The organism is Plantibacter sp. Leaf1 (assembly GCF_001421315.1).
Classification (GTDB): Bacteria; Actinomycetota; Actinomycetes; order Actinomycetales; family Microbacteriaceae; genus Plantibacter.
In genome coordinates this window covers 440-224279 of sequence record NZ_LMJX01000004.1, presented here as the reverse complement: position 1 = coordinate 224279, position 223840 = coordinate 440, and the positions used below count along the sequence as shown (strand labels likewise).

Annotated in this window: 214 protein-coding genes and 3 tRNA genes (1 of these 217 only partly in view); 114 read left to right on the top strand and 103 right to left on the bottom strand. The window is 70.5% G+C overall.

What is annotated here, in order from left to right:
• The 9 genes from ASE44_RS17895 to ASE44_RS17855 all read right to left on the bottom strand — a co-directional run.
• Positions 1-618, bottom strand: partial view of a MurR/RpiR family transcriptional regulator gene (locus tag ASE44_RS17895; RefSeq protein ID WP_056782271.1) — the 5' portion only. Its footprint begins 252 nt before the window's first position; 618 of the gene's 870 nt are visible here — the first part of the coding sequence; the start codon lies at positions 616-618; the stop codon falls past the left edge of the window.
• Positions 608-1579, bottom strand: a complete 972-nt coding sequence (gene murQ, locus ASE44_RS17890) for an N-acetylmuramic acid 6-phosphate etherase (protein WP_056782269.1) — start codon at positions 1577-1579, stop codon at positions 608-610. The genes ASE44_RS17895 and murQ overlap by 11 nt, the downstream gene beginning before the upstream one ends.
• Positions 1563-2504: an N-acetylglucosamine kinase gene (locus ASE44_RS17885; protein WP_056782268.1), complete on the bottom strand. Its 942-nt coding sequence runs from the start codon at positions 2502-2504 to the stop codon at positions 1563-1565. Before ASE44_RS17885 ends, murQ begins: the two co-directional genes overlap by 17 nt.
• Positions 2501-4102 carry a glycoside hydrolase family 3 N-terminal domain-containing protein gene (locus tag ASE44_RS17880; RefSeq protein WP_056782266.1) on the bottom strand — a complete coding sequence of 534 codons (1602 nt, stop codon included), beginning with the start codon at positions 4100-4102 and terminating at the stop codon, positions 2501-2503. The genes ASE44_RS17885 and ASE44_RS17880 overlap by 4 nt, the downstream gene beginning before the upstream one ends.
• Positions 4099-4941 carry a carbohydrate ABC transporter permease gene (locus ASE44_RS17875; protein ID WP_056011910.1) on the bottom strand — a complete coding sequence of 281 codons (843 nt, stop codon included), beginning with the start codon at positions 4939-4941 and terminating at the stop codon, positions 4099-4101. Before ASE44_RS17875 ends, ASE44_RS17880 begins: the two co-directional genes overlap by 4 nt.
• An 83-nt stretch (positions 4942-5024) precedes the next feature.
• Complete coding sequence (locus tag ASE44_RS17870; RefSeq protein ID WP_369796463.1) at positions 5025-5996, bottom strand: carbohydrate ABC transporter permease; 972 nt, start codon at positions 5994-5996, stop codon at positions 5025-5027.
• Positions 5997-6002: 6 nt separating this feature from the next.
• Positions 6003-7289 carry a sugar ABC transporter substrate-binding protein gene (locus ASE44_RS17865; protein ID WP_056010615.1) on the bottom strand — a complete coding sequence of 429 codons (1287 nt, stop codon included), beginning with the start codon at positions 7287-7289 and terminating at the stop codon, positions 6003-6005.
• A 253-nt stretch (positions 7290-7542) separates the two neighbouring features.
• A complete protein-coding gene (locus ASE44_RS17860) occupies positions 7543-8226 on the bottom strand; it encodes a FadR/GntR family transcriptional regulator (protein WP_056782264.1) in 684 nt (227 codons plus the stop codon).
• Positions 8223-8951 (bottom strand): SDR family oxidoreductase, encoded by a 729-nt coding sequence (locus tag ASE44_RS17855; RefSeq protein ID WP_082456211.1) that lies wholly within the window; start codon positions 8949-8951, stop codon positions 8223-8225. The genes ASE44_RS17860 and ASE44_RS17855 overlap by 4 nt, the downstream gene beginning before the upstream one ends.
• Positions 8952-9047: 96 nt before the next feature.
• On the opposite strand from ASE44_RS17855, the gene ASE44_RS17850 reads away from it, so the two are divergent.
• Together ASE44_RS17850 and ASE44_RS17845 are read left to right on the top strand one after the other, a co-directional pair.
• The gene (locus ASE44_RS17850; RefSeq protein WP_056782261.1) at positions 9048-9818 is read left to right on the top strand and encodes an SDR family NAD(P)-dependent oxidoreductase; all 771 of its coding nucleotides are present in this window, start codon (positions 9048-9050) and stop codon (positions 9816-9818) included.
• A gap of 270 nt (positions 9819-10088) precedes the next feature.
• Positions 10089-10994, top strand: coding sequence for a serine hydrolase (locus tag ASE44_RS17845; RefSeq protein WP_056010625.1), 906 nt, complete (start codon positions 10089-10091; stop codon positions 10992-10994).
• A gap of 66 nt (positions 10995-11060) precedes the next feature.
• Here ASE44_RS17845 and ASE44_RS17840 read toward each other — a convergent pair whose 3' ends face one another.
• Positions 11061-11492 carry an NUDIX domain-containing protein gene (locus ASE44_RS17840; RefSeq protein ID WP_056782260.1) on the bottom strand — a complete coding sequence of 144 codons (432 nt, stop codon included), beginning with the start codon at positions 11490-11492 and terminating at the stop codon, positions 11061-11063.
• Complete coding sequence (locus ASE44_RS17835) at positions 11489-12289, bottom strand: alpha/beta hydrolase (protein ID WP_056782258.1); 801 nt, start codon at positions 12287-12289, stop codon at positions 11489-11491. Before ASE44_RS17835 ends, ASE44_RS17840 begins: the two co-directional genes overlap by 4 nt.
• Before the next feature lie 189 nt (positions 12290-12478).
• On the opposite strand from ASE44_RS17835, the gene ASE44_RS17830 reads away from it, so the two are divergent.
• The gene (locus ASE44_RS17830; RefSeq protein ID WP_056782256.1) at positions 12479-13069 is read left to right on the top strand and encodes a DUF4190 domain-containing protein; all 591 of its coding nucleotides are present in this window, start codon (positions 12479-12481) and stop codon (positions 13067-13069) included.
• Between the two features lie 112 nt (positions 13070-13181).
• Here the strand turns inward: ASE44_RS17830 and ASE44_RS17825 are convergent, their stop codons facing one another.
• Positions 13182-14645 (bottom strand): glutamyl-tRNA reductase, encoded by a 1464-nt coding sequence (locus ASE44_RS17825; RefSeq protein WP_056782254.1) that lies wholly within the window; start codon positions 14643-14645, stop codon positions 13182-13184.
• A gap of 114 nt (positions 14646-14759) precedes the next feature.
• Between ASE44_RS17825 and hemE the strand changes: the two genes are divergently transcribed.
• The 5 genes from hemE (at position 14760) to ASE44_RS17800 (ending at position 18622) form a co-directional block, all read left to right on the top strand.
• Entirely contained in the window at positions 14760-15851 is a 1092-nt protein-coding gene (gene hemE, locus ASE44_RS17820; protein ID WP_056010640.1) for a uroporphyrinogen decarboxylase, read from the top strand.
• Positions 15848-17392 carry an NAD(P)/FAD-dependent oxidoreductase gene (locus tag ASE44_RS17815; protein WP_056010643.1) on the top strand — a complete coding sequence of 515 codons (1545 nt, stop codon included), beginning with the start codon at positions 15848-15850 and terminating at the stop codon, positions 17390-17392. The genes hemE and ASE44_RS17815 overlap by 4 nt, the downstream gene beginning before the upstream one ends.
• Positions 17393-17533: 141 nt before the next feature.
• Positions 17534-17941 (top strand): hypothetical protein, encoded by a 408-nt coding sequence (locus tag ASE44_RS17810; RefSeq protein WP_056010646.1) that lies wholly within the window; start codon positions 17534-17536, stop codon positions 17939-17941.
• A 17-nt stretch (positions 17942-17958) separates the two neighbouring features.
• On the top strand, positions 17959-18381 hold the full coding sequence (locus tag ASE44_RS17805; protein ID WP_162235765.1) for a phage holin family protein: 423 nt from the start codon (positions 17959-17961) through the stop codon (positions 18379-18381).
• Complete coding sequence (locus tag ASE44_RS17800) at positions 18371-18622, top strand: DUF3618 domain-containing protein (RefSeq protein ID WP_056010652.1); 252 nt, start codon at positions 18371-18373, stop codon at positions 18620-18622. The genes ASE44_RS17805 and ASE44_RS17800 overlap by 11 nt, the downstream gene beginning before the upstream one ends.
• 26 nt (positions 18623-18648) lie before the next feature.
• Here ASE44_RS17800 and ASE44_RS17795 read toward each other — a convergent pair whose 3' ends face one another.
• Positions 18649-19113 carry a GNAT family N-acetyltransferase gene (locus ASE44_RS17795; RefSeq protein ID WP_056782250.1) on the bottom strand — a complete coding sequence of 155 codons (465 nt, stop codon included), beginning with the start codon at positions 19111-19113 and terminating at the stop codon, positions 18649-18651.
• Positions 19114-19204: 91 nt separating this feature from the next.
• Between ASE44_RS17795 and hemQ the strand changes: the two genes are divergently transcribed.
• The 9 genes from hemQ (at position 19205) to ASE44_RS17750 (ending at position 26954) form a co-directional block, all read left to right on the top strand.
• Positions 19205-19927 (top strand): hydrogen peroxide-dependent heme synthase, encoded by a 723-nt coding sequence (hemQ, locus tag ASE44_RS17790; RefSeq protein WP_056010659.1) that lies wholly within the window; start codon positions 19205-19207, stop codon positions 19925-19927.
• The gene (locus ASE44_RS17785) at positions 19927-21177 is read left to right on the top strand and encodes a ferrochelatase (protein ID WP_056782248.1); all 1251 of its coding nucleotides are present in this window, start codon (positions 19927-19929) and stop codon (positions 21175-21177) included. The genes hemQ and ASE44_RS17785 overlap by 1 nt, the downstream gene beginning before the upstream one ends.
• Positions 21174-22121, top strand: a complete 948-nt coding sequence (gene hemC / locus ASE44_RS17780) for a hydroxymethylbilane synthase (protein WP_056782247.1) — start codon at positions 21174-21176, stop codon at positions 22119-22121. Before ASE44_RS17785 ends, hemC begins: the two co-directional genes overlap by 4 nt.
• A gap of 23 nt (positions 22122-22144) precedes the next feature.
• Positions 22145-22942, top strand: coding sequence for a uroporphyrinogen-III synthase (locus ASE44_RS17775; protein WP_056011913.1), 798 nt, complete (start codon positions 22145-22147; stop codon positions 22940-22942).
• Between the two features lie 129 nt (positions 22943-23071).
• Entirely contained in the window at positions 23072-24079 is a 1008-nt protein-coding gene (gene hemB, locus ASE44_RS17770; RefSeq protein WP_082456209.1) for a porphobilinogen synthase, read from the top strand.
• Complete coding sequence (locus ASE44_RS17765; RefSeq protein ID WP_056782246.1) at positions 24076-25491, top strand: glutamate-1-semialdehyde 2,1-aminomutase; 1416 nt, start codon at positions 24076-24078, stop codon at positions 25489-25491. Before hemB ends, ASE44_RS17765 begins: the two co-directional genes overlap by 4 nt.
• A gap of 107 nt (positions 25492-25598) precedes the next feature.
• Positions 25599-25946 (top strand): hypothetical protein, encoded by a 348-nt coding sequence (locus ASE44_RS17760; protein ID WP_056010669.1) that lies wholly within the window; start codon positions 25599-25601, stop codon positions 25944-25946.
• Between the two features lie 190 nt (positions 25947-26136).
• Positions 26137-26550: a DUF4190 domain-containing protein gene (locus ASE44_RS17755; RefSeq protein WP_056010672.1), complete on the top strand. Its 414-nt coding sequence runs from the start codon at positions 26137-26139 to the stop codon at positions 26548-26550.
• A gap of 113 nt (positions 26551-26663) precedes the next feature.
• On the top strand, positions 26664-26954 hold the full coding sequence (locus tag ASE44_RS17750) for a hypothetical protein (RefSeq protein WP_056010675.1): 291 nt from the start codon (positions 26664-26666) through the stop codon (positions 26952-26954).
• Between the two features lie 265 nt (positions 26955-27219).
• Here ASE44_RS17750 and ASE44_RS17745 read toward each other — a convergent pair whose 3' ends face one another.
• The 6 genes from ASE44_RS17745 to ASE44_RS17720 all read right to left on the bottom strand — a co-directional run bounded on the left by ASE44_RS17745 (position 27220) and on the right by ASE44_RS17720 (position 32673).
• On the bottom strand, positions 27220-28236 hold the full coding sequence (locus ASE44_RS17745; RefSeq protein WP_056782244.1) for an MDR family oxidoreductase: 1017 nt from the start codon (positions 28234-28236) through the stop codon (positions 27220-27222).
• Positions 28237-28301: 65 nt separating this feature from the next.
• Positions 28302-29126, bottom strand: a complete 825-nt coding sequence (locus ASE44_RS17740; protein WP_056010681.1) for an ABC transporter permease subunit — start codon at positions 29124-29126, stop codon at positions 28302-28304.
• On the bottom strand, positions 29123-30028 hold the full coding sequence (locus tag ASE44_RS17735; protein WP_056010684.1) for an ABC transporter ATP-binding protein: 906 nt from the start codon (positions 30026-30028) through the stop codon (positions 29123-29125). The genes ASE44_RS17740 and ASE44_RS17735 overlap by 4 nt, the downstream gene beginning before the upstream one ends.
• Positions 30029-30134: 106 nt before the next feature.
• Positions 30135-31088 carry an L-lactate dehydrogenase gene (locus ASE44_RS17730; RefSeq protein WP_056782242.1) on the bottom strand — a complete coding sequence of 318 codons (954 nt, stop codon included), beginning with the start codon at positions 31086-31088 and terminating at the stop codon, positions 30135-30137.
• Between the two features lie 135 nt (positions 31089-31223).
• Complete coding sequence (locus ASE44_RS17725) at positions 31224-31697, bottom strand: SRPBCC family protein (protein WP_327078821.1); 474 nt, start codon at positions 31695-31697, stop codon at positions 31224-31226.
• A 10-nt stretch (positions 31698-31707) separates the two neighbouring features.
• Complete coding sequence (locus tag ASE44_RS17720) at positions 31708-32673, bottom strand: rhodanese-related sulfurtransferase (protein WP_082456208.1); 966 nt, start codon at positions 32671-32673, stop codon at positions 31708-31710.
• 223 nt (positions 32674-32896) lie between these two features.
• On the opposite strand from ASE44_RS17720, the gene ASE44_RS17715 reads away from it, so the two are divergent.
• The 5 genes from ASE44_RS17715 (at position 32897) to ASE44_RS18635 (ending at position 37075) form a co-directional block, all read left to right on the top strand.
• Positions 32897-34078 (top strand): thiolase family protein, encoded by a 1182-nt coding sequence (locus ASE44_RS17715; protein ID WP_056782241.1) that lies wholly within the window; start codon positions 32897-32899, stop codon positions 34076-34078.
• 70 nt (positions 34079-34148) lie between these two features.
• Positions 34149-34928, top strand: a complete 780-nt coding sequence (locus ASE44_RS17710) for an SDR family NAD(P)-dependent oxidoreductase (protein ID WP_056782239.1) — start codon at positions 34149-34151, stop codon at positions 34926-34928.
• 52 nt (positions 34929-34980) lie between these two features.
• Complete coding sequence (locus tag ASE44_RS17705) at positions 34981-35805, top strand: enoyl-CoA hydratase/isomerase family protein (RefSeq protein ID WP_056782237.1); 825 nt, start codon at positions 34981-34983, stop codon at positions 35803-35805.
• On the top strand, positions 35802-36626 hold the full coding sequence (locus ASE44_RS17700; RefSeq protein ID WP_056782236.1) for an NAD(P)-dependent oxidoreductase: 825 nt from the start codon (positions 35802-35804) through the stop codon (positions 36624-36626). The genes ASE44_RS17705 and ASE44_RS17700 overlap by 4 nt, the downstream gene beginning before the upstream one ends.
• A 116-nt stretch (positions 36627-36742) precedes the next feature.
• Positions 36743-37075: a helix-turn-helix domain-containing protein gene (locus ASE44_RS18635; RefSeq protein ID WP_056782234.1), complete on the top strand. Its 333-nt coding sequence runs from the start codon at positions 36743-36745 to the stop codon at positions 37073-37075.
• Positions 37076-37134: 59 nt separating this feature from the next.
• Here the strand turns inward: ASE44_RS18635 and ASE44_RS18630 are convergent, their stop codons facing one another.
• Entirely contained in the window at positions 37135-37596 is a 462-nt protein-coding gene (locus tag ASE44_RS18630; protein WP_157580049.1) for a hypothetical protein, read from the bottom strand.
• A 300-nt stretch (positions 37597-37896) separates the two neighbouring features.
• Here ASE44_RS18630 and ASE44_RS17685 point away from each other — a divergent pair, with 300 nt between their 5' ends.
• The 8 genes from ASE44_RS17685 to ASE44_RS17645 all read left to right on the top strand — a co-directional run bounded on the left by ASE44_RS17685 (position 37897) and on the right by ASE44_RS17645 (position 54148).
• Positions 37897-39420, top strand: a complete 1524-nt coding sequence (locus ASE44_RS17685) for an MmgE/PrpD family protein (RefSeq protein WP_235522689.1) — start codon at positions 37897-37899, stop codon at positions 39418-39420.
• Between the two features lie 31 nt (positions 39421-39451).
• Complete coding sequence (prpB, locus tag ASE44_RS17680) at positions 39452-40351, top strand: methylisocitrate lyase (RefSeq protein WP_056010708.1); 900 nt, start codon at positions 39452-39454, stop codon at positions 40349-40351.
• Positions 40352-40496: 145 nt separating this feature from the next.
• A complete protein-coding gene (locus ASE44_RS17675) occupies positions 40497-41621 on the top strand; it encodes a bifunctional 2-methylcitrate synthase/citrate synthase (RefSeq protein ID WP_056782230.1) in 1125 nt (374 codons plus the stop codon).
• A 323-nt stretch (positions 41622-41944) separates the two neighbouring features.
• Positions 41945-42376 (top strand): hypothetical protein, encoded by a 432-nt coding sequence (locus tag ASE44_RS17670; RefSeq protein WP_056782228.1) that lies wholly within the window; start codon positions 41945-41947, stop codon positions 42374-42376.
• A 4177-nt stretch (positions 42377-46553) separates the two neighbouring features.
• A complete protein-coding gene (locus ASE44_RS17660) occupies positions 46554-46979 on the top strand; it encodes a hypothetical protein (RefSeq protein ID WP_056782225.1) in 426 nt (141 codons plus the stop codon).
• A gap of 204 nt (positions 46980-47183) precedes the next feature.
• Entirely contained in the window at positions 47184-49148 is a 1965-nt protein-coding gene (locus tag ASE44_RS17655; RefSeq protein ID WP_056782223.1) for an Ig-like domain-containing protein, read from the top strand.
• A 121-nt stretch (positions 49149-49269) separates the two neighbouring features.
• Positions 49270-50268, top strand: a complete 999-nt coding sequence (locus ASE44_RS17650) for a DNA-3-methyladenine glycosylase (RefSeq protein WP_235522688.1) — start codon at positions 49270-49272, stop codon at positions 50266-50268.
• Positions 50269-50392: 124 nt separating this feature from the next.
• A complete protein-coding gene (locus tag ASE44_RS17645; RefSeq protein ID WP_056782221.1) occupies positions 50393-54148 on the top strand; it encodes a bifunctional proline dehydrogenase/L-glutamate gamma-semialdehyde dehydrogenase in 3756 nt (1251 codons plus the stop codon).
• A 20-nt stretch (positions 54149-54168) separates the two neighbouring features.
• Here the strand turns inward: ASE44_RS17645 and ASE44_RS17640 are convergent, their stop codons facing one another.
• Both ASE44_RS17640 and ASE44_RS17635 read right to left on the bottom strand, forming a co-directional pair.
• Positions 54169-54525 carry a GntR family transcriptional regulator gene (locus tag ASE44_RS17640; RefSeq protein ID WP_056782219.1) on the bottom strand — a complete coding sequence of 119 codons (357 nt, stop codon included), beginning with the start codon at positions 54523-54525 and terminating at the stop codon, positions 54169-54171.
• Positions 54525-54962: an Lrp/AsnC family transcriptional regulator gene (locus tag ASE44_RS17635; RefSeq protein ID WP_056010729.1), complete on the bottom strand. Its 438-nt coding sequence runs from the start codon at positions 54960-54962 to the stop codon at positions 54525-54527. Before ASE44_RS17635 ends, ASE44_RS17640 begins: the two co-directional genes overlap by 1 nt.
• Positions 54963-55125: 163 nt before the next feature.
• On the opposite strand from ASE44_RS17635, the gene ddaH reads away from it, so the two are divergent.
• From ddaH to ASE44_RS17620, 3 genes are all read left to right on the top strand, one after another.
• Complete coding sequence (gene ddaH / locus ASE44_RS17630; RefSeq protein ID WP_350223931.1) at positions 55126-56007, top strand: dimethylargininase; 882 nt, start codon at positions 55126-55128, stop codon at positions 56005-56007.
• 118 nt (positions 56008-56125) lie between these two features.
• Entirely contained in the window at positions 56126-56359 is a 234-nt protein-coding gene (locus ASE44_RS17625) for a hypothetical protein (protein WP_056782217.1), read from the top strand.
• A gap of 113 nt (positions 56360-56472) precedes the next feature.
• A complete protein-coding gene (locus ASE44_RS17620; RefSeq protein ID WP_157580048.1) occupies positions 56473-57231 on the top strand; it encodes a polyprenol monophosphomannose synthase in 759 nt (252 codons plus the stop codon).
• Between the two features lie 9 nt (positions 57232-57240).
• On the opposite strand, the gene ASE44_RS17615 is transcribed toward ASE44_RS17620, so the two are convergent.
• The 8 genes from ASE44_RS17615 to ASE44_RS17580 form a co-directional block, all read right to left on the bottom strand.
• The gene (locus ASE44_RS17615) at positions 57241-57909 is read right to left on the bottom strand and encodes an NAD(P)-dependent oxidoreductase (RefSeq protein WP_056782216.1); all 669 of its coding nucleotides are present in this window, start codon (positions 57907-57909) and stop codon (positions 57241-57243) included.
• 236 nt (positions 57910-58145) lie between these two features.
• Positions 58146-59486 (bottom strand): alpha-hydroxy acid oxidase, encoded by a 1341-nt coding sequence (locus ASE44_RS17610; RefSeq protein ID WP_082456206.1) that lies wholly within the window; start codon positions 59484-59486, stop codon positions 58146-58148.
• Positions 59479-60297: a FadR/GntR family transcriptional regulator gene (locus ASE44_RS17605; protein WP_082456205.1), complete on the bottom strand. Its 819-nt coding sequence runs from the start codon at positions 60295-60297 to the stop codon at positions 59479-59481. The genes ASE44_RS17610 and ASE44_RS17605 overlap by 8 nt, the downstream gene beginning before the upstream one ends.
• A 112-nt stretch (positions 60298-60409) precedes the next feature.
• Complete coding sequence (locus tag ASE44_RS17600; RefSeq protein ID WP_056782215.1) at positions 60410-61342, bottom strand: 2-hydroxyacid dehydrogenase; 933 nt, start codon at positions 61340-61342, stop codon at positions 60410-60412.
• 9 nt (positions 61343-61351) lie between these two features.
• Complete coding sequence (locus ASE44_RS17595; protein WP_056782213.1) at positions 61352-62839, bottom strand: rhamnulokinase family protein; 1488 nt, start codon at positions 62837-62839, stop codon at positions 61352-61354.
• Positions 62836-64875: a bifunctional rhamnulose-1-phosphate aldolase/short-chain dehydrogenase gene (locus ASE44_RS17590; RefSeq protein WP_056782212.1), complete on the bottom strand. Its 2040-nt coding sequence runs from the start codon at positions 64873-64875 to the stop codon at positions 62836-62838. The genes ASE44_RS17595 and ASE44_RS17590 overlap by 4 nt, the downstream gene beginning before the upstream one ends.
• Positions 64876-65059: 184 nt before the next feature.
• Positions 65060-65818: a DeoR/GlpR family DNA-binding transcription regulator gene (locus ASE44_RS17585; RefSeq protein ID WP_056782210.1), complete on the bottom strand. Its 759-nt coding sequence runs from the start codon at positions 65816-65818 to the stop codon at positions 65060-65062.
• Between the two features lie 68 nt (positions 65819-65886).
• Positions 65887-66486 (bottom strand): TetR/AcrR family transcriptional regulator, encoded by a 600-nt coding sequence (locus ASE44_RS17580; RefSeq protein WP_056782208.1) that lies wholly within the window; start codon positions 66484-66486, stop codon positions 65887-65889.
• Positions 66487-66614: 128 nt separating this feature from the next.
• Between ASE44_RS17580 and ASE44_RS17575 the strand changes: the two genes are divergently transcribed.
• Positions 66615-67448: an alpha/beta fold hydrolase gene (locus ASE44_RS17575; protein WP_056010749.1), complete on the top strand. Its 834-nt coding sequence runs from the start codon at positions 66615-66617 to the stop codon at positions 67446-67448.
• Positions 67449-67608: 160 nt separating this feature from the next.
• Here ASE44_RS17575 and rhaI read toward each other — a convergent pair whose 3' ends face one another.
• On the bottom strand, positions 67609-68775 hold the full coding sequence (gene rhaI, locus ASE44_RS17570) for an L-rhamnose isomerase (protein ID WP_056782334.1): 1167 nt from the start codon (positions 68773-68775) through the stop codon (positions 67609-67611).
• A gap of 169 nt (positions 68776-68944) precedes the next feature.
• A complete protein-coding gene (locus ASE44_RS17565) occupies positions 68945-69322 on the bottom strand; it encodes an L-rhamnose mutarotase (protein WP_200921163.1) in 378 nt (125 codons plus the stop codon).
• 174 nt (positions 69323-69496) lie between these two features.
• On the opposite strand from ASE44_RS17565, the gene ASE44_RS17560 reads away from it, so the two are divergent.
• Positions 69497-70819 (top strand): MFS transporter, encoded by a 1323-nt coding sequence (locus ASE44_RS17560; RefSeq protein WP_056782207.1) that lies wholly within the window; start codon positions 69497-69499, stop codon positions 70817-70819.
• Positions 70820-70847: 28 nt separating this feature from the next.
• Here the strand turns inward: ASE44_RS17560 and ASE44_RS17555 are convergent, their stop codons facing one another.
• A complete protein-coding gene (locus ASE44_RS17555) occupies positions 70848-71702 on the bottom strand; it encodes an NAD-dependent epimerase/dehydratase family protein (protein WP_056782205.1) in 855 nt (284 codons plus the stop codon).
• 39 nt (positions 71703-71741) lie between these two features.
• On the opposite strand from ASE44_RS17555, the gene ASE44_RS17550 reads away from it, so the two are divergent.
• A complete protein-coding gene (locus ASE44_RS17550) occupies positions 71742-72350 on the top strand; it encodes a DNA alkylation repair protein (RefSeq protein ID WP_056782204.1) in 609 nt (202 codons plus the stop codon).
• Positions 72351-72414: 64 nt separating this feature from the next.
• On the opposite strand, the gene ASE44_RS17545 is transcribed toward ASE44_RS17550, so the two are convergent.
• The 3 genes from ASE44_RS17545 to ASE44_RS17535 form a co-directional block, all read right to left on the bottom strand.
• On the bottom strand, positions 72415-73854 hold the full coding sequence (locus ASE44_RS17545) for an L-fucose/L-arabinose isomerase family protein (protein WP_056782202.1): 1440 nt from the start codon (positions 73852-73854) through the stop codon (positions 72415-72417).
• Between the two features lie 89 nt (positions 73855-73943).
• Complete coding sequence (locus tag ASE44_RS17540; protein WP_056782200.1) at positions 73944-75005, bottom strand: LacI family DNA-binding transcriptional regulator; 1062 nt, start codon at positions 75003-75005, stop codon at positions 73944-73946.
• Positions 75006-75164: 159 nt separating this feature from the next.
• Positions 75165-76094 carry an aldo/keto reductase family oxidoreductase gene (locus tag ASE44_RS17535; RefSeq protein WP_056782199.1) on the bottom strand — a complete coding sequence of 310 codons (930 nt, stop codon included), beginning with the start codon at positions 76092-76094 and terminating at the stop codon, positions 75165-75167.
• A 47-nt stretch (positions 76095-76141) separates the two neighbouring features.
• On the opposite strand from ASE44_RS17535, the gene ASE44_RS17530 reads away from it, so the two are divergent.
• The gene (locus ASE44_RS17530) at positions 76142-76588 is read left to right on the top strand and encodes a PLD nuclease N-terminal domain-containing protein (RefSeq protein ID WP_056782197.1); all 447 of its coding nucleotides are present in this window, start codon (positions 76142-76144) and stop codon (positions 76586-76588) included.
• Between the two features lie 105 nt (positions 76589-76693).
• Here the strand turns inward: ASE44_RS17530 and rhaS are convergent, their stop codons facing one another.
• The 4 genes from rhaS to ASE44_RS17510 all read right to left on the bottom strand — a co-directional run bounded on the left by rhaS (position 76694) and on the right by ASE44_RS17510 (position 81516).
• Positions 76694-77755: a rhamnose ABC transporter substrate-binding protein gene (gene rhaS / locus ASE44_RS17525; protein ID WP_056010768.1), complete on the bottom strand. Its 1062-nt coding sequence runs from the start codon at positions 77753-77755 to the stop codon at positions 76694-76696.
• Positions 77756-77823: 68 nt separating this feature from the next.
• Positions 77824-78924 (bottom strand): ABC transporter permease, encoded by a 1101-nt coding sequence (locus tag ASE44_RS17520; RefSeq protein ID WP_056782196.1) that lies wholly within the window; start codon positions 78922-78924, stop codon positions 77824-77826.
• Positions 78917-79984, bottom strand: a complete 1068-nt coding sequence (locus tag ASE44_RS17515; protein WP_157580047.1) for an ABC transporter permease — start codon at positions 79982-79984, stop codon at positions 78917-78919. Before ASE44_RS17515 ends, ASE44_RS17520 begins: the two co-directional genes overlap by 8 nt.
• On the bottom strand, positions 79981-81516 hold the full coding sequence (locus ASE44_RS17510; protein WP_056010773.1) for a sugar ABC transporter ATP-binding protein: 1536 nt from the start codon (positions 81514-81516) through the stop codon (positions 79981-79983). Before ASE44_RS17510 ends, ASE44_RS17515 begins: the two co-directional genes overlap by 4 nt.
• A 198-nt stretch (positions 81517-81714) precedes the next feature.
• Here ASE44_RS17510 and ASE44_RS17505 point away from each other — a divergent pair, with 198 nt between their 5' ends.
• From ASE44_RS17505 to ASE44_RS17485, 5 genes are all read left to right on the top strand, one after another.
• Positions 81715-82422: a response regulator transcription factor gene (locus ASE44_RS17505; RefSeq protein WP_082456204.1), complete on the top strand. Its 708-nt coding sequence runs from the start codon at positions 81715-81717 to the stop codon at positions 82420-82422.
• Positions 82423-82426: 4 nt separating this feature from the next.
• Positions 82427-83872, top strand: a complete 1446-nt coding sequence (locus ASE44_RS17500; RefSeq protein ID WP_056782194.1) for a HAMP domain-containing sensor histidine kinase — start codon at positions 82427-82429, stop codon at positions 83870-83872.
• 188 nt (positions 83873-84060) lie between these two features.
• Entirely contained in the window at positions 84061-85092 is a 1032-nt protein-coding gene (locus ASE44_RS17495) for a LacI family DNA-binding transcriptional regulator (RefSeq protein WP_200921161.1), read from the top strand.
• A gap of 244 nt (positions 85093-85336) precedes the next feature.
• Positions 85337-86320: a C40 family peptidase gene (locus ASE44_RS17490; protein WP_056782191.1), complete on the top strand. Its 984-nt coding sequence runs from the start codon at positions 85337-85339 to the stop codon at positions 86318-86320.
• Positions 86321-86454: 134 nt separating this feature from the next.
• The gene (locus ASE44_RS17485; RefSeq protein WP_235522687.1) at positions 86455-87870 is read left to right on the top strand and encodes a carboxylesterase family protein; all 1416 of its coding nucleotides are present in this window, start codon (positions 86455-86457) and stop codon (positions 87868-87870) included.
• 29 nt (positions 87871-87899) lie between these two features.
• Here the strand turns inward: ASE44_RS17485 and ASE44_RS17480 are convergent, their stop codons facing one another.
• A complete protein-coding gene (locus tag ASE44_RS17480; RefSeq protein WP_056782189.1) occupies positions 87900-88436 on the bottom strand; it encodes a hypothetical protein in 537 nt (178 codons plus the stop codon).
• A 22-nt stretch (positions 88437-88458) separates the two neighbouring features.
• Positions 88459-89076, bottom strand: a complete 618-nt coding sequence (locus ASE44_RS17475; RefSeq protein WP_056782187.1) for a TetR/AcrR family transcriptional regulator — start codon at positions 89074-89076, stop codon at positions 88459-88461.
• A gap of 44 nt (positions 89077-89120) precedes the next feature.
• On the opposite strand from ASE44_RS17475, the gene ASE44_RS17470 reads away from it, so the two are divergent.
• Positions 89121-89489 carry a DUF952 domain-containing protein gene (locus ASE44_RS17470; RefSeq protein ID WP_056782186.1) on the top strand — a complete coding sequence of 123 codons (369 nt, stop codon included), beginning with the start codon at positions 89121-89123 and terminating at the stop codon, positions 89487-89489.
• 31 nt (positions 89490-89520) lie between these two features.
• Here ASE44_RS17470 and ASE44_RS17465 read toward each other — a convergent pair whose 3' ends face one another.
• From ASE44_RS17465 to ASE44_RS17450, 4 genes are all read right to left on the bottom strand, one after another.
• Positions 89521-89781 (bottom strand): Txe/YoeB family addiction module toxin, encoded by a 261-nt coding sequence (locus ASE44_RS17465; RefSeq protein WP_056782184.1) that lies wholly within the window; start codon positions 89779-89781, stop codon positions 89521-89523.
• Positions 89778-90029: a type II toxin-antitoxin system Phd/YefM family antitoxin gene (locus ASE44_RS17460; RefSeq protein ID WP_056010789.1), complete on the bottom strand. Its 252-nt coding sequence runs from the start codon at positions 90027-90029 to the stop codon at positions 89778-89780. The genes ASE44_RS17465 and ASE44_RS17460 overlap by 4 nt, the downstream gene beginning before the upstream one ends.
• Before the next feature lie 63 nt (positions 90030-90092).
• Positions 90093-91106 (bottom strand): LLM class flavin-dependent oxidoreductase, encoded by a 1014-nt coding sequence (locus ASE44_RS17455; RefSeq protein WP_056782182.1) that lies wholly within the window; start codon positions 91104-91106, stop codon positions 90093-90095.
• A gap of 5 nt (positions 91107-91111) precedes the next feature.
• Complete coding sequence (locus tag ASE44_RS17450) at positions 91112-93805, bottom strand: glycoside hydrolase family 78 protein (RefSeq protein ID WP_056782181.1); 2694 nt, start codon at positions 93803-93805, stop codon at positions 91112-91114.
• 249 nt (positions 93806-94054) lie between these two features.
• Here ASE44_RS17450 and ASE44_RS17445 point away from each other — a divergent pair, with 249 nt between their 5' ends.
• The 6 genes from ASE44_RS17445 to ASE44_RS18735 all read left to right on the top strand — a co-directional run bounded on the left by ASE44_RS17445 (position 94055) and on the right by ASE44_RS18735 (position 98667).
• Positions 94055-95359 carry a Tm-1-like ATP-binding domain-containing protein gene (locus ASE44_RS17445; protein WP_056782179.1) on the top strand — a complete coding sequence of 435 codons (1305 nt, stop codon included), beginning with the start codon at positions 94055-94057 and terminating at the stop codon, positions 95357-95359.
• A gap of 2 nt (positions 95360-95361) precedes the next feature.
• Complete coding sequence (locus ASE44_RS17440) at positions 95362-96186, top strand: phosphoenolpyruvate hydrolase family protein (RefSeq protein WP_056782178.1); 825 nt, start codon at positions 95362-95364, stop codon at positions 96184-96186.
• A 47-nt stretch (positions 96187-96233) separates the two neighbouring features.
• Positions 96234-96692, top strand: coding sequence for a cupin domain-containing protein (locus ASE44_RS17435; RefSeq protein WP_056010801.1), 459 nt, complete (start codon positions 96234-96236; stop codon positions 96690-96692).
• The gene (locus ASE44_RS17430; protein WP_056782176.1) at positions 96692-97087 is read left to right on the top strand and encodes an AraC family ligand binding domain-containing protein; all 396 of its coding nucleotides are present in this window, start codon (positions 96692-96694) and stop codon (positions 97085-97087) included. The genes ASE44_RS17435 and ASE44_RS17430 overlap by 1 nt, the downstream gene beginning before the upstream one ends.
• Positions 97088-97097: 10 nt before the next feature.
• Positions 97098-97961 carry an NAD(P)-dependent oxidoreductase gene (locus tag ASE44_RS17425; RefSeq protein WP_056782175.1) on the top strand — a complete coding sequence of 288 codons (864 nt, stop codon included), beginning with the start codon at positions 97098-97100 and terminating at the stop codon, positions 97959-97961.
• Positions 97962-98316: 355 nt separating this feature from the next.
• Positions 98317-98667, top strand: coding sequence for a ribbon-helix-helix domain-containing protein (locus tag ASE44_RS18735; RefSeq protein WP_056782173.1), 351 nt, complete (start codon positions 98317-98319; stop codon positions 98665-98667).
• A gap of 9 nt (positions 98668-98676) precedes the next feature.
• Here ASE44_RS18735 and ASE44_RS17415 read toward each other — a convergent pair whose 3' ends face one another.
• On the bottom strand, positions 98677-99375 hold the full coding sequence (locus ASE44_RS17415; protein WP_056782172.1) for a YafY family protein: 699 nt from the start codon (positions 99373-99375) through the stop codon (positions 98677-98679).
• Between the two features lie 73 nt (positions 99376-99448).
• On the opposite strand from ASE44_RS17415, the gene ASE44_RS17410 reads away from it, so the two are divergent.
• Positions 99449-100234, top strand: a complete 786-nt coding sequence (locus tag ASE44_RS17410; RefSeq protein WP_056782170.1) for an alpha/beta fold hydrolase — start codon at positions 99449-99451, stop codon at positions 100232-100234.
• On the opposite strand, the gene ASE44_RS17405 is transcribed toward ASE44_RS17410, so the two are convergent.
• Positions 100231-100947 (bottom strand): NADPH-dependent F420 reductase, encoded by a 717-nt coding sequence (locus ASE44_RS17405; protein ID WP_082456202.1) that lies wholly within the window; start codon positions 100945-100947, stop codon positions 100231-100233. The genes ASE44_RS17410 and ASE44_RS17405 overlap by 4 nt on opposite strands.
• Positions 100948-101083: 136 nt before the next feature.
• Between ASE44_RS17405 and ASE44_RS17400 the strand changes: the two genes are divergently transcribed.
• Positions 101084-101389, top strand: coding sequence for a DUF3072 domain-containing protein (locus ASE44_RS17400; RefSeq protein ID WP_056010822.1), 306 nt, complete (start codon positions 101084-101086; stop codon positions 101387-101389).
• Between the two features lie 14 nt (positions 101390-101403).
• Positions 101404-102660 carry an NAD(P)/FAD-dependent oxidoreductase gene (locus ASE44_RS17395; RefSeq protein ID WP_056782169.1) on the top strand — a complete coding sequence of 419 codons (1257 nt, stop codon included), beginning with the start codon at positions 101404-101406 and terminating at the stop codon, positions 102658-102660.
• Here the strand turns inward: ASE44_RS17395 and ASE44_RS17390 are convergent.
• The 5 genes from ASE44_RS17390 to ASE44_RS17370 all read right to left on the bottom strand — a co-directional run bounded on the left by ASE44_RS17390 (position 102638) and on the right by ASE44_RS17370 (position 110165).
• Positions 102638-105706 (bottom strand): glycoside hydrolase family 2 TIM barrel-domain containing protein, encoded by a 3069-nt coding sequence (locus ASE44_RS17390; RefSeq protein WP_235522686.1) that lies wholly within the window; start codon positions 105704-105706, stop codon positions 102638-102640. The two genes, ASE44_RS17395 and ASE44_RS17390, sit on opposite strands and share 23 nt — an antisense overlap.
• A 145-nt stretch (positions 105707-105851) precedes the next feature.
• On the bottom strand, positions 105852-106856 hold the full coding sequence (locus tag ASE44_RS17385) for an aldo/keto reductase (protein WP_082456214.1): 1005 nt from the start codon (positions 106854-106856) through the stop codon (positions 105852-105854).
• Positions 106857-106890: 34 nt separating this feature from the next.
• Positions 106891-107835 (bottom strand): carbohydrate ABC transporter permease, encoded by a 945-nt coding sequence (locus ASE44_RS17380; RefSeq protein ID WP_235522685.1) that lies wholly within the window; start codon positions 107833-107835, stop codon positions 106891-106893.
• Between the two features lie 4 nt (positions 107836-107839).
• The gene (locus tag ASE44_RS17375) at positions 107840-108721 is read right to left on the bottom strand and encodes a carbohydrate ABC transporter permease (RefSeq protein WP_056010829.1); all 882 of its coding nucleotides are present in this window, start codon (positions 108719-108721) and stop codon (positions 107840-107842) included.
• A gap of 127 nt (positions 108722-108848) precedes the next feature.
• Positions 108849-110165: an ABC transporter substrate-binding protein gene (locus ASE44_RS17370; protein ID WP_056782166.1), complete on the bottom strand. Its 1317-nt coding sequence runs from the start codon at positions 110163-110165 to the stop codon at positions 108849-108851.
• 301 nt (positions 110166-110466) lie between these two features.
• Between ASE44_RS17370 and ASE44_RS17365 the strand changes: the two genes are divergently transcribed.
• From ASE44_RS17365 to ASE44_RS17355, 3 genes are all read left to right on the top strand, one after another.
• A complete protein-coding gene (locus tag ASE44_RS17365) occupies positions 110467-111216 on the top strand; it encodes an SDR family NAD(P)-dependent oxidoreductase (RefSeq protein WP_056782164.1) in 750 nt (249 codons plus the stop codon).
• A gap of 17 nt (positions 111217-111233) precedes the next feature.
• On the top strand, positions 111234-111671 hold the full coding sequence (locus ASE44_RS17360; RefSeq protein WP_200921159.1) for a carboxymuconolactone decarboxylase family protein: 438 nt from the start codon (positions 111234-111236) through the stop codon (positions 111669-111671).
• 77 nt (positions 111672-111748) lie between these two features.
• Positions 111749-112771 (top strand): LacI family DNA-binding transcriptional regulator, encoded by a 1023-nt coding sequence (locus tag ASE44_RS17355; protein WP_056010838.1) that lies wholly within the window; start codon positions 111749-111751, stop codon positions 112769-112771.
• Between the two features lie 10 nt (positions 112772-112781).
• Here ASE44_RS17355 and ASE44_RS17350 read toward each other — a convergent pair whose 3' ends face one another.
• Genes ASE44_RS17350 through ASE44_RS17340 form a run of 3 tightly spaced genes read right to left on the bottom strand, consistent with a single transcriptional unit; the run spans position 112782 to position 114647 of the window.
• Complete coding sequence (locus ASE44_RS17350) at positions 112782-113690, bottom strand: SMP-30/gluconolactonase/LRE family protein (protein WP_235522684.1); 909 nt, start codon at positions 113688-113690, stop codon at positions 112782-112784.
• A 29-nt stretch (positions 113691-113719) separates the two neighbouring features.
• Complete coding sequence (locus ASE44_RS17345) at positions 113720-114151, bottom strand: hypothetical protein (protein ID WP_056782163.1); 432 nt, start codon at positions 114149-114151, stop codon at positions 113720-113722.
• Between the two features lie 52 nt (positions 114152-114203).
• Entirely contained in the window at positions 114204-114647 is a 444-nt protein-coding gene (locus ASE44_RS17340; protein WP_056782161.1) for a GNAT family N-acetyltransferase, read from the bottom strand.
• Between the two features lie 155 nt (positions 114648-114802).
• Between ASE44_RS17340 and ASE44_RS17335 the strand changes: the two genes are divergently transcribed.
• The 5 genes from ASE44_RS17335 to ASE44_RS17315 all read left to right on the top strand — a co-directional run bounded on the left by ASE44_RS17335 (position 114803) and on the right by ASE44_RS17315 (position 120431).
• Entirely contained in the window at positions 114803-115744 is a 942-nt protein-coding gene (locus ASE44_RS17335) for an aldo/keto reductase (RefSeq protein WP_056010847.1), read from the top strand.
• Positions 115745-115924: 180 nt separating this feature from the next.
• Positions 115925-117637, top strand: coding sequence for a circularly permuted type 2 ATP-grasp protein (locus ASE44_RS17330; RefSeq protein ID WP_056010850.1), 1713 nt, complete (start codon positions 115925-115927; stop codon positions 117635-117637).
• Positions 117631-118560 (top strand): alpha-E domain-containing protein, encoded by a 930-nt coding sequence (locus ASE44_RS17325; RefSeq protein WP_056010853.1) that lies wholly within the window; start codon positions 117631-117633, stop codon positions 118558-118560. The genes ASE44_RS17330 and ASE44_RS17325 overlap by 7 nt, the downstream gene beginning before the upstream one ends.
• A complete protein-coding gene (locus tag ASE44_RS17320) occupies positions 118557-119402 on the top strand; it encodes a transglutaminase family protein (RefSeq protein WP_056010854.1) in 846 nt (281 codons plus the stop codon). The genes ASE44_RS17325 and ASE44_RS17320 overlap by 4 nt, the downstream gene beginning before the upstream one ends.
• 216 nt (positions 119403-119618) lie before the next feature.
• Positions 119619-120431: a CPBP family intramembrane glutamic endopeptidase gene (locus ASE44_RS17315; RefSeq protein WP_056782160.1), complete on the top strand. Its 813-nt coding sequence runs from the start codon at positions 119619-119621 to the stop codon at positions 120429-120431.
• A gap of 197 nt (positions 120432-120628) precedes the next feature.
• On the opposite strand, the gene ASE44_RS17310 is transcribed toward ASE44_RS17315, so the two are convergent.
• A complete protein-coding gene (locus tag ASE44_RS17310) occupies positions 120629-120922 on the bottom strand; it encodes a DUF4287 domain-containing protein (RefSeq protein WP_056782158.1) in 294 nt (97 codons plus the stop codon).
• Positions 120923-121050: 128 nt separating this feature from the next.
• Here ASE44_RS17310 and ASE44_RS17305 point away from each other — a divergent pair, with 128 nt between their 5' ends.
• Both ASE44_RS17305 and ASE44_RS17300 read left to right on the top strand, forming a co-directional pair.
• Positions 121051-121431, top strand: coding sequence for a DUF3054 domain-containing protein (locus ASE44_RS17305; protein ID WP_056010862.1), 381 nt, complete (start codon positions 121051-121053; stop codon positions 121429-121431).
• A 7-nt stretch (positions 121432-121438) separates the two neighbouring features.
• Complete coding sequence (locus ASE44_RS17300; protein WP_056782157.1) at positions 121439-122365, top strand: isoprenylcysteine carboxylmethyltransferase family protein; 927 nt, start codon at positions 121439-121441, stop codon at positions 122363-122365.
• Between the two features lie 34 nt (positions 122366-122399).
• Here the strand turns inward: ASE44_RS17300 and ASE44_RS17295 are convergent, their stop codons facing one another.
• From ASE44_RS17295 to ASE44_RS17285, 3 genes are all read right to left on the bottom strand, one after another.
• Positions 122400-123806 (bottom strand): MFS transporter, encoded by a 1407-nt coding sequence (locus ASE44_RS17295; RefSeq protein ID WP_056782153.1) that lies wholly within the window; start codon positions 123804-123806, stop codon positions 122400-122402.
• 5 nt (positions 123807-123811) lie between these two features.
• The gene (locus tag ASE44_RS17290; protein ID WP_327078820.1) at positions 123812-124264 is read right to left on the bottom strand and encodes a MarR family transcriptional regulator; all 453 of its coding nucleotides are present in this window, start codon (positions 124262-124264) and stop codon (positions 123812-123814) included.
• 65 nt (positions 124265-124329) lie between these two features.
• Positions 124330-125388 (bottom strand): magnesium and cobalt transport protein CorA, encoded by a 1059-nt coding sequence (locus ASE44_RS17285; RefSeq protein WP_056010871.1) that lies wholly within the window; start codon positions 125386-125388, stop codon positions 124330-124332.
• A 347-nt stretch (positions 125389-125735) separates the two neighbouring features.
• Here ASE44_RS17285 and ASE44_RS17280 point away from each other — a divergent pair, with 347 nt between their 5' ends.
• The 4 genes from ASE44_RS17280 (at position 125736) to ASE44_RS17265 (ending at position 129950) form a co-directional block, all read left to right on the top strand.
• Complete coding sequence (locus ASE44_RS17280) at positions 125736-126626, top strand: alpha/beta hydrolase (protein WP_056782151.1); 891 nt, start codon at positions 125736-125738, stop codon at positions 126624-126626.
• A 186-nt stretch (positions 126627-126812) separates the two neighbouring features.
• Entirely contained in the window at positions 126813-128231 is a 1419-nt protein-coding gene (locus ASE44_RS17275) for an FAD-binding oxidoreductase (RefSeq protein WP_235522683.1), read from the top strand.
• A 56-nt stretch (positions 128232-128287) separates the two neighbouring features.
• Entirely contained in the window at positions 128288-129337 is a 1050-nt protein-coding gene (locus ASE44_RS17270; RefSeq protein ID WP_056782147.1) for a biotin/lipoate A/B protein ligase family protein, read from the top strand.
• Positions 129338-129404: 67 nt separating this feature from the next.
• A complete protein-coding gene (locus ASE44_RS17265; protein WP_056010877.1) occupies positions 129405-129950 on the top strand; it encodes a HEAT repeat domain-containing protein in 546 nt (181 codons plus the stop codon).
• 28 nt (positions 129951-129978) lie between these two features.
• Here the strand turns inward: ASE44_RS17265 and ASE44_RS17260 are convergent, their stop codons facing one another.
• The 3 genes from ASE44_RS17260 to ASE44_RS17250 form a co-directional block, all read right to left on the bottom strand.
• Positions 129979-130479, bottom strand: a complete 501-nt coding sequence (locus ASE44_RS17260) for a hypothetical protein (protein ID WP_056010879.1) — start codon at positions 130477-130479, stop codon at positions 129979-129981.
• Positions 130480-130536: 57 nt separating this feature from the next.
• Entirely contained in the window at positions 130537-131457 is a 921-nt protein-coding gene (ppk2, locus tag ASE44_RS17255; RefSeq protein WP_056010882.1) for a polyphosphate kinase 2, read from the bottom strand.
• A 64-nt stretch (positions 131458-131521) separates the two neighbouring features.
• On the bottom strand, positions 131522-131815 hold the full coding sequence (locus ASE44_RS17250) for a GNAT family N-acetyltransferase (protein WP_056782145.1): 294 nt from the start codon (positions 131813-131815) through the stop codon (positions 131522-131524).
• A gap of 69 nt (positions 131816-131884) precedes the next feature.
• Between ASE44_RS17250 and ASE44_RS17245 the strand changes: the two genes are divergently transcribed.
• Positions 131885-132754, top strand: coding sequence for a site-specific DNA-methyltransferase (locus ASE44_RS17245; protein WP_056010888.1), 870 nt, complete (start codon positions 131885-131887; stop codon positions 132752-132754).
• 2 nt (positions 132755-132756) lie between these two features.
• Here ASE44_RS17245 and ASE44_RS17240 read toward each other — a convergent pair whose 3' ends face one another.
• The 4 genes from ASE44_RS17240 to ASE44_RS17225 form a co-directional block, all read right to left on the bottom strand.
• A complete protein-coding gene (locus ASE44_RS17240; RefSeq protein ID WP_235522682.1) occupies positions 132757-133767 on the bottom strand; it encodes a LacI family DNA-binding transcriptional regulator in 1011 nt (336 codons plus the stop codon).
• Positions 133768-133908: 141 nt separating this feature from the next.
• Positions 133909-135357 (bottom strand): GH1 family beta-glucosidase, encoded by a 1449-nt coding sequence (locus ASE44_RS17235; RefSeq protein WP_056782142.1) that lies wholly within the window; start codon positions 135355-135357, stop codon positions 133909-133911.
• Between the two features lie 258 nt (positions 135358-135615).
• A complete protein-coding gene (locus ASE44_RS17230; RefSeq protein WP_056010897.1) occupies positions 135616-137412 on the bottom strand; it encodes an MDR family MFS transporter in 1797 nt (598 codons plus the stop codon).
• Positions 137413-137521: 109 nt separating this feature from the next.
• Entirely contained in the window at positions 137522-138616 is a 1095-nt protein-coding gene (locus tag ASE44_RS17225; protein ID WP_056782140.1) for an alpha/beta hydrolase, read from the bottom strand.
• Between the two features lie 81 nt (positions 138617-138697).
• Between ASE44_RS17225 and ASE44_RS17220 the strand changes: the two genes are divergently transcribed.
• Positions 138698-139555 (top strand): D-alanyl-D-alanine carboxypeptidase family protein, encoded by an 858-nt coding sequence (locus ASE44_RS17220; protein WP_235522681.1) that lies wholly within the window; start codon positions 138698-138700, stop codon positions 139553-139555.
• 60 nt (positions 139556-139615) lie between these two features.
• On the opposite strand, the gene pgm is transcribed toward ASE44_RS17220, so the two are convergent.
• Both pgm and ASE44_RS17210 read right to left on the bottom strand, forming a co-directional pair.
• Positions 139616-141235, bottom strand: coding sequence for a phosphoglucomutase (alpha-D-glucose-1,6-bisphosphate-dependent) (gene pgm, locus ASE44_RS17215; protein WP_056010909.1), 1620 nt, complete (start codon positions 141233-141235; stop codon positions 139616-139618).
• A gap of 79 nt (positions 141236-141314) precedes the next feature.
• Positions 141315-142862 (bottom strand): alpha/beta hydrolase, encoded by a 1548-nt coding sequence (locus ASE44_RS17210; protein ID WP_056782138.1) that lies wholly within the window; start codon positions 142860-142862, stop codon positions 141315-141317.
• A gap of 291 nt (positions 142863-143153) precedes the next feature.
• Here ASE44_RS17210 and pheA point away from each other — a divergent pair, with 291 nt between their 5' ends.
• Positions 143154-144116 (top strand): prephenate dehydratase, encoded by a 963-nt coding sequence (gene pheA, locus ASE44_RS17205; protein ID WP_056782137.1) that lies wholly within the window; start codon positions 143154-143156, stop codon positions 144114-144116.
• Between the two features lie 14 nt (positions 144117-144130).
• Here pheA and ASE44_RS17200 read toward each other — a convergent pair whose 3' ends face one another.
• Positions 144131-144799: a GntR family transcriptional regulator gene (locus ASE44_RS17200; RefSeq protein ID WP_056010917.1), complete on the bottom strand. Its 669-nt coding sequence runs from the start codon at positions 144797-144799 to the stop codon at positions 144131-144133.
• A 151-nt stretch (positions 144800-144950) separates the two neighbouring features.
• On the opposite strand from ASE44_RS17200, the gene ASE44_RS17195 reads away from it, so the two are divergent.
• The 4 genes from ASE44_RS17195 to ASE44_RS17180 all read left to right on the top strand — a co-directional run bounded on the left by ASE44_RS17195 (position 144951) and on the right by ASE44_RS17180 (position 150346).
• Complete coding sequence (locus ASE44_RS17195) at positions 144951-146180, top strand: MFS transporter (protein ID WP_056782321.1); 1230 nt, start codon at positions 144951-144953, stop codon at positions 146178-146180.
• Between the two features lie 76 nt (positions 146181-146256).
• The gene (locus tag ASE44_RS17190; protein ID WP_162235764.1) at positions 146257-147513 is read left to right on the top strand and encodes an FAD-binding oxidoreductase; all 1257 of its coding nucleotides are present in this window, start codon (positions 146257-146259) and stop codon (positions 147511-147513) included.
• On the top strand, positions 147510-148676 hold the full coding sequence (locus ASE44_RS17185; RefSeq protein ID WP_056782134.1) for an FAD-dependent oxidoreductase: 1167 nt from the start codon (positions 147510-147512) through the stop codon (positions 148674-148676). The genes ASE44_RS17190 and ASE44_RS17185 overlap by 4 nt, the downstream gene beginning before the upstream one ends.
• A 95-nt stretch (positions 148677-148771) precedes the next feature.
• A complete protein-coding gene (locus ASE44_RS17180) occupies positions 148772-150346 on the top strand; it encodes an ABC transporter substrate-binding protein (RefSeq protein ID WP_056782132.1) in 1575 nt (524 codons plus the stop codon).
• Between the two features lie 300 nt (positions 150347-150646).
• Here ASE44_RS17180 and ASE44_RS17175 read toward each other — a convergent pair whose 3' ends face one another.
• From ASE44_RS17175 to ASE44_RS17150, 6 genes are all read right to left on the bottom strand, one after another.
• Complete coding sequence (locus ASE44_RS17175) at positions 150647-151264, bottom strand: HutD family protein (protein ID WP_162235763.1); 618 nt, start codon at positions 151262-151264, stop codon at positions 150647-150649.
• Positions 151261-152454, bottom strand: coding sequence for an imidazolonepropionase (gene hutI, locus ASE44_RS17170; RefSeq protein ID WP_056782128.1), 1194 nt, complete (start codon positions 152452-152454; stop codon positions 151261-151263). The genes ASE44_RS17175 and hutI overlap by 4 nt, the downstream gene beginning before the upstream one ends.
• Positions 152451-153920, bottom strand: a complete 1470-nt coding sequence (locus ASE44_RS17165) for a formimidoylglutamate deiminase (protein WP_235522680.1) — start codon at positions 153918-153920, stop codon at positions 152451-152453. Before ASE44_RS17165 ends, hutI begins: the two co-directional genes overlap by 4 nt.
• Positions 153917-155134 (bottom strand): allantoate amidohydrolase, encoded by a 1218-nt coding sequence (locus tag ASE44_RS17160; RefSeq protein ID WP_056782126.1) that lies wholly within the window; start codon positions 155132-155134, stop codon positions 153917-153919. Before ASE44_RS17160 ends, ASE44_RS17165 begins: the two co-directional genes overlap by 4 nt.
• Positions 155131-156801 carry a urocanate hydratase gene (gene hutU / locus ASE44_RS17155; RefSeq protein WP_056782124.1) on the bottom strand — a complete coding sequence of 557 codons (1671 nt, stop codon included), beginning with the start codon at positions 156799-156801 and terminating at the stop codon, positions 155131-155133. The genes ASE44_RS17160 and hutU overlap by 4 nt, the downstream gene beginning before the upstream one ends.
• Positions 156802-156904: 103 nt before the next feature.
• Positions 156905-157873, bottom strand: coding sequence for a diacylglycerol kinase family protein (locus tag ASE44_RS17150; protein ID WP_056782122.1), 969 nt, complete (start codon positions 157871-157873; stop codon positions 156905-156907).
• A gap of 57 nt (positions 157874-157930) precedes the next feature.
• Between ASE44_RS17150 and serS the strand changes: the two genes are divergently transcribed.
• The 6 genes from serS (at position 157931) to ASE44_RS17120 (ending at position 163275) form a co-directional block, all read left to right on the top strand.
• Positions 157931-159196, top strand: coding sequence for a serine--tRNA ligase (serS, locus tag ASE44_RS17145; protein ID WP_056010941.1), 1266 nt, complete (start codon positions 157931-157933; stop codon positions 159194-159196).
• Positions 159193-160032: an HAD family hydrolase gene (locus ASE44_RS17140; RefSeq protein WP_056782121.1), complete on the top strand. Its 840-nt coding sequence runs from the start codon at positions 159193-159195 to the stop codon at positions 160030-160032. Before serS ends, ASE44_RS17140 begins: the two co-directional genes overlap by 4 nt.
• Before the next feature lie 147 nt (positions 160033-160179).
• On the top strand, positions 160180-161409 hold the full coding sequence (locus tag ASE44_RS17135) for an LCP family protein (protein ID WP_200921157.1): 1230 nt from the start codon (positions 160180-160182) through the stop codon (positions 161407-161409).
• Positions 161410-161505: 96 nt separating this feature from the next.
• Positions 161506-161590: transfer RNA gene (locus tag ASE44_RS17130), tRNA-Ser, on the top strand.
• 115 nt (positions 161591-161705) lie between these two features.
• On the top strand, positions 161706-163046 hold the full coding sequence (locus ASE44_RS17125; RefSeq protein WP_082456201.1) for an LCP family protein: 1341 nt from the start codon (positions 161706-161708) through the stop codon (positions 163044-163046).
• Positions 163047-163186: 140 nt separating this feature from the next.
• Positions 163187-163275, top strand: a tRNA-Ser gene (locus tag ASE44_RS17120).
• 206 nt (positions 163276-163481) lie between these two features.
• On the opposite strand, the gene ASE44_RS17115 is transcribed toward ASE44_RS17120, so the two are convergent.
• Complete coding sequence (locus ASE44_RS17115) at positions 163482-163730, bottom strand: DUF2795 domain-containing protein (protein ID WP_056010950.1); 249 nt, start codon at positions 163728-163730, stop codon at positions 163482-163484.
• A gap of 102 nt (positions 163731-163832) precedes the next feature.
• On the opposite strand from ASE44_RS17115, the gene ASE44_RS17110 reads away from it, so the two are divergent.
• From ASE44_RS17110 to ASE44_RS17100, 3 genes are all read left to right on the top strand, one after another.
• Positions 163833-164726: a hypothetical protein gene (locus ASE44_RS17110; protein WP_056782120.1), complete on the top strand. Its 894-nt coding sequence runs from the start codon at positions 163833-163835 to the stop codon at positions 164724-164726.
• Positions 164727-164834: 108 nt separating this feature from the next.
• A complete protein-coding gene (locus ASE44_RS17105; protein WP_157580044.1) occupies positions 164835-165803 on the top strand; it encodes a putative RNA methyltransferase in 969 nt (322 codons plus the stop codon).
• A gap of 89 nt (positions 165804-165892) precedes the next feature.
• Positions 165893-166636 carry an RNase H family protein gene (locus ASE44_RS17100; RefSeq protein ID WP_056782116.1) on the top strand — a complete coding sequence of 248 codons (744 nt, stop codon included), beginning with the start codon at positions 165893-165895 and terminating at the stop codon, positions 166634-166636.
• Between the two features lie 78 nt (positions 166637-166714).
• On the opposite strand, the gene ASE44_RS17095 is transcribed toward ASE44_RS17100, so the two are convergent.
• Together ASE44_RS17095 and ASE44_RS17090 are read right to left on the bottom strand one after the other, a co-directional pair.
• The gene (locus ASE44_RS17095) at positions 166715-167425 is read right to left on the bottom strand and encodes an endonuclease/exonuclease/phosphatase family protein (RefSeq protein WP_056782115.1); all 711 of its coding nucleotides are present in this window, start codon (positions 167423-167425) and stop codon (positions 166715-166717) included.
• Positions 167426-167527: 102 nt separating this feature from the next.
• Positions 167528-169762 (bottom strand): UvrD-helicase domain-containing protein, encoded by a 2235-nt coding sequence (locus ASE44_RS17090; RefSeq protein ID WP_082456200.1) that lies wholly within the window; start codon positions 169760-169762, stop codon positions 167528-167530.
• Positions 169763-169941: 179 nt separating this feature from the next.
• Between ASE44_RS17090 and ASE44_RS17085 the strand changes: the two genes are divergently transcribed.
• Complete coding sequence (locus tag ASE44_RS17085) at positions 169942-170451, top strand: DUF4190 domain-containing protein (RefSeq protein WP_056782112.1); 510 nt, start codon at positions 169942-169944, stop codon at positions 170449-170451.
• A gap of 26 nt (positions 170452-170477) precedes the next feature.
• Here the strand turns inward: ASE44_RS17085 and ASE44_RS17080 are convergent, their stop codons facing one another.
• Positions 170478-171374, bottom strand: coding sequence for a hypothetical protein (locus tag ASE44_RS17080; protein ID WP_056782110.1), 897 nt, complete (start codon positions 171372-171374; stop codon positions 170478-170480).
• A gap of 126 nt (positions 171375-171500) precedes the next feature.
• Here ASE44_RS17080 and ASE44_RS17075 point away from each other — a divergent pair, with 126 nt between their 5' ends.
• Positions 171501-171866 carry a hypothetical protein gene (locus ASE44_RS17075; RefSeq protein ID WP_056782109.1) on the top strand — a complete coding sequence of 122 codons (366 nt, stop codon included), beginning with the start codon at positions 171501-171503 and terminating at the stop codon, positions 171864-171866.
• A gap of 132 nt (positions 171867-171998) precedes the next feature.
• Here the strand turns inward: ASE44_RS17075 and ASE44_RS17070 are convergent, their stop codons facing one another.
• The 3 genes from ASE44_RS17070 to ASE44_RS18625 all read right to left on the bottom strand — a co-directional run bounded on the left by ASE44_RS17070 (position 171999) and on the right by ASE44_RS18625 (position 174995).
• Positions 171999-173027: a YdcF family protein gene (locus ASE44_RS17070; RefSeq protein WP_056782107.1), complete on the bottom strand. Its 1029-nt coding sequence runs from the start codon at positions 173025-173027 to the stop codon at positions 171999-172001.
• 61 nt (positions 173028-173088) lie between these two features.
• A complete protein-coding gene (locus tag ASE44_RS17065) occupies positions 173089-174669 on the bottom strand; it encodes a sodium:proton antiporter (protein ID WP_056782105.1) in 1581 nt (526 codons plus the stop codon).
• 155 nt (positions 174670-174824) lie between these two features.
• Positions 174825-174995, bottom strand: coding sequence for a hypothetical protein (locus ASE44_RS18625; RefSeq protein ID WP_157580043.1), 171 nt, complete (start codon positions 174993-174995; stop codon positions 174825-174827).
• Between the two features lie 33 nt (positions 174996-175028).
• Here ASE44_RS18625 and ASE44_RS18620 point away from each other — a divergent pair, with 33 nt between their 5' ends.
• Complete coding sequence (locus ASE44_RS18620) at positions 175029-175307, top strand: hypothetical protein (RefSeq protein WP_157580042.1); 279 nt, start codon at positions 175029-175031, stop codon at positions 175305-175307.
• 269 nt (positions 175308-175576) lie between these two features.
• Here ASE44_RS18620 and ASE44_RS17060 read toward each other — a convergent pair whose 3' ends face one another.
• The 4 genes from ASE44_RS17060 to ASE44_RS17045 are packed head-to-tail and all read right to left on the bottom strand — an operon-like array spanning position 175577 to position 179182.
• On the bottom strand, positions 175577-176416 hold the full coding sequence (locus ASE44_RS17060) for a class II fructose-bisphosphate aldolase (protein WP_056782102.1): 840 nt from the start codon (positions 176414-176416) through the stop codon (positions 175577-175579).
• Complete coding sequence (locus tag ASE44_RS17055) at positions 176413-177426, bottom strand: 1-phosphofructokinase family hexose kinase (protein WP_082456199.1); 1014 nt, start codon at positions 177424-177426, stop codon at positions 176413-176415. Before ASE44_RS17055 ends, ASE44_RS17060 begins: the two co-directional genes overlap by 4 nt.
• The gene (locus tag ASE44_RS17050) at positions 177423-178301 is read right to left on the bottom strand and encodes an ROK family protein (protein WP_056782100.1); all 879 of its coding nucleotides are present in this window, start codon (positions 178299-178301) and stop codon (positions 177423-177425) included. Before ASE44_RS17050 ends, ASE44_RS17055 begins: the two co-directional genes overlap by 4 nt.
• Positions 178298-179182 (bottom strand): SIS domain-containing protein, encoded by an 885-nt coding sequence (locus ASE44_RS17045; protein ID WP_056782099.1) that lies wholly within the window; start codon positions 179180-179182, stop codon positions 178298-178300. Before ASE44_RS17045 ends, ASE44_RS17050 begins: the two co-directional genes overlap by 4 nt.
• Before the next feature lie 176 nt (positions 179183-179358).
• Here ASE44_RS17045 and ASE44_RS17040 point away from each other — a divergent pair, with 176 nt between their 5' ends.
• The 5 genes from ASE44_RS17040 to ASE44_RS17020 all read left to right on the top strand — a co-directional run bounded on the left by ASE44_RS17040 (position 179359) and on the right by ASE44_RS17020 (position 184884).
• On the top strand, positions 179359-180147 hold the full coding sequence (locus tag ASE44_RS17040) for a DeoR/GlpR family DNA-binding transcription regulator (RefSeq protein WP_056010991.1): 789 nt from the start codon (positions 179359-179361) through the stop codon (positions 180145-180147).
• 262 nt (positions 180148-180409) lie between these two features.
• A complete protein-coding gene (locus tag ASE44_RS17035) occupies positions 180410-181660 on the top strand; it encodes a Gfo/Idh/MocA family protein (RefSeq protein ID WP_056782098.1) in 1251 nt (416 codons plus the stop codon).
• Positions 181661-181683: 23 nt separating this feature from the next.
• A complete protein-coding gene (locus ASE44_RS17030) occupies positions 181684-183021 on the top strand; it encodes a sugar ABC transporter substrate-binding protein (RefSeq protein WP_056782096.1) in 1338 nt (445 codons plus the stop codon).
• An 11-nt stretch (positions 183022-183032) separates the two neighbouring features.
• Entirely contained in the window at positions 183033-183962 is a 930-nt protein-coding gene (locus ASE44_RS17025) for a carbohydrate ABC transporter permease (protein ID WP_056011982.1), read from the top strand.
• Complete coding sequence (locus ASE44_RS17020) at positions 183955-184884, top strand: carbohydrate ABC transporter permease (protein ID WP_082456197.1); 930 nt, start codon at positions 183955-183957, stop codon at positions 184882-184884. Before ASE44_RS17025 ends, ASE44_RS17020 begins: the two co-directional genes overlap by 8 nt.
• Positions 184885-184997: 113 nt before the next feature.
• Here the strand turns inward: ASE44_RS17020 and ASE44_RS17015 are convergent, their stop codons facing one another.
• From ASE44_RS17015 to ASE44_RS16990, 6 genes are all read right to left on the bottom strand, one after another.
• On the bottom strand, positions 184998-186194 hold the full coding sequence (locus ASE44_RS17015) for an acyl-CoA dehydrogenase family protein (RefSeq protein ID WP_056782318.1): 1197 nt from the start codon (positions 186192-186194) through the stop codon (positions 184998-185000).
• Complete coding sequence (locus ASE44_RS17010) at positions 186191-187417, bottom strand: hypothetical protein (protein ID WP_082456196.1); 1227 nt, start codon at positions 187415-187417, stop codon at positions 186191-186193. Before ASE44_RS17010 ends, ASE44_RS17015 begins: the two co-directional genes overlap by 4 nt.
• A complete protein-coding gene (locus ASE44_RS17005; protein ID WP_056011000.1) occupies positions 187414-188079 on the bottom strand; it encodes a methionine ABC transporter permease in 666 nt (221 codons plus the stop codon). Before ASE44_RS17005 ends, ASE44_RS17010 begins: the two co-directional genes overlap by 4 nt.
• Complete coding sequence (locus tag ASE44_RS17000; protein WP_082456195.1) at positions 188072-189274, bottom strand: methionine ABC transporter ATP-binding protein; 1203 nt, start codon at positions 189272-189274, stop codon at positions 188072-188074. Before ASE44_RS17000 ends, ASE44_RS17005 begins: the two co-directional genes overlap by 8 nt.
• Positions 189275-189334: 60 nt before the next feature.
• The gene (locus ASE44_RS16995; protein WP_056782094.1) at positions 189335-190315 is read right to left on the bottom strand and encodes a MetQ/NlpA family ABC transporter substrate-binding protein; all 981 of its coding nucleotides are present in this window, start codon (positions 190313-190315) and stop codon (positions 189335-189337) included.
• Positions 190316-190585: 270 nt separating this feature from the next.
• Complete coding sequence (locus tag ASE44_RS16990) at positions 190586-191857, bottom strand: hypothetical protein (protein WP_056782092.1); 1272 nt, start codon at positions 191855-191857, stop codon at positions 190586-190588.
• A gap of 142 nt (positions 191858-191999) precedes the next feature.
• On the opposite strand from ASE44_RS16990, the gene ASE44_RS16985 reads away from it, so the two are divergent.
• Positions 192000-193373 (top strand): MFS transporter, encoded by a 1374-nt coding sequence (locus ASE44_RS16985; protein ID WP_056782090.1) that lies wholly within the window; start codon positions 192000-192002, stop codon positions 193371-193373.
• A 26-nt stretch (positions 193374-193399) separates the two neighbouring features.
• On the opposite strand, the gene ASE44_RS16980 is transcribed toward ASE44_RS16985, so the two are convergent.
• Positions 193400-193894: a MarR family winged helix-turn-helix transcriptional regulator gene (locus ASE44_RS16980; RefSeq protein WP_056782088.1), complete on the bottom strand. Its 495-nt coding sequence runs from the start codon at positions 193892-193894 to the stop codon at positions 193400-193402.
• A gap of 38 nt (positions 193895-193932) precedes the next feature.
• Here ASE44_RS16980 and ASE44_RS16975 point away from each other — a divergent pair, with 38 nt between their 5' ends.
• On the top strand, positions 193933-194175 hold the full coding sequence (locus tag ASE44_RS16975) for a hypothetical protein (protein ID WP_056011014.1): 243 nt from the start codon (positions 193933-193935) through the stop codon (positions 194173-194175).
• Between the two features lie 107 nt (positions 194176-194282).
• Positions 194283-195293, top strand: a complete 1011-nt coding sequence (locus ASE44_RS16970; protein ID WP_056782085.1) for a DUF418 domain-containing protein — start codon at positions 194283-194285, stop codon at positions 195291-195293.
• A 36-nt stretch (positions 195294-195329) separates the two neighbouring features.
• Here ASE44_RS16970 and ASE44_RS16965 read toward each other — a convergent pair whose 3' ends face one another.
• Positions 195330-196133: an NAD(P)H-binding protein gene (locus ASE44_RS16965; protein ID WP_056782083.1), complete on the bottom strand. Its 804-nt coding sequence runs from the start codon at positions 196131-196133 to the stop codon at positions 195330-195332.
• 79 nt (positions 196134-196212) lie between these two features.
• On the opposite strand from ASE44_RS16965, the gene ASE44_RS16960 reads away from it, so the two are divergent.
• The 5 genes from ASE44_RS16960 to ASE44_RS16940 all read left to right on the top strand — a co-directional run bounded on the left by ASE44_RS16960 (position 196213) and on the right by ASE44_RS16940 (position 201639).
• Positions 196213-196626 (top strand): helix-turn-helix domain-containing protein, encoded by a 414-nt coding sequence (locus ASE44_RS16960; RefSeq protein ID WP_056011023.1) that lies wholly within the window; start codon positions 196213-196215, stop codon positions 196624-196626.
• Positions 196627-196665: 39 nt separating this feature from the next.
• Positions 196666-197067 carry an MmcQ/YjbR family DNA-binding protein gene (locus tag ASE44_RS16955; protein ID WP_056782082.1) on the top strand — a complete coding sequence of 134 codons (402 nt, stop codon included), beginning with the start codon at positions 196666-196668 and terminating at the stop codon, positions 197065-197067.
• 84 nt (positions 197068-197151) lie between these two features.
• On the top strand, positions 197152-198666 hold the full coding sequence (locus ASE44_RS16950) for a hypothetical protein (RefSeq protein WP_056782080.1): 1515 nt from the start codon (positions 197152-197154) through the stop codon (positions 198664-198666).
• A gap of 73 nt (positions 198667-198739) precedes the next feature.
• Positions 198740-200233: a hypothetical protein gene (locus tag ASE44_RS16945; protein WP_056782079.1), complete on the top strand. Its 1494-nt coding sequence runs from the start codon at positions 198740-198742 to the stop codon at positions 200231-200233.
• A 23-nt stretch (positions 200234-200256) separates the two neighbouring features.
• Complete coding sequence (locus tag ASE44_RS16940; RefSeq protein ID WP_056782077.1) at positions 200257-201639, top strand: LLM class flavin-dependent oxidoreductase; 1383 nt, start codon at positions 200257-200259, stop codon at positions 201637-201639.
• Between the two features lie 19 nt (positions 201640-201658).
• Here ASE44_RS16940 and ASE44_RS16935 read toward each other — a convergent pair whose 3' ends face one another.
• From ASE44_RS16935 to ASE44_RS16925, 3 genes are all read right to left on the bottom strand, one after another.
• Entirely contained in the window at positions 201659-202900 is a 1242-nt protein-coding gene (locus ASE44_RS16935) for an acyl-CoA dehydrogenase family protein (RefSeq protein WP_056782075.1), read from the bottom strand.
• Between the two features lie 123 nt (positions 202901-203023).
• Positions 203024-204286 carry an acyl-CoA dehydrogenase family protein gene (locus tag ASE44_RS16930; protein WP_082456193.1) on the bottom strand — a complete coding sequence of 421 codons (1263 nt, stop codon included), beginning with the start codon at positions 204284-204286 and terminating at the stop codon, positions 203024-203026.
• Entirely contained in the window at positions 204283-205758 is a 1476-nt protein-coding gene (locus tag ASE44_RS16925; protein WP_082456192.1) for an LLM class flavin-dependent oxidoreductase, read from the bottom strand. Before ASE44_RS16925 ends, ASE44_RS16930 begins: the two co-directional genes overlap by 4 nt.
• 193 nt (positions 205759-205951) lie before the next feature.
• Here ASE44_RS16925 and ASE44_RS16920 point away from each other — a divergent pair, with 193 nt between their 5' ends.
• From ASE44_RS16920 to ASE44_RS16900, 5 genes are all read left to right on the top strand, one after another.
• On the top strand, positions 205952-206488 hold the full coding sequence (locus ASE44_RS16920; protein ID WP_056782074.1) for a TetR/AcrR family transcriptional regulator: 537 nt from the start codon (positions 205952-205954) through the stop codon (positions 206486-206488).
• Positions 206485-206847, top strand: a complete 363-nt coding sequence (locus ASE44_RS16915) for a multidrug efflux SMR transporter (RefSeq protein WP_056782072.1) — start codon at positions 206485-206487, stop codon at positions 206845-206847. Before ASE44_RS16920 ends, ASE44_RS16915 begins: the two co-directional genes overlap by 4 nt.
• Positions 206844-207170, top strand: a complete 327-nt coding sequence (locus ASE44_RS16910) for a multidrug efflux SMR transporter (RefSeq protein ID WP_200921155.1) — start codon at positions 206844-206846, stop codon at positions 207168-207170. Before ASE44_RS16915 ends, ASE44_RS16910 begins: the two co-directional genes overlap by 4 nt.
• Before the next feature lie 46 nt (positions 207171-207216).
• Positions 207217-207828 carry a GNAT family N-acetyltransferase gene (locus ASE44_RS16905; protein WP_056782070.1) on the top strand — a complete coding sequence of 204 codons (612 nt, stop codon included), beginning with the start codon at positions 207217-207219 and terminating at the stop codon, positions 207826-207828.
• Between the two features lie 135 nt (positions 207829-207963).
• Positions 207964-208479, top strand: a complete 516-nt coding sequence (locus tag ASE44_RS16900; protein ID WP_056782068.1) for a hypothetical protein — start codon at positions 207964-207966, stop codon at positions 208477-208479.
• A gap of 94 nt (positions 208480-208573) precedes the next feature.
• Here the strand turns inward: ASE44_RS16900 and ASE44_RS16895 are convergent, their stop codons facing one another.
• Positions 208574-210259 carry a hypothetical protein gene (locus ASE44_RS16895; RefSeq protein ID WP_157580041.1) on the bottom strand — a complete coding sequence of 562 codons (1686 nt, stop codon included), beginning with the start codon at positions 210257-210259 and terminating at the stop codon, positions 208574-208576.
• Between the two features lie 290 nt (positions 210260-210549).
• Between ASE44_RS16895 and ASE44_RS16890 the strand changes: the two genes are divergently transcribed.
• A tRNA-Arg gene (locus ASE44_RS16890) sits at positions 210550-210622 on the top strand.
• A gap of 143 nt (positions 210623-210765) precedes the next feature.
• Here ASE44_RS16890 and ASE44_RS16885 read toward each other — a convergent pair.
• The gene (locus ASE44_RS16885; RefSeq protein WP_082456191.1) at positions 210766-211548 is read right to left on the bottom strand and encodes an HNH endonuclease family protein; all 783 of its coding nucleotides are present in this window, start codon (positions 211546-211548) and stop codon (positions 210766-210768) included.
• Between the two features lie 282 nt (positions 211549-211830).
• On the opposite strand from ASE44_RS16885, the gene fdhA reads away from it, so the two are divergent.
• The 9 genes from fdhA to ASE44_RS16840 all read left to right on the top strand — a co-directional run bounded on the left by fdhA (position 211831) and on the right by ASE44_RS16840 (position 218422).
• Entirely contained in the window at positions 211831-213051 is a 1221-nt protein-coding gene (gene fdhA / locus ASE44_RS16880; RefSeq protein WP_056782310.1) for a formaldehyde dehydrogenase, glutathione-independent, read from the top strand.
• Between the two features lie 293 nt (positions 213052-213344).
• Complete coding sequence (locus tag ASE44_RS16875; RefSeq protein WP_056782062.1) at positions 213345-214382, top strand: helix-turn-helix transcriptional regulator; 1038 nt, start codon at positions 213345-213347, stop codon at positions 214380-214382.
• Positions 214383-214554: 172 nt separating this feature from the next.
• Entirely contained in the window at positions 214555-214974 is a 420-nt protein-coding gene (locus ASE44_RS16870; RefSeq protein ID WP_056011060.1) for an Asp23/Gls24 family envelope stress response protein, read from the top strand.
• Positions 214971-215159, top strand: coding sequence for a DUF2273 domain-containing protein (locus tag ASE44_RS16865; RefSeq protein WP_056011063.1), 189 nt, complete (start codon positions 214971-214973; stop codon positions 215157-215159). Before ASE44_RS16870 ends, ASE44_RS16865 begins: the two co-directional genes overlap by 4 nt.
• Positions 215156-215509, top strand: coding sequence for a hypothetical protein (locus ASE44_RS16860; RefSeq protein WP_056011066.1), 354 nt, complete (start codon positions 215156-215158; stop codon positions 215507-215509). The genes ASE44_RS16865 and ASE44_RS16860 overlap by 4 nt, the downstream gene beginning before the upstream one ends.
• Positions 215506-216081 (top strand): hypothetical protein, encoded by a 576-nt coding sequence (locus tag ASE44_RS16855; RefSeq protein ID WP_056782060.1) that lies wholly within the window; start codon positions 215506-215508, stop codon positions 216079-216081. The genes ASE44_RS16860 and ASE44_RS16855 overlap by 4 nt, the downstream gene beginning before the upstream one ends.
• On the top strand, positions 216081-216683 hold the full coding sequence (locus ASE44_RS16850) for a hypothetical protein (protein ID WP_056782058.1): 603 nt from the start codon (positions 216081-216083) through the stop codon (positions 216681-216683). Before ASE44_RS16855 ends, ASE44_RS16850 begins: the two co-directional genes overlap by 1 nt.
• A gap of 93 nt (positions 216684-216776) precedes the next feature.
• Positions 216777-217979 (top strand): Asp23/Gls24 family envelope stress response protein, encoded by a 1203-nt coding sequence (locus ASE44_RS16845; protein WP_056782056.1) that lies wholly within the window; start codon positions 216777-216779, stop codon positions 217977-217979.
• A 26-nt stretch (positions 217980-218005) separates the two neighbouring features.
• The gene (locus ASE44_RS16840; protein ID WP_056782054.1) at positions 218006-218422 is read left to right on the top strand and encodes a hypothetical protein; all 417 of its coding nucleotides are present in this window, start codon (positions 218006-218008) and stop codon (positions 218420-218422) included.
• 71 nt (positions 218423-218493) lie between these two features.
• On the opposite strand, the gene ASE44_RS16835 is transcribed toward ASE44_RS16840, so the two are convergent.
• The 3 genes from ASE44_RS16835 to ASE44_RS16825 form a co-directional block, all read right to left on the bottom strand.
• Positions 218494-218784 (bottom strand): DUF1905 domain-containing protein, encoded by a 291-nt coding sequence (locus ASE44_RS16835; RefSeq protein ID WP_056782053.1) that lies wholly within the window; start codon positions 218782-218784, stop codon positions 218494-218496.
• Between the two features lie 277 nt (positions 218785-219061).
• The gene (locus tag ASE44_RS16830) at positions 219062-220597 is read right to left on the bottom strand and encodes a CoA-acylating methylmalonate-semialdehyde dehydrogenase (RefSeq protein ID WP_056782052.1); all 1536 of its coding nucleotides are present in this window, start codon (positions 220595-220597) and stop codon (positions 219062-219064) included.
• Positions 220598-220706: 109 nt separating this feature from the next.
• Entirely contained in the window at positions 220707-222065 is a 1359-nt protein-coding gene (locus ASE44_RS16825; protein WP_082456190.1) for an aspartate aminotransferase family protein, read from the bottom strand.
• Positions 222066-222091: 26 nt separating this feature from the next.
• On the opposite strand from ASE44_RS16825, the gene ASE44_RS16820 reads away from it, so the two are divergent.
• The gene (locus ASE44_RS16820) at positions 222092-223654 is read left to right on the top strand and encodes a PucR family transcriptional regulator (protein WP_056782050.1); all 1563 of its coding nucleotides are present in this window, start codon (positions 222092-222094) and stop codon (positions 223652-223654) included.
• The last annotated feature ends 186 nt before the right edge of the window (positions 223655-223840 follow it).

The window sequence follows — 223840 nt, the reverse complement described above, 5'->3', positions numbered from 1 at the left end:
GGCGAGCTGCATCGCCTGCTCGGTCTCGACCGTGAGACCCGAGTGCGAGATGCCGATGGCGACCCCGCCCGGCCCGAGGAGGGCGGCCGACGGCAACGCCAGGTGGGCGTCGACGAAGGTGTTGGCCGGCATGCCGATCCGGTAGAGCTTCTGGTGGAGGTCCTGCGCGGTGAGGTTCGAGGAGCCGAAGCCGATGATGTCGATGCGCGGCGCGATGAGCAGCGCGTCCACGACCGCGTCCAGGGCGTCCCGGTCGAGCGAACGGGCGGTCAACTCGATCGCCTGCACCTCCTGGTACGCGACCTTCGCGACGACCGTCTCCACCGAGTCGTCCGGGTCGATGTCGGCGTCGTCGACCTCGAACCGGTCCCGCTCCGCCTGCTCGCGGCTCGTCGACGTCGCGACGGCCACCCGGAACTCCCGGTACCCCGTGTACCCGATCGTCTGGCAGAACCGGGCCACGGTCGCCTGCGAGGTGCCGCACGCCTTCGCGAGCTCCGTGATGGTCAACTCGACGACGAGCGACGGGGTGCCGATGATCGTCTCGGCGACGCGCGTCTCGGCGGCGCTCAGGCGAGGGATCGCCTGGCGGAGCACGAGCAGCGCGTCAGTGGACATCCGGAGTTGCCCCCGTCGTGGCGTGGGCCGCGATGGCCGCGCTGAGGGACCCGTCGCCGCTGCGGAGGCGGGCGACTGCTTCATCTGCGGCGATGCCGGTCACGAGGACGAGGATAGCGGCCTTCACCCAGCCGTCGACGGATGCGAGTGTCGCAGCGGCCGTGGCGGCGTCGACGTCGGTGGCCAGCATGACCGTCCGTTCCGCGCGCGCCCGCAGCTTCTCGTTCGTCGCACGCAGGTCGACCATGAGGTTCCGGTACGTCTTCCCGAGTCGCACCATCGAGATCGTCGACAGCATGTTGAGCACGAGCTTCTGCGCCGTCCCGGCCTTCAGCCGCGTCGAACCGGTGAGGAGCTCCGGACCGACGACCGCCTCGATGCCGATGTCGGCGTCCCGTCCGAGTGGGGAGCCCGCGTTGCACGACAGGCCGATGGTGATCGCACCGATCGAGCGCGCGTACTCGAGGGCGCCGAGGACGTAGGGCGTGCGACCGGACGCGGAGACCCCCACGACGGCGTCGTCCGCGGTGATCGACAGCGACGCCAGATCCGCGCGCCCGAGGTCGTCACGGTCCTCCGCGTTCTCCACCGCCTGCTGGATGGCGCCGGGGCCACCCGCGATGAGCCCGACGATGAGCCCGGGATCGGTGCCGAAGGTGGGTGGGGCCTCGCTCGCATCGAGGATGCCCATGCGGCCCGCCGTGCCGGCTCCCAGGTAGATGAGCCGACCACCGCGCCGGAGTCGGTCGACGATCGCGTCGACGGCCGCCGCGATCTCGGGGGCCACCGCGGCGACGGCCTCCGGGACGGACCGGTCCTCCTCGTTCATTGCCTCCACGAGCTCACGCGTGGTGAGGGCGTCGAGGTCGGGGACGCGTTCGCCCACCTGCTCGGTCGACATCGTCGCGAGCTCGGCGCGGAGGGAGTCCCTGACGGAGGAACCCTCAGACAGCGTGGACATCGTCGCGCACGACCCTTCCGGCGTAGGAGATCGCCGTGTCGAGGGCCACGAGCCTGGCGCCGTCCAAGGCGTCGCCCCGAGGTCCGACGAGGTCGACGCCGACCTCGCGCATGGCCGTCGCGAGGTGGGCGGCGAAGTAGGGCTGGGAGGCGATGCCGCCGACGACGCACACGGCACCGCTACCGGCCGCGGCGGCGCTCGCCGCGAGGTGTGCACAGGCGCCGTCGACGATGCCCGCGGCGACCTGGTCGCCCTGCTCTGCCCGGGCGATGACCGTCGGGGCGAAGGTGCCGAGTTGGCGGGCCGGTGCTCCGGTGCTGGAGACCCAGAGCGGAAGCGCCGGGATCGTGCCGGCGAGTGCCTCGGCGTCCGCGAGGAGCGCGGTCGCCGGGCCGCGACCGTCGAACGCGCGCATGCACGCCTCGAGGCCCTCCTGCCCGATCCACCGACCGCTGCCCTCGTCGCCGAGCCAGGGCCCCCAGCCGTCGATCTGCCTGACGGCACCCGCAGCGTCGACGTCGAACACGACGGCACCGGTCCCGGCGATGAGCACGGTGCCCGGGCCACCCGCGAAGGCGCCGGCGTGGGCTGCGAGGGCGTCGTTGACGACGGCGATCGTGGCACCAAGCGCCAGGCGGAGCTCCGCGGTGAACGCGGCGACCTGGTGCGGGGCGGCTTCGACCCCTGCGGCGCCGATCCCGACGTGCCGGACTTCCGCCAACAGAGCCGCCGGGAGCTGCGAGACCGTGTCCATGACCGCCCGAGCCGAGAGCTCGGCACCCTCGTGGTCGGCGAGGCCGGGCGCGCCGTGGCCGTGGGCTTCGGCGAGGACGGTCGGCTCCTCGGCGGAACCGCCCGTGATGCGGGCGCGGCAGGACGTCTTCCCGAGATCGATGGCGAGGACGGGTGGTGCGAGGTGGGTCATGATCCGTTCCGGTGGTGCTGGTGGTGCGATGGTGCGGCGGTCGTCCCCGAGGCGAGCAGCTCCGTGACCCGGTCGGCCGAGGCGCGTGAGGCTGCAAGACAGTCGATGACGGGGAGTGGGAGCCGGAGGTCGTCGGCGAGCGGCAGACCGACGCTCACGACGACCGCGTCGGGCCGGATGGCCGCGATGCGCTCCACGGCGAGCCGCTGCGGGCTGCCGTCGTCGAGGCGGTCCGCCAGGAGGGCGACGCCGTGTTCGGCGGGGATCGTCTCGAGCAGGAGGGACAGCTCGTCCGAGGTGGACGCCTCCGCACGGGGATCCGGTGTGCGCAGACTCGGGCCGGCATCGAGCCGCGTCACCGCGAACCGTTCGGCGAGGGATTCGGCGAACGGGTCGTGCGCGGAGGCGACGGCGAAGGTCGGCCGGTCGCGGAGGTCGACGAGCGTGATCGCCGAGGCGTCGACGGCGACGTCACCGCGGACCCGGACGATGCGGCGGATGGCGTCGGCGAAGCGCCCTTCGACCAGCTCAGGGACCGGGGACGCCTCAGGGACCGGGTCGCCGGTCCCTGAGCCTGTCGAAGGGCCGATCGTCGCGGCGAGCCGCGCGACGCGGGCGGCCGCGCGCTCGACGATCGCCCGGTCGAGACCACCGTCGGTGATCGCGGCGCAGACCGCCTCGAACACCTCGAGGTAGTCGTCCTCGTCGGTGGTGGCGCCCTGCTTCGGTCCGAGGTTCGAGGGGTTGCCGATGCAGAGCAGGTCCACGCCGGCCTCGAGTGCGAGGACCGCCCCGCGTCCGGAACCGGAGGTGGAACGGATCGCGGCCATGTCGAGCGCGTCGGAGATGATCACGCCGTCGAAGCCACTCTCGCGAAGCCGTCGAAGCGGGATCGGGTTGAGGGTCGCCGGTGCGTCACCGAACGCGGGGACGACGATGTGGGCGGTCATGACGCTCGCGACCCCGGCCGCGACGGCAGCGTCGAACGGCGGCAGGTGCTCGGCCTCGAGCTCCTCCAGCTCCAGCTCGATGCGGGGGAGGTCGAGGTGGGAGTCGCTCGCGGTGTCGCCGTGGCCGGGATAGTGCTTCACGCACGCGGCGACCCCGCCCGACTGCAGCCCCTCGACCATGGCGGCGACGTGGCGAGAGACGAGCGCCGCGGTGGTGCCGAACGAGCGCACGCCGATGACGGGGTTCGCCGGGTTGGTGTTCACATCGGCGACGGGGCCGAGGTCGACGTTCGCCCCGGCCGAGCGGAGTCGGCGCGCGAGCTCGGAGCCGACGGCCCGGGTGGTCTCGACCTCGTCGAGCGCACCGAGCTGGGCGTGCCCCGGCAACGTCGATCCGGTGAGGGCCTCGAGCCGGGAGACGTTGCCGCCCTCCTCGTCGACGCCGATGAGGATCTCCGGCCGGTGCGCGCGGAGCGTCGCAGAGAGGGCCTCGACCTGCGCCGGATCGGCCGAGAGGTTCTGGCCGAAGTAGACGACACCGGCGAGGCCGCCGTCGAGTTCGCGCAGCAGCCAGTCCGGGGCGGTCCGGCCGAGGAACCCCGGCCAGAGGACGCCACGGACCAGCCGGGCGACGTCGGGGTCGGTCATCCCTTCACCGCTCCGGAGACGAGGCCGCCGGAGAGGCGTCGCTGCACGAGGATGAAGAAGATCATGACCGGGATCGTGATGATCGTCGACGCCGCCATGACCGAGCCCCAGTCGTTGGAGTTCAGCCCGAAGAACTGCTTGAGGCCGATGGCGACCGTGTAGTTCTCCGTCGAGCCGCCGAGCAGGGTCATCGCGAAGATGAACTCGTTCCACGCGGTGATGAAGCTGAACACGCTCGTCGCGACGAGGCCGGGGGCCACGAGCGGGAGCATGATCGAGCGGAACATGCGCCACCAGCTGGCGCCGTCGAGGAACGCCGCCTCTTCGAGTTCCACCGGGACCGCCGCGACGAAGCCGCGGAGCATCCAGATGCCGAACGGCAGGGCGAGGGCCACGTAGACGATGATGAGCCCGAGCAGCGTGTTGAGCAGCTGCAGGTCGCGGATCTGCACGAACAGCGGGATCACGAGCGCCTCGAGCGGCACCATCTGCACGACGAGGATCATGAGCAGGACCGCGGTGCGGAACTTGAACCGGAAGCGGGCGACCGCGACCGAGGCGAGGAGCGCGACGGCGGCGGATATGAGCACCGTCGCACCGGCGACGATCGCGGAGTTGCGCAGGAAGACGGCGAATCCGCCGTCGGTCAGGACCGACTCGAAGTTCGTCAGCGACAGCTCCTTCGGGAAGAAGGACTGGCCGCCGCTCGACGCCTGCGCGTCGAAGGCGCTCGACAGCATCCAGTACGCCGGGAACAGTGTGAACACGAGGAGCAGGGTGACGAGGACCGCCTTGACCGTGTTGGAGCGGATCTTCCGACCGCTCGCCTTCCGGTGCATGGGGACCTGCGGCTTGGCGGATCCGTCGGTTCCCGGTCCCTGAGCCTGTCGACGGGCGGTGGTCGGGGCGGGGGCGTGGGTTGTCACAGTTCGTCCTCCTTCATGAGGGCGCGGATGTAGACGATCGTGATGCCGAGCAGCACGAGGGTCAGCAGCACCGCGATGGCCGAGCCGAAGCCGTACCGGTTCTGCCCGAAGGACTCCACGTAGGACCACACGCCGAGGTTCAGCACCTCACGGTTCGAGCCGGAACCACCCGGCATGAGGTAGATCTGCGCGAACACCTTGAAGTCCCAGATCGTCGACAGGATGATGACGACCGAGAACACCTGGCGCAGCGACGGGAAGGTGATCTGGAAGAAGCGGCGGAACGCGCCGGCCCCGTCCATCTCAGCGGCTTCCAGCATCTCCTTGGAGACGCCGAGCAGGCCGGCCAGCACGGTGATGGCCACGAACGGGAACCCGTGGTGGATGACGTTCAGCAGCGCGATGCCGTAGAACGTGAACTGGTTGGTGAACCAGTTGAAGGGCTCGTCCATGAGCCCGGCGCCCATGAGCGTCTGGTTGACGATGCCGCGGTCGGCGTCGAAGATCCAGACCCACACGTAGGTGCCGGTGACGGCGGGCATCGCCCAGGCGACCATGATGGCGCTGCCGACGATGGTGCGCCAGAAGGAGCCGAGGTTCGCCATGAGGAGGGCGACGAGGGTGCCGAGGACGACCGTGCCGATGACGGCGGCCGCCGCGAAGAAGACCGTGTTCGGGAGGACGACGGTCCAGAGGGTCGGGTCTGCGAAGACCTCGGCGTAGTTCGCCCCGCCGTTGAAGTTGGTGTCGCCGGAGACGATCTCGCGGAGGCCGTAGTCCTGCAGGGAGAACAGCACGACCCGGATGAGCGGCCAGAGCAGGAGGACGGCGAGGATGAGGAGCGCCGGCGTGAGCAGCAGCCAGGGGCGGGTGCGCATGAGGAGCCGCAGCCGCTTGGGGGAGGGGCCCCCGGCCACCCGCGAAGCGGGGGCTTCGCGGGTGACCGTGGGCGGGGTGAGGGTCGACACGATCGGCTACTTGCCGTTCATGATGTCGTCCATCTCGGTGGCGGCGTCGGTCGTCGCCTGGTCGACCGACTTGCTCCCGGAGAGGATGGCCTGGATCATCGCGTTGGTGGTCTTCTTCGCCTGCACCGCACCGAACTTCGGGGTCACGGGGAGGGAAGCGCCGCCGTCGACGAACTGCTCGGCGAAGGGCTTCACCAGCGGGTCGTCGCTCTCGGTCGCGTCGCTGAGCAGCGAGGTCTGGCCGGGGAAGTACCCGGTCTGCTCGGCCCACTCGGAGGCGTACTTGCCGGTCGTCATCATCTCGATGAACTGGAACGCGAGGTCCTTGTTCTTCGAGGTGTTGAACATGCTGAGGTGCGAGCCGCCGAGCACCGAGGGCGACATGCCGCCGTCCTCACCCGGGATCGGGATGGCGGCGAACTTGCCCTCGAGCTCCGGGTTCTTCTGCACGATGGTGGCCGGGGTCCAGGAGCCCATGATCGCCATGGCGACCTTGTCCTGCACGAAGTTGTCGAGGACGTCGGTCTCCTTCCAGGTGGTCGCACCCGAGGAGGAGAGGTCGTACTTCGTGGCCAGGTCGGTCCAGAACTGGATGCCCTTGCGCGAGTCGTCGCTCGCGAGCTGGGACTTCCAGGTGTCGCCGTCGAGCTCGGAGACCTCGCCGCCGGCGCCCCAGACCCACGGGTAGGCCGTGAACTCGGCGTCACCGGGGACGGGGAACGGGATCATGTCGGGCTTCGCGGCCTTGATCGCGGTTCCGGCGTCGATGATCTCCTGCCAGGTGGTCGGCGCCTTGAGGCCGAGCTCCTCGAAGACGTCGGTGCGGTAGACGATCGAACGGACGCCGGCGTACCAGGGCATGCCGTAGAGCTCGCCGTCGTAGGTGCCGGAGTCGGCGAGACCCTTGACGAGGTCGTCCTTCAGGCCGGCCTTGTCGACGTAGTCGCCGATCGGGGCGAGCGCGCCGGCGTCGGCGAACTCGGCCGTCCAGGTGGTGCCGGTCTCGGCGACGTCCGGCGTGGTGTTGCCGGCGATGGAGGTGACGAAGCGGTCGTGGGCATCGGCCCACTGCACGTATTCGACCTTCAGGGTGGCGCCGGTCTCCTTCTTGAAGGCCGAGCCGACCTCTTTGAAGAAGGCCTCGGAGTCGGGGTTGGTGCCCTGCATGATCCAGACGGTGAGCGTCTGGCCGTCGGCCGAGACGTCGCCTGAGCCGGATCCGCCACCGGCACAGGCGGTGAGGCCGAGTGCCGCGGTGGCGAGGACGGCCAGCGGAAGGGTGCGCTTGCGCATGGTGCTGCTCCTCGATTCTGGGATCGGGAGTCCGAGCCGTCGTTGGCCCGGGATCCGTGATGACCGTGGGGTCGATCCCTGCTGTTTTCAGTGGGTGTGGAAACAGTATTCAATAAGTACAGGGAGCTTGCAAATATTTTCCAGCACTGCAACACGGTCGTTACCTGCGTGACGGACGTGTTTCACGAAGCTGCGAGAACCGTGAGCGGACAGGGGTCTGCGGGGCCGCGCGAGCGGCCTTCCCGCGAGGCGCTCAGGCGGTGCGGACGATGATCGCGCGCATCGCCGCCGCGGCCGCGTCGCCATCGCGTCGCTCGACGGCGCTCGCCAGGTCCCGGTGCAACGCCGCGTCGTCGAGATCGATCGCACCGGCCGGAAGGCGGTCGACCCGATCCCGGAGGGCTGCGTCGATGGCGTCTCCGACGCGGTCGAGGAGCGGGTTCGCTGCAGCCTGCCGCAGGAGTCGGTGCAACCGGAGGTCGGCGTCGAGGAAGGCTGCGACGTCCTGGGCTGCCGCGGCGTCGAGGAGTGCGTCGCCGATCGCCCGCAGCTCGAGCCCGGCCGCGCTACTGCGTCGCTCCGCCGCCAGCCGGGCGCACTCGGGTTCGGTGGCGGTCCGGAGCTCACGGATCGCCAGCAGCGTCGCGTCGCGTCGTCCGCTCGCGAGCGACCAGCCGAGCACGCGTGGCTGCAGCCAGTCCCACCGCTCCGACGGCAGGACCGTGTGTCCGACGTGGGCCTTCCCCTCGAGGAGGCCGAGCCCGCCGAGGACGCGGGTCGCCTCGCGGACGACGGACCGCGAGTGCCCGGTCAGAGCGGTCAGTCCTTCGACCGTGCACACGGCGCCGGACGCCAGTCGTCCCTCGACGATGTCGGAGCCGATGCGGTCGAGCGTGCGTTCGAACGCCGAGGTACCCGGTCGGTCGGTGGCGGTCACCGCGCGACGGCCGGGCGGGTGGGGGAGATGACCAACTCGTCGATCCGGACGTGGGCTGGGCCGTCGAGGACGAAGGTGACCGCGCGCGCGATGTCCTCCGGGGTCAACATCGTCTCCCGCGCCGCGGCGTCCGGCACCTGTGGTCGCATCGAGAGGAAGGGGGTGTCGACGTCGCCGGGGCAGAGGTGCGTCGCGCCGACACCGTTGATCCCCTCCTCCTCGTTCAGCGTGGCGCAGAGGGACGACAGTGCGGTCTTGCTCGCACTGTAGGCGACGCCGCCCTTGGTGGAGAAGCGCCAGCCGGCGAAGGAGGAGATGACGACGACGCGGCCCTGTGCCGCACGGATGCCGGGCAGTGCGAGGTCGATCGCGCGCGCCACGGCGGTGAGGTTCGTGTCGACGATCGTCGCGAACTCGGCCATCGACTGGTCGTCCCAACGCCGACGCGGTGCGTTCGATCCCGCGGCCGTGACGAGGTCGTCGACCGTTCCGAAGTCGGCGAGGATGCGCTCGTGGGCACGCGCGAGTGCCGCGGGGTCGGTCGCGTCGGCGGCTGCGGCGAGGGCTGTTCCGCCCGCTGCGGTGATCTCCGCCACCGTCTCGTCGAGCGCCTCCACCCGGCGGCCGGTCACCACCACCCGGCGCCCGGAGCGGGCCGCGGCCAGCGCGACGGCCCGTCCCATCCCGCTTCCGCCACCGGTCACCCACAGCACTCGATCCGTCATGGCTCCAGTGTAGGCACGGTCGACCATTCGTATGTTTTAATCGCCTGACGTGGGCGGTGCTGCCGTCGTCCATGCCGCAGAGGAACGGAGACGACGATGTTGCTGGATCTGACGGACCGCCGGGTCATCGTGACCGGGGGAGCACGCGGGATCGGTCGGGCGCTCTCGGAGACGTTCCTCGCCGAGGGTGCGCGTGTCGCGGTCCTCGACCTCGACGTCACCCCGCTCGACGATCTCATCTGCGCATGGGGCGACGCGCTCGCCGCCATCCCGTGCAACGTGCGGTCCGAGACCTCGGTGACGGAGGCGGTCACGGAGGCCGCCGCGCGCCTCGGTGGGATCGACGTCCTCGTCAACAACGCCGGCGTCAACGTCGAGGCGTTGCTCGAGGAGACGAGTGACGACGCCTGGACGGCGTGCTTCGACGTGAACGTCGGCGGGGTCTTCCGGATGTCGAAGGCCGTCATCCCCTATCTGAAGGAGCAGGGCTCGGGCCGGATCATCAACGCGGCGAGCTTCGCGGCGATCATCCCGAGTGTCGGCAGCGCGGCGTACGCGGCGTCGAAGTCGGCGGTGGTGCAGTTGACGAAGGTCCTCGCCAGCGAACTCGGCCCGTGGGGGATCACGGTGAACGCCTACGCGCCCGGCATGGTCCCGACCGCGATGAACGGCTTCGCCGAGCTGCCCGCCGATCGTCAGGACGCCTTGCTCGACACCCTGTCGCTGCGCCGGTGGGAGGAGCCGGAGGACGTGGCGAACGTCGTCCGCTTCCTCGCGAGCGACCAGGCCGGCTACGTCACCGGAGCGTTGATCGACGTCAGCGGCGGGAAGTTCGCGACCCAGTTCCCGGCTCGCGCCCGCGGCTGATCCACGCGGATCCGGTGGTCATCGCCGGTCGATCAGCACGGCCGATTCCGCCTCGCCGAAAGCGACAGTCGTCGGGCCGACGCGCCCGGGGAACGGTTCCTGCGCGAGGATTCGCAGCCAGCCCGAAGGACGCTTACGATACCGTGGACGGCACATCCGGAGGCCCGCTGAGCGGGTCATCGGACGGCAGTCGAGTGGGCTGACCGGGGCAGGTCCACACCCCGCATCATCGTCGGGATCACCATCTGGAGCAGAGGAGTTCGGTCAGCCGTGGCTTCACGAGTGCAAGTGTCCGAGCGTCGCCGATCGCGCGATGCGCGTCGAGGGCGCCACCGGGCCGCAGCACCGATCGAACCGTTCACCAGAGGGTTCAGCGCCCTCGGCGAGCTCGCCGCCTCGGGTGCGCAGGTCAGCCTCCGGATCAACGACATCACGACCGGCGAGATGCTCATGTCGGCCGACGACCACGTGGTCGTCCCCACCGCCTCGATCGGCAAGGTCCTGCTGCTCATCGAGGTCGCAGCACGACTCGGCGACACCGACTTCAGCGGTCTCACGATCCTCGACCGCGAGCCGCTCGACGCGGTCGCCGACTCCGGGATCTGGCAGCACCTGCAGGCGCCGTCCCTGCCCGTCGCAGACCTGGCGGCGCTCGTGGGTGCCACGAGCGACAACCTCGCCACGAACGTCCTCCTGCGTCACATCGGCCTCGAGGCCGTCCGGCACCGCGCCGAGGAGATCGGACTCAAGCGGACGGCGCTGCTCGACATCGTGCGCGACCACCGGGGTCCCGACCACGCACCCCAGCTCTCCGTCGGGTCCGCCCGCGAGCTCGCCTGGCTGTTCCAGGCCCTCGCGACGGGCGAGATCGTCGACGCGACCACGAGCCGGCGCGTGCTCGCGTGGTTGTCACTCAACACCGACCTCTCCCTCGTCGCCTCAGGGTTCGGCCTCGACCCGCTGGCCCACCGCGAACCCGACCACGGCATCCAGCTCTTCAACAAGACCGGTTCCGGCGTGGGAGTGCGCGCCGAGGCGGGCATCCTGCGCGGCCCGAACGGCGCCGTGAGCTACGCGGTGTGCACGAGCTACGACGACACCGAGCTCGGAACGCGACTCGGCGTCGTCGACGCCGTCCGCACCCTCGGCCAGGACCTCCTCGAATACGTGCACTGAGCCCGCCGGGTCCCTGAGCCCACCCGGTCCCTGAACCCACCCGGTCCCTGAGCCTGTCGAAGGGCCTCAGTCGATGCGCCCCAAGGTTGCCAGGCGCTCGAGCACCTCACGTCCGGCGGGCGGGCAGCGGTCGAGCGACTCCGTCCCCACCCAGTGCACCGCGCTCACCTCGGCCGAGGGCTGTGGGACCGCATCCGTCTCCGCCGCGAAGACGTGCATCCGGACGAGTCGGCCGTCCGGCTCACCGTGGGCTTGCGTGAGGACGGTGAACAGCGGCGTCACGCCTGCCGGGTCGAGGTCGACCGCGATCTCCTCGCGGGCTTCGCGCACGGCAGCCTCGGCCGGCGTCTCGCCCGCGTCGATCTTCCCGCCCGGCATGTAGAGGACGTCGCGCCCCCGGGCCGTGACCATGAGCACCCGTCGGTCCCGGACGATCGCGACAGCGGACACGAGGATGTCGGCGAGCGGTCCGCGCCCGCCGCCGGTCAGGTCGCTCATCGGGTCACCTCGCCGTCCGAGTCGGCGCGTGGGCGTCGCCGTTCGGCGAACCCGTCGACCGCCAGCTCCACCGCCTCCCGGAGCTCCTTCGTGCTGAGGATGACGAAGTGGCCGGGGACGGGCAGGAGCACGTTCGTCGCCCCGGGCAGCACGCTGCTCGACGGGACGTGCGGGTCGAAGGTGCTGTAGATCGAGACGATGTCGGCGTTCACGTCGTGGGGTGCACCGAGGGCCACGATGGTCTCGTCGGTCGGCAGGAACGCGCGGAGGCTCGGATCGACGACGTACTTGGCGAGCACCGATCCGGAGAAGGGCGAGCAGATCGCGACGACGCCGAGCAGCCCGAGGCGTTCGCGATCGGTGAGCAGGAGTTCCTTCCCGACGAGGCCCCCTTTGCTGTGCGCGACGATGACGCAGCCGGCGTTCGGCTTCGGCAGCCTGCCGAGCGCCCGGGCGAAGCGGGCCGCGGTGTCCCGGATGGGCTTGCGGTTGTAGCCGAGGCCGCGCGCGATGCGGATGCGGTACCCGGCGGCGTTGAGATGGTCGGCGACCGGCTTGAGGAACGCCCACGTCTCGTAGACGCCCGGGATCAGGACGACGACCGGGCGGCTGGTGTCGCCACGACCGTACTCCCTCGGGATCCGGCCGCTGAAGAAGGCCCTGGTGTGCCACACCACCGAGTGGATCCAGTCGACGGCGACGATCCCGGCGATGCTCAGTGCCCCTGGGCGTTCCGCGACGGGTGGGGCGTCTGCGAGCGCGACATCGTCGGCATCCGCCACCGATTCCTCGTCCATCCGCACCCCCTCGTCCATCTTGCCACCGGCCGGCGCTGCCGCCGTCGTGCGCCGTGGTCGCCGCGCTCGGCCGGGGCGGCGCGAGCCCAGTGATCCTGCGGGAACGCGGGGTACGCTGTGTTGACAAGGCGACGGCGCGCTGCAAGCATGAGTCCGTTCGTCGAACCCCTATGCGCGAGGTGCACCCACATGACTGATCCGAACTCCGGCCAGCCGAACGACCCGTACGGTCAGGGCCAGGCTCCCCAGCAGCCGCCCTACGGCGAGTCGCAGGTCCCGCCGGCTCCGCAGTACGGGGAGCAGGCGCCGCAGTACGGTCAGCCCTCGCCCTACGGCGAGCAGCAGACGCAGCAGTACGGCGAGCAGCCGAAGTACGGTCAGCAGCAGTCGCCCTACGGTGAGCAGCAGCAGAACCCCTACGGCCAGCCGCAGGCTCCGTACGGTCAGCAGCAGAACACCTATGGCCAGCCCGCAGCCCCGTATGGTCAGCCTCAGGCGCCGTACGGCTACGCGCAGCCGGCCGGCCAGAAGACGAACGTCATGGCGATCATCTCGCTCATCGCGCCGTTCGTCGGGTTCGGCGTCGTCGGCCTCGTCCTCGGCATCATCGCCCTGGGTCAGATCAAGCGCACCGGTGAGCAGGGCCGTGGCCTCGCGCTCGCCGGCACGATCGTGAGCGGTGTGTCGGTCCTCGCCGGCGTCATCGTCATCATCTTCTACATCCTCATCTTCGCCGGCATCATGGGCACGGCGGCCACCTACGACTACGACAGCTACTGATCCACGGCCTGCTCGGCAGGCGGATCATGACGGGCATCGGCATCGCGCCGGTGCCCGTTCGTCGTTGTCGCGGTCCGCGCCTCGGCGAGCCCAGGCGTCGTGCGTCGACGGGCTAGGAGGCTGAGGCGGCCGAGTCGGCGTCGGTGACCGGCGCGACGACCACAGGAGCCTGCGGGACCTCGATACCGAAGAGCGTCTGCAGTGCCGTGGTGTACGCGGCCTGATCGCCGTTGCGGGCGAGGTTGCGTGCTCGGACCGTCGGTTCGTGGAGGAGGACTCCGGCGAGGTGACGCAGGGCGCGAGCGGTCGATCCGTCGTCGTCGCCGCGGGCCGTCGCGCGGGCGACCTCGGCCTCGACGAGGGCGTGCACGTGGCTCCGCAGGGCGACGACCGCGGGTTCGAGGCTGCGTTCCTCGCCCACCGCGGCGAACTTCTGGGCCGCACGGCTGACGATGGAGCGGGCGACCTCGGTGGCCTGCAGCTCTTCCAGCGGCGCGTGGATCCGGATGGTCTCGAGGTCGAGGAGGACGACACCGGCGACCGTGGCGACGTCGGGGTCGACGTTGCGCGGCAGGCCGAGGTCGATGACGAGCTGGGCCGAGGCGTGCGGCACGGGGCACTCCGCTGCGGCTTCGGTGATGACGTCGTGGACGAGCTCCGAGACCCCGGTGGGCTCCACCTCGGCGGCCGGCGTGGCGGCACCCGACACCAGGGAGAGGACCGGTGCGTCCTGCGCGGCGCCGGCGCGGGCACGGTGGTCGGCTGCGACCGCTGCGCGACCGGCGCGGAGCAGCGCGGCGTCGACGACGTGGCCGTCGGCGGTGGTGCAGGTGACGATGATGTCGACCTCGCCGGTGGTGCGAGCGAGCTCGTCCTGGCCGATCCAACCGATCTCGTGGGACCGGGCGAACTTCTCGGCCCGGCCGGAGGGCGAGTGCACGAGCACGTCGGTGACGCCGCGGTCGCGGAGGGCCGCGAGGCTCGCTCCGGCGTAGGCTCCGGTGCCCACGAGCAGGACGCGCTGCGTGGCCCAGTCGTCGATCCGGCTCTCGGCGAGGTCGAGGGCGAGTCGCACGATGGAGCGGCCCGCGCGCCCGAGCGGCGTGCGGTTCTTGATGCCACGGGAGGTCTGCGAGGCGCGCTGGAACAGGCGCTCGAGTTCGGAGCTGGTGGTGCCGCCGGCCCGAGCGGACTCGAGCGAGCGCCTGACCTGCCCGGCGATCTCGCCCTCACCGACGACGACGGACTCGAGCCCGGCCGACACCGCGAAGAGGTGCTCGGCGGCCGCGGTGCCGACGCTGAGGTCGAACACCTCGCGCAGCTGCTCGGCGGGGATGCCGGTGGTCTCGCTGACGGCCTCTGCGGCGGCCTCGAAGGCGACGGAGGCGGCTGCGGTGACGGGCTCGTCGAGGTCGATGTACGCCTCGAAGCGGTTGCAGGTGGCCACGACGACGGCCCCGGAGACGCATTCGTGGTGGGCGACCAGGCGCGCGGCAACGCCCTCCGCGCCGACTGAGAGTCGTTCGAGGAGGTCGAAGGTGGCGTTCTTATGGCTCGCCGTCACACACATGAGCACCCGTCGAGTGTACCCGAGCGGGCACGTCGGTCTCTCCGGGAAGCCACCCAGGTGACCCTCACCGAGCGGCCGGCTCGCCGCACTCGTGCAGGAGGGAGATGGGAGGATGGAGGGGTGAGTCTTCCACCCGAACATCCCCTGGTCACCGGCACCACCGAGGCGTCGCCCCTCATCACCGCGTACCGCGGCACCCGTCCCGAGCGGACGCCCGTCTGGTTCATGCGGCAGGCCGGTCGGTCGTTGCCCGAGTACCGCGAGCTGCGGATCGGTACGGCCATGCTCGACGCGTGCCTCGACCCCGAGATGGCGAGTGAGATCACCCTGCAGCCGATCCGTCGCCACGGCACGGACGCGGCCATCTTCTTCAGCGACATCGTCGTGCCCCTGAAGCAGGCCGGGGTCGCCGTGGAGATCGTGCCGGGCCGCGGACCGGTCATGGGCTCGTCCGTGCGGACGGCCGCCGAGGTCGACGCGCTCGTCGCCCTCGACCCCGCGGTCCTCGACGACACCCTGGAACCCATCCGAGCCGGCGTCGCGCGCACGGTGGCGGGGCTCGCCGGCATCGCCGACGGCACCACGCCGCTCATCGGGTTCGCCGGCGCACCGTTCACCCTCGCCGCCTACCTCGTCGAGGGCGGCCCGTCGAAGGACCACCTCGCCGCCCGCACCCTCATGCACGCCGACCCCGAGTCCTGGGCTCGGCTCATGGCGTGGTGCGCCGACGTCACGGGCCGCTTCCTCCGGGCGCAGGTGCTCGCCGGTGCGTCAGCCGCGCAGCTGTTCGACTCCTGGGCCGGCGCCCTGTCGCTCGACGACTACGAGCGGCATGTCGCCCCGGCCTCGCGCGCGGCCCTCGCCCACGTCGCCGACCTGCCGGTGCCGAAGGTGCACTTCGGTGTCGGCACGGGTGAGCTGCTCGGGGCCATGCACCGGGTCGGCGCCGACGTCGTCGGGATCGACTACCGGCTCGCGCTCGACGAGGGCATCCGCCGCCTCGGCGGGACCGTGCCCGTGCAGGGCAACATCGACCCGGCGCTCCTCGCCGCACCCTGGCCGGTGCTCGAGGCCCATGTCCTCGAGATCCTGCAGCGCGGTACGGCGGCGCCGTCCCACGTCCTCAACCTCGGCCACGGTGTCCCACCCGAGACGGACCCGGACGTCCTGACCCGCATCGTCGCGCTCGCCCACGATTGGCAGCCGGCATGAGCCTCGAACCGAAGCGTCTCGTCGTCATCGGTGGTGGCGCGGCGGGCCTCGTCGGCGCGGTCGACTGCGCCAGGGTCGGGATCGCGGTGACGGTCGTCGAGGCGCAGGAGTCGTTCGGGGGAGCGCTCGCGGCCGCCGATGTCGCCGGTCTCCGGGTCGACGTCGGGGCGGAGAGCTTCGCCACCCGTGGCGGCTCGGTCGCCGAACTCATCGAGCAGCTCGGCCTGACCGACCGCGTCGTCCGACCCAACCGGGCCGGCGCATGGTTGCACGTCGCCAAGCCGGGTCAGGCCCAGCGGAGCGTGCCGCTCCCCAAGGCCGGTCTCCTCGGGATCCCGACGAACCCCCTGGCGGACGACGTCCGGCGGGTCATCGGCTGGAAGGGCGCGCTGCGCGCGTACCTCGACCGCATCCGTCCGCCGCTCACGATCGGAGCCGAGCACAACCTCGGCGCGCTGGTCCGGAAGCGGATGGGGACCGCCGTCCACGACCTCCTCGTCGCCCCCGTCACCTCGGGCGTCTACTCCGCGGCTCCCGACGACCTCGACGTCGACCGAGCGGCTCCTGGGCTGAACCAGGCCCTCACGCGCACGGGTGCGCTGTCCCTCGCGGTCGCTGCGCTCCGGGAGAACGCTCCTGCGGGTGCTGCGGTCGGCGGGCTCGACGGCGGCATGACGGTGCTCATCGACGGGCTCGTCGCCGAACTCGAACGGTGGGCGTCCACACTCATCACGGGCGTCGCCGTCACGGCGATCTCGCGGCACCCGTTCGACATCGACGTCGACGGTCCAGGCGTCGGGCTCGGCGACGCCGGACTCCCTCGCATGAGCGAGCGTGCGGCAGACCCCGGAGCCAGGCCCGCGCCCTGGTACGTCGCGTTGACGGACGGGCGGGTCCTCGAAGCCGACCTCATCCTCATCGCGGCACCTGAACCGTCCGCTCGTGCCCTGCTCGCAGACGTCGGTCCGTCCCTGCGCGAGCTGCCGGCGGCCGGCGACGACGCGGGCGACCCGCTGCTCCCCGCCCCGATCGAACTCGTGACGATCGTGCTCGACGAGCCGGCTCTGGACGCGGCGCCCCGTGGCTCCGGGCTGCTCGTCGCCCCCGGTTCGACCCTCCACGCGAAGGCGCTCACGCACTCGACCGCCAAGTGGGCCTGGCTCGCCGGACGCGCGAAGGAACAGGGGGAACACCGACACGTGATCCGCCTGTCGTTCGGTCGTCAGGGGGAGGCCGACGCGACCAGTGCGTTGTCCGACGACGAGTTGCGCTCGGTCGCGCTCGCCGACGCGTCGGCCATGCTCGGTGTCCCGCTCGCCCCGGAGACCGTCCGTGGCTTCCACCGCATCTCCTGGACGGGGACGCAGCCGACCGCAGCGCGTGGGCAGCGCGAGCGGTCGAACGCGATCCGCGAGGCGGTCGCGGAGGTCCCGGATCTCGCGGTCACCGGCGCCTGGTTGTCCGGTACCGGACTGGCGTCGGTCGTCCCGGACGCCCACGAGGCGGCAGCGCGGCTCCGTCACCAGGCACTGCAGCGGTAGACGGCCGGGCGTCGGCCATATGCCGGACCCGGCATCTTTTCCTGTCAACCCCCGACCCGATGGTGGCGCCGGACTGACACCCGACTACGCTGGTCCCGTTGGATGCAGCAACCCAGCACCACTCGAACAGACGGAGGCGCCATGAAGGGCAAGGTCATGTTCGTCGTCGGTGGGCTCACGGGCTACGTGCTCGGGACCCGCGCCGGACGCGAACGCTACGAGCAGATCAAGACCCAGTGGGTCAAGCTGTGGAACGCGAAGCCGGTGCGCGCACAGCGCGGCAAGGTCGAGGACTTCGCCAAGGCCCGCATCAGCGAGGTCCCCGCAGCCCTGTGGAGCGGCGTCAGCGCCGTCGCCAAGGTCGTCAGCCAGCAGGGCTCGACGCCCGGCCAGAAGCTCGACCGCGCGATCTCGAAGACCGAGGACACCGTTCAGGATGTCGCCGACACCGTCTCCGACGCCCGCACGGCCTCCGGTACCTCCACGTCGACGGCCTCGAAGCCCGCAGCACGGAAGCCCGCGGCTCCGAAGCCCAAGAGCGGCGAGTAGCGCCGACGATGGGCTTCATGAGTGACCGGAACCGGTCGGAACCCCGGTACGACAAACGCGACGAGTCCCTGCTGACCCTCGTCGGTCAGCTGCCTGGCGTCGTCTCGAACCTGGTCAAGGCCGAGATCGCGAACGTCAAGACGCAGCTCGCCCACAAGGGCAAGTACGCGGGCATCGGCGCGGCGTTCGTCGCCGGCGCGGCCGTGTTCCTCTTCTTCGCGATCGGGGTGCTCGTCGCGGTCCTGATCCTCGCGCTCGCGCTCGTCATGCCGTCGTGGCTCGCCGCGCTCTGCGTGTTCGTCCTGTTCGTCCTGGTCGCGGCCGTCCTCGTGCTCATCGCGTTGCGGTACTTCAAGAAGATCAACGAGGACCCGAGCCCGATGGACAACGTGAAGGAAGACATCAAGGCAGTGAAGGGACTCGGCGAGTATGACCGTTGACCAGTTCCCGGGGGCCACGCCCTCGCCCGAGCAGGCTCGCGCCGAGCTCGTCGCCACGCTGAACGCCATCGAGGACAAGCTCAACGTCCCGAAGCAGATGCACCGCGCCAAGCGTCGTGCCATCGTGCGGGTCGCGACCGTCAAGGTCGAACGCCCCGCGGTGTTCTACGCCGGTGTCGCCGGTCTCGCCGGCGCGGCCGGCCTGGCCGTGTGGGGCATCGTCCGCGCGATCGCCCGCTAGGGCGTTCTGTCGCGGGTCGCTGCGCCTCAGGACACGGGCGGGGTCACCGCCCGGGTCATCGGCACGTGCACGATGTCGTCCTCGACGTAGTCCGGGCCGCTGATCACGAACCCGAACCGTCCGTACCAGTCGGCGAGTCGCTTCTGCGCCCCCATGCGGAGCTCACGGTGTCCGTGTTCGGCGACCGCGCGGCGGATGAGTTCCGCGGCCAGTCCCCGACCGCGTGCGGTGAACGCGGTGGCGACGCGCCCGATCTCCGAGTGCTCCGCCTCCGTGAGGATGCGGATCGTGGCGAGCACCTCTGTGCCCTCCTGAGCCCACGCGATGAGGGTGCCGTCCTCGAGGTCCCGCCCGTCGAGGTCGGCGAAGAGGGCCGTCTGCTCCACGACGAACACGTCGACACGGATCTTCAGCACCTGGTAGAGCGTCACCGGATCCATCTCCGCCAGGTGGGCGACGTGGTACTCGACGGGGGCGTGCAAGCTGGTCATCAGCTGACTGTATCGACTGTGAGGGCAACCTCAGTGTCAATCGTGACCTGCCACTTTTGCCCATTCGACCGAACTGGGTGAGGATAGGACTATGACTCACCCGGCCTCTGCCGAGGCATCGCACCACCCGACCGACTCAGCCACCCCGACTGGCCCCTCAGGATTCACCCTTTGGGCTGTCCTGCGCCGCGAGCCGGCGAGTGCGCTGCCGCTCGGCGAAGAGCATGTCTCCGAACTCGAAGCATCCATCGCGCTCATCGAAGCCCAGGGGGTGACGCTGCGCGGCATCTACGACGTCTCCGGTCTCCGCGCCGACGCCGACCTCATGCTGTGGCTCCACGGCGACACCGCCGAAGGCCTGCAGGCGGGTCTCCGCGAGCTGCGCCGCACGGCCATCCTCGCCTCGCTCGCCCCGACGTGGAACGCCATGGGCGTCCACCGCGACGCGGAGTTCAACCGTCAGCACGTCCCCGGCTTCCTCCGTGGCATCGAGCCGAAGGGGTGGCTCTGCCTGTACCCCTTCGTCCGCAGCTACGAGTGGTACCTGCTGCCCGAGGAGGAGCGTCGCAAGATGCTCGCCGAGCACGGCCGCCAGGGCGCCGCCTTCACCGGCGTGCTCGCCAACACGGTGGCCTCCTTCGCCCTCGGCGACTACGAGTGGCTCCTGCCGCTCGAGGCCGACGACGTGGTCGAGCTCGTCGACCTCATGCGCGACCTCCGCAACACCGAGGCGCGTCGCCACGTGCGTGAAGAGGTGCCCTTCTTCACGGGACGCCGCATCACGCCCGCCGAGGCACTGGAGGTGGTTCGCTGATGGCCGCGATGAACCTGGGCAGCTCAGGAGCGGACGCTCCGGAGCGCATCGTCCGCGGAGCGACCGACGCCGCGGCAGCCGGTCCCGAGCACGTCTCCGAGCCGACGAAGTACGACGCCATCCTCCTCGCCGGATTCGGTGGGCCGGAAGGGCAGGACGACGTCATCCCGTTCCTGCGCAACGTCACGCGTGGTCGCGGCATCCCGGAGGAGCGCCTCGAAGAGGTCGCCCACCACTACCGCCACTTCGGCGGGGTGAGCCCGATCAACGATCAGAACCGTGCGCTGAAGGCCGCGATGGAGCTCGAACTCGCCTCGCGCGGGATCGACCTGCCCGTGCTCTGGGGCAACCGCAACTGGGACCCGTATCTGAGGGACGCGCTGACGGAGGCGCACGAGCGTGGCTTCACCAAGCTCATCGCCGTCGCCACGAGCGCCTACTCGTCCTACTCCAGCTGTCGTCAGTACCGCGAGGACTTCGCGATGGCGGTCGACGAGACGAACCTGCAGGGCGAGATCCAGATCGACAAGGTGCGTCAGTTCTTCGACCACCCGGGCTTCGTGACGCCGTTCATCGACGGTGTCCGCGACGCGATCGCCGACTACCTGCGGGAGCAGCCCGAGCTCGTCGCCGAGACCCAGATCGAGGTGCTCTTCGCGACCCACTCGATCCCGACCGGCGACGCGGCCCGCTCCGGCCCCGACTTCCGGAACTTCGGCGATCACGGTGCCTACGAGGCCCAGCACCTCGCGGTGGCCGAGGTCGTCATGGCCAATGCGATCGACCAGCTGCGTGAGAACGGTGTCCTCGGTGGCGCCGTCGGCAGCGGCATCTCCGTGCCGTGGCAGCTCGTCTACCAGTCCCGCTCCGGCCCGCCGAGCATGCCGTGGCTCGAGCCCGACATCAACGACGCCATCGCCGAGCTCCCCGCAGCAGGTCGCAAGGCCATCGTCATCGTGCCGCTCGGATTCGTGAGCGACCACATGGAGGTCATGTGGGACCTCGACAACGAGGCCATCGAGACCGCCGGTGAGCACGACCTCGCGGCCGTCCGCGTGCCGACTCCCGGCACGTCCGCCGCCTATGTGAAGGGGCTCATCGACCTCGTCCTGGAGCGTCGCGACGGGACCCCGGTCGAGGAGCGCCCGCACATGACCGACCTCGGTCCGTGGTACGACGTCTGCCGCCCCGGGTGCTGCGAGAACGCCCGCCTGGGCTTCAAGCCGGCGTTCTCCGGGATCGCCCCATGACCCTTCGCATCGGAACCCGCGGCAGTGCTCTCGCGCTGGCGCAGACCGGTCATGTGGCGGACGCCCTCACGGCGGCCACCGGCGAGGACGTGGAGATCGTCACCATCACCACGCAGGGCGACACCAGCCGTGAGTCGCTCGCGACCATCGGGGGCACCGGCGTGTTCGTCAACGCCCTCCGCGACGCCCTGCTCGACGGTGCCTGCGACCTCATCGTGCACTCGCTGAAGGACCTCCCGACGGCGCAGGCGGAGGAGTTCACGATCGCCGCGATGCCGATGCGTGAGGACCCGCGCGACGCCCTGTGCGCCTCCGGCGACCGCTCGCTCGACGATCTGCCGCAGGGCGCCCGCATCGGGACCGGCTCCCCACGCCGCATCGCCCAGCTGAAGCGCATCCGTCCCGATCTCGACGTCGTCGACATCCGCGGCAACATCGACACCCGTCTCCGACGCATCGACGACGACCTCGACGCGGTCGTCCTGGCCGCCGCCGGCCTCACCCGTCTGGGCCGACTCGACGCCGTCACCGGTCTCTTCGACCTCGACACCTGGCCGACGGCACCCGGGCAGGGTGCGCTCGCGGTCGAGTGCCTCGCCGACGAGGAGTCCTCCATCGCGGGATCGATCGCCCTGCTCGACCACGCCCCGAGCCGCTGGCAGGCCACCGCCGAGCGCGCCGTGCTGCGACGCCTCGAAGCGGGTTGCTCCGCTCCGGTCGGCGCTGCCGCCTGGCTCGACGACGAGGTCCTCGTGCTGCAGGCCGCCGTGTACTCGCTCGACGGCGCACGGATGATCCACCGGGAGAGCCGCTCCGAGGGGTTCTCGGGTGAGGGCCACGGGCGTGAGCTGCTGCAGGCGGCGGACGCGCTCGGCGTCTCGCTCGCCGACGAACTCATCGAGGCCGGCGCAGCCGACCTGGCTCCGCTGGGAGGCACCGCGTGAAGGACTGGACGAAACCGGACACCGTGCCCACCCCAACCAAACCCCTCGGCGGGTGGCGCGTGCTCGTGCCGCGCGGCGGGCCGTGGGGCGACTCTGTCGCCGGTACGGTCCGCGGCAAGGGTGGCACCCCGGTCGTCGCCCCAATGATCAACTTCGCCAGCACCGACGACCCCGAGACCCTCGCGACCGCGCTCGCCGCGCTCGAGGCCGGGGAGTTCGACTGGCTGACGGTGACGAGCGCGACCACGGTCGACGTCCTGTCCTCGCAGCGGATCCGCATCCCCGAGACGACCCGCGTCGCCGCGGTCGGCGAGACCACCGCTGCGGCGCTCACCGCGGTCGGCTACAGCGTCGACCTCGTCCCGGCGAAGGACAACTCGGCCAAGGGCATGGTGCAGGACCTCACCGTCCTCGAACCGCACCCGAAGCGCATCCTGACGCTGCGTTCGGCCATCGCGAAGCCACTGCTCACCGAGGGCCTCATCGCGGCCGGGCACGACGTGCAGTCGGTCGTCGCCTACCGCACGGTGGGCGTCCCGGTCGCGGAGAAGATCGTGGCCGACGTCGCGAGCGGGCGCGTGCGTGCCATCCTCGTGACCTCGGGCAGTGTCGCGGAGCAGGTCCGGTCGCAGTTCCCCGAGATCCCCGACAGCACCGTCATCGCCGCGATCGGGCCACGCACGGCCCGCGACGCCCGTGGCTACGGCCTCCGGGTCGACGTCGTCGCCGAGCAGCAGACGGTCGACTCGCTCATCGAGGCGATCGTGGCGGCCGCGCTCCGTCGGAACCGCGAGGACGGCGCCGACGGCGGCAGGGCCTGACCGACGTCACGCCCCGACCGACGTCACGCCCCGACCGACATCACGCCCCGACCGGCGTCATACCCCGACCGGCATCACGCCCTGCGCGAACCGGGAGGGTGCGTCGGTGGTGACGCGTAGGCTTGACGGGTGAGTATCCCCGAGACCCGTCCCCGTCGTCTCCGGCAACAGCCGGCCATCCGTCGCCTCGTGAGCGAGACCCGGCTGGATCCGGCGGAGCTCGTCCTGCCCATGTTCGTCCGTGAGGGCATCTCGGAGTCCGTCGAGATCACCTCGATGCCGGGCGTCAGGCAGCACACGATCGACAGCGCCAAGCGTGCGGCGGTCGAGGCGGCCGAGGCCGGCATCGGCGGGGTCATGCTCTTCGGTGTGCCGTCGGAGCGCGACGCGATCGGCTCCGGCGCGACCGACCCCGAGGGCATCCTCAACGTCGCGACGCGTGCGCTCGTCGCCGAGGTGGGCGACGCCCTCGTGGTCCAGACCGACCTCTGCCTCGACGAGTTCACCGACCACGGCCACTGCGGCGTCCTCGACGCCCGCGGACGCGTCGACAACGACCGGACGCTCGACCGCTACCGCGACATGGCGCTCGCGCAGGCCGAAGCCGGTTCCGCGCTGCTCGGCCTCTCCGGCATGATGGACGGCCAGGTCGCCGCGGTCCGAGAGACGCTGGACGCCGCCGGATTCGACGAGACGATCATCCTCGCGTACTCCGCCAAGTTCGCCTCGGCCCTCTACGGCCCCTTCCGCGAGGCCGTCGACTCGCAGCTCCAGGGCGACCGCCGCACGTACCAGCTCGACCCCGCCAACCGTCGTGAAGGACTCCGCGAGGCGCTCATCGACGAGGCCGAGGGTGCCGACATCGTCATGGTGAAGCCCGCGGGGAGCTTCCTCGACGTCCTGGCCGACGTCGCCGACACGGTGTCGATCCCGGTGTGGGCGTACCAGGTGTCCGGCGAGTACGCCATGATCGAGGCCGCCGCCCGCCAGGGCTGGATCGACCGCCGTCGGGCGATCGAGGAGTCGGTGTTGTCGATCAAGCGCGCCGGCGCCGAAGCCGTGCTGACGTACTGGGCCGTCGAGCTCGCCGCCTGGCTGGACGAGTCGCGCGGCCTGCGCGCGGGAGGAACCCGATGAACGACGCAGCATTCGCGCGAGCCCAGCGCTCCATCCCGGGCGGCGTGAACTCGCCCGTCCGCGCCTTCCGCTCGGTCGGTGGCACGCCGCGCTTCATGGTGTCCGCCACGGGGCCGTACATCACCGACTCCGAGGGCGTCGAGTACGTCGACCTCGTCAGCGCGTGGGGTCCGGCGCTGCTCGGTCACGCCCATCCGCAGGTCGTCGAGGCCGTCCAGGTGGCCGCCGCCCGTGGGCTGTCGTTCGGGGCGTCGACCCCGGCCGAGACGGAACTCGCGGAACTCGTCAAGGAGCGCGTCCAGGCCTCCGGTGTCGCGCCGATCGAGAAGCTGCGCATGGTCTCCACCGGAACCGAGGCGACCATGACGGCGATCCGTCTCGCGCGCGGTGCCACGGGCCGGAGCCTCATCGTGAAGTTCGCCGGGCACTACCACGGTCACTCCGACGGCCTGCTCGCCGAGGCCGGTTCGGGCGTCGCGACGCTCGCCCTGCCGGGGTCGGCGGGCGTCACCGCCGAGACCGCCGCGCAGACGATCGTCGTCCCGTACAACGACCGCGCGGCGCTCCAGACGGTCTTCGCGGAGCGTGGGGCCGACATCGCCGCGATCATCATGGAGGCGGCCTCCGCCAACATGGGTGTCGTCCCTCCCGCGCCGGGATTCAACGCCGCGGTCGTCAAGCTCGCCCACGAGCACGGAGCCCTCGTCATCATCGACGAGGTGCTCACCGGTTTCCGCGTCTCCTCCGCCGGTTGGTGGGGACTCGACAACCGTGGCCTCGCCGCGGTCGCGCCAGGCACGGTGCCGACGCCCGGTGCCGAGGACTGGGAGGCCGGCAACCACGCGGTCGCGAACCCCACCGGTGCGATCAGCATCCCGGTCGGGGTGTACCAGCCCGACCTCTTCACCTTCGGCAAGGTCATCGGCGGCGGCATGCCGCTCGCGGCGCTCGGCGGGCGGGCGGAGCTCATGGATCTGCTCGCACCACTCGGCCCGGTCTACCAGGCTGGCACCCTCTCGGGGAACCCGGTCGCCCTCGCCGCGGGCATCGAGACGCTGCGCCTGGCCGACCAGGAGGTCTACCGTCGGGTGGATACCGCGGCCGCGACCGTCTCGGAGGCCACGTCGAACGCCCTCACGGAGGCCGGCGTCGCCCACACCGTCCAGCATGCGGGGAACCTGTTCTCCTTCGCGTTCAGCGAGACGGCCCCGACCGACTACGCGGCCGTCCTCCGCCAGGACGCCTTCCGGTACCCGGCGTTCTTCCACCGCATGCTCGACGCCGGGGTGTCCCTGCCGCCGAGCGTCTACGAGGCCTGGTTCGTCTCCGCGGCGCACGACGACGAGGCGATCGGGCGCATCGTCGACGCGCTCCCCGCTGCCGCACGCGCGGCCGCGGCGGCCATCCGCTGAGGCGGGTGGCAGTGGCGGGGCGTCGTCGGTCCGGGGACAGGTCATGCGTTACCGCTTTGTGAACTTCCGGCAACGCGAACGTCGGTGGGGCTTGGCAGACTAGAGGCATGGCCTCCTTGCGTCTGCACCCCGACCGACTGGAGATCGAACTGTCCGCGTACGACAAGGCACTCTCCCTGCGTCGGAGCAACGTCGTCGTGCCACGGTCGAGCATCCGTTCCGCCACCATCACCGACGACCCGTGGATCTGGGTCCGCGGCATCCGCGCACCCGGCACGGCGATCCCGCTGACCCTCGCCATCGGGCAGTGGAAGTTCCACGGCGGTAAGGACTTCCTCGTCATCAAGGGCACGAAGCCGTCGGTCGTCATCGATCTGGAAGACACCGAGTACTCGCGGCTCATCATCACGACCCGGCGGAGCGCCGAACTCATCGCCGCGCTCGACCTGCACTAGGCGCTCCTCGGGAGGCCTTGTGGGCTTCCCGGTCCTGGCCGCACCCTCGGAGCCGACGCACCCGCGCCGTGACGCTGATCAGGGTCGTTCGCGACCAATTCCCTCGAACAGGGCACAAAACGGCATCTGACCGGTATCCTGGGGCCGCTCGAACCTCCGAAGACCCGCCTGTTCGAAAGGACCACAGCCCATGTCGACTCCTCCTCCCGGTGAATACCCCGGCCAGCCGCCGCAGGCCCCGCAGGCACCGCAGCCGCCGAAGGATCAGTACGGCTCCTCGGCTCCGGCCTACTCCGGCGGTTCGGCTCCGTCCGGCGACGCGACCGCGGGCAAGACCCTCGGCATCGTCGGCCTGATCCTCGCGTTCCTCGCGCCGCCGATCGGTCTCATCCTGAGCATCGTCGCTCTCGTGCAGTCCAAGAACGCCGGGGTCAAGAACACCCTCGCGAAGGTCGGCCTCATCCTCTCGATCGTCTTCATCGTCCTCGGCATCATCATCACGATCGCCGCAGTCGCGATCGGTGCGGCGGCGTTCAACGAGGCGTGCGAGTCGCTCGGCAGCGGCGTCCACACTGACGGCACCACCACCATCACCTGCCCGTAGTTCCGCGACGCCCGTCGGATATTGGGGAGTTGTCCCCATCCCCTGTCGGGTATCTCACCCACTACTGTTGGCTCGCGCCCCTGGCGCATCAACCATCCTCGAGAGGAACCATCATGACCAACGCACCTCAGTACAACCCCGGCCAGCAGCAGGGCGCGGCACTGCCCGCCGACTACCCGGGCAAGACCCTCGGCCTCGTCGGCCTCATCCTCGCGATCGTCGTGCCGCTCGTCGGCCTGATCATCAGCCTCGTCGCGAAGAACCAGTCCAAGGCAGCCGGTTACCCGAACCAGCTCGCGAAGATCGGTGTCATCATCGGCGCCATCCTCCTCGTGCTCGGCATCATCGGCTCGATCCTCTACTTCGTCGCCCTCGGTTCGGTCATGTCGACCGCCGGCTACTGAGTCTCAGCAGTTCCGTCGACAGCGGTCGGTGCCTTCGGGTACCGGCCGCTGTCGCGTTCCCGCGTTCGCAACTCAGGAGCACGCCGGCGTGTCGGCATCGCGCGGTGCGATCAGTGCGCGACTCGCCGGGCCCGTCCTGAGTTGCGAACGCCGAGGGGACTCAGCTCCGGTTGTTCGCAATTCAGGAGCGTGCCGGTGTGTCGGCCGTGGATCGCGTGAGCAGTGGGGCGGCTCGCCGGGTCCGTCCCGAATTGTGAACGCGGGGTCAGGCGCGGACGTCGACGACGATGCGGCCGTGGACCGAGCCGGAGAGGACCCGCTCGGCGGCGTCGACCGCGTCGGCGAGGGCGACCGTCTCGGTCAGGGTGTCGAGGACGTCGAGGTCGAGCGCGCTGGTGACCCGCTCCCACGCCGCCTGCCGCAGGGGGAGGGGTGCCTCGACGGAGTTGACGCCGGCGAGGGTGACCCCGCGCAGGATGAACGGCATGACCGACGTCGGGAGGTCGGACCCACCCGCGAGACCGCACGCGGCGACCGTCCCGCCGTACTCGACCTGCGACAGGACCGTCGCGAGCGTCTGCCCACCGACCGAGTCGACGGCTCCCGCCCAGCGTTGGCTGCCGAGCGGCCGGCCGGCTGCGGCGAACTCTGCCCGGTCGACGATCGAGGAGGCACCGAGCGTCCGAAGGGCGTCGCCCAGCTCGTCGACCCGACCGGTCGAGGCGGCGACCTCGAACCCGGCCGAGGCCAGCAGGGCGATCGCGATGCTCCCGACCCCACCGCCTGCTCCCGTGACGAGCACGGGGAGCCCGCCGACACGGACGGCGCCGGAGGTCGCGCTGCCGTGTTCCAGCGCGAGCACGGCGAGGGCAGCGGTGTACCCGGCGGTGCCGATCGCGGCGGCCTGTGCGCCCGTCACGTGATCGGGCACCCGGACGAGCGCGTCGGCGCGGACCCGGGCGCGCTCGGAGAGCCCGCCGTACCGGGTCTCGCTCAGGCCGTCGCCGAACAGGGCCACGCGGTCGCCGGCCGTCCAAGCGGGATCGCTCGATTCCGCGACGACACCGACGAGGTCGATGCCGGCGATCATCGGGAACTCGCGGACGACACCCGGCTTCCCGGTGAGGACGAGGGCGTCCTTGTAGTTGATGCTGGAGAACTCGACGTCGACGGTGACCGACTCGTCGGGGAGTTCGGCGTCGGCGAGATCGCGGAGCTCGACGGTCCGCGTGGGCTTCCCGCCCTCGTGCTCGACCTGCTCGATGACGTATGCGCGGCCCATGGTGCTCCCGTCTCCGGCGTTGGCGCCGGTGGTTGGCTTCGTCGAGCCTACGCTTCCGGCTCGGGCTAGGTCACGTCGCGTCGCCAGGTGGTGGCGTAGCCGACGAGGGCGACGACGACACCGATCCCGAGCAGCACGAGCCCGCCCTGCCACCAGGTCAGCGCGTCCTGCTGCGCGGACATCATCGAGTAGAAGCTCGGGCCGACCAGCGCGTCGGTCGCGGCTCCGGGGAGGAACCGGCCGATCGACGCGGTGACCTCGGAGAACGACGACGCCAGCCGCAGGAGCGGCTCCACGAACTGGGTGAACGCGAGCACCACGATGATCGCACCGACCTGGCTCGGGAGGACGGCACCGAGGCCGACGCCGATCGCACCCCACAGCGCCATGGCGAGGACCGCCCGGCCGATGAGCGCCCAGGTGTCGGGATCGGTCAACAGGGGATCGACTCCGCTGATCGCGAGAGCCCCGCCACCGAGACCGACCGACGCCACGAGGGCGATCACACCGTAGAGCGCGCCCACACCGGTGAGGGCGAGGACCTTGCCGACGAGCACATGGCCGCGGTTCGGGTTGGCGAGGAACGTCGGCGTGAGGCTCTGATGCCGGAACTCACCGGTCGTGGCGAGCGCTCCGAGCAGCACCGGGAACACGTATCCGATGCTCGTCGCGAAACCGTAGATGAGGCTCGGTTGGGTGAGCATCTCGCTGGTCGCCTGAGCGCCGCCGCCGCTGGACTCCGCGGCCCCCGGGATGTTGGCGAACAGGAGCGCGGCCCCGGCCGCGGCGAAACCGACGTACACGAACAGGATGAGCGCGAGCCCCCACCACACGCGGGTGGTGAAGACCTTGAGGAATTCGGAACGGACAGCTGCCAGGAGCGAGGTCATGCGTGGTCCTCCCCGCCGCTGACGAGGGCGAGGAACGAATCCTCGAGCCCCGATCGATGCCGCGACAGTGCACTGAGCGGGATGCCTGCGGCGAGCGCGACGCGGCCGATGTCGATGGATTCGACGTCGTGCACGACGAGCCCCGAGCGGGCCTGGTCGAAGGTGTAGCCGGCGGCGGTGAGTGCCTCGGCGAGGCGTTCGTGCTCGGGCGAGTTGACGACGACCCGGAGGGTGTCGGCGGCGTCGAGGCTCGCGAGGGTGCCGACGTGCGCGAGGCGTCCCTTCGCGATGATGACGACCTCGTCGACCGACTGCTGCACCTCGCTGAGCAGGTGGGAGCTGATGAGGACCGTCCGGCCCTCCGCCGCGAGCGCGGTCAGGAACCCGCGGATCCACTTGATGCCCTCGGGGTCGAGGCCGTTGATGGGCTCGTCGAGGACCAGCACACCGGGGTCGCCGAGCAGCGCGGTCGCGAGACCGAGGCGTTGCCGCATACCGAGGGAGTACCCGGCGACGCGGCGGTCCGCCACGTCGAGCAGTCCGACCTGCGCGAGCACCGCATCGACGCGGTCGGACGGCAGCCGTGCTGCCGAGGCGTGCACCCGCAGGTGGTTGCGGGCGGTGCGCCCGGGGACGAAGCTCGCCGCCTCGAGGGCCGCGCCGACGGTCGCGGCCGGCACCGGGAGCTTGGCGTACGGCACCCCACCGAAGGTCGCGCTTCCCGAGCTGGGTTGCACGAGTCCGAGCAGCATGCGCAGGGTGGTGGTCTTCCCGGCGCCGTTCGGCCCGAGGAAGCCGGTGACCTTCCCCGGTTCCACGTGGAACGTCAGATCATCGACCGCTTGCACCGCCCCGAAGGATTTCGAGAGTCCGTCGAACTCGATCGTCACGCCAGCGGTCATCCGGTGCCTCCCCACGGGCGCGGCCGGATCCGCACCTCGTCCGTCCACGCTACCGGGGGCGATACCGGTCGCGCATCGGCCGCTGGGGGGAGATCCGATCGGCCCGCTAGAGCCCGAGGGAGTCGAGCGATGCGCGGACGGCCGCGGCCGAGTCGGCGAACTGCTGCTCCTCACGCGGCGACATGGCGACGTCGACCACCGAGCGCACCCCGGAGCGGTCGACGATGCTCGGCACCGACAGTGCCACGCCACTCACGCCGTGGTATCCGTCGAGCACGGTGCTCACCGGGAGGATCGCGTGCTCGTCGCCGAGGATGGCTTCGACGATGCGCGCCCCCGACAGGCCGATCGCGTAGTTCGTCGCCCCCTTGCCCTCGATGACCCGGTAGGCGGCGGTTCGGACGTCGACGGCGATCTCGTCGAGCTGCTGCTCGGTGAAGCGTGAACCGTCGGGCAGCTCCCAGTCGAGGATCGGCACGGGGCCGATGGTCGCCTGTGACCACAGGGGGAGTTCGCTGTCGCCGTGCTCTCCGACGATGAGCGCGTGCACGGCGGAGGTCGCGACCCCGGCGCGCTCGGCCAGGAGCCAGCGCAGGCGGGAGGTGTCGAGGACGGTCCCGGAGGAGAAGACCCGCTCCCGGGGCAGGCCGGTGATCTGCTGGGCGGCGACGGTGAGGACGTCGCACGGGTTCGTGACGAGCATGTAGACGGCGTCGGGCGCGTGCTCGACGAGTTTCGGGAGCAGCTGTTCGAGGATGCGGATGTTCGTCCCCGCGAGGTCGAGGCGGGTCTGGCCGGGTTCCTGTTTGGCGCCGGCCGTGATGACGACCACGTCGGCGTCGGCGACGACGGAGATGTCGTCACCACCGGTGATGCTGCTCGACCCGGTGAACTGCGTCCCGTGCGCGAGGTCGAGGACTTCGGCGGAGGCGCGCTTGCCGTCGATGTCGTAGAGCGCCACCCGACGGGCGCTGCCGCGGATGAGCGAGGCGTAGGCGAGGGACGAACCGACGCTTCCCGCCCCGATGATGGCCAGTTTCGACTTCGTGCGAACACCCATGGCACCATCTTGGCAGGGGCGGATGTGCGTGGTCGGAGTCGAGCGCGTCAGCGCTCGGGTTGTCTCGATGTCGAGGTATCGCCCGCCCTTCGACAGGCTCAGGGACCGGATCGGTCACTGAGTCACCCCCTCCGGTCATCGAGCGTGTCGGAGGGCGTCCGCGAGCCACCGGTTCCGTGCGCGGATGAGCCGCTGCAGATGCCTCGTCAGGGCGAGGTGCTCGGCGACGACCCCCAGGGGGCCGAGCGGTGCCGAGAAGGTGATGTCGTCGAGCATGATGGTGCGCGCCGTGCCCATCGGGCGCTCGAGTGGTTCGAAGAGGTGGATGTGCCGGAAGCTGCGGAACGGGCCGCTCACCTGCTCGTCGGTGAAGCGGTCGTGTTCTTGGAACTCGGTGATCCGGCTCGTCATCGTCCACGGGATGCCGAAGTGCCGCGCGCGCCAGGTGACCGTCTCGCCCAGGCCGATGAGGCCGGAGGTCACTCCGCCGATCGCGCGCTCGCCGGTGTGCTGCATCGAGCCGAGGTGCGCGTCGATCGAACGCGAGAGCTCGAACGCCTGCTCCATCGTGCCGTCGAGCTCGGTGCGGAGGATGAAGTGGGAGGTCACGGGTGCTCGCTCAGGCGATCGCGGCCGGCGCTGCGTCGGCGTGGACGACGCACCGCGGGCCACCGGTCGGGCCGTCCGCGTGCGCCTCGCAGACCACGAGTTGCGTCTTGCACGACGGGTCGGCGCAGTTCTGCAGGTGCTTCGTCGCCGTGTCGCAGACGACGCAGTGCCCGATGACGGCGGCGTGGTCGCTGAAGTCCAGCGAACCGCGCTTGTCGAACACGTACAACGAACCCTCCCAGAGGCCGTCGTCGCCGAACTGCTCGCCGTACCGGACGATGCCGCCGTCGAGTTGGTAGACCTCGCCGAACCCGCGCGAGCGCATGAGCCCCGACAGCACCTCACAGCGGATGCCGCCGGTGCAATAGGTGACGACGGGCTTGTCCTTGAGATGGTCGTACTTGCCGCTGTCCAGCTCTGCGACGAAGTCCCGCGTGGTCGCGACGTCCGGCACGACCGCGCCCGCGAACCGGCCGATCTCCGCCTCGAACGCGTTGCGGCCGTCGAAGAAGACGACCTCGTCGCCGCGTTCGGCCACGAGCTCGTGCAGTTCGGTGGGCTGGAGGTGCACCCCTCCGCCGGTGACGCCGTGGTCGTCCACCTGGAGTTCGCCGGGGGCGCCGAAGGACACGATCTCCTCGCGCACCTTGACGCTGAGCTTCGGGAAGTCGCTGATCCGCCGCCACGGTGCGGGCCGGTGCTTTGCCGTGCGGACGGTGTCGTCCTCGACGAAGCCGGAACCGTCGCTCCACTTCACGTCCAGGCCGCGGAACGCGGGGTGCTCCGTCGTCTTCCGGACATAGAGCTTGCAGGCGTCGAGCTCGCCGCCGACGGTGCCGTTGATGCCGTCCTTCGAGATGAGGATGCGGCCGCGGAGACCGAGCGACTCGCAGAGGTCGCGCTGCCACAGGCGGATCGCCTCCGGGTCCGCGAGGGGCGCGAACGCGTAGTACAGGAGGATCTTCGGGTCGGCCACCGGTCAATCGTAATCGCCGGTGGGCGGCCCGCTCCCGTGTCCGGCCCCGGCTCCGGTCCCTGAGCTCCCGCCCCGTCCGATCCCGGAGCTCCCCCGTCCTGTCCCTGAGCTTGTCGAAGGGCACCCGCCCCGATCCGCCTCCCGCCTTGTGTGCGGCCGACAAGCCTCGTGACCCCCGCGCACCGCGCGCCTAGGGTGGACGCAGACCTCGAAGGAGATGGCTATGCGCACAGCAGTGATCGTCGACGCGATCCGGACCCCGTCCGGCCGTGGCAAACCGGGCGGAGCGCTGAATGCGGTGCACCCGACGGACCTCCTCGCCGGCACCATCCGCGCGCTCGTGGAGCGGACCGGCATCGACCCGGCCGTCGTCGAGGACGTCTACGCCGGCTGCGTCACCCAGTCCGGCGAGCAGGGGCAGAACATCGCGCGGAACGCGGCGCTCGCCGCAGGCCTCCCGCAGGAGACCCCCGGCACGACGATCGACCGCCAGTGCGGTTCCAGCCAGCAGGCGACGACCTTCGCCGCGCAGAGCGTCATGGCGGCCGGGAACGACGTCGTGATCGCCTGCGGCGTCGAGTCGATGAGTCGTGCCCCCATGGGGTCCAACGTGCAGGGGGCGGACCCGTTCGGTGCAGCGCTCCGCGCTCGGTTCCCCGACGGACTGGTGGGCCAGGGCATCTCGGCCGAGCTCATCGCCGCCCGGTGGAACCTGAGCCGGGACGAGCTCGACGCTTTCGCCGCGCGCTCCCACGAGCGGGCCGCGGCCACCTGGGCGTCCGGCGGCTTCGACCGCGAGGTCGTCGCGGTCACCCTCCCGGACGGCTCGGTCGTCACCACCGACGAGACGGTCCGTGCCGGGACGACGCCCGAGGGACTCGCGGGGCTCCCCGCCGTCTTCCACGACGACCGCCTGGCGGCCCGTTTCCCGGAGATCGCCTGGAGGATCACGCCGGGGAACGCCTCGCCGCTTACGGACGGCGCCTCGGCGGCGCTCATCATGAGCGAGGTGCGGGCAGCGGAGCTCGGGCTCACCCCGCGCGCCCGGTTCGTCTCCTTCGCCGCGGTCGGCAGCGATCCGATCGAGATGCTCACCGGCATCCTCCCCGCCACCCGTCGCATCCTCGAGCGCAGCGGACTCGACGTCGACGACATCGACGCGTTCGAGGTCAACGAGGCCTTCGCCTCCGTGCCGCTCGCGTGGCAGCGCGAGTTCGGCGTGGACGACGAGCGGCTCAACCCGCGTGGCGGGGCGATCGCCCTCGGACATCCGCTCGGCGCCTCCGGGACGAAGCTGCTCGCCACCCTGCTGGGGCAGCTGGAGGCGACCGGCGGGCGCTACGGCCTGCAGACGATGTGCGAGGGCGGCGGCATGGCCAACGCGACGATCATCGAGCGGCTGTGACCGCCGTGCGTTCCGTTCCCCGTCCCTCGCACGTGTCGAGGGGCCACCATTGCAGGAAGGGATCACCGACATGGATGTGACCGGAAGCTCGGCGATCGTCACCGGCGGCGCCTCAGGACTCGGCTTCGCGACCGCGACCCGCCTGGCCGGAGCGGGCGCGCGCGTCGTGCTCGTCGATCTGCCCGGTTCCGCGGGCGAGGAGCGGGCCGAGGAGTTGGGCGGCTTCGCCACCTTCGTCCCGGCGGACGTGACCGACGGCGAGCAGGTGCAGGCGGCCGTCGAGGCGGCGACGTCGCGCGGCCCGCTCCGGGTCGTCGTCAACTGCGCGGGGATCGCGCCAACGGCGAAGGTGCTGGGGCGCGACGGTCCCGCAGACCTCGGAGCGTTCGAACGGGTGCTGCGGGTCAACGTCCTCGGCACGTTCAACGTCATCCGACTCACGGCCGACGCCATGCAGCACAACGAACCGGACGGCGACGCCTCCGACGGTGGAGGGGATCGCGGCGTCATCGTCAACACGGCCTCGGTCGCCGCGTTCGACGGCCAGATCGGCCAGCCCGCCTACGCCGCGTCGAAGGGTGCGGTGCACTCGATGACCCTGCCGATCGCCCGCGAGCTGGCGCGCCACGCGATCCGGGTCGTGACGATCGCGCCGGGGATCATGGAGACGCCGATGCTCGCGGGGCTGCCGGAAGCGGCGCAGGCGTCGCTCGGGCAGCAGGTCCCGTATCCGGCCCGGCTCGGCCGGCCCGACGAGTACGCCGCCCTCGCGCTCCACATCATCGAGAACGGCTACCTCAACGGCGAGACGATCCGCCTCGACGGCGCGATCCGGATGGCGCCCAGGTGAGCGGCCGCCCACCGATCGACGCATCGACCCATCACCGACCAGGGAGCACCACGTGACCAGTGACGACACGATCCTCTTCGAGGTGAGCGACGGCCTCGCGCACCTCACGCTCAACCGTCCCAAGAGTCTCAACGCGATCGACGACCGCGCGGCCAGGCGGTGGCGCGACCTCGCGACCGAGATCGTCGAGCGGGACGACGTCGAGGCGGTCCTGTTCGACGCCAACGGTCCGGCGTTCTGCGCGGGCGGTGACGTCCTCGCGATGGCGGGCATGGGCGACGGCAGTCCGGGGTCGACCGGCGCCTTCGTCATGGAGCTCGCGGACCTCATCCACGAGGGGCACCGGACGCTGCAGCAGGCCGCGAAGCCGATCGTCGCCGCGGTGCAGGGGGCCGTCGCCGGAGGCGGGCTGGGCTTCATGCTCGTCGCGGACGTGATCATCGCCTCGGACCGCGCCAAGTTCGTCAGCAAGTACGCCGACATCGGCCTCACGCCCGACTGCGGGGTGAGCACCCTCCTGCCCGAGGCGGTCGGGATGCGCCGGGCCCTCGAACTCACGCTGAGCCCGCGCATGTTGAGTGCCGAGGAAGCGCTCGACTGGGGGCTCGTCACCGAGGTCGTTCCGGCCGAACAGCTCGACGCGCGGGCCCGCGAGGTGGCCGCGTTCTGGTTGGCGGGCGCGACGGCCGCGTTCGGACAGGCGAGACGTCTGCTCCGGGCAGGCGTCGGCAGGACGTACCAGGACGCACTCGACGACGAGGCCCGCACGATCGGCGCCGCCATCGAGACACCGGAGTCCGTCGCCCGCGTCTCGGCGTTCGCCGCCGCCTCAGCCAAACGCGCAACCGCCACCACCCCGAAGGAGCCCACCGCATGACCACCCTCGCCGGCAAGACCATCCTCATGTCGGGCGGCAGCCGTGGCATCGGCCTCGCGATCGCCCTCCGAGCCGCCCGCGACGGCGCGAACGTGGCGATCCTGGCGAAGACCGACACCCCGGACCCGCGGCTCGAGGGCACGATCCACACCGCGGCGGAGGCGATCCGTGAGGCGGGTGGGCGGGCGCTGCCCATCCTCGGCGACGTGCGGAACGACGACGACATCACGCGCGCCGTGTTCGAGACGGCGGGCGAGTTCGGCGGCATCGACATCGTCGTGAACAACGCCAGCGTCATCAGCCTGGCGCGCACGCTCGACCTCGACGCCAAGCGCTACGACCTCATGCAGGACGTCAACGTCCGCGGCACCTTCATGCTGTCGCGCGCGGCCATCCCGATGCTGCGCGACGCGGAGAACCCGCACATCCTCTCCCTCTCGCCGCCGCTCAACCTCGACGCGAAGTGGCTGGGCGCCCACACGGGCTACACCCTCGCGAAGTACGGCATGTCGATGGTGACCCTGGGCCTCGCGGCGGAGTTCGGTCGGGACGGCATCGCGGCCAACACGCTGTGGCCGAAGACGACGATCAAGACGGCGGCCGTCGGCAACATCCTCGGCGGCGAGGCGCTCTTGGCGAAGAGTCGGACCCCGGAGATCTACGCGGACGCGGCGTACGAGGTGCTCATCTCGCCGTCGCGGGAGCTCACGGGCCGGTCGCTCATCGTCGAGGACGTGCTCACCGAAGCCGGCGTCACCGACTTCGCGAAGTACTCTCCGGGCGTCGACGAGTCGGAGCTGTACCCGGACATCTTCCTGTAGCCCTCCGACAAGCTCAGGGACCGGGGACCGGGGTGTCCGCTGACGGCAGAACGTGGGCTCCCCGCCTCCGGTCGGCTCGCGCCTACAGTGAGACCAACGAGCCGGAAGGGGACGCCATGTTGTACCGCGAAGCCCTCGGCGCCGCCTTGCGCACGCGCCGTCTGGAACAGGGGCGGACCCTGCAGGACGTCGCCCTGGCCGCCGCCGTCTCGACGCCCTACCTGTCCGAGATCGAGCGCGGCCGGAAGGACGCCTCGTCCGAGGTCGTCGTGACCATCGCCGACGCCCTCCGCACCGGGCTCGACACGCTCATGTTCGACATCGCCGACCGCTTCGACGCCGCGACCGTGCCGGCGCACGTCGAGGCTCCGCTCACCGACGCCCCGCTCGCCGAAGCGACCGTCACCGTGCTCCGTCCCCCGGCGGACCCGCAGCTGCTCGCCGCCTGAGCCGCGTCCCGAGCGCCCGGCTCCGGCCTGGCCGATGCCGGCGTGCTCCGCCTCCGGGCTCAGCCGGCAGCGAGCGCCGCGAACACCGAGGCGAGCCGGGGAGCCGCGGACTCCCACGTCGTGTCCGCGTCCCAGTGCCCGAGCGCCGTCACCTCGGTGTGCCGTCCGGCCTGGTGCTTGGGCTCGGGGTCGCCGGGCAGCCGGAGCTGTTGGGTGAACCGCCCGGAGGTCCGGTCGAAGTCGAGGACGTGGAAGGCGACGTTCCGGTTCCAGTCCTCCGAGGGCCAGGAGATGAAGTCCACCCGAACCCGATCGGCGTCGAGAGGCCCTTCGGCGACGTAGCTTCCCGGGTGGTCCTCACCCGGCGACAGGATCCGGTAGGCGCCGTTCGCGTAGAACAGGAGCAATGCCGGTTCGAACGGCTTCTCCGCGAACATCGTCGTGTAGTGGAGGGCGTCGGCGCGCACCACCTCGGCCAACAGCTGCGGGGTGCGCGCTCCGTCGGCGGTCTGGTCGGTCACGGTCGTCTCCTCAGGGTGTGTCTCGTGCAGCATGGTCGACCTCGCAACGGTCTCGACGCGGGCCGGCTCGCGCAGGCCGGTGCCAGCCTGGCCGCCCCTGCCGGGTGCGCGGTGTGCGTCGGCTGAACGGACCTGGAGAACACGCCTGGTATGTCAGCGGGGAGGAGGTTCGCCTCGCGCCGGAGGCCGTCCTCGCGGAAATGTCCTGTTCCCGGCCGGTTCTCATGCCTCTGGAGGCGGGACCGGCGGGCGTAGGCTGGGATGAGGTGCCGGCGCCCGCAGCACCTGAGAGGAACACCCGTGATCCAGCACCACCTGCGTGTCCACCGCAGCGACGAGAACCTCGTCCGCGAGGGCCAGCTCGCCTGGCAGCTCGCCCGGGTCGCCACCGATCCCGTTGAGGTGACGCCAGAGGTCGTCGACATGATCATCAACCGGGTCATCGACAATGCGGCGGTCGCGGCGGCATCGCTCACGCGTCGCCCGGTCTCCTCGGCGCGAGCGCAGGCGCTCAGCCACCCCGTCAGCACCGGCGGCGACGGAGCCACCGTGTTCGGTCCCGACCTCGCCCGCCGCGTCTCGCCGGAGTGGGCGGCCTGGGCCAACGGCGTCGCGGTCCGCGAGCTCGACTTCCACGACACCTTCCTCGCTGCCGAGTACTCGCACCCGGGCGACAACATCCCGCCCATCGTCGCGGTCGCCCAGCACGTGGGGTGCACGGGAGCCGACCTCGTGCGTGGCATCGCGACCGGCTACGAGATCCAGATCGACCTCGCGAAGGCGATCAGCCTGCACCGCCACAAGATCGACCACGTCGCGCACCTCGGCCCGAGTGCCGCCGCGGGTATCGGCACCATGCTCGGGCTCGATCAGGCGACCATCTACCAGGCCATCGGTCAGGCCCTCCACACGACCACGGCGACTCGGCAGTCGCGCAAGGGCGAGATCTCCACGTGGAAGGCCCATGCCCCCGCGTTCGCCGGCAAGCTCGCGGTCGAAGCCGTCGACCGGGCGATGCGCGGCGAGACCAGCCCGTCCCCCATCTACGAGGGCGAGGACGGCGTCGTCGCCTGGCTGCTCGACGGCCCGGACGCCTCCTACGACATCCCGCTGCCCGGTGCAGGGGAGCCGAAGCTCGCGATCCTCGACTCCTTCACGAAGGAGCACTCGGCCGAGTACCAGGCGCAGGCCTGGATCGACCTCGCCCGCAAGCTGCACCACGAGCACCCGGAGCTCCTCGTCCCCGGCGCGGTCGACCGGATCGTCCTCCACACCTCTCACCACACGCACTACGTGATCGGCTCCGGATCGAACGACCCGCAGAAGTACGACCCGACGGCCTCGCGCGAGACGCTCGACCACTCCATCCCGTACATCGTCGCGGTCGCCTTGCAGGACGGCGCGTGGCACCACGTCGACTCCTACCGGCCGGAGCGCGCGCAGCGCGAGAACACGGTGGAGCTGTGGCACCGGATCACCACGGCCGAGGACCCGGAGTGGACGCGCCGCTACCACTCGCTGGACCCGTCAGAGCAGGCCTTCGGCGGCCGCATCGAGATCACGCTGACCGACGGCTCGACCATCGTCGACGAGATCGCCGTCGCCGACGCCCACCCGCTCGGTGCCCGACCGTTCGCGCGCGCCGACTACGTGCAGAAGTTCCGCACCCTCGCCGCCGGCGTCCTCGACCCGGAGGAGATCGACCGCTTCCTCGCGCTCGCCGAACGCCTGCCCGAGCTCGATGCGGACGAGGTCAAGCAGCTGAGCATCCAAGCGTCCTCCGGGGTCCTCGCCTCGGCGCCGCACCCGACCGGTCTCTTCTGATGCCGGCCGACGACCAGACGGGACACCGCTGATGTTGTACAGCCAGACCACGCCGGCCGAGAAGCGCCGGGCGTTCCGCGAACGGCTCGCCACCGGTGAGCTGCTCCGATTCCCCGGCGCGTTCAACCCGCTGTCGGCTCGCCTCATCGAGCAGAAGGGCTTCGACGGCGTCTACATCTCGGGAGCGGTCCTCTCGGCCGACCTCGGCCTGCCCGACATCGGCCTGACGACCCTCACCGAGGTCGCCGGTCGGGCGAAGCAGATCGCGCGCATGACCGAGCTGCCGGCCATCGTCGACGCCGACACCGGTTTCGGTGAGCCGATGAACGTCGCGCGCACCGTCCAGGAGATCGAGGACGCCGGGCTCGCCGGCCTCCACATCGAGGACCAGGTCAACCCGAAGCGCTGCGGGCACCTCGACGGCAAGCAGGTCGTCGACACCTCGACCGCGCTCGGTCGCATCCGCGCCGCCGTCGACGCGCGTCGCGACCCGAACCTCCTCATCATGGCGCGGACCGACATCGCGGCGGTCGACGGTCTCGACGCGGCGATCGACCGGGCCAAGCAACTCGTCGATGCGGGAGCCGACGCGATCTTCCCGGAGGCCATGCGGTCGCTCGAGGAGTTCGCCGCCGTCCGTGCGGCCGTCGACGTGCCGATCCTCGCCAACATGACCGAGTTCGGCAAGAGTGAGCTGTTCACCTCGCAACAGCTCGCCGACGTGGGCGTGAACCTGGTCATCTGGCCGGTCTCGCTCCTGCGCATCGCCATGGGCGCGGCGGGTCGCGCACTGGACACCCTGAACGAGGAGGGCTCGCTCACGGGCAAGTTGGGGGAGATGCAGCACCGAGCCGACCTCTACGAACTCATCGATTACGAGGGCTACAACCGGTTCGACACCTCGGTGTTCAACTTCACCGTCGACCGGTAGCCCGCAGGCACGCTCAGGGACCGAGTGCCTCGATCGGGCCCGATGAACACCACCTGGGTCTCCGTCGCCTGAGCTTGTCGAGGGGCGACCCGGGTGCCAAGCTCGACCCACGCATGACCACTGCACCACCGCAAAGGAGCACCGCATGACCGAAGCGACCAGCGACATCAAGAAGGGTCTCGCCGGCGTCGTCGTCGACGTGACGAGCGTCTCGAAGGTGAACCCGGAGACGAACTCCCTCCTCTATCGCGGGTATCCGGTGCAGGAGCTCGCTGAGCACTGCACCTTCGAGCAGGTGGCGTACCTCCTGTGGAACGGCGAGCTGCCGAGCCAGGCCGAACTCGCCGAGTTCACGTCGTCGGAGCGGTCGCAGCGCGCCCTCGACGACAACGTGAAGGCGGCGATCGACCTCCTCCCCACCACCTCGCACCCGATGGACGCGCTCCGCACCGCGGTGAGCGTCATCGGCGCGAACGACCCGACCGCCGAGACCAACACCGTGGAGGCGAACGCGGTGAAGGCGGCCAGCCTGTACGCGAAGCTGCCGGCGATCGTCGCCTACGACCAGCGGCGCCGACACGGCCTCGAGCTCGTCCCGCCGCGCGACGACCTCGGGTACAGCGAGAACTTCCTCTTCATGACCTTCGGTGAGGAAGCGGACCCGGTCGTCGTGGACGCGTTCGACGTGTCGATGATCCTGTACGCGGAGCACTCGTTCAACGCCTCGACGTTCACGGCCCGCGTCATCACCTCGACCCTCAGCGACCTCTACTCGGCGGTCGTCGGCGGGATCGGTGCCCTCAAGGGTGCGCTGCACGGCGGCGCGAACGAGGCCGTCATGCACGTGTTCGACGAGATCGGCACGGCCGACCGCGCCAGCGCCTGGCTCGATGCGGCGCTCGCCGAGAAGCGCAAGATCATGGGCTTCGGTCACCGCGTGTACAAGAACGGCGACTCGCGGGTGCCGACGATGCTGGCGTCGTTGGAGAAGCTCGCTGAGCACTACGGCAAGCCGGAGGTCCTCGAGCTGTACACGGCGCTGGAGTCCGACGTGGTCGAGCGGAAGAACATCAAGCCGAACCTCGACTACCCGTCCGGCCCGGCCTACAACCTGATCGGCTTCGACACGGAGACGTTCACGCCCCTCTTCGTCGCGGCCCGCGTGGTCGGTTGGACGGCGCACATCGCCGAGCAGCTGGCGTCGAACGCGCTCATCCGCCCGCTCTCCGAGTACGTCGGTCCTGACGAGCGGCACGTCCCCGTCAGCTGACACCCGCTGCACCCACACCCCGCCGAGCCCGTCTCGGCGGGGTGTTCCGCGTGCCCTTCGACAAGCTCTGGGACCGGATCCGACTCCCGGATCACCCCGAATACCACACTTATGTAATACATACTAAAATACCTGTTACGATCAGCGTGTCCGGTCTCCGGGCGCCTCTCCAGCTGCGCGGTCCTCCCCGAAGACCCGGAGGCCGAGTCACCCGGTGCCGCAGTGCCTGTCCATGAACGGAAGCCCCCACGAAACTCACCGAACACCCTGTCGGCCTCGGGGTGGGCAGGGTCCTCCAGCATCTCCCGAAAGGAACACCTCCCATGAAGAAACTCCCCATCGTCGCCGCTGTTACGTTCATCGCTCTCGGCCTCGCCGGCTGTACGGCCACCGGGTCCACCGGGCCGACGGAGAGCAGTGCCTCCGCCTCCGCCTCCGCCGAGGCCGGCTCCGACTACGTGGTGCCCGAGATCGACGGCTCCTGCGTCGACGGCACCGCCACCATCGCCGAAGACAGCTCGAACATCACCCTCGAGGGTGACTGCGAGAACGTCGTCGTCGAGCGCTCCAACAGCATGGTCACCATCACCGGGGTCGTCTCGAACCTCACCGTCAACAGCTCCATCTCGCTCGTCAAGGTGACCGAGGTGGCCACGGTCGCGTTCGGTGAGGGCGCCGACGGCAACAAGGTCGTCACCCCCTCCACCCCGGCCGTCACCGACGGCGGACAGGACAACCTCGTCGCCGCCGAGTGATCCGGCGAGAGCGCAGCCGCCGATCCCTCCCCGGGGGTCGGCGGTTTCGTCTGTCCAGAGCCATCGGAATCCGATCCGGAATATCGGACTCATGTTATACATACTAAAATATCTGTTACGATCAAAGGTGTTCGGCTCCCGAACACCTCCCCAGCTACGACGCCCGGCTCGACCCGAAGATCGAGTCGGTCTCCGCCGTAGCGCCTGCTCACGAAAGGAAGCTTCCTCCCTATGAAGCTCAAGAAAACGCTGTCGGCCTTCGGCCTGATAGCCATCACGGCGTCAGGGGTCCTCACCGGCCCGACCGCCGCAAGCGCGGTCTCGCCCGAGGTCACCGTCGCGGACACGACATCGGCCCAGCTCACGGGGCAGTTCGTTCTGAAGAACTCGGCATCGTCCAACTACTGGACGAGCTATCCCGCGTCGGTCGGCTTCATCTCCAGGGGCTTCAACACCCTTGAGGAGACGCTGGAGGTCGCTCCTCCGCTGACCGTCCCAGCAGTCGGCACCACCGGGAAGATCCAGTTCGACGGCTTGTGCGTGCCATCTGCAAACGAGTTTCGCCGAATCGTCCTGACCAGCTGCGACGCAGCGTTCACGGACGGGATGTACGTTGAGGCCGACGGCACGATCCGGAACCAGCTGGGCTGGCGGTTGGACATGGTCCAAAGCGGCTTCGAATGGAGGTCAGTCGCCGACGGCGGAGAGGCGTATGAGGACCGCCTGGTCATGAGTCAGATGGCTCCCGTGGAGGAGCCCGCAGCCTCCATCGGTTCGCCGACGCTGCAGCCTGGCAAGTCTGCTCAGGTCACGGCGACGTTCAACGCCGCCGCAGGCGGGCAGCGGATCGACATCGACCACCCCGCCGACACGAAGATCACCGCGGTCGACGATTCGGCCTTCACCCTGAACAGCCAGGGCATGACCGGCACGCTGCCGAGCGGCACGACCTCCGTCACCTTCACGCTCACGGCTGATCAGGACGCTCCGATCGGCACCGCCCGCGGTGGTCAGATCGCCTACGGCGCGAACCGCACGAAGCTCGCCGACTTCACGGCCAACATCGAAGCCCCTCCGGTCGCACCGGCGGTGGAGATCGACTCCGTCACCGTGCAGCAGGGCGATTCGGTCGATGTCGACGTCGAGTTCAACGAGTCGGTGTCCGGTCAGGTCGACATCATCCTGCCGCAGGGTCTCGCCCCGACAGGGGCGGCGCCGTCCGGCTTCACCTGGAACTCGAGCATCAAGGGCTTCCGGGGAACGGTCACGGACGCCAACCGCGTGTTCACGATGGACCTGACCGCGGCCGCCGATGCGGCGGTCGGGACCTTCAACGGTGCCGTGCGCGGTTCGGGTCTCGAGCAGGGATGGTCCGCGACCATCACGGCGGCCCCGATCGCTCCTGCGGTGACGATCGAGTCCGTTAACGTCCAGCAGGGCCAGTCGGTGGGTGTCGACGTCGAGTTCAACGCGTCGGTGTCCGGCCAGGTCGAGATCGTCGTACCGGCAGGCCTCGCCCCGACCGGCAACGCGCCCGCCGGGTTCACCTGGTTGCCGAGCATCAACGGATTCAGTGGCACCGTCACGANCAACCGGGCGTTCACGATGAACCTGACCGCCGCTGCCGATGCCGCGGTGGGCACCTTCGACGGAGTCGTGCGCGGCGCTGGGCTGAACCAGCCCTGGTCCGCGACGATCACGGCGGCCCCGGTCGCTCCTGCGGTGACGGTCGAGTCCGTCACTGTGCAGCAGGGCCAGTCGGTTGGTGTCGACGTCGAATTCAACGCGACGGCTTCAGGGCTGACCGACATCCTCCTGCCCCAGGGTCTCGCCCCGACCGGGGCGGCGCCGACCGGGTTCACGTGGATGCCGGGTATCGGCGGCTTCCGCGGAACGGTCTCGGNCAACCGGGCGTTCACGATGAACCTGACCGCCGCTGCCGATGCCGCGGTGGGCACCTTCGACGGGGTCGTGCGCGGTGCTGGGCTGAACCAGCCCTGGTCCGCGACCATCACGGCGGCCCCGATCCCGCCTGCGGTGACGATCCCGACGCCGACGTTGCGTCAGGGACAGTCGGTTCAGGTCGAGGCGACGTTCAACACTGCTGCCGGTGGAAAGCGGATCGATGTCTACCACCCCGCTGGCACGAAGATCACCGCTGTCCAGAACTCGGCGTTCAAGATCGACGCGCTGGGCATGGGCGGGACGTTGCCGGTCGGCACGACGTCGCTGAAGTTCACCCTGACGGCGAACACGGACGCACCGATCGGTGCGGCTACGGGCGGCAAGGTCACCTACGGTTCGGGCCACACGAAGATCGCGGACTTCACCGCGATGATCGAAGCGACGCCGATCGACCCTGCGGTGACGATCAAGTCCGTCACCGTGCAGCAGGGTGAATCGGTCGACGTGCCGGTCACCTTCAACGCCGGAGTGAACGGCCTGGTCGGGATCATCGTTCCGCAGGGACTCTCACCGGTCGGAAACGCTCCTGCCGGGTTCTTCTGGTCCGAGGGTGTGCACGGCTTCACCGGCACGGTCACCGATGCGAACCGGGCGATCACCTTGCACCTGGCGGCGGCGCCTGACGCCGCCGTGGGCACCTTCGACGGTGTCGTGACCGGTGGTGGCCTCGTCGACGTGCCGTGGTCTGCCACGATCACGGCGAGTACGCCCATCCCCGATGAGCCGATCGTGCTCGTGTCGCCGGAGATCGGTGCCGTGCTCGAGCCCGGTGCTCCGGTGTTCTCCGGAACCGGCCAGGCGGGTGCGAAGATCCAGGTCTACAGCGCTTCGCAGCAGCTGATGGGCGAGACCGAGGTCGAGTCGGATGGAACGTGGTCGCTCACGTGGAGCTCCTCGCTGACCCCGGGTCACTACTCGGGCGGCACCGTCCGGCAGTACGTCGGCGACAAGCCCTACACGAGCGTGCCCTACGACTTCACGGTCAAGGCCGCCGAGGTCGCACCACTCGTCGTGACCTCGCCGCAGATCGGTGAGACGATCGAGGAGACCACGCCGGTGTTCACCGGGACGGCGCAGCCTGGCGCACGGGTGGAGATCCGTGGCGGCTGGGGTGACCTGCTCGGCAGTGTCGACAGCGTCGCCTCCAACGGTCAGTGGAGCATCACGTGGAACAAGTCGGTGGTGCCTGGCCGCTACGCGGGTGGCACGGTGAAGCAGTTCGTCGACGGTGTGGAGCGTGGAAAGTTCGTCTACGACTTCACCGTCGAGTCCGCCGAGGTCGCGCCGCTGGTCGTGACGGCGCCGAAGGTCGGTGCGACGATCGAGGAGACGAAGCCGGTGTTCACCGGGACCGCGCAGCCTGGCGCGAAGGTCGAGATCCGTGGCGCGTCGGGGAGCCTCCTCGGCAGTGTCGACAGCGTCGCGAGCAACGGGCAGTGGAGCATCACCTGGAACAAGACGGTGGTGCCTGGCCACTACTCGGGCGGCACGGTGAAGCAGTTCGTCGGTGGTGTCGAGCGTGGCAAGTTCGTCTACGACTTCACGATCGGCAACACGACCGTCGCACCGCTCCTGGTGACCTCGCCGAAGGTCGGCGAGACGACCCACGAGACTACGCCGGTGTTCACCGGATCGGCACAGCCGGGGGCGAAGGTCGAGATCCGTGGCGCGTCCGGCGCGATCCTCGGCAGCGTCGAGAGCGTTGCGAGCAACGGGCAGTGGAGCATCACCTGGAACAAGCCCGTGTTGCCCGCCCGCTACTCGGGCGGCACGGTGAAGCAGTTCGTGAACGGTGAGGAGCGCGGGAAGTTCATCTACGACTTCACCATCGTCCCGTCCCAGCTCGTGGTGAGCTCGCCGAAGATCGGCGAGACGATCTCGGGCACCCGTCCGGTGTTCACCGGAACCGCAATCCCGAACGCGGAGATCCAGATCCGTGGGGCGTGGGGGACCGACCTCGGGCACACGGCTGCGAACGAGCACGGTGAGTGGACGATCACCTGGCCGAGCGACTACAAGCCTGCCCGCTACTCGGGTGGCACGGTGACGGAGTCCGTGAACGGCAAGGTCATCGGCTCGTTCACCTACGACTTCATCCTCACGAAGTAGTCCGTAGCACCACTCCAGCACCACCCCTGCAGCACCCCTGTCTGTCGGCCGGTACCCCCGGCCGGCAGACAGGGTCCCGAACCTCCCGAAAGGACAACAACCCATGAAGAAGCTCCCTATCTTCGCCGCTGCGGCGTTCATCGCCCTCGGCCTCGCCGGCTGTACGGCCACCGAGTCCACCGGGCCGACGGAGAGCAGCCCCTCCGCCTCCGCTGAAGCCGGTTCCGACTACGTGGTCCCCGAGATCGACGGCACCTGTGTCGACGGCACCGCCACCATCGCCGAAGACAGCTCGAACATCACGCTCGAGGGCGACTGCGAGAACGTCGTCGTCGAAGGCTCGAACAGCATGGTCACCGTCACCGGGACCGTCTCGAGCCTCACGTTCAACAGCTCCATCTCGCTCGTGACCGTGGCCGACGTGGCGAACGTCACGTTCAGCGAGGGCGCCAACGGCAACAAGGTCGTCACCCCGTCTGTCCCCGCCGTCACCGACGGCGGTCAGGACAACCTCGTCGCGGCCGAATAGCCCGACGCCACTGCAGCCGCCGATCCCAGACGCCGGGGATCGGCGGTTGTCGCGTACCTGGGGGGTGAGTTTTCCACAGATCGGAGATACCCCACACCTGACCAACTGGTATATCTGTAGGCTCACGGAGTTCAGCTGAACACTCTTGCGTGCATCGACGGCACCCCTGCCGATGCACAGATCCGTGAAAGGTCCACTCCGCCTATGAAACGCCTCGCCCCGTTATCCGCCATCGGGCTCGTCGGTGTCCTCGCCGCCGGCCTGGTGGGTGCCCCGGCCTCAGCGACCACGCCCGACGTCGCCACACCCGACAGCAGTGTCACCGCGTCGATCTCCGGCCGGTTCGTCGGACAGATGCGTGCCGGCGGTGTCGGCGCGTACTTCGCCGTGACTTCGTCCGGGAACACCTCGAACCCGACGCCGGCATCGGTCCACACCTCCGTCGGCGAAGCGCTCGCCGCTGCCACGGAATGGACCTTCCCCGAACTCGACGGCGTCGGCCCGATCCGGGGTGTCGTGAACGGGTGGGAGCGCTGCCTCGAGCCCAACCCCGAGCAGCGGTACAAGTACGTGTACCCGGCGACCTGCAACGGTTCGCTCGCCCAGGAGTGGGCATGGCAGGACATCGAAACCTCCGAGCTGTCCGGCTCCGGTCTGGTGTCCAGCGGCGGACAGGGCGGGTTCCTGCGACAGTTCGCCGGCATGCTGGCCGTCGGCGGCATCGGCATCCCCTCGGAGGGAGCGGTGATCCTTCCGGACGGACACGCCCCCCAGCCCGTCTTCGAACCGCTCGTCCTCACCGCACCGGCTGTCGGTTCCACCGTCCGCATCCCCCAGCCCACGTTCACCGGCACGGGCCACCCTGGTTCGGCGATCGAGGTCATCGAGGCTCGTGGCGGTGTCATCGCCTCCGGCGTCGTGAACCCGCAGGGGTCGTGGACCGCTCCGGTGTCGGCGGCACTGGCCGCCGGCGCGCACGCCGGCACTGTCCGGCAGGTGGCCGACGACACGACGGTGCCCTGGTCGCTCACCTACGCCGCGGTCCGCGCGATCACGGTGGAGTCACCGGCGCTGGACAGCACGGTCGAGGTCGATCGCCCGATCTTCTCCGGTCGCGGAGAGCCCGGCGCTGCCATCACGATCCTCGACGACCGTGACGGCGTCACCCTCGTCGACACGACGGTCACCAGCTCCGGCACGTGGGAGCAGCAGTCGCTCCGCGCCCTGGAGGAGCGCGACTACGTCGCGACCGCGACGCAGCTGTTCGAGCAGCAGCGCACCACGGCACCGGTGCGCTTCACCTACCGCGAACCCACGCCGGAACCGGGTCCGGTGGTCGACGTGACCCTCGAATCGCCCGCCATCGGTGCCGTCATCACCACGCCGGTCCCGGTCTTCACCGGGCGTGGCGAGCCCGGCGCCACGGTGCGGGTCATCGGCTCCTGGAACTCCGAGCTCGGCAACGGCCTCGTCACGAAGGAGGGCACCTGGCGCGTCGAGTGGAACAAGTCGATCACCCCGGGCACCTACCGTGGCGGTCGCGTCGTGCAGGAGATCTCGGGCGTCGAGCAGTCCCGAGTGCCCTACGACTTCGTCATGCGCCCCGGTGCAGGAGCCGCGCCGCTCGTCGTGACCTCGCCGAAGATCGGTGGCGCGCTGCTCGGTCCCGTCCCCGCGTTCACCGGTACCGCTCAGCCCGGTGCGCGAGTCGAGATCCGCACCCAGTGGGGACGCGTCGCCGGTTCGGTCGACCGGGTCGACAGCACCGGAACCTGGTCGATCACCTGGGACCAGTCGCTCCTCCCCGCCCGATACGTGGGTGGCACCGTCAAGCAGTACATCGAGGGTGTCCAGGCCGGAAGCGTCACGTACGACTTCACGATCGCCAAGCCGCTCGTGGTGACCTCCCCGACGGTCGGCGAGACGATCTCGGGCACCCGGCCGGAGTTCACCGGCACGGCGACGCCCGGCTCGACCATCTCGATCGTGGGCGCTTGGGGCACCGACCTCGGTTCCGACGTCGTCCGTCCCGACGGGACCTGGAGCATCCTGTGGCCGACCGACTACAAGCCCGGGCGGTACGCGGGCGGGCACGTCAAACAGGCGGTGAACGGGACGGTCGTCGATCAGTTCGCGTACGACTTCATCCTCCACGGCAGCAGCCACTAGCCGTCGACCACTCACGCCCGGGTGGCGACGCGGCACCGGTTCCCTTCGGTCCGCGTCCGCCACCCGGGCGTCGTCGTGCGGTGCGCTCGGATGTCGGTGGTCACCACGTAGGGTGAGCGGCATGTCAGCAGTCGCACCATCCATCCAGCAGGCCCCGCGACCCTCGGCGCCGCCGCTGGCCAGCGTGCCGAGCGAGGGGGCGACGACGTCGACGAGCGTGCGGACGGTGTACCGGCCGACCGGGCCACTGGATGTCCACGCGACGCTGCGCCTGATGTCCCGCGGTGGCGATGGCCCCTGCTACCGGAAGACCCCCGGCGGTGTCTGGTTGACGGCGCGCACACCCCAGGGTGGGGCGACCCTGTACGTGTCGGCCATGCGTGACGGCGAGGTCGAGGCGACGGCCTGGGGACCCGGCGCCGAGTGGATGATCGACGGCGTGCCCGAGCTCCTCGGTCGCGACGACGACTGGAGCGGGCTCGACGTCAGCCGAAGCCCACTGCTGACGGAGGTGCTCCGCCGGAACCCGGGCATGCGCCTCAGCCGGAACCGGCTCGTGTTCGAGATGCTCGTGCCGTCGATCATGGAGCAGAAGGTCACCGCGATGGAGGCCTGGCGGGCGTGGCGGCAGCTCGTGCGGCGGCACGGCGAACCCGCACCGGGCCCGGCGCCCGAGGGCATGATCGTCGCGCCGGCGGCCGACACCTGGCGCATGATCCCGAGCTGGGAGTGGCACGAGGCCGGGGTCGGGCCGCAGCGCTCCGAAACGGTGGTGCGGTCTTCCCGTCTCGCGAGCGCGATCGAGCGGACGGTCGACGAGCACCCGGACGACGCCTCCCGGCGGCTGCGCAGCCTCCCCGGCATCGGGGTGTGGACGGCCGCAGAGGTGACCCTCCGCGCGCACGGCGACCCGGACGCGGTGAGCGTCGGCGACTACCATCTGGCGGCGTCCGTCGGTCAGGCCCTCACCGGGGCGCCGGTCGACGACGACGGCATGCTCGAACTCCTCTCGCCGTGGAACGGGCAGCGGCAGCGAGTGCTCCGGCTCATCGGCCGGAGCGGGATCCACAAGCCGCGCCGAGGGCCGAAGATCACGATCCAGGACCACCGCCGACACTGAGCGATCGGGCGTCGCTCCGTCCGGCTCGGGGACCGGGATGGGAGCGGGACCGGGGCTGCCACACGCGCACGACCCCTCGCGAGCCTCGAGAGGGAACGCCGGATCCGCGAATAGGCTGAGCGGCATGGCGAACGAAGCGTACGAGGATCCCACCGAGACGGTCGGCCTCGCGGATCGTGCGGTCGCCCTCGCCGCGAAGTGGGTGGACGAGGGGGCGAAGGAGCCCGTGGACCCGGCGGCCGCTCGGCTCGCCGGCGTGCTGCGCGATCCCAATGGACTGGAGTTCACCGTCGGCTTCGTCGACGGGGTCATGCGACCGGAGGACGGCTTCGTGGCCGGTAACGCCCTCGCGGCCCTCGCCTCCCGGACGCCGAGCTTCCTCCCCTGGTACGAGCAGGCCGCCATCCGCACCGGCGGCCTCGTCGGGCCGGTCCTGCCGTGGGTCGTCGTCCCGGCTTCCCGTCGAGTGCTGCGCGGCATGGTCGGCCACCTGATCGTCGACAGCCGACCGCGTGAACTCGGTGCGGCCATCGCGAAGTTGCGGGCCGACGGCTCTCGACTCAACCTGAACCTCCTGGGTGAAGCCGTCCTCGGCGAGGGGGAGGCCGCCAGGCGACTGGCCGGGACCCGCGAACTCCTGCAGCGGCCCGACGTCGACTACGTGTCGATCAAGGTGTCGTCCATCGCCAGCCAACTCTCCATGTGGTCGTTCGAGCAGGTCGTCGACCGCATCGTCCGCCGCCTGGTCCCGCTGTACGAGGAGGGCCTCGCGACCGGCACCTTCATCAACCTCGACATGGAGGAGTACCGCGACCTCGACCTGACCATCGCGGTCTTCACCCGTCTCCTCGACCACCCGCAGCTGCTCCGGTTCGAGGCCGGCATCGTCATCCAGGCGTACCTCCCGGACGCCCTCGAGGCCATGATGCAGCTCACCGCCTGGTCCAAGCAGCGCGTGGCCGCCGGCGGAGCGCCCATCAAGGTCCGCCTGGTGAAGGGCGCGAACCTCGCGATGGAGCGCGTCGACGCGGCGATCCACGGGTGGCCGCTCGCGACGACCGCCTCCAAGCGGGAGACCGACACCAACTACAAGCGCGTCCTCGACTGGGCGCTCACCCCCGCGCGCACCGACGTCGTCCGGGTCGGCGTCGCCGGCCACAACCTCTTCGACATCGCCTACGCCTGGCTGCTGGCGGGCGACCGCGGCGTGCGCGACCGGGTCGACTTCGAGATGCTCCTCGGGATGGCCACCGGCCAGGTCGAGGCCATCAAGCGTGACGTCGGCGCAGTGCTCCTCTACACGCCGGTCGTCAACCCGAAGGAGTTCGACGTCGCGATCTCGTACCTCGTCCGGCGGCTGGAGGAGAACGCGAGCGAGGAGAACTTCATGTCGGCGGTGTTCGATCTCGCCGAGAAGCCGACCCTCTTCGCGCGGGAGCGGCGTCGCTTCCTGGCCTCGGTCGAAGCACTGCACGAGACCCCCGGACACGTGCCGACCCCCAACCGGACGCAGGATCGATCCCAGGAGGCCGTCGAGCCCGTCCGCGACGACACCGAGGCCGATGAACGGTTCCGCGACCCCGCCCAGGACTCGGACGCCGGCCTCACCCAGCAGGTGCTGGGCCTGGATCGCGGATCGGACCGCGAGGACCGGTTCCGTACCGAGTCGTCGAGCTACGTCGAGACCGCGGTCTTCTCCCGCTCGGAGCGCGGGGGCATCGTGGACGGCGCGCCCGGCTTCGAGAACACCGCCGACACCGACCCGTCCCTCGCGGCGAACCGCGCCTGGGGTGCGGCCATCCTCTCCCGGGTGCCGGCGTCGACCCTGGGGAACACCGCGGTCGCCGCCGCGGCCCTCACCGACGAACGCGTCCTCGAGCGCACGATCACGATGGTGCAGGCCGCCGGAACCCGCTGGGGTGCCCGTCCGGCCGCCGAGCGGGCGGCCGTGCTGCACGCTGCCGGCCGTGTGCTCGCCTCCCGCCGAGCCGAGCTCATCGAGGTCATGGCCAGCGAGACGGGCAAGACGATCGCCGAGGCAGACCCGGAGGTGAGCGAGGCGGTCGACTTCGCCCACTACTACGCCAGCACGGCGCCGGAACTCGAGCGGGTGCGCGGCGCACGCTTCGTCCCCTCCCGACTCACCGTCGTGACGCCGCCCTGGAACTTCCCCGTCGCCATCCCGGCGGGCGGTGTCCTCGCGGCACTGGCGTCCGGCAGTGGCGTCATCATCAAGCCCGCCCCACAGGCCAAGCGTTGTGCGGCGGTCGTCGTCGAGGCCCTCTGGGACGCCGGTGTCCCGCGGGACCTGCTCGTCCTCGCCGACGTCGAGGAAGGGGAGCTGGGTCGTCGACTCGTCTCGCACCCGGCCGTCGACCGCGTCATCCTCACCGGTGCGTACGAGACCGCCCGGTTGTTCCGCAGCTGGCGGGCCGACCTCCCGCTCCTGGCCGAGACGAGCGGCAAGAACGCCATCATCGTGACGCCCAGCGCCGACCTCGACCTCGCGGTCGCCGACATCGTGAAGAGCGCGTTCGGGCACGCCGGCCAGAAGTGCTCCGCCGCGTCCCTCGTGATCCTCGTCGGGTCCGTCGGCCGCTCCGACCGCTTCCTCCGGCAGCTGGAGGACGCCGTCCGTTCCCTCCGCGTCGGCTGGCCGTCCGACGCCCGCACGCAGATGGGTCCGATCATCGAGCCGGCGGGGGACAAGCTCCGCTCGGGACTCACGGAACTGCGCCTCGGCGAGAAGTGGCTCGTGGAGCCGAAGCTGCTGGACGACTCCTCGGTCAACTTCGGCGCACCGAGCGAGCGTCTGTGGTCGCCCGGGGTGCGCACGGGGGTCCAGCCCGGCTCGCCGTTCCACCTGACCGAGTACTTCGGCCCGGTGCTCGGTGTCATGCGCGCGGCGACCCTGAGCGAGGCGATCACCCTCCAGAACGCGACGCCGTACGGCTTGACCGCCGGGCTGCACACCTTCGATCCCGCGGACCTCGACGAGTGGCTCGACACGGTCGAGGCGGGCAACCTCTACGTCAACCGTGGGATCACGGGTGCGATCGTCCAGCGGCAACCGTTCGGCGGCTGGAAGCGTTCCTCCGTCGGCACCGGTGCGAAGCCTGGCGGGCCGAACGCCCTGTTCGGGCTCGGCGACTGGCAGCCCGATCCCGGTTCCGCGAGCCAGAGTCTGCATCTCCGCGGGCTCGACACCCGCATCGTCAAGCTCATCGAGGCGGCGCAGCCGTCCCTCACCTACGAGGCCTTCGACGTCCTGCGGCGCTCGGCGCTCAGCGACGCCGTGGCGTGGGGGAACGAGTTCGGCGAGGTCACCGACGTCTCGCAGCTCGGCGTGGAGCGGAACCTCCTCCGATACCGGCCGGTCGCCGTCTCCGTGCGCGTGGCGGCGGGTGCCGACCTGGGCGACGCGCTCCGGGTGCTCATCGCGGCGGTGCGGTCACGGTCGCGGTTCACCGTGAGCCTCGGCGGGCGGTTGCCCCGTGAGGTCCGTGACTGGTTGTCCGAGCTGAACATCCCGGTCTCGCTCGAGACGGATGCGCAGTGGCTCACCCGCATGGCTGCCCGCGGCTCCATCGACACCGGTGAATCCGGCCAGGAGGCCCCGTTCGCGACCCGGGTGCGGATCGTCGTGCCACGCCCGGAGACCGTCGCGGAAGCCGAGCCCGGCTCGGAGGCCTCGGACTCCGAACCGTTGGCGAAGCGACTCGCGGAGGCGCTCGGCGGCGACCCGGACATCGCGATCTGGGCGGGGCCGGTCACCCAGGCGGGGCGCGTGGAGCTGCTGCCGTTCCTGCACGAGCAGGCGATCTCGATCACCGCGCACCGGTTCGGCACGCCGGACCCGTGGTCCCACGGCGTCATCTGAGCGAGGAGCGACCGAACGCTTCAGGCCCGGAGGGCTGCGCCGACGAGCTCGAGCGCCTCGTCGGCAGGCACCCCGAGCTCGCGGATGCGGTCCGCGTACGCGGCCGCCGCACGCTGCGCCTGCTGCTCGATCGCGTCGCCGTGCGCCGACACGAACGTGCCCGCGCGGCCTCGGGTCTCGATGACCCCGTCGGCCTCCAGGAGTCGGTACGCCTTCGCGACCGTGTTGGGTGCGATGCCCAGCTCGTCGGCCAGCCCCCGTACCGTCGGGAGCTTCGACCCCGTCGGCATCGAGCCCTCGCGCACCCCGTCGATCACCTGCGTCCGCAGCTGCTCGAACACGGCGACACCGGAGGTCGGTTCGATCCGGAACGGCATCAGTCGACGTGCCGGTGGATGAGGCGGGTGAGGACGATCGCGCTGCGGGTGTGGTCGACGTTCGGGGCGATCCGGACCCGCTCCAGGGCGTCCTCGAGGGCGGGGATGTTGCGGGCGCGCATGTGGACGATCGCGTCGGCACTGCCGGTCACGGTGCCGGCGTCGACGACCTCGGGCACCCCGGACAGGATCCGCAGGAGTTCGTTGGGGGAGACCGTGCCGCGGCAGAAGAGTTCGACGTAGGCTTCCGTCTGCATGCCGTCCACCGTGGGGTCGACCTGGATCGTGAACGACTGGATCACGCCGTCGGCCACCAGCCGGTCGACGCGTCGCTTCACCGCGGAAGCCGACAGGCCGACGACCGCGCCGATGTCGCCGTATCCGGCGCGAGAGTTCTGCCGGAGCAGGTCGATGATGCCGCGGTCGAGGTTGTCCATAGGGTCAGTGTAAGCGCAATCATTGCGTGAGAATCTGCCATTTCGCAGCAATCCTGCGCCAAAGTCCGTGAAACCGCTGCGAACTGCGTGCGATGATGAACGTGGCGTGCCTTCGGGCCCCTGGACATCGTCCGCCGTTCCTCGCTCGTATCTGGAGGCCGACGTGTCGTCGACGCTCAACCACCCCACCCCCGCCCCGCAGGATTCCGCCGCTGCGGGTCGCATCGCGAATCGCCGCCGGTACCTCATGTGCCGCCCCGACCGCTTCACGGTCAGCTACCGGATCAACCCCTGGATGAACCCGGACGACCCCACCGACACCTCGCTCGCCGTGTCGCAGTGGGAGCGGCTGCACCAGGCGTACCTCGACCTCGGGCACACGATCGACCTCATCGACCCCATCGACGGCCTGCCCGACATGGTGTTCGCGGCGAACGGCGGGTTCACGCTCGACGGTGTCGCCTACGGTGCCAAGTTCACCTACGACGAGCGCATCCCCGAGGGCCCTGCCTACATGGACTGGTTCGAGGCCAACGGCTTCCGCGTCGAGCGCCCCGAGTTCGTGAACGAGGGCGAGGGCGACATCATGCTCGTCGGCGACACGATCCTCGCGGGGACCGGATTCCGCACCGACCCGCGCAGCCACGACGAGGTGCGACGCATCTTCGACCGAGAGGTCGTCACGCTGAACCTCGTGAACCCGAGTTTCTACCACCTCGACACCGCGATCGCCGTGCTCGACCCGGTGGCCCCCAGCGACGGTTCGCCGGCGAACATCGCCTACCTGCCGACCGCGTTCGACGAGGCGAGCAACCGCATCCTCGAGGAGCGGTACCCGGACGCGATCCACGTGAGCACGGAGGACGCGGCGGTGCTCGGCCTCAACTCCATCTCGAACGGTCGCGAGGTCGTCATCGCCGCTCGCGCCGTCGGGTTCGAGCGCCAGCTGCGGGAGCGCGGCTACCGCCCGATCGGCGTCGACCTGTCCGAGCTCCTGCTCGGTGGTGGCGGCGTGAAGTGCTGCACCCTCGAGCTCCGCGGCTAGCCCTTCGGCAAGCTCAGGGACCGGGGTCGGGCGCAGGCCCGGCTGTCGAGGGGTTGCGGGTCACGCGCGGCACCGCGTATACCTGCTGTGAACGATCGACCGCCGACGGAGGGCACCCATGGACGCCGCAGAACGACGTGACCACGAACGAGACAAGTCGGGACGGACGAGCACCCTGGGGGACGCGACCGGATTCTGGGTCGTCATCGCCCTCGCGCTCTTCGCGGGCGGCATGTGGTCGTTCGGTGAGGCGTTCCGCAACGAGGCCTTCCAGACGGTGTGGTTCCTCGGCGGCATCCTGATGATCGCGCTCGCACTCTTCGTGCCGGCGCACTTCGCCAGCCGGAACTGACGCTCCGCCGCACGTTCGCCGATGGTTGGCTGAGCGTTCGATCGACCGCCCCGTACCGCCGATACCGTCCTGTCCAGCGCGCTACGCTGACTGAGCAGACACGAGGACGGCACATGGATTCCACGGTGGTCATCATCCCCACCTACAACGAACGCGAGAACCTGGAACGGATCGTCGCGCGCGTCCGCGTCGCCACCCCCGACGTCCAGATCCTCGTGGTCGACGACAACTCACCCGACGGCACCGGCGACATCGCCGATCGACTCGCCGCAGCCGACACCGCGGTGCACGTGCTCCACCGGACGGGCAAAGAGGGCCTCGGCGCCGCCTACAAGGCCGGCTTCGCCTGGGCGCTCGGGCGCGGGTTCGGCAGCGTGGTCGAGATGGACGCCGACGGTTCGCACGCTCCGGAGCAGTTGCCGTCGCTCCTGGCCGCCGCCGCGACCGCCGATGTCGTCCTCGGGTCGCGCTGGGTGCCGGGCGGCTCGGTCGTGAACTGGCCCAAGCACCGCGAGGCCATCTCGCGGGTGGGCAGCGGCTACGCCCGGTTCGCGCTCCGGCTCCCCGCGCGCGACGTGACCGGCGGCTATCGTGTGTTCAGCGCGGATGCGCTGCGCAGGCTCCAACTGGACGAGGTCCACTCCCACGGCTACGGGTTCCAGGTCGACATGCTGTGGCACGCGAACCGGGCGGGACTCAGCATCGTCGAGGTGCCCATCACCTTCACGGAGCGTGCGCTCGGAGCCTCGAAGATGACGGGCGGCATCGTCGTCGAGGCCATGCTGCGCGTCACCTGGTGGGGGATCTGCGAGGCGACCGACCGGGTCATCGGGCGGCACCCCGAGGCGTCACGCGCCACCGCCGGTTCCTGAGCCGGAGCCTCAGACGCGGCTCGGGCCTGAGGAGATCACGGGAGCCGAGCGGATGAGCGTCTCGTCGTCGATCGCGTCGACGAGGTACCCCGCGACGTCGGAGCGGCTGATCCGCACGGAGCTCGGCCAACGACCGGCGGGCGAGGTCACGACCGGTCGGCGCCGCTCGCTCCCCGACAGCAGGGTCGGGCGCACGATGGTCCAGTCGAGGGCCGAGCTCCGCAGCGAGGCGTCGGCGCGTTCGTGATCGGCGTAGACGGTGCCGAGCCGCAGGAACCGGGTCGTCCATCGCAGCGGGGACGGCACGCTCCGCCGTGACTCCCCGGTGCCGAGTGCGGAGAGCAGCACGATGCGCCGGAGGCCGTGCGAGCGCATGGCGGCGGTGATGGTGTCGATGGCGCTCGTGATGAGGTCCGGCGGGCTCACCTGGCGCGCCCACGGCCAGTCGGAGGTGCCGAGGTTGGTGAGCGCGACCACGACCGCCTGGGTGCCGTGCATGGCCGCCTCGACGTCGTCGATCCGCAAGGGTGATCCCTGGGTGATCGTCAGTCGATCGCCCGGGACGACCCGTGTGGGGTCGCGGACGAGGGCGGTCACCGAGTGGCCGGTGCGCAGCGCCTCGGAGATCACGAGTCGACCGGTGCGTCCGCTGCCGCCGATGACGAGGAGGTGGGCCACAGCGCTCCTTCCGGGAGTCGGGCCCGGATGGACGCGGGCGGCTCGGACCGAGGGACGTTCCCATCGTGGACCAGAGCGCGCCGTGCGGCATCGGGGACAACCCGAGACGTGACGAGTGCCGCAGGAGCGCCTCACCACGATGATGCGCATGCCGCCGTGGCGGACGTTCGTCCTCTGCCGGAACGAGGAAGCCCCGGACCGTGGTGGTCCGGGGCTTGCTCGTGTCGCTCGGGTGGTCAGGCCTTCGCCGCGGACGCCGGCTTGCGGGCCGGGGCCTTGCGCGGGGCCGGAGCCGTCTTGGGCGCGGCCGGCCGTGACGCGCTCAGCGTCGACTGCTCCGGGAGCGGCTGCAGCGTCGTGAACCGCGAGAGCTGGGTCACGTGGTGCGGCTGCAGCTCCTCGAGCGACGCGACGCCCAGGAGCTTCATCGTGCGCACGATCTCGCCCGAGAGGATCTGGATCGCGCGGTCCACGCCCTCGCGCCCACCCGCCATGAGCCCGTAGAGGTACGCACGGCCGATGAAGGTGAAGCGGGCGCCGAGGGCGACGGACGCGACGATGTCGGCACCGTTCATGATGCCCGTGTCGAGGTGCACCTCGGCGTCCTTGCCGACCTCGCGGACGACGCTCGGCAGCAGGTGGAACGGGATCGGTGCGCGGTCGAGCTGACGACCGCCGTGGTTCGACAGCTGCACGGCGTCGGCGCCGAGGTCGACGGCGAGCTTCGCGTCGGCGACCGACTGGACGCCCTTGACGATCAGCTTGCCCTTCCACTGCTCGCGGATGTACTTGACCTCGTCGGGCCCGACGGTCGGGTCGAACATCGTGTCGATGAGGGCTGCCACCGTGCCGGACCAGCGGTCGAGGCTCGCGAACGCCAGCGGCTCCGTGGTGAGGAAGTTGATCCACCAGGCAGGCCGGGGCAGGGCGTCGACGATGGTCTTCGGGGTGAGCGACGGCGGGATCGTCATGCCGTTGCGGACGTCACGCAGGCGAGCGCCACCCACCGGGGTGTCGACCGTCACCACGAGGGTGTCGTACCCGGCCGCGGCTGCGCGGTCGACGAGGGCCATCGACCGCTCGCGCTCGCTCCACATGTAGAGCTGGAACCAGTTGCGGCCGCCGGGAGCCGCCGCCTGCACGTCCTCGATCGACGTCGTGCCCATGGTGGAGAGGGTGAACGGGATGCCGGCCGCCGCGGCCGCCGACGCACCGGCGCGCTCGCCCTCCGTCTGCATCATGCGGGTGAAGCCGGTCGGGGCGATGCCGAACGGGAACGCGACGCGCTCGCCGAGGACGTCCCAGCCGGTGTCGACGTTCGCCACGTTCTTGAGGACGGCCGGGTGGAACTCGATGTCCTGGAAGGCCTGACGGGCGCGGGCCAGCGAGATCTCGCCCTCGGCCGCGCCGTCGGTGTAGTCGAACGGGGCCGTCGGCGTGACCTTCTTCGCGATCGTGCGGAGGTCGCTGATGGTCGTCGCCGCGGCGAGACGGCGGCGGCGCGCGTTGAACTCGGGCTTCTTGAACTGCATGAGGGGCAGCAGGTCGTGGGGCTTGGGGATGCGGCGTTCAACCATGGGTCTGTTCTTCCTTCTCACGGGAGGGTGCGGGGTTCAGGGCGTCGTAGTAACCGGTGATGTGGGAGCGCACGGACTGACGGGCGAGGTCGGGGTCGGCCGAGCGGATCGCCTCGACGATGCCGCGGTGCTCGGCCCGGAGTCGGTCGGCGGTGGCGGACCAGGACGACAGCTGCGGCACACCGGCGAGGACGTAGCGTTCGATCGAGTCGCGGAGACCGGACATCGTGGCGACGAGGACCTGGTTGCCCTCCGCCTCGGCGAGCGACAGGTGGAACTGGGCGTCGAGCGCGAGGAACTCCGCCTCGGTGAGCGTCGGCTGGTCCATCGCGTCGAGGAGCGACTCGGGGTGCTTGAGGTCCGCGGCGCGTTCGCCGGCGCGCGTGGCGAGGCTGTGGACGACGGCGGTCTCGATGACGAGTCGGGTGTCCACGACGTCCTGCACGGCGAACCCCTGCGCGGCGACCTGCAAGCGCATGAGCGTCGCCATGCCGCCGGAGGGCGTGGCGACGATGATCGCGCCGGCGGTGGGGCCGGAACCGGTGTGCGTGCGGATGAGGCCGAGGACCTCGAGGACGCGGATCGCCTCACGGACGCTCGACCGGCCGACGCCGAGGTCGATCGCGAGCTGGCGCTCGCCGGGCAGTCGGTCGCCGGGCTTCAGGACGCCGCTGAGGAGGTCCGACTCGATGCGGGCGAGGACGACCTCCCAGGCACGGGGCTCGGGACGCGGGGGTGTGGGGGCCGGTGCTGCCGGTGCGGTCGATCCCGGTGCGGCCTCCGTCGTCGGTGCGGGTGCTGCTGCGCTCATCGGTCCTCCTTCGGCACCTCGATGTGGTCAGACCACAAACCATACCTCTTGAACCGATTCAAGGCGAGCCCTGGCGCGAACTTTTCCGCTCCGGACCCATCGGGCGGGCCGATCAGGTGCGGAGGACGATGTTCTCGGGTTCCTCGCCGGCCTGCAGGTGCTCGATCTGTCGACGCAACAGCCGCGCCATCCGGGGGAGCATCGCGCTCGTCGCACCGCCGATGTGCGGCGAGACGAGCACGTTCGGCAGCGACCACAGCGGGTGGTCCACCGGCAGTGGTTCGGGATCGGTGACGTCGAGGGCGAGGCGGATCCGGCCGCTGCTCGCGTGCCGGACCAGCGCCTCGGTGTCGGCCACCGGTCCTCGGGCGACGTTCACCACGAGGGCGTCGTCGGGAAGTGCCGAGAGGAACGCGTCGTCCACCAGACCGCGGGTGCCGTCGGTGAGCGGGACGACGACGATGACGATCTCCGCCTGGGGCAGGAGCTCCGGCAGCTCGTCGATGCCGTGGATGGTGCCGCGCTCGTCCTCACGAGCCGTGGAGGCGACGCGGGTCACCTCGACCTCGAACGGCAGGAGCCTCGCCTCGATGGCCGCGCCGACACCGCCGTAGCCGATGAGGAGGACCCGACGGTCCGCGAGGCTCGGGCGCTGGCTCTGCAACCACTCGCCCGTCCGCTCGGCGCGCACGAAGTCGGGGATACCCCGCTGTGAGGCGAGGATCAGGGCCACCGTGAGCTCCGCCGTCGACGCCTCATGCACGGTCGCCGCGTTCGCCAGCACGACGCCCTCGGGAAGGAGGTCCTCCAGGCCGTCGTAGCCGATCGACTGGACCTGCACGAGCTGCGGCGTCACGGCGGCCACGTTCGCGAGCGGCTTGTTCGAACCGAGGTACACGGGCACCACGAGGTCGATGTGTTCCACCGGCGGCTCGGTCCGGAGGTCCCACTCGACGAACTCGACCCCCTCAGGGGCAGGGCCCTGCGACAGCACCTCCTCGCGGAGCTCGGTGGGCAGGCTGACGATGAGCGGAGAAGCAGTCATGCTGCGACGCTACCGGGTGACCGCGCCGTGGCCCGAAGACTTGCGCGGCTCGTAGCGGGTCGGTTCGAAGCTCCGCGCGACGAGGGCGCGCAGGGTCTCGAGGTCGCCGTCGATGATCCCGACGGCACGCGCCTGCACGAGCACGTTCCCGAGCGCGGTGGCCTCGACGGGGCCCGCGACGACCGGGATGCCGGCGCGGTCGGCCGTCAGCTGGCAGAGGAGCGCGTTCTGGGAACCGCCGCCGACGACGTGGATCGTGCGGACTCGGACGCCAGACAGCTCGGAGGCCGTGTGGATCGCATCGGCGAACGCCTGCGCGAGGCTCTCGACGATGCATCGGACGAACTCGGCGCGCGACCGCGGCACCGGGGAGCCGTGCTCGACGAGGGCCTCCGCGATGCGGACCGGCATGTCGCCGGGCGCGAGGAAGCGCGGGTCGTTCGCATCGAACACGGAGACCGGGGTGTCGACGGCGGCCGCCTGGGCGATGAGCCCGGGGAGGTCGATGGTCTCGCCGCCCCGCTCCCAGGTGCGCACCGACTCGCTCAGGAGCCAGAGCCCCATCACGTTGTGGAGGAACCGGGTGCGACCGTCGACCCCGCCCTCGTTCGTGAAGTTCGCTGCCCGGCTCGCCTCGGTGAGCACGGGACGCTCGAGCTCGACGCCGACGAGGCCCCAGGTGCCACACGAGATGTACGCGGCGTCCTGGCTCGTCATCGGCACCGCCACGACCGCCGACGCCGTGTCGTGCGAGCCGATCGCCGTGACGGGCGTCGAGGACGACAGACCGACCTCGGCGGCGACGCCCGGGAGCAGCGTCCCGATGCGATCGCCGGGCTGGACGATGGGCGGCAGGATCGCGGCCGGGATGCCGAGTCGGGCGAGCAGCTCCGTGTCCCAGTCGGTCGATCCGCCGGCCCGCACGAGTCCCGTCGTCGACGCGTTGGTGGCCTCGGCGACGCGTGCACCGGTCAGCCAGTGCGCGATGAGGTCCGGGACGAGTAGAGCGGTGTCGGCGACGTCGAGCATGCCGGCGTCGCGCTCCGTCGCCAGCTGGTAGACGGTGTTGAACGGGAGGAACTGGAGCCCGTTGCCCCGGTAGAGCTCGGCGAACGGGACACGCGCGTGCACCGCCTCGACCCCGGCCGCCGTCCGCTCGTCGCGGTAGTGGAACGGAGCGCCGAGCAGTCGCCCCTGCCGCAGGAGGCCGTAGTCCACCGCCCACGAGTCGATGCCGATGCTCGACAGATGCGGTTCCTGCCTCGCCGCCCCCGACAACCCGGCCACGACCGAGCGGTACAGCTCGAGGATGTTCCAGTGGAGGCCGTCCGGCGTGCGGACCGGGGTGTTGGGGAACCGGGCGACGGGCACGAGGCGGAGCTCGCCCGGACCGACGTGTCCGAGCATGACCCGGCCACTCGTCGCCCCGAGGTCGACCGCCGCGACCGTGCCGCTGGAGCCGACGGCGCTCGCCGCACCCGTCGCCGTCGCGCTCATCGCAGGAAGGCCGCGGCGACGCCCGCGTCGACGGGGATGTGCAGGCCGGTCGTGTGGCTGAAGTCGCTCGTGCAGATCGCGAAGACCGCGTTGGCCACGTTCTCCGGGACGACCTCGCGCTTGAGGATGGTGCGCTGCGCGTAGAACTTGCCGAGGTCCTGCTCCTCGATGCCGTACGTCTTCGCCCGGTTCGCGCCCCAGCCGGAGGCGAAGATGCCCGAGCCGCGGACGACGCCGTCGGGGTTGATGCCGTTCACCTTCACGCCGAACTCACCGAGCTCGGCGGCGAGGAGACGGACCTGGTGGGCCTGGTCGGCCTTCGTCGCGGAGTAGGCGATGTTGTTCGGTCCGGCGAAGACGGAGTTCTTCGACGAGATGTAGACGATGTCGCCGCCGAGCTTCTGGTCGATGAGGACGCGCGCCGCCGCCTTCGAGACGAGGAACGAGCCCTTCGCCATGACGTTGTGCTGCAGGTCCCAATCGGCCTCGGTGGTCTCGAGCAGCGACTTCGAGAGCGAGAGGCCGGCGTTGTTGACGACGAGGTCGAGCCCACCGAAGGCGAGGACCGTCTCCTCGATCGCGGCCTGCACCGCGGCCTCGTTCGAGACGTCGGCGGCGATCCCGATCGCGACGTCGGTGGTGCCGAGTTCCGCCGCGGCCGCCTGGGCCTTCTCGAGGGAGAGGTCGGCGATGGCGACGACCGCGCCCTCGGCGACGAGGCGGGTCGCGATGGCCTTGCCGATGCCGGACGCGGCTCCGGTGACGAGCGCGATGCGGGTGGCGAGCGGCTTCGGCTTCGGCATCCGCTGCAGCTTCGCCTCCTCGAGCGCCCAGTACTCGATCGCGAACTTCTCGGCCTCGTCGATGGGTGCGTAGGTGGAGAGACCCTCCGCGCCGCGCATGACGTTGATGGCGTTGACGTAGAACTCCCCGGCGACGCGCGCGGTCTGCTTGTCCTTGCCGAAGCTGAACATGCCGACACCGGGGACGAGGACGATGAGCGGGTCGGCGCCGCGGATGGCCGGGCTGTCGGACGTGGCGTGACGGTCGTAGTACGCCTGGTAGTCCTCGCGGTACGCCGTGTGCAGCACGCCGAGTCGCTCGACGATCTCCTCGACGCTCGCCGTGGCCGGCAGGTCGACGGTGAGCGGCTTCACCTTGGTGCGGAGGAAGTGGTCGGGGCAGCTCGTGCCGAGCGCGGTGAGGCGGGGGTGCTCCGCCGCGGCGAGGAAGTCGAGGACCTCGGGGCTGTCGGTGAAGTGCCCGACGATGGGGCGGTCCGTGGAGGCCAGCCCGCGGATGGTGGGGGCGAGGGCCGCGGCCTTCGCGCGTCGCTCCGCCTCGGGGAGTGCCGCGTAGCCGTCGAGTGCCGGCCCGAACGGTTCGGGACGCGAGTTCGCCTCGATGTAGGCGGCCGCGGTGTCGATGATCCAGAGCGAGTTGGCCTCGGCCTCGTCGGAGGTGTCGCCCCACGCGGTGATGCCGTGGCCGCCGAGAATGGTGCCGATCGCCTCCGGGTTGTCGGCCTTGATGGCGGCGATGTCGAGACCGAGCTGGAAGCCGGGGCGACGCCACGGGACCCACACGACCTTGTCACCGAAGATCGTCGCGGTGAGCTCGGGGCCGTCGGCGGCGGTCGCGATGGCGATGCCGGAGTCGGGGTGGAGGTGGTCGACGTGGGCCGCATCGACGAGGCCGTGCATGGCGGTGTCGATGGAGGGGGCTGCTCCGCCCTTGCCGTGGAGCGTGTAGTCGAACGCTGCGACCATCTCGTCCTCGCGGTCGAGGCCGGGGTAGACGTCCTGGAGGGCGCGCATGCGGTCGAGGCGGAGGACGGCGAGCCCTTCTGGCTTGAGCGTGCCGAGGTCACCGCCGGAGCCCTTCACCCAGAGCAGTTCGACCGGCTCGCCCGTGACGGGGTCGGTCCCGGTGCCTTTGGCGGAGGTGTTGCCGCCCGCGTAGTTCGTGTTCTTCGGGTCGCTGCCGAGGCGGTTGCTGCGGGCGATGAGCTCGGCAGCTGTTGGGTTCACGGACATTCGCACTCCTTCGTCGGGGCACGTCCGTGCCCGATGTTCATTCGTGTTAAGTATGACAAGAAGTGACAGGCGACGCAATGGCGGAAGTCCGTTCGCAATTCAGGAACGCTCCGGCGTGTCGCCCCCGGTGTCCGTGGTGTCGCGTGCGGCGCGCCGCAGTCGTCCTGAATTGTGGACGGGGGAGTCAGAGGAGGTCGACGGCGTCGCGGTAGGCGTCGAGGCGAGGGTCGGCCGGGTCCAGCTCGGTGACGAGCAGGTCGACGTCGGCGAGCGCGAAGCCGGTCGCCATCGCCCGCTGGTCAAGCTTCGCGGAGGCGGCGACGAGGATCGTCTCGTCCGAGGCGCGTGCGAAGGCCTGCTTGACCTGCGCCTCCTCGAGGGTGACCTCGGAGCTGCCGATCACGGGATCGACCGCCGCGGCGGAGAGGAAGAACCGCCGGTACAGGAGGGATGACGCCGCCTGGCAGGCGATCGGACCGATGAAGCTGTCGGTTCGCGACTCGGCCTGGCCGCCGACGAGGATCGCCGAGATGTCGCGGTTCGCCGTGGCCAGCAGGAAGTTCGGGTAGGAGTTCGTCGCGACGGTGAGACGCGAATCGGCGAGCAGGCGACTGATGCCGCCGGCGGTGCTCGACGCGTCGATCGCGATCGCGCCGTCAGTCGGGAGGAGGGCGCGGAGCTTCTCGACGATGATGCCCTTCTCCCGGACGCCCGTCGCAGATCGTTCGGTGAAGGTGCGCGGTCGGAGGGTCGGGATGGCGCCACCTCGGACGCGGCGGACGATGCCGGCCTGTTCGAGGTCGGCGAGGTCCCGGCGGACCGTCATCGACGAGACGTCGAGCTCGGTGGCCGCGTCGTCGAGTCGGATGCTGCCGTCGCGCTCGAGGATCGCGGTCAGGCGGGCGCGTCGCTCCTCGGCGCCGAGCGTCCCCGTCGTTGCCATGTCGTCCCCTGTCCGCGGTGTCGGACGTGTCCGTTCCTGTCCGTCTCAACAGGATGTCACAGCGGGTGTCAGGTGGAGGCGTCGATCAGCGTCTCGGCCGCACGGCGGGCGTGCAGGGCCGCCTCGGGGGAGCCGGTGATCGCCGCGGTGGTCTGGGCGCCCTCGGCGAGGATCGCGAGTTGGGGTGCGAGCGAGGCCGGAGCGCCCGCGTCGGCGACGAGGTCGGCCACGTAGGCCTGGAAGGAGGCCTTGTGTTCCCGGGTGATCGTCGCGACGGCCGGCGAGACGCCGCCGAGTTCACCGAAGGTGTTGATGAAGCCGCAGCCACGGAACGAGTCCTCGCTGAACCAGCCGGCCAGGTAGTCGTACACGGCGAGGATGCGGTCGCGCGGGGTGTCTGCGTCGTCGACGAGGGCGCTCACGCCCGTGGTCCAGAGGTGGTGCCGGTGGTCCATCACTGCGAGGACGATGTCCTCCTTGCTCGGGAACTCGGCGTACAGGCGCTTGAGCGAGACGCCCGCTGCGGCGCGCAACTCGTCCATCCCCACGGCCTGGATGCCCTTGGCGTAGTAGAGGCGGTCGGCCGCGTCGACGATGGTGTCACGGACGAGCGCGGTCGCGGCCGGGGCGGGCAGGCGGGCCGCGGTCGTCGTCTGTTCGGTCGTCATCCCCTCAGTGTACTTGCATTGAGAACGATCGTTCCCTATGCTGGTGTCCATCGAGGAGAACGAACGTTCTCATTCGGGGCGCGGGACCGGGCGATCAGCTCGGGCGCCGAGACGAAAGGAATCGAACCATGTCGTTCATCACCGTCGGAACCGAGAACAGCACCTCCGTGGAGCTCTACGTCGAAGACCACGGCACCGGCCAGCCGGTCGTCCTCATCCATGGCTACCCGCTCGACGGCTCCTCGTGGGAGAAGCAGACCGCCGCGCTCCTCGACGCCGGCTACCGCGTCATCACCTACGACCGCCGCGGCTTCGGCAAGTCCTCGAAGCCCACCGTCGGCTACGACTACGACACCTTCGCGGCCGACCTCAAGGCCGTGGTCGACGGGCTCGATCTGCAGGACGCCGTCCTCGTCGGCTTCTCGATGGGCACCGGTGAGGTCGGCCGCTACCTCGGCACCTACGGCTCCGAGCGGATCGCGAAGGCCGTCTTCCTCGGCTCGCTCGAGCCCTACCTCCTGCAGACCGACGACAACCCGACCGGCGTGCCGCAGGACGTGTTCGACGGACTCCTCGCGGCGGCGACCGACGACCGATACGCGTTCTTCACGAGCTTCTTCGAGAACTTCTTCAACACCGACGAGAACCTCGGCTCCCGCCTGAGCGAGGAGGCGCTGCGGGCCAACACTCAGCTCGCGTACAACGCCTCGCCGTTCGCCTCGCTCGCCGCGCAGCCCACCTGGCTGACGGACTTCCGGGCCGACGTCGCGAAGATCGACGTGCCCTCGCTGATCGTGCACGGCACGGGCGACCGCGTCCTTCCGATCGACTCGACCGGCCGCGTGTTCGCGAAGGCGCTGCCGTCGGCCGAGTACGTCGAGATCGAAGGCGCGCCGCACGGCATGCTGTGGACGCACTACCGCGAGGTCAACGAGCAGCTGCTCGCCTTCCTCGCGAAGTAGCGGCACTGTCGGTTCGCAATTCAGGACCGCTCCGGCGCGTCGGCGACCTCGGCCGGCGCGCCGGGCGTGACACGCCGCGGGCGTCCTGAATTGTGAACGTCTGGATGTGGATGAAGCCCCGCGACCGGGATGGTCGCGGGGCTTCGTCGTCCTCGGGTGCCTACGCGCCCCAGCCGGCCTGCGTGCCGCCGACGCGCGCCTCGGCGATCTGCTGCTGGTAGCCCGAGGCGAGGTAGGCGGCGAACGGGTCCGCCGGCAGTCCGCGGCTCTCGCGCCACGCGGCGAGCGGGCCCCGGACGTCGGTGTAGAACGCGTCCATGAGGATCCCGTTCGCGCCCAGGACGTCGCCGGCCTCCTGTGCCGAGGTCAGGGCGTCGCGGTCGACGAGCAGCGCGCGGGCCGTCATCTCCTGCACGTTCAGCACCGAGCGGATCTGACCGGGGATCTTGTCCTCGACGTTGTGGCACTGGTCGAGCATGAACGCGACGGGGGAGTCGTCGTCCAGGCCGCCGCCGCGCACGACCTCGTAGAGGATGCGGAACAGCTGGAACGGGTCTGCCGCGCCGACGATGAGGTCGTCGTCGGCGTAGAACCGGGAATTGAAGTCGAAGGAGCCGAGCTTCCCGAGGCGGAGCAGCTGCGCGACGATGAACTCGATGTTCGTGCCGGGCGCGTGGTGTCCGGTGTCGAGGCAGACGAGCGCCTGGTCGCCGAGCTCGACCACCTGGGCGTAGGACGTTCCCCAGTCGGGGACGTCGGTGTGGTAGAACGCCGGCTCGAAGAACTTGTACTCGAGCACGAGGCGCTGCTCGTCACCGAGCCGGGCGTAGATCTGCTGCAGGGAGTCGGCGAGGCGGTCCTGGCGGCCCCGGATGTCCTGCTGGCCCGGGTAGTTGCTGCCGTCGGCGAGCCAGATCTTGAGGTCCTGCGACCCCGTCGCGTGCATGACGTCGATGCAGGCGAAGTGGTGGTCGATGGCCTTCTGGCGGATCTTCGGGTCGCTGTGCGTGAGGCTGCCGAACTTGTAGTCCTCGTCCTGGAACGTGTTCGAGTTGATCGTGCCGAGCGCGACGCCGTGATCCTCGGCGTACGTGCGCAGGGCGCCGAAGTCGTCGACGAGGTCCCACGGGATGTGCAGCGCGACCTTCGGTGCGAGGGCGGTGAACTCGTGCACCTTGGCGGCGTCGGCGATCTTCTCCTCGGGCGTGCGCGGGGTGCCGGGCGTCGTGAACACCTTGAAGCGCGTGCCGGAGTTGCCGAACGCCCAGGAGGGGAGCTCGATGGCCTGCTGCTCGAGCAGGGGGGTGATGGTGTCGAAACGGGTCATGATCACTTCTCTGTGGGTGTTCCGGTGGTCGGTGGCGCCGCGATGGCGTCGGTTGCAGCATACGTGAATCGTTTCAACGACGCTACCCTGCCGCGGTGTTCGACCCCTTCTCAGGATGCACGGGGCGTGTCGCGGCCGCCGTGGGGCGACACGCCGCCCGAGTCCTGAGTTAGGGAAGGGGGTCGGGTGCGGAGGGCAGGGCGGCGAGTTGGTCCTCGAGGTGGAAGACCTCGGTCAGCTGCAGGAAGCCGTGGTCGGGCGGGAGGTCGAGGTCGACGAAGAACTCGCCCATCTCGGCTTGCCAGCGGGCGTTCACCTCGGTGTCGGCCATGCCCGCCTGGGCTGCCTCGAGCGAGGGTGTCTCGAAGTACCCGATGAGCAGTCCATCGTCCCGGACGAACAGCGAGTAGTTCAGCCAGCCGGTGTCGGCCAGGGCTCGCAGCATCTCGGGCCAGACGGCCGCGTGGCGCTCGCGGTACTCGGCGAGCCGCTCCGGCTTGACCTGCAGTTGGAAGCACACGCGGTGCAGGGGCTCGGAGCTCGTCATCGAGGCTGGCCTTTCGGTTCACGCGGAATCGCCATGAATCGATTCAGAGGCGATTGCCCCAGGCTATCGGCGTCCCTGGAGGTGGTCAATCGGCGCGGAACTCGGCGCCTCGCCGTTGCGCGCCCGCGCCGACTGGGTCTGGACACGCGCCCCCTCGATGTATACGGTGTCCACATGACTCCCGACGATGGGCAGGCGGACCGGCCGCCGACCGCGGGTCCCGTGGCCTCGGATCCGCCCGCGTCGACCGATGAGGACGCGGTCGGCGCCTTCGACGCGGCCGACCACCCGCACTGGCGTCGTGACGTCGCCGTCTTCCTCTCCGGCCAGACGGTCTCGCTGTTCGGCTCGATGCTCGTGCAGTACGCGATCATGTGGCACCTCACCCTCGAGACGAAGTCCGGGGTGGTGCTGGCGTTCGCCGCGGTCGCCGGGTTCCTGCCGCAGGCCGTCGTGTCCATCTTCGGCGGCGTCTGGGCCGACCGGATGAACCGCAAACTCCTCATCATCGTCGCCGACGGCTCCATCGTCATCACGACGCTCGCGCTCGCGATCTTCCTCATCACCGGCGCCGCCGACCTCTGGCTCATCTTCCTCACGCTCGCGATCCGTTCGGTCGGCGCCGGTGTCCAGATGCCGGCCGTGTCCGCCCTCATCCCGCAGATCACACCGACCGACAAGCTCATGCGCGTGAACGGTCTCAACGGGTCCATCCAGTCGGCGATGATGCTCGTCGCCCCCGCGGCCGCCGGCGCCCTGTACGCGAGCGCGTCGCTCGTCGCGATCTTCTTCGTCGACGTGGTCACGGCGGCGATCGGGATCGGTCTCCTGCTCCTCGTCCCGGTGCGGACGCTCGTCCGGAGCGGCGAACGGCCCGGCTACTTCGCCGACCTCACCGAGGGCGTCCGCTACGTGTGGCGACACGGCTTCGTGCGGTGGTTGCTGATCCTCTTCGCGATCGTGTTCCTGCTGATCGTCGCGCCGTCGTATCTGACGCCGCTCATGATCGCGCGCTCGTTCGGCGACGAGGTGTGGATGCTCACCGTGAACGAACTCGCGTTCAGTGTCGGCATGGTCGCCGGCGGCGCGATCATCGCGATCTGGGGCGGCACGAAGAACCGGGTGCTGCTCCTCGTCGGCTCGTCGGTCGTGTTCGGGGTGCTCTCGATCGGGCTGGGACTCTCGACGAACCTCTGGGTGTTCTTCGGCTTCATGCTCCTGCTCGGCCTCGCGGTGCCGTTCTTCTCGACGACCTCCATGACGCTGCTGCAGGAACGCGTCGAGCCGGAGCGTCAGGGACGCGTGTTCGGCTTCGTGGGCATCGTCATGGCGGTGTCGATGCCGCTCGGGATGATCGTCTTCGGACCGCTCGCCGACGTGGTCTCGGTGGAGCTGCTCCTCGTGGTCGCGGGCGTGCTCACGTTCGTCGTCCTCGCGGTCGCCGTGCTCGTGCCGTCCGGTCGTCGCGCCATGGCGGAGGTGTCGAAGCCGGTGTGACCGGCGTGACCGGCGTGACCGGCGTCGATCAGGGCAGCTGCGCCGCGTAGCCCTCGCGGTACGTGGGGTAGCGGTAGGAGAACCCGGTGTCGCGGAGTGCGGTGGCGGCGATGCGCTTGCCACGATGCGCCTCCTCGGGCGTGCGACCGGCGTCGTCGAGGACCGGTGGGGCGACGCCGAGCCGCTCGGCGATGAAGTCGGCCGCCGTCGACAGGAGGACCGGCTCTTCGTCGATGCCCGCCACCACCGGAGGCAGGGCCGTCGCCGGCAGGTCGAGCAGGTGCACGATCACGGCTGCGGCGTCGTCGCGATGGATGCGGTTGGTCCATCCGGACGGCCTGGTCACGCGACCGTCGCGGACCTGGTCGACGAACATCGTCGACGTCGGCCCGTAGAGACCACCGAACCGGATCAGACTCGCCTCCGGCACGGCGGCACTGACGGCCTCCTCCGCGGCGACCAGTGCCCGTGCGGTCCCGGTCGTCGGGACGGCGAGTGTGGTGTCGTCGATGCGCTCGCCGCCGTCCTCGCCCCACACGGCGGTCGACGAGACGAAGAGGATCCGGGGTGGGGTGCCGGGGAGCGCCGCGACGGCGGCCAGCAGGTGCGCGATCCCGTCACGGTAGAGGGCGTCGTAGGCCCCGACGGATCGCTGGTGCGGAGCGAGGGCGACCACGATCGCGGCCGTGTCCGCCGGGAGCTCGGGGGCCGTGGTGGTGAGGTCGCAGAGCTGGAGGGTGAAGCGCCCCGGGGTGGTCTCGGTGGCCGGGGTCGCGGTCGTCGGCGCCGTGCGCTTCACGCCGACCACGTGCTCGCCGCGGGCCAGGAGCCTCGCGGCGACGTCCGAGCCGAGCTGTCCGAGTCCTACGATCGCGATGGTCATCGCCCAACCGTACCCGGCACCAGGAGGGAGAATGGTGGGATGGGTGCTGCCGGGGAGTTCATCGACGCCGCGCTCCAGTACGAGGGCGACGGGTACCGTGCCGCGGACGTCGTCGAGCGGCTCGGCGGCGGGCTCGAGTCCTACGGATCGTCCGTCGGAGCGGTCCGGGGTACCGTGCGGGACGCTCTCCGGAAGTTCCGCGGGATGGAGCACGACGAGCTGACGGCCCTCGCGACCGAGCTCTGGTCCGTGCCCGTCTTCGAGCGACGGCTCGCGGCGGTCGTCCTCCTGCAGGCGAGCGTCGCCATCCTCAGACACACGGATCTCACGCGCATCGAGGGCTTCGTGCGCAGCGGTCGTCACGCCGAGCTGGCCGATCCGCTCGCGACCGACGTCGTCGGCCCGCTGCTCGACCACCTCGACGGCACGGCGCGGGCGAAGGCCGAGACCGTGCTCGACCGGTGGATGCAGGACGAGCCGTGGTTGCGACGGGCTGCCCTGCTCGCGCCGATCCGTGAACTGGGTGCGGGCGGTGGCGACGTCGATCGCGCGGCCCGTCGCCTGTCGGTCGCGCTCGACGGGCTCCAGCGACCGGCGCCGATCGCGGTCGTGGAGCCCGCGGCGGAGCGGCTGCGCGCCGTGCTCTGAGGCCGTCGGTCCGTGCGCCCTTCGACAGGCTCAGGGACCGGGTGCGGCCCAAAGACCGGGTGCGTCACACCTGGCGGAAGTCGATCCCGAGGAGACTCGCCGCCGCCCGGTAGTCGGCCGCCCGATGCCCGACCGACAGCGACCAGTGGTGGCCGATGCCGGTCGCGCTCCACTCATCGACCCAGACGCCGGGGTCCCGACCGAAGTCCACGCGGCTCGTCGTGTTGCCGATCGCGAGCAGCGGGCCTGGCACGACCGTCCCCTCCGACGCGACGAACGACAGCGAACCGTCCCGGTCCTGGCCGAGTCCAAGGAGCGTCACCGGGCCGTGGCGCACGTCGAACTCGACGCTCACGCCCCAGCCGCGCTTGCCGTGGTACACCCCGAGGCCGCGCAGCAATGGGTCTCGCGAGCTGACGGCGAGGTGCGCCGGTCCGTCGTGGCCCATCTCGACGACTCCGTCCTCGAAGTCCAATGCCTGGATCTCGCAGAACGACCCGCCGGCGCCGACGACCTGGGTCGCGAGTTGCGCGACCGTCGTCCGCAGCTCGTACTCGCCGGTCGTCGGGACGCCGCGAGCGGTGAGCAGCGAGGCGCCGAGGATCATGCCGGCGCCGAGTCGTTCGTGCTGTTCGCCGTCGCGACCGCGGTGGTAGTAGGCGAGGCTGTCGAGCGCGAACTCCTCGACGAGGCGGTCGAGACCCACCGAGACCTTCGCCCCCCACGCGAAGTCGTCCTCCACGACGGTGTCGTCGAGCGTGAAGACCTCGCGGGCGAGCGCCATGCGGTCGGCCACCTGGGCGTCGGTGACCTCGTCGACGAGGACGCGGAGGTCGTCGAACTCGAGCACCTCCACGTGTGATCCGAAGGTGGTGGGGAGCAGGGTGAGGTCCGTCGAGACGTCGAGCATGCCCGGATAGACGTGACCCATGAGGCCGTGTCGCGCGTGCCGGAGAGCGGCGCGGACATGGGCCGCCTGGATCCACCGACTGATGCGCTCCCAGGCCGACTCCTGGTGCAACCACCCCGAGACCGAACGGAAGGGGATGCCGGCGCGGCGGAAGACGTTGCCGACCTCGGGTACCGGGCACTGCCCGCAGTAGGCGAGCCAGGCGCCGGTGTCGAAGCTCGCGTGGTCCATCCGCTCGGTCGGCTGCAGGTCGATGACGAGTACCGGGGTGCCGGTGCGCTGGGCGATGGGGAGGACCATCGACGAGGTCAGGTAGGTGGTAAGGAAGAGGACGATGAGGTCGCAGTCGCCCTGGCGGAGGCGCTCGGCGGCGACCTCGCCCTCCTGGGCGTCGGAGATGAATCCGACGTCGACCACGTCGGCGTCCATGCCTCGGAAGCGCTCGGAGACGACCCGGGCCGACGCCTGGAGCTGGGGGAGGAGGTCGGGGAACTGTGGCCAGTACGTTCCGAGTCCGCCGGCGACGAGGCCGACGCGGGGCTTGCGACGTGCCTTCGGGGCGAGGAGCGGGTGTGCGGCGGGGGTGTGGGTCATCGGTGATCCTGTTCGTCCGGCGGCGGTGCCGTTTAATCGATTAAATTCGTGATCCGACTGTAGCGTCATCCGTCTCGCCGCGTCGAGGATCAGGATGCGGGGATCGAGTCGCGCGAGGTCGCCGGCGCGGATTCGCGCAGGACGATGCGCGGTTCGAGGGTGCGCGCCACATGCGTGTGCGAGGAGCGATCGGTGCCGAGTTCGGCGAGCAGTTCGGCGAGCAGGATCTCCACGGCGACGCGTCCGAGCTCGTCCTTCGGCTGCTCGACCGTGGTGAGCGGCACCCTGCCGTCGGCCGCGAGCGGCAGGTCGCCGTAGCCGACCACCGACACGTCGCCCGGCACGTCGAGACCGCCGTCGTTCAGCCCGCGGATGACCCCGAGGGCGAGCTGGTCGTTCGTGCAGAAGACCCCGGCGGCGTCCGGTGTGCGGGTCGCGATGCCTCGGCCGGCCTCACGTCCGGCGTCGACGGTCATCTCCCGGGCGGTGACCTCCACCAGCTCGTCGGGATCGATCCCCGCCGCGACGAAGGCGTTCCGTGCGCCAGCGCGTCGGTCCTCGCACTGGGGGATCGCGCGGTCGCCGTTCACGAGCACGATCGGTCCTCGCCCACCGGTCGTCGCCAACAGGTGGGCCACCGCCAGCTCGCCGCCGCGGACGTCGTCGATCGCCACGGAGCACCCGGTGCCTTCGGGAGCGGTGCGGTCCATGAGCACGAGGCGGCTGCCGACCCGGCGGAGCTGGGCGAGGCGCGAGGCGTCGGCCGTCAACGGAGCGACCAGGGCGCCGGCGGCCCGGTGCTCGGCGAGCATCTCGAAGTGCTGTAGCTCGAGGTCCGGGTCGTCGTGGCTGACGCAGAGGGCGACCGTGTACCCGTGCTCGGCGGCCGCCTCGGTCACGCCGCGGGTGATCGCCGAGTAGAAGGGGTTCACGATGTCGGGGATCACAAGGCCGATGAGCCGGTTCGTGCCCTGCCGGAGCGTCGCCGCAGCGCGGTTGGGCACGAAGTCGAGTTCGGCGATCGCCGCGAGCACCCGTTCACGCGTGGCCGGGGCGACGATCTCGGGGCGGTTGAGCGTGTTCGAGACGGTCGCGTTCGACACCCCGGCGAGCCTGGCGACGGCGGCGAACCCGATGTCGTGCTTCGCCATGTCCGTCCTCCCGGTTCCCTCCACGAGCGTACCCGTCCACAACTCAGGACGGCCGCGGCGTGTCGACGCGACAGCCGGTCCGGCGGACGTGACACGCGGGGCCGGTCCTGAGTTGCGGACGGTGCAGCCCGCCGATGGCGACCCGCGAACCGCGAGGCCCTACGGCAGGGTGTGACCGGCCGCGGTGAACAGGCGGTACCACTCCTGGCGCGACAGCGTCACGTCGGAACCCGCAGCCGCCTCCTCCACGCGCGAGGGCTTCGTGGTGCCGAGTACCACCTGGATGTTCGCGGGGTGACGGGTGATCCACGCGGTGGCGATCCCCGTCGGCGTGACGCCGTGCGTCGCGGCCAGCTCGTCGAGCACGTCGTTGAGCTCCGCGTAGTGCTCGCGGTCGCCGAGGAAGACGCCCGTGAAGAAGCCCGCTTGGAACGGCGACCACGCCTGCAGGGTCATGCCGGTGAGGCGGCTGTAGTCGAGGATGCCGTTGTCGCGGTCGATCGACTGGTCGAGGCCGGCCATGTTCGTGGCGATGCCCGAGGCGATGATCGGTGCGTGCGTGATGCTCAGCTGCACCTGGTTCGCGATGAGCGGCTGCTCGACCGAGGCCTTGAGGAGCTCGACCTGCGCCGGCGTGTGGTCCGAGACGCCGAAGTTCCGGACCTTGCCCGACGCCTGCAGGGTGTCGAACGCGGACGCGACCTCCTCGGGCTCGACGAGGGTGTCGGGCCGGTGGAGGAGCAGGAGGTCGAGGTAGTCGGTCTTGAGCGCCGCCAGCGACTCGTCGACCGTGCGGAGGATGTGCTCCTCGGAGAAGTCGAAGTAGCCCGGGCGGATGCCGACCTTCGACTGGATGACCACCTGCTCGCGCTCGGCGGCGGTGAGGGTGACGGCGTCGCCGAACCGGCGCTCGCAGCCGTGACGCTCCGAGCCGTAGATGTCGGCGTGGTCGAAGACGGTCACGCCGGCGTCGCGTGCGGTGTGGAAGAGGGTGCGGATGGCCTCGTCGTCGAGGGGTTCGATGCGCATGAGGCCGAGGACGATGCTGGACGCGGTCAGGTCGGTCTGGAGCAGGGGGATGGTCTTCATCGTCCCATCCTGGCCGAACGCACCGACAGCCTGCCTAGGATTGACGCATGTTCGTGTTGTCGTTGTTGCTCATCGTCCTCACGATCGTCGCGCTCATCGACGTGGTCGGCCAGCCGGAACCCGTCGTCCGCAACCTGCCCAAGATCGTCTGGGTCCTGCTCATCGTCTTCATCCCCCTCATCGGCGTCGGCCTGTGGTTCCTCCTCGGCAAGGACTGGTCGAACAGTCGCATCAAGCTCCCCGAACGTCGGGGCCGGAAGCAGTCGCGGACGTCCGGCTCGTGGGGCCCGGCCCGTGGATCGTCGCCGGCCACGACGCCCTCGCCGTCGCAGCCCGACCGCGCCGTCAGCAGCACGGAGGAACAGCTCGCCGCCCTCGAACGCGAGATCCAGGCCGCCGAGGACGCGGAGCGCATCCGCAAGCTCGAACTCGAGATGCAGCGATCCGATCCCCCCGCCGACGATGGCCCGGCTTCGAGCGCCGACCGCTCCTGACCGGACTCCGCGCGTCGTCCACAACTCAGGACGCGAACGGCGCGCCGCCTCCGGAACCGGGGTTCCGAGAGCGACGCGCCGGGGCGGTCCTGAATTGCGAACGGCCTAGAAGTCGTAGTCGTCGATGTTGTCCGCGGTGAAGGTGGTCGGCGGGCCGACGATGACGGTGCCGTCGGCGCCGACCTCGCGCTCGCCCAGGTCGCCGGCCTCGAAGGTGTCGCCCTCCTTGCCCGTGATGGTGCCCTCAGCGAGTGCCTTGCCGGCGTACGCGGCGACGTAGCCGAGCTGAGCCGGGTCCCACAGCGCGAACGCGGTGACGGTGCCGTCCTTCACGAACGGCCGCATCTCGTTCGGGAGACCGAGGCCCGTCAGTGCGACCTTGCCCTTGTACTCCGAGGTGGAGAGGTAGCGGGCGGTCGCGGCGATGCCGACCGTCGTGGGCGAGATGATGCCCTTGAGGTTCGGGTGCGCCTGCAGCAGCCCCTGGGCCTCCTGGAAGGACTTCGTGTCGTCGTCGTCGCCGTAGACCTTGGCGACGAGCTTGATGTCCTTGTACTCGGGGTTCGACTTGAGCTCCTCCTCCATGAAGGCGATCCACTCGTTCTGGTTCGTCGCGTTGGCCGTGGCCGAGAGGATCGCGATCTCGCCGGAGCCGCCGATCTGTTCCGCGATGAGCTTCGTCTGGATCAGGGCGACGTCCTTGGCGACGACCTGCGAGATGAAGACGTCGCGGCAGTCCTTGCTGGTGTCGGAGTCGAACGCGACGATCTTCGCGCCGCCCTCGCGAGCCTCCTTGAGGGCGGGGCAGACGGCGTCGGGGTCGTTCGCCGCGATGACGATGACGTTCGTGCCGGCCTGGGTCTCCGCGTTGATGAAGGACACCTGGCTGGACGCGCTCGCCTCGAGCGGACCGACGACCTCGGTGGCCGAGAAGCCGGCCGCCTTCGCGCCGTCCTCACCGCCGCCGAGCACGACGTCCGTGTAGGGGTTGTTGAGCTGCTTCGGGATGAAGGTGATGCTCTCGGCACCGCCCGCGCCACCACCGGAGCCGGCGGAGTCGCCGGTGGCGCACCCCGTCGCGATGAGGGCGAGTGATGCCGCTGCGGCGATGAGGGCCGCTGCTCGACGGGCCGAACGGCCTGTCGCGTGGTTTCGAATCGACTGCATTGTCTGTTCCTTTCTGGATACGCCTGGTGCTGTGGCGTGGGATCGCCCGGGAGCGCGCTGATCGGGGATCAGTGCTGGGGCAGGCTGCGTCGGATTCGTCGGTGGTGGTTCCACTGCTTGACGGATTCGAAGATACTGGGGCCGACCACCGAGGCGATCAGCAGGGTGCCGGTGACGATGATGAGCACGACGTCCGAGACGCGACCGAGTCGGAGCGCGTAGTTGATCGTGCCGATGAGGAGCACGCCGGCGACGACGCCGGGGATCGAGCCCTTGCCGCCGAAGATGGAGACGCCGCCGAGGAGGACCGCCGCGATGACGGCGAGTTCGAGGCCGGAGGCGTTGTCGCTGCGGGCGCTGGAGTAGCGCAGCGTCCAGAAGATCCCGGCGAGCGCGGAGACGCCGCCGGTCGCGACGTACAGCCAGAACTTCGAGCGGGCCACCTTGATGCCGACGAAGCTCGCCGCCTCCGAGCTGAACCCGAGGGCGTAGAGGCCGCGGCCGAACGGGGTGAGGTGCAGGACCACGCCGAAGACGATCACGACGAGGAGCACGCCGACCATGACGACCGGGATACCGGTGGAGCCGATCTTCGAGGTGAAGAACGCGGTGAGCTCCGCCGGGAAGTTCGCGACCGCGTTGTCACCGATGACGACGAGAGCGAGCCCGCGGAACAGGGCGAGGGTACCGATGGTCACGGCCAGCGAGGGGAGCCCGACCACCGCGATGAGGAAGCCGTTGAACGCTCCCGCGACGACGCCGACGAGGAGGCCGATGAGGAGGACCACGCCGATGTCCATCCCGCCGCCGGCCCACAGCACACCGATGACGGCGCTTGTGAGGCCCGCGGTGCTCGCGACGGACAGGTCGATCTCGCCGGTGATGATCACGAGCGTCATCGGCATGGCGATGAGGAGGATCGGGATGACGTCGAGGAGCAGGAAGCCGACGGTGACGGGCGAGGCGAAGCGCGGGATGAGCAGGCACGCCCCGATCACGACGACGAGGAGGGCGTAGATCATGATCGCGTCGCGACCGAGCAGGATGCGGGAGAGTCCCGTGCGTCCCTTCGGCTCCGCGACGAGCACGCCGGTGGTGTCGGTGCCGAGCGGGCCGGAACCCTTCGTGAACGGCGCCTTGGCCGGTGCCGGGGTCTTCAGATCAGACATCGCGTGCCTCGCTCATTCGCAGTTTCTTGGCCGTACGGAGGCTGGCGACACGATCGATGATGATCGCGGCCAGGATGAGGACACCGACGATCGCCTGCTGCCAGAACTTGTCGACGCGCAGGGCGGTGAGGGCACTCGTGATCGTGGTGAGGAGGATCGCGCCGATCGCTGCTCCGGCGACAGAGCCGCTGCCGCCGAAGATGGCGACACCGCCGACCACCGCAGCGGCCACGACGTCGAGCTCCATGCCGGACCCCGTGGTCGCACCGACCGAGTTGAAGCGGGAGGCGTAGAGCACCCCGGCGAGCCCGGCGAGCACCCCGTTGGCGAGGAAGGCGAGGAACACCCGGCGTCCGACGGGGATGCCGAAGAGCTTCGCGGCGTCGGGGTCGGACCCGATCGCGTACAGGTCACGACCGGAGCGGGCACCGGCCATGAACACGGCGACGACCACGACGACGAGGATCGCGATGAGGGTGATGACCGGGAACCCGAGGACCGTGTCGACGGAGAGGTTGCCGAAGGCGTCGGGCCGGTCGTCGGCGAAGTACTGCGTGCCGCCGGCCCAGGCGTTGTTGAGGCCGCGGTAGATGTAGAGCGTGCCGAGCGTGATGACGAGCGCCGGCACCTTCGCGATCGTGACGAGTGCGCCGTTGATCGCGCCGAGGACCCCGCCGAGCAGCATCGCGATGAGGAACACGGCGACGATCGGCAGCTGCGGCATCGTCGCGAACATGGTGCCGGTCGCGAAGGCGACGAGGCCGAGGATCGATCCGACGGAGAGGTCGACGTTGCGGGTGATGATCACGAGCGCCTGGCCGACGGCGAGGATGATCATGATCGTCGCGTTGAGGAGGAGGTCCTTCACCCCCTGCGCCGACAGGAACAGCGGGTTCGCGAGGTACGTCACGAGCACGAGGACGACGAGGGCGACCGTCACCGGCAGCTCCCGGAGTCGCACGATCGACGCGATCGGGTTCGTCGTGCGCTCGGTCGCGACGGTGACGGGGGCGCCGCCGGGTCGTGTGCCGCCGCCCGGCTTGGTGGTGGTGTTCGTCATCGTGCGCCTTCCAGGGATCCGGTGGCCGCGTGCATCACGGTCTCCGGGGTCGCTTCTTCGCGGGTGAGCTCGGCGGTGATCCGGCCCTCGTGCATGACGAGCACGCGGTCGGCCATGCCGAGGACCTCGGGCAGTTCGGAGGAGATCATGAGGATCGCGATGCCGCGGCCCGCGAGTTCGGAGATGAGGCGGTGGACCTCGCTCTTCGTGCCGACGTCGATGCCGCGGGTGGGTTCGTCGACGATGAGGAAGCTCGGCTCGGTGGCGAGCCATTTCGCGAGCACGACCTTCTGCTGGTTGCCGCCGGAGAGCGTGGAGACCGCGTACTCCTGCGAGCCCGTCTTCACCTGGAGGCGGGTCGACCACTCCTCGGCGGCCTGGCGTTCCCGGCGGCCGGAGATGAGGCCGAACCGGGCCAGCCGGTGGCGGAGGGTGAGGGTCGCATTGCGGGCGACGGAGAGGTCCATGACGAGGCCCTGCTTGCGGCGGTCCTCCGGGACGAAGCCCATGCCCGCGGTGATCGCGGCCTGCGGGTCGCCGGCCTTGACCGGTGCCCCGCCGAGCGTGACGCGGCCGGAGTCGTAGGGGTCGATGCCGAACACTGCGCGGGCGACCTCGGTGCGTCCCGCGCCGACGAGCCCGGCCAGGGCGACGATCTCGCCCGACCGGACGGTGAAGGAGATGTCGGAGAAGACCCCGGCCCGCGACAGGTGCTCGACGGCGAGGACCGCGTCGCCGATCTCCGCGTCCTGCTTGGGGAAGAGGGTGGCGATGTCGCGTCCGACCATCTGGCGGACGATCGCGTCGACGGTCGTCTCGGCGGTGACGTGGGTGGCGATGTAGCGGCCGTCGCGCATGACCGTGATGCGGTCGCAGAGCGCGAAGACCTCCTCGAAGCGGTGGGAGATGAACAGGATCCCGGCACCCGCGTCGCGCAGGGAGCGGGCGACCTGGAAGAGGCGGTCGACCTCGACACCTGAGAGGGCCGCGGTGGGCTCGTCCATGATGAGGACCTTGGCGTCGAGGGAGATGGCCTTGGCGATCTCGATGATCTGCTGGTCGGCGATCGACAGGCCCTCGGCCACCCGGTCGGGGTCGATCTGGACGCCGAGGCGGTCGAAGAGGGCCTTGGCGGCCTTCCGCATGGCGCCGGTGCTGATGAGGCCGAGGCCGTTCTTCGGCTGGCGGCCGATGAAGATGTTCTCCGCGACGGTGAGGTCGGGGAAGAGGGTCGGCTCCTGGTAGATCACGGAGATCCCGGCGGCCTTGCTGTCGGCGACGCCGCGGAAGGCGACGGGCTTGCCGGCGAGGGTGAAGTCTCCGGCGTCCGGCGTGTAGAGGCCGGCGAGGATCTTCACGAGCGTGGACTTGCCTGCGCCGTTCTCGCCGACGAGGGCGTGGATCTCCCCGGCCTCGATCCGGATGGTGCCGTCGGCGAGTGCGACGACGGGGCCGAAGGTCTTCGCGGCTCCGATGAGGGAGAGTGCGGGCTGCGCTGAGCGCGCGGGCTGCGCTGGCGGGTCGATCGTCATTGAGGGTCCGTTCCTCCACGGTGAGGGGTTCGTTCCCGACCGGCTTCATGAATCGATTCATGGTCGGGAGCACTGCACTGTACGGCCGGGTTCTCGCGAGCGGCAAGACGCACGGGCCGTTCCTGACAGGACCTTCAGAAACACCGTCGGGGTCGGCTCGCCTAGGCTGTGGATGCTCGATGGCGAAGGAGGACGACCGTGCGGATCCTCGTGGTCGACGACGAACGCGAGATGGCGGCCCTCCTCTCCCGCGGCCTCGGTTCCGACGGGCACGAGGTGACGACCGCGTTCGACGGCCCGAGCGCCCTCGCCCTCGCCAAGCAGGCGGCCGCGAACCCGGCGGCGGGTGGGGAGACGGGGTACCAGGTCGCCGTCGTCGACGTCATGCTGCCCGGGCGCTCCGGCTTCACCGTCTGCCGCGAGCTCAAGGACCTCGACCCGACGCTCGCGGTCATCCTGCTCACGGCCCGCGACGCCGTCGACGACCGGGTCCGCGGCCTCGACGCGGGAGCCGACGACTACATGATCAAGCCGTTCGCCTTCGCCGAACTCGCCGCCCGCATCCGCGCCGTCCGGCGGCGCGACGCCCTCACCTCGCAGCCGCGCCTGGACGTCGGCGGGCTGACGCTCGACCTGCACCGCCACCGGGCGCGCGTCGGGGACCGCGACGTGCCGCTCAGTGGGACCGAGTTCGACGTCCTGCGCGTCCTGGCGAGCGAGCCGGGCGTCGTCGTGTCCCGGGCGGCCATGCTGCGCGAGGTCTGGGAGACCTTCGACAACATCGACCCGAACGTCGTCGACCAGTACATCAGCCGGCTCCGACGCAAGCTCGAGCTGGCTGAGGCGGGCGTCCGCATCGTGACGAGCCGGGGCGTGGGGTTCTCCGTCGTCGCCGCGGAACGGTGAGCCGATGACGGATGGGCCTGGCGGACGGGCGCGCGGCGGACGCGGACGGCACCACGGCATCCGCACCCGGATCGCCGGCGGCAGCCTCCTCATCGCGGTCGTCGTGTCGCTCTTCGCGGGCCTCGCGATCAACGCCCAGTTGGAACGCATCGTCCGCGACGGCACCGTCCAAGCACTCCGCAGCGACGGCGCGCAGTACGTGTTCGCCCTGCAGGCGAGGCCCGACGACCCCCTGCAGGGTCCCGGCCTCGGCACCCGGATCGCGGTGATCGCCCCCGACGGCTCGATCCCCGTCTTCAGCCTCCCGACGACCTTGGCGGGGCAGCTCTCCGCACTCGCGGCGACCCGCGAGGTCACCATCGTCGACGCCGGCCGGGCCACCTACGTCCTGCTGTCGCAGCCCGTGACCGTCGGCGGCGACACCTGGTACGTCATCGCCGGGCGGGACGAGGCCGAGGAGACCACCGTGCTGGTGCAGATGCGGCTCCTGCTCGTCGGCTCGTTCGCGCTGCTCGTCCTCGGCGTCGCGGCCGGGGGCTGGATCCTGACGACCGTGTCGCTCCGCCCCGTCACACGGCTGCGGGTGAGCGCGCAGAGCCTGAGCGGTCGGTCGACGGCCGAGTTGCTGCCGGTGGGGCGGGCGGACGACGAGATCGCGCAGCTCGCGATCACCCTCAACGACCTCATCGAACGGCTGCGGGCGTCCGCCGACCGCGAGCGACAACTCGTCTCCGACGCGAGCCACGAACTCCGGACGCCGCTCGCGATCCTGCGGACGCAGTTGGAACTCGCGAGGCTCGAGGACTCCTCGCGGGAGCAGCTGCTCGCCGACATCGAGGGCGCCGAGCGGAGTGCCACCAGGCTGTCGGCGCTCGTCACCTCCCTGCTCGAACTCTCGCGGATCGAGGCAGATGCGCCGGTCGGGCGGTCGACCGCGGACGCCCTCGACGCCGAGACGCTCGAAGCGGTCGAGCGGGCCAGGTTCCGGGTCGCCTCGGACGACACCCTGGCCGGGGTGGAGGTCGAGGTCGTGAGCGCGCTCGCCGACAGGGCACCGGACGCGGCGGCCACGTACGCCGTCCGCGCCGACGACTTCGGCCGGCTCGTCGACAACCTGCTGGGGAACGCCTTACAGGCGTTCGCCGATCGTGGCACGGCTCCACGTCGGCTGTCGGTCATGCTCGACGATGCCGCCGACCTGCTCACCCTGCGGGTGTCGGACACCGCGGGCGGGCTCGATCCGGCCTTCGAGCCACGGGCGCTCGAGCGGTTCAGTCGTTCGGACGCGACGCGGTCCTCCGGGCACGGATCGGGGCTTGGGCTGGCGATCGTCGCCGCCATCGCGCGCAACGCCGGGGGAGCGATCCGGCTCCTGAACCGTCCCGGTCACGGTCTGGAGGTCGTCGTCACCCTGCCCGTCGCCCCGGTCCTGCCGGTCGATCCGGTGTGAGCACTGCCCGTTCTCAGGAGTCGGTCGGTGTGTCGGGCTCAGGTGGGCGCGCCGCGCCGGAGAACTCCTGAGCAAGGGACAGGGGTGAACGTCGGCAGTGGGCCGGGCAGGCGTGCGCAGTCGCTGCGTGCAACAATGAGCCAGCCCGACCGGCGTCACCTGGCGGGACAGACCGGCGAAGGGGAACCGTGAGTGCGAGCGTGAAGGACGTCGCGGCGAGGGCCGGCGTCTCGGTCGGAACCGTCTCCAACGTCCTGAACCGTCCCGAGAAGGTGTCGCCCGTCACCGTCGAACGCGTGCACGCGGCCATCGACGAACTCGGCTTCGTGCGGAACGACGCCGCCAGACAGCTCCGCGCCGGCCGGAGCCGCAGCATCGGCCTCGTCGTGCTCGACGTCGGCAACCCGTTCTTCACCGACGTCGCCCGCGGTGCCGAGGACCGCGCCGACGCCGAAGGCCTGTCGGTCCTGCTCGGCAACAGCGACGAGAGCCTCGACCGTGAGCGCGCCTATCTCGACCTCTTCGAGGAGCAGCGGGTCGCCGGCGTCCTCATCACCCCGCTCGGCGACGACCTCGACCGCCTCGCGCGTCTCCGGGATCGCGGGACGCCCACGGTGCTCGTCGACCGGCAGACCGACGACGCGAGCTTCTCCTCGGTCGCCGTCGACGACGTGGCCGGCGGCCGGCTCGCGGTCGAGCACCTCGTCTCGCTCGGCCGTCGTCGCATCGCCGTCGTCGGTGGCCCCGCGTCGCTGCGGCAGGTCCGCGACCGACTCGCGGGGGCGACCCAGGCGGTCGAGGCAGCCGTGGCTGGAGGGGACGACGTCCGGCTCGAGACGCTGGAGACCACGTCGCTCACGGTGTTGCAGGGGCGGGCGGCCGGCGAGGTGATGACGGGACGTCCTCGTGACGAGTGGCCGGACGCGGTGTTCGCGGCGAACGACCTCCTCGCCATGGGCGTCCTGCAGGCGTTCAGCATGCTCGGCTCGGTGCGGGTGCCCGAGGACATCGCACTCATCGGATACGACGACATCGACTTCGCCTCGGCGGCCGTCGTGCCGCTCTCCTCGATCCGCCAGCCGAGCGCCCTCATGGGGCACACGGCCGTCGAACTCCTGCTCAGCGAGGCCGCCGCCGGAGTGAGAGGCGTGCCGGAGCAGATCGTGTTCCAGCCGGAACTCGTCGTCCGGCAGTCGACGGTCGGCGTCCGGTCCGACTGACGCGCGGGGTTCCGCGAGCGCGGTGACGCCTCACGTTCCGGCGCTCATCGTTCGTCCACAGGGCGTTCCAAGCGGAGGTTCTTCTCAGGGAAGCCCACGTAGGGTGGCCGTTTCGTCTCCCTCGGACCGGGCAACCGGTCGACCGCGGTCATCGAGGGAGGGGCTTCCCCGGCCCAGCGACACCCACCGAGCATGAACCGAGCGCGCCCCCGACGCGCACGAGACCCAGGACGGTACCCCACCCATGACCAGCACCACGCCCGCGCGCGCCGTCGAACGACTGCACGTGGACACCCCGGCCACCACCCTCGCGCAGACCTCCGGCGCCGCGCCGACCACTTCGGCGTCGACGACGCCCCGGCCGTCCCGCGGCGGTGGTGGCCGTCACGTCGCCCTGAGCCCTCGCGCCGCGCGTCGGGCCGCCCGGCTCGAGGACGACCGCTGGACGGCGTCCGCCGAGGACGAGCGACGCCACGTCGACCTCGTGCCCGTGAAGCGTCCGTCCGCGAAGCGCGGCAAGGGCTCGTTCGCGAGGCGCGCGAAGCCGTTCGCCACACTCGGCGTCATGACCCTCGCCACCGGCTTGTTCGTCTCGGTCTCGATGCCTGCCGCCGCGGCCGGAGTCGACGTCGACGCCGCGACCGGTGGCGCGATCCCGTCCGCCGCGACCATGCAGTCCGTGTCCTACTCGGTGCCCTCGACCGCCACGGCCGCACCGTTCACGCGCGACGGGTACGGCGCGACCAGCCAGGAGGAGCTCGACGCCTCCGCAGCGGCTGCCGCTGCCGCCGCCGCGCAGGCCGCCGCCGCCGAGAGCGCCTCGGCCTCCGCGTCCTCGTCCACCTCCGCGTCGTCCGGCCGTACTTTCCCGGCACCGAACGTCGCCCGCTCCGGCGAGGCGATCCTCAACTACGCGGCACAGTTCGTCGGTGTCGTGCCCTACGGCAACGGCAACGACCCGTCGGACAGCTTCGCCTGCGACGGCTACGTCCAGTACGTGTTCGCGGCCTTCGGTGTCTCCCTGCCGCGCGGGGCCGGTGCGCAGGCGGCGTCCGGCGTGCAGATCTCGGCGTCCGAGGCCGTGGCCGGCGACCTGCTCTACTGGCCCGAAGGGCACATCGCGATCTACGACGGCAACGGTGGTATGTACGACTCGCCCGACTGGGGTCGGTACGTCCAGCACCGCCTGACCATCTGGGGCGACCCGGTCTACATCCGCATCCCGTAGACAGGCCCGTCGTCCACAACTCCTGCTCGACCCGCGCTCGGCCGGCAGCTCGGCCCGGTTCGGGCTGCCGTGTCTTCGGTGTGAGCCCGTCGGGCAGGAGTTGTGCACAGGCCGCTCGGGGATAGCGTGGACAGATGACCGAGTTGCACGCGAGCCCGACCTCCGACGCACCAGGTGCGGAGGCGTCCGCGCCTCCGATGTCGCCGGCGGACGAACGTGGCTTCGAGACCTCCCTCGGCACGATCCTCGCGAAGGTCGACGGCCCGGTCGTGCGGGCGCTCGGCATCCCCTACGCCCGTGCGGGTCGCTTCGAGGTGCCGGTTCCGACGGGGCTGCCGACCGACGCCGACGGCACCGCGACCCCCTACCGCGCCCTCCGTCGTGCGCCCGCCTCGCCGCAGCGGCCGTCACGGGTGCTCGAGGCCGTCCTCGAGGGTGCAGGCGAAGGGATGGTCGACTCCGAGGACTGTCAGGCGCTCTCGATCACGATGCCCGCCGACGTGCAGCCCGGTGAGTCACTGCCGGTGATGGTCTGGATCCACGGCGGCGCCTACGTCACGGGCGCCGGTGACCTCGACGTCTACGATCCGATCAACCTGGTCGTCGAGCAGCGGGTCGTCGTCGTGTCGGTCACCTATCGGCTGGGCATCCTCGGGTTCCTCGGCGACGGCGAGGCGCTGCCGGCCAACCTCGGCCTGCTCGACCTCGTGCTCGCCCTCCGCTGGATCCACGAGCACATCGCGGCGTTCGGCGGCGACCCCGACCTGGTCACCCTGTTCGGGCAGTCCGCGGGTGCCGACGCCATCGCCCACCTGATGATCAGTGACGGCACCGCGGGGCTGTTCCGCCGGGTGATCCTGCAGAGTGCGCCGCTCGGCATCAGCAGCGGCCGGGCGAAGATGGCGAGCGCCATGATGCGGGCGGCCGGGGCGCCGGACCGCGACACCCCGGTCGGTGAACTGATGGCCCTGGAGGAGCGGGTGGAACGCGCCGCGCGGCGCTTCGGGCTGCGTGGTGGCATGGCGTTCGGCACCCAGTACGGACACGCGCCACTCCCGGCGGAGGCCGATCGCGACGCAGCGTGGCGGGAGGCCGCCTCGCACATCGACGTGCTCATCGGTTCGACGACCGAGGAGACCCGCCTCTACGTGCCACTCATCCCGGTGTTCGCGCGGCTCACCGCGATGCCGCTCGTCGGGGTCCCGATCCGACGGGCGCTCGTCGGCGCGACGACGCACCTGACCTACACCCGTGATGCGAAGGCGTTCCTCGAACGGCATCGGGCGTCCGGTGGTCGGGCGACCCGGTACGAGCTCAGCTGGGCACCGCCGGGCAGTCCCTACGGCGCTTCGCACGTCACGGATCTGCCGCTCCTGCTCGGCACCGAGCGGGCCTGGAGCCGCACGGCGCTCATCGGCACGTCGAGCTGGTCGGAGGTCGACCGTCGTGGTCGATACCTGCGTCAGATGTGGGCGGACTTCGCGCGTGACGGGGTCCTGGCCGCCGACGCGACCGCGGGCCTGAGCGACGTGGTCACGCTCGACCGCTGAGGCCGGACCACTGAGGCCCGGCCGGGTGACTACTCCTGGAGGGCCTTCACGGAGGGGAGCAGGTTCGCGACGCTGGCGTAGTAGACGACGCCATCCCGGTAGGTCACGACGGGCAGGTAGTCGGGGTCGTTCACGTCGGGGGCCTGGAGGGCACCTGCGACCGACGCGTCGGTCTCGGTCCATCCGGCGCCGATGAGCGACTGCTTCTGGGTGTCCCACTCGGCGCTGGTCTTGGCTCCCTGCGCGTACCAGACGCGGATGTCGCCGCCGGAGCGGGCCCAGTAGCAACCGAGGCCGCCGGCGTCGATGATCGACTGCATCGTGTCGTCGAGGACGAAGATGTCGGGGTCCAGGACCAGCCCGTCCTCCGCGAGGCTCGCGTACTCCTCGTCCGTCAGGACGGTTTCGCAGGTCGCGTCGCTCATGGGCTCGGAGGTCGCCGAGGGCGTGGCCGTCGGTGCCGCGGTGGTCGCGGAGGGGGCGGACGTCTGCGTCGGGGTTCCTGCCGAACAGCCCGCGAGGGCGAGGAGGACGACGGCGAGGGCGGGGAGAGTGGAACGCTTCATGATCGTAAGTGTGTCAGACGACTTATACGGTCGGAATCGGGGTCGTCCCGGGTTGCGTGGCCGATGGTTCGTGGACTAGCTCCTCGTCAACGACCAGTGCCAGGCACGCGCGGGCATGCGCCCGGGCTTCGGCCGGCGTAGGCGCAGCGGACAATCCGAGCAGCCTGCGTCGATGCGGTTCGCCGAGGAGCAGGGTGTAGAGCTGCTCCGCCTGCTCGCCGACGTGGCCGGACAGGAAGGCGATCGAGCGAGCCGGTCCCGCGGCGTAGAATTCGGCGGCGACCTCGGTGAAGCGCGGTGACTCCGCGATCACGAGCCGATGCAGGGCGACCGAGACGTCCGAGTGCAGCGCCAGGACGAGCCGGGTCGCCGCGTCTTCGAGGGACTCGGCGTCGGACCCTGGGGCGTCGACCGCGATGAGGTAGGCGTGCTGTCGCTCGACGGCCGCCGACAGCACGCCGGCGAGATCGCCGAACCAGTTGTAGATCGTCCGCTTCGTCACGCCGGCGTCGGCGGCGATCGCCTCGATCGTCGTCCCGCCGTACCCGTGCGCGGTGAATCGTCCGATGGCCGCGTCGAGGATCGCATCGCGGCGGCGGTCCCGTTCGGCAGCCGTCGGGCGACCTCGTCTCGTGTCCATGCTCTAATGATACGGTAGCGTCTCATTCAAGCGAAAGGGTGGAGATGACGAAGATCCTGCACGTGGCGATCGTCGACGACTGGGAGGCCAGCAGGCCGTTCGGCGAGTACGAGGTGTCGACGAGGGCGGTGCCCTTCGTGGACGCCGGGTTCGTCCATGCGACGACTGCCGACGGTCTGCCCGAGGTGCTCGACCGCGTCTACAGTTCGCTCCAGCTCCCGCTGCTGCTCATCGTCCTGGACGCCGAGGAACTGCAGGCATCAGGCGCCGAGGTCACCTGGGAGCCCGCGCCTCGCGTCCTCGCCCCACTGCCCACCGCGGGCCCGGCGGTGATCGCGGAACTTCCGCTCGAACGCGATGCGACCGGCGCCTGGCAGGTGCCCGCGGCGCTCGCCGGACTGACGATGGGCTAGGCGGTCATCACCTGGCTCGGTGCGTACCCGCTCAGTAGTGGTCGCGCGCCTGCAGGATGACGATGTGGGTGTCGGTCACCAGGTACACGAGTCGGTTCGCGTCGTCGATCCGTCGGGACCAGGCTCCAGAGAGGATGTGCTTCAACGGCTCGGGCTTCCCGATGCCCACGAACGGATCCCGGAGGACGTCCTGGATGAGCAGGTTGATCCGCTTGAGCGTCTTGCGGTCTTGGCTCTGCCCGGAGGTGTAGTCCTCCCAGCCGCTGCGGTCGAAGGCCAGCTGCCGGGTCACGCGTCGAGCAGCTTGTGGGTCTCGAACTCCCCGTTCCGAGCGCGTTCGAGCGAGGCGAGGAGGCGTTCGGCACCCTTGGCGTTGCGGAGCAGGTACGCGGTCTCGACCATGGCGTCGTAATCGTCCTTCGAGACGAGGACCGCGTTCCCTCGCTTCGAGACGACCTCGACCGGGACGTGGTCGTCGTTCACCTGTTGGATGAGACCGAACAAGTTCTTGCGTGCGTCGGTCGCGGTGATCGCTGACATGGGGAGCCTCCTGGAGTGGTACAGAAAAACGTACCACTTCACCTCGCTGCTGACCTCCTCGGTCTACCCGAGCGCCGGCTTGATGTCCTTCACGATCGACTCGAGGATGCGGGCGTTGAATTCGACGCCCAGCTGGTTCGGCACGGTGACGAGGACGGTGTCCGCCGCCTGGACGGCCGCATCGGCCGCGAGTTCGGCGGCGATGACGTCGGGTTCGCCGATGAAGCTGCGACCGAAGCGCGCGAGCCCGCCGTCGAGGTGACCGACCTGGTCCTTCGAGTCGGCCTGCGCCCGCAGGCCGAAGTAGCGTCGCGTCTCGTCGTCGATGAGCGGGAGGATGCTCCGACTCACCGAGACCCTCGGCTGCCACTCGTGACCGGCTTCGGCCCACGCCGCGCGGAACATCGCGATCTGCTCGGCCTGCAGCTCGTCGAACGGCACGCCCGTGTCCTCGGTGAGGAGCGTCGACGACATCAGGTTCATGCCCTGCTCCGCCGTCCAGACGGCCGTCGACCGCGAACCGGCACCCCACCAGATGCGCTCGCCGAGGCCCGGCGACTGCGGCTGGATCGCCAGCAGGCCGTTCGTCCCGGTCATCTGCGGGTTCGCCCGGGCGACCCCGGCTCCGGCGATCGCCGCACGGAACACCTCGGTGTGCGCGCGGGCGACGTCGGCGTCCGTCTCGTCCTCGCCGGGTGCGTACCCGAACGACTCCGAACCGCGGAGCGCCGTCTCGGGTGATCCCCGGCTCACACCGAGCTGCAGTCGCCCGTCACTGATGAGGTCGGTGGCCGCAGCCTCCTCCGCCATGTAGAGCGGGTTCTCGTAGCGCATGTCGATGACACCGGTGCCGAGCTCGATGCGCGAGGTCTTCGCCGCCATCGCCGCGAGCAGCGGGAACGGCGAGGCGAGCTGTCGGGTGAAGTGGTGCACGCGCACGTAGGCGCCGTCGACGCCGACCTCCTCCGCGGCGACCGCGAGGTCGATGCTCTGCAGGAGCGCGTCGCGCCCCGTGCGCACGCTGGAGCCCGGAACGTCTTGCCAGTGTCCGAAGGACAGGAACCCGATCTTCTTCACGCTGGCTACAGCGTCGCGTGCACCGGTTCTATTCCGGTGAATGGATCTGTCGTGCCGGTGGTGGACGGCTGCGCATCGACCCCGACCGCGAAGCGATGCGTCCCGCTCGTCACCGACACCGGCTCAGCACCCGGGAGGTCGACGACCGCCGAGGTCCCCGTCGGAACCTCGACCTCGACCTGCAACGCGCCGTCGGCGATGGTCCAGGCGATCGACGCGCGCCCGTACGGCGTCAGGTGCACCGCCGAGGCGTGGGTGAGCCCGCCGCCGGGCCGCGGCTTGAACAGGATCGACCGGTACCCGGGCGCGGCCGGCGCGATGCCGGCGACGACCCGGTGCAGCCAGTCGGCGACCGCGCCCAGCGCGTAGTGGTTGAACGAGGTCATCTGCCCGGGATTCACGGTGCCGTCCGGCAGCATGCTGTCCCAGCGTTCCCAGATCGTCGTCGCCCCCTGCGCGACCGCGTACAGCCACGACGGGCACCCGTCCTCCAGGAGCAGGTCGTACGCGCGATCGAGGTGGCCCGACGACGTCAGCGCGTCGCTCACGATCGGGGTGCCGACGAAGCCCGTCGCGATCCGGTTGCCCGCGCCGGCGACGAGGGCGCTCAGCCGGTCGCCGGCGCGGTCGACCGCCTCCGCATCCGGCAGGAGCTCGAAGGCGATCGCGAGCGAGTACGCGGTCTGGGCGTCACTCGTCATGACCCCGTCCTCGCCGACGTACTCCGCCAGGAACGCGCGGCGGGTCGCCTCGGCGAGGTCGGCGTAGTGCTCCGCGTCGGCGGAGCGTCCGAGCACGGCGGCGGTCTTCGCGAGGTGCGCCGTCGACCAGGCCGAGTAGGCGGTGGCGACGAGGTACCGGTCGGTGAGCGACTCGGCGGGCCGGTCCGGCGGGGCGGCCGGATCGAGCCAGTCGCCCAGCTGGAAGCCCTCGTTCCACAGGTGGCCAGGGCCCGAGAGGCGGTGCACGAGGTCGACCCACCGCTTCGCACTGTCGTACTGGGCAGCGAGGACGCCGAGGTCGCCGAAGCGTTCGTAGAGCACCCAGGGCGTGAGGACCGCGACGTCGCCCCACACCGCGCCGGGCCGGTTCGGTGTCCACTGCCCGTCGTCGGGGATGAACGGCACGTACCAGGGCACGGTGCCGTCCTCGTGCTGCTCGACCGCGACGTCGCGCAGCCAGGAGCCGAGCATGCCCGACACGTCGTAGAGGAAGGAGGCGGTGCGCGCGAACACCTGGAGGTCGCCCGTCCACCCGACGCGTTCGTCGCGCTGCGGGCAATCGGTGGGGAGGTCGACGAAGTTGCCGCGCATGCTCCAGAGCACGTTCTCGTGGAGCCGGTTCACGCGCTCGTCGGAGCTCTCGAACCAGCCCGTGCGTTCGAGGTCCGAATGGTAGACGCGTGCGACGACGTCGCCGTTCGCGACGGCTGCGTCGAAGTCGCCCGGCCATCCGCTGATCTCCGCGTACCGGAACCCGTGGATCGTGAACCGGGGTTCCCACGTTTCGGCAGCTCCACCGTCCGGCGGGGTCGGTCGGCCGGCGAGCGTGTAGCTGTCGGTCGCCTTCGCCTCCCGCAGCGGACGGGTGTAGATCTCGCCTGCCTGCATGACCTCGGCCGTGCGGATCACGACCGTCTCGCCGGCCGTTCCCGAGAGTCGGATCCTGAGTCGACCGACGAGGTTCTGTCCGAGGTCGAGGATGCGTCTCCCGCTCGGGCTCGTGAGGACCGCGATGGGTGCGACCTCCTCGACGGCGCGAACCGGCGGACCCTCGGGGGCGACGAAGGTGGACGGGTCGCGGGTGCCGATGCGGACGCCCGTCCACGCGCTCGCGTCGAAGCCCGGCGACGACCATCCCGGCCGTTCCTCGCGGGCGTCGTAGTGTTCGCCGTCGTAGTTGCCCGAGCTGATGATGGGTCCGAGGGACGCGCGCCACCGCTCGTCGGTCGCGACCGTCTCGACACGGCCGTCGTGGTACCGCAGCTCCAGTTGCGCGATGAGCGACAGGTCCGAGCCGAACAGGTTGCGGAAGCCGCCGCGCCAGCCGAGGCGCCCCCGGTACCAACCGTCGCCCATCCACGAGCCGATCGCGTTGTCGCCGGGGTGGAGGAGCGCGGTGACATCGTGCGTCGCGGTGCGCAGTCGGCTGGCGTAACTCGTCCAACCCGGGGCGAGCGCCTCGTCGCCGACCCGACGGCCGTTGATCTCCGCCTCGTAGACACCGTGCGCCGTGACGTACAGGCGGGCGGATTCGAGGCCCGCACCGACGGTGAAGTCGCGCCGCAGCAGGGGCGGCCGGCGGGTGTCGCTGTCGGGATCCTCGTCCCAGTCCGCGGCGATGGGCTTCGCGACCCAGTCGTTCGGCGAGAGGAGACCGGCCTCGACCGTCGCCGCCGGTCCCCAGTCCGCCACCTCGTCGGTCTGGGTCTCAGCGCTCCCACCGCCCCACACCCGGACACGCACCGAGGCGACCTCGCGTGAGCGGAGCGGTTCACCCGGCCAGGCGACGAGGACCGATTCGCCGGTGGCGATGCGTCCGGTGGTCGTCACCCGATCGCTTCGCGTGATCTCGATCTCGGCGGCGCGCTGCTCCCAGCCGGCAGGGCCCAGGTTGGTCCAGCTGAGCCTGGGCTTCGCCACACCGATACCGCGGGCCTCGCGGAGATGCTCGAATCGGGGAGCGCTCGTGGTCACCATCGTGGCTGCTGGTCCTTTCGTCAGGCAGGGCGCGTCGCAGCTCGCGAGGCGATCAACTCTGACACGTTTCAAAAACCGATCGTACAACGGAGGCAAGCGCAAAAGCGAGCGGGTCGCGGTACTTCTTGACACGTTTCAAAACCTGGAGCAGGATGGAGGCGCTGGCAGGGTCGGAGCGGACCCGCCAGGTGGGACTGGCCCCGGAACGAGGCCGTCCCGCGCTCACGACGACGACGATGGAGAGCGACGATGACCACACCCGAGGCAGCCAGCGGAACCGAGACGGGCGGAACGGGACGACCGGCCGTCGCGCTCGTCGGCACCCTCGACACCAAGGGGGTCGAGTACGCGTGGATCGCCGAGCGGCTCGGGGAACTCGGTGCCGACGTCGTGGTCGTCGACGCCGGGACGCGCGAGCCCCACGGCTACCCGGCAGCCGTCGACTACCCGAACCGCGAGGTGGCGGCTGCGGGCGGGACGGATCTCGAGACCTTGCTCGCAGCAGAGGATCGCGGCGCGGCCGTGAGCACGATGGGCGAGGGTGCCGCGGCCGTGGTCGGTCGACTGCACGCCTCGGGGCGCATCGACGCCGTCCTCGCGCTCGGCGGGAGCGGTGGATCGGCGATCGCCGCCCGCGTCTTCCGTGATCTGCCGATCGGGACGCCGAAGCTTCTCGTCTCGACGATGGCGTCCGGCGACGTCTCCCCATACGTCGGAGCGAACGACGTGACACTCATGTACAGCGTGGTCGACATCGCCGGGATCAACCAGATCTCCCGCGCAGTCCTGGGCAATGCGGCCGCCGCCGTCGCCGGCATGGCTGCGGCCGCGAAGACTCGCGGTCTGGCCTCCTCCGCCGAGCGCACGGACCGGCCGCTCATCGGGGCGTCGATGTTCGGGGTGACGACCCCGGCGGTCGACGCGGCCCGCGAGCGTCTCGACGAGCTCGGCTACGAGGTGCTCGTCTTCCACGCCACCGGGTCGGGCGGGCAGGCGCTCGAGTCGCTCGCCCGCAGCGGGATGCTCGCGGGGGTGCTCGACCTCACGACCACCGAGCTCGCCGACGATCTCGTCGGCGGCGTCCTGACCGCCGGTCCTGACCGCCTCACCGCGGCCGGCGCGGCGGGCGTGCCACAGCTCGTCAGTCTCGGTGCACTCGACATGGTCAACTTCGGGCCGCGCGCCACCGTCCCGGAACGCTTCGCCGATCGCGACTTCTTCGTCCACAACGCGACCGTCACCCTCATGCGCACCACGGTCGACGAGAACCGGGAGCTGGGTGCCCGCATCGGCCGGAAACTCGCCGCGGCGACGGCCCCGACGGTGCTGCTGATCCCGCGCGGTGGCGTCTCGGCCCTCGACGCCGACGGCCTGCCCTTCCACGACCCGGAGGCGGACGCCGCGCTCGTAGAAGCGGTGCTCACCGGCCTGGACGGCAGTGCGGTCACCGTCGTCGACCGCCCGGAGCACCTCAACGACCCGGCGTTCGCGAGACTCGCCGCCGACACCCTGCACGCGCTCATCGAGGACAGCAGCACCACGGAGGAGGACTGACCATGGACAGGACCATCGCACTCGAACGGCTCCGCGCCACCGTCGCGCGAGGGCAGGCCGTCATCGGTGCCGGAGCGGGCACCGGCATCTCGGCGAAGTCCGCGGAGGCCGGCGGCGTCGACCTCATCATCATCTACAACTCGGGACGGTACCGGATGGCCGGTCGAGGCTCGCTCTCGGGGCTGCTCGCCTACGGGGACGCCAACCAGGTCGTCGTCGAGATGAGTCGCGAGGTGCTGCCGATCGTGCGAGACACCCCCGTACTCGCGGGCGTGAACGGCACCGACCCGTTCCGCATCATGGAACGCTTCCTCGACGAGCTCAAGACCATGGGGTTCACGGGCGTCCAGAACTTCCCGACCGTCGGCCTGTTCGACGGCGTGTTCCGCCAGAACCTCGAGGAGACGGGCATGGGCTACGACCTCGAGGTCGACATGATCCGACTCGCGGCCGAACGCGACCTCCTCACCGCGCCCTACGTCTTCGACGTCGAGTCGACGGTCGCGATGACCGAGGCGGGTGCCGACGTCCTCGTCCCGCACATGGGCCTGACGACCGCCGGCACGATCGGTGCGACCACGGCGCTCTCCCTCGAGGAGTCCGCGCACCGGGTGCAGGAGATGCGGGATGCCGCCGTCGCGATCAACCCGGACGTCATCGTGCTCTGCCACGGCGGCCCGATCGCGGAACCCGAGGACGCGGCCTTCATCCTCGCCAACACGACGGGCGTCGCCGGCTTCTTCGGTGCGTCCTCGGCGGAGCGGCTGCCGACCGAGCGCGCGATCAAGCGCCAGATCGAGGACTTCAAAGCCATCCCGACCCGCTGACCGACCCGCGGCGCCAGCCGCACCACCCACTCGACGAGGAGCACGCCATGACCGACACCCCGAACACCGCTGCACGACCCATCACCCCGGCCACCGCCGGTCGCCGACCGGACGAGGTCCCCACGCGGGTCTTCGACTGGGGCACCATCAAGTGGCTCGTCACCCCGCACCTCGACGAGGGTGCCGGCCTCACGGTCGGCGAGGTCATCGTCTACCCCGGGCAGGGGCACGCACCGCACCAGCACCCGGGCGAGGAGGAGGTCATCACGGTCATCTCCGGCGAGGGGGTGCAGACGGTCGGAGACGGCCCGGCGTTCCCGATCCGCGAGGGCGACGCCGTCTACATCCCGAAGGACACGGTGCACTCCACCTACAACACGACCTGGCGTCCGCTGCGGCTGTCGGTCGTGTACACGCCTGGTGGCGCCGAGACGGGTCTCGACGGGCTGCCCGACGCGCGCATCCTCGACGCCGGCGAGGCTCCGAGCTGGAAGCAGGACCGCTGATGCCGGTGATCGAACCGGGTTCCTGGGTGCATCCCGGCTCGAAGCCGGACTGGAGCGAGATCGGCACGATCGGTCGCTTCGCGGTGTCGGTCGACGGCGGCCGGTTCGACCGGCACCACCACGACGACCACGAGATCTGGTTCATCGCCGAGGGCAAGGGCAAGGTGTTCGTCGACGGCGCGGAACGCTATGTGCAGTCGGGCGACATCGTGCTGACGCAGGCGGGCGACACCCATGACATCGTCGAGGTGTACGAGACGATCCGCGGGTTCTTCACCGAGACGGGACTGCCGACGGGTGGTCGTGTCGGTCATCTGCACGCGGACGAGTCGGACGCCGCCGGGCACGTGGTGACCGCGCTCCCGCTGCCGGCCGACTTCCCGGCCCGAGCCTAGGATCGTCGGTATGCGCATCGCCGTCACCGGGAGTTCGGGCAAGCTCGGGTCCGCCACCGTCGAACGCCTGCGCCGGGACGGCCACACGGTGCACGGGCTCGACCTCGCCGGTGCTGCCGGGCCCGGGTTCACCCGCGTGGACCTGACCGACTACGGGCAGACGATCGACAGCCTGCTCGGCGTGACGGCCCGGTTCTCCGGCCTCGACGCGGTGGTGCACCTGGCGGCCATCCCGGTGAACGGGCTCGTGCCGGACGCGGCGACGTTCCACAACAACCTGACGGTGTCGTTCAACGTGCTGCATGGGGCGTTGCGCGCGGGGATCCGGACGATCGTGACCGCGTCGAGCATCACGGCCATGGGCTTCCCGTTCGAGGAGGCGCCGGAGTTCCTGCCGATCGACGAGACCGTCAGTCGCGCCAACAACACCTATGCGCTGGGGAAGGTCGCCGAGGAGGCGATGGCGGCGCAGCTCGTGCGGTGGGCCGAGGGCACGTCGATCACGGCGCTGCGGTTCACGAACGTGGTCGCGCCGGGGGAGTACGGGACGTTCGCCCGCGCGTCGGAGCCCGGGTATCGGCGCGATCTCCTGTTCAGTTACGTCGACGCGCGTGACGGTGCGCAGGCGGTCGCGCTCGCGCTGGCCCGCGCGGAGCCCGGTTTCGAGGTGTACGACGTGTGCGCCTCCGACACCGGGACGACGGTTCCGTCGGCGGAGCTCGCGGCGACGCACTTCCCCGGCGTGCCGCTGCGCGAGGGGCTCGGCGAGTTCGAGACGCTCATGTCCATCGACAAGGCCCGCGCGCGCCTCGGCTACGAGCCCGAGCATCTCTGGCGGGACGAGTTCGAGCGCGAGGAGGCGGCGCGGGGCTGATCGGTCAGTGCGGTGTGAATGTCCACACGTGATGGATTACGTGTCCTACAATAGGGTCACACAATCATCTACGATAGTTCGGTGGCACCACGATGGGAACGATCAAGCGAGAAGCACGGTGTTCCTCGGGGAGACCAGATCCACGCCATCTTGCACGCGACCTTCACGCAAATCTTGGACGAACCCGCTGGTGGCCGAGCAGGGACCATTCGACTCTTCATCGGACCCGCGCACGCGCAGACGTCACGAGAGCTGGAGATCCTGGTGCGGGAGTACGAGGATGGCCGGGAGGCCGAGGTCTTCCATGCGATGGACCTCGGCCCGAAGTATCGCCGATACCGAGCGGAGCGAGAGCATGACTGAGACCGATGCGAACGAGGCGCTCGTCGAACGCCTGACGGATGAGCACACCCCGGTGCGGGCGACCGCGGCTCCCTTGACGGGCGCGGCCGCCGCCGAGGCGGGTCGAGCATTCCTCCTCAACCAGTACGGGAGCGATGACGCCATCGAGGAGGCGATCCGCGTCGGCAGGCCGAAAGTCGGCGCCGTTCCCGGAAGTGGTGAATCTCCGCTCGTGAAAGGTCGGATCCCGGAATCGGACTACCGAGCCCTCCAGGTGCTCAAGGAGCGCACCGGGAAGAACCAGAGTGCGCTGGTGCGTGAGGCTGTGCACCTCCTACTCGAACGTCATCAACTCGCAAGCTGACCGCGCGAGTCAGTTCCTCCGGTCGTGGACCGGGTTCGCGTGCGCCGGTGGTTCGCCGACCTCTGCGACGGTGTGGCCGCTGCAGCTCGCCGAGGTCGCGCTGGCCCGCTCGACCCGCGACACGGTGAACCATCGCATCGCGTCGCGCATCCGGCACCACCCCACGAGGTACCACTGCCCGTTCGTCGAGGCGAACAGCACGGGCTCGACGTCGCGGGTGGTCGTGATCCCCGTTCCCGAGGTGTACCGGATGCGCACGACCCGCTGGTCCGCCATCGCCTCCTCGAGAGCCGACCGGACGGCGCGCGAGGCGGTCGGCGGGGCGTCGACCCAGATGCGGTCGGCCAGGGCGTCGGCTCGGGCGCGGGTCCTGGGGTCGAGGACGTCGAGGATCTTCGCGACACCGGCTGACGCCAGATCGGCGTAGGGGGCGTCGGGTGCGGCCGCTGCGGCCGCCATGAGCGCCACCGCCTGCACCGGGGAGAGACTGACCGGCGGGAGCGTGGTGCCGACGGCCATCCCGTACCCGCCGCCGGGACCTGGGCGGGACCAGATGGGCGCGCCGCTCCGCTCGAGCGCCTGGAGGTCCCGCTTGACGGTGCGCACGGAGACCTCGAAGTCGCGTGCGAGCCGCTCGGCGGAACATCCGCGGGATCCACTCCGACGCAGGGCCTCCGTCAGCGCGTGCAATCGCTCCGCCCGTTTCATCGGTCGACGAGATTCGTATTCATGTCAGAAATCGTGACACACTGCTGCGCAGGTCGGGATCGAGAGTGGAGACATGACCACACCGAACACCACCCCCGCCATCATCCTCATCGCCGGCCACTGGCTGGGCGCCTGGGCCTGGGACGAGGTCGTCGAGCAGCTCGACCTCGACCACTCGCGGGTCTTCGCGATCACCCTGCCCGGCCTCGACGACGCCGATCCCGACCGCGCGACGAGGACCCTCGACGACCAGGCCACCGCCATCCTGGACGCCCTCGACCGGCCCGACGTGTCCGCGGACCGTCCGGCGGTCGTCGTCGCGCACAGTGGAGCGAACGGACCCGTCAGCCTCGTCCTCGACCGGCGCCCCGATCTCGTCGCGCGGGTGGTGTGGGTCGACTCCGGGCCGATGGCCTCCGGAACGGCCTTCGCCCCGGACCTTCCGCCGGAGGTGACGGAGCTCCCGCTGCCCGCCTTCGACGTCCTCTCGCAGCAGGCGAGCCTCGACGGCTTGAGCACCGAGGTCCTCGACCGGTTCCGGGCCAGGGCGGTCCCTGAGCCTGGGCCCGTCCTGCGTCAGCGCATCGAACTGACGAACCCAGCCCGGAACGCCGTACCGACCACCCTGGTGTGCTGTTCGATCTCCAGCGCTCAGGTGCTGGACATGGCCAGAGGCGGGCACCCGATGTTCGCAGCGGTGGCCGAGCTCGAGTCCGTGGACGTCGTCGACCTCCCCACGGGGCACTGGCCGATGTGGAGCCGTGCCGGCGAGCTCGCGGAGGTGATCCGGTCGGCAGTGCTCAGCCCGCGTCCGGCTCGTCCTGGGTCGTCGGCGACCGCGTCGGACGGGACCGCCTAGCCGACGCCCTGGCCGGCCGTCGCGAGCGCCCGCACCTCGGCGACCTCGCGGATCTCGTCGGCACCGATGTTCGCGCCGAAGAGTTCGTGTCCGGGCTCGAGGACGACGCCCGCGTGGAGCGGCCCGATCTCGACCGGGTCGAAGCCGAGTGCGTCCACGACCGCGGCGACGGCCACCCGGTCCTCCGGAGCGTCGCCGGCGATCGCGATGCCCTTGCGTCCCGGAATGCCGGCCGGACGCGGCTCGCCGTCGAGGTCGTGGTAGCCCATGTGGTTGAACGCCTTCACGACGCGCGACTCCGGCAGGAACTCGGCGATCAGTTCGCTCGTGGAGGTCGCCGGTGCACTCAGGTCGGTCCGGTGCCCGTCGACCTCCCACCAGTAGTTCATGGCGTCGAGCACGAGCTTGCCGCGCAGCTCCTCGACCGGCAGCGTCCGGTACTTGCCGAGTGGGAGGGCGAGGATCACGAGGTCGGCCTGTGCAGCGGCGTCCGCCGAGGTCGTGGCGACGGCACCGGGAGCGAGCACGTCGATCGTGAGGGCGATCCGGGCCGCCTCGCGCGATCCACTGATGAGCACGCGGTATCCGGCGGCGACCGCGAGGCGTGCCAGGACCGTGCCGACCTTGCCGGCGCCGAGGATGCCGATGGTCGGTGCCTCGGGCGAGGTCCGCTCGTCGGTGGTCCGGTCGGGCCCGGAAGTGGTGTCGGACATGAGGCTCCTTCATGAACGGTGCGACTGCACGCGGTCGCCTGGGTCAACCGGGGGTCGTCCGTCGCTATTCCGACACCGCTCGGGCGGGACGCGCAACCCCTCCTGCCTGAGCCGTCCGGCGACGTACCGTTGCCGCATGACTGACGCAGAATCCACCGACCAGGCGACCCCCGACACCACTGGCACCGGCGCCCCCGAGACGATCGGCGCGACCGAGGACACCCTCGGAGCCCGCGGCGACGACAGCTCCACCAGCGCGAGCAAGGACCCCGAGGACTGGGTCACCGGCGACGAGCCGATGACCGGACCGCAGCGCAGCTACCTCGACACGCTCGCCCGCGAGGCCGGCGAGGAGCTCCCCGCCGACCTCACGAAGGCGCAGGCCTCCGAGCACATCGACCGGCTCCAGAACGCGACCGGCCGCGGCCAGTCCGCATCCTGAGCGCCGCCGCCGCCATGACCGACCACAGCACGGCACCGCTCCATCATGAGGTGGTCGTCATCGGCGGCGGCAACGCCGGTCTCTCCGTCGCGGGCAGGCTCCGCCGCTACGGCGTGGACGACGTCGCGGTCATCGAACCGCGCGAGCACCACCTGTACCAGCCGATGTTCTCGCACGTCGCGGGCGGGACGGCGGCCGCATCGGTCGCCACGCGCCCGCAGGCGTCCGTCACGCCCAAGGGCGTGACCTGGATCCAGGACCGGGTGCAGACGATCGACCCCGTCGCGAAGACGGTCCTGCTCGAATCCGGCACCCGGGTCGAGTACGACCAGCTCGTCGTCGCCCCCGGCATCCAGAAGGACTGGGACGCCGTGCCCGGCCTCAGCGAGGCGATGGCATCGCCCGTGGGGATCTCCAACTACGAGTTCGAGTACGCGCAGAAGGCCTCGCGCGTGCTCCGCGAGGTCCGCTCCGGCACCGTCGTCTTCACGCAGCCGGCCGGCCCGGCGACGTGCTCCGGCGCTGCCCAGAAGCCGATGTACCTCGCGTGCGACTACTGGCGCCAGACGGGCGTCCTCGACGACATCCGGGTGATCCTCGTCGTCCCCACGCCCACCATGTTCGGGATGCCGATGATCGACGCCGAACTCGACCGCAAGGTCGCCGAGTACGGCATCGAGGTGCGGTTCTCGCGCGAGCTCGTCGCCGTGGACCCGGAGCGACGCGTCGTGACCATCGCGGAGACCGCCCCGCAGGACGGCCCCGACCGCGGTCAGGACGGTTCGACGGGTGGACGGCACGAGGAGATCGCCTACGACGTCCTCCACGCCGTGCCGCCGCAGTCCGCACCCGACTGGTTGGCCGACACGGCGCTCGCCGACCCCGGCAACCCGGGCGGGTTCGTCGAGGTCGACTCCCTCACCCTGCGGCACCCTCGGTTCCCCGAGGTGTGGACCCTCGGCGACGCCGCCGCGGTCATGAGCTCCAAGTCCGGCGGTGCGCTCCGTCAACAGGCGTTCACCCTGGTGAAGAACCTGACCGCCGTCCGTGCGGGGAAGTCGCCGAGCCACGTCTACAACGGGTACTCGGTGTGTCCGTTCACGGTGTCGCGCGGGACGGTCGTGTTCGCCGAGTTCGACGACCGCTACCGGCCGATGCCGACCATCCCGTTCTGGAAGGGGCTCGCGAAGGAACGACGCTTCACGTTCCTCGCCGACCGCTACCTGCTGCCGTGGGTGTACTGGAACCTCATCCTGCAGGGTCGGGCGTGACGGTCCGCAGGCGCACGCCGAACGTCGTCTCGGTGACCGGGACGCGATAGCGCTCGGGGAGGGCCGGACCGCAGGAGGAGCTGCCGAGCCCCTGCTGCGCGTGGTCGAGGTTGAGCCAGACGCGGCCGGAGTCGCGGAGGTCCTGCGGGTGGCGGGCCTCCTCGAGCGCTTCGCTCGTCCAGCGTCGCGCGGTGAAGTCGAAGCCGGCGTCCTGCAGGCGCTCGGCGCGCAGGGTCGGCAGCTCGTCGCCTGCCAGCTCCAGCCAGCTCGTGCCGACGTGGTTGCCGTTCTCCTCGGGCACCGGGTAGTCGGTCTGCAGCGCGTCGATCGTGCTGGAGAACCGTCCGATGCGCGCCGCGGCGAGGCTGTCGACGTACGACTCGCCCGGCCCACGGCCGAACCACGTCGCTCGGCGGTAGGCGGACGGGAGGCCAAGTCGGAGGCCCAGCCGCGGGAGGGTCAGCAGGTGGTCGCCGATCGGCGTGTGCTCCCAGACGCCCTCCGGCACGACGGTGACCGACAGCTCCAGGGCGTCGCCGAGCGTGGTCCAGTCGAAGATCCAGCGCAGGCCGAGGCCGTGCGCGGCGGGGGCGCTCCTGCCCCGCACGCGGAGTCCGATGCCGCCCAGCCCGTCCTCGACGCGTTCGACCGCGTCGGTCCGGTGCAGGAAGCGGTCGAGTCCCGTGAGCTTCCAGCTCGCCGCCGCCGTGTTCCGTGGTCCCTGCCCGCGGTCGTTCTCGGTGGGTGCCCGCATGATGTCGAGGACCGGCCCGTCGAGGTCGAGCGCGCCCAGGGAGCGCAGCCGACCCGTGCGCGCGTCGAAGGACGCCGGCCCGAGTGTGATGCGGGAGCCGGGGGTGCGTTCGACGGATGCGGTCACCCGGGCGGCCGGCGCCGAGCGGTCGGTGGGCGCTGTCCTGGCGGGCGTCACCGCGGCGTCGGCGGACGGGATCAGCACCTGCCCGAACGCGACCTCGTGCCCTGCGGCCGCCCACGGCTCGTCGGCGGTGAGGACCGCCCGCACGGTGAGCCAACGTTCGACCGGCGCACCGGAGACCGGATCGATGCCTGTGGTGGGCACGAGCGCGTCCGTCGGAAGTGCGACGGTCGCCTCGCTCCGGGCACCGACGGCCGGTGTCGGGAGTTCGCCTGACGCGACCGCGACACCGTCGTCCTCCACGAGCCAGCGCAGGGCCAGGTGGTCGAGCGAACGCATGTCGTGCTTGTTCCGTACCCGGACTGTCCCAGCGGCCGCGTCCGGGAGCAGCTCGACCGGGCTGATCGCGGCGTGGAGCTCGGCGAGTCCGGGCGACGGGGTGCGGTCGGCGAACACGAGCCCGTCGAGGCAGTAGCGCCCGCCGTTCGGACGGAACGCCACGTCGCCGCCGTGCATCACGAACTCGCGGCCGGCGGCGTCGGTGCTGCGGAAACCGTGGTCCATCCACTCCCACACGAAGCCGCCGCAGAACCGGTCGGACGACTCGAGGATGCGCTGGTAGTCGACGAGCGACCCGGGTCCGTTGCCCATCGCGTGGGCGTACTCGCAGAGGAGGAACGGGAGGCGGCGTCGGCGCACGTCGTCCGGTGACCCGGGGACGACGCCGGCGGGGGTCGGCTCCTCGCGCCGACCGATGGCCTCCAGCAGCTCCTGGTCCGGGTACATGAGGCTGGAGAAATCGGAGTTCCGGTACGACGGGTCGCGCTCGTACATGATGGGGCGGGACGGGTCGCGCTCGCGGATCCACTGCTCCAGGACGTCGAAGTTCTCGCCGACCCAGCTCTCGTTCGCCATCGACCACACGACGATCGACGGGTGGTTCTTGTCGCGCTCGACCATCCGCTGGACGCGGTCGAGCATCGCGTCGCGCCAGACCGGCTCGGTCGGCGGGTTGCCTGCCCAATCGGTGTAGATGAAGCCGTGGGTCTCGAGGTCGCACTCCTCGACCACCCACAGCCCCAACTCGTCGCAGAGACGCAGGAAGTCGGGGTGCGGCGGGTAGTGGCTGGTGCGCACGGCGTTGAGGTTGTGCTGCTTCATGAGGAGGATGTCCTGCCGCATCGTCTCCGTGTCGAGCGAGCGACCGCGGTCCTGGTCGTGCTCGTGGCGGTTCACCCCGCGGAACAGGATCGGCACGCCGTTCACGAGCAGCCGGCCGTCCTCGATGGCGACCGTACGGAAGCCGATCCGCAGCTCGATGGTCTCGGGGACCTCGGGCGCGGCGTCGGTCGGCCGCGGTCGGAGGAGGGCCGTGTAGAGGCGCGGTTCCTCGGCGCTCCACGGTTCGACAGGCAGGGCGGTCGCCGTGCCGGTCGGGAGGTCGCGGATGCCCAACTCGGGGACGTCGACGAGGCCGGGGACGTCGGTGTCGACGCGGAGCACGCCGACGCCGTCCCGGTGGTCGTATCGCGCTGTGACCTTGACGTCGTCGATCGACCCCGGCGGGCGTGCGAGGAGGTCGACGTCACGGAAGATCCCGGGCAGCCACCACATGTCCTGGTCTTCGAGGTAGGTGCCGCTCGACCACCGGTGCACCCGGACGGCGAGGACGTTGTCGCCGGCCACGAGGTGCTCGCCGACCTCGTACTCGACGGGGAGCCGACTGCCCTTGCTGTGCCCGAGGAGCACGCCGTTCAGCCAGACCGTGCCGCAGGAGTCGACGCCCTGGAAGCGGAGGACCGTGTCGGCGTGACGCCAACCCTCCGGCAGGGTGAAGTGGCGCCGGTAGTCGCCCGTCGGGTTCTCCTCCGGGACCCGGGGCGGATCGATCGGGATCGGGAACGCCGTGTTCGTGTACAGCGGCTGCCCGTGGCCCTCGAGGACCCAGTGGGCCGGGACGCGGATCCGGTCCCACCCGGAGTCGTCGAGGTGTGGATCGCCGAACGTGTCGCCCGTGCCGTCCGCCGTCGGTGCGAGCGTGAACGCCCACTCGCCGTTGAGCGACAGTCGGCGCGCGTCGCTCCGTTCGTCGGCTCTGGGGCGTCGCCGACCGGTGCCGGGCATCGGATCCTCGACCCACGACGCCGCGAGTCGTGCTGAGTCGTTCATCGTCATGCAACCTTCGAGATCGGGTGGTGGGTCGGTCATCCGGTTCGCAATTCAGGAGCCTCGGGGCGTGTCGCGTGCGACGAGCCGCGCGCGGAGGACGACTCACCGGGGTGCTCCTGAATTGCGAACGGGGTGGAGGGTGACCTCAGTCGGTGAGGGTGCTCGGCGGGGTGCCGAGGGCGTCGAGGTCCGACCAGAAGTCGTCGGGGATGGTCGTCGTCCTCAGGGCCTCGACCTGCTCGAGGCGCTCGAGCCGGTTCATCCCGACGACGGTCGAGTCGACGAGTTCCGAGCGCGTCGAGAACGCGAGCGCCGCCGCGGCGAGCGGGATCCCATGCCGTGCGGCCACCTCGTCCGCGCGCGCCACCCAGGCCAGCAGCTCCGGCGACCCCGCCTGGTACGCGTACGTCGACGGCTTGCCGTCCGTACCGCGGCGCCCGGCGAGTAGTCCGCCACCGAACGGAGCCGCGTTGAAGACGCCCATCCCGCGGGACCGCGCCTCTTCCAGCAACGCCGTCGCCGAACGATCGACGAGGGTGAAGCGGTTGTGCGTCAGCACCACGTCGAACGCCCCGCTCAGCACATACGGCAGCATGACGCTCAGCGGACCGGCCGCGATGCCGATCGCGTCGACCACACCCTGCTCCTTGAGCGCCAGCATGCCCTCGATCGCCCCGCCGGGTGCCGACGCCTCCGCGAACGACACCGAGTACGGGTCGTGCAGGTGGAGGATCGGGATGCGGTCCACCCCGAGACGCTCGAGGCTCTCCTCGAAGGAACGGAGCACCCGGTCGCGGTCGAACACCGCCGTCGACGGATCCTGATCCACCTTCGTCACGACGCCGCGCCCCGCAGGGAGGCCGCTTGCACGGATGGCGTCGCCCAGGGCGGTCTCGCTGCGTCCGTCCGAGTAGTTGTTCGAGGTGTCGACCAGCAGGTTCGGTCCGCGGAGCGCCGCGGTGGCGAACGCCGTCGACCCGGGCCCGGGCGATCCGTCGGCGCTCGCCGGGGTGCCGAGCCCCGAGGTGCCGACCGTGACCGGGCTCGCGAGCAGGCCGGTCGAGCCGAGGGGGCGGAGGTCGGCCGGTGCCGGAGCGCCGGAGGTCGTGGTGTCGGTGTGGTCCGAGTGGGTCGTGTCGTCGTTGATCATGTCGTCCATCCTGCGCCCGCCGTGTCGTCCGGCGTCACCCCTTGAGTGCACCGGACGCCAGCCCCTTCATGATCCGTTGGTTGAGGAAGACGAACACCACGAGCAGCGAGAACACGTTGATGCAGATTCCCGCGAAGAGCGGCCCGTAGTCCACCTGGCCGAACTCGCCACTGAAGTTCAACAGGCCCGCCTGGATGGTGCGGAGGTCCGCGTTCGTCGTGAAGGTCAGGGAGATGAGCAGGTCGTTCCAGATCGACAGGAACTGCACGAGGCCGATCGTGAAGAGCGCGTTCCGCACCATCGGCAGCCCGATCGACCAGAAGGACCGGATGATGCCGGCGCCGTCGATCGTCGACGCCTCGAACACCTCGCGCGGCACGGCACGGAAGTAGGCGGTCATCATGAACACCGTCAGCGGCATGCCGAGCGCCGTGTACGTGATGATCATCGGCCAGTAGGTGTTCGTCAGGCCGAGGTTGAAGTAGGCGACGAAGAGCGGCACGAGGATCATCTGGCCGGGGATCATGATGCCCGAGATGAACAGCAGCAGGGTCAGGTTCCGGCGCTTCCACACCATCACCTCGAGGGCGAACGCCGCGGCGACGCCGAAGATGAGGATGAAGACGAGCGACGGCAGGGTCACGATGACGCTGTTGAGCAGGTTCTGCGAGATGTTGCCGGTCGTCCAGGCGGTGACGTAGTTGTCGAAGCTCCACGACTCCGGGAGGGAGAAGGTGGACTCCTGCAGGAACTCGCGCTGGTTCTTGAACGAGGACAGGAACAGCCACACGATCGGGTAGATCTCGATGACGAGCAGGAGCCCGATGAGGATGACCGAGGGCAGCTTGCGCAGGTAGTAGGCGCGCGAGCGTGGAGCGCGACGCATCCTCGGCCGGCGGACGGCGGTGCCGGATCCGTCGCCGCTGCCGCTCGAGGCCGGGGTGGTGGCGCCGGGCGCCGGGGTGATGGCGGTCGTCATGGCGTCAGTCCTTCGTCAGGTCTCTGCGGGAGGTCTTGAAGATCAGGAGCGTCACGAGGAAGCACATGATCGTGAGCACGAACGCGAGTGTCGAGCCGTAGCCGTAGTTCTGGTACGTGAACGTCGTGTTGTACATGTACAGCGTCAGTGGGGTCGTGGCCGTCCCCGGCCCGCCGCCCGTCAGGGCGAGCACCGAGTCGAACACTTTGAGCGTCGCGTTGAAGCTGAAGATCACCGCCGACAGCAGGACGGGGAGCGACAGCGGCACGATGATGTAGCGGACGAGCTTCAGGCCGCGGGCGCCGTCGATGCGGGCCGACTCGATCACCTCCTCGGGGATGTCGAGGAGCCCGGCGTAGAGCAGGACGGCGTAGAAGCCCATGGACCGCCAGAGGTCCATGATGATGATCACGACGAAGGCGCTGTCCGGCGAGCTGAACCAGTCGACCGAGTCGATGCCGAAGCCGTTCAGGATCGCGTTCACGGGCCCGGTCTGCGGGGCCACCTCGAACAGCCGCTTGAACAGCAGCCCGACGGCGACGGTCGGCAGCACGACGGGGAAGAACACGAGCGTGCGGACGAGCGTCGACGCCTTCTTGAGGACGAAGACGTAGAAGAGGGAGAGCCCGTAGCCGAGGGCGATCTGCGCGACCGTCGCGATGAGCGAGTACTTGATGCTGAAGAAGATCGCCTCGGGGGCGGTCGGGTCGGCGAACAGCTGGGCGAAGTTGTCGAGGCCGACGAACTCGAAGCCGCGCAGGTCGCCCTGGAAGAAGGTGAGGCCGAACGACCACATCACCGGGACGAGCTTCACCAGGGTGAAGATGAGCAGGGCCGGGCCCAGCAGGATGGCGATGGCCTTCCTGTCGCCGAGGACGTCTTTCATGCTGTGCTCCTGAGTCGGTCGGGGGACCGTGAGGCTGGGCGGCGGGGCGCGTGACCCGCTGCAGGGTGGGTGTCCGCGGACGGACGGATCCGGTCGCCTGGCGGGTGCCGGGCGACCGGATCGCCGGTTACTTCTTGAGGCCCGCGTCCACGCCGGCCTGGACGAGCGCCGCGAAGTCCTCGGGGGAGATGCCGCCGGTGAGCAGCGGGGCGGCGTTCGTCTGCGCGTCGACGCCGGCCTTCTCGGGGAGGAAGGTCTCGAACCAGGTGACCGTCTCGTCGGTGTCGGCCATGATGCCCTGCACCTCGGCGGTGAGCGCCGGGACGTCCGTGACCTCTTCATTGAGCTTGAAGCCGGAGATGACGCCCTGGTTCTTCAGCACGCTGGAGCCGTAGTTCTCGGCGATGCAGCTGAGCCAGCCGCCGACCTTCTCCTCGTCGTACCCCTTGGTGGAGAACGAGGTCGCCGCACCGGTGTTGGCCGGATACTGGTCGATCGAGCCCTTGCCGCCCTCGACGGTCGGGAACGGCATGAAGCCGACGGCGTCCTCGCCGATCTGGTTGAGCTCGGTGTTGTAGACGTCGGCGAGCATCCAGGTGCCGTTGTACATCATGGCCGCGTTGCCGGTGAAGAACTCGCTCGTGGCGGTCTGCATGTCCATCGTCGTGATGCCTGCGCCGAAGTACTTGCCGAGGTTCGCGACGGCGGTGATCGCCTCGACGTACTCGGGGTCGGTGAGCTTGGCGTCTCCGGAGGCGATGTCGTTCATCGCCTCGGTGCCGAGCGACCGGAAGAGGTAGGTGCTGATGTAGCGCGTGATCGTCCAGCCCTGGGCGCCGGAGACGGTGAAGGCCGACTTGCCGGACGCCTGCACGGTGTCCGCCGCGTCGAGGAGCTCGTCCCAGGTCTGCGGGATCTCGATGCCGAGGTCGGTGAACATCGTCTTGTTGTAGAAGAAGCCCTCGACGTTGTACTGGTAGGGCATCGAGACGAAGCGGTCGCCGTAGATGTTCTTCACGGTGGCGACGGCCGAGGGGAGGATGTCGTCCATGACGCCCAGCTCGGTGAGGGTGTCCTCGAGGTCGAGCACGGTGTCGTCGTCGCCGAGGGTGCCGCCTGGCCGCAGCGGTGCGGTGGGGGCGGTGAAGGTGGTGGGCAGGGCGTTCTGGCTGGCCAGCAGGGTGACGCGCTGGAGCACGTCGGCCTGGGGCAGGGTCTCGACCTTGAGCGGGAGTGCTTTCTCGTTCGCGGAGCAGGCGCCCTCGCCGAGGGCGGTGAGTTCGTCGCGGACGATCGAGTTCTCGACGGCCGCGAGGTAGTCGAACGAGGTGGCGCTCGTCGCGCCTCCGTTCCCTGCGCAGGCGGTCAGGGCGAGAGCGGTGACGCCGAGAGCGCCGATGGCGGTGGCCGACCGACGTTTCGGGGCCCGGTGCGCTGTGGACACATTTCCTCCTTGAAGATGTGGCAGTGATGGTGAGACGCGAGCGGTGACCGTCGCGAGCAAAGTTGAAGCGTTTCAATGGCCGAGGCTAACCGCGCTCGGCTCGCATGTCAAGCATCGGATCGGTCCCAATCACGGCGGCGGTTCCGGGTCGGCGAGTCGGCGTGGGAATGCACATTGACACGTTTCAAGTCTGGGGCGACAATGGGGGCGGTCGCCTCGTGGTCTCGATGCCGCGCAGACGGTCCAGTCAACGACGATGCACGGCGTCTGAACGCGCCGGACGAACGGAACGGAACCGCACATGAGGTTGCAGGGCAAGCGAGCGATCATCACCGGAGCAGCAGGAGCGCTCGGCCGGGTGATCGCCCAGAAGCTCGCCGCCGAGGGCGCCGACGTCGCCGGCCTCGACCTCAACGCCGCCGGCCTCGAGGAGACCGCGGAACTCGTCCGGGCGCACGGGGTGCGCGCCGCCTCGGCCACCGCCGACCTGACCGACTTCGACGCCGTGCAAGCCGCCGTCGGGGGCATCGTCGCCGAGTGGGGTGGCGTCGACATCCTCCTGAACGGTGCCGGCGGCGGTGCCGTCAGCTTCTTCCACGAGATGACCTCCGAGACCTGGACGACGCAGATCGACCGCAACCTCAACTCGGTCTTCAACGTGACGCGTGCCGTCCTGCCCTCCATGCTCGAGCAGCGCTCCGGTCGCATCATCAGCATCGCGTCGATCGCCGCCGTCAGCGGTGGCCGCCTCGTGCGAGGAGCGACCGCCTACGCCGCGGCCAAGGCCGGTGTCGTCGGGCTCACGAAGGCCCTCGCGATCGAGGTCGCCGAGCAGGGCGTCACCGTGAACGCCCTCGCGCCCGGCGCGCAGGCCACGCCCGGCCGCTACAATGACACCCCGGAACGCCGCGAGGCCCTGCTCGCCCAGATCCCGACGCGGTTGCTCGGCGAGCCGGAGCACCTCGCGGAGACCGTCGTCTTCCTCGCCTCACCCGCCGCCGTGAACATCACCGGCCTCATCCTGCCGCTCGACGGCGGACACTCGATCTAGGCGACGGGGCGACGACGATGACGACGGGAGACGACATGACGCGGCTCGAGCGCGGCAAGGCCAAGTTCGACGAGGTGTACGGCGAGGGGAAGTCGGAGGGGCTCGTCGCGATGCAGACGGGTCTCGCGCAGGACCTCGCCCGCTTCGGGATCGAGTTCAACTTCGGGGACATCTACTCGCGCCCCGGCCTCACGCTGGCGCAGCGGGAGCTCATCACCCTGGCGGCGCTCGTCGCCCTCGGCGGCCTGGAACCGCAGCTCCGCGGGCACACGCGAGGTGCGATCAACGTGGGGTGCTCGGCCACGGAGATCCTCGAGACGGTCATCCACACCGTGCAGTACGCGGGGTTCCCGCGTGCGCTCAACGCCATCCGGGTCGTCACCGACGCCCTCATCGAGGTCGGCGTGGAGATCCCCGAACCCCTCGGGCCGGAGCCGCACCGCGATCAGGACTGACCGAGACGGGGCGATCTAGACTGAGCCGGGCCGCGGGAACGCTCCCGGGGCACGCAGCACGAGGGCAGGGGTGAAGCATGGGACGAGTCGGCATCCGCGAGGTCGCGACGCTCGCCGACGTCTCCATGGGCACGGTCTCCCACTACATCAACCACCCCGACCGCGTCTCGCCCGAGAAGCAGGAGCGCATCCAGCGTGCCATCGACCAGCTCGGGTTCGTCCGCAACAACGCCGCCTGGCAGCTGCGCCTCGGCCGCAGCGGCACCATCGCCTACATCGCGCCCGACGTCAGCAACCCGTTCTTCGCGACGATAGCCGAGGGCGTCGAACAGCGCGCCGCCGAGGACGGTCTCTCCGTCTTCATCGCCAACTCCAACCGCAGTCGTGAGCGCGAGGACGCCTACCTCGGCATGTTCGAGGCGCAGCGGGTCCAGGGCATGCTCGTCGCCTCGCACGAGTCGGTGGAGGAGCGGCTGACGAGCATCCGGCAGCGGGGGATCCCCTCGGTCCTCGTCGGGCAGTTGGCCTCCTCGCCCGATCAGCCCTCGGTGTCCGTCGACGACGTGCGCGGTGGGTTCCTCGCGGCCGAGCACCTGCTGGCGACCGGCCGTCGGCGACTCGCCTTCGTCGGTGGTCCACTCGGCATCCGTCAGGTCGCCGACCGGTTCGAGGGGGCGAGCGCCGCCGTGGCCGCCGTGCCCGGGGCGACCCTCGAGGTGATCGCGGGCACGGAGCGGACGATCGCCGAGGGCCGCGAGCTCGGCCGGGCCATCGCCGCCCGGCCGCCCGAAGCGCGACCCGACGCCGTGTTCGCGGTGAACGACCTGCTCGCCCTCGGCATCATGCAGACGCTCGTCGTCGAGCACGGGCTCCGCGTCCCGGACGACCTCGCGATCGTCGGCTACGACGACATCGAGTTCGCCGAGTCGTCGATCATCCCGCTCACCTCCGTGCGCGCACCGCACGAGGGGTTCGGTGTCGCCGCGGTGGAGCTGCTCCTCGGCGAGTTCGCCGTCGCGGAGGGTGCACCGACCCCACCGCCGTCCTCGCGCCACCTCGTCTTCCAGCCCGAGCTCGTCGTCCGGGCCTCCTCCGTCTGAGCGGCGCGCGTCAGGGCCGCGGCGCCTGCCGGGTGGCCGTGCGGATGCGGTAGAGAGAGCTCGACGCGGTGATGTAGAGCGTCGAGCCGTCCTCGCCGCCGAAACAGACGTTGGCCGTGCGCTCCGGGACCGCGATGCGCAGGATCGTCGCGCCGGTGGGGTCGAAGACCTCGACGCCGTCGCCGGCCGACGACCAGACGTTGCCGTCGACGTCGATGCGGAAGCCGTCGGAGGCCGGGACGGCGGTCGCGGCGAAGGTGCGGCCGGGGGTGTCTCCGTGCTCGACCGAGATCCCGTCGGCGGCGACGTCGTACGCGGCGATGCGCTGCGCCCCATTGCCGGTGTCGGAGACGTAGAGGACGGATTCGTCGGGGGAGAACGCGAGCCCGTTCGGGTGCACGAGCGCGGTGATCACGGGTTCGACCGCGCCGGTCGACGGGTCGAGGCGGAAGACGAAGCAGCCGTCGTACTCCTGCTCACCGGGGTGACCCTCCCGGCCGCTCGCGTCGATCCCGTAGGGCGGGTCGGTGAACCAGATCGACCCGTCGGAGTGCACCACGACGTCGTTGGGGGAGTTGAAGCGCACGCCCGCCCACCGGTTGACGAGCGTGACCGGGCCGTCGGGGCCCTCGATCTCGACCGCGCGCCGCCCGTGGCTGCACTGCACGACGCGACCCTCGCGGTCGATCGTGCGTCCGTTCGTGTACTCGGCGCCGTCCCGGAACACGGCCGTCTCGCCGCTCGCCGCGTCGAACTCGAGGATGCGGTCGTTCGGGATGTCGCTCCATCGGAGGCGTCCGGTTTCGGCGATCCACGCCGGTCCCTCGCTCCAGATCGCGCCCGTGTAGAGGTGTTCGAGCTCGGCGCCCTCCGCGAGCAGCGGCGAAGGATCGGTCATCGTGACATCGTCGTCGGTCATGACATCCAGCCTATTCGGCAGGTGCCGGTTTACGCCGGATCGATGGGGGAGGAGCCGAGGTTGCGGGCGGTCGGGCGCGTGACGGGCGGTTCGACGATCGACTCGAGGAACGCCCACGCGTCCATGCGCCAGCGGTCGCCGGCGACGTCGATCGCCTCGATCCGGAACGGCGGGGTGAGGATCGCGTCCCAGTCGATGGAGTCGAGCACACGCCGCGGGATCATCTCGTCCACGTAGGGGGCCTCGCGCTCCGGATCCGGAGCCACCTCGGGAGCGTCGCCGTCGACCAGGCCCTCGAGCCGGTCGATCATCGCGTCGTCGAACGCCTGCATGCGGGTGACGAGGGTGTGGAGCTCCTCGGCTTCGAGCCCGGCGACGAGTTCGAGGAGGTACGCGCGCCCCGGATAGGCGTCCGCCGGCACATCGACGATGTTGTACCGGCCGTCATCGGAGATCCACATGCGTCAACGGTAGCCCGTCATCGCTGGGGGCCGGGCGAGAGTGCGCCGTCGCTCAGGATTCCGGCGGCCGCTGCGTCGGGTGCACCGGGAGCTCGGCGGCCGGACGGACGAGTGCGGTCCGGCCGGGTTCCGCGAAGCCGAACTGCTCGTAGAGCCCGTGCGCGTCGCTCGTGAACAGCGTCCACCGGAAGTGCGCGCCGGGCCCGTCGTCGATCATCGCCTGCACGATGCGCTTGCCGAGACCGCGACCCCGGTGCGCCTCGAGCACGACGACGTCCGCGAGGTAGGCGAAGCCGAGCCCGTCGGAGACCGCACGGGCGAAGCCGACCTGCGCGCCGGTCTCCTCCTCGTACACGCCGATGACCCGCCAGGCGTCGTCGATCTGCGCCTCGACCTCGGTCCGGCTGCGCCACTTGGCCCAGTAGACCTCGCGGAGTGCGCCCCACACGGCGTCGCGGTCGATGCGGTCCTTCGAGTCGTCGACGAGGTAGCCCATCGCTCCACTGTATGGCGGCCGGAAGCGGGGTTCCGAGTGCCGATCCAGGGTCGGTGGACCGATCGTCATCCGGCGACACGTGGAATAGCCGCGCGGCCCTCCGCCTTACCGTGAGAGAGGCACACGCCTGAACCGAAGCTCTGGAGGATCATCAGATGACTCACGCCCGCACCACCCTCGGAACGTCCGACCTGTCCGTCTTCCCGCTGAACCTCGGCGGCAACGTGTTCGGCTGGACCGCCGACCGGCAGACCTCGTTCGACATCCTCGACGCCTTCGTCGCGGGCGGCGGCAACTTCATCGACACCGCCGACGGCTACTCCGCGTGGGTCCCGGGCAACACCGGCGGCGACTCCGAGCGCCTCATCGGTGAGTGGCAGGAGCTGCGCGGCAACCGCGACGAGCTCGTCATCGCGACGAAGGTCAGCCAGCACCCCGACTTCCAGGGACTCGCCGCCGACAACATCCTGAAGGCCGCCGACGCGTCGCTCGAGCGCCTCCGCACCGACCACATCGACCTCTACTACGCGCACTTCGACGACGAGTCCGTCCCGCTGGAGGAGACGGTGACCGCGCTGTCGTCGCTCGTCGACGCGGGCAAGGTCCGTTACCTCGGTATCTCCAACTACTCCGCCGCCCGCATCGCCGAGTGGTTCGAGATCGTCGAGGCCAAGGGGCTGCACCGCCCGATCGCCCTCCAGCCGCACTACAACCTCGTCGAGCGTGAGTTCGAGGGGGAGCTGCGCACCATCGCCGAGCGCGAGCAGCTCGCCGTGCTGCCCTACTTCTCGCTCGCGAAGGGCTTCCTCACCGGGAAGTACCGCGAGGGTGCGAGCGTCGACAGCGTCCGCGCGGAGGGTGCCCAGGCGTACCTCGCCGACCACGCCGCGCTCCTGCCCGTGCTCGACGAAGTGGCATCCGCCCACGGTGTCTCGGTCGCGACGGTCTCGCTCGCGTGGCTCCGTTCGCAGCCGACCGTCGCCGCGCCGATCGCGAGCGCCCGCACCGTCGAGCAGCTGCCCGACCTCCTCGCCTCCGCGACCCTCGAGCTCTCCGCCGACGAGCTCGCGGCGCTCACCGCCGCCTCGGTCGCCTAGCGCGCTCCGTCGGTCCCCGGTCCGTGTGTCTCCACCGGTCCCTGAGCCTGTCGAAGGGCGCACCTCGACAGGCTCGGTGACCGGTGGGTTCGGCGACCGGCGGCAGGTGACCGAACCCCGCCAGGCTCGTCGGAGCTGCCGGAAACACCCCGGCAACATGGGGCCGAGTAGAGTCGGGCCATGGGCGATCTGTTCAATGGCTACGGCGGCACACTGGCTCCGCGCAAGACGGTGAGCGGTGTCCCCGCCTTCGACGAGATGTTCGGCGAGGCGGCGGAACACGCCGGTGGCGCGACGGCCAGACGGGCGTATCAGGAGATCTACACCTCCCTCGCACGCATGACCCAGGAGGAGCTCCGCGGGCGCACCGACGCCCTCGCCAGCTCCTATCTCGCGCAGGGCGTCACCTTCGACTTCGCCGGTGAGGAGCGTCCGTTCCCGCTCGACGCGGTCCCGCGGGTGATCGAGCAGCAGGAGTGGACGCAGGTCGAGGCCGGCATCAAGCAGCGGGTCAAGGCGCTCGAGGCGTTCCTCGCTGACGTCTACGGCCCGCAGCTCGCGGTGCGCGACGGCGTCATCCCCGCCAAACTCATCTCCTCGTCCTCCCACTTCCACCGGCAGGCCTACGGGATCCAGGCGGCGAACGGCGTCCGCATCCAGGTCTCCGGCATCGACCTCATCCGCGACGAACACGGCCAGATGCGCGTCCTCGAGGACAACGTGCGCGTCCCGTCCGGCGTCAGCTACGTCATCTCCAACCGCCGGGTCATGGCGCAGACCCTCCCGGAGCTCTTCGTCTCGATGCGGGTGCGCCCCGTCGGCGACTACCCGAACAAGCTGCTGCAGGCGCTCCGTGCCTCGGCCCCGCCCGGTGTCGAGGACCCGAACGTCGTCGTGCTCACCCCCGGTGTGTACAACTCCGCCTACTTCGAGCACACCCTGCTCGCGCGCCTCATGGGTGTCGAGCTCGTCGAGGGCCGCGACCTCTTCTGCTCCGGCGGCAAGGTGTTCATGCGCACCACGGCCGGCCCCACCCGCGTCGACGTCATCTACCGTCGTGTCGACGACGAGTTCCTCGACCCGCTGTCGTTCCGCGCCGACTCGATGCTCGGCTCGCCCGGCCTGATGCTTGCGGCCCGCCTCGGCAACGTGACGATCGCGAACGCGGTCGGCAACGGGGTCGCCGACGACAAGCTCGTCTACACGTACCTGCCCGACCTCATCAAGTACTACCTCGCCGAGGACGCGATCCTCCCGAACGTCGACACCTGGCGTCTCGAGGACCCGCTCGCCCTGGAGGAGGTGCTCGACCGGCTCGACGAGCTCGTGATCAAGCCCGTCGACGGCTCGGGCGGCAAGGGGCTCGTCGTGGGGCCGGACGCCTCGAAGGAGGAGCTCGCGACCCTGAAGACGAAGCTGCAGGAGGACCCGCGCGGCTGGATCGCGCAGCCGGTCGTCATGCTGTCCACCATCCCGACCCTCGTCGAGGACGGCATGCGTCCACGCCACGCCGACCTGCGGCCCTTCGCGGTCAACGACGGGAACGACGTGTGGGTCCTGCCGGGCGGCCTGACCCGCGTCGCGCTGCCGGAGGGGCAGCTGGTCGTGAACTCCAGCCAGGGTGGTGGCTCGAAGGACACCTGGGTCGTCGGCCGTGCCTACGACCCGAACGCCGCTCCCGAGGCCTCGTCGCACGACATCCAGGGGCTCGTCGCCGAGCAGGCCACGACGGAGACGACGTCGATCCCGATCATCTACGACCACGGCACGACCCCGGAGCACTCGCCCCAGGACCGGCCGACGGGCAACCAGGACCAGCAGGAGCAGCAGCAGCAGGCGCGTGCGGACGCACCGTCTGAGCGTGTCGACGGGCAGGAGGACGCAGCATGCTGAGCCGGATCGCCGAGAGCCTGTTCTGGATCGGTCGCTACATCGAGCGGAGCGACGGCACCGCCCGCATCCTCGACGTCCACCTGCAGTTGCTGCTGGAGGACCCGTGGATCGACGAGGACACCGCCTGCCGTTCGCTGCTGTCCGTGATGGGGAGCGACGCACCGGCCGACCAGGAGCTCACGCGCCAGGACGTCCTCGCACAGCTCGCCGTCGACCGCACCCACCCGGCGTCGATCGCCTACTCCCTGGGTGCCGCTCGCGAGAACGCCCGTCGTGCCCGCGAGATCGTGTCGACCGAGCTGTGGGAGTGCCTCAACACCACCCGCGCGCGGATGCCCCGACGGGTCGCGAGCGACAAGGTCCACGAGTTCTTCGGCTGGGTCCGCGAACGCTCGGCGCTCGCCGTCGGCATCGTCGACTCCGCCACGAGCCGCGACGACGCCTGGCGGTTCTTCACGCTCGGCCGCAGTCTCGAACGCGCCGACATGACCGCCCGACTGCTGGCGACGCGGTCGCTCACCGAGGCCAGTGGTCCGTCGTGGACGACGATCCTCCGCTCCTGCGGCGCGTACGAGGCGTACCTGCGCACCTACCGCGGCATGCCGAGCGCGAAGAACGCCGCCGAGTTCCTGCTGCTCGACCAGCTGTTCCCGCGCTCCGTCATGTTCTCGATCAGCCGGGCCGAGGAGTGCATGCGCGACCTCGAACCCCGACGCGGTCGGGTCGGCACGGTCGACTCCGCCCAGCGGTTGCTCGGTCAGATCCGCAGCGACCTCGAGTACCGGCCCATCCAGGACACCCTCGGCGACCTCCCCGGCCGGATGGACGCCGTGCAGAACGTCACGAGCCAGGTGTCCGAGGCGATCCGCGAACGCTACTTCCCCACGCATGCGGTGCCCGCGTGGATCGGAGAGAACTCATGACCCGTCTGCACATCAAGCACAGCACCGGATTCTCGTACGCCGGCAAGGTGAACGCCTCCTACAACGAGGCGCGCATGCTCCCCGTCACCACGGAGGACCAGTATGTGCTGTACTCGCACATCGATATCCAGCCCGGTGCGTCGCAGTCGACGTACACGGACTACTGGGGCATGAAGGTGTCGGCCTTCGAGGTGCTCACTCCGCACGACGAGCTGTCGCTCACGGCCACGAGTCTCGTCGAGGTCCGCCCTCGGAAGCACGAACCGCACCCGACCGGCTGGGAGCAGCTCGACATCGCGACGCAGGCGGCCGTCACCCGGGTGGAGCACCTGGAGCAGACCCGTCGGACCACGCCGCCGGACGACCTCGTCGAGCTCGCCCGGACCATCGCCGACCGTCACGAGAGCCCGTGTGAAGCCGCGATGGCGATCAGCCGTGAGATCGGCGAGCAGATGGACTACGTGCAGGGCGTCACGAGTGTGTACTCGACGGCGGCCGAGGCGTGGGCCAACCGCAAGGGCGTCTGTCAGGACATCACGCACATCGTCCTCGGGGCACTGCGGTCCGTCGGGATCCCGGCGCGCTACGTGTCCGGATACCTGCACCCGAAGCCGCACGCGGCGATCGGTGAGACGGTGACCGGGGAGTCGCACGCCTGGGTGGAGTGGTTCTGTGGTGACTGGCGCGGCTTCGACCCGACCAACATGGTCGATGTCGGTGAGCGCCACGTGCTCATCGGGCGTGGTCGTGACTACGGCGACGTGTCGCCGCTCCGTGGCGTCTACGCGGGTCCGTACCGGTCGAAGCTCTTCGTGAAGGTCGAGATCACCCGCGAGGCCTGACCCGGGGTTGGTGCCAGCGCGGTGCGCTGACGTGAGCGCGGGTCATGCGCGTGAGCGCGGTGCTCCGGAGGGGCGCGCCCACGCGTGCGGCCCGCGGTCGTGCCCCGTCCAGCGCTCTCACGCCAGCGCACCGCGCTGACGCCCGGAGGCCGGCGCTCGCTTCAGCGCACCGCGCTGACATCTGTCCGCGTGGGCGACACCCGTAGGATCGACGGCATGCAGACCGAGATGATCGTCCCGGCCCGCCGCCCGATGAAGCTGATCCCCGCGGTGCTGCTGGCGGCGTCCGCGTTCTGCCTCTTCGGCCTCATGCAGCCCCTCGCCGGGTACCCGTTGCTCGTCGCCGCGCTGGTCACGGCGATCCTCATCGATCGCGCGCTCGCGCAGGATCTGTTCCTCATCGCGATCGGGATCGGCATCGTCTCGACCACCTCGGTGGAGGCTGACGTCTCCTGGCCGAGCTTCTTCCGCATCGGCACCGTCCTCCTGCTGGCGGTCGGCGTCCCGTTCCTCATCGACCGCTTCGTCTACCGGCGGAAGGCGATCATCTTCCCCTGGCGCAGCCGCGAGAAGAAGACGAAGGGGGAGATCGCGTACCTGTTCGCGGTCCCGCTCCTCGGGTGGGCGATCCTGCCGTTCTACTTCATCCGATCCGGTGCCTACGAGAACTGGCCGGTGATCAGCGACGCCGGTGAACTCGGGCGGTTCTTCGTCGGGGTGAACGCGGTCGGCACCTGGGACGAGCTCTTCTTCATCTGCACCTGCTTCGCGCTGCTGCGACGGCACTTCCCGGTCTGGCAGGCCAACCTGCTGCAGGCCGTCATCTTCGTCTCGTTCCTCTGGGAACTCGGCTACCGCTCGTGGGGTCCGCTCCTGACGTTCCCGTTCGCGCTCCTCCAGGGGTACCTGTTCTCGAAGACGCGCTCACTCGGCTACATCCTCGCCGTGCACCTGCTCTTCGACGCGATCGTGTTCCTCGCGATCGTGCACGCGCACCACCGCGACTGGATCCCGATCTTCTGGTACTGACCGGTGTATTCGTCCGCCAGCGCACCGCGCTGACGCGAATGTCAGCGGTCCGGGCCCAGCGCGGGGCGCTGACGCGAGCGGTGGTGTTCACGCTTCGGCGCGGGTCTGGCGGGTGACCGCGGGTCTCCAGAGGGGCGCGCTCACGCGGCAGACCCGCGCTCACGTCAGCGCACCGCGCTGGCGGCACCACGAGCGGGTCAGGGGGCGGCGGGCTTCGAGGCCTTGCCGTCGAGCCAGAGCTCCGTCGACTCGTCGCGGTGCACGCCGTCGGTGCCCACGTGCTTCTCGCTGATCGTGGGACCGTTCTTGATGACGTGCACGAGCGCCATGCCATGGCCGCGGCCGAGCTCGTAGTCGGTCTGCAACCACTCGAGGATCTCGCCGGCCTTCGTGGACCCGTCGAACCCACGGGTGTGCGCCTCGTCGACGAGCTCGCGGGGTGTCTTGCCGGTCTTGGCTTCCGCCGCGTCGAGGTAGGCCTGGAACGACATGACTGCTCCTTCGTCGGTGGGATGTCAGCGACATCGTACCCAGCACCGGTGGCGCCGCGACAGACCCGGTTCCGCGCCAGACGGCGACCCTCCAGGATGGGCGCCCGGCGCGCCAATAGGGTGAAGGGATGGAACGCCCCCGCAGGACCCCAGCAGGATTCGCCGCGACCGTCGGCATCGACCTCCTCGCCGTCATCGTGTTCGTCCTCATCGGCCGGGCCAGCCATGGCGAAGGGATCCTCGGCATCCTCGTGACCCTGTGGCCGTTCGCCGTCGGCCTGCTCGTCGGGCACGTGCTCGCCCTCGTCCTCGGCCAGCGCGAGACCCGCGCCGTGCGCTGGGCGGGCGTCATCGTCTGGGTGTCGACCGTCGTCGTCGGCATGGTGCTGCGAGCGGTGTCCGGCCAGGGCGTGCAGCTCAGCTTCGTCATCGTGACCGTCATCGTCCTCGCCGTCCTGCTCCTCGGCTGGCGCCTGGTCGCCTGGCTCATCGCTCGCCGGCGCCACTGATGCGCGCATGAGCGCCGTCGCCTGGGGGCGCTGGTACTTCGGCGTCCAGGCCGTCGCCGGCGCAGCCTGGTGGGTGTCGGTGTTCCTCGTCCCGTTCGTCCGCGACGCGACCCTCGGCTCCCTCGACCCGGTGATCATGGCGCTGCTCGACGTGCCGTTGTTCGTCGTCGCCTCGGCGCTCGCCGCGATCGGGATCCGCTGGGCGGCGATCCTGGCGACGGGATGGACGCTGCTCGTCACCGTCGCACTCGGCGTGTTCGCGGCGGTGACCGGCCAGGCGGGCATCGGAGCCCTGCTGATGGTCGGCGCCGCCGTCGGATCGGTCACGGCACTCGCGCTCGTCCTCACCGGTGGGATCCCGAGGGCGTGGATCGCGATCGGACCGTTCGCCTTCCGCCCGGCGGATCCGACGGCGTCGACCGGGGCGCAGCTCGGGCGGACGGCCATCGAGATCGTCGCGTTCTGGGGCGTCTTCCTCGCGGTCATCCCGGCGGTGCTGCGGTTCTTCGAGCTGCGGTGGCAGGTCGCGATCACGCTCCCCGGCGCCGAGCCGTTCGCCGTCGTCGCCGGGGTCGTCGTCCTCGTGCTCGGCAGCATCGTCGGCCTGTGGTCCGCGGCCGCGATGGCGACCACGGGAGGCGGGACGCCGCTGCCGGCGGCGATGCCGAACCGCCTGGTCGTCGCCGGCCCATACCGCTTCGTCCGCAACCCGATGGCAGTCGGCAGCATCGTGCAGGGGATCGGGGTCGGCCTGCTGCTGTCGTCCTGGATCGTGGTCGTCTACGCGGTCTTCGGCGCGGTCGTGTGGAACATGCTGGTCCGGCCGGTCGAGGAGGCCGACCTCGAGGCCCGCTTCGGCGAACCGTACCGTCGGTACCGGTCGGAACTCCGCTGCTGGGTGCCGAGCCTCCGCCCGGTGCCCGCCCGTCGGTGATCCATGACGGACGGGCCGCTGCTGGGCGGACCGGCTAGCGGCGGGAGCCGGTGAGTGAGCTGCGCTCCTCGACCGGCGACGGCTCCGGACGGGGTTCGGCCGCCGCCGTCGCGCGCGGCTTCGCTTTCGGCAACGGGATCGGCGAGGTGAGCGCGATCTGCTCCGAGAACTCCTCGGGGGTGACCGGTGCGACGACGCCGTCGTGGGTGAACTGCAGCCGCCAGCGGGAGTCCGGGGCGACGCGCAGGCGCAGGTGGTGCCGCACGACCCCGTAGAGGAGACCGGTGGCGCAGGCGATGAAGCCCGCCAAGGCCCCGAGCCCGAGTGCCCACCGCGGCCCGAGGGTGTTCGCGACCCACCCGACGATCGGCGCACCGATGGGCGTGCCACCCATGAGGATCGCCATGTACAGCGCCATCACCCGGCCGCGCACGGCTGCCTCGGTGGTGGTCTGGACGAGTCCGTTCGCGGTGGTGAGCAGGGTCACGGTCGAGAAGCCGACGAGGATGAGCACGGCGGCGAACGTCCAGTAGCTCGGCATGAACGCGGCCGTCAGGGCGGCGACGCCGAAGAGGCCGGCCGCACCGACGATCATGCGCATCTGCGCCTGGGCCCGCCGCGCGGCGAGCAGCGCTCCGGTCAGTGAACCGATCGCGAGGACGGAGGAGAGGATCCCGTACTCACCGGCACCCTTCCCGAACTCGACCGCCATCGTCGACGCGAAGATCGGGAAGTTCATGCCGAACGCGCCCATGATGAACACGATCACGAACACGACCAGGAGGTCGGGGCGTCCGCGGACGTAGCGGAAGCCCTCGACGAACTGCCCGCGGGCGCGTGGTGCCCGCGGTGGTCGGCGGAGCTTGCCGGTGCGGAGGGCGAGCAGCGCCCCGATGACGCCGAGGAAGGTGAAGCCGTTGACGACGAAGACCCACCCGGACCCGATCGCCACGATGAGGAGACCGGCGATCGCCGGGCCGACCATGCGGGCCGCGTTGAACGACGCCGAGTTGAGGGCGACCGCGTTCGACATGTTGTGCTCGTCGACGAGCTCCGAGACGAACGTCTGGCGGGCCGGGCCGTCGACCGCGTTGATGATGCCGAGCGCGAGCGCGAAGAGGTACATGTGCCACAGTTCGGCGTGCCCGAAGATGAGCAGCGCGCCGAGGGCGAACGCCAGGAGCATGAGGCTCGACTGGGTGAGGATGAGGATCTTGCGCTTGTCGAAGCGGTCCGCGATGAGGCCGGTGATCGGCACGAGCACCAGCTGGGGCCCGAACTGCAGGGCCATGGTGGCGCCGACGGCCACGGCGTCGTTGTCGGTCAGGTCGGTCAGGACGACCCAGTTCTGGGTGGTGGCCTGCATCCACGCGCCGACGTTCGACACGAGGGCGCCGATGAACCAGATGCGGTAGTTGACGCTGGACAGGGAACGGAACATTGCACTCACTGGGTGGCGAGTCTCCTCATGATCTCGGCTGCACGGGCGAGGGTGTCGCGTTCGTCCGGGGTGAGCGCGCGCAGCTGCTGGGTGATCCACGCGTCGCGTTTCCGGACGGTCTCGGTGACGGTGGTGTGGCCCGCTTCGGTGAGGGCGATGGTGACCTTGCGGCGGTCGGCCGTGTCGGTTTCGCGGGTGACGTACCCGGCCTCTTCGAGGCAGTTGACGGTGCGGTTCATCGATGGCGCGGACACGCGGTCGCGTTCGGCGAGCGCACTGAGTGTCGCGGAGCCCTCTTTGTAGAGCCCTCCGAGCACGGAGAACTGCGGATCGCTGAGGTCGTCGACGCTCTTCTCGCCGCGCAGGCGCCTCGCCAATCGGAAGGTGCCCATGCGGAGTTCGGAGGCCTGCTCCGCGATCGTCCGTGCTGTCGTCTTCGGTGCCGCTGTGCCTGCCACGAATGCTTAGCCTAGCTCATTAGTGAGGCTAAGTAAAGGCTCCGAGGCAGGTGCAGCGGTGCTGGTCACAACCAGCGACGGAACCGGAAGATCGCGTACAGCGTGCCGGAGAGGGCGAGCATCGCGCCGATCGCGGCGGGGTAGCCGAACTGCCAGTGCAGCTCGGGCATCGCGTCGAAGTTCATGCCGTAGACGGTGCCGATGAGCGTCGGTGCGAAGAGGATCGCCGCCCACGAGGAGATGCGCTTGATCTCCTCGTTCTGCGCCAACGCCGTCTCGCTCATGCGGCGCGACTCCTCGTTCTGCGCGAGGCTCGCCTCGGAGAGTCGGCGCATCTCCTCGTTCTGCTGCTGCGTCATGAGGGTCGCGTGCACGGTCAGCGCGTTGCGGAGCAGGTGACGGAAGGAGTCGACGCGCTCGGCGATCCGGAGGACGTGGTCGAGCACGTCCCGGAAGCCGTTGCGCAGTTCCTCGTCGAGCCCGTACTTGTCGGCCCCCTGCAGGAGTCCGTGGAGCACGGCGCGGAGCGGGGCGGTCGCGCGCTGGAACGCCATCACCTGTCGCAGCAGTTCGTAGATGCGACGCGAGACGTCCGCTGCGTCGCCGAAGAGCTCGTCCTCGATCTCGTCGATGTCGTTCTCCAGCCCGGCGACGACGGGTCCATAGCCGTCGACGACCTGGTCGACCACGGCGTGCAGGACGGCGTCGGGGCCGAGCGCGAGGATGTCGGGTCGCGCCTCGAGGCGCCGACGGACCTGACCGAGGTCGGGCTTCTCGGCATGCCGGACCGTCACCACGAAGCCGGGGCCGACGAACAGGTGCACTTCGCCGAACTCGACCCGCTCCTCGGCGTCCAGGTAGTGGGCGGGGCGCAGGACGACGAAGAGCGTGTCGCCGTAGCGTTCGAGCTTGGCCCGCTGATGGCCTTTCAGGGCGTCCTCGACGGCGAGCGGGTGCAGGTCGAACTCCTGCGCGACGGAACGGATCTCCGACGGTTGCGGGCGGTACAGCCCGATCCAGGCCATGCCGCGCTGCTCGTTCAGGAGTTCGTAGGTCGCGTCGAGGGAGCGCGGGCTCGCCGACCGTCGCCCGGTCACGTAGATGCCGTTGTCGATGAGTGCCATGAGGTCTCCGTCCGTCGATGGACGGGAGCGTGTGGCGGCCGCGCGGGTGCGGACGATCCTGAGGGATCGCACCCGGGGAGGTGTGAGTGGGCGCCTCGGCGCCGGCGGGGCAGCGCCTACCGGGTGGGGGAGGCGGAGCGGTTCGTCGACGCGATGGCGCGGGTACTGTCACCAGCCATGGCCGCTCACCTCGCTTCCGTCGATCCCTGCGGCCCGCCGTTCGGGCCTCGATCACCGTACGCCTGCCGCTGACGAACCGCAAACCCGCATCTGTGGGCTGATCGGGACCTGCCGCACGGTGTGGAGGAGACGAGGCGTCGAGCGTGCGGAAGGCCTACGCTGGCGGGATGAGCGAGCAGATCCCGCCACCTGTCGACGCCGACGACGCGAACCGGCCGTTCGAGCCGAGGCCGTACACGACCGAGACGATCGTGGACGACGACGGCGTGACGATCTACCTCTACGTGTGGGAGGTGGCGAACCCGAAGGCCGTCGTGCACATCGCGCACGGCGCCGGCGAGCACGCCCTCCGCTACGGCCGCCTCGCCGCGGCACTCAACGATGCGGGCTATACGGTCGTCGCCGACGACCACCGGGGCCACGGCCGGACCGGCCTCGAACACCTGGGCCTCGGCAAGCTCGGGCCCCGCACCACCTGGGGTGCGATCGCCTCGCTCGCGGCCGTCGGTTGCCACCTGCGCACCCGGTTCCCGGAGTCGGCGTTGGCGCTCCTCGGCCACAGCTGGGGCTCGCTCATGGCGCAGAAGGTCGCGGCGCACCACGATCTCTACGAGTACCTCATCCTCTCGGGGACCTCGCTGGCCATGCCGGGCGTCATCAACGCCGGCGACCTCAACAAGCGGTGGCGGAAGACCGGAACCACGGGCCTCGAGTGGCTGAACCGGGATCCGGCCGCCTGGGCCGCCTTCGCCGCCGACGAGCGCAACTTCGACATCGGCGTCACGCCCGTGTGGAACCCGATCCAGGCGTTCGCCTTCCTCGGCCGGCCGCCCCGCCACATGCCGCGCAAGCTGCCCGTGCTCATCATCGGCGGCTCCGACGACGCGCTCGGCGGCGTCCGCGGGCTCACCCTCCTGCGCGACGCCTACGTCAAGCGCTCGAAGCTCACGGACGTGACGCTCATCATCTACCCCGACGCCCGACACGAGATCTTCAACGAGCTGAACCGCGAAGACGTCGAGCGCGACGTCGTGCAGTGGCTCGACAAGCGCACCTGAGTCGGCGTCCCGGCGCCGCGCCCNNNNGTCCCTGAGCTCACCCCGTTTGGTCCCTGAGCTCACCCCGTTTGGTCCCTGAGCTCACCCCGTCTGGTCCCTGAGCTTGTCGAAGGGCGCGGGACCGGGACAAGTACGGCGACCACGGGGTACAGTCGCGGCATCCACTCTCGACGCGGAGGAGACCCGGTGACCTCGGACGGCCCCACCTACAGCCATCGTCGGCGCAACCCGGCCGAGCGCATCGCGCGGTCCCTCGCCGGGGCGAGCACCGTCCCGTACTGGCTCGACACCCCGGAACGCCCCACGCCGGAGCCCCGCCTCGTCGGCCACGTCGACACCGATCTGCTCGTCGTCGGTGGCGGCTACTCCGGGCTCTGGACGGCGCTCATCGCGAAGGAGGCCGACCCCTCGCGCGACGTGGTCCTCATCGAGGGCAAGGAGGTCGGCTGGGCGGCGAGCGGCCGCAACGGTGGCTTCTTCGAAGCGAGCCTCACCCATGGCGACGACAACGGGGAACGCCACTTCGCCGAGGAGCTGCCACAACTCGAACGGCTCGCGGACGAGAACTTCGACGAGTTCGTCGCCACGCTCGACCGCCTCGGGATCGACGCCGAGTTCGAGCACACGGGCGTGCTCACGGTCGCGACCGAGCCGCACCAGGTCGACGCACTCCGCGAGGTCTCGGGCGACGGCGTCTTCCTCGACCGCGAAGCGGTCCAGGAGCTCGTGCACTCCCCGGTGTACCTGGCGGGTCAGCGCGAGTGGAAGAGCACCGCGCTCGTCCACCCGGCGAAGCTCGCCTGGGGCTTGAAGCGCGCCTGCATCGAGCTCGGCGTCCGGGTGTTCGAGCACACGCCGGCGACCGGTCTGCGGCGCTCGGGCGAGGGCGTCGCGGTGACCACGCGGCAGGGGAGCGTGCAGGCCCGCCGGGTCGCGCTCGCCACCAACGGCTTCCCCTCGCTCCTCAAGCGCACCGAGCTGCTCACCATCCCCGTGTACGACTACGTGCTCATGACGGAACCGCTCACCGCCGAGCAGCTCGCGAGCATCGGCTGGACGGACCGGTTCGGCATCGCCGACTCGAGCCGCGAGTTCCACTACTCCCGCCGCTCGGCCGACGACCGCATCCTCTACGGCGGCTTCGACGCCGTCTACCACCGCGGCGGCAGGATCCGTCCCGAGCACGACCAGCGTCGCGAGACCTTCGAGACGCTCGCCGACCACTTCTTCACGACCTACCCGCAGCTCGACGTGCGGTTCACCCACGCCTGGGGCGGGATGATCGACATGTGTTCGCGGCTGTCGGCCTTCCAGGGCTCGGCGCTCGGCGGTCGTGTCGCCTACAGCGCGGGGTTCACCGGGCTCGGCGTCGGGGCGACGCGCTTCGGGGCGAAGGTCATGCTCGACCTGCTGAGTGGCGAGTCGACGGAGCTGACCCGGCTGCGGATGGTGCGGTCCAAGCCGATCCCCATCCCACCCGAGCCCATCGCGAACCCCGCCATCCAGACGGTCCGCCGCGCCGTCGCCCGTTCCGACGCGAACGAGGGCCGCGACGGCCTGCTCCTGAAGGTCATGGACCGCTTCGGCATCGGGTTCGACTCCTGAGCCGATCGGCACCGCTTCCGGGGAATCCGGACGCCGTCCAGGAATAGGCTGGGGGCATGCATGGTGAGTACAAGGTCCCGGGTGGCAAGCTCGTCGTCGTCGATCTCGACGTGGTCGACGGTCGGATCGCCGACTTCCGACTCGCGGGCGACTTCTTCCTCGAACCGGACGACGCGCTCGCGCTGATCGACCGCGCGGTCACCGGCCTGCCGGCCACCACCGACGCAGCCGGGCTCGCTGCCGCCATCCGCGGGGCGCTGCCGGAGAACGCCGTGCTGCTCGGCTTCACCCCCGAGGCCGTCGCGACCGCCATCCGCCGTTCGCTCGCGAAGGCCACCGGCTGGGGCGACTACGACTGGCAGCTCATCCACGACGGCTCGGTCTCCCCGCAGCTGCACCTGGCGCTCGACGAGGTGCTCACCAACGAGGTCGGCGAGGGCCGCCGCGGTCCGACGCTCCGCATCTGGGAGTGGGACCAGTCGGCGGTCGTCATCGGCAGCTTCCAGTCCCTCAAGAACGAGGTCGACCTCGACAACGCGAAGGCGAACGGCTTCGAGGTCGTCCGCCGGGTCTCCGGTGGCGGCGCCATGATGATGCAGCGCGGCGGGATCATCACCTACTCGCTCTACGTGCCGGCGGAACTCGTGAACGGCATGACCTTCGCCGACTCCTACGCCTACCTCGACGACTGGGTGCTCGTCGCCCTCCGCTCGCTCGGCATCGAGGCGACGTACCAGCCGCTCAACGACATCACGAGCCCATCCGGCAAGATCGGCGGGGCGGCGCAGAAGCGCCTGGGGAACGGCGCAGTGCTGCACCACGTCACGATGAGCTACGACATGGACGGCGAGCTCATGACGCAGGTGCTGCGCATCGGGCGCGAGAAGCTCAGCGACAAGGGGACGACCTCGGCGGCCAAGCGCGTCGACCCGCTCCGCAGCCAGACGGGCCTCTCGCGCGCCGAGATCATCGACCGTATGAAGGACACCTTCGTGGAGATCACCGGCGCGACCCCCGCCCATGTCACGGAGGCGGAGCTCAAGGCGGCCGAGTCGCTCGTCGAATCGAAGTTCGACACCGACGCCTGGCTCACCCGCGTCCCCTGATCCGGCCCTGCGTCGGTCGCCACGCGACCAGCGCATGCCGGAGCCCGCGGACTAGGGTGGGGGAACGATGACAGCGCAGAACGAGACACCCGACACCCCGGTCCCCGCCACGCAGGCCTCCCTCGAGCAACGACTCGCCGACGCGGTCGCCGCCGAGAGCGAGCCCCGCGTCGTCGAGCGCTGCGTCTCGCTCCTCGCCGGCCGGTACGAGGGCGAGGACTTCCTCCGCGTCGTCGGTGGCCACCACGCCGAGGGCATCCTCGGTGGCGCGCCCGCGTTGTACTGGCCGGAACTCTGGGGCACCCGCGCCCTGCTCCACGTCTGGGACGACTCCGCGACCTCGGCCGTCGTCGCCGCACTCGGCAACCAGGCCTGGCGCGTCCGCGAGATGGCCGCACGGGTGTGCGCCGAGCGTCGCGTCGGTGACGTCGCCACGATCGCCCCGCTGCTCAACGACGACCACGCCCGCGTCCGCGCGGGTGGCGCCAGGGCGCTCGCCGCCGTCGGGGGCGACGAGGCCAAGCCACTCCTCGAAGGTCTCCTCCGCGACCCCGACCGCGAGGTCCGTCGCGCCGCCCAGCAGTCGGCGAAGGCGCTCAGCGCGCGCAGCTGAGTCTTCGACGGCGCCGCGCCGACAGGCGCTAGTGGGTCGCCGCCTCCAGCACGATGATGACGACGCCGAACAGGGCGGTCGCCACACCGCCGAGGAGGCACCACCACCAGCGCGAGCCGCGCACCACGAAGGCCGCGCACCCGAGCACGAACAGCATCAGCGTCGACACCTGCAGCGCGAGGTTGACCGCCTGCTCATGGGCGAGGCCGCCCGCGACGCCCACGATGAGCGGGATGGTGGGCAGCACGGCGGAGAGCAGCATGCCGAACGACTCCTCGAAGCCGTGCCGGATCGACGCACCGAGGGTAACGGTGCCCTCGTGTCGGTCGTCGCCGTGGTGGGCGAGCGCCGCCGAGTAGACGTGCGCCAACCAGAACACGACGAGGGTGATCGCGCTCGTGAAGAGCACCTGCTCGACGTCGTCCTCCTCGTACACGCTCGACGCGCCGACGAGGCCGGCGTACACGATGGTGCCGTAGATCGCGCTCGACGACGTGAGGCGACGCAACGGTGACGAGTTCGGCTGCATGATCCAGAGGATAGCGGGCCGGGCGGCACCGCGTCCGGCTTCCGGCGACGGCCGGGATCAGACCGCGTCGCTCCGCTCGCCGCGCTCGTAGACCGAGGCCGCGGGTCCGACGATGTTCGTGTCCGGGGTCCCCACCACCTCGTGGTCCTTGTTCGCATAGTCGAAGCGGTGCAGCACGTGCCGCATCGCCTCCACGCGGGCGCGCTTCTTGTCGTTGCTCTTCACGATGGTCCACGGGGCGTCGGGGGTGTCGGTCGCTTCGAGCATCGCCTCCTTCGCCCGGGTGTAGTCACCCCACTTGTCGAGCGACGCGAGGTCCATCGGCGACAGCTTCCACTGCCGGACCGGGTCCACCTGGCGGATCGCGAAGCGGGTGCGCTGCTCGTCCGCGGAGACGGAGAACCAGAACTTCACGAGGTCGACGCCGTCGCCGACGAGCATCTGCTCGAACAGCGGGGCCTGGCGCATGAACTCGTCGTACTGCGCTGGCGTGCAGAACCCCATGACCCGTTCGACGCCGGCGCGGTTGTACCAGGAGCGGTCGAACAGCACGATCTCGCCGGCGGCCGGCAGGTGCTGCACGTAGCGCTGGAAGTACCACTGGGTGGACTCACGGGCCGTCGGCTTCTCGAGCGCCACGACGCGGGCACCGCGCGGGTTGAGGTGCTCGGTGAACCGCTTGATCGTCCCACCCTTGCCCGCGGCGTCGCGCCCCTCGAACACGACGACGAGGCGCCGGTCGTTCGCCTTGATCCAGTTCTGCAGCTTCAACAGCTCGATCTGGAGCAGCCGCTTGTCGCTCTCGTACTGCTCGCGCGACATGCGCTCCGCGTACGGGTAGCCCTCGCGCCACGTGTCGATGTGGGAGCCGGCGGCGTCGAGCAGGATCGGGTCGTCGTCGTCGACGTCGACCACCTGGTAGCCGTCCATCCGGTCGAGCGGGGGCGGCGGAGCGTAGTGCGAGACGAGTTGCTGCATGGTCGGGACGCTAGTCCCCGTGCGTAACCGCCAGGTGGACGGTGGATGACGCGTCGGGGTCCGGTCAGCTCGTGGAGCGGGTGAGGAGGTCCTGGCGCTCCGGGTGGGCGTCGAACCACTCGCCGACGTACCAGCACATGGGCACGATCCGCCGCTCGCTGTGCTGCTCGACGTCGTCGACCGCGTAGGCGACGAGCTCGCCCGCGTACCCCTTGCCGCGGAACGGCGGCGTCGTGAAGGTGCGGGGGAACGAGATCGAGTCGCCGGAGATCCGGTAGTCGACGACGCTCACCAGCTGGCCGTCGACGTGCATGGTGTATCGCTGGGCGTCGGTCTCGTTGGCGAACTCGGTGGTCATACGGGGTGCAACGCGCGGGCCGGGTCGTTCCTTCCCGCCGGGGCGGGGCCGGACTGCCAGAATGGGCACATGTCCCTCGCCGCAGCAGCTCCCGACGGGCCGCCGCTGTGGACGCACGACGGCCCGGACCTCGTGCTCGAAGGCGACAACCTCGACGTCGTGGCGCAGCTGCCCGACGAGGCGTTCACGCTCATCTACCTCGACCCGCCCTTCAACACGGGCCGGGTGCAGCGCCGCCACTCCTCGACCTCGGTCCGCACGGCCGAGACGGGCGTGAACCGGTTCGCGGGGTTCAAGGGGCAGGCCTACGAGCGCATCCGCGGCGACCTCCGACGGTTCGACGACGCCTTCGACGACTACTGGGGCTTCCTCGAACCACGGCTCGTCGAGGCCTGGCGGGTCCTCGCCGCCGACGGCACGCTCTACCTCCACCTCGACTACCGCGAGGCCCACTACGCCAAGGTGCTGCTCGACGCCCTCTTCGGCCGCGAATGCTTCCTCAACGAGATCATCTGGGCGTACGACTACGGCGCGAAGGCGCAGAGCCGCTGGCCGACGAAGCACGACACGATCCTCGTCTACGTGAAGGACCCGAAGGGGTACCACTTCGACAACGCGACCGTGGACCGCGAGCCCTACATGGCGCCCGGCCTGGTCACCGCGGAGAAGGCCGCACGCGGCAAGCTGCCGACGGACGTCTGGTGGCACACGATCGTGTCGCCGACCGGCCGCGAGAAGACCGGCTACCCGACGCAGAAGCCGGAGGGGATCCTCCGCCGGATCGTGCAGGCCTCCTCCCGCGAGGGCGACTGGGTGCTCGACTTCTTCGCCGGCAGCGGCACGACGGGCGCGGTGGCGAAGGCGCTCGGACGTCGGTACGTGCTCGTCGACGAGAACCCGCAGGCGCTCGAGATCATCCGGGCCCGGCTGGCCCGGTAGGGCTACACCGAGGCGCGCGACACGAGCCGGGTCGGCATGACGGTGACGCGCTCGACCGGCTCACCCGCGAGGCGTCGCACCAGTACCCGGGCCATCTCGGTGCCCAGATCGACGGGCGACTGCGCGATGGTCGTGAGCGGCGGCGCTGCCGTCTCGCCGTAGCGGTCGTCGTCGTAGCCGACCACGGCGATGTCACCGGGGATCGTCAGTCCGGCCTCGCGGATGACGGAGTAAGCGCCGGCGGCCATCTGGTCGTTCGCCGCGAAGAGCCCGTCGATCGGCACCCCGCGCGCGAGCAGTCGACGCATCGCGGCGGCGCCGTCGGCGGGGGAGAAGTCGCCCACCTCGATGAGGTCGGCGGACAGGCCGGCCTCGGTCAGTTCAGCGCGCCATCCGGCGAGGCGGTCCACCCCGCCCGGCATGTCCTGCCGACCGGCGATCGTCGCGATGTGTGTGCGGCCCGCGTCGATGAGGCAGCGCGCCGCACTCCGCGCACCCGCTACGTTGTCGACGTCGACGTAGGTGCTGTCGACGACGTCGGCGCCCATGGGGCGACCGCCGAACACGATCGGCAGCTCCCGGCCGAGTCGCGTGTACGAGTGGTCGCCGCTGTGATGGGAGACGACGAGCGCCCCGTCGACGTTGCCGCCGAGCAGGTAGCGACGGGTCTTCTCGGAGTTCGCCTCGGAGGCGATGAGGAGGTTCAGCGTGTAGTCGGTCTCGGCGAGCTCGAGGGCGACCCCCTGCACGACGGAGGCGAAGAACGGGTCCGAGAACACGCGGGCGGTCGACTCCGGGACGACGAGCGCGATGACCTGCGTCCGGCGCGAGGCCAGCGATCGGGCGGCGCGGTTCGGGACGTAGTCGAGCGCCGCGATGGCCTCGTTCACGACGGCGACGACCTCCGGCGTGACCTTCGGGGAACCGTTGACCACCCGGGAGACCGTGGCGCGCGAGACACCCGCGCGGGCGGCGACCATCTCGAGCGTGGGGGCTCCTTGACCGGACAGCATCATCGTCCCCTTCCGAGCGGGTGTGCGTGGCCGAGTGCAGTGTATCGCCGCCCGTCTGGACGGCAGCGGCCGGCGACCGTTCTCAGGAGGTGACCGGCGTGTCGCGGCCTCGCGGGCGCGACACCCCGCGTCGCTCCTGCGTCAGGACAGTTCGGCGACGGCGGGTGCCGTGCGTGAGGCGGCGATGCGACGCGCGTAGGCGAGTCCGCTGTCCTTGATCGTGCGCACCTGCGTGTCGTAGTCGACTCGCACGATCCCGAAGCGCTTGTCGTAGCCGTACGCCCACTCGAAGTTGTCGAGCAGCGACCAGACGAAGTACCCGCGCACGTCCGCGCCGTCGGCGATCGCCAGCTCCACCTGGTCGATGTGGTCCTGGATGAAGGCGTCGCGGTCGACGTCGTGGATGCGACCGTCCTCGGCGACGACGTCGTCGTACGCCGCACCGTTCTCGGTCACGTACAGCGGCGGCAGCGTCGGGTACTCCCGGCCGAGCCGGACGAGGAGGGTGCGGAGCCCGGCGGGGTGCACCTCCCAGTCCATCGCGGTGCGCGGCAGGCCGCGGCTCGGGAAGGAGATCCCGGTGGAGGCGAGCCAGGGGGAGCCGACCTCGCGTTCGGTCGCGCCCGAGTGGCCGCCGTCGGCACCGGAGTCGTCGGGGTGCCCCGAGACGAAGTCGTCGTGGTAATGGTTCACGCCGAGGAAGTCGATGGGCGCGGAGATGGCCTCGAGGTCGCCGTCGCGGACGAGTTCCTCGAGGCCGAGGCCGGCGAGGTCCTCAGTGACGTCGGCCGGGTAGGCGCCGAGGACGATGGGTTCGAGGAAGATGCGGTTCATGATGCCGTCGACGCGGCGCGCGGCGTCGACGTCGGCCGGGTCCGTCGGGTCGGCCGGGATCGCGTTCGTGAGGTTGAGGGTGATGCCGATCTGTTCGGCGCCCAGCTCGCGGAGGCGGGTGGTGGCCAGCCCATGGGCGAGGTGCTGGTGGTGGATGGCGGCGAGGGCGGCTGCCTCGTCGCGACGGCCGGGGGCGTGCACGCCGACCGCGTAGCCGAGGAGGGCCGAGCAGAACGGCTCGTTGAACGTCGTCCAGTGCTGGACCCGGTCGCCGAGGACGTCGTAGGTGGCTTCGGCGTAGTCGACGAAGCGGAGGGCCGTGTCCCGGTTGGTCCATCCGCCCTGCTCCTCGAGGGCCTGCGGGAGGTCCCAGTGGTAGAGCGTCAGCCAGGGGAGGATGCCCGCCTCGAGCAACTCGTCGACGAGACGGCTGTAGAAGTCGAGGCCGGCGGGGTTGACCTCGCGGTCGCCCGGCTTGATGCGCGCCCAGCTCGTCGAGAACCGGTAGGCGTCGAGGCCCAGCTCGCTCATGATCGCGACGTCGGCAGTGCTGCGGTGGTAGTGGTCGACGGCGACCTCGAGGTCGTCGCCGTTCGCGATCGCTCCCGGCACGCGCGCGAAGGCGTCCCAGATGGAGTCCTCCTTGCCGTCCTCGTGGGCGGCGCCCTCGACCTGGGCGGCGGCGGTGGCCGAACCCCAGAGGAACGGCGGCAGGATCAGGGCCGGGCGGCTGGTGGGCTGGGGGGCGTGCGTCATCGGAGCTCCTCGTGGCTGGGTGCTAGGCCATGCTATCGCCTGCTGAGAGCGCTCTCATGCATGGGTGGGTATGGGGCCGGCGCGGTGCGCTGACGTGAGCGCGGTGCACACACGTGAGCGCGCCCCTCCGGAGGGGCGCGCTCACGTGCTGGGGCCGCGGTCGGGCCGAATCGACGGCGCTCACGTCAGCGCGGTGCGCCGGCGGCGGTCACCCCGCGGTCACGTCAGCGCGGTGCGCTGGCGAACGAGGAACGACGGTCAGCGCCTGGTGCTCGGGTCGACGACGCGGTTGCTCGCGGTGTCGGGCGACAACTGCGACCCGGCCAGCTCGGCGGCTCGCTGCGCGGAGAGCGACAGCTCGTCCTCCGCGTCCACGGCGGCCTGCGCGTCGGTCCGCTCCTGCAGGGCCGACTTCGCCCGCAGCGGCGGCGCCTTCAGGAACCAGCTCAGGACGAACGCGACGGCGACCACCGCGAAGCTCACCCAGAAGACCGTGACGGTCGCATCGGCGAAGCCGGTGAGGAACGGCGCGGCCAGGTCGTGGTTCGCCCCGAGGAGGAACGAGGTGTCGCCGTCGAGCGCGGTACCCGCCGAGCCGCTGTTCTCCTGCGCCCGCTGCAGCACCTTCAGGATGCCCTCGTTCGCGGGATCGGACAGCACGGCCGGATCCTGCGCCGCTGCCCGGACGCGCTCGCTGAGCGTCGGGTCGGCGAAGGCCGCCGCGATCGTCGTCGGGATGCGCGTGTAGAGCACCGAGAAGATGACCGCCGTACCTAACGTTCCACCGATCTGACGGAAGAACGTCGACGAGCTCGTCGCCACACCGATGTCGCGCGCCTCGACGGCGTTCTGGCTCGCGATCGTCAGCGTCTGCATGAGCTGACCGAGGCCGAGGCCCACGAGCAGCATGCCGCCCATCATCCACCAGACCGGCTTGTCGGCCGTCGCGAAGCTGAAGTAGAAGAAGCCGCTCAGCAGCAGGAAGGTGCCGACGATCGGGAACGCCTTGTACTTGCCCGTCCGCGCGATGATCTGGCCGCTCGCGATGGAGGAGATCATGAGGCCGAGGATCATCGGCAGCATGAGCAGACCGGACTCGGTCGGCGTCGCGCCCTCCACCAGCTGGAGGAACAGCGGCACCGTCATCATCGCGCCGAACATGCCGAAGCCGACGAGGACGCCGAGGATCGTGGCGACCCGGAAGGTCGAGTTCTTGAAGAGCTTCAGCGGGATGAGCGCGTCGTCGCCCATCGCCCGCTCGACGAGGATGAACCCGACGATGCCGGCGACGCCGATCGCGTAGCAGGCGATGGAGCCGGCCGAAGCCCAGCCCCAGATGCGGCCCTGTTCGGCGACGAGGAGGAGCGGGACGACGGCCAGCACGACCGTGGCGGCACCCCACCAGTCGATGCGGACGCTGTGACGCGTGTGCGGGATGTGCAGGAAGCGCAGCACGATCGCGAGCGCGATGACGCCGATCGGCAGGTTGATGAGGAACACCCAGCGCCAACCGGTGATGAACAGCAACTCGGGTGCACCGGCGAACAGGCCGCCGATCAGCGGGCCGATGACGCTCGAGACGCCGAAGACGGCGAGGAAGTACCCCTGGTACTTCGCGCGCTCACGAGGAGCGAGCATGTCGCCCATGATCGTCAGCGGCAGGGCCATGAGCCCACCGGCACCGAGCCCCTGGATGGCGCGGAAGATCGCGAGCTCGTACATCGAGCCGGACATGCCGGCGAGCAGCGAGCCGATCAGGAAGATCGAGATCGCGATGATGAACAGCGGTCGACGACCGAAGATGTCGGACAGCTTGCCGTAGATCGGCGTGGAGACCGTCGACGTGATCAGGTAGGCCGTCGTGACCCAGGCCTGCAGGGCCATGCCGTCGAGGTCGTCCGCGATGGTGCGCATCGAGGTGCCGACGATGGTCTGGTCGAGGGCGGAGAGGAACATGCCGGCCATGAGGCCGAAGATGATGAAGAGGATCTGCCGGTGACTGAGGACGGGCGTGGATCCCGGTCGCTCGGTCGAGGCGGGGGAGCTGGATGACATGCGGTCTCGTTCGACTCTGGGCGCGCCGGTTCACAGGCGCACCGACGTTGGGGATTTTGCGTAGTGTGCAAACTTACACCCGGCGCAAGTTCCGCGGCAACCGACCCGGTCAGGGTGTCGTGGTCGCTGCGCCGTCGAGCTCCGCGTCGAGCGCCGAGAGGTAGTCGAGGGTGGCGGTGAGCGCGACGTGCGCGTCGTCCAGGTCCAGGTGGAACTGGTACTCGTGCGGCAGCGCCGGCTCGTGGTCCGCGGCCCAGAACAGCTTCGTGACGGGGACCTCGGCGGCTTCGAGGGCCTGACTCATCGGCACGGACTGCAACCAGGTGAGGGCGTCGCCGTTGCCGCCGGTGATGAAGGTGGGCGGGAAGTCCGCGGTGACGAAGTCGATGGTGGACATGAGCGCACCGGTCGACGTCTCCGACCAGTCCTTCGTGCCCGCATAGGCCCAGAGCGCGGTCTGCAGTCCCCAGGCGCCGATGCCGTCGAGCTCCGCCATCGCCGTCATGTCGTAGACGCCGCAGTTGAGGATCGCGCCGACGAGCTGATCCGCGCGGATACCGGGGGTCATGCCGCTGAGGGCGGCGTAGTCGGGGTTCGTCGTGAGCACGGCCAACTGGCTCGCGAGCTGTGATCCGGCCGAGTCGCCGGCCAGGACGATGCGGTCCGGGTTCCCGTTCCACTCCGACGCGTGCTCGGAGATGTACGCGAGCGCATCGTTCAACTGGTCGACGGCCGTCGGGTAGATCGCTTCCGGGGCGATCGTGTAGTTCACGGCGATCGTCGTGTAGCCCTCGGCGGCGAGGATCCGCAGGTACGGTTCGACGTTGCCCTTCTCGCCGGAGATCCAGGCCCCGCCGTGGATCCACACGATGGTGGTCAGCGGCTCCGTGCCGTCGGCGGGGGTGAAGACGTCGAGGGTCGTGTCGACCTGGGGGCGCCCGCCACTCGGCGCGGCATAGGCGACGTCGCGGTACTCGGTGAGCTTCGTGTCCGGGACGTACGGCTCCATCTCGGCGACCGTCGCGGCGCCACCACGCTCGAAGACCGAACGGATGAGCAGGGCGGACGGCCACGGGGTGATCGCCGCGACGACCGCCACCACGAGCCCGAGACCGATCACGACGGCGACCGCGGTCAGCAGCCGACGGAAGTGCGGACGCCTGCGGTGCGTGGGCGCGTGGTGTGCTGGCGTCGCTGCGGTCATCGTCGGGCCCCTCGTGCGGTGTGCGTGCCTGTCGCCAGTGTGGCAGAGGCGGACTCGGCGTGTCACGGTTAGGCTCGACGGGTGACCGCAGCCCACCAGCCCTCCCACCGACGCCCGGTCTCGCCGCGCGTGCGTCGCAACCGCGTGATCGCCTTCGGGGTGCTCGCGGCGGTGCTCGCGATCCTGCTGGTGGTGCTTGTCGTCAACATCGCCGGGGGAGCGACGCCCACCCCGGTCGCCGCAACGAAGACGCCGAGCGCCACGCCGACGGCCACACCGACCCCGACCCCCACCGCGACGCCCACCCCGACCGAGACCACCCCGGTCGCCCCACCGGCGCCGCCCGCGTTCGACAAGGCCGCGTTCTCGATCGACGACCCGCTGAGCCCCTGGGTGGTCGTCAACAAGACCCGGCCGCTCAACCCCGTCGACTACACCCCGCCGGACCTCGTCGCGGTACCCGTCGCCCACACCTGGGACCCGCTGCTGCGCGCCGAGGCCGCCGCGGCGATCGTCCAGATGTTCGACGCCGCCTCGGCCGAGGCCGGTCTGTCACTCGCGTCGAACAGCGCGTACCGCAGCTACTCGAGCCAGGTGTCCGTGTACGACAGCGAGCCGGACGACGCGACGACCGCGCGACCCGGCTACAGCGAACACCAGACCGGCTGGACGATGGACATCGGCGCTGCGAGCGGGAACTGCTCGCTCAACACCTGCTTCGGCGACACGACCGAAGGACAGTGGTTGGCGGCGAACGCCTACCGCTTCGGCTTCCTGCTGCGCTACCCGGCCGACAAGGTCGAGGTCACCGGCTTCTCCTTCGAGCCGTGGCACTACCGCTACATCGGGGTGTCGCTCGCGACCGAGATGCACAACACGGGTGTCACGACACTCGAGGAGTTCTTCGGACTCCCGGCCGCCCCCGGGTACCTGAACTAGCCCTTCGACACGCTCAGGGACCGGGGTGCGGCTCAGGTACCGGGGCGGACCGGCCAGCGCCTAGGCGCCGAGGGCGTCGTCGACGATCCGCTTCGCCTCGGCCTGCACGAGCTTGAGGTGCTCGGCACCCTTGAAGGACTCGGCGTAGATCTTGTAGACGTCCTCCGTGCCGGAGGGTCGGGCCGCGAACCACGCGTGCTCGGTCACGACCTTGACCCCGCCGATGGCGGCGTCGTTGCCCGGAGCGTGGCTGAGCTTCGCGACGATCGGGTCGCCGGCGAGTTCCGTCGCCGTGATCGCGTCACCGTCGAGCTTGCCGAGGCGCGCCTTCTGCTCCTTCGAGGCCGCGGCGTCCACGCGCTCGTACACCGGGTCGCCGAAGCGCTCCGTGAGTTCGCGGTACAGCACCGACGGGGTCTTGCCGGTCACCGCGAGGATCTCCGCGGCGAGCAGGCACAGGAGGATGCCGTCCTTGTCGGTCGTCCACACGGAGCCGTCGAAGCGCAGGAAGCTCGCGCCCGCACTCTCCTCGCCACCGAAGCCGACGGAGCCGTCGACGAGGCCGGGGACGAACCACTTGAACCCGACCGGGACCTCCCACAGGCGACGCCCGAGGGACTCGGCCACGCGGTCGACCACCGACGACGACACGAGGGTCTTGCCGACGGCGGCGTCCTCACGCCAACCGGGCCGGTTCGCGTACAGGTAGTCGATCGCGACGGCGAGGTAGTGGTTGGGGTTCATGAGCCCGGCGTCGGGGGTGACGATGCCGTGGCGGTCGGCGTCCGCGTCGTTGCCGGTGAGGAGGTCGAACTCGTCACGACGGGCGACGAGCGCCGCCATGGCCGACGGCGACGACGGGTCCATCCGGATCTTGCCGTCCCAGTCGAGCGTCATGAACGCCCACGCCGGGTCCACGTGCGGGTTCACGACCGTGAGGTCGATCTCGTACCGGTCGGCGATCGCCTGCCAGTAGTGCACGCTCGCGCCGCCCAGGGGGTCGGCACCGATGCGGATGCCGCTGCGCTTGATGGCGTCGAGGTTGATGATGTGCTTCAGGTCGTCGACGTAGTTGCCGCGGAAGTCGTACGTCTCGACGGCCGAGGGCTCGGCCATCTTCACGTCGTGCAGGCCGCCGGCGATGAGCTCGTTGGCGCGGTTCGCGATCCACGAGGTGGCGTCGGAGTCGGCCGGACCACCGTGCGGCGGGTTGTACTTGAACCCGCCGTCGGCCGGCGGGTTGTGGCTCGGCGTGACGACGATGCCGTCGGCCTGGTCGCCGTTGCCCTCCGCGTTGTACTTGAGGATGGCGTGGCTGAGCGCCGGCGTCGGGACGAAGTCGTCGAACTCGTCGACGAGCACCCGCACCCCGTTGGCGACGAGGACCTCGAGCGCCGTCGTCTGGGCCGGGCCGCTGAGCGCGTGCGTGTCGGAACCGATGAAGAGCGGACCGGTGATGCCCTGGCCGGCGCGGTACTCGACGATCGCCTGCGTGGTGGCGGCGATGTGGTCCTGGTTGAACGCCGTGTTCAGCGAGGAGCCGCGGTGTCCGGACGTGCCGAACACGACCCGCTGCTCCGGGATCGAGACGTCCGGCTTGAGCGTGTAGTACGCGTCGATGAGCGACGGCACGTCGATCAGGTCGGCTTCGGTGGCGGGGGTCCCAGCGCGATCGTTCATCGCCCCAGTCTGGCAGCAACCGATCGGGTCAGGAAGGCGCTTGACCTCCGGATGTCGGGCACCCGACGATCGGGGACGGTCAGCGGGTGGCGAGGACCGCGGCGGCGCTCGCCGAGGCGGATGCGGTGGTCGCCGGGTCGGTCGTTCCCGCGGCGGCGGTCGCACCGGTGTGCCGCGTGCCGCCGGGAGTCGTGAGGTCGGGCAGCGCGTACGCCTTCCCGGTCACGATGCGCTGGATCGCGTAGAGGCTCTCGGTGGCCGGCCCGAGGTACTTGCCCCGGTCGTCGGCGTTGCTCGAGCCGACCGCGTTGTGACCGTCGACGGCGCCGAGGTGGTCGCCGTCGCCGAGCGTCAGGCCGTCCGAGCCGAACACGGTGGCCCCCCAGGCACCGCCGGTCGGGTTCGCCCGCCCGGACAGGATCTGCCCGAGACCCGCGAGCGTGTCGGCACTCGCCTGCGAGGCGTACACGCGACTGGTGGGGACATGGAGGTCGGTGATCGCGATCTCGGACGGGATGCCCGCGGAGCCGAGCATGACGAAGTCGTCGACGTGGTAATCGCCGGAGGCCAGGGCGAGCGAGGCCGTCGCCGTGCCGTAGGAGTGCGCCACGACGCTCAGCTGCGAGGCGACACCGTGCGTCGTCCGGTAGGCGTCGTAGCCGGCCAGCACCCCGGCGAGCAGCGGCGCCCCCTCGATGGCGCGGTCGTTGGAGGGCACCTCGAGGGCGGTCGGGCTGTGGCCGCCGATCCAGAGGATCACGGCGCTGTCCGCCGCAGCCGCCTGGATGCGCTTGGCCCCGCGCAGGTAGTCGTCGAGCTCGAGCGCGCTGCTGTTCATCCCCGGGACGAACACGGTGACGTAGGTGGCGATGTCGACGTCGCCGACCGCGACCGCGACGCGAGGAGGGCCGGACCCGGCCGACTGCAACGTGATGAGGTACTCGGGCTGGAGTCTGGCGGCGACCGCCTCCGGGGCGTACCGGTCGACGAGCAGCTTGATCGCGTCGAGTCGCGACACGGTCGTCGCGAGGGCCGTCGAGGCCGCTTCGCCGTCGACCTGGTCGGAGCCCGCCATCATCGCGCGGTAGCTCGCCTCGGTGTCGGCGAGGAGTCCGGCGAGGCGGGACACGTTGGCCGTCGCGCGGTCCGTGTAGGTGACGCCCTCGAGGTTGCCGATGATCGCCGGGTAGCCGGTCATGAGCAGCGCGCGGTATCCGGGTGGGAAGGCGGTCCAGAGCTGGGCGACCTGGATCGACGACATCGTCGTGAGCGCGGATGCCGCAGCGGCGAGGTCGCCGACGTAGGTGGCGGTGAAGGCCGCGGCACTCATGGTGGGGACCGTCGACGCCGCCGGCGCGAAATCGGTGGCGGCGATCGCGCTCGCCCCGGCGGTCGAGGTCTGCGTCACGGTGACGACGCCGGCGAGGATCGCGGCGATGGCGACGGTCATGACGACCGACTTGACGAGCGTGGCGCGGGCGGCGGAGAGCGGTCGACCGACCCACGTCGGGAGCCGCCAGGCGGGCAGGGTCCAGGAGGGTGCGATGTCGAACGCGGCCTCGGCGCCCGCCGCGAGGTTCAGTCGAGGAGTGGTCCGCGAGGCGGCGTCGGTGAAGACACTCGTCACGTCACTCCTGTTCGTCGTCTCAGGCCATCGGATGGAGCCTCGCGCGACGTCGGATCACGCATCGAGATCGGGGAGACGAACGGCCGTGAACTCGCATCCCGAGACGAGCGGCAGCGCCCAATACACCCTTGTATCCATTGTGACGGGTATTGGCGTGTTTTGAATAGCTCAAAACGGGGGGTATCTGGGCCGAAACGGCCCGTTTTCCCTGAATATCAGCCGGATGTGACCTGGATGGGAGTCAACGGGGCGTCGGGGGCGTGTCGCGAGCCACGCGGTACGCTCGGAGGCATGTCTGCCGCACCCCCCGAAGACGCCCGTCGGAGCTACAGTTTTCTCGGTCCGAGCGGGACCTTCACCGAGGTCGCGCTCGGTCAGGTCGAGGAGGCGAGAGGCCAGATCTGGAAGCCGGTCAGCAATGTCGGCGAAGCCCTCGGCGACGTGCTCGACGGCCGCAGTACGGCCGCCGTCATCGCCATCGAGAACTCCGTCGACGGCGGGGTGTCCGTGGCGCAGGATGCACTGGCCACGATGCCCGGTCTGCGCATCGTCGGCGAGGTGCTCGTCCCCGTCAACTTCTTCCTCGTCGCCCGACCCGGAACCCGCCTCGAGGACGTCGCGATCGTGAACGCGCACCCCGTCGCCTACGGGCAGTGCCACCTGTGGCTCGATGCGAAGCTGCCCTCGCACGGGCACATCCCGGCGTCGAGCAACGTGGCTGCTGCCGCGTCCTTGCTCGACGGCACCTCCACCGCGGACGCCGCCGTCGCCCCGCCCGGCATCGTCGACCACTACGAGCTCGACGTCCTCGCGGAGAACATCGGCGACAACCCGAACGCCGTGACCCGCTTCGTCGTCGTCAGCCGCTCCCGCGAGATCCCGGCTCGTACCGGTGCCGACAAGACGAGCCTCATCGTGGAGCTCCCGAACGACCAGGCCGGCTCACTCCTCGACATGCTGGAGCAGTTCTCCACCCGCGGCGTGAACCTGAGCCTCATCGAGTCGCGACCCATCGGCGACGCCCTCGGGCGCTACCGCTTCGTGATCGACGCCCTCGGACACATCGAGGACGAACGGATGGCCGACGCGCTGCTCGGGCTCCGTCGGTTCAGCCCGAACGTGATCTTCCTGGGCTCCTACCCGAGCGCCGACCGCACCGCCGTCGACTACCACTCGCGGTACAACGACGAGGTGTTCATCGAGGCGCGCGACTGGCTGCGCGGGCTGCTCTCGGCGGAGCCGCTCGAGGACTGAACGGCGGCGGTCGCTCAGGCGACGATGTCGACGCCGTGACCGCGCAGGCGACGCTGCTCGGCGGTGAGCGAGGCGATGAGTCGTCCGTTGGTGCCGCGGATGTGGTCTGCGACGAGCTCGGCCGCCCGCGTCGCGTCGCCGACCACGACCGCGTCGAGGATGGCGTGGTGCTCCCGGGAGGCCTGGTCGCGGGCCTCCGGGGTGCGGACCTCGAGCCAGCGGGTGCGGGCGAGTCGGACCATCGCCCCGTGCACGCCCTCGGCGAGGAGTCGGTTCCCGGAGAGCGCCGCGAGCTCCTCGTGGAAGTCGCCGCCGACTCGCAGCACGGTGCGCTCGTCGTCGGGACGCGGTTCGTCGAGCAGCGCGCGGACGGCGGCGAGCTGTGCCTCGGTGGCGCGTTCGGTCGCGAGTCGTACCGTCGCGGTCTCGAGGGCCTCGCGGTACTCGGCGATGAGGCCGATCTCCTCGAGGTCGATCGGGGCGACGATCCAGCCGCGGCCGTCGCGCTTCGCGAGCCCCTCGGACTCGAGCCGGGTGAGTGCCGCCCGCACCGGCGTCCGTGAGGCGGCGAACCGCTGTTCCAGTCCTCGCTCGGTGAGGGACCGACCGGGCGCGAGGTCGAGGGTGAGGATGGCGGCTCGGAGGCGGTCGTAGAGCTGCGTCGTCTGCGTCGGGGTGCTCATCCGGGCTCGGTTCTCGTCGGTGGTCTTGGTATACCAAGATGGTGTACCGTCATGCTAGCAGTCGGATCGACCGGCAGCAGGAAGCGGTTCGATGACCGGGACGACCCCGCCCACGACGGCCCCCGCGGTCACCCGCGGAGGCCGCCCGCCGATGCCGAACGCCGGCCGCGCCTGGACGGTCCTCGGCCTCGGTGTTGCCGCCCAGACCGCCGGGACGCTCTTCGTCAGTACCCCGGCGTTCCTCATCCCGCTCCTGCACGCCGAACGCGGCATGTCGCTCGCCGAGGCCGGCGTCCTCGCCGCAGCGCCCACCCTCGGCATGGTGCTGACGCTCATCGCCTGGGGCTGGCTGGCCGACCGCATCGGCGAACGGATCGTCATCGCGGGCGGCCTCGCCCTCACCGCCCTGGCGGCCGCCGGAGCGATCGCGGCGGACGGACTCATCCCCTCGCTCGGCTACGGGCCGCTCGGGATCCTGCTGCTCCTCGGTGGCGCCGCATCCGCGAGCACGAACTCGGCGAGCGGTCGGATCGTCGTCGGCTGGTTCCCGAAGGACCGTCGCGGGCTCGCGATGGGGATCCGCCAGATGTCGCAGCCGCTCGGCGTCACGGCCGCCGCGGTGACGGTGCCCTCGGTCGCGGCGACGTCCGGCATCTCCGCGGCGCTCACGATCTCGCTCGTCGCGACCGGTGTCCTCGCGGTGGCCTGCGTCATCGGGCTCCGCAACCCGCCACGAACCGTCGTTCCGACGCCGGTGCCGACGGTGACGACGCCGAACCCGACCGCCGCCCGCCCACGCAACCCGTATCGCGGCGACGCCTTCCTCTGGCGCATCCACGCCGTGTCGATCCTGCTCGTCGTGCCGCAGTTCACCCTCACGACCTTCGCCCTCGTGTGGTTGGTGTCCGACCAGGGGTGGGACGCGCTCGCCGCGGGCGTCCTCGTCGGCGTCTCGCAGTTCGTCGGGGCCGTCGGACGGATCGGTGTCGGCGTGCTCAGCGACCGGGTCGGCAGCCGGGTGCGTCCGCTCCGCTGGGTCGCCGTGTCCGCGGTCGTCGTCATGCTGCTCCTCGCCGGGGCCGGGTTCCTGCAGTGGCCGGTCGTGGTCGCCGTGGCGCTCGTGGTGGCTAGCACGGTGACGGTCGCCGACAACGGGCTCGCCTTCACCTCCGTCGCGGAGATGGCCGGTCCCGCCTGGGCGGGCCGTGCGCTCGGGGCGCAGAACACCGGACAGTTCATCGCCGCGTCCGTCGTCGGTCCGGCGGTGGGCGCGCTCATCGGCCTCGTCGGGTATCCCGTCGCCTTCCTGGTCGTCGCGGTGCTGCCGGCGGTCGCGATCCCGATCATCCCGGGCGAGGCGGCCGAGCACGACCACCTGTAGCCCGGCGTCCGGTCCGCGGGTGTCGGAAAACGACGGCGTGGTCGGTCCGCGGGTGAGGAGTGAGTAGCCTCGAATGATGACCGACTCCCGTCCTGCGACCACCGTCATCGTCGGTGCCGGCCTGTTCGGCCTGTCGACCGCCGTCCACCTCGCCCGTGCCGGACGACGCGTGACGGTCCTCGAATCGGGCGCGGCTGCCGACGCCACCACCGCCGCGGGAGCCGGCTTCGTCGGACTCTGGGCGGCCGGGTACGCCTGGTACTGGAACGCGTCGGAACTGGCGCTCGAGCAGGCCGGCATCGACTTCTACCGCGGCCTCGACGCCGCCGGGTACGACATCGCCCTCCGCGACACCGGCAACGTCTGGCTCGCCCTCACCGAACAGGCCGTGCTCGACCACCTGCTGCCGTTCGCCGAGCACCCGCTCCGTCCGGAGGACGCCCGCCTCCTCACCGCCGTGGAGACCGCCGAACTCGTGCCGGGACTCGACCCGGAGGCGATCGTCGGCGCGTTCATCCACCCGGACGGCATCCAGATCAGCGCGCCGGACGCCGGGCTCGCGCTCGCGGACCTCGCCCGAGCGGAGGGCGTCGAGATCGTCGAGCACACGCCGATCGTCGAGCTCCTCACCGAGGACGGCCGGGCGGTCGGCGTGCTGACCGCAGCGGGCGATCGGGTGCTCGGCGACGAGGTCGTCCTGGCCGCAGGCTCCTGGACGAACGAGCTCCTCAGCACGACCGGGCGCGAGCTGCCGTTCGCCCGCGTGATCGCGAGCCGACTCACCACGGCACCCTTCGGGCTCGGCGAGCTGCCGACGCTGATGATCCCGGAACTCGGCGGCCTGTGGATCAGAGAGCACCTCGGTGGCCTCACCTACGGCAACGGCGTCGGCTACGAGGCGCTCGCGGTCCGCGACAGCCCGGCCGAGCGCCGCCCCGACCGCCCCGACCTCGTCGAGGCGATGCGCGACCACCTGACCCCGATCGTCACGGAACTCATCCCCGCCGCCGCCCCCGTCCTCGACGCCGCGGAGGCCGTCCAGGGCGTCGTGTCGTACACGGCCGACCGCCGGTTCATCGCCGGGCCGATCCCGGAACTCGCCGGGCTGTACGTCGTCGCCGGCGACAACGAGTCGGGCGTCACCCACGGTCCCGGCCTCGGCCGCATGCTCGCCGAACTCATCGTCACCGGCGAGAGCCCCTTCGTCGACCCGTCGCGATACGCGCCCGATCGCTTCCCGGCCCGACCGTTCGCCGACGAGGCTGCGGTCGCCGCCGCCATGCCCGCACGCCGGGAAGTCGACGCCCGAGCCCGAGTGGAGCAGGCCCGATGAGCGCCCCCTCGCCGACGGCTGGACCGGCACCCCTGCCCGAGCGGGTCGAGGTCGTCGTCATCGGAGCCGGCGTCGTCGGAGCCGCCGCCGCGCGGACGCTCGCCGAGCGCGGCCGGAGCGTGCTGCTCGTCGAACGCTTCGAGCGCGGCCACGAGCACGGCTCCTCCCACGGCGCGACCCGCATCTTCCGCCAGGGCTACGACGTCGACGACTACGTGGCCCTCACCTCGGAGGCGCTCGCCGGCTGGCGCGAGCTCGAGGAACGGAGCGGCCGGACCCTGCTCGAACTCACCGGCGCACTGGACCACGGCCGCCCGGAGATGCTCCGCGGGATCGAGGCCGCGATGACGCGAGGCGGGATCGCCTCGGAACGGCTCTCCCCGGAACAGGCCGCGGAGCGGTGGCCCGGTCTCCGATTCGAGCAGGAGGTCCTCCATCACGCGACCGGCGGGCGGCTGTCGTCCGCGGAGGCGATCGAGGCCTTCCTCGACCTCGCCGTGGTGGCCGGGGCGACGCTCCGGTTCGGCGTCCGGGTGACGGCAGTCGAACCGATCCCGGCGACCGGGACGACCGCTGCCGGTGCCGTGGTCCGCACCGAGCTGGGTGACGTCACAGCCGACCACGTCGTCGTCGCCACCGGATCGTGGACACCGGACCTCGTGGGCGAGCTCGCAGCGAGCGACGGCCGTCCGCTCCCCGAGATCGTCGTCACGCAGGTGCAGCCCGCCCACTTCCCGACCGCGGTGGCCGCGGACGCCTGGCCGAGCTTCGTCCACTACCCGGACGACGGCTCGAGCGTCTACGGTCTCCTCACCCCCGGCGAGGGCGTGAAGGTCGGCCTGCACGGTGGTGCGGTGCACGTGCACCCCGACGAGCGCGACGGCCTGGCCGAACCGGAGGAGCTCGCGCGCCTCACCGCGTACGTCGCCGAGTGGGTGCCCGGGGTCGACGCGTCGGCGCCGCATACCATCAGTTGCCTCTACGACCTGAGCCCGAGCGAGGATTTCGTGATCGACCGGATCGACAGGATCATCGTCACGACGGGATTCTCCGGTCACGGGTTCAAGTTCGGACCCGTGCTCGGTCGGCTCGTCACCGATCTCGTCGACGGCGACGCCCCGCACCCGCGGTTCGCCCTCGCAGCCCACACCCCACCCGCGTAACGCCGCCTCCCTCGGGCGGACCTCCCGCCCAGCGCCACAGCACCCGGCGCCACCCACCCGCACCCGCACCCGCAGTCACCCGAAGGACCCTCCCCATGAACCGATCCACCCGTTTCGCGGCCGTCGCCGTGAGCCTCGGCGTCGTCGCAGCCCTCGCCGGTTGTACGGCCCAGGGCGGCACGACGACTACGACCGCGCTCGTCATCGGGACGACCGACCAAATCGTCTCCCTCGACCCCGCCGGCGCCTGGGACCGCGGATCCTTCACCCCGCAGAACCAGATCTACCAGCACCTCCTGAGCTACGACGAGGGTGACGTGGTGCCCGCGCCCGACGCTGCGGAGTCCTGCGACTTCACCGACGCGACCACCTACGTCTGCACCGTCAAGGAAGGCTTGACCTTCTCCAACGGGCACGCGCTCACGGCCTCCGACGTCGTCTACTCCTTCACCCGCGTCCGGGAGATCGCCGCCGACAACGGCCCGTCGCCGCTGCTCGCGAACCTGGAGAGCGTCGAGGAGGGTGACGACGACCAGGTGGTCTTCACGCTCAAGGTCCCGAACGACCAGACCTGGCCGTACGTCCTCACGAGCATGGCCGGACCGATCGTCGACGAGGAGGTCTTCCCCGCGGACAAACTGTTGAGCGATGACGACGTGATCGGCTCCGGGCCCTACGAGGTCGACAGCTACCAGTCGGGCGGGCTGCTCTCCCTCGAAGCGAACTCGCGCTACTCCGGGACCCGGGCGAAGACGCAGCACGTGGTGCTCAAGCCGTACACGACGGCGTCGAACCTGCGGCTCGACCTGGAGAAGGGCGACATCGACATCGCCTACCGCTCGTTGACCGCGACGGACGTCGCCGACCTCCGCGGTGATTCCGAGCTGCAGGTCGTCGACGGTCCTGGCGGTTCGGTGCGCTTCCTCACCTTCAACCTGAACACCCAGCCGGGTGCGAACGACGCGCAGAAGCTCGCGATCCGGCAGGCGGTCGCCTCGCTCGTCGACCGGAAGGAGATCGCCGACCAGGTCTACAAGGGCACCTACGCGCCGGCCTACTCGGTGGTGCTCGATGGCCAGACGGGTGCGACGCCCGCGTTCCAGACCGCCTACGGCGACGCCCCGGACCGGTCGAAGGCCGCCGCCATCCTCGCCGCCGCGGGCGTCAGCACCCCGGTCGCCCTGCCGATCCAGTACACGAGCGACCACTACGGCCCCGACTCCGATCAGGAGTATGCGCTCATCAAGTCGCAGCTGGAGGAGTCGGGTCTGTTCTCTGTCGACCTGCAGTCGACCGAGTGGACGAGCTACGTGAAGGAGCTCAACCCGGAGTCCGGCTACCCCGCCTACCAGCTCGGGTTCTTCCCCGACTACCCGGACCCCGACAACTTCATCCGCTCGGCGTACTCGACGACCGGCGCGTCCGTCGCCAACGGGTACTCCGACCCGGCCGTCGACGCGCTCATCGACACCGAGGCGACGGCGACGGACCCGGCGGCGCGCATCGCCGCGATCGAGCAGATCCAGGCGCTCACCGCGGAGGCGGCACCGATCATCCCGCTGCTGCAGGGCACGGAGACGGTCATCGCGCAGAAGAACGTGACGGGGCTCGAGGAGACGCTCGACGCGACCTACGTCTTCCGCTTCGCCGTCCTCGACCGCACGAAGTAGTCCGCGAGCCGGGGTGTGCGTCAGCGCGGTGCGCTGACGCGAGCGCGGGTCTGTGAGGTGAGCGCGCCCCTCTGGAGACCCGCGCTCGCGCGCCCGGGTGGCGCTCACGCCGGGTGCGCGTCATTCACGTGGGAGCACCGCGCCGGCACCCCGTGGCGAGGTCTCATGCCAGCGCGGTGCGCTGACGCGAGACCCGTCGAATCGGCTTGAGCGCGGGTCTGTGAGGTGAGCGCGCCCCTCCGGAGACCCGCGCTCGCGGCTATGGGGCGCGCTCGCGTCAGCGCACCGCGCTGGCGCCCATCACCGACGGGCGTGGACCCTCGCGATCGCGATCGTGGCGGCGCCGGTCAGGGTCACGGAGCCCGTTTCGAGCCGCAGGGTGTCGTGCTGGGCGAGTGCAGAGCGGTCCAGGCCGGGGCCCTCCACCGAGACCGCGCCGTCGAGCAGCACGACGAACGTGGTGGCACCCGACGGGGTCGAGACCGTCGATGAGCCCGAGACGACGACCGCCTCGAGCGATCCACGAAACCGGTCCCGCGACACCATGAGGTTGAGATCGAGCGTCGGACCGACCACGCCCGTCGATGCCACCACCGCAGCACCGTCGAAGGCGGCGACCTGCCACCGGTCCAACTCGACCGGCTCGCCGTCGATCAGGAGCCCGAGGCCGCCGGTCGACAGCGCCATCAGCTGTCGGTCGACGCCCGGGAACACCGAGAAGGCGACGTCCGACTCGACCGTCGCGATGCTCAGCGTCCAGCCCGGGCCGTCAGGCACGTCGACGTCGCCCTCGGCCTCGCGCCGGACGGGCTCAGCGGCGATCTCCGTCGCGGCACCGAGCCCGTTCCGCCAGCGATAGCTCCGATGCCCCGCGGCCGGCAGCAGCACGACGCCCGGTGCCTCGGCGGCATCGCTCACGGTCGGGCGCCCGACGCGACGCGCTCGCCGCGCTGCCACACGCCGACCGTCAGTGGCACCCCGGGTCGGTAGGCGAGGTGCGAGACCGAGGGGGCGTCGAGCACCTGCAGATCGGCGAGACCGCCCGCCCGGAGCGATCCGACGGCGTCGACACCGTGCTCGCGACCGACCGCCACCGCGGCCCCGCGCGTCGCCGCCCAGACCGCCTCGGCGATCGTGAGCCGCATCTGCAGCACGGCGGTGGCGACGCAGTACGCCATCGACGTCGTGTACGAGGTACCGGGGTTGCAGTTGGTGGCGAGGGCGATCGCGGCGCCGGCGTCGATGAGCGCGCGTGCCGGGGGGAACGGTTCGCGGGTCGACAGGTCGCAGGCGGGCAGCAGGGTCGCCACCGTCGACGAGCCGGCCAGGAGGTCGACGTCGGCGTCGGACAGGTGGTTGCAGTGGTCGACGCTCGCCGCCCCCAACTCGACCGCGAGCCGCACCCCGCCGCTCTCGCCGAGCTGGTTGCCGTGCACGCGGACCCCGAGCCCCGCGGCGCGACCGGCGAGGAGCACCTCCCGCGACTCCTCGACGTCGAAGGCGCCGACCTCGCAGAACGCGTCGATGTACGACGCGAACGGCGCGACGGCGTCGAGCATCGGGCCCGTGACGAGGTCGAGGTACTCGCGACGGTCGACGCCGGCCGGCACGAGGTGGGCGCCGAGGAAGGTGACGACGTCGGCGACCTCGGCCGCCGCCCGAGCGGACCGCGCCTCGCCCTCGACGTCCAGCGCATACCCCGTCTTCGCCTCCAGGAAGGTCGTCCCCTGGGCGAGCGCCTCCGCCCGCAACCGCTTCGCGCCCGCGACGAGCTGCTCCTCCGAAGCGGCGCGGGTGGCGGCGACGGTCGTGGCGATCCCGCCCGCCGCGTACCGCCCGCCGGCCATCCGTGTCTCGAACTCCGCCGAGCGGTCGCCCGCGAACACGAGGTGCGTGTGGGTGTCGACCCACCCGGGCAGCACGGCGCGTCCGCCCACATCGGTCCGTGCGTCGGCGTCGGGGGCATCGGACGCCGCGCCCAGCCAAGCGATCCGACCGTCCTCGATGACGAGCGCCGCGTCGGTGACCCGGTTGCCGTCGGTGTCGCCGGGCCCGGAACCCGCGTTGGTCGTGAGTTCGGCGATGCCGGTGATGAGTTCGGTCGTCATGGCTGCATCTCCTGCGAGGGGTGATCAGGTGTCGGGGACGAGGTGGCGGCTCGGGGCGTCCCTGTCGATGCTGCCAGCTCGGCGAGCGCCGCCGCGAGGAGCTGTTCCGGCGTGGTCTCCTGCGGGGTCGCGAGCAACCGGCCGCGTTCGGCCACGAGTCGCCCGCCGACGATCACCCGCTCGACGTCGGACGCGGTCGCGACGAGGGCGAGCTGGGCCGGGTCGGCGCCGGTGGTCCGCAGACTCGACGTCGACACCTCGACGAGGTCGAGCGGGTCGCCGACGGCGAGTGTGTGGCGCCCGAGTCCGAGCGAGCGGTAGCCGCCGGCGGTCCCGGCCTCGAGGAGTTCCGCGGGCGAGAACCGACCGCGTCGGCCGGAGGCGAGCCGTTCACCGGCCTCGAGGCCGCGCAGTTCGAGCAGGGGGTCGACGACGGCGTTCTGATCGGATCCCACGGCGATCCGCGCGCCGGCGTCCGCGAGGCGGCGTGCCGGTCCGATGCCGTCGCCGAGGTCGGCCTCGGTCGTCGGACACATCACGACGGTCGCGCCCGACCGCCCGATCGCCGTGATGTCGGCGTCGGTCAGATGCGTCGCGTGGACGAGGCTGATGCGCGGGTCGAGCGCCCCGAGCGCCGCGAGCACACCCGTCGGTGTCCTACCCGTCTTCGCGAGGGTGTCGAGGTTCTCCTGCGGTTGCTCCGAGAGGTGCACGTGCAGGGGGACGTCCTCCGGCAGTCCGGCGAGGATGGTGCGCATCGCTTCGACGGGCACGGCCCGCACCGAGTGCAGGGCGGCACCGAGGGTGACCAGTCCGCTCGTGCCCAGGGACGTGGAGAGCGCCGTGCGGAGTCCGTGCCAGCGGTCGAGCCAGCCGGCCGCGCCGCCGTCGCCGAACGCGCGCTGCTCCGCGAGCAGCGGCGCTGCCGGACCACCGGCGGGTCCGAGACCGCTCGCGAGGTAGGCCGTGTCGAGGAGGGTGAGTCGGATGCCGATCTCGACGGCGGCCTCGGCGACCGCCAGTTCCATCGCGTGGGCGGTCGGGTACGGGGTGCCGTCGGCCTGGTGGTGCACGTAGTGGAACTCGCCGACCGCCGTCCAGCCGCAGACGAGCATCTCGCCGAACACGGCGCGAGCGACCCGGCCGTAGTGGTCCGGGTCGAGGCTGGCGGCCGCCGCGTACATCGCCTCGCGCCACTGCCAGAAGTCGCCGCCGTCGGCGTGGGTGCGTCCGCGGAGCAGACGGTGGAACGCGTGCGAGTGGGCGTTCCCCATGCCGGGGACCACGGTTCCGAGGCGTCGGTCGTCCGCCTGCGGGTCGACGTCCCGCTCGACGGTGGCGATGCGTCCTGCGTCGTCGGCGGTGAACCGGACGCGGTCGATCGGTCGGCCGTCGATGATCGCGGTCGCGGCCCAGACGGGAGCCCGCACGGCCGCTGCGCCGGGATCGACGCTCGCGCCCGTCACAGCACGCTCCGCAGCAGGGTCTCCAGCGCTTCGACCCCGGCGACGCAGTCGGCCGTCTCGGCGAACTCCTCCGGCGAGTGCGAGACACCCGTCGGGTTGCGGACGAAGACCATCGCCGTCGGCACCGCACCGTTCAGGACGCCCGCGTCGTGACCGGCTCCCGTCGGCAGCAGCGGGACCCCGCCGAGCGTGCCGGCGAGCCGCGCGGCGAGCTCCGGGTCGAACTCGACGACGCCCGACCACGATTCCTCGATCAGCTCCGCCGCACATCCGGAGTCGGCGACGGCCTCCTGCACGCGGGCGCCGATGTCCGCGACGAGGGCGCGTGTCTCGGCGTCGGTGGCCGCGCGGGCGTCCACCCAGGCGTCGACCTCCGAGGCGATGACGTTGGTGCCGCCCGGCACGATGCGCAGGCGACCCACGGTGGCGCGGGCGTCGTCCGTCGCGAGCGCGGCCTGCTCGACCGCGAGGATCGCGCGGGCTGCCGCGACCACCGGATCACGGCGCTCACGCATGCCCGTCGCGCCCGCGTGGTTGCCCTGGCCGCTCACGCGGAGCCGCCACCGGCCGTGGGCGAGGATCGACGAGGCGACGGCCGTGGGCGAGTCGAGGTCGATGAGGCCGCGCCCCTGTTCCACGTGCAACTCGATGAAGAGCCCGATGCGGGCGAGGGCCTCGTCGTCGCGACCGAGGTGCTCGGGAGCGAGCCCGGCGGCGGCTGCCGCTTCGGCCACGGTGATCCCGTCGGCGTCCGTCAGCGCCCGGGCGGCGTCCGCGGTGATCGCCCCGGACAGGAGCCGGGATCCGAGGCAGGCGACCCCGAACCGCGAGCCCTCCTCCTCGGCGAACACGACCACGGCGACGGGACGGGACGGCTGGAAGCCGGTGGCCTGCAGGCGTGCCACGGCGTCCAGGGCGGAGACGACGCCGAGCGGCCCGTCGAAGGCGCCGCCGCCCGGGACGGAGTCGAGGTGGCTGCCGGTGACGACCGCGTCAGGCCCCGGTGTGCCCCACCACGCCCAGAGGTTGCCGTTCCGGTCCGTCTCGACGTCCAGACCGAGCCGGGCGGCGCGGGCCGTGAACCACTCGCGCAGCTCGAACTCGGCCGGTGTCCAGACGTGCCGGGAGTACCCACCGCGTGCCGGGTCGACCCCGACACCGGCGATCTCGTCGAGTCCCGCGAGTCGGCCGTGGGCGAGGAGGCCGTCGGTCACTCGCCCTCCCACATCGGCACCCGCAGGCCGCGTTCGCGGGCGACCTCTGCCGCCCGCTCGTAGCCGGCGTCGACGTGCCGCATGACGCCGGTGCCCGGGTCGTTCACCAGCACGCGCGCGATCTTCTCGGCGGCGAGCGGCGTCCCGTCGGCGACGATCACCTGACCGGCGTGGATGGAGCGGCCGATGCCGACGCCGCCGCCGTGGTGGATCGACACCCAGGTCGCGCCGGACGCCGTGTTGAGCAGGGCGTTGAGCAGCGGCCAGTCGGCGATGGCGTCCGAACCGTCGGCCATCGCCTCCGTCTCCCGGTAGGGCGAGGCGACGGAACCGGAGTCGAGGTGGTCGCGGCCGATGACGACGGGCGCGCTCAGTTCACCCGAGGCGACCATCTCGTTGAACTTCAGGCCGGCGAGGTGGCGCTCCTGGTAGCCGAGCCAGCAGATGCGTGCCGGCAGACCCTCGAAGGCGATCTTCTCGCCGGCGGAGGTGATCCAGCGGCGGAGCTTCTCGTCCTCGGGGAACAGCTCGAGGATGGCGCGGTCGGTCGCGGCGATGTCGGCCGGGTCGCCGGAGAGCGCGGCCCAGCGGAAGGGCCCCTTGCCCTCGGCGAAGAGGGGCCGGATGTACGCCGGGACGAAGCCGGGGAAGTCGAAGGCGCGCTCGTAGCCGCCGAGCTTCGCCTCCGCACGGATCGAGTTGCCGTAGTCGAAGACCTCGGCGCCGGCGTCCTGGAAGCCGACCATCGCCTCGACCTGCTTCGCCATCGCGAGGCGGGAGCGGGTCGTGAAGTCCGCGGCGTCGGTGGTGGACTCGCTCTGCCAATCGGCGAGCGCCGTGTCCTCCGGGAGGTAGGCGAGCGGGTCGTGCGCGCTGGTCTGGTCGGTGACGATGTCGATCGCGACGCCGCGACGCAGGAGTTCGGGGAACACGGTCGCCGCGTTGCCGACGAGGCCGACGGACAGTGCACGGCGCTCGGCCTTGGCGGCGAGGACCCGGGCGACGGCGTCGTCGAGGTCGTCGGTCATCTCGTCGAGGTAGCGGTGTTCGACGCGACGCTGCAACCGGGACGGGTCGACGTCGACGATGAGGACGACGCCCTCGTTCAGGGTGACGGCGAGCGGCTGTGCGCCACCCATGCCGCCGGCGCCGCCCGTGAGGGTGAGGGTGCCGGCGAGGGTCCCGCCGAAGCGCTTGTCGGCGATCGCGGCGAAGGTCTCGTAGGTGCCCTGGAGGATGCCCTGCGTGCCGATGTAGATCCACGAGCCGGCGGTCATCTGTCCGTACATCGTGAGGCCCTCGGCCTCGAGCTTGCGGAACTCGGGCCACGTCGCCCAGTCGCCGACGAGGTTGGAGTTCGCGATGAGGACGCGCGGTGCCCACTCGTGCGTGCGGAAGACGCCGACGGGCTTGCCGGACTGCACGAGCAGGGTCTCGTCGGCCTCCAGGCCTTCGAGGGTGCGGACGATCGCGTCGTACGCCTCCCAGTTGCGGGCCGCCTTGCCGGTGCCGCCGTAGACGACGAGGTCCTCCGGGTGCTCGGCGACCTCGGGGTCGAGGTTGTTCATGAGCATCCGGAGCGGGCCCTCGGTCTGCCAGCTCTTGGCGGCGAGGGTGGTGCCGCGAGCGGCGCGGATGGTCCGGGGAGCGTGTGCCGAGTCGGTCATGCGCTCAGTCCACTCCGCTGCGGGTCGCCCGGCGAGTGCTGTCGATCACCTGGTGTCTGGTCCCCCAGACATCGAGCCGTCGAGGAGCAGCGAGCCCTGGCCGCTACGGGAGGGTGACGAGCAGCCCGCCGCGGTGCGCGTCGAACGCGACCATCGTCGCCACGCCGAACGCGTCGCCGTCGAGTTCGAGGTCCTGCGCCTCCTCCACCCGGACCGTCAGCGCCTCCGCCCGCAGGTTCGTCACCGTGTTCGCGCCGCGACCCTCGGTGAACCGGATCATCCGACGACCGACCGCCGTCCGTCGCAGCACCCGGTTCTCCCACGTCACCTTCCGCCACACGAGCAACCAGCCGAACGCGCCCTTCGGCTGCAGCACCGCCACGTCGAGGAAGCCGTCGTCGAGCTCGGCGTCCGGCATGAGCTGCACCCCGCCCTGCAGCGTGCCGCAGTTGCCGACGAGCACGGAGCTCACCGTCGCCGCATGCTGCCGGTGCCCACGCAGCTGGTAGTGGATGCGGAACGGTGCCGCCGTGATGATCGAGCGGAGGCCCGACTCGACATACGCGAGCCAGCCGAGCGACTTCTTCAGATCCGGGTTGGCGGTGGAGATCATCATCGCGTCGATCCCCATGCCGGCCATCACGACGAAGGCGTGCTCCTCCTCGGAGCCGTCGGGGCGTGTGATCATGGCCACACCGATGTCGATGGCCCGCGTCTCGCCCGTGAAGGCCGTCGCGATCGCGGCCGTCTGGTCACCGAGCGGCAGCTTCAGGTTCCGCGCCAACAGGTTGCCGGTGCCCGAGGGGATGAGGGTCAGTGGCACCCCGCTCCCGCGCAGTCCCTCCGCGACGGCGCGCACCGTCCCGTCGCCACCGGCCGCGAGCACGACCCGTGCGCCGTCGAGGACCGCGCGTCGCGCCTGCCCGATACCGGGATCCTCGACACTCGTCTCGTAGAGGTGCGGTGCCGCCCACCCCGCCTCCTGCGAGCGGGCCTCGAGGGCGCTCCGCAACCGGGTGGCGTCGACCTTCACCGGGTTGTACACGAGCGCTGCGTGCGGGGGAGTCGGCATGGCCCAACGGTACTGTCCCGGGGCTCTGGCGCCGACCTCGATCGCTAGACTTGCCGGGTGATCGATCCCGTACTCCTCCGCGAACAGCCAGAAGTCCTCCGAGCGTCGCAGCTGAAGCGAGGGTCATCCGTCGACCTCGTCGACCAGGCGATCGACGCCGACACCGCACGCCGGTCCGCGATCACCGGGTTCGAGGAGCTCCGCGCCGAGCAGAACGCCTTCGGCAAGCAGGTCGCCAAGGCCCCCAAGGAGGAGAAGGCGGCACTCGTCGCCCAGGCGCAGCAGCTCTCCGCCCGCGTGAAGGAGGCCCAGCAGGTCGCGACCGAGGCCGAGGCCTACTTCGCCGACATCGCCGGACAGATCCAGAACCCCGTCCTCGACGGCGTGCCCGCCGGTGGCGAGGCCGACTTCATCACACTCCGCGAGGTCGGCGAACGCCCCACCTTCGACTTCACCCCGCGCGACCACCTCGAGCTCGGCGAGCTCCTCGGCGCCATCGACATGCAGCGCGGCACCAAGGTCAGCGGCTCGCGCTTCTACTTCCTCCGCGGCATCGGCGCGCGTCTCGAGATCGCCCTCATGAACCTCGCGCTCGACCGCGCGCTCGAGGCCGGCTTCGTCCCCCTCATCACCCCGACGCTCGTGCGCCCCGAGATCATGAAGGGCACCGGATTCCTCGGCGAGCACGCCGACGAGGTGTACCAGATCGCCGGCGAAGACCTCTTCCTCACCGGCACGAGCGAGGTGGCGCTCGCCGGGTACCACTCCGACGAGATCCTCGACCTCGAGCAGGGTGCGCTCCGCTACGCCGGCTGGTCCACCTGCTACCGCAAGGAGGCCGGCTCGTACGGCCGCGACACCCGCGGCATCATCCGCGTGCACCAGTTCAACAAGCTGGAGATGTTCGTCTACACCAAGCCGGAGGACGCGGCGGCGGAGCACGAGCGTCTGCTGTCCTACCAGGAGGCCATGCTGCAGTCGCTCGGCCTCAGCTACCGGGTCATCGACACGGCGGCCGGCGACCTCGGTTCGAGCGCCGCCCGCAAGTTCGACGTCGAGGCCTGGGTGCCGACGCAGGATGCGTTCCGTGAGCTCACCAGCACCTCCAACTGCACCACGTACCAGGCCCGCCGCCTCGACACCCGGTACCGCACGGAGTCGGGCAAGACCACGCCGGTCGCGACGCTCAACGGCACGCTCGCGACGACCCGGTGGATCGTCGCGATCCTCGAGACGCACCAGCAGGAGGACGGCAGCGTCGTCATCCCGGAGGTGCTCCGGCCCTACCTGGGCGGGCTCGACGTGGCGCGGCCGATCCGATGACGTCCGAGACGACGCCGGAGCAGCCGGCCGCGACCTCGCCCCGGCTCCTCGTCGCGCTCGACATCGACGGCACCGTCCTGCACGAGGACGGCTCGCTCAGCCTGTCCGTCGCCGACGAGGTCCGCCGCGTGGTCGCCCTCGGCCACGTCGTCACCCTCGCCACCGGTCGGAGCTGGGAGAGCACCCGACCCGTCCTCGAAGACCTCGAGTTGACGCCGCAGTACGTCGTCTGCGCGAACGGCGCGCTCATCATGAAGCGCGACGAGTCGAAGCCCGACGCCTACGAGCGCTTCTTCATGGAGACCTTCGACCCGACGGAGGTGCTCGGCCTCATCCAGCCGCACCTGTCCGAGGGCAGCTACATGGTCGAGTACCCCGACGGCTTCCGCAAGTACACGGTCGGCATGGAGGACTGGAACCTCGAGAACGCCGTCGAGGTGCCGTTCGAGGAGCTCGTCACGAGCCCGGTCACCCGCGTCGTCGTGGTGTCGCCGAGTCATGACGAGGAGGAGTTCCTCCGCATCGTCGACCGCATCGGCCTCAGCCAGGTGAGCTATGCGATCGGGTGGACGGCCTGGCTCGACATCGCCCCCAAGGGCGTCAACAAGGCGACCGCGCTCGAGCGGGTCCGGCAGTGGCTGGGCCTCGAGCGTTCGCAGATGGTCGCGGTCGGCGACGGCCGCAACGACGTCGACATGCTCGGCTGGGCGGCCGACGGCGGCCGTGGTGTCGCCATGGGTCAGGCACCCGAGGAAGTGCTCGCCGTCGCATCCGAGGTCACCGGCACCGTGACCGACGACGGTCTCTCCCAGCTCCTGAGGAGCATTTCGGGTTAACATCGTCCAAAGCTCTGTGCCTGCACGTCGTTTCCGGTGCGCACGGGGCGTCGGGTCGTGCCGGTTCCACCGGTCTCCTCCCGCGTCGCTGCAGCCCGGTCCGCCCGGGTTGGAGCCAGCCCTGTTCCTGAGATGAGAGCGAGATCCATGACCCGCCACGCCGACGCGTCCAAAGCGCGCGCCGCCGTCCGTCACGGCAGGCTCCGCAAGTCGAACCCGTTCGCCACCGTCGCGAAGGTGATCGCCGCGACGGCCGCCGTCGTGGGTGTGAGTGGCATCGCGGTCGCCGGTGTGGCCGCGCTCGACCTCGCCAACAGCGTGAAGCCGGTCGCACACCTCGACAACGAGACGCCCGGCGCTCCGCCGCCCAACATCGGCGCGATCGAGGGTGGCGTCAACCTCCTCCTCGTCGGCAGCGACTCGGGTGACGGCAACGAGGCGTACGGCGAACGCGACGAGAACCTCAACGACGTCACGATCCTCATGCACATCTCTGCAGACCACTCGAGCGCGACGGTCGTCAGCTTCCCGCGCGACATGTACGTGCCGATCGGCGACTGCGCGAACGGCGGCAACGGCCGCGACAAGATGAACACGGCCCTCATGTACGGCGGTGCCGACGGCGGGCTGGCCTGCGCCGTGTCCACCGTCGAGGGCATCACCGGCCTCTCCATCCCCTTCGCCGCGCAGATCGGCTTCGACGGCGTCATCTCGATGTCGAACGCCGTCGGCGGTGTTCCGGTGTGCGTCACCGAGCCGCTGAACGACGCCTGGAGCGGCATCAACCTCGACGTCGGCACCCACGACCTCTCCGGCGCTTCCGCGCTCGCCTTCCTCCGCTCGCGCCACGGCGTCGGCGACGGCAGCGACCTGTCGCGCATCTCGAACCAGCAGGTCTTCCTGTCCTCGCTCGTCCGCACGCTGAAGAGCAGCGAGACGCTGTCCGACCCGATCAAGCTCTACTCGATCGCCCGGGCCGCGCTGAAGAACGTGACCCTGTCGAACAGCCTGAACAACATCGACACGATGGTGTCGATCGCAGCAGCGCTGAAGGACATCCCGCTCGACCGGGTGGCGTTCGTCCAGACGCCGACCGCCACGGTCGAGGGCGGTGTCGAGGCGACCTCCGATGCCGACGTGCTGTGGACGGCACTCCAGAGCGACCAGGCGGTCGCGCTGTCGGCGACCGGCAAGTACGTCGTCACCGACCCGAACGCCCCCGTCACGCCCGATCCTGCGGCGACCGATGCGGCTGCCGATCCCGCTGCGCCGGTCGACCCGGCGGCTGCCGGTCCGGTGGCGCTGCCCGACACGATCACGGGCCAGAACGCGGCACAGAACACCTGCACGGCCGGTCGTCCCGAGGAAGACCAGTAGTCACCGGGTGATCGGATGGGGCCGCTTCGCCGCTGGCCCCATCCGATACACTCGATCCTGGTCGGCCGCAGCGTCATGGCGGGCGATCGACCATCAGGAGGGCTGTCCGAGCGGCCGATGGAGCCAGTCTTGAAAACTGGTGGGCAGAAATGTCTCGTGGGTTCGAATCCCACGCCCTCCGCACTCCTTCGCCACACCGTTTCGCACTGTTCTCCACACCCGGATCGGGTGGCCTCGCCGTCGGCTCCGGGGTATCCGGCTGTGCGCTGCACATGCTCCCGTGGTTGAATCGTCGAATGCCCCCGCATTCGCCCGACATCGACGAGCCCGCCGGCGACCCCGCGGCTCGACGCACGGCAGACCGTGGGCCACGCCCGAAGAAGCTCGCGACCATCGCCAGACACGGCCGTCTGAAGCGTTCGAGCCCGGTGGCGACGGGCCTGAAGATCCTCGCCTCGACCCTCGCCGTCGCCCTCGTGAGCGGTGGCATCGTCGCCGGTATCGCGCTGTGGGACGTCGCCGCGACGGTGAAGCCCGGTGTCGCGCTCGTCGACGCGCAGGGTGAGACGGTCACCGACCTCCCCGCGATCGGCGCCTACCCGGGCGGCGTGAACCTCCTCATCGTCGGCAGCGACTCCCGCGAGGGCCAGGATGAACGGTTCATCGATCCTGAGGTCGAGGCGACGGGCAACCTCAACGACGTCACCATGCTCGTGCACATCTCCGAGGACCACAGCAACGCGACGGTCGTCAGCTTCCCTCGCGACATGTTCGTCTCCATCCCCTCCTGCCCCGACCCGGCCGGGGGCTCGTTCGACTCGATGAGTCGGCAGAAGATCAACACCTCGCTCAGCTACGGCGGCCTCGCCTGCACCGCGTTGACGGTGTCGCAGCTCACCGGCCTCGAGATCCCGTTCGCCGCCGAGGTGCAGTTCAGCGGGGTGATGGCGATGTCGACCGCGCTCGGCGGGGTGACGGTGTGCGTCGCCGACCCCATCGAGGACGAGTACACGAACACCTTCCTGTCGGCCGGCGAGCACACGCTCGAGGGGTATGAGGCGCTCCAGTTCCTCCGGACCCGTCACGGCGTCGGCGATGGCAGCGACCTCAGCCGGATCAGCAACCAGCAGGTGTTCCTGTCGGCGATGATGCAGCAGGTGAAGAGCGCCGAGACGCTGACGAACCCCGCCATCCTCTATTCGCTCGCGAAGGCGGCGGCGCAGAACATGCAGCTGTCCGACAGCCTGACGAGTCTCGACACGATGATCGCGATCGCCATGACGCTGCGCGAGGTCGACCTGTCGAACATCGCGTTCGTGCAGTACCCGAACGAGGCCGTCGAGGGTGGTGTCGAGCCGATCGACGACGCCGCGACCGCCCTGTTCGCTGCGCTCGCCAACGATCAGCCCATCCAGCTCACGGGTGCCACGGGTGCCGGTGCGGTCGCGAACCCGGCCGACCCTGCTCCCGCAGACCCGGCGGAGGGTGCCGATGCCGGCGCCGACCCGGCGGCGACGGCTCCGCCCGCCGATGCGACCGACACCTCGGCCGGTGCCGTCGTCCTGCCCTCGTCCGTGCAGGGCCAGACCGCTGACCAGCGGACCTGCTCCCGCGGCCGGACCCTCGAGGACCAGTAGTCCTCAGCGCCGGTCCCTGTCCTTCGACAGGCTCAGGAACCGGCGTGCGTGCCGTCGCGCAGCCGATCGGGCCGGGGGATTCGTCTCCACGCCCATCTCCGGTTATGCTGGTCGTCGTGCGTCCGTTCGCGAGCGCACATGGAGACGTCGCATAGTTCGGCCTAGTGCACCACCCTGCTAAGGTGGAGTCCCCGTAAGGGGACCGCGGGTTCAAATCCCGCCGTCTCCGCACTGGATCTTCAGCTCGAAACCCTCGCCTCGGCGGGGGTTTCTGCGTTGCACGACATCTGTCGGGGTTGCCAGCGCGGTGCGCCGGCGTCACCGCGCCCCTGGTGCGTGAGCGCACCCCTCCGGAGACCCGCGCTCGCGTGTGTGACCCGCGCTCACGTCAGCGCACCGCGCTGGGCCACCCACCAGGTGTCGGGTGGGGGTGGGTCAGGCGGTGTGGCGGAGCTCGCCGTGGTGGCGGAGTTCACGGAGGATCGCGAACGATCCGGCGTATCGCTCCTCGGTGAGCGTGCCGAGTGCGGCGATCGTCCCTCGGTCGAGGCCGGAGCGGACGGCGACGGCCTGCAGCTCACGACGGGAGAGGGGGAACTCCACGGTCCTGAGGAGGCTCTTGAGGTCGGTGCAGGCGGCGGTCGCCGGTGGTTCCGCCGCGGCTGGGTGAGGTCTGGCTTCCATCTCCACATTGTCGATACGGCCCCCCGAAAAGGCGACAGCACGGCTCGGTTCTGGCGCGAGAGGACGCTAGCCTGACGTGAAATGATGCGAGGGAGCCGCGCCATGCCTGAGGATCGCGACGACACGCCGCCGCCGACCGACCTCGCCGCCGCCGCGGTCGACCTCCTGCGCCGTCCGCTGCCGACCTTCGTCACCGAACGGAAGCGGCTTGCCACCACAGCGCGCGAGCACGGCGACACCGACCTCGCCACCGCGATCCTCGCGCTCCGGAAACCGTCGGTCGCCGCCTGGGCGCTCAACGTGCTGGCCGCCCACCAGCCGACAGCCCTGGACGAGCTCGAGCACCTCGGCGCGGCGCTCGCCACGGCCCAGGGCGCCGGCGACGCCGCAGCACTCCGTTCGCTCGGTGCCGACCGGCGCGCCCTCGTCGCCCGGCTCGTCGACACCACCGTCGCGGCGGCCGCCGAGGAGGGCGCGACGCTCTCGTCGACGGTCGTCGAGACGGTGCGCCAGAGCCTGCAGGCCGCGAGCGCCGATGCTGAGCTGGTCGCGCAGCTCTCGACCGGACGGCTGACCGACGCTCCGACCTCGAGCGGTTCGGGGTGGGGTGGCGTCGTCGGCGGGCCCGGCGCGCGACGTGACGACGACGCCGAGGTCTCGGAGGAGCGCGGTCGCCAGACGCAGGGTGACGCTCCGGACGCCGATGATCGCCGCCGACGGCTCCTCGAACGGCTCGACGCGGCCGAACACGAGGCGGAGCTCGCGGAGGGCGCGAGCGAGGAGGCGAACTCGCTCCTCGACGACGCCGCAGTTCGCCGCGCCGACCTGCTCCGCGATCGCGAAGACCTCGCCCGCCGGCTGGACGAGCTGGATGCCGAGCTCACCGACGCCGCTCGCGAGCTGGCTCGCCGACAGCGTGAGGCCGATCGCGCGCAGCGTTCCCTGGATGCGGCCCGCGAGGAGACGGGCCGCCTCCGCGCCGCACTCGACGAGTGACCCCGCCGGGCTCCGGTCGGCCGATGCCCAGTGGTCCGCCGGGAAGCGGCTCGCGCACCGCGACATCCCGGCGACCACGGACACCCGGCACGCGCCTAGACTCACCGTGTGGGTGAAGTGCGACAACCGGAAGTAGTCTGGCAGCAAGGGACACAGCAGTTGGAAGCGGAGCGTTCCGAGCGGATGCCGGTGCTCGGGGACGTGCAGCAGCACGATCGCCTGACCCTCGTCGCACCGGATCTCGCGTGCACGATCTGCTCCGCCGCGCTCGTGCTCGGCGACCGGGTGCTGCGGTGCCCGGCCGGGCACAGTTTCGACATCGCGCGCCAGGGGTATGCGTCGCTCGTCGTCGGTGGCCGGACACCCAAGACCGGCGACACGCAGGAGATGGTCGCCGCCCGCGCGGCCTTCCTGGAGGCGGAGCACTACGAGCCGATCGCCGATCACGTCGCCAGGACGCTGCCGCTCGCCCGCTTCCTCCCGGACGGCTCAGTCGACGACGACAGCGCCCCGCTCGTCGTGGACATCGCCGGAGGGACCGGCTACTACCTCGGCCGCATCCTCGATGCCCGGCCCGCCTGGCGCGGGTTCGGCTTCGACCTCTCGCCCCTCGCCGCTCGCCGGGCCGCGCGCGCTCACGGCCGGGCCGCCGCCGCGACGGCGGATGCGTGGGCTCCGTTCCCTCTGCAGACGGCGTCGGTCGACCACCTGCTCAGCATCTTCGGTCCGCGCAACGGCGCCGAGATGCGCCGCGTGCTGCGGCCCGACGGACTGCTCACCGTCGTGACCCCGCAGCCCGGTCACCTCGCCGAACTGCGCGACCGGCTCGGCATGATCGGGATCGCCGAGCGCAAGGACGCCCGTCTCGACGCCCAGCTGGAGGGCTTCGAGCTGCGCTCCCGCGAGACCCTGGACTACTCCGTCGAGCTCATGCCGGAAGAGGTGCGCGACGAGGTCCAGATGGGCCCGAGCGCCCACCACCTCGACGACGACGTCTTCGAGCAGGCCATCGCCGACCTGCCCGGATTCACCCGCGTCACCGTCGCTGTCACCGTGAGCGTCTTCGCTCCAGCCTGACCGCAGCCGCGGCGATGGATGGCAGAGGCCGTCGGCCGGGCCGTCGGTGGTGCGTCGATACGATGGAGGGCACTCATCGAAAGGCGCTCATGACGATCACCGCTGCCGCAGACGGCTCCGCCCTCGGCAACCCCGGACCCGCAGGCTGGGCCTGGTATGTCGACGACGACTGCTGGGCGGCCGGCGGATGGCCGCACGGCACGAACAACATGGGCGAGCTGCGCGCCGTCCTCGAACTGTTCCGCGCGACCGAGCACGTCGACGACGACCTCCACATCCTCTGCGACAGCAAATACGTCATCGACTCGATCACGAAGTGGATGCCGGGCTGGAAGAAGAAGGGCTGGAAGAAGGGCGACGGCAAGCCGGTCATGAACCTCGAGCTCATGCAGGAGATCGACGCCGCCATCGCCGGACGTCGATACAAGTTCGAGTGGGTCAAGGGACACGTGGGTCACCGGCTCAACGAGGCCGCCGACATCCGTGCCCGCACCGCCGCCGAGGCCTACCAGCGCAAGACGCCGGTGCCGGAGGGACCAGGCTGGACCGGTGCCGGAGCTGCGGAGGCCCCGTCGATCCCCGAGGCCGGCGCCGTCGCTGACGCCGCCTCCGAGACGACCGAGCCGGAGCTGTTCGCCGACCTCGAGGTGGAGGAGGAACGCACCGCTCCCGTGTTCGACGCAGAGGACGACGGCGCGCTGTTCTCACTCGACGTCGAACCGACGTGGCACCAGCTCACCCTCGACCTCACGTCCGACGAGCACGAGCGTCTCGTCCGCCGCGCCCGCGAGGCCGGCACGAGCGTCCAGGAGTTCCTCCGCGGCCTCATCTGATCACCCGGTGCGCCGTTCGTTCGCCCATTCTTGGGCGAGGGGACACCCGTTCGCCCAAGAATGGGCGAACGAATCAGGTCAGCGGGCGGCGGACTCCGGTGCGCTGTCGTCCTCGGGCACGGCGAAGCCGTAGCTCGCGTCGACCAGGATCGGCAGGTGGTCGGAGATCCCTCGACGCAGCGTCTGCACGCGGTCGATCTTCAGGCCGACGGACGTCGCGAAGTCGAAGTGCCCGCGGAACATCTTGTAGCGCGTGTAGGTGCTGCGGTCGCTCAGGCTGAGGTCGTAGCCGCTCTCCTGCATCTTCGTTCCGAGCCCCTTCTGGAAGAGGGGGTAGTTGTAGTCGCCGACCATGAGCGTCGGGACGTCACCCATGGCGTGCAGCTGCTCGTGCGCCGCCTTGATCTGGTGGCGACGCAGCGAGTTGAGTGCGGTGAGGGGCGCGGCGTGGAAGGAGGCGACGATGAGTTCGCGTCCGGCCTCGACGTCGGTGAGGCGCGTGCCGATGAGCCGCTCGTGCGCGGGTGCCAGCACCATGTCGTGGAGTGACTTCTTCAGTGCGAAGGTCTGCGTCGACTCGGCGGTGAACCGGTCGCGGCGGTAGTAGATCGCGAGACCCAGGCGGTTGCGGTGGGTGCTGTCCGCGAGGTGCAGGCTGCCGAGCTCGGCAGGGAGCTGCAGGGTGTCCGCCTCCTGCAACGCGAGGACGTCCGGCCCGAACTCTTCGGTGAGCGCGACGAGCTCGCCGCTGGCCTTGTTCTTGCGGAGGTTGTAGCTGATGACCTTCATCCCAGCCTCACATTCTGTTGGCAGAGCTCAAGACTACGGTCCTCACCGCCGTCGGATGCTCTGGACGGGCCCGGACGACGGTGCGTCGCCGGACGAGGGCGGTCAGGAAGGGGTGTCGACGACCGTGAGTCGCTGGGTGGCGCGGGTGAGCGCGACGTAGCGGAGAGACAACGCCGACCTGCCCGAGCCGCCCAGCTGCTCCGGCTGGACGAGGATGACGCTATCGAACTCGAGCCCCTTGCTCTCGCGCGCTGTCCCGCTCCACACCCGCGCGCGGTCGGCTCCCGCGTCGGCGAGCAGCGTGTCGATGTCCGCCAGGAGCGGGCGCGGGGCGATGACGCCGGCGATCCCGACGTGCGCGGTGATCGCATCGATCGCCGCCCGCACGGCCGTCGCTGCGAGCTCCTCGGGGCCGACGGAGAGCTGCACGGGCTCCTCCTCGCCGCGACGGATCGACACGGGCGCAGGGGACTCCGGGTCGAGTTCCAGGCGGACCGGGTCGGCGAGGTCCATGATCTGCTCGGGCGTCCGGTAGTTGACGGTGAGGAGCTCCTGCGTCCACCGGGGGAGCTGCGGGCCGAGCAGCTCCTGCCAGCTGGAACGCGTGGCCGAGGTGCTCTGCTGGTTGATGTCGCCGACGAGCGTCATGGACCGGTTCGGTCCGCGGCGCAGGATCGCGCGGAGGAGCATCGGGGTCAGTTCCTGCGCCTCGTCGATGATGACGTGGCCGTAGACCCAGGTGCGGTCGGAGGCCGCGCGCTCCGCCGGGCTCCGGTCGTCCGCGATGGTCTGCCGGTCGGCGAGGTCCTGCGCGGAACGCAGGTAGTCGTCGTCCTGGGCCTCGTCGTCGATGCTGATGTCGCCGATCATCTCGAGCACGCTGCGTGCGTACTCCACGTCGTGGCGGCGCTCGTACGCGGCTCGACGCTGGCGTTCCAGCTCGGGCCGCTGGTCTTCCCCGATGAGTTCGGCCGCTTCGTCGACGAGGGCGATGTCGCCGGGGGTGAGGCGGTCGGCCCAGGCGGTGTCGCCGGTGCTGTCCGGGTCGGCGGGCGCACGGAGCAGGAGTCGACGCTCCTCGTCCGTGTGGTCCGGCGTCACGCGCGCGAGCAGCTCGGCATCGGTGAAGAGGCGGTCGATGATCTCGGCCGGGTCCAGGATCGGCCACATCGTGTCGAGCAGCTCTTCGACCTCGGGCTCCTCGCTCAGCTCCTGTCGGCGTTCGTCGGCGTCCTCGCCCGTGCGGGGCTCGAAGCCGTCGCGCTTCGCCTCGAGGCCGATGAGGTGCGTCAGGACGGCCCGGTCGAATCGCAGCTTGGCTTCGTTGTGGGGCGTGCCGGAGCGTTCGATGCCGGCCTTGATCCGGCGCAGGACCCCCGGGGTCACCCGCAGCGGGCCGTCACCGGCGATGCGGATCGTCACCGCTTCGTCGAGCGGCACCTGTCGTTCGCGGACGGCGCGGGCGACCACGTCGGCCATGCGCAGCTGACCCTTGAGCTCCGCGACGTCGAGCGAGTCCTCGGCGTGCGCGTCGAGACCGGGGACGAGTGTCGCCGGCGTGACGAGCACGACGGCCGTCTCACCGAGCGAGGGCAGCACCCGGCTGATGTAGTCCAGGAAGGTCGAGTTCGGCCCGACGATGAGCACGACGCTCCGCATGAGGCGCTCGCGGTGCTCGTAGAGGAGATAGGCGGCGCGGTGGAGGGCGACCGCGGTCTTGCCCGTGCCCGGCCCGCCCTGCACGAGGAGGGTGCCGGGCAGCGGTGCGCGGATGATCGCGTCCTGCTCGGCCTGGATGGTGTCGACGATGTCGGCCATGTGCTTGGTCCGTGCACGACCGAGGGCGGCGAGCAATGCGCCGGACTCACCGATGCCGCTCGGCTCGTCCTCGCTGAGCAGCGTCGTGTCGAGGACCTCGTCGTGCACCTCGGTGACGCGGCGACCGGCCGTCCCGATGCGTCGGCGGAGGCGCAGCCCCTCGGGGCGCAGCGGCGTCGCGGTGTAGAACGGGCGCGAGGCCGGGGCGCGCCAGTCGAGCAGCAGCTGGTCACCGCTCTCCGGGTCGCGCAGGCCGATGCGTCCGATGTGGTGACGTTCCTCGGTCTCGCGCTCGAGCAGGCCGAACAGCAGACCGTAGCTGGACGACCGCAGCTCGACCATCCGCTGACGGTGATGGGCGACCAGGGCGTCACGTTCCGAGAAGCTGGAGTCGTCGTCGCCGTCGAAGGCCCGGAGGGCGAGCTCGGAGCGTCGTTCCTCGAGGTCCGACTGCGTCCTGATCACGTCGTGCAGCCGGTCGAGGTGGTCCTGTTCCTCGGCGATCGCGTCGTTCTGCACGGTGCTCCTTCTGGGTGTGGCGCGGTCCGTGTTCCGGGTTCCCTGCGAGGACCGCACGAATACGGTAGTCGCTTTCCAGCGCCTCACCGTCCCTGGAGGCGAAGCTCCCAGAGAGCTGGTGGGTGCGCGCGGCCCCCGGGATCGGCACCGAATCGCGGCTGATCGATAGGCTGGCGGGCATGAGCGCACCGGACGGATGGAAGCCGCAACCCCCTGCACCGCAGGAGGCGTACCCGCAGCAGCCCGCTCCGCCGCAATCCGGGGCCGTGCAGCCGTACGTCCAGCCGTATCCGGTGCAGCCGTACGCGCAGCAGTACCCGGTACAGCAGTACCCCGTGCAGCCCTACGCGCAGCAACCGTACGCACAGCCCTATCCCGCGCAGCCGATGTATCCGGCCCCCTACCCCTACCCGCAGTCACCGCCGCGTGGCCTGAGCATCTCCAGCATGGTGATCGGCCTGGTCTCCCTGTTCTTCGGGTTCACCTTCGTGCTCCCGATCGTCGGCTTCGTGCTCGGACTCATGGCGCTCAAGCGGGAGCCGACCGGTCGGGCCATGGCGATCACGGGCGTCGTCCTCAACGGACTGTTCCTCCTCGGGTGGGCGGCGCTCGTCGTGCTCTGGGTGTTCGTCATCGGCGGTCTGCTCGCCGGCGTCGGCGGCGCGGCCTCGACCGGTATCAGCGCCTAGCGGGACCGGTCCGGTCGGCGACCCGGTCAGCCGGCGGGGACGACCGTGCTGACCATCGAGAGCACCACGGCGCCGTCGACCTCTTCGCGTTCGAGCCAGACCGCGATGCTCGAGAACTCGGTGAGCGAGGCGGCGTGCGTCCCGCCGCACGCGAGGACCGCCGGCCCGCCCGGCAGCTCGCAGTGCCACCGGCGGCGATCCGTGAGCCCGTCGCCGTCACGGTCGATCCGGACCGTCGCACCGCTGTCCAGCCAGCCGTCGAGGGTCTCGCGGATGCGTGCGCCGAGCGCCTCGAGGTCGTCGAGGGCGGCCGGGTCGAAGCCCTTCCGCCGGAGTGACTTGCCGATGCGGTAGCGGTCGGTCGACGCGTGCGGCGCGATCCTGGAGGACTCGCAGGCGAGCGCGTCGAAGTCCGGTGCGCCCAGGGTGTCGAGGGCGACCTCTTTCCGCCAGGCGTCTGCGAGTGCGGCGTTCAGGGCGAGGGAGGCGAGGTGGCACCCGGTGTGTCCGGCCGACAACGCGTGACGGGTGGCGGCGTCGACCTCGATGCGCGCGGTCGCCCCCTCGATCGCTCCGGCTGCGGTCGTCGCGTCGCCCGCGATGAGGTGGACGACGAGGAAGGCCCAGCCCTCCGTACCCTTCTTCACCGGGACGGCGTCGCCGAGGTACAGCTCGGTGCCGTCCGTCGCGCCCACGACGCAGTCGAGCACCGCGACCTCTCGGCCGTCGTCACCGTCGCCGAACCGGACGGTGGCCTGGTCGGCGGGCTGGTCGGGCCACGCGGCGTCCACGGGGTGGCAGGCCGTCTCGTCGAGTACGACGGCGAGGCGGTCGCCCACGGGTTCGACGTGCAGCACCGTGCCCGTCGAGACGAGGGCTCCTGCGGGGTAGGTGACGCGGGTGTCCGAGGTGGGGAGGGTCATGTCTCCACGCTAGCGCGAGCGTCTCCGATGCCCGGAGCCCACTGTCAACCCCGGGAAACCGTGGACGGTCCCCACGTAGAGTCACGGGACACGGGGCGCGACGCGCTCCGCGGAGAGGAGTGCATCATGACGGATCAGCAGGACCAGCGTTCAGACGACGACCTCGCCACCGGAGAGGCCGGAGCCGACCAGGAGGCCTGGGAAGGCGCCGACATCGACACGGCCGAGCTCGTGAGCTCCGACCAGACGACCGCCGGCTCGGGCTCGGACGGCTCGAGCCAGACCGTCGACGGCACGGGCTCCGAGGACGCCGCTCCCGCCGAGGAGCAGGCGACCGAAGAGGCCGTCGAGACCCCGGCGCCGTCGACCGAGCTCGACGAGCCGCTGGGCGACGCCGACGCCGACGGTTCGACGGATCACCAGCCCGACTCGGGGCCCGCCTCCGAGGTCACCGATGACGCGCGTGAGGTCTACGACACCGCTCCCGACTGAGCGATCACCGGAACGACGCCCGACGGGCCGTCCTCGTGCACCTGCACGACGGCGGCCCGTCGTGTCGTGTCGGGAGTTCCTCGCGGGGGCGGCCGGTGCTGCGTGCGAGGACGATCCCCGAGGAGGCCCCGCTCAGATCGGGAGCAGCGACCAGACGACGGCGAGCGCGACGAGGGCGGCCGCCCCGGCGATCGCCAGGCCGTTGAGTGCGCGGTGCTCCACCATGATCGCGACGTACTCGCGGAGGAACGCGCTCGGGACGTAGTACGCGGCCGTCGGTGAACCGATCACCTGCGCGTCGCTGCCGATGGACCGCGCGAGGAGGGCGGCGCGGAGGACGTGGTAGTTGTTCGTGACGACGAGCGTGTCACCGTCCCGGCCGCTCGACTCCTGCAGCTCGCGCGAGCGGAGCAGGTTCTCGCGCGTGCTCGTCGATTCGGTCTCGGGGAGCACGTCCGCCGGTTCGGCGCCGTTCGCGATGAGGTACTCCGCCATGGCGACGCCCTCGGGTCTCGGCTCGTCCTCCCCCTGGCCACCGGAGGGGATCAGGAGCGGCCGGCGCGTGCCCGGACGTGCGGCGCGATGGATGCGGAGCGCGAGGTCCAGACGGCTGCGCAGCAGGGGAGGGACCTGTCCGTCGATCAGACCTGAGCCGAGGATGACGACCACGTCGGGCGTGACGGTGTGCCGGAAGCGGCTGTAGACCAGGGAGTAGACGCCGAACGCCGCGAAGGTCGCCGCCGCGTAGAAGCACGCGAACCCGAGGAGGACCCCCACGGCGACGAGGAGGATCGCGGCCCAGGACGGGAGCGAGCTCAGGTCGAGTCCGAGCACGAGGAGGACGGCGAGCACCGGGAGGACGAGGATCGCGACCCCCGCGAAGAGCGAGAGGAGGTTGCCCAGGCTCCGTCCCTCGAGCCGGATCATGGTGATGCCGTTCCCGATGAGGAGCACGGCGAGCACGCCGACGAGCAGGACCGCGCCGAACGCCGCCAGCAGCACCGTGAACGGCGTCGTGCGGGAGGCCTCCGTGAGGAGGGCGACAAGCCCGCAGGCGATGGCGGCGACGAGGAAGACACCGTTGCGCAGGCGGCGTGCGTCGCGGCGTCGACTCGCGAGGTACAGCACGGCGAAGACGACGGCCGGGAGCAACATGATCATGTCCTCATCCTGCCCGACGGTCCGTCCCGGCCCGATCCTCCGCGTCGGATCGCGTCGACCGCTACGATCGCGGTGGTTTCGGCGTCATCGCCTTGAGGGTCGCCTCCTCGGCGTCGATGGCGGCCAGGACCGCGGCGACGGCCGGCTCCTGGTAACGGCCCTCCGCGCGCGCGGCGAGGAGCGCCTCCCGTTCCGCGGCGATCATCTGTCGGCGCAGGCGGGCGAACGCGATGGTGCGGAGTTCCGAACCGTCCCCGGTGTACTGCTCGAGCGCATTGGCCACGAAGCTCGCGTTGGTCCGCAGGCGGGTGAGCACCTGTTCCTCGTCGGCGTCCGTCGTCAGCTCGTCGAGGCGGGACAGGCCGGCCGTCTGGACCTCCGCCATCAGCATCAGCTGCTCGACGCGCTCCTGGCTGTGGTTCGGCGGCGGGAGGTGGAGTGCCCGGATGATCGACGGCAGCGCGAGCCCCGAGAGGAGGGTGCCGACGACCACGACGAACGCCAGGAACTGCAGGAACTCGCGGGAGGGGGTGTCCTCCGGCAACAGGAACACGGCGGCGAGGGTGACCACACCGCGGACACCGGCTGCGGAGACGGCGATCCCGTTGCCCCACGACCAACTGCGTTCACGGAGTCGTCTGGGCCCGAGGCGGTAGATCGCCGTGACCGTCATCTCCCAGACGAAGCGCGAGACGATGAGCGCCGCGAGCACCCCGACACTGATGAACACGGTCGGCCAGAGCCCTGGTCCGGTCTGGATCGCTCCTTCGAGGATGCCCGCCAGGTTGAGGCCGATGAACAGGAAGACGGCGTTCTCGAGCAGGAACTGGATGGTGCGCCAGTTGAGCGACTCCGCGATGCGTGCCTCGGCCGATTGCACGATGGGTGCCCGGTAGCCGAGCAGCAGGCCGGCCGAGACGACGGCCAGCACGCCGGAACCGTGGATCGCCTGCGCCAGGAGGAACGCGAGGAACGGGGTGATCAGCGACAGGCAGGTGTCGAGCACTGGTGCGCGCAGGCGTCGGCGGACCTCCGAGAGGACCCAGCCGACCGCGAGACCGACGCCGACACCGGCGACGACCTCGATGACGAACTCACCGGCGATCATCACCGGGTTGACGACGCTCGTGATGGCGAGGATCGAGGCGTTGAGTGCGACGAGCGCGGTGGCGTCGTTCAACAGGCTCTCGCCCTCGAGGATGGTGAGCACCCGCCGGGGGAGTCCGAGACGGCCGGCGATGGCGCTCACGGCGACGGCGTCGGTCGGGGCGATGACCGCCGCGAAGGCGAAGGCGGCGGCCAGGGTGATCGAGGGGATGAGCAGCCAGCTCGCGAACCCCACCGAGACGACGGTGAACGCGACGGCTCCGACGGAGAGCAGGATGATGCCGTCGTTACGGGCGCGGATGTCGATGAGGGAGATGCGGATCGCGGAGGCGAACAGGAGCGGGGGCAGCAGGCCGTAGAGGATGAGGTCCGGTTCGATCTCGACGGTCGGGACGGCGGGGATGAACGACGCGACACCGCCGACGAGTACCAGGGCGACCGGGGCGGAGACGCCGGCTCGGCCGGACAGACCCGACACCGTGACGGTGACGACGACGAAGACGACGATCCATGAGATGAGGGCGACCGGATCCATGTGGGGATTGTCCCACCTGCCGGAGCGTCAGGACCCGTCCGATCGTCCGGACTCGCACCGGTGCCGGTGACGGTGCCGGTGATGCCGGTCGGCGCACGACGACGCCCCCGCACGGTCAAGCCGTGCGGGGGCGTCGGATGGAGCGGTGCGGCGACTCAGCCGCGGCGGTTCGAAGCGCTGTTCGAGGTGCGCGACGTGGCGCCGGTCTCGGGCGTGCGCAGGCCGAAGCGGAAGGTGAGCTTGTCGGTCGAGTGACCGCGGCCGTGGACGCCGGTGCCCGAGGAACGGTTGGAGGACGCTGGGGTCCGAGTCTGGGTGATGGACATGATGGATCTCGATTCTGATGTTGCGGATGATGGATGAGCCGGATCCAGAAGGGGAATGCGACGACGATCGCGGCTGGTCGCATGGATGAAGCGACGAGACCGTCCGGAGTGCAGCTGGGCCGTCATGCGGCCGTGCTGGTCGGCTGGGGCCGTCCGGTGGATCGTTGTTCGCCGTTCTGGGAAGCGGCAGGTGGTGTAAATGTCGGGAGCATCGGCGGATCCGTGGAGGTGTGGACTCTGCACACGGAAGCCGGTTGTGACATCGGCACTCAGGGACAAACAGTACGTTGCGAGGCTGAGAAGAACCTGTGAGTGACGATGGCCGGGAGGCTGCCGGTGTCGATGCCCGAGCCCGGACCCGGGCATCGACAGGCGACCGACGGTGTCGCGGAGCTTCGGGTCACCGAACCTAGGGGAAGGGGTGACCCTATCTCCCGCGCGCTCGAAGGGGTATCGAGCTCGGGAGGCCGGAGGGTGATCGCGGGGGGTCGATCGGTTACCGGTGGTCCTGTCGGAAAAACTCCGACAGCAGATATATTAACAGCTCAGCGAGCGAGGTTGCTGTGCGTCGGCTGTGAACCTCAGTCGGTCGCGAGGAGGCGCAGGATCCGAGCGGTCTCGTCCGCGACCGCCTGTCGACCGGCGCGGACGTAGGTGCGGGGATCGACCAGCTCGGGGCGTTCGTCGAGCACGCCCCGGACGGCCCGGGTGAACAGGCCGTTCAGGTGCGTGGACAGGTTGATCTTCGTCATCCCCGACCGGACGGCCGCACGGAGCTCGTCATCAGGGAGGCCGGAGGATCCGTGCAGGACGAGCGGTACGGCGACCGACTCACGGAGTCGTCGGATGAGGTCGTGGTCGACGGCCGCTTCTCGGCTCGTCATGGCGTGCGAGGTCCCGACGGCCACGGCGAGTGCGTCGACACCGGTCGCGGCCACGAACGCGGTCGCCTCGGCGGGCACGGTGCGGGCTCCTGGCGCGTGGACACCGTCCTTCCCGCCCACCTCACCGAGCTCGGCCTCGACGGCGACGCCACGCTCGTGGCAGAAGTCGACCATCTCCTTGGTGGCGCGCACGTTGTCCTCGTAGGGGAGGGTCGAGGCGTCGAACATGACGCTGTCGACCCCGAGCTCGACCCCTTCGCGGATGAGCTCCGCCGACTCGACGTGGTCGAGGTGCACGAGGACCGGCACGGTCGCCGCCCGGGCGATGGCCAGTGAGGCGAGCGTGATGGGGGCGAGCGAGCCGTGGTACCGCACGCAGTTCTCGCTGATCTGCAGGATGACCGGCAGTCCCGCTTCCTCGGCACCGGCGACGATGGCCTCGGCGTGCTCGAGCAGGACGACGTTGCACGCGGCGATCCCCGCGTTCGACGTCGATGCGTGGCCGAGGAGGGTGATGAAGTCGATGGCGGTGGTCATGGGGTCACTCCCGAGTGGTCTGCGGCGGATTCGGACGGTGTGGTGGACGACGGTGTCGGCACCGCGGATGGTCCGGTGGTGGAACGGGTGGGTGGGGCGAGGAAGCTGCGGAACGCGTCGAGGTCGATCGACCCGGCGACGGGTTCCAGCACGGCGGCCGCGCCCGCGGCGGCGGCGGTCCGCAGCGCCTCTGGGAGGGTGTCTCCGGCGAGGAGGGCTGCGACGAGTCCGGCGGTCGCGGCATCGCCGGCCCCGGTCGGGTTGCCGCGCACGCCGGGGACGGCCGGCACCTCGTACTCGCCCGCCGCGTCTCCGGCGGTGAGTCCGTCGGCGCCGCGCGAGATGACCACGGTGCCGGCGCCGAGCGCGAGGAGGGCCGCACGGGCGGCGGTGAGCGTGGAGGTACCGGTCGCCTCGAGGGCCTCTTCGAGGTTGGGTTTGAGGATCGTCGCCCCGGCTCTCGCGGCGGCGAGCAACGCCGGTCCGCTGACGTCGACGACGACGCGGACTCCCGCGTCGACGCCCACTCGCACGATGGAGGCGACGACGGTGTCGGGGGTGTTCGGCGGCAGGGAGCCGGAGAGGACGAGCATGCTCGCGCCCTGGACCGCGATCGCGAGTTCGGTCGTCACCGCGGTCCACTCCTCGGGCGTCACCGCCGGCCCGGCCTCCGCGAACAGGGTGGGGTGGTGGTGGCCGTCGACCACCGCGACCGTCGAACGCGTCTCGTCGGCGAGGGAGACCACGCGGGTGGCGAGTCCGTCCGACTCGAGGGCGGTCCGGAGCCACGAGCCGGAGGAGCCGCCGAGGGGGAGTACCTGCACGGTGGGGATGCCCAACATCGCGAGGACGCGGGTGACGTTGACGCCTTTCCCGCCGGCTCGTCGGACGACGGAACCGACGCGCTGCGTCACGCCGATCTGCTGCTCGGCGACCTCGTAGGTGATGTCCACGGCGGGGTTCGGCGTCACGATGACGACCTGGCCGCCGTCGAGGCTCGGCGTCGTCATCGTGCCGTGACCAGACGTCGGGCGAGGATGCCCGCGCCGACCGTTGCTGCCTCGTCGCCGTGACGGGCGGGCAGGATCGCCGGCACACGCACGATCGAGAGCCGTTCCCGCAGGGCGCGTTCGAGTGGTTCGAAGAGGGCTGGGCCGGCGAGGGCGAGTCCGCCGCCGACGACGATGGCGGCCGGCGCGGCGACGACGGTGATGCCCGCCAAGGCCTCCGCGAGCGCGCCGATCGCGTCGTTCCAGATCGCGACGGCCGGAGCCTCACCGCGAGCGGCCGCATCGGCGACGGTCTTGGCGTCACGGGTGCCCGCGCGCCTCGCGATACCGCCTGCCGACGCGAGCTCCTCGACGCGGAGTCCGCGGTGCGGTCCGTCCTGGATCACGCGCTGCCCGATCTCGCCCGCCCAGCCGCCGCCGGCGAAGGGGACGCCCCCGATGACGAGCGCCGAGGCCAGGCCGGTGCCGACGGGGACGAACGCGATGGTGCCGTGGATCCCCGCCGTGGCCAGGGACACCGCCTCGGCGAGGGCGCCGGCGCGGACGTCCTGACCGAATGCGAGCGGGACGTCGAGCGAGGGGCGGAGCAGCTCCGGGAAGGCGAGGTCGCGCCAGCCCAGGTTGACGGCGTGGATGCAGACGCCCTGTTCCTCGTCGACCACGCCGGGGACGACCACACCGACCGCGACCGGTGGCGAGACGGCGTGCGCGGTCCCGACGAGGCGCAGGACGACGTCCCTCGTCCGGCTGCCGGACGGGTCGTCGACCGGGGTCGCCTCGCGCCAGCGCCCGAGGACCGTGCCGTCGGCCGCCGTCAGTGCGGCTTTGACGCCCGTCCCGCCGACGTCGACGCCGAGGACCGCTCCGGCGGTCACGGCGTCAGGATGACGGAGCGCGTGAGCGACCGGGGGTGGTCGGCGTCGAGCCCGCGGGCCTCCGCCAGGGCGATCGCGAACCGCTGCGCGACGACGAGTCCCGCGATGGGGTCGAGGTCGTGCTGGACGAACGTCGCGCCGGTGGCCGCGACGTCGTCGGGCAGACCGGCAGGCGTGGGCCCGAGCGACCAGACGAGCCGGCCGGGCTGCGCGATGGCGATGGGGCCGTGGCGGTAGTCCATGGCCGGGTAGGACTCCGCCCAGAACTGGGCCGCCTCGCGCGTCTTGAGTGCGGCTTCGAAGGTGAGGCCGACCGCGTGCCCGAGCCCGATGAACGACACCTGGTCGGCCGAGAGGTGGTCGTCGATCGGGATGGTCAGGGCCTGTTCGGCCTCGACGGCGAGGGCCTCGACGTCGTGACCGAGCGAGCCGCGGAGGAGCGCGAGTGTCGTGGTGGCGAAGCGGGTCTGCACGACCGAGCGTTCGTCGGCGAAGGGGAGCGCGACCACGTGGGCCGCCGGGACCGTCGCCGGCGAGTCCTCGACGGCCGTGATGAGGACCGTGGTCACCGACTCGCCGACGGCCTCCAGCAGCTGCACAATCTCCGTCGTCGTGCCGGAGCGCGAGATCGCGACGATGCGGTCGTAGTCGCGCACCCCGGGGAACTCGGAACCGGCGAACGCGTCGGTGATGCCGAACCCGGCCTGTTCGCGGAGGACGGCGTAGCTCATCGCGATGAACCAGCTCGTGCCGCACCCGACGACCGCGACGCGCTCGCCCGGCTGCGGCAGCACGGCGGAGAACTCCGGGACCAGGGCGGCTGCGGTGCGCCAGGATGCGGGCTGCGACGCCAATTCGGCGGCGACGAAGGTGTCGGGCATGAAGTGCCTTTCGCGTGGAGGGACGCGATCGCGACGGGGCGATGCGTTGGGAACAACCATACCGGATCGAATCTGATCGATACCAGAGCAAATCATCAGAATCGATCATACTGACGCTCGCCGAGCGCCCATATGATGGTCACAGTACGCCCGACTCGATCCGGAATGCAGGACAGATGACGCAACAACAGCGACTCAACGCCCTGCTCGAGCTCGTGAGCGAACGCGGCAACGTGACGATCGCCGAGATCGGCGAAGCACTCGGCATCTCCGCCGCGACCGCGAGACGCGACCTCACGGCACTCGCCGAACAGCGTCTCGTCACCCGGACCCACGGCGGTGCCGCGGCGCTCGGCACCGGCTACGAACTGCCGCTGCAGTACAAGATCGCGCGCCAGGCCGACGCGAAGCGGGCCATCGCGAAGGCGGCGGCCACGCTCATCAACGTGGGCGACGCCGTGGGACTGAACGGTGGCACCACCACGAGCGAGGTCGCGCGGGTGATCGGTCGGAGCGAGCACCTCGTCCGCTCCGACGGGGACGCGTCCGTCACGATCGTCACGAACGCGCTGAACATCGCCTACGAGCTCTCGGTGCGGTCGCACGTGAAGATCGTCGTGACCGGCGGCGTCGCCCGCCGGCAGTCGTACGAACTCGTGGGCTCGCTCGTCGCCGGCGCGCTCGCTGAGATCGCGCTGGACGTGGCGATCCTCGGTGTCGACGGGCTGAGTGCGCAGTTCGGCGCCACCACCCTGCACGAGGGTGAGGCCGCTGTGAGCCAGGAGTTCGTCAAGGTGGCGAAGCGGGTCATCGTGGTCGCCGACAGCACGAAGATGACCAAGGCGACCTTCGCCCGCATCTGCCCGCTCGACCGCATCGACGTGCTCGTCACCGATGCAGCGGTGGATCCCGCCCTGGCCGAGGCCCTCGCCACGGCCGGCGTCGAACTCATCATCGCCGACTGACCGCGGCCGGTCCGCCCGTTCCGGGGCCCTGCGACGTCCCGGGTCCCTCCGGTCGCCGAGCCTCCTTCCGGCCACCGGGCCATCCCCCCCCGGTCACTGAGCCTGTCGAAGTGTGACCCCGCTCCACATGTTTCGGCGCGGTAAAACCTCTGCACCGCATCTGCCGAGCCCCTTGCGTGATCGCTGTGATCGCCTATTGTCATTTCATGATCGTTTTGGCATCATATGAATCAACTTCACGCAAGGAAGCGGATGTGATCGAGTGAGCAACGCACCAGCCACCACCCCCACCGGGCTCCGGGTCGCCGTCATCGGCACCGGTCAGCGCGCGTACATCGCGGAGCACGTGGCCGCGAGCCCGACGCCGGCAGCGATCGTCGCGGCGGTCGACACCACCGAGATCGGTCGCAGCCGCGCGCGGCAGATGTTCGGCGACGACCTCGACGTTTTCGACTCCCACCAGGCGCTCATCGCCCAGGGCGGTATCGAAGCCGCGATCGTCACGACGCCGGACTGGACCCACAAGGAGATCGCGGTCGACCTGCTGCGTGCCGGCATCGCCGTCTACCTCGAGAAGCCGCTCGCGATCACGCTGGACGACGCCGATGCCGTGCTCCAGGCCGCCTACGAGTCGCGGACGCCGCTCTACGTCGGACACAACTTCCGCCACGCCGCGGTCGTCCGGCTCATGCACGAGGTCATCGAGCGGGGCGAGATCGGCGCGGTCAAGTCCGTCTGGGTGCGTCACTTCGTCGGCAACGGCGGCGACTACTACTTCAAGGACTGGCACGCCGACCGTTCGCGCGTGAACACCCTCCTCCTGCAGAAGGCGAGCCACGACATCGACGTGGTCCACTTCCTCGCGGGTGCCTACACCCGGCGCGTCGTCGCGATGGGCGACCTCGCGGTGTACGGCGACGTCGAGGACCGCGAGGACCGCAGCGGTCAGACGATGGCCGACTGGTTCTCCTACGACAACTGGCCGCCCGAGGCGCAGCGCGGACTCAACCCGGTGGTCGACGTCGAGGACGTCTCGATGATGCTCATGACCCTCGACGGCGGGATCACCGCGAGTTACGAGCAGTGCCACTTCACGCCCGACTACTGGCGGAACTACACGGTCATCGGCACCCACGGCCGGCTCGAGAACATCGGCGACACCGCCGGCGGGACGGTCAAGGTCTGGAACCGCCGACGCACCTGGAGCACCGAGGGCGACGCCGAGTACCCGATCGCGGGCGTCGAGGAAGGGCACGCCGACGCCGACGTCGACACCATGAACGAGTTCCTCGCCTTCGTGGCCGACGGGACCCCGACCACGCTGTCCCCGGTCGCCGCACGGCAGGCGGTCGCCGCCGGTGCGCTCGCCGCGCACTCGCTCCGGAACGGCTCGATCCCGCTCGACGTGCCTCCCCTCGACCCGACGCTCGTCGAGTACTTCTCCTCCCTCACCACCAGTACCGCGACGCCTTCCAGCACTGCACCGCATTCCCTCGACGCCACCGCCCGGTAGCGCACCTCGAAAGGACTCCCGTCATGCCTTCGTTCTTCACGAACCACACCTCATCACCAGGTGGCCGCGCCCGTCGCCGTGCCGTCCTCAGCGGCATCGGCCTGCTGGCCGCCGCAGCCCTCACCGCCGGTTGCAGCACCGGTGGCGGCGGCGGCGCGACCGGCGGCGAGTACGCCGCAGCCCCGAAGGACCTCAAGGCCGAGATCACCTACGGCGTGTGGGACCAGGCCCAGGTCGCGGCGATCGACGCCAACATCGAGGCGTTCAACGAGGTCTACCCCGACATCACCGTCAACGTGAACGTCACGCCGTGGGCGTCCTACTGGTCGAAGCTGCAGACGCAGGCGTCGAGCGACACCCTCCCCGACCTCTTCTGGTTGAACGGCCCGAACTTCCAGGTCTACGCGGCCAACGGCAAGATCGAACCGATCACCGGCGCCGTGAAGGCGGGCGACATCGACCCGAAGAACTACCCCGAGGCCCTGAACGAGCTGTACTCGCTCGAGGACACGCAGTACGGCGTTCCGAAGGACTTCGACACCGTGGGTGTCTGGGTCAACACGGCCCTGTTCGAGCAGGCCGGTGTGGCCCTGCCCGCCGACGACTGGACCTGGGACGACTTCGACACCGCAGCGCAGACGATCTCGACGAATCTCAAGGACCAGGGCGTCTACGGGGCCGCCGGCGGTATGGACGGCCAGACCACGTACTACAACACGATCCTGCAGGCGGGCGGCGAGGTCATCAACGCCGACCAGACCGAGTCCGAGTACGACAGCCCCGAGGCACAGGAAGGGCTCCAGTTCTGGACGGACCTCATCGCGAACGGTTCCTCGCCCAACATGCAGCAGCTGACGGACACCCCGGCCGACCAGTGGTTCACCTCGGGCAAGGTCGCCATGTACTGGGGCGGCAGCTGGCTGCGACCCCTCGTCGGTGAGTCCGACGTCGCCGCCACCACGCAGGCCTTCCCGCTGCCGATCGGCAAGGAGCAGGCGACGGTCATCCACGGCGTCTCCAACGTCGTGGCGTCCGCGAGCAAGAACAAGCAGGCAGCCCAAGCGTTGCAGGTCTTCCTCGCGAGCGAGGAGGCGCAGCAGCAGCAGGGCGACCTCGGTGCCGTCATCCCCGCGTTCACCGGCACCCAGCAGTCCTTCGTCGACTCCTACCCGACGATGAACCTGCAGGTCTTCCTCGACGCCCTCGACTACGCCAAGCCGCTGCCGGTCTCGGAGAACACCGCGGCATGGAACGCGCTCGAGGTCGAACTCCTGCCCGACGCGTTCAGCGGCGACAAGCCCGTCTCCGACGTGGCGAAGGAGATCGCCGAGCAGATGAACGCCGCCCTGGCCAAGAAGTGACCGGTCAGACCGTGACGCGCACCCCGTCGGCGCCGCTCTCCTCATCGAGGGCGGCACGGCGGGGTGCCGCCCGCGGCGACGGTGCCTGGCCGTGGGCGTTCGTCCTCCCGCTCCTCACCGGCATCGGCGTCTTCTTCATCTGGCCGATGATCCAGACCGCCTACTACTCGTTCACCGAGTGGGGCGTCTTCGGCGGAACCACCTTCACGGGTGTCGAGAACTACGTGCGACTGTTCGCCGACCCGCGGCTCTACGCCTCGCTCGGCAACACCCTCATCTACACGGCCGTCGTCCTCCTCGGCATCCCGATCGCCGTGTACCTCGCCAGCCTGCTGAACCTCCCGGGCCTCCGCTTCGCGAGCTTCTACCGGGTGCTCTTCTTCCTGCCGTACGTGGCGATGCCGACCGCCGTCGCGATCGTGTGGCGCATCATCTTCAACGGCGACTTCGGCATCCTCAACTACACGCTGTCGCTCGTGGGCATCGACGGTCCGTACTGGATCAGCACGCCGGGGACCGCGATGTTCGCCGTGGCCATCGTCGGTCTGTGGTCCTCGCTCGGCTTCTCGATGATCATCCTGGCCTCCGGGCTCAAGAACATCGCGCCCGAGCTGTACGAGGCCGCCGAGCTCGACGGGGCGACCCGGTGGCGTCAGTTCCGCTCCATCACGGTGCCGCTGCTCACCCCGAGCATCTTCTTCGTCACGATCATCACGGTCATCTCGAGCTTCCAGCTCTTCGACCTGCTGTACGCGATCCTCGGCAGCACGAACCCCGTGCTCCCGAAGAGCATGTCGCTCGTCTACTTCTTCTACGACCAGGGCTTCGTCCAGAACGACAAGGGCTACGCGTCGGCCATCGCGATCGTGATCTTCCTGATCATCGGACTGGTCACGCTCCTGCAGTTCCGGCTCCAGAAACGATGGGTGAACCATGACTGAGCAACTCACCGCGACGGCGCCGCTCACCACCCGCGCCGTCACCGTCCCGGGATCCGGCCGCCCGACGGCCGCCTCCGCTCGCCGCCGCGACGCCGGTCGCCCCGGCCAACGGCGCGGGTCCCACGTCGTCGCCCACATCGTGCTCGGTGTCGGCGGCCTCATCATGGCGTTCCCGTTCATCTGGCAGATCATCATGTCGCTGTCGACGAACGCGGAGGTGCAGAGCGTGGTCCCCACGTTCTGGCCGGCGGAACTGCAGTGGCAGAACTACGCCGCCGTGTTCGAACGGCTCCCGTTCCTCGACCAGCTCCGCACCTCGATCCTCATCACGGTCATCCGGACCGTCGCGCAGATCGTCCTCTGCACCATGGCGGGGTACGCGTTCGCCCGCATGCGGTTCCGGGGACGCACGATCCTGCTCGCCGTGACGCTCTCGATCCTCATGGTGCCGTCACAGGCGTACCTCATCTCGCAGTACCAGATCGTCCAGGGCTTCGGCTGGTTGAACACCACGCTCGGCATCGTGGCACCGGGCCTGTTCAGCGCGTTCGGCACGTTCCTCATGCGGACGGCGTTCCTGAACCTCCCGACGGAACTCGAGGAGGCCGCCCGGATCGATGGGGCCGGACCGTTCCAGATCTTCTGGAAGATCATGCTCCCGCTCGCGAAGCCGAGCATCAGTGTGCTCGCCATCACGACGGTGCTGTGGTCGTGGAACGAACTCCTCTGGCCGCTCGTGGTCTCGACCTACGCGAACTCCATGCCGCTCGCCGCCGGGCTCGCGACGCTCTCGAGCGACAAGACCACGGACTATCCGGTGATGATGGCGGCGTCGATCCTCGCCATGGCGCCCGTGTTGATCCTGTTCATCGTGCTGCAACGCCGGGTGATCGACGGGCTCGCGTTCTCCGGGCTGAAGTAGGTCCTCGGTCCCTGAGCTTGTCGAAGGGCCACCCGGTCCCCGGCCACCACCCGGTCCCTGAGCTTGTCGAAGGGTAGGGACCGCCCTTCGACAGACTCAGGGACCAACTGGCGTCAGGCCTCGCCGGTGCTCCACCAGGAGACGATCGGCGTGCCGTTGACGAGGTGGTCGCCGATGGCCCTCGCCTTGAAGCGGGCCGGGTTGTGGGAGGCGATCGTGCGGGCGTTCCGCCAGTGCCGATCGAGCGCGAGATGCGTCTCGACGGCGCTGGCGCCGCCCACGTCGAACAGGGCGGTCGCCGCGTCCAGCACCGCGGGCAGGATCACGAGCTGTGCCCGGGCCGTGGCGAGCTCGACGGCGGCGAGCTGCGCCCGGATGCGTTCGGGATCGCCACCGAGGATCGCCCTGCTCGAACGCTCGAGCGCGGCCGACGCCGCGGCCAGCGCCGCGTCGGCCGCGAAGGACTTCGCCGACAGCTCGCCGACGACCTCCTGCACGATCGGGTCACCCTGAGCGGTGGCGGCCGCGCCATGGCTGTACGTCCTCGTCCGCGCGCGGACGAACCCGGCGGCGTCGTCGACGATCGCCCGCCCGATGCCGGTGACCGCGGCGAGCAGGACCAGCTGCACGAACGCGCCACCATGTGACGGCCGGTCAGGTTCGCGTCGCACCACCGTCGACGGGTCGACCGCGACATCGGTGAACACCGTCGTGCCGCTGCCGGTCAAGCGCTGCCCGAACCCGGTCCAGTCGTCGATCCGATCGACGCCGGGGGCGCCCGTGTCCACGAGCACCGAGACGAACTCGCCGTCCTGCTCGGCCGCGACCCCGACGAGGTCGGCGAACAGCGTGCCCGTGCTGTAGAACTTCGTCCCGTTCAACCGCAGCCCCTCGGGCGTCTCGGTGAGGCGGGTGGCGAGCGAGCCCACCTTGGCGGTCGAGCGTTCGTGGCTCGCGTTCCCGACGACGGCGCCGTCGGCGAGCCGGGCGAGGCGTGCCTCCCGGTCAGCGGACGCCGGCGCGTGCAGGGTGCGGTCGAGGTAGGAGAAGTGGGAGCGGAACAGCTGCGCGAGGTTGGGGTCGCGTCTGGCGAGTTCCGCGAGCAACTCGAAGAACTCGCCGTGCGTGGCCGCATCGCCGCCGTGTTCGCGAGGCAGGGTCACCCGGGTGAAGCCGGCCTCGCGAAGCGCTTCGACCTCGGCATACGGCAGGCGGCGCTCGCGCTCCCGCTCGACGGCGCCCCGCCCGAGTTCGTCGAAGAGCGGAGCGAAGCGCGCGACCAGATCCCTGTCGACGGTCGTCGCGCTCATGACGCCTCGCCATCCACCGTGACCGCCGCCGAAGCGGTCGCCGAAGCCGGCACCGGGGCCGTCGTCGCCGGTTCCGCGTCCGGCCGCGCGCCAGGCGCCTCCCACTCGGGCAGGGTGCCGAGCAGTTCGAACTGCCCGAGGGCCGCCGCACGTTGGACGGCCGGGTTGTGCGAGGCGATCGTGCGGACGTTCCGCCAGTGCCGGTCGAGCGCCGACGCCCGACCGACGGCGGAGGCCCCACCGACTTCGAAGAGCCGGCTGAGCGCGTCGAGGACGAGCGGGAGGACGACCTGCTGGACGCGGAAGACCTCCAACAGCGTCTCGCGGGCGGTGTCGGGACCGTTGCCCGACTCGCCCAGGGTCCGGGCGGCGGCGAGGACGAGCGCGCGGGCGGTGTGGACGACGCTGCTCAGCTGTCCGACGATCGCCTGCACGAGCGGATCCTGGCTGGGCAGATGCTCGCCCGCGTGGCCGACCGTGCGACGTCGCGCCCGCACGTAGTCGACGGTGTCCTCGAGCGCGCGCTGCGCGATCCCGGCGACCACGCCGAGCAGGATGAGCTGCTGCAGGGCGCCGGTGCGGTGCCATGCCGCCGCGTCGCCGCGGTGGACGACGAGGTCGCGAGGGTCCACCGGCACCCGGTCGAACGTCGTCGTGCCGCTCCCGGTCAGCGGTTGGCCGAAGCCGTCCCAGTCGTCCACCGAGCGGGTTCCTGGGTCATGCGCCGAGACCGTCGCGGCGACCCGATCCGTGCCGTCGAGGGCCGACAGGTGGATCCAGTCGGCGTAGATGCTGCCGGTCGTGTAGTACTTGGTGCCCGTGATCGTCAGCGTCTCGCCTTCGCGATCGAGGACGGTCTCGAGGTGGGCCGTCGCGTGGCGTTCGGACTGCGCGTTCCCGACGAGGTCGCCGTCGCGCAGCCGGGCGAACCAGAGCTCGCGGTAGGCGGCGTCGGGCGAGGCGAGCAAAGACTCGACGAACAGGATGTGCCCGCGCCAAACGTGCCCGAGGCTCGAATCCGCGGCGGACAGCGCGATGAGCCGGGTGAAGAGCTGCTCCAGGGTGAGCCCCGCGCCACCGGACTCCCGTGGGACCCGGGCGGCGGCGAAGCCGAGCCGCCGGAGCTCGGCGACCTCGTCGAACAGGAGGCGTCGGTCGGTCTCTCGCGCCACGGCGCCGCCGCGGAGTCGGGCGAGGAACGCGTCGAAGTCGGTGTCGTTCATCGGTGCAGCACCCGCTTCGCGAGGACGTTGCCCAGTAGTTGCGCGAGCTGCACGAGGACGACGAGGGTGATGACGACGAGGCCGACGACGATCCAATCGAACCGCTGGTAGCCGTAGGTCATGGCGAGGTCGCCGAGCCCACCGCCACCGAGTACGCCGGCCACGGCGGTGGCGTCGACGAGGGCGACGAGGATGTACGTCAGCCCGAGGATGAGCGGCCCGAGCGCCTCAGGGACGACGATCGTGAAGAGCACCCGCGCGGGGCTCGCCCCCATGGCGGCGCCGGCCTCGATCGCGCCCGGCGAGACGGCGACGAGGTTCGACTCGGAGACGCGCCCGATCGCGACGCTCGCGACGAGGATGAGCGGGATCGTCGCGGGCAGCGGTCCGAGCCCGGTACCGAACACGAGCCGCGTGAGCGGGATGAGCGCGATCGCGACGATGAGGAACGGCACCGGCCGGATCACGTTGATGATGAAGTTGAGGACACCGAACACGAGGCGGTTCTGCAGGAGGTTGCCGGGACGGCTCGCGTAGAGGAGCAGGCCCAGCAGGATCCCGATGACGGTCGCGACGGCGAAGGCGACGGAGACCATCAACCCCGTCTCGCCGATGGCCTTGAGGAGACGGGGGAAGAACGCCTCCGGGTCGAAGTCACGCATGGGTGTGCTCCTTCAGGATGGTGGGGTCCTCGGCGCGTGGTCGCCCTTCGACAGGCTCAGGGACCGAGGCGTGGGCGTCAGGGACAGAGGTGTGGGCGTCTGGGGCCGAGGGGTCTTGGGCGCTCGGTGCATGCCCTTCGACAGGCGCAGAGACCGACGAGGGCGCCGGCCCCGGGTCGATGGCGGTGACGGTCGCCGTGGCACGGAGCCCGTCGATGGCGGCGTCGACGCGGTCGTCCGGGCCGAGGAGTTCGACCGTGAGACTGCCGAACAGGCGGCCCTGGAGCTCGTCGACCCCACCGAACACGACGTTGAAGTCGATGTCGTTGTCCCGGGCGACCCGCGAGAGGAACGGGTGGTTGGTGTCGCGATCCTCGACGTGCAGCTGCACGAGCCGCCCGTGGTGCACGGCCCGGATCTTCGTGAGCACCTCGTCGGAGGGGATGTGGTGCAGGACGGAGGAGACGAAGCGGCGCGCGGTCGCCGTGCGAGGCGCGGAGAACACCTCGTAGACGCTGCCCTGTTCCACCACCTCGCCGTCCTCCATCACGGCGACCCGGTCGGCGAGCTCGCGGATGACGTCGATCTCGTGCGTCACCAGCAGGATCGTCACCCCGTACTCGGCGTTCACCCGACGGAGGAGTTCGAGGACCTCGCCGGTCGTCTGCGGGTCGAGGGCGCTGGTCGCCTCGTCGGAGATGAGGATCTCCGGGCGCGTGGCGAGGGCTCGTGCGATGCCGACGCGCTGCTTCTGTCCACCCGAGAGCTGCGAGGGGTAGGCGAGCGCTTTGTCGCTCAATCCGACGAACGCGAGGAGTTCCTCCACGCGGTCGAGGATCTCGGCGTCCGGCACCTTCGCGAGCTTCAGCGGGTAGGCGATGTTCTTGTAGACGGTGCGTGACTCCAGGAGGTTGAACTGCTGGAAGATCATGCCGATCCGTTGGCGTGCCGTGTACAGCGCTGATCCCGAGAGCGCCGAGATCTCGAGTCCTTCGACGATCACCCGTCCGGTCGTCGGGCGCTCGAGCGCGTTGACGGTGCGCAGGAGCGTCGACTTGCCGGCGCCGGAGTAGCCGACGATGCCGAAGATCTCACCTCGCTCAACCGTCAGGTCGACGTTCCGAAGCGCCTCGAAGGCGCGGCCCTGCACCTCGAACGTCTTGCTGACGTCCTCGAAGGTGATCGCGGTACTCATAGCTGCTCCTCTCGCGGGACGGCCGCCCGGGAGATCCCGGGCGGCCACTGCGTGGTCGTCCTATCCGGCTTCGGTCTGGAGCTCGGCGAGCTTGTCGCGGAGCTCCTTCACCGGCACCTGGACGAGGATCGAGTTCCCGGCGAACTCGTCGTCGAGGGCCTCGGCGACGCGCGGGTCGGCGTAGGTCTCCTCGAGGATCTTCCAGGCCGGGTTGTCCTTGTCGTCCTCGCGGGTGGCGATCACGTTGACGTAGGGCAGGTTCTTCTCGGAGAGCGAGTCGTCGAGGAAGAGCGCGTCGTCCTTGGTGATGTTCTGGCTCGGGTCGAAGTACGAGGTGCCGACGACGACGGCGGCGAGCGACGGGTCGTCGAACTGCTGCGGGATGCTCGTCGCCGGCAGCGGCACGAACTGGAGGTTCCGCTCGTTCGCGGTGACGTCCTCGACGGTCGGGAAGTTGCCGGCGTCCGCGGCGATCTCGATGAGGCCGGCCGCGGCGAGGATGTTCAGCGCGCGACCGCCGTTCGACGGGTCGTCGGGGATCGCGACACGGGCGCCGTCGGCGAGGTCCTGCACGTCACCGAGCGTCTTCGAGAAGATGCCCCACTGTGTGATCACGGTCGAGAACACCGGCGTGAGGTCGGCGTCGTTCTCCGCGTTGAAGGCGGAGAGGTAGAGGATGTGCTGGAACGCGTTCGCGTCGACGGTGCCGGCGACGAGCTCGGTGTTCGGGAGCACCCAGTCCTTCACGTTGACCCACTCGACGTCGAGGCCCTTCTCGGCGGCGACCTCCTTCACGGCGTCCTGGAACTGCGTGTCCTCGGACACGGCGATCTTGACGCTGAGCCGTTCGGCGGGTGCGCCGGATCCGGTCGCGGCGTCGGCGGCGCCGTTCTGGCCGCCGACGACGACCGACACGGCGATCGCGATGGCGGCGACGGCGACGGCCGCGATCCCGCCGATCAGGATGGTTCGACGCTTCCGTTTGCCGGCGGCGATCGACTCGCGCAACTCGCTCGGTCCTGGTCCGGTCTGCTCGGTCATGAGTGGTCCTCGAATCTGTCTGTGGGTGCACTGGTGCGTGCACGGGGACAGTCTCCACAGGAGTTCGAGACGACGCTCGTCACGTTACCGAGGGCGGGTCACAGTTCGAGATGAAACGTAAACGCCGGGCGCTCGGCGGCGGAACGACCTACACTGCGGCACGACGACGAGCCCGACGCCCGCGGCCTTCCGCGACCCGGACCCGTCGGCGGAGGCCGCACGCAGCGGAGGCCGCACGCAGCCGAGGCCGCACGCAGCTGAGGCCGCCTTTCAGCCGAGGTCGTACCGTGCGAGGGCGTCCGCGTCCTGGGCGATCCGCGACGCCCGGCGAGCGGCGTCGAGCGCCTCGACCGGATCGGCCGTCGCAGCCGCCTCGGCCAGCGCGAGTTGGCGCTTCGCCTCGGCCAGCCGGGTCCTGGCGTCGGCACCCACTCGGTCTCGGTGCGCGGAGATGACGTCGGCCGCGATGCGCAGGTTGCTGTCGGCCGTGAACATCGCCCCTCGCATCGCCTCACGGGCGTTGTCGAGGCGCCGCCGTTCACTCCGAGCCGTCGCGAGGGCGGCGTCCAGCTCGATGTCGGCGGCGCGCACCGACTCGAGGCGTCGAGCGGGATCCGGCAGGATGCGCTCGCCGTCCGGCGAAGTCACGGACTCGGCCAGCAGGAGGGCACGGTTCGCGCGGTCGATCGCTCCGGCGATCACCTCGGCCGTCTCCGGTCGCTCCGCCGACTCGCGGAGCTCAGCCGCTTCGACGACGACCGTCCGGAGTTCCCGAGCCGCCGCAGCGAGCTCGGCCTCCGCGGCACCGATGCCCGCAAGCGACCGTTCGACGGCGTCGAGCCGGTCCTCCGCCTGCTGCAGCTCCCGACCGAGGCCGTGGAGTGCCGCAGCGGTCGGGCGTCCGTCGGCGATCCGCTCGGCCGCGTGCCGCGCGTCCTCCACCGCCTGGTCGACCGTCGTCTGCGCGGTGCGACGGAGCACTCGGGCGTCCTCGACGGCGCTTGCCGCGTACCGTTCGGCGGCCGACGCGATCGCGAGCCCGGTCGTGGTCAGTCGGTCGCGCGCCCGGTCGATGCGTCGCTCGAGGTCTCCGAGGAGGTCGGGGGCGGAGCGCTCGGCACCACGCCGTTCGGCGAAGCCGCGCAACCGGGCGGTGAGGGTGCGCTCGACGTCCTCGCAGAGGTGGACGATGCGTTCGTTCCACTCGCGTCGCTGCCGCTCGGTGTCGGCGACCTCGTCCTCGAGGGCCTGGCGCAGTCGGAAGGCCTCGCCGAGTGCGGCTCGTGCCGCGGCGACGTCGGCGGCGTATCCGCGCGCGGCCTCGCGTCCGAACTCGGCTTCGGCGAACCCGACCTCGTCCTCGGCCTCACGGACCGCGTCGTCGGTGCGGACGAGCGCGATGCCGGCGCGTCGGTGGAGGTCGTCGATCGACGCGATCGGGGTCTTCGGGGTGCGTCGGCGCAGGAACGCGAGGAGGAGCCAGACGATGATGCCGACGCCGCCGAAGACGATCAGCGAAGGGAGCCACCACAGGTCGACCATGGTCTCCAGTGTACGAACGCGGGGCGGAGGATGGGCTGGGAGGGGGTGCGGCGGACGGCGGGCCGAGCGGGTCGTTCCGACGCCTGTCGAGCTTCCTCGCGCTGGCGCCTGGAGCGTCGGAACCCGGGTCTACGCTGAGGCCATGACCCGCCAGCAGCGCCTCGTGCTCACGATCGCGATCCTCTCGTCGTTCGTCGCGTTCCTCGACGGCTCGGTCGTGAACGTCGCGCTGCCGGCGATGACGAAGGAGCTCGGCGGTGGCCTCATCGTGCAGCAGTGGGTCGTCGACGCCTACCTCATCACCCTCGGTTCGCTGATCCTGCTCGCGGGGTCCTTGTCCGATGCATTCGGGCGCATCCGCATCCTCCGCATTGGGCTCATCGGCTTCGGCGTGACGTCGATCCTCTGCGCGGTGGCACCGTCCGCCGAGGTGCTCATCATCGCCCGCCTCCTCCAGGGCGGTGCGGCGGCCCTGCTCGTGCCGAGCTCGCTCGCCATCATCATCTCCACCTTCAGCGGCGTCGCACAGGGCAAGGCGATCGGCACCTGGACGGCGTGGACCGGGGCCGCCGGGATCACCGGCCCGCTGCTCGGCGGGGTGCTCGTCGACACCCTGTCGTGGCGGCTCATCTTCGCGATCAACATCATCCCGATCCTCGTCACGCTGTTCCTCATGATGCGTGCCGACCGGGTGCCGGAGCCCGAGCACCGTCCGCGCATCGACGTCGTCGGCGCCGTGCTCGGGGCGGTCGGGCTCGGAGGTCCGGTGTTCGCCCTCATCGAGCAGGAGCGCTACAGCTGGGACAGCCCCATGCTCCTCGTGCCACTCATCGTCGGTGTCCTCTCCTTCATCGCCTTCCTGTGGTGGGAACGCCGGCACCCCGATCCGATGCTGCCGCTGTCGTTGTTCCGCGTGCGCAACTTCGGGTTCGGCAACATCGCGACGGTCTTCATCTACGGTGCGTTGTCGCTCGGGTTCTTCGCGATCGCCGTGTTCATCCAGCAGACGGCCGGCTTCAGCGCGACCCTCGCGGGGATCGCGACGCTCCCGCCGACGCTCGTCATGCTCGCGTTGTCGTCTTGGTTCGGGAAGCTCGCCGGCACGCACGGGCCGCGGTTGTTCATGACCCTCGGACCCATCGTCGCGGGTGTCGGCTTCCTCCTGATGATGGGTGCCCAGCAGGATCTCGACTACTGGCTCCAGTTGTTCCCGGGCATCCTCCTCGTCGGTCTGGGGCTCGCGATCACGGTCGCGCCGCTCACCGCCGGCATCCTCGGGTCGATCGACCCGGCCCATGCGGGCATCGGCTCGGCCGTGAACAACGCGGTGTCGCGGGTGGCCGGACTCGTGACGATCGCGCTCGTCGGCATCATCGCCGGTGGCTCGCTCGGCGTGGGCGGATTCGCGCGGGTGGTGCTGGCCACGGCGGTGTTCATGTTCGTGGGCGGCCTGGTCTCGTTCGTCGGGATCCGGAACCCCAAGGCCGCGGAACCGGCGCCGACGCCCTCGGCCTGACCCGCTCCGAACGCTCGTCGCGTCGGTCAGCTCGGTTCGACGGTGGTCCCCGTGACGGCCGGCGCCGTGGTCGCCGCACCGATGACCGCGTGGAGCATCTCGCGGAGCTGTGTCAGATGGTCGGCGTCCATGCGCAGTTCCTGCATGACCCGGTGCGGGATGGCCTCCGCCTGTGTGCGGAGCTCGCGGCCGGCGGTCGTGAGGGAGACGTCCAGGACGCGCTCGTCCAACCGGCTGCGGTCGCGCCGGACGAGCCCGGCCGCCTCGAGCCGCTTGAGGAGCGGCGACAGCGTGGCCGGCTCGAGCTGCAGCGCACCACCGAGGTCTTTGACCGAGCGCGGGCTGTGCTGCCACAGCGCGAGCATCACGAGGTACTGCGGATGGGTGAGCCCGAGGGGTTCGAGGATCGGGCGGTAGAGCGAGATGACGCTTCGTGACGCGACGGCGAGGGCGAAGCAGACCTGGTTCTCCAGCTGGAGGAGGTCGTCGGTCGTCGTGGCGGTGGATTCGTTGGCGGTCACGGTCCCATCGTACCCAAATGATTAGTACACTTATCAATATGAGTGAGAAGCGATCGTTCCGGGAGTCCGTCCGAGAGGCGGGTGGCCTGTACGGCTGGGTGAACGGGCGGATGTGGAAGGTGCTCGGGCCACCGCCGCTCGGTCCGTACAACGAGGAACCCCTGCCGCCGTCGGCCCAGTCGGGGTGCCCGATCTGCGGGCACGCCATGTCGGAACACATCGTCGACCGCACGACCGGCCCGCGCACGCAACTGCACTGCCCGAAGGCGCCGGCCGCCTGACGCCCGGCGCCCGCAGGTGGATCGAGATCATCCTCTGGGTGCATGCGCCTCCCGCGGTGAGCTGCTGTACTACTGATATGTCTCATGCTTCGACCAGTAGCCCCGCCATGCCCAGTCCATCCGCCACCCCGACGGTCTCGCCTGCTCGTCGGTGGCAGCTCATCGACGCCCTCCGCGGCTTCGCGCTCGCCGGCATCCTCTTCGTCAACGTCCCCGACATCACCCGACTCGGCCAGGACATCCCCTTCGACGAGCGGCACGCGACCACGATGGACCTCGTCCTCGAGTTCGCCGTGCAGACCCGGTTCGTCCCGATCTTCGCCTTCCTCTTCGGCATGAGCGCCATGTTCGTCATCGAGGGTGCGCGCCGACGCGGTGTGCACCCGCTCCTCCCGATGCTGCTGCGCTACCTCGCGCTGTTCGTGATCGGTTTCGCCCACGCCTTCCTCTACCCGGGCGAGATCCTCCGCGAGTATGCGATCTGCGGCCTCCTCATGCTCCCGATCGTGCTGTGGGCGCCGCGCTGGGTGACGCTCGGCCTCGGCGTCACCCTCACGGTCGCCGCCTACGCCCTCACCGGGGGTGGGCTCGCCACGCTCCCCGGTCTCCTCCTCGCCGGAGCCGGAGCGGCCGCCTACGGGCTGCCCAAGGTGCTCGACGCCGGCGGACGCCCGGTGTGGATCGCCTTCGCCGGCGCGGTGGTGCTCGCCGTCCCCGCGCTCTGGTGGCAGACGACGGAGCCCGGAGACCCCCGCTTCACGACCGCCGGTGGCATCGCGGGCGGCGTCCTCGCCATCGTGTACGTCACGGGCTTCGCCCTGCTCTGGCAGACGCCGGTCCGTCGGGCACTCGCCCTCGTCTTCGAACCGCTCGGGCGGATGGCACTCAGCAACTACCTCGGTGCCTCCGTGGTCCTCGCCCTCGTCGCACTGGTCGTGCCCTTCCGCGAGTTCGACGACCTCGCGCTCGTCAGCCTCGGCGCGCTCGTCCTCATCGCGATCCAGTCGGTGCTCAGCCGCCTCTGGCTGCGCCGATTCCAGTACGGTCCGATCGAGTGGCTCTGGCGGATGGCGACCTGGCGTCGTGTGGTCCCGTTCCGGAAGCCCGCGCTCGGCTGAGGCCCAGCCCGGCTCGGGCGCGCAGGGGACCGACGATCACGGTGAGGGCACCGCGACGGCAGACGCCGCCACGGCCACGGCGTCGGCGGGTTCGCGACCGAGGAGGTCACGGAGATCGTCGCCCGTGCCGGCAAGGAATCCGTGGCGGACCGCACTGAAGATCGACAGCAGCATCGGTGGCTGGAACGGTTTGAGCTGAGCGTGCATGAGCGCCTCCCGGCGTTCGGCGAGTGACGTCGAGTGGAGCCCGACGCCCAGGCGATCGGCCACCTGCCTCGCCGTGATCGGTTTGCCGACGAGGTCGTACCGGCGTCCGACGTGGGTGCCCGGCGTCATCGCGACGACGGCGGCGGCCTCGGCGAGGTCGGCTCGGGTGACGGCGGCGAGCGCCCCGTCGCCGAAGGCCGAGTGGAGTGATCCACCGGACCACTCCAGCAACGAACCGAGGAGCTCCGCGTACAGGCCGTTCCGGAGGATGGTCCAGGAGAGCGGGCTGCGCTCCAGCCGCCGCTCCGTCCACCGGTGTGCGAGCGCGAACGCGAGGTGGTCGCCGGCCGTCGCGAGGCTCGTGGAGACGACGTGCCGGACCCCGTCGCGTTCGGCCGCGGCGATCGCCGTCTCATGGCGGGCGATCACGACGTCGTCCTCGGCTTCGCCGGCCGAGACGAGGACCAGCGTGTCGACGCCGACGAAGGAGACGCTGTCCGCGTCGTCGAAGTCGATCCGTCGGGCGCCATCCCGCCCGCTGCGGTTGCTCGCCAGGGGCGCGGCGCCCCGAGCGGTGAGCGCGTCGAGGATGGCGCTGCCGAGTTGGCCGGTGGTTCCGGTGACGAGGATCATTTCAGGGCCTTTCGGTGTTCAGGATGATGACTCGGACGAGTCTGCGACCCCCGCCGAACACCCACAAGAAGGCACTTGCATGTCACTCACGCACACCGCGGTAACCGCCGACCTCGAACCCTGCGGCAAGGAGGGGCACCCGGATTGCGGCATCCGCGACGTCCTCGACCGCATCGGCGACACGTGGTCGGTGCTCGTCGTCGTGGAACTCGCGTCGGGTGAGCGGCGGTTCCGTGAGCTGCAGCGCGCGATCGACGGGATCTCCCAGCGCATGCTGACGCTGACGCTCCGGCGCCTGGAACGCGACGGCCTCGTCGAGCGGACCGTGTTCCCGACCGTGCCGGCGCAGGTGTCCTACGCGCTCACCTCCTCCGGCGCAGCCCTTTCCCACCTCGTCAAGACGCTCGCCGACTGGTCGCTCGAGCAGCGGCCGGCGATCACGGCGTCCCGCGCGGCTTACGACGCGGCGCACCCCGGCCACGGCATCCGATGACCGCTGTCGCTTGATGTCCGTGAGGAGTAGCGTCGGCGCATGGAGCATCCGATCGTGCACGACGCCGACGATCCCTTCGTCGAACGGGTCCGGCAGGTGTGCCTCGCCTACCCGGAGGCCGTCGAGACGTTCGGCCATGGCCGCCCGAGCTTCAAGGCGGGGAAGCGGGTCTTCGTGACCGTCGGGTCGGAGATGCGCGTCCCGCACAGCATCACGTTCACCCCGGCCGAGGAGGAGCTCGGCGCCTGGCTCGAGGACGAGCGGTTCTGGTCGCCGAAGTACGACGGGCCATCGGGGAAGCTCGCGTTCGACGCCGGACTCGACGGTGACGACGGGCGCACGCTCGACGACGTCGACTGGGAGCTCATTGCCGAACTCATCGACACCTCCTACCGGCAGGTCGCCCTCAAGCGGCAGCTGCGCGCGCTCGACGCCCGCTGACGGCGGAGACCTCGCCCCACGGACGGCACCATGCCAGACTGACGACCGGGGGAGCCGTGCGCTGCGGTTCGAGGACGGGGAGCTGTGAGCGACGACGGATCCGGGACGCGGATCGCCGATCCCGAGCCCGACGCGGTGCCGTCCGGGAGTCCGACGCCGGCCGGTCGAGCCGGAGCCGGAAGCCTCGCCGTGTGGCTCTCGCGCATGAGCGCCTACCTGCGACGCAGCGCCGTGCTCGCCGCAGCGACGATCGTCGTGGTCTCCGGAGTCGTCGGTGTCATCGTCGCGTTGGGGATCCTCGACCGGCAGATGGAGTACCGCGACGGCGACGGGCACCGGATCACCGGAGGTGGCAACCCGGCGACCTGGTCCGACGCCGTCTCCTTCTCACCCGCGGGCGAGTGGTACAGCGTCCTCGGCACCATCGGCACCTACCTGTGGTTCGCCCTCGCGGTCGTGCTCCTCCTCGTGCAACCGGCGGCCGAGCTCGGCGGACGATGGGCCAGGTCCCGCGGATTCGGTGCGTTCTTCGGACTCGTCCCGGTGGCCGTCGTCGGCCTCGCGATCTGCGTCATCGCAGCGGTCAGGATCGACGGGAGCAATTCGCCCGGTTGGCTCGTGGGTTGGACCTCCTTCGGGACCGTCGTGTGGTTGGCGGTGGTCTACGGGCTGCCGATCCTGCTCGTCGTCGCGGCGATCGTCGGCCTCGCGAGGCTCGCCGACCGCGGGAGACGGCGCCGCTTCCTGCTCGTCCTCGGTGCCGTCCTCGCGGTCGCGGTCGTCGCCGGATCGCTCGGACTGTTCCGTCCGCCACCGCTCGAGCCGGTGGCCGGTCCGCCCCTCGGTGGGGAGGCCGCGGCGTTCACGCAGGCCCTGGAGCCGCTCGACGGCGTGGCGTCCGTCGACGTCCTCGGTGCGGGGGCCACGGTCCTCATGGCCGCCGACGCCGGCGCCGACGAGGTGCTCGCCGCCGCCCAGGCCGCGCGTCAGGTCTCAGAGGAGCAGGCCGCCGCAGCACAGGACGCCAGGGTCCAACCCGCCATCGTCATGGTCGTCCTGGCCCGCGAGTCGAGCGGCACCGATCAGGCCGCCGACGACCCGCAATCGGCGCCTTGGCGGCTGCAGCTCGTCCCCTCCGAGTACCCGGCGGACACCCTGCCCACCCAGGTGGATCGGTTGCTGCGGGCGGAGGCGCTCGGCATCCAGATGGTCATCACGGGCGATCGGCCGGCGATCACCGTCCCCTCGATCGCCGCGTTGCCGGGCGTCGTCGCGGCCTTGGCCGAGATCGCCCCCGACGGAGCCTACGTCTCGGTCCCCGAACGGTTCTCGATGGTCTTCGACCCGCTCGACCTGAGCCCGGCGATGGTTGACGCGATCGTCGGTGTCGTCGTCGCGAACCCGAACGCGGAGTTCGAGCTCACCGCCCAGCCGAAGCTCTACGTGAACCACGTGACCCCTGAGGCCGCCGCCGCGATCGACGCGATCCTCCGGGACCCGGCGCTCGCCGGGACGAGCCCCTCCGGGTATCCCGCCGAGTACCAGATCCACACGATCGGCCCCGACGGCGACGTGTACCTCGAGGGCACCTTCGGCTGACGCCCTGCCGGTAGCGGCGTGCCAGACTGACCGCCAGGGGAGCGCCACTGCGGCGTGTTGAAAGCGGGGAAGCATGGACGACGGGGGAGCGACGGGCGACGAACCGAGCATCGCCGGAGCCGGCGTTGCGACGTCGAGCACGACCACGTCGACGGAGCCTGGCCGTCCGCAGGAGTCCGCCCGTCGATCGTCCCGCCGCTCGCTCCTGTCCAGCTCCCTCGTCCGCTCGCTCGACCTCGCAGTGTCGGGTGTCCTGATCGTCGCCGTCGCTGGCGTCGTCACCACGCTGCTCTCGATCATCGGAACGGCGATCCCAGCCGATCAGGCCACTGGTTCCTACGGGCTGGAAGCGCCGATCGTGGCGAACGGGCCGTCGGTGGCGGAGCTCTGGTACCAGATGCTCGGCTCGCTCGGCGGTTGGATCCTCGTCACCGTCGGCGTCATGCTACTGATCGTCCAACCGGTGATGGAGGCGGTCCGTCGGGCGACGCCGTCGCGCGGACTCGCCGTGCTTGCTGCGGTGGCTGCGGTCGCTGTCGCGGGGGTCGGGTTCGGCGTGCTGGCGATGCTCGGGAACCTGCCCTGGATGGTGGTGACGGGAAGTGTGCCGAACACCTCCGGGTCCGCGTTCGTGTTCCTCGTGTTCGGCCTCGTTGTCTACGGCATCCCCGTCCTGATCGTCGCCGCCGTCATCGTGCTTCTGACGTTCGTGATCGGTCGCCGAAGGGTGCGGATCGTGACCACGGTGCTTGCCGGTCTGGTCGTCGTCGCCGTCATCGTGGCGTCGACCGGAGCGTTCCGCCCACCGCCCGCCCAGGCCGTTGCCGCGGCACAACGTACGGAGGCCATCGACGGCTTCACCGATGCCCTCGCCGACGTCGACGGAGTCGCCGACATTGACGTCGACGGTCACGGCGCGACCGTCACGATGTCGCTCGACGCCGGAGTCGGCCAGGTGCTGGCTGCCGCCAGCGCGGCGAAGCGGGTCGGCGACGACCTCCAGGGCATCGCCATCGTCGTCATCCAGCGCGAGCCCGACCCGACCTCGCCGGCCCAACAACAGGACCCGCCGCGCGGTCCTTGGCGCGTGCAGCTCGTACCGAGCGACCGCAGCATCGATGAGATCGCCGACCAGCTGCAACGGTTGATGCTGACGGAACGGTTGCAGGTCGACATCGACGTCGACGCTGCCGATGGGACGCCGCGCGTCACCGTCTTCTCCATGCAGGCCTTGCCGGCCGCAGTGCGCGAACTCCGGGAGCTGTATCCGGACGGCGCGTCCTACAGCGTGCCGGACCGCTTCTCGATGGTGGACGATCCGAGCGAGCTGAGCCCGGCGATGGTCGACGCCATCCTCGCCGTCGTCGAGGCCTACCCGGGCGTCGAGATCGAGGTGACGACGCAACCGAAGCTGTGGATCACCGACGTCACACCCGAGCAGGGCGCGGCGATCGTCACCATCCTGCAGAACCCGGCGCTCGCCGGAACGAGTCCGTCCGGGTACCCGCTCGACTACTCGATCAGCACCTCCGGTCCCGACCAGGACCTCGAGGGCACCTTCGGCTGACGCCCTGCCGGTAGCGTGAGGGGATGACCTCCGAGCAGCCCACCCGTCTCCAGTTCGGCGCCTTCGTGATGGACACGGGGTCGCACATGCAGCACGGACTCTGGCGGCACCCGGACGCCCGACAGCACACCTTCGACGACGTGCAGCTCTGGGTCGACCTCGCGAAGACGCTCGAGCGCGGACGCTTCGACACGATCTTCTTCGCCGACGTCGTCGGGGTCTACGGCGGCGCTGGTGCGTCGTTCGACGTGAACGCCCGCGAGGGCATGCAGCTGCCGAGCAACGACCCCTCGATGCTGCTGTCGGCGCTCGCCATCAGCACCGAGCACCTCGGACTCGCCTTCACCTCGTCGATCCTGCAGGAGCACCCGTTCACCTTCGCGCGCAAGATCTCGACGATCGACCACGCCTCGGGTGGCCGGGTCGGCTGGAACATCGTCACGAGCTTCCTCGAGAACGCGGCACGCAACTACGGCCTCGACCGCCTCGTCGAGCACGACGAGCGGTACGCGTGGGCGGAGGAGTACGTCGAGGTCGTCGGCAAACTGTGGGAGGGCTCCTGGGACGACGGCGCACTCCTCGCCGACAAGGCCAGCGGCGTCTTCGCCGACCCGTCGAAGGTGCACCGCATCGACCACGTCGGCGAGCGGTACCGCGTCGAGGGTCCGCACCTGTCGTCGCCGTCGCCGCAGCGCTCGCCGTTGCTGTTCCAGGCGGGTTCATCGGGTGCCGGCAAGGCGTTCGCAGCGAAGGTGGCCGAGGTGCAGTTCATGATGGCGCCGAGCGTCGAGGCAGCCCGGGCGTCGGCGGAGTCCACGCGCGCCCTCGTCGCATCGACCGGTCGCGACCCACGCGACGTGAAGTTCTGGCAGGCGATGTCGTTCATCGTCGGCAGCACCGAGGAGGAGGCGAAGCGCATCGAGGCCGAGTACGACGAGTATCTCTCCGCCGACGCGTTCCTCGCGCACTCCAACCTCGGGACGGACCAGGCGACGGGGAAGCCGATCGACCCCGAGACGCCGCTGAAGGACGTCGAGACGCAGGGCGGCCACAGCATGCTCGAAGCGCTGAAAGCCCTGTCACCGGATCGGGAACCGACGGTGCGCGACCTCGCGAAGCTCACGGCGAAGCTCCGCGGCCGCGTCGTGGGGACGCCCGAGCAGATCGCCGATCACCTCGCCGAATGGCGGGCCGCGGGGATCGACGGCATCAACGTGGCCAACTGGATGATCCCGTCGAGCTACGAGGTCTTCGTCGACGAGGTCATGCCGGTGCTGCAGGAGCGTGGGCTCGCGCAGCGCGAGTACGCCCCGGGGACGCTCCGGGAGAAGCTGTTCGGCGCCGAGCCGACGCTGCCCGAGACGCACCCGCTGCGCGCGTACCGCGGGGCGTTCGCCGGTCGCTGAGGTCGGCGGCCGCGGTGGGCTACTCCGGCTTCGCCGTACCGACGGCCCACACGAAGGGCGGCGGGGTGCCGTTGATCGACCAGTCGCCGACGATCCGCGTCTTGTAGATCACCGGGTTGTGGGAGGCGACGGTGCGCGCGTTCCGCCAGTGCCGGTCGAGCGCGTTCGTCCGACTGACCGCTGAGGCCCCCAGCGTGTTGAAGAGCAGCGTCGCCGAGCGCGGAACGAGCTCCGACAGCACCACCTGCGCCTGAGCCGAACGGATCTCGGCCTCGATGTTCGCGTGCAGGTCGTCCGCGGAGTCACGGTCGGCGGCCGTGATCGATGCCCGCTCGATGGCCGCGGCGACCCCGAGGACCGTCTGCTTCGCGACGAACGCGATCGAGGAGATCTCGCCGACGACCGCCTGGATCTGCCCGTCGTCCTTCACGAGCGGCGCGAGCCCGTGGCTGTAGACGCGGGTGCGGGCGCGGATCTGCTCGCCGGCCTCGCGCTCCACCGCGGCAGCGATGCCCGCGTGCACCGCGATGAGCACGTGCTGGTAGAGCGCCGTCTGGTACCGGAAGCGGTCGCTGAACGCGTGCACCTGATCGGCGTCGACGACGGCGTCCTCGAACACGATCGTGCCGGTGCCGGTGAGCTGCTGGCCGAAGCCGTCCCAGTCGTCGGCGATCGAGACGCCCGGCTGGTCGGTGCGCACCAGGACGGTGACCTCGGTGTCGGGCTGCCCCTCGACGACGAGGCGCGCGGTCGCATCGGTCCAGTCGGCGTAGATGCTGCCCGTCGTGTAGAACTTGCGGCCGTTCACGACGTAGCCGCCGTCGCGCTCGGTGACGACCGTGCCGGACACGCCCAGCGCGCCGGAACCGACCTCGCTCCAGGCGTTCCCGACGATCTCACCGGCGACGAAGCGTTCGAGCCACGCCGTGCGGCGGTCGCTCGGCGCCGCGACGAGCTGGTCCTCGACGAGGGCGATGTGGCCGCGGAAGATCTGCGGCAGGTTCGAGTCCGCGGCGGCGAGTTCGATGAGCAGCTCGGTGAACTCGGGGAAGGTGAGGCCCCAGCCGCCGAACTCGGTGGGGACGCGGAGGGCGCCGAAGCCGGCGGCGGCGAGCTGCCGCACCTCCTCGCGCGGGAGCCGGTGCTCGAGTTCGCGCTCCACGGCGCCGGCCTGGATCTCTGCGAACAGCGGGAGGAGGCGCTCGCGGGCGGCCGCGAAGCCGACCGGACGGGCGGTGGAGGTGGTGGGTGCGGAGGACATCTGGTTCCGTTCCGTTGGCGGCTGGGGCCCTTCGACAAGCTCAGGGACCGGTGATGGGGTACTCAGGGACGGGCGGGCACTCGGTCCCTGAGCCTGTCGAGGGGCGGGGCAGGGGCGGGTGGCCTAGGTGTACAGCGAGATGGGCTGCAGCTCGCCGTTCAGGTGGTTGGCCCCGACCTCGAGCTTCTTGTAGTCGACCGGGTCGTGGAGGGAGTGCGTGCGCACGTTGCGCCAGAACAGGTCGAGGCCCACGGACGCCTTCGCCGAGCTGGAACCGGTGACCTCGAAGATGCGGTTCGAGACCTCGATGCCGAGCTCGGTCGACACGACCTTGAGCTTCGCGATCTCGATGGCGATCGCACCGCGGTCGGCTGCCGTCACCTCGGCACCGCGGGCGATGATGCGGTCGAACCGGGCGTTGGTGCGGTCCGCGAGGGCTTCGACGGCGGCGATCGAGGAGACGAACTCGCCGACGACGCGCTGCACGAACGGGTCGTCGCGGTAGGTCTCGGCGTGGCTGAGGAACCAGGCGTTCTTGCGGGCGCGGACGAGCTCGGTGCCCTGCGCCAGCGCCCCCTCCGCGATGCCGAGGTAGAGGTTGCCGAAGGCGAGCTGGATGCCGGGCGTCACGAGCGAGGAGAACGGTTCGTCGCCGACGGTGCCGAGGATGTCGGCCTGCTCGACGAGGACGTCCTCGAAGCGCACCGAGCCGGAAGCCGACAGTCGCTGCCCGAGTGCGTCCCAGTCGCCGAGGTAGGCGATGCCGTCGCGGTCGTGGTCGAGGACGAACTGGTAGATCGTGCCGTCGTGGTCGCCACCGCGGACCACGGCGTTGACGAGGATGACGTCGCCCGCCGAGGCACCCGTGGAGAAGCGCTTCAGGCCGTTGAGGCGGAAGGCGTCGCCGTCCTGCGTGAGCGAGAGGTCGGGGTCGGTCGGGTTGACGGAGTCGCCCCAGATCCACCGGCCGGCGACCGTCTTCCGGTGCCACTCGGCCTGGGTGGCCGGTTCCGCGGTGAAGCCGATGTTGCCCGCGTTGATGTAGTGGTACGCGAGCAGCTGGCCGATGGAGGCGTCGACGCGCGACAGGATGCGGATGACCCGGAAGGCGCTCTCCCAGTGCCCGCCTCCGCCGCCGAACTCGGCCGGGTCGAGGAGGTTGACGAGCCCGGCGTCGCGGAGGAGGTCGAGTTCGTTCGTGGGGTCGAGGTTGGCGCGGTCGCGCTCGAGGACGTCGACGGCGAGCCGGGTGGCGACCTCGGTGGCGACGGCGTCCCAGTGCGCGAGTTCGGCCTCGTCGGCGTTGCCCGACCAGTACGTGCGCCCTTCGGGGACCTGCCGCCCGGTCACTGAGCCTGTCGAAGTGCTGATCGTGTCGATGCTCATGCTGAAGCTCCTTCAGTGGCGTAGGCGTTGTCGTCTGCCGCGTCGGCGGTGTCGGTGTCAAACAGGGACGGCGCGGTGTCGTCGGCGGCACTCGGCCGCCCTGCGTAAGCGCCGCGGTACCGGTGGGCGGGGTGCCACTCGGGGATCACTGGCGAACCGGTGCCGTTGAGGCGCCCACGGAGGGTGCCCTCCGGGTACTCGTCCCACACCCGGCCGCGGCGGCGGAGTTCCGGCACGAGGAGATCGACGACGGCCTCGAACGTGCCCGGCGTGATGACGTAGGCGAGGTTGAACCCGTCGGTGCCGGCCACGTCGATCCAGCGTTCGATCTCGTCGGCGACCGTCGCCGCGCTGCCGACGAACACCGGCCCGATCCCGCCGATGCCGATGTAGTGGGCGATGTCGCGCGGCGTCCACTCGCGGTCCGGGTCGGCGAGCGTGAAGATCGCAAGCGCAGACCGGGCGGCGTCGGTGTCGACGTACTTGAGTGGCTTGTCCGGGTCGAAGGAGGAGAGGTCGAGGCCCGACCAGCCGCCGTAGAGGGTGAGGGCGCCGTCGAGTGAGACGTACTGCTGGTACTCCTCGTACTTCGCCTGCGCCTCCTCGTCGGTCTCGGCGACGATCGCGGTGGCGAGCGTGAGGATCTTGACGCTGTCACGAGGGCGCCCGAGGGCTTCGGCGCGGTCGCGGATGTCGTCGGTGGTCTTGCGGGTCAGCTCGGGGACGAGCCCGTTGATGAAGACGGCCTCGCCGTGGGTCGCGGCGAACTGGCGGCCGCGGGCGGAGGCGCCGGCCTGGAAGATGACGGGCGTGCGCTGCGGCGACGGCTCCGAGAGGTGGATGCCGGGCACGTGGAAGTGCTCGCCGTGGTGGTCGATGGGGTGGACCTTCGTCGGGTCGGTGTAGACGCCGTTCTCGCGGTCGATGACGACGGCGCCGTCCTCCCACGACCCCTCCCACAGCTTGTAGGTGACGTCGAGGAACTCCTCGCCGATGCCATAGCGGTCGTCGTGCCCGATCTGCTGGGTCAGTCCGAGGTTGCGGGCCGCCGAGTCGAGGTAGGAGGTGACGACGTTCCAGCCGATGCGCCCCTTCGTGAAGTGGTCGAGCGTCGAGAACCGGCGGGCGAGCGCGTAGGGCAGTTCGTAGGTGGACGCGACGGTGACGCCGAAGCCGAGGTGCTCGGTCGCCTTCGCCATGGCGGACACCTGGATGATCGGGTCGCCGACGGGGAGCTGCGCGGAGTCGATGAGCGCGGGCGCCGAGGAGTGCCGGTAGACGTCGTAGATGCCGACGACGTCGGCGATGAACAGGGCGTCGAAGGTGCCGCGCTCGAGGAGCTTGGCGAGGTCGATCCAGTAGTCGATGTCGTTGTACCGGTGGGCTTCGTTGGCCGGGTGCTTCCACAGGCCGGGAGCCTGATGGGTGACGCAGCTCATGTCGAACGCGTTGAGGATGATGCGCTTGCTCACAGGGATACCACCGGGTCGTCTCGTCGAGGCTGGGTCCGGCGGCCGGTCACGGCGCCGTCCAGCACGACGGTACTCGCGGGCTCCGAAGCTCGCGAGGGCCCCGAAACAGAGCGTCACATGGTGCGACGGAGCCGCCTCGGCGCTCGGTTGCTTCCCAGCATTACTTTACCTTACGTAAGCTAAAGTAACTCGCATGAGACCCAGTGCACGGAACGAGATCCTCGACGCGGCCGTCCGCGTCGTCGACGCCTCAGGCGAGGCGAACATCACCTACGAGGCGGTCGCGCAGGAGGTCGGCCTGACGAAGGCCGGGCTGCGGTATCACTTCCCCTCGCGCGACGCGATGATGATCGCGGTCATCGAGCACGTCGTCGGCCGCTGGCAGCGTGAGCTCGTCGAGGAACTGGGTGGGCCGCTCGAGGAGTCCACCCTCGAGGAGCGGGTGCGGGCCTTCGTCACCTTCGCCGGTGACGGTGGCGCGAGCCAGGGCGAGTTCGTCGTGTTCGCGGAGGCGGTCCGCCGCCCCGAGCTCGCGGCTCCCTGGCTCGAATACCTGCGCACCTGGTTCGGCTTCGGCGAGGACGCCGACGCCACCACCCTGCTCCTCGTCTGGCTGGCCGCGAACGGCCTCTGGATCGCCGAGGCGACCGGCATCATCGACGTCGGCCGCGAGCAGCGCGCCGAGCTCGTCTCCCGGCTGCTCGCGCTCGCCGGAGGTGGTTCCCGATGAGGAAGTGGCTCATCCTCTCCGCAGCCATCCTGCTGGAGGTCACGGCGACGCTCTCGCTCCGTGGCGCGATCGAGGATCCACGGTGGGTGATCCTCGCGGTGGTCGGCTACTCGGGTTCCTTCGTCGCGCTCTCCCTGCTGCTCCGGATGGGCGTGCCGATCGGTGTCGTGTACGGCATCTGGGCCGCCGCCGGGGTCGCGCTCACCGCGGTGCTCGCCTCCGTCGTGTTCGGTGAGCAGTTCACCCTCCCGATCGGGATCGGCATCGCGATCGTGATCGCCGGGGTCGTGCTCGTCGAGACCGGCCACGGGCCCGACGGGGCGAAACCCGCCGCATCGAACAAGGAGGTCGGCGCATGATCTGGTTGCTCCTGGCCGGTGCCATCGTCACCGAGGTCACCGCGACGCTCTCCCTCCGCGCCTCCGAGGGCTTGCGGAAGAAGCGCTGGATCGCGCCCGTCGTCGTCTCCTACCTCACGGCCTTCGGGCTCCTCACGATCGCCCTCGCGAACGGGATGCCCGTCGGCATCGCGTACGGCATCTGGGCCGCCTGCGGTGTCGCGCTCACGGCGATCGGTGCGCGCGTGCTGTTCAAGGAAAAACTCACCCCGCGCATGATCGTCGGCATCGGCTTGATCGCCGTCGGCGTGCTCGTGATCGAACTCGGCTCGCAGGCGCACTGACCCGCACTGCTCGTCGCCCCACGCCCTCCCACCCGAACGGAGTCCCATGTTCACCATCGCCCCCGCCTCGCCCGCCGACCTGGAGGACGCCGCGGCCGTGCTCGCGACCGCCTTCCGAGAGGACACGGTCACCTCGACGCTCGTCTCCGGTGCCGACCGCGGCCGCCGGCTCGCCCTCCTGTTCGAAGCGATGCTGCGTTCGAGTGCGGCGTCGAGCAGTCGCGTCGACCTGGCCCGACGTGACACGGACGGCGTCGTCCTCGGTGTCGCCGTCTGGGAGACGCCGGACGCACGTCACTCCCTGCTCGACCAGGCGCGGCAGTTGCCGATGTTCGTCCGTGCACTCGGCCTGCGCGGACTTCCCCGAGCCATGCGCCTGCAGCGGACGCTCGCACAGCACCGCCCGGCCGAACCGCACTGGTACCTCGCACAGATCGGTGTGGGCGACGGCGCTCGCGGAGCCGGTGTCGGGGGTGCGCTGCTCGAATCGCGGCTGCGTGCCATCGACGCCGATGCGCTCCCCGCGTACCTGGAGTCGTCGAACGAGCGCAACCGCGCCCTGTATCGGCGGAGCGGGTTCCGGAGTATCGCGTCGATCGCGGGCATCCCGGGCGTGGTGCCGGCCGCGATGTGGCGGGACGTCGTGCGGCCTGCCTGAGCGGGGCCGGCCTGAGCGGCTTGCCTGAGCTCGGTCGGGCGGGGTGGGGACCGCTCCCCATTGAGTCGGTGGCCGGTCTGCGCCATCCTCGTCGTGGGTGGAACAGCCCGCAACCGACAGCCTTGGGGGGCTCCTGTGGACAGCAACACGCTCGCGATCATCGCCATGCTCGTCCTGCTCGCCATCGTCGGGTTGGGGGTGTTGAAGGGGCTCGGGCGTCGGAAGATCCGCGAGGCCGGCGAGAGCAAGCAGGCCAGAATCCCCGCGACCCTGCAGGAGTTCGGCCGCTCCGTCATCCTCGGCACCGACGCTGCGAGGGCCGTCGCACTCGTCGAGGGCCTGCCGAAGAGCCGGTTGAAGTCGCTGCGTCCGGGGGTGTGGGGACTGAACCAGATCTCGAAGGAGGACGCCGTCATCGAGGTGTGGCCGGCGGGCTCCGGATCCGAGGTGCTCGTCACCTCGCTCGAGGAGAACTTCGGGTTCCCGCAGGGCCTCGACGGGTGGCAGAAGTTCGCCGCCCAGCTGGAGGCCACCGCGACCGCGCAGGGCGTCTCCGTCCAGCGTGGTGCCCGTGCCTTCCGCTACCAGCCGGCGCCAGCGAACAGCCTCGACCGCGCGCACTGGGTGCTCGAGAAGGTCGTCGCGCGGTAGCCTCCGGTCGCTGAGCCTGACCCCGGTCCCCGAGCCTGTCGAAGGGTCAGCCACCTCCGGTCCCTGAGCCTGTCGAAGGGCTCGTCCCGGCTCGCTACAGGTTCCCGAGGTACGCCAGGCGCTCGCCGCCGAGCTCGATCGCGAGCGCCCGCTGCCGCTTCACGCGCCGCCATCGCACGATGAACAGGACCGTGCCGACGGCCGCGAGCACGACGCTGACGCCGAGCATGATCGGTCCGGTGGCTCCGAGCTCCTCCGGGTCGACGGACAGCAGCGCGCCCGCGAGGATCCCGACCCCGCCGAGGCAGGTGCCGGCGTACGCTCCGGCCGCGAACAGGCGTGACGCGGGGATCGGTCCGAGGAAGTGCTGCAGGAGGACGGGTGGGAGGCCTCTGCGGCGTTGTTCCGGTCCGCGGCTGTCGAGCCAGTCGAGGGAGAAACGCTGGGCGATGCTGATCTCGCGGGCGCGAGCGATACCGCCGACCATCCACGCGACGAACGCGAGCAGCGCCGAGCCGACCACCGCGACCGCGACGAAGGCGTTGGCGTCGCTCGGCAGACGGTCGAGGAAGCCCTCGGCGATGGCCGCCCCGAAGATCGCGAGCAGGGCGACACCGGCGAGGCCGAAGAGGATCCGGTCGCAGATCTTTCGAAGGGTGCGCGCGCCGATCGTCGCTGGGATGGGCTGGAGGTGGACGACGTCGTCATCGTCGGCGAGCCACGACCGCATCCGGCCCCGGTCCTGCGGTGGGACCCAGGACGGGAGCTCGCGCTCGTCGTCCGGATCGAAGCGCTCCGCGTCGCGGTTGCCGAGCGCTCCGTTCCGGTCGCCGAGCTTGTCGAGGTGCACCCGGTCGACGACTTGTTCCGCGGCCAGTCGGGCGGGGTCGTCCGGTCGTCGGAACCGGTCGTCGTCGCTGGTGTCGTCCTCGGCGTCCAGTGGGTCGGACTCGTCTTCGACGACCGACCCGTATTGCGGTGCGGGTGGGACGAACGGGGTCGGGTCCGAGTCCGGGGCGTCGGGCGTCGCCGGCGGTGCATCCGCGGCACGGTGCGTGGGGTCGGGCGCCGTGCCCTGCGCGATCCGCGTCGCTTCCTCCCGGACACTCCGGCCGAGCGGCCCGGCGGCCTGCACCACGGCGTCCAGCAGCTTCACGTCGCCCGAAGCCTCCGCTGCCGTGATGCAGTCGGCGATGAACCCGCGTCGACCGATCGTGACGTTCGAGCCCTTCCCGGCGAGTGAGCGGGAGATGCGTTCTCGGCCGACGTCGAGCGGATCCTGGCCGGTGTCGTCGGGGATGCCGCTGCCGGCGATGAGTGCGACGAGTGGCACGAGGTCGGAGGTGGGGAGGCTGCGGAGCCAACCGCCGTTCATGATGATGCGTGCCCGCGCGCCGGTGTCGGTCGTGATGCGGAGACTGAGGACCGGGGTGGTCGCGGCGGGACTGCGGGTGAGGAGTTCGCCGCTTACGATCGACCGGAGCGGGACCGCCTGGCCGCCGAGGAGCGCGGTGCCGCGGACGGCGTCGACGCCGACAGGGCGGAAGGCGCTCGCGAGGTGGAGCAGGCAGATGCCGGCGGTGATGAGGAAGAAGACCGGAATGGTGACGAGTGCCGTGGGTGCGATGTCGAAGATGCTGTCGACGACGCTCCCGGTGATCCAGCCGAGGACGGCGGCGAGGATGCCGGACAGGACCAGGATGAGGACGAGGTTCGACCGGACCGGAGGACGGCCGATCATCGTGTAGCCGGCAACGGTCGGTCCTGATGCTGCGTGCACGTGTCTCCTCCAGCGGGTGGTCGCATCGACTGTTCCATGCCGGTGTCGTTCCTGTCGAGCGCGACGCCCTGGCCCCGCGCTTGTCCCCGGTCCCTGAGCCTGTCGAAGGGCCACGCCGCTCTGGTCCGCAACCCGTTCCGCGGACCCGGCCACTCCGGTCCCTGAGCCTGTCGAAGGGCCACCCACCCAGATCCCTGCCCCCGTCCAGGCTCGATTGGCGTCTGAGGCCTCCGTGTTGTAGGCTCTACTTCGGCCTGCCGAGCCGAAGTTCTCTTCTCTCAGCAAGCAATGCGCCCGTAGCTCAACGGATAGAGCATCTGACTACGGATCAGAAGGTTGGGGGTTCGAATCCCTTCGGGCGCACAGTACGGAAAGCGGTCCACTTCGGTGGGCCGCTTTTTTCGTGCCGCGGGACAGCAGGACATCTGCGCGAGAACCGGATGGAATCGCGCGAAGCGTCCTGCTCTCGTGCATTCGTCCTGTTCTCGTGGCGCGGGCGGGCGCGGCTACGCGCCGCAGGTGCCCAGGGTGCTGGTCAGCTCCTGGCGATCGGCGTCGTCGAGCGTGAGGTCGTAGGCCATCAGCACGAGCACGAACCTGGCCGCATACTCGCAGTGCGAGGCGGCGGCCGGCGGCATCCAGTCGCCGGGACCGGAGTCCGACTTCGACGAGTTCGTGGCACCGTCCACGGCCTGCAGGTTGATCGGATCGTTCGCGAACTGCTCCCGCTGCTCCGGCGTCCACGCGTTCCCGCCATGCCGCCAGCCCCACGCCAACGGCACGACGTGATCGATCTGCACCAGCTGGCTCGACCGCTCACCACGCTGGAAATCGATCGTCGTCCCCGTATACAGGTCGTGCAGGACACCGGTGAGGACGACGCAGTCGCGGGTGCCCGGCTTGAACGTGACCCCGACGAGGTCGCGCGCGAGCACGTCGTTGCGGGTGTCGCAGCCGTTGCGGTCGACGTCGGCCCACCGCTGACCGAACAGCTCCCGGTCGTAACCGGTCGCCACCCGGGAGGCGGTGTCGACGTCGGCGAGCGCGTCCTCGACCGCCGACCCCGAGACGACCAGCTGCCCGGACGCGTCGACGACCGCGAACCCGGCCGCCTCGAGGGAGGCACGGGCGCTCGGGCTGACCGGCGCGGGGGTGGGCGCCGCGGACGACAGCGACGGCGATGGCGACGCGACACCGCCGAACACCGTCCCGCCGCCGAGCTGCGTGGCGACGAGGACCACGACTGCCGCCAGCAGGGCGACGAGCAACGCCACAGGAGTCTTCTTCATGCTGGGTGTTCTCCTCGGGGTTGCGCCTTCTCAGCGTAGAGGTGGGTGCTGACACGGAGATGGTGGGCGCCCTTCGACAAGCTCAGGGACCGGGGGGTCGGGATTCGGGACCAGGCCCTTCGACAAGGCTCAGGGACCGGGGTCGCGCCCTTCGACAAGCTCAGGGACAAGGGCCCCGACAAGCTCAGGGACCACGGGGCCTGCCGCTGCGGACGAGAGCGGGATAGGGTCATGCAGACACAGGGTGCCCCACACCGGGCGCCCGCGATCAAGGAGGATCACGTGTCAGGTAACAGAGCCGTCGCCTACAAAGCAGCCGGAGTCGTCGAGGTCATCGACATCGACTATCCCACCTTCGAATTGAAGGACGGACCGGGGGTGAACCCGGCCAACGTCGGTCGGAAGGTCCCGCACGGTGCGATCCTGCGAACGGTCGCGACGAACATCTGCGGCTCCGACCAACACATGGTCCGCGGTCGCACCACCGCACCGCCGAACCTCGTCCTCGGACACGAGATCACCGGTGAAGTGGTCGAGGTCGGACCCGACGTCGAGTTCATCAAGGTCGGCGACATCGTCTCCGTCCCGTTCAACATCGCCTGCGGCCGCTGTCGCAACTGCAAGGAACGCAAGACCGGCATCTGCCTGAACGTGAACCCCGACCGCCCCGGCAGTGCCTACGGTTACGTCGACATGGGTGGTTGGGTCGGCGGCCAGGCCGAGTTCGTGCTCGTGCCCTACGCCGACTGGAACCTCCTGAAGTTCCCCGATCGCGACCAGGCGCTCGAGAAGATCATGGACCTCACCATGCTGTCCGACATCTTCCCGACCGGCTTCCACGGTGCCGTCACGGCAGGCGTCGGCGTCGGATCGACCGTCTACGTCGCGGGTGCCGGCCCCGTCGGCCTCGCAGCGGCGACCGGGGCCATGCTGCTCGGTGCCGCAGCCGTCATCGTCGGCGACATGAACGCCGACCGGCTGGCCCAGGCCCGGAGCTTCGGCTGCGAGACCGTCGACCTCACCAAGGGCGAACCGGGGGAGCAGATCGAACAGATCCTCGGCGTCCCCGAGGTCGACTGCGCGGTCGACGCCGTCGGCTTCGAGGCCCGCGGCCACGGCGGTGACGCCGGCCATGAAGCCCCGGCGACCGTACTGAACTCGCTCATGGACATCACGGCGGCCGGTGGAGCCCTCGGCATCCCCGGGCTCTACGTGACGGGCGACCCGGGCGGCATCGACGAGGCCGCGAAGAAGGGCGCACTCTCCCTGAGCCTCGGCACGGGTTGGGCGAAGTCGCTGTCGTTCACCACCGGTCAGTGCCCGGTCATGAAGTACAACCACGGCCTCATGATGGCGATCCTCCACGACAAGGTCCATATCGCGAAGAACGTGAACGCCACCGCGATCACCCTCGAGGACGCCCCGCGCGGGTACGCGGAGTTCGACGCGGGGGCCGCGCAGAAGTACGTGCTCAACCCGAACGGCTACCTCGACGCCGCGTAGGCGGCACGGCCGCGACCGCTCCTGAGCGAGAGCGGTCCGCCGCCCGTACACCCGATCCGCCCTCCGGCCACCGTGCCGGAGGGCGGATTCGCGTTGTCACCGGGAGATCTCGACTACTGGTTTTTCGCCGGCACACGTCCTGCAGGGCATCCGCAACAGCGTTGTCTGACGAACAGCTGTGTGAACCGTGAGATTCCCTCCTCACGGTCCGTCTCTCCAATGACGCGGAACACCGGCGGGGCCTTGGGGCCCGTCCCGCGGCGAAGAGATCCCCATCACGCACAAGGACGACCATGCACCACTCCTTCCTCGCACCAGAAGCAGACCCGGAGCGCGAATCCGACATCACCGGCACCATGCTCGGCAGCACGAGCAGCTCGGTGTCGACGGTGCCGATCCGCAAGGTCACCGTCAGCGGCGACGACCCCGCGACCGCGCGCCAGAACTACGAGCGCGCCTACGACGGCAGCCGCTTCACCGTCACCCGCGGTACCGAGCCGTTCTCGTTCCAGTGGGTGTCGATCGGCGACGACCGTGTCTCGCTCCGCACGGCGACGATGAATGGTCACGTCACCGGGGAGACCCCTGGGTTGACGGACTACGTGGTCTCCTGGGTGCAGACCGGCGGCGGATGGATCGTGCGACGTGACGGACAGCGGATGGAGATCCCGCGATCCCCGTTCGTCCTGCCGTTCCACCGGCCGTACACGGTGCACCTCACCCCGCACCGGCAGAACTCCGTGGTCTTCGCACCCGCGTATCTCGAGGACCTCGCGACGGAGATCCACGCCGGCCCGAGTCAGCAGCTGTCCTTCGACCTCGAGGCGACGCCGACCACTGCGGCGATCGAACGCTGGCGGACGGCGCTGAACGCCTCCACCCCGGTGCTCACCGACGAGGCCGCCCCACCGTTGCTGCGGATGAACGCCCAGCGACCCCTCGCGCTCGCCCTCCTGCAGCTCGCCCCGTGGGCGGTGTTCGACCTGCCTGAGACGCTCCGCGAACCCTCCATGGCCCGCACCCGCCTCGCGGTCGAATACCTGCACCACCACGCGGCGGAGCCGATCACGCCCGCCGACGCCGCGAGGGCCGCGGGCCTCCACACCCGCACCCTGCAACTGCACTGCCGCCGCGAACTCGGCATGTCGCCGACCGCCTACCTGCGCGACATCCGACTCGGCCGGACGAGGAGCGACCTGGCCGCGAGCGCCCCGCAGGACACCACCGTCGGTGAGGTGGCCCGGAAGTGGGGCTTCTCCCACCTCGGACGCTTCTCCTCGGCGTACCGCACGCGGTTCGGCGAGAGCCCGAGCCAGACGCTTCGCGGCTGAGCCAGGGCCTCGCCGCCCGAATATCCAGAAAATGAGTGCTTCGCTCGGAAATCGCCCGCGACCGTGAGCTTCGGCCGTGACGAGCAGTCTCATAGATGTCGCCCGGTACACGGGCACCGCAGCCGGACCCCCGACTGTGCAACCGCACCACCAGCCACGAAGGAGCAACACCATGTCGAACACCACCGACACCGCCACCCACGCCGCCACCACCTCCACCGGCAAGAACGTCATCGCCGACGGCGTCGTCCAGAAGGTCGCCGGCATCGCCGCCCGTGAGGTCCCCGGCGTGCACGACCTCGGTGGCGGAGCGGCCCGTGCCATCGGTGCGATCCGCAACGCGATCAACGCGCAGGACCGCGGCCAGGGCGTCAACGTCGAGGTCGGCGAGAAGCAGGTCGCCGCCGACATCGTGATCGTCGCCGAGTACCCCGTCGACCTCCAGCGCGTCGCCGACGACGTCCGTCGCAGCGTCACCGACGCCATCGCCAACGTCGTGGGCATGGACGTCACCGAGGTCAACGTGACCGTCTCCGACGTCCACATCCCGTCCGACGACGACAACGACGCTGACGAGAGCCGCGTCCAGTGAGCACGACCGACCGTGGCATCCTCGTCGGTGCCGTCCTCGCGCTCGCAGCCGTGGCCTTCGGCTTCTGGGCGATGATCCTCGTCGCCCTGTTCATGCTGATCGGGTTCGGCATCGGACGCGTGCTCGAGGGCAAGCTGGACCTGCGCGGCGTCGCCGACGCGCTCCGCGGGCGGCGGTCGTCGTGACCGCGGCGGTGGCGGCCGAACAGGCCGTGCATGGTCGCAACACGATCAGCTCCCGCGCCGTGCGTCGCGTCGTGTCTGCCGTCACCGCGGAGGAACTCGGTGTGCGGGCGTCGGAGGTCTCGGTCGAGCTCTCCGACGCCCACGGGGCCCTCACGGTCACCGCGAGCACGCCCATCCACGTGTCGCCGCTCGGCACCGACGCCCGCACGTCGGGAACAGTGCTCGAACGCCTGGCACGAGCACAGACCAGCATCCGTGAGCGGTGCCTGAGCCTGACCGGATCGACCATCGGACGCGTCGATCTCCACATCACGGGCGCGAAGCTCGAAGAACGAAGGAGGGTGTTGTGAGCACCCAAGCCCTGTACCGCCGTGCGGTGCGTCGCGAGACGCACTCGCCGCGGTCCGCCCTCGCGATCACGATCGCCATCGTGCTCGCGCTCGTCCTCGCCTGGCTCGGCACGGAGTCGGTGCTGGCCGCGATCGGGCAGCAGCCGCTCCTCGTCGCACCGAAGGACATCGTCACCGCGGTGTTGACGGCGGCGACGGCTCCGGCCCCGCTGCTCGTCGCCATCGGTGTCGTCGCGGCGATCGTCGGGTTCATCCTGATCGTCCTGTCGCTGGCACCCGCCCGCCAGGGTCGCCGTGGATCGATCGCCGACCGCACCGCGACCGTCGTGGACGACCGGGTGATCGCCCAGTCGCTCGCCCGCGTCGCCTCCTACGCCGGCGACATCGACCCCTCGCAGGTCAACGTCAGCGTCGGTGCCCGCAGCGCCCGCGTCGACGTGACGCCGACGAGCGGTCGCCGTGTCGACCAGCGCGAGATCCAGCAGGCGGTGGACGCGGAGGTCGCATCCTACGACTTCCGGCCCGCCCTCCGGGTGAAGGTCAAGCTCAACGAACAGGGAACGGTGGCCTGATGAACTCGACGAACCGATTCCTCAACCGCTTCTTCATCCTCGTCGTCGGACTCGTCGTCCTGGCGGCCGGTGCAGCGCTCTCCGTGGGCGCGCTCCTGCCGGACGTGCAGCGCACGATCAGCGAGAACGCCGAGCGCGCCGTCGGCCCGACCACCGACACGATGGACGCCCAGCCGTGGATCCTCTGGGTCGCTGCTGCAGCCGCCGTGCTCCTCATCGTCATCCTGCTGTGGTTCGTGCTCCGTCAGGGTCGCGGCCACACCGGGACGCTGCTGCAGGTCGACGAGCAGCCCGCCAAGGGCACCCCGACGGGCGGTCGCGTCATCCTCGACGTGAAGCTCGCCGAGCAGGTCCTCGAGGAGGCCATCGGGCGCAACCCCGACGTCGTCGCGGTGGACGTGACCGGCTTCCGGATCCGCAAGCAGACGGCCCTGCGGCTCACCGCCCACGCCCGCCGTGGTGCCTCGCCGATGGAGCTGCGCCGCGACATCGAGGCCGCCATCCACGAGTGGGACGGTGCCCTCGGGACGTCCACCCCGGTGGTCGTCCAGATCGTCAGCGGACTCCGCACCCGCCTCGCGAGCACCAACCGGGTCGTCTGACCCACCGCTCCGCGGCACCGCCGTGGCAGCCCGAACCGACAGCAGCATGACCGCAGGACCGATGCGCCGCCGACGCGGCGCGAGGAGGATCGCATGAGCGACGACACGAAGCACCCGGATCAGCAGCACATCCCCACGCCGGCCGAGGTCCGCGCCGAGCACCCGACGGTGCTCGTGCCCGCCCACGGTGACGACGAGGTGCGCCGCATCGAGTCGCACGACGGTGAGCCTCCGGCGGCGGCGGCGAAGCCCGCGTCGAGCTCGGTGTCGGTCCCCGCGGTGGAGCCCATGGCCGAGCCGGCCGAGCCGAGCGCACCGGTCGTGGAGATTGACTCCGGTCGCCGACGTGAGCAGGAGCAGGACGAGCTCGCGCAGGTCATCGCCGCCACCGCTGAGACGGTCCCCGGTGTTCACGCGCTCGGCTCCCCGACGGCGCGTGCCGTCGACAGCGCCAGGACCCGGCTGCTCGGACGCACCTCCGTCCCGGGGGTCAACGTGCTCGCCGACGACGACGTGCTGAACGTCGAGGTCTCGTTGGTCGCCGAGTACCCGGCGAGCGTCGAGGAGGTCGCGGACACCGTTCGCGCCGACATCGCCTCGGTGCTGGAAGCGCGTCACTCGGGGCCGGTCGACATCGACATCACCGTCACCGACGTGCACGGCCCGTTCGATCCGGCCGACCCGGACCCGGGCGAGCTGATCGACGGCGCGACCGCCGCCATCGACGACGCGAAGGCGAAGACGGGCGAGGCGATCGGTGCCGCTGGCGACGCCGCCGGGAAGGCGCTCGACTCGGCGAAGGCCACAGCCTCCGATGCTGCCGACGCCGCCCGCGCCGGTGCCGCGAACGTGGCCGATGCCGCTGGCGACGCGCTCGAAGGGCTGTCGAAGCAGCCGCCGAAGTCCGCTGACGATGCCGCGGTAACCGTGTCGGACGGCGAGGTTCCGGTCGCCGATGCACCGACCGACACCACCGTGGTCGCCGTTCCGGTCGCGGACGCACCCGCAGCGGACGACGACGCGATCATCGCGGACGCGCCGGCTGCCACCGGCCAGGTGGAACCGGCGACCGACGGCGATCTGCCGGAGGACCTCTCCGAGGCAGCCCAGAAGCTCGCGGAAGCCGCCGACGCGCTCGCGGAGGTCGCCGAGGAGGTGACGCGCGGCGTCGACCCGAGCCCCGCCGACGCGGACGCCGACTCAGGAACCGACGCGGGCGCGACGGCTCCCGCCGCCGCCCCTGAATCCGCGTCGACGACGGATCCGGAGCAGCCCTCCCGTTCCCCCAAGCACTGACCGGTACCAGCGAACGGAGAACCGTCATGCCCCTCTTCAGCCGAACCCGGTCCTACGGGGCCAGCCGTCCGCGACCGCGTGCCGTCTGGGCTGCCGCGATCACCGGCGTCGTCCTCGTGGTGCTCGTGGTCGTCGGAGTGCTCATCCCGATCCTCGGTCTCATCGGCGCTGCCGACGGTGCGACGGTCGGGGCGCTCAACGTGCCTGTCGGGAGCATCATCGCCGCGCTCCTCGTCGGCTACATCCTCGCACTGCTGCTGCTCCTCGGCTGTGTCCGCAGTCGCAACGGTGCGCTGTCGTGGGTGCTGGCGGTCGCCGCGGTCATCTCGGCGCTGCTCGTGTCGCTGTGGCCGCTGCTCGCGGTCGCGATCGCCGGCGTCGATCAGGCGTCCGACATCGTCCCCTTCATCCAGGACCTCATCGGGCGGGTCACCGGCAACTGATCACCGGAGATCCGCGCGGCAGCAGGATGTCCTCCCTCAGGATCTCCTGCTGTCACGCGGATCTCCTGGTGTCAGCTCAGCCGGCGGCTGAGGTGCACCTCGACCGCGTCGCCGATCTCCTTGCCGAGCCGCTTGCGGAGTTTGGCGCTGATGGAGAGCATGTGCCCGCCGGTGCCGGTGGGCATGAGGCCGACGTTCGGGACCTCGACGCCGTCGACGGTCGCGTCGACCCGCACGGTCTTGCCGCTGCCGAAGAACTCGGCGGAGCCCGGCATCTCGACGCAGGACCAGACGTCACCCTTCACGTCGACGCCGATCGGCGCGGTGAAGGTGTGGTCGAGCTCGATCGGTTCGATGGCCATCGGTGGTGCTCCCTGCTCCTGGGGACCCGGCCATTGTCGCGGCTCCCGCGCCACCCGGCAACCATGGTCACCGGCCGTGACCCGACCACCGGTCCCTGAGCTTGTCGAAGGGCGCCCCGCCTACCAGTCCCGCCCTTCGACAAGCTCAGGGACCGCCCGTCTACAGGCTCAGGAACCGCCCTTCGCCAAGCTCAGAAACCGCGTATCGACGGGCCTCCGGAAACCGCTCGACCCCTCGGCAGGCTCGTGGCGAGCGCTGCCGAGGGGCCGGGGGACCTCAGTTCTGGGGGAAGCCGAGGTTGATGCCGCCGTGGGAGGGGTCGAGCCAGCGGGCGGTGATGGCCTTCTGCTGGGTGAAGAACCGCACACCCTCGGCGCCGTGAGCCTTGGTGTCGCCGAACAGGGAGTCCTTCCAGCCGCCGAAGGAGAACGTGGCGACCGGGACGGGGATGGGCACGTTGATGCCGATCATGCCGACCTGGATCTCGTTCTGGAACCGCCTGGCTGCGCCGCCGTCGTTGGTGAAGATCGCGGTCCCGTTGCCGAACGCGCCACCGTTGATGAGGGCGACGCCTTCCTCGTAGGACTGCACGCGCACGACGGCAAGGACGGGTCCGAAGATCTCCTCCGTGTAGACCTTGGACGTCGTGGGGACGTGGTCGATGAGGGTGGGGCCGAGCCAGAACCCGTTCGGGTCGCCGTCGATGGGCGTGTTGCGGCCGTCCACGACGATCGTCGCACCGTCGGCCTCGGCGATGTCGAGGTAGGAAGCGACCTTGTCGCGGTGCACCTTCGTCACCAGCGGTCCCATGTCGCAGTTCCGACGCCCGTCACCGATCCGCAGCGTCGCCGCACGCTCGGCGATCTTCGCGATGAGTTCGTCCGCGACCGGTTCGACGGCCACGACCACCGAGATGGCCATGCACCGTTCCCCGGCGGAGCCGAAGCCTGCGTTGATGGCGGAGTCGGCGACGAGGTCGAGGTCGGCGTCCGGCAGGACGAGCATGTGGTTCTTCGCCCCGCCGAGGGCCTGGACCCGCTTGCCGTGAGCGGTGCCGGTCTCGTACACGTACTTCGCGATCGGCGTGGAGCCGACGAAGGAGATCGCGCGGACCTCCGGGTGGGTGAGGAGCCCGTCGACGGCCTCCTTGTCACCGTTCAGCACCGTGAACACGCCGTCGGGGAGCCCGGCCTCTTTCCAGAGCTTCGCGAGCCAGATCGCCGCGGACGGGTCCTTCTCGCTCGGCTTCAGCACGACCGTGTTCCCCGCCGCGATGGCGATGGGGAAGAACCACATCGGCACCATCGCTGGAAAGTTGAACGGCGAGATGATCCCGACGACCCCGAGCGGCTGCTTCGTGGAGTACACGTCGACCCCGGTCGAGACCTGCTCCGAGAACTCGCCCTTCAGGTGGTGCGCGAGGCCGGTCGCGAACTCGACGACCTCCTGCCCGCGGGTGATCTCACCCAGCGCGTCGGAGACGACCTTGCCGTGCTCGGCCGTGATGATCTCCGCCAGCTCACCCTTCTTCGCCTCCAGCAGCTCACGGAATCTGAAGACGATCTGCTGACGCTTCGCGAGCGGCAGGTCACGCCAGGCAGGGAAGGCGGCGGCGGCGGACGCGACCGCGCGGTCGATCTCCGCCTGGTTCGCGAGCGCGACGTGCTTGGTGGCGACACCGAGCGCCGGGTCGTAGACGGGGGCGGTGCGGCCCGAGTCGGACGGGGCCTCAGCGCCGTCGATCCAGTGCGGGACGACCGGCAGCGAGCCGGACTCGGTGGTCGTGGTCTCGGTGGTGGCGGTGGTGGTCATGCGGAGTGCTCCTGAAGATCGTCGGCTGCAGCGGTGGGGGTGTCGTGGGGGACGGGCGTCGGCGCGGGGAGTCCCGACACCTGGTCCCAGAACGGTTCCGGCTCGCCGGTCACGCGCGCAGCTCCGTGAGTGCGCTGTCGATGATCGCGACGCCGGTGGCGACCTCGTCCGGGGTCACGACCGCCGGCGGCACGACGTGGATCCGGTTCTCGCTGATGAACGGCAGGAGGCCCGCCTCCATGAGGGAGGACTTGAACCGGCCCATGTCGGCGGCGGCGAGCGGGGCGCGCGTCTCGGGGTCCTCGACGAGCTCCACCGCCCAGAACACGCCGCTGCCGCGGACCTCGCCGATGACGTCGTGTCGCTCGGCGAGGGCGTGCAGGGCCGGCCCGAGGTGGTCGGTGCCGATCGTCTTCGCGTGCTCGACGACGCCCTCCTCGGCCATCGCCGTCAGCGTCGCGACGACACTCGCCGACGCGAGCGGGTGGCCGGAATAGGTGAGGCCACCGGGGAACACCTGGTCGTCGAAGTGGTGCGCGATCTCCGCCGACACGATGACGCCGCCGAGCGGGACGTAGCCGGAGTTGACGCCCTTCGCGAAGGTGATGAGGTCCGGTCGCACGTCGAAGGCGTCGAACGCGAACCACTCGCCGGTGCGGGCGAAGCCGGCCATGACCTCGTCGAGGATGAGCATGATGCCGTAGCGGTCGGCGATCGCCCGGACGCCCGCGAGGTAGCCGGGCGGCGGGGTCAGGACACCGGCCGTGCCGGGGATCGTCTCGAGGAGGATCGCGGCGATCGAGCCGGGGCCCTCGGCCTGCACCGTGCGCTCGAGGTGACGCAGCGCGCGCTCCGACTCCTCCTCCGGCGTCGTCGCCCAGAACTCGGTGCGGTAGAGGTATGGGCCGAACACGTGCACGTGACCGCGTGCGTACTCGTTGGGGATGCGGCGCCAGTCGCCCGTCGCGACGATGGCCGCGCCCGTGTTGCCGTGGTACGAGCGGTAGGTCGAGATGACCTTGTCGCGACCGGTGGCGATGCGGGCCATGCGGATCGCGTTCTCGTTGGCGTCGGCGCCGCCGTTGGTGAAGAAGACCTTCTCGAAGCCGTCGGGTGCCCGATCGAGGATGAGCCGAGCGGCCTCGGCCCGCGTCGCGTTGGCGGCCGCGGGGGCGATCGTCGTGAGCTGGGCGGCCTGCTCCTGGATGGCCGCGACCACCTTCGGGTGCTGGTAGCCGAGGTTCACGTTGACGAGCTGGCTGGAGAAGTCGAGGTACCGCCGGCCGTCGTGGTCCCAGACGGTGCTGCCGAGCCCGCCCGCGATGGGGAGCGGGTTGAGCGTGCTCTGGGCGGACCAGGAGTGGAGGACGCGCTGGGTGTCGGCGTCGCGCACGGTGGCGTTGTCGAGGCCTGCGAGGAAGTCGTTGATCACCCCTGCAGCCTGGCAACCGGCGACGCCCGTGTACATGTCGAATCCAGTGATAGGTTCGGCTCATGTCCACGCAACCCGTGATCGGCGGCGAGGCCGGTCGCGTCCACACCGGCGTCACGTTGCGCATCCTCATGGCCCAGCCGGTGTTCAAGCTCACGCTGCTCGTCGAGGGCGACGCCGCCGACCTCGATCGCGAGATCGCCTGGGTCCACAACTCCGACCTCGGCGACCCGACCCCGTGGCTCGAGGCCGAGCAGCTCCTCCTGACCGACGGCGCCCAGTTCGCCGGGTCGATGAGCGAGGAGCTGGCCGACCGCCGCACCGACGAGTACGTCCGCCGCCTGGTGGCGCGGGGGGTCGTCGCGCTCGGATTCGCGACGGGGATCATCCACGCCGATGTCCCGCAGCGCCTCATCGACGCCTGCATCCGTCACCGGTTCACGCTGCTCGAGGTGGGCGAGCGGACGCCGTTCATCGGGATCATCCGCTTCGTCGCCGATGCGGTCGCGGCTGCGCGGGTCGCATCGTTGGAGTGGTCGCTCGCCGCCCAGCGCGCGGTCGCGAGGGCGGCGCTCCGACCCGACGGGCTCACCGCGATCCTGGAGGAGCTCGGGCAGCAGCTCGACTGCTGGGTCGCCCTGTACGACGCGCTCGGCAACCGCGTGGTGACGAGGACGCGGGAGCCGGTGCCCGAGGGCGTCGAGGCCGCGGTGGCGGACGTGCTCCGACGCGGGTCGCGCGCGGGCCTGCACCTCGGCGAGGGCGCGGACGGCGCGACCCTGCTGACGCTCGGCCGACGCGGCGAGCTGCGGGGCATCCTCGCCGTCGGGTCCCGCGTGCCGCTCGACAACGCCGAGCACGACCTCGTGTCGAGCGTCATCGGCCTGGCGAGCATCGCGCTGGAACAGCACAGCGCCCTCGACCTCGCGCGCCGTCAGCTGCGCTCGGGGCTGCTCGAACTCCTGCTGTCCGGCGACCACGCCGTCGCCGAGCGCACGGCCGCCAGGCTCTGGGGGCCGCTCCCGCCCGACCCGATCCGCGTCGCCGTCGTCGACATCCCGCCGGGGGAGCTCGGGTTCCTCTCCGAACTCGACGTCCAGGCCGCCGCCCACGGGGGCAAGCTGTTCTTCGCCGAGCAGGACGCACGCATCGTCATCGTGTCGAGCGACGCGGACACCGGGCTGTGGAGCGGGGTCGTCGGCCGGCACGCGCTCGCCGGCGGGGTGTCTGCGGTGACCACGTGGGCGGCGGTGAGCGACGGGCTCGCCGAGGCGACCCGCGCTCGCGCCTCGGCCGGCGAGACGCCGCGGCTCGTGCGGTACGAGGCGCTCGCGGAACAGGGGCTGCTCGGGTTGCTGAGTGCCTCGGGTGGTTCGGTGCTCGCGAACCGGTTGCTCGAACCGCTCGGACGGTTGGGCGAGGACGCGCGTGCGACGCACCTCGAGACGGCACGCGTGTGGTTGGAGGCGAACTGCGTGACCGACCAGGCCGCAGGCCGCCTGGGCGTCCACCGGCAGACGCTGCGTGCACGCATCGCGACACTCGAGCGGCTCCTCGACCTCGACCTCTCGCGCTTCGCCGACCGCACCGAGCTCTGGAGTGCGCTCCAACTCGCCGAGCGCTGACGCCGCACTTCGACAAGCTCAGTGACCGGAGGTGGTGGGGTGTCGAGACCGGTTGCCGGCCGCTGAGCCCCACCAACCCGGTCCCTGAGCCCCACCAATCCGGTCCCTGAGCTTGTCGAAGGGCAGCACCGAGGACGGGCTGCACGTCGACAAGCTCAGTGACCGGGGCGCTCAGTGACCGATTAC

Bases quoted from the DNA above. Each gene is read 5' to 3' on its own strand.
- ASE44_RS18635 (WP_056782234.1), top strand. From the start codon at position 36,743: ATGTTGTACCGCGAAGCCCTCGGCGCCGCCTTGCGCACGCGCCGTCTG.
- ASE44_RS17805 (WP_162235765.1), top strand. From the start codon at position 17,959: ATGAGTGACCGGAACCGGTCGGAACCCCGGTACGACAAACGCGACGAG.
- ASE44_RS17675 (WP_056782230.1), top strand. From the start codon at position 40,497: ATGACCGAAGCGACCAGCGACATCAAGAAGGGTCTCGCCGGCGTCGTC.
- ASE44_RS17590 (WP_056782212.1), bottom strand. From the start codon at position 64,875: ATGTCCGTGAACCCAACAGCTGCCGAGCTCATCGCCCGCAGCAACCGC.
- ASE44_RS17750 (WP_056010675.1), top strand. From the start codon at position 26,664: ATGACCAACGCACCTCAGTACAACCCCGGCCAGCAGCAGGGCGCGGCA.
- ASE44_RS17340 (WP_056782161.1), bottom strand. From the start codon at position 114,647: ATGGGCTACCTCGTCGACGACTCGAAGGACCGCATCGACCGCGACGCC.
- ASE44_RS17475 (WP_056782187.1), bottom strand. From the start codon at position 89,076: ATGGACACGAGACGAGGTCGCCCGACGGCTGCCGAACGGGACCGCCGC.
- ASE44_RS18620 (WP_157580042.1), top strand. From the start codon at position 175,029: ATGAGCCGGATCCAGAAGGGGAATGCGACGACGATCGCGGCTGGTCGC.
- ASE44_RS17545 (WP_056782202.1), bottom strand. From the start codon at position 73,854: ATGACCCACACCCCCGCCGCACACCCGCTCCTCGCCCCGAAGGCACGT.
- ASE44_RS17595 (WP_056782213.1), bottom strand. From the start codon at position 62,839: ATGAGCGCGACGGCGACGGGTGCGGCGAGCGCCGTCGGCTCCAGCGGC.
- ASE44_RS17400 (WP_056010822.1), top strand. From the start codon at position 101,084: ATGACTGACGCAGAATCCACCGACCAGGCGACCCCCGACACCACTGGC.
- ASE44_RS16840 (WP_056782054.1), top strand. From the start codon at position 218,006: ATGCCCCTCTTCAGCCGAACCCGGTCCTACGGGGCCAGCCGTCCGCGA.
- ASE44_RS17755 (WP_056010672.1), top strand. From the start codon at position 26,137: ATGTCGACTCCTCCTCCCGGTGAATACCCCGGCCAGCCGCCGCAGGCC.
- ASE44_RS17880 (WP_056782266.1), bottom strand. From the start codon at position 4,102: ATGACCGACCCCGACGTCGCCCGGCTGGTCCGTGGCGTCCTCTGGCCG.
- ASE44_RS17550 (WP_056782204.1), top strand. From the start codon at position 71,742: ATGGGTGCTGCCGGGGAGTTCATCGACGCCGCGCTCCAGTACGAGGGC.
- ASE44_RS16825 (WP_082456190.1), bottom strand. From the start codon at position 222,065: ATGTACACGGGCGTCGCCGGTTGCCAGGCTGCAGGGGTGATCAACGAC.
- ASE44_RS17355 (WP_056010838.1), top strand. From the start codon at position 111,749: ATGGGACGAGTCGGCATCCGCGAGGTCGCGACGCTCGCCGACGTCTCC.
- ASE44_RS17840 (WP_056782260.1), bottom strand. From the start codon at position 11,492: ATGAGCGACCTGACCGGCGGCGGGCGCGGACCGCTCGCCGACATCCTC.
- ASE44_RS17390 (WP_235522686.1), bottom strand. From the start codon at position 105,706: ATGAACGACTCAGCACGACTCGCGGCGTCGTGGGTCGAGGATCCGATG.
- ASE44_RS16905 (WP_056782070.1), top strand. From the start codon at position 207,217: ATGTTCACCATCGCCCCCGCCTCGCCCGCCGACCTGGAGGACGCCGCG.
- ASE44_RS16945 (WP_056782079.1), top strand. From the start codon at position 198,740: ATGGACGACGGGGGAGCGACGGGCGACGAACCGAGCATCGCCGGAGCC.
- ASE44_RS17575 (WP_056010749.1), top strand. From the start codon at position 66,615: ATGTCGTTCATCACCGTCGGAACCGAGAACAGCACCTCCGTGGAGCTC.
- ASE44_RS17715 (WP_056782241.1), top strand. From the start codon at position 32,897: ATGCGCACAGCAGTGATCGTCGACGCGATCCGGACCCCGTCCGGCCGT.
- ASE44_RS17745 (WP_056782244.1), bottom strand. From the start codon at position 28,236: ATGGGCCGCGCATACGTCATCGAGCAGGTCGAGCACGAGGGCGGGAAG.
- ASE44_RS17480 (WP_056782189.1), bottom strand. From the start codon at position 88,436: ATGAAGCGTTCCACTCTCCCCGCCCTCGCCGTCGTCCTCCTCGCCCTC.
- ASE44_RS17710 (WP_056782239.1), top strand. From the start codon at position 34,149: ATGGATGTGACCGGAAGCTCGGCGATCGTCACCGGCGGCGCCTCAGGA.
- pgm (WP_056010909.1), bottom strand. From the start codon at position 141,235: ATGAACGATCGCGCTGGGACCCCCGCCACCGAAGCCGACCTGATCGAC.
- ASE44_RS16885 (WP_082456191.1), bottom strand. From the start codon at position 211,548: ATGAAGAAGACTCCTGTGGCGTTGCTCGTCGCCCTGCTGGCGGCAGTC.
- ASE44_RS17605 (WP_082456205.1), bottom strand. From the start codon at position 60,297: ATGAGCGCAGCAGCACCCGCACCGACGACGGAGGCCGCACCGGGATCG.
- ASE44_RS17375 (WP_056010829.1), bottom strand. From the start codon at position 108,721: ATGAAAGACGTCCTCGGCGACAGGAAGGCCATCGCCATCCTGCTGGGC.
- ASE44_RS17330 (WP_056010850.1), top strand. From the start codon at position 115,925: ATGGGCGATCTGTTCAATGGCTACGGCGGCACACTGGCTCCGCGCAAG.
- ASE44_RS16875 (WP_056782062.1), top strand. From the start codon at position 213,345: ATGCACCACTCCTTCCTCGCACCAGAAGCAGACCCGGAGCGCGAATCC.
- ASE44_RS17540 (WP_056782200.1), bottom strand. From the start codon at position 75,005: ATGGCGAAGCACGACATCGGGTTCGCCGCCGTCGCCAGGCTCGCCGGG.
- ASE44_RS16850 (WP_056782058.1), top strand. From the start codon at position 216,081: ATGAACTCGACGAACCGATTCCTCAACCGCTTCTTCATCCTCGTCGTC.
- ASE44_RS17585 (WP_056782210.1), bottom strand. From the start codon at position 65,818: ATGGCAACGACGGGGACGCTCGGCGCCGAGGAGCGACGCGCCCGCCTG.
- ASE44_RS17535 (WP_056782199.1), bottom strand. From the start codon at position 76,094: ATGAAGACCATCCCCCTGCTCCAGACCGACCTGACCGCGTCCAGCATC.
- ASE44_RS17225 (WP_056782140.1), bottom strand. From the start codon at position 138,616: ATGACCGCAGCGACGCCAGCACACCACGCGCCCACGCACCGCAGGCGT.
- ASE44_RS17030 (WP_056782096.1), top strand. From the start codon at position 181,684: ATGCCTTCGTTCTTCACGAACCACACCTCATCACCAGGTGGCCGCGCC.
- ASE44_RS18625 (WP_157580043.1), bottom strand. From the start codon at position 174,995: ATGTCCATCACCCAGACTCGGACCCCAGCGTCCTCCAACCGTTCCTCG.
- ASE44_RS17810 (WP_056010646.1), top strand. From the start codon at position 17,534: ATGAAGGGCAAGGTCATGTTCGTCGTCGGTGGGCTCACGGGCTACGTG.
- ASE44_RS16970 (WP_056782085.1), top strand. From the start codon at position 194,283: ATGCCCAGTCCATCCGCCACCCCGACGGTCTCGCCTGCTCGTCGGTGG.
- ASE44_RS17285 (WP_056010871.1), bottom strand. From the start codon at position 125,388: ATGGCACTCATCGACAACGGCATCTACGTGACCGGGCGACGGTCGGCG.
- ASE44_RS17350 (WP_235522684.1), bottom strand. From the start codon at position 113,690: ATGACCGACGACGATGTCACGATGACCGATCCTTCGCCGCTGCTCGCG.
- ASE44_RS17875 (WP_056011910.1), bottom strand. From the start codon at position 4,941: ATGCACCGGAAGGCGAGCGGTCGGAAGATCCGCTCCAACACGGTCAAG.
- ASE44_RS17445 (WP_056782179.1), top strand. From the start codon at position 94,055: ATGACCACACCCGAGGCAGCCAGCGGAACCGAGACGGGCGGAACGGGA.
- ASE44_RS17005 (WP_056011000.1), bottom strand. From the start codon at position 188,079: ATGCGTGACTTCGACCCGGAGGCGTTCTTCCCCCGTCTCCTCAAGGCC.
- ASE44_RS17515 (WP_157580047.1), bottom strand. From the start codon at position 79,984: ATGACGAACACCACCACCAAGCCGGGCGGCGGCACACGACCCGGCGGC.
- ppk2 (WP_056010882.1), bottom strand. From the start codon at position 131,457: ATGCAGCAACTCGTCTCGCACTACGCTCCGCCGCCCCCGCTCGACCGG.
- ASE44_RS17835 (WP_056782258.1), bottom strand. From the start codon at position 12,289: ATGGACGAGGAATCGGTGGCGGATGCCGACGATGTCGCGCTCGCAGAC.
- ASE44_RS16975 (WP_056011014.1), top strand. From the start codon at position 193,933: ATGAGTGAGAAGCGATCGTTCCGGGAGTCCGTCCGAGAGGCGGGTGGC.
- ASE44_RS17110 (WP_056782120.1), top strand. From the start codon at position 163,833: ATGCCTGAGGATCGCGACGACACGCCGCCGCCGACCGACCTCGCCGCC.
- ASE44_RS17320 (WP_056010854.1), top strand. From the start codon at position 118,557: ATGACCCGTCTGCACATCAAGCACAGCACCGGATTCTCGTACGCCGGC.
- ASE44_RS17500 (WP_056782194.1), top strand. From the start codon at position 82,427: ATGACGGATGGGCCTGGCGGACGGGCGCGCGGCGGACGCGGACGGCAC.
- ASE44_RS16835 (WP_056782053.1), bottom strand. From the start codon at position 218,784: ATGGCCATCGAACCGATCGAGCTCGACCACACCTTCACCGCGCCGATC.
- ASE44_RS16995 (WP_056782094.1), bottom strand. From the start codon at position 190,315: ATGACCGAGCAGACCGGACCAGGACCGAGCGAGTTGCGCGAGTCGATC.
- ASE44_RS17270 (WP_056782147.1), top strand. From the start codon at position 128,288: ATGCATGGTGAGTACAAGGTCCCGGGTGGCAAGCTCGTCGTCGTCGAT.
- ASE44_RS17430 (WP_056782176.1), top strand. From the start codon at position 96,692: ATGCCGGTGATCGAACCGGGTTCCTGGGTGCATCCCGGCTCGAAGCCG.
- ASE44_RS17735 (WP_056010684.1), bottom strand. From the start codon at position 30,028: ATGACCGCTGGCGTGACGATCGAGTTCGACGGACTCTCGAAATCCTTC.
- ASE44_RS17435 (WP_056010801.1), top strand. From the start codon at position 96,234: ATGACCGACACCCCGAACACCGCTGCACGACCCATCACCCCGGCCACC.
- ASE44_RS17470 (WP_056782186.1), top strand. From the start codon at position 89,121: ATGACGAAGATCCTGCACGTGGCGATCGTCGACGACTGGGAGGCCAGC.
- ASE44_RS17640 (WP_056782219.1), bottom strand. From the start codon at position 54,525: ATGCCGTTCCGGATCGAACCGACCTCCGGTGTCGCCGTGTTCGAGCAG.
- ASE44_RS17795 (WP_056782250.1), bottom strand. From the start codon at position 19,113: ATGACCAGCTTGCACGCCCCCGTCGAGTACCACGTCGCCCACCTGGCG.
- ASE44_RS17245 (WP_056010888.1), top strand. From the start codon at position 131,885: ATGTCCCTCGCCGCAGCAGCTCCCGACGGGCCGCCGCTGTGGACGCAC.
- ASE44_RS17655 (WP_056782223.1), top strand. From the start codon at position 47,184: ATGAAACGCCTCGCCCCGTTATCCGCCATCGGGCTCGTCGGTGTCCTC.
- ASE44_RS17555 (WP_056782205.1), bottom strand. From the start codon at position 71,702: ATGACCATCGCGATCGTAGGACTCGGACAGCTCGGCTCGGACGTCGCC.
- ASE44_RS16910 (WP_200921155.1), top strand. From the start codon at position 206,844: ATGATCTGGTTGCTCCTGGCCGGTGCCATCGTCACCGAGGTCACCGCG.
- ASE44_RS17670 (WP_056782228.1), top strand. From the start codon at position 41,945: ATGAAGAAACTCCCCATCGTCGCCGCTGTTACGTTCATCGCTCTCGGC.
- ASE44_RS17560 (WP_056782207.1), top strand. From the start codon at position 69,497: ATGACTCCCGACGATGGGCAGGCGGACCGGCCGCCGACCGCGGGTCCC.
- ASE44_RS17730 (WP_056782242.1), bottom strand. From the start codon at position 31,088: ATGGGTGTTCGCACGAAGTCGAAACTGGCCATCATCGGGGCGGGAAGC.
- ASE44_RS17850 (WP_056782261.1), top strand. From the start codon at position 9,048: ATGTTGCTGGATCTGACGGACCGCCGGGTCATCGTGACCGGGGGAGCA.
- ASE44_RS17625 (WP_056782217.1), top strand. From the start codon at position 56,126: ATGGACGCCGCAGAACGACGTGACCACGAACGAGACAAGTCGGGACGG.
- ASE44_RS17490 (WP_056782191.1), top strand. From the start codon at position 85,337: ATGACCAGCACCACGCCCGCGCGCGCCGTCGAACGACTGCACGTGGAC.
- ASE44_RS17135 (WP_200921157.1), top strand. From the start codon at position 160,180: ATGACCCGCCACGCCGACGCGTCCAAAGCGCGCGCCGCCGTCCGTCAC.
- ASE44_RS17295 (WP_056782153.1), bottom strand. From the start codon at position 123,806: ATGTTCCGTTCCCTGTCCAGCGTCAACTACCGCATCTGGTTCATCGGC.
- ASE44_RS17450 (WP_056782181.1), bottom strand. From the start codon at position 93,805: ATGGTGACCACGAGCGCTCCCCGATTCGAGCATCTCCGCGAGGCCCGC.
- ASE44_RS16920 (WP_056782074.1), top strand. From the start codon at position 205,952: ATGAGACCCAGTGCACGGAACGAGATCCTCGACGCGGCCGTCCGCGTC.
- ASE44_RS17185 (WP_056782134.1), top strand. From the start codon at position 147,510: ATGAGCGCCCCCTCGCCGACGGCTGGACCGGCACCCCTGCCCGAGCGG.
- ASE44_RS17530 (WP_056782197.1), top strand. From the start codon at position 76,142: ATGTTCGTGTTGTCGTTGTTGCTCATCGTCCTCACGATCGTCGCGCTC.
- ASE44_RS17815 (WP_056010643.1), top strand. From the start codon at position 15,848: ATGAGCCTCGAACCGAAGCGTCTCGTCGTCATCGGTGGTGGCGCGGCG.
- ASE44_RS17045 (WP_056782099.1), bottom strand. From the start codon at position 179,182: ATGCCCGACACCTTCGTCGCCGCCGAATTGGCGTCGCAGCCCGCATCC.
- prpB (WP_056010708.1), top strand. From the start codon at position 39,452: ATGTTGTACAGCCAGACCACGCCGGCCGAGAAGCGCCGGGCGTTCCGC.
- ASE44_RS16915 (WP_056782072.1), top strand. From the start codon at position 206,485: ATGAGGAAGTGGCTCATCCTCTCCGCAGCCATCCTGCTGGAGGTCACG.
- ASE44_RS17280 (WP_056782151.1), top strand. From the start codon at position 125,736: ATGAGCGAGCAGATCCCGCCACCTGTCGACGCCGACGACGCGAACCGG.
- ASE44_RS17700 (WP_056782236.1), top strand. From the start codon at position 35,802: ATGACCACCCTCGCCGGCAAGACCATCCTCATGTCGGGCGGCAGCCGT.
- ASE44_RS17200 (WP_056010917.1), bottom strand. From the start codon at position 144,799: ATGAGCACCCCGACGCAGACGACGCAGCTCTACGACCGCCTCCGAGCC.
- hemQ (WP_056010659.1), top strand. From the start codon at position 19,205: ATGACTCACCCGGCCTCTGCCGAGGCATCGCACCACCCGACCGACTCA.
- ASE44_RS16845 (WP_056782056.1), top strand. From the start codon at position 216,777: ATGAGCGACGACACGAAGCACCCGGATCAGCAGCACATCCCCACGCCG.
- ASE44_RS17580 (WP_056782208.1), bottom strand. From the start codon at position 66,486: ATGACGACCGAACAGACGACGACCGCGGCCCGCCTGCCCGCCCCGGCC.
- ASE44_RS17180 (WP_056782132.1), top strand. From the start codon at position 148,772: ATGAACCGATCCACCCGTTTCGCGGCCGTCGCCGTGAGCCTCGGCGTC.
- rhaI (WP_056782334.1), bottom strand. From the start codon at position 68,775: ATGACCCGTTTCGACACCATCACCCCCCTGCTCGAGCAGCAGGCCATC.
- ASE44_RS17385 (WP_082456214.1), bottom strand. From the start codon at position 106,856: ATGATCAACGACGACACGACCCACTCGGACCACACCGACACCACGACC.
- ASE44_RS16870 (WP_056011060.1), top strand. From the start codon at position 214,555: ATGTCGAACACCACCGACACCGCCACCCACGCCGCCACCACCTCCACC.
- ASE44_RS16935 (WP_056782075.1), bottom strand. From the start codon at position 202,900: ATGTCCTCCGCACCCACCACCTCCACCGCCCGTCCGGTCGGCTTCGCG.
- ASE44_RS17125 (WP_082456201.1), top strand. From the start codon at position 161,706: ATGCCCCCGCATTCGCCCGACATCGACGAGCCCGCCGGCGACCCCGCG.
- murQ (WP_056782269.1), bottom strand. From the start codon at position 1,579: ATGTCCACGCTGTCTGAGGGTTCCTCCGTCAGGGACTCCCTCCGCGCC.
- ASE44_RS17055 (WP_082456199.1), bottom strand. From the start codon at position 177,426: ATGACGACGCCGAGCCTCGACGGCGGCCAGGTCGTCATCGTGACGCCG.
- ASE44_RS17460 (WP_056010789.1), bottom strand. From the start codon at position 90,029: ATGTCAGCGATCACCGCGACCGACGCACGCAAGAACTTGTTCGGTCTC.
- hemC (WP_056782247.1), top strand. From the start codon at position 21,174: ATGACCCTTCGCATCGGAACCCGCGGCAGTGCTCTCGCGCTGGCGCAG.
- ASE44_RS17010 (WP_082456196.1), bottom strand. From the start codon at position 187,417: ATGAACGACACCGACTTCGACGCGTTCCTCGCCCGACTCCGCGGCGGC.
- ASE44_RS17600 (WP_056782215.1), bottom strand. From the start codon at position 61,342: ATGACTGCTTCTCCGCTCATCGTCAGCCTGCCCACCGAGCTCCGCGAG.
- ASE44_RS17855 (WP_082456211.1), bottom strand. From the start codon at position 8,951: ATGACGGATCGAGTGCTGTGGGTGACCGGTGGCGGAAGCGGGATGGGA.
- ASE44_RS17070 (WP_056782107.1), bottom strand. From the start codon at position 173,027: ATGATCATGTTGCTCCCGGCCGTCGTCTTCGCCGTGCTGTACCTCGCG.
- ASE44_RS16930 (WP_082456193.1), bottom strand. From the start codon at position 204,286: ATGAGCATCGACACGATCAGCACTTCGACAGGCTCAGTGACCGGGCGG.
- ASE44_RS17635 (WP_056010729.1), bottom strand. From the start codon at position 54,962: ATGGACAACCTCGACCGCGGCATCATCGACCTGCTCCGGCAGAACTCT.
- ASE44_RS16820 (WP_056782050.1), top strand. From the start codon at position 222,092: ATGTCCACGCAACCCGTGATCGGCGGCGAGGCCGGTCGCGTCCACACC.
- ASE44_RS17425 (WP_056782175.1), top strand. From the start codon at position 97,098: ATGCGCATCGCCGTCACCGGGAGTTCGGGCAAGCTCGGGTCCGCCACC.
- ASE44_RS17040 (WP_056010991.1), top strand. From the start codon at position 179,359: ATGACGCAACAACAGCGACTCAACGCCCTGCTCGAGCTCGTGAGCGAA.
- ASE44_RS17190 (WP_162235764.1), top strand. From the start codon at position 146,257: ATGACCGACTCCCGTCCTGCGACCACCGTCATCGTCGGTGCCGGCCTG.
- ASE44_RS17265 (WP_056010877.1), top strand. From the start codon at position 129,405: ATGACAGCGCAGAACGAGACACCCGACACCCCGGTCCCCGCCACGCAG.
- ASE44_RS17620 (WP_157580048.1), top strand. From the start codon at position 56,473: ATGGATTCCACGGTGGTCATCATCCCCACCTACAACGAACGCGAGAAC.
- ASE44_RS17645 (WP_056782221.1), top strand. From the start codon at position 50,393: ATGGCGAACGAAGCGTACGAGGATCCCACCGAGACGGTCGGCCTCGCG.
- ASE44_RS17415 (WP_056782172.1), bottom strand. From the start codon at position 99,375: ATGAAACGGGCGGAGCGATTGCACGCGCTGACGGAGGCCCTGCGTCGG.
- ASE44_RS17765 (WP_056782246.1), top strand. From the start codon at position 24,076: ATGAACGACGCAGCATTCGCGCGAGCCCAGCGCTCCATCCCGGGCGGC.
- ASE44_RS17660 (WP_056782225.1), top strand. From the start codon at position 46,554: ATGAAGAAGCTCCCTATCTTCGCCGCTGCGGCGTTCATCGCCCTCGGC.
- ASE44_RS17020 (WP_082456197.1), top strand. From the start codon at position 183,955: ATGACTGAGCAACTCACCGCGACGGCGCCGCTCACCACCCGCGCCGTC.
- ASE44_RS17405 (WP_082456202.1), bottom strand. From the start codon at position 100,947: ATGTCCGACACCACTTCCGGGCCCGACCGGACCACCGACGAGCGGACC.
- ASE44_RS17065 (WP_056782105.1), bottom strand. From the start codon at position 174,669: ATGGATCCGGTCGCCCTCATCTCATGGATCGTCGTCTTCGTCGTCGTC.
- ASE44_RS17015 (WP_056782318.1), bottom strand. From the start codon at position 186,194: ATGAGCGCGACGACCGTCGACAGGGATCTGGTCGCGCGCTTCGCTCCG.
- ASE44_RS17800 (WP_056010652.1), top strand. From the start codon at position 18,371: ATGACCGTTGACCAGTTCCCGGGGGCCACGCCCTCGCCCGAGCAGGCT.
- ASE44_RS17380 (WP_235522685.1), bottom strand. From the start codon at position 107,835: ATGACGACCGCCATCACCCCGGCGCCCGGCGCCACCACCCCGGCCTCG.
- ASE44_RS17080 (WP_056782110.1), bottom strand. From the start codon at position 171,374: ATGACCCTCCCCACCTCGGACACCCGCGTCACCTACCCCGCAGGAGCC.
- ASE44_RS16985 (WP_056782090.1), top strand. From the start codon at position 192,000: ATGACCCGCCAGCAGCGCCTCGTGCTCACGATCGCGATCCTCTCGTCG.
- ASE44_RS17240 (WP_235522682.1), bottom strand. From the start codon at position 133,767: ATGCTGTCCGGTCAAGGAGCCCCCACGCTCGAGATGGTCGCCGCCCGC.
- ASE44_RS17305 (WP_056010862.1), top strand. From the start codon at position 121,051: ATGGAACGCCCCCGCAGGACCCCAGCAGGATTCGCCGCGACCGTCGGC.
- ASE44_RS17785 (WP_056782248.1), top strand. From the start codon at position 19,927: ATGGCCGCGATGAACCTGGGCAGCTCAGGAGCGGACGCTCCGGAGCGC.
- ASE44_RS17520 (WP_056782196.1), bottom strand. From the start codon at position 78,924: ATGTCTGATCTGAAGACCCCGGCACCGGCCAAGGCGCCGTTCACGAAG.
- hutI (WP_056782128.1), bottom strand. From the start codon at position 152,454: ATGACGACCGAACTCATCACCGGCATCGCCGAACTCACGACCAACGCG.
- ASE44_RS17260 (WP_056010879.1), bottom strand. From the start codon at position 130,479: ATGCAGCCGAACTCGTCACCGTTGCGTCGCCTCACGTCGTCGAGCGCG.
- ASE44_RS16965 (WP_056782083.1), bottom strand. From the start codon at position 196,133: ATGATCCTCGTCACCGGAACCACCGGCCAACTCGGCAGCGCCATCCTC.
- ASE44_RS17230 (WP_056010897.1), bottom strand. From the start codon at position 137,412: ATGTCATCCAGCTCCCCCGCCTCGACCGAGCGACCGGGATCCACGCCC.
- ASE44_RS17085 (WP_056782112.1), top strand. From the start codon at position 169,942: ATGAGCGCACCGGACGGATGGAAGCCGCAACCCCCTGCACCGCAGGAG.
- ASE44_RS17100 (WP_056782116.1), top strand. From the start codon at position 165,893: ATGACGATCACCGCTGCCGCAGACGGCTCCGCCCTCGGCAACCCCGGA.
- ASE44_RS17345 (WP_056782163.1), bottom strand. From the start codon at position 114,151: ATGTGGATCTCCGATGACGGCCGGTACAACATCGTCGATGTGCCGGCG.
- ASE44_RS17365 (WP_056782164.1), top strand. From the start codon at position 110,467: ATGAGGTTGCAGGGCAAGCGAGCGATCATCACCGGAGCAGCAGGAGCG.
- ASE44_RS17650 (WP_235522688.1), top strand. From the start codon at position 49,270: ATGTCAGCAGTCGCACCATCCATCCAGCAGGCCCCGCGACCCTCGGCG.
- ASE44_RS17325 (WP_056010853.1), top strand. From the start codon at position 117,631: ATGCTGAGCCGGATCGCCGAGAGCCTGTTCTGGATCGGTCGCTACATC.
- hutU (WP_056782124.1), bottom strand. From the start codon at position 156,801: ATGACCGACTCGGCACACGCTCCCCGGACCATCCGCGCCGCTCGCGGC.
- ASE44_RS17565 (WP_200921163.1), bottom strand. From the start codon at position 69,322: ATGACGAGCTCCGAGCCCCTGCACCGCGTGTGCTTCCAACTGCAGGTC.
- ASE44_RS17300 (WP_056782157.1), top strand. From the start codon at position 121,439: ATGAGCGCCGTCGCCTGGGGGCGCTGGTACTTCGGCGTCCAGGCCGTC.
- ASE44_RS17150 (WP_056782122.1), bottom strand. From the start codon at position 157,873: ATGCCGACTCCCCCGCACGCAGCGCTCGTGTACAACCCGGTGAAGGTC.
- ASE44_RS16830 (WP_056782052.1), bottom strand. From the start codon at position 220,597: ATGACCACCACCGCCACCACCGAGACCACGACCACCGAGTCCGGCTCG.
- ASE44_RS17485 (WP_235522687.1), top strand. From the start codon at position 86,455: ATGACCGAGTTGCACGCGAGCCCGACCTCCGACGCACCAGGTGCGGAG.
- ASE44_RS17310 (WP_056782158.1), bottom strand. From the start codon at position 120,922: ATGTCGTTCCAGGCCTACCTCGACGCGGCGGAAGCCAAGACCGGCAAG.
- ASE44_RS17060 (WP_056782102.1), bottom strand. From the start codon at position 176,416: ATGACCACCGCCATCGACTTCATCACCCTCCTCGGCCACGCATCGACG.
- ASE44_RS17115 (WP_056010950.1), bottom strand. From the start codon at position 163,730: ATGGAAGCCAGACCTCACCCAGCCGCGGCGGAACCACCGGCGACCGCC.
- ASE44_RS17360 (WP_200921159.1), top strand. From the start codon at position 111,234: ATGACGACGGGAGACGACATGACGCGGCTCGAGCGCGGCAAGGCCAAG.
- ASE44_RS17740 (WP_056010681.1), bottom strand. From the start codon at position 29,126: ATGACCTCGCTCCTGGCAGCTGTCCGTTCCGAATTCCTCAAGGTCTTC.
- ASE44_RS17335 (WP_056010847.1), top strand. From the start codon at position 114,803: ATGACTCACGCCCGCACCACCCTCGGAACGTCCGACCTGTCCGTCTTC.
- ASE44_RS18735 (WP_056782173.1), top strand. From the start codon at position 98,317: ATGACTGAGACCGATGCGAACGAGGCGCTCGTCGAACGCCTGACGGAT.
- ASE44_RS17235 (WP_056782142.1), bottom strand. From the start codon at position 135,357: ATGACGCACGCCCCCCAGCCCACCAGCCGCCCGGCCCTGATCCTGCCG.
- ASE44_RS17075 (WP_056782109.1), top strand. From the start codon at position 171,501: ATGACGGATCAGCAGGACCAGCGTTCAGACGACGACCTCGCCACCGGA.
- ASE44_RS16990 (WP_056782092.1), bottom strand. From the start codon at position 191,857: ATGGTCGACCTGTGGTGGCTCCCTTCGCTGATCGTCTTCGGCGGCGTC.
- ASE44_RS16960 (WP_056011023.1), top strand. From the start codon at position 196,213: ATGTCACTCACGCACACCGCGGTAACCGCCGACCTCGAACCCTGCGGC.
- rhaS (WP_056010768.1), bottom strand. From the start codon at position 77,755: ATGCAGTCGATTCGAAACCACGCGACAGGCCGTTCGGCCCGTCGAGCA.
- ASE44_RS17410 (WP_056782170.1), top strand. From the start codon at position 99,449: ATGACCACACCGAACACCACCCCCGCCATCATCCTCATCGCCGGCCAC.
- ASE44_RS16955 (WP_056782082.1), top strand. From the start codon at position 196,666: ATGGAGCATCCGATCGTGCACGACGCCGACGATCCCTTCGTCGAACGG.
- ASE44_RS17610 (WP_082456206.1), bottom strand. From the start codon at position 59,486: ATGGTTGAACGCCGCATCCCCAAGCCCCACGACCTGCTGCCCCTCATG.
- ASE44_RS17830 (WP_056782256.1), top strand. From the start codon at position 12,479: ATGACTGATCCGAACTCCGGCCAGCCGAACGACCCGTACGGTCAGGGC.
- pheA (WP_056782137.1), top strand. From the start codon at position 143,154: ATGTCTGCCGCACCCCCCGAAGACGCCCGTCGGAGCTACAGTTTTCTC.
- ASE44_RS17140 (WP_056782121.1), top strand. From the start codon at position 159,193: ATGACGTCCGAGACGACGCCGGAGCAGCCGGCCGCGACCTCGCCCCGG.
- ASE44_RS17315 (WP_056782160.1), top strand. From the start codon at position 119,619: ATGCAGACCGAGATGATCGTCCCGGCCCGCCGCCCGATGAAGCTGATC.
- ASE44_RS17865 (WP_056010615.1), bottom strand. From the start codon at position 7,289: ATGCGCAAGCGCACCCTTCCGCTGGCCGTCCTCGCCACCGCGGCACTC.
- ASE44_RS17395 (WP_056782169.1), top strand. From the start codon at position 101,404: ATGACCGACCACAGCACGGCACCGCTCCATCATGAGGTGGTCGTCATC.
- ASE44_RS16940 (WP_056782077.1), top strand. From the start codon at position 200,257: ATGACCTCCGAGCAGCCCACCCGTCTCCAGTTCGGCGCCTTCGTGATG.
- ASE44_RS17885 (WP_056782268.1), bottom strand. From the start codon at position 2,504: ATGACCCACCTCGCACCACCCGTCCTCGCCATCGATCTCGGGAAGACG.
- ASE44_RS17250 (WP_056782145.1), bottom strand. From the start codon at position 131,815: ATGACCACCGAGTTCGCCAACGAGACCGACGCCCAGCGATACACCATG.
- ASE44_RS17510 (WP_056010773.1), bottom strand. From the start codon at position 81,516: ATGACGATCGACCCGCCAGCGCAGCCCGCGCGCTCAGCGCAGCCCGCA.
- ASE44_RS17095 (WP_056782115.1), bottom strand. From the start codon at position 167,425: ATGAAGGTCATCAGCTACAACCTCCGCAAGAACAAGGCCAGCGGCGAG.
- ASE44_RS17195 (WP_056782321.1), top strand. From the start codon at position 144,951: ATGCCGAACGCCGGCCGCGCCTGGACGGTCCTCGGCCTCGGTGTTGCC.
- ASE44_RS17760 (WP_056010669.1), top strand. From the start codon at position 25,599: ATGGCCTCCTTGCGTCTGCACCCCGACCGACTGGAGATCGAACTGTCC.
- ASE44_RS17000 (WP_082456195.1), bottom strand. From the start codon at position 189,274: ATGAGTACCGCGATCACCTTCGAGGACGTCAGCAAGACGTTCGAGGTG.
- ASE44_RS17440 (WP_056782178.1), top strand. From the start codon at position 95,362: ATGGACAGGACCATCGCACTCGAACGGCTCCGCGCCACCGTCGCGCGA.